Source organism: Gemmatimonadetes bacterium SCN 70-22 (genome assembly GCA_001724275.1).
In the GTDB taxonomy this organism is placed as follows: domain Bacteria; phylum Gemmatimonadota; class Gemmatimonadetes; order Gemmatimonadales; family Gemmatimonadaceae; genus SCN-70-22.
In genome coordinates, this window is record MEDZ01000002.1 from 1 (window position 1) to 230,686 (window position 230,686).

Here is a 230,686-nt window from a genome sequence, read left to right on the forward strand (position 1 = left end):
GGGCGCGTGGTCTGCACGCGCCGGGGGGTATGGGCTGCGTTCGCCCAGTCGCGAAGGGGGCCGCCAGAGGCGGGCCCGTCAATGGCAGGTGCGGGAATTTGCCTGTTCAGGCCTGCGGGAATGTGGGTGTACGTCTACACGCATCGTTGCTGGTGTGCGGCATACGCCTGGCTCACCGCGCGGAACCCCGCCACCCCCATGGGTTTCCCTGTCAGCCCCGACCTCTATCTTCATGACAACGCCCGAGCCCCTCGGACAGGGCCAACGGCGGCACGGGGGTCATACCGCGCATTCCGACGCAGGAGACCAAGAGCAGATGGCACGTGTGACAGCGACCAAACCGAAGAAACAGGCTGCGGTCCCCGCGGCCGACAACGACAAGGCAGCGCCTGCCCCGCTCCGGGTCTCCCGCATAGTCAGCCCGAACGGGCGCGGCGCGGCACGCGACAAGATCACCCTCGCCCAGCTCGAAGGCTTCCTCTTCAAGGCCGCCGACATCCTGCGCGGCAAGATGGACGCGTCGGAATTCAAAGAATTCATCTTCGGCCTCCTGTTCCTCAAGCGCCTCTCGGATGAATTCGACCGCAAGCGCGAAACGCTGCGCCGGACGGACTTCGCCCATATCAAGGACCCCGACCTTCTGAACGAACTCCTGGAGGACAAGACCTCCTACGGAGAGACCTTCTTCACTCCCGTCAGGGCGCGCTGGCACGAGCCTTGGGTCGATGCCGATGGCGAGCTCGTTCCTGCCCTGAAGGACCTGAAGCAAGACATCGGCAACATGCTCAACAAGGCGCTCGCCGCCGTCGAGGATGAAAACGACGCCCTCACGGGCGTCCTGAAGAACAACATCGATTTCAACGCCGTTAAGGGCAAAACCAAGATTCCCGACCAGAAGTGGAAGGACCTGCTCGACCACTTCAACCAGCCGCAATTCGTGCTGGTCAACGACAACTTCGAATTCCCCGACCTGCTCGGCGCCGCCTACGAGTATCTGATCAAGTACTTCGCGGATAGCGCCGGGAAGAAGGGCGGGGAATTCTACACACCCGCCGAGGTCGTGCGGCTTCTCGTGCAGCTCGTCAAGCCCCGCGCCGGGCAGGAGATCTACGACCCCACCGTCGGCTCCGGCGGCTTCCTGATCCAGAGCCACCAGTATGTCGAGGAACAGGGAGACAACGCAAACGACCTCGCGCTCTACGGCCAGGACTCGAACGGCACCGTCTGGTCGATCTGCATCATGAACATGATCCTCCACAACATCACGCGCTTCACTATCGAGAACGCCGACACGCTGGAGGACCCGCAGATTCTGGACAAAGGCGCGATACGCAAGTTCGACCGCGTCCTTGCGAATCCGCCTTTCTCGCAGAACTACAGCCGGGCGACGCTGAAATTCCCCTCGCGCTTCCGCGAATGGTGCCCGGAGACGGGCAAGAAGGCTGATCTGATGTTCGTCCAACATATGCTGGCCAGCCTCAAGCCCGACGGCCACATGGCCACGATCATGCCGCACGGCGTCCTGTTCCGCGGCGGCAAGGAAAAGCTCATCCGCGAAATCTTCATCCAGGACGACGTGATCGAGGCGATCATCAGCCTTCCCCAGGGTCTTTTCTACAACACCGGGATTCCTGCCTGCGTCCTCGTGATGAACAAGAACAAGCCCGACTCGCTGCGCGGGAAGATCCTGTTCATCAACGCCGACCGCGAATACGCCGAAGGCAAGAAGCAGAAGAAACTACGCCCCGAGGATATCGAGAAAATCGACTTCGTGTTCACGCACAAGCGCGAGATTCCGAAGTACAGCCGTCTCGTCGACGTGAAGGAAATCATCGGCGAGCACGACTACAACCTCAACATCCGCCGCTACGTCGACAACACGCCGGACCCAGAGCCGGAGGACGTGCAGGCGCACCTCATCGGCGGCGTGCCGGAGGTGGAGGTGAAGGCGCACGAACCAGACTTCGCACGGTTCGGCACTTCATCAACAACCCTCTTCGAGCCCGAACGTCCGGGCTATCTTCGCTTTCGCCCGCTGGTCGCGGCGAAAGCCGACATCCGCCGCCTCCTCGAATCCGATACGGGCGTCAGGGAAACAGTCGCACGTCACCACACGGCGCTCGAAGAATGGTGGGCGGTCGCGCGCGACGATTTCGCCAGGCTCTCCGATGGCCGGAAACTGCCCGACGTCCGTCAGGAACTCCTCACCGGGCTTAAAGCGAAGCTCGTCCCGCTTCAGGTTCTCGACGAATTCAAGAGCGCGGGCGTGTTCGTGAACTGGTGGCAGCAGATCCGCTACGACCTCAAGACCATCGTCTCCACAGGCTGGCACCACGCGCTGATCCCGGACAGCTACCTCATCGCGGCCTTCTTCCGGGCCGAGGCCGACGCGATCGCTGAGACGGAAGCGCGCATCGCCGATGCCCAGAGCGGACTGGACGAAGCCGTTGAAGCGGCGCAGGAAGTCGCCGCTTACGAGCCCGCAGAGGATGAGACGGTCACCGCTGCCGTGATCAAGAAGGCGCTCAAGGAGTTGATCGACGACTTCAAAGGCACCGCGGGCGCATCCGCGGCCAGGGAAAGAAAGGCGCTCCAGGACCAGCAGGACGCCATCACCGCCATCGAGACGCGCATCAGGGAGGCGAAGGCGAAACTAAAGGACCTGGTCGCCGAACTGGAACTCAAGCTAGAGCTCAAGCGCCACGGCGCCGATGACGTCATCGGCGAAACGCACGTACTGATCGAGCAGGCAGAGAAGCAGCTCGCCACACTCGATCCGGCCCGCAAGGGCGAGAACCGCAAGGTCACGGCACTGAAGAAGGACATTAAATCGCTGCGCATGCGTCTGACAGATGCTGACGCCTCCCTTGCTGCCATCGGCGGCAGGCTGACGGAGCCTGAGGCGAAAACGCTCATCCTCAGGAAGCTGTACGACATTGCGCATTCGCAATTGGGCCGCTACGTCGCCGCGGAGAAGCGCGTCGTTATCGCGGCGGTCGACCGCCTGCGAGACAAGTACGCGGTGTCAAGTCGCGCACTGGAGCATGCTCGCGACGAGACGTTGAAGACGCTTGACGGATTCGTGAGCGGATTGGGGTACTGCTGATGAATTCCGCTCGTCGATCCGAGACCCTTGCCACATTCGTAAGGTTGGATAAGGGCAAGCCCCCGCTGATACAGCCATACGATGGCCCAGACGCCGAATTGTATCTCACTCCAGAGTATCTTCGCGGACGATCGTCGGCTGAGTTTGTCAAGCCATCGCCAAACGCCGTCCATGTTATGGATGGCGAAACGATCGTCCTTTGGGACGGATCAAACGCGGGTGAGATCTTCAAGGCAAAGCACGGAATTCTCGCATCAACAATGACGCGCGTCCGACCTGGCACTGATTACGACGCAGAATACTTCTATTACGCGCTGAAGGGGTGGGAAGAATATCTCAAGGGACAAACCTCTGGGTCTGGTATTCCGCACGTTGATAAGGAAGTGCTGGAAAAGCTCACCATACTTGCCTGTGACAAGCGCGAGCAATCTAGCATCGCTGCAATCCTCTCGACGATTGACTCGGCGATCGAGCGGACAGAGGCGCTTATCGCCAAGCAACAGCGCATCAAAGCGGGCTTGGCGGGTGACCTCCTAACCCATGGCGTCGATGAGCAAGGACGGGTGCGCTCCAGGACGACGCAAGAGTTTCGGCAGTCGCCGATGGGCATGATTCCGGTTAGTTGGCGCTGCGAACCGCTGGCCGTATTCGTCCCGTCGGCGGAGTATGGGATTTCCTCGTCGCTTGGCGACAGCGGTCAGCCCGTACTGCGCATGAATAACCTGTCGAATGGGGAGGCCGATTTGACTGATCTCAAGTTCACGGCCGCGCCCGTGCCCGATCGCCTGTGGCTTCGGGCAGGTGATGTCTTGTTCAATCGCACGAATAGCTGGGAACACGTCGGACGGACAGGAATCTGGCGTGGCCAGCATGAGCGGACAACGTTTGCATCGTATCTCGTCCGACTCAATCCCGATAGAAGTATCCTGTCACCCGAACTGCTCAACATCTGGCTGAATTGGCCACGAACGCAAATCGCCATGCGGCGGTTCGCTACTCCTGGCGTTCAGCAGGTGAACATCAACCCTACAAATCTGAGAGCGCTTTCGGCCGCATTCCCAAACAGCCTTGAAGAGCAGGAAGTCATCGTGGAGCGCGTTCGCGCCCTTGATCATGTAAGCGCTACAAACCGAGATACCTTAGCAAAGCTTCGGGCTCTAAAGCGCGGGCTCCAACAAGATCTCCTCACCGGCCGCAGACGCGTCACGCCGCTGCTTGAAGCAGACAGAGCCCAAGAGCAGGTGGCCTGATGGCGGTAAGCGCACAAACCGCCAGGGAGATCAAGCTCGACGAACGCAACCACGTCGAGATACCGTTCCTCGAGCAGCTCCGCGCATTGGGCTGGACCGTCATCGACTGCGACAGCAAGCAGCAGCCCTCCGACACGTTCCGCGAGAGCTTCACGGAGGTCGTGATGCTCCCGGTCTTGCGGGAGCAGATCAAGGTCATCAACCCGTGGATCGAGGACGACCAGGTCGAGGAGGTGATCAAGCATCTCACGGCCAACTTCCCGGGCACCGGCCTGATCCAGAACAACCGGCATGTCCTCCAGCTCCTTCTGGAGAATAGCAGCGTCGCCGAGAACCGCAGGAGCGGCGAGAAGAGCCCCACCGTCCGCTTCATCGACTTCAAGAACCGCGACAACAACCGCTTCATCGCTGTATGCCAGTTCAAGGTGCGCATCCGCGGCACCGAGCATCACATCTATCCGGACATCGTCCTCTTCGTAAACGGCCTGCCGGTCGTGGTCGTCGAGTGCAAATCGCCCAAGGTCAAGGAGCCGATTCCCGAGGCGATCGACCAGCTCCTGCGCTATAGCGAGCAGCGCGGCGACAAGGGCGAAGGCAGCCCGGAGCTGTTCTACTACAACCAGTTCGTCGTAACAACGTGCCGGCAGGAAGCGAAGTTCGGCACGATCACGACCCATAACGAGAAGCACCTCTTCCGCTGGGCTGATCCCTACCCGCGCACGCTCAACGAGCTCGAACACGGCGCCAGCAGCCCGAACGACCAGCAGCGCCTTGTCGCCGGCATGCTCGACCGGGACAACCTGCTCGACATCATCCGCACCTTCACGCTCTTCTCGACCGACGATAAGGGCCAGCTCATCAAGATCGTCGGCCGCTACCAGCAGTTCCGCGCGGTGAAGATCGCCGTCAAGCGCCTTCAGGAGGGTAAGACGCCGCGCGATCGCAGCGGCATCGTCTGGCACACCCAGGGGTCGGGGAAGTCTCTCACGATGATGTTCATGGTCCGGGAGATGTACCGCCACCCGACGCTGGCGAGCTGGAAGGTCGTCTTCGTCACGGACCGTACGCAGCTCGAAGAGCAGCTCACCGAGACGAGCCAGAGCATCGGCTTCACGGTCAAGCTCGCGGACAGCATCAAGCGGCTAAAGGAGCTTCTCGCAACCGACTCGTCCGATCTCGTGATGGCGATGATCCACAAGTTCCGGGATGAGGAGCTTCGCGAGATTTTCCCGGAGTTGAACAGAAGCCCGAACATCCTCGTCATGACGGATGAGGCGCACCGCTCGCAATACTCCGTTCTCGGCGCAAATCTCGACAAGGCGATTCCGAACGCCTCACGGATCGGCTACACCGGCACGCCGATCGACAAGACCGAAAAGGTCTTCGGCGACTACATCGACAAGTACACGATGCGCCAGTCTATCGAGGATGGCGTGACGCGGGAGATCGTGTACGAAGGGCGGACCCACAACGCCGAAGTGCCGGACCGGGCCGGCATGGACACGGCCTTCGCGGACGTGTTCAGCGACTACAACATCCAGGAGCGACTCGAGATCCTGGGCTACGGTTCGAAGAACGCCTACCTCGAAGCCCAAGCCACGATCGACGCCAAAGCCCGGGATATGGTGGCGCATTACGTCGCCCATGTGTTCCCGAACGGGTTCAAGGCGCAGATCGTGGCGACATCGCGTGAAGCCGCCGCCAGCTACAAGGGCGCCGTCGACCGCGCGCTGACCGATGCGATCGCCGAGCTCGAAGGGGCCAACCCGCAGCGGATCGACCTCGATCGGCTGCGCAGGCTCAGGACCGACGTCGTGATCTCGGGCGGGCATAACGACCCGCTGCACCTCAAGGCCTTCACCGACTCCGGCAAGCACAAGACCACGATCAAGAGCTTCAAGCTCCCCTTCGGCGGCAAGGACGAGGGCGTCACCGGCGACATCGGCATCGTCATCGTCAACAACATGCTTCTGACCGGGTTCGACGCCCCCGTCGAACAGGTCATGTATCTGGACAAGGTCATCACTGACCACGGCCTTCTCCAGGCCATCGCGCGCGTCAACCGCGTCGCGGGCAGCGCCAAGGAGAAGGGCTACGTCGTCGACTATGTAGGCGTCGGCCATCATCTGAAGAAGGCGCTCGATAACTACGACGAGCGCGAGCAGGCGGAAATCCTCGGCAGCCTGAGCTTCCCGGAGGATGAGCTGCGCGCCCTGCGCGCGGCCGAGGCCGCGCTGATGGAATTCCTGAAAGCGCGTGGCCTGACCGATCTCACCGACCACGATGCGTTTTTCGACCTCTTCTACGACGAGGACCTGCGCTTTGAGTTCATGAAGCTGTTCAGGGAATTCACCAAAGCGCTCGATGTCGTCTTCCCGGCCAAGGAAGCGCTCGCCTTCATGGGCAGCTTTCAGGCGCTTGCCGAGGTCAACGCGCTGGCCGCGAAGCATCTGCGCGACGAGCGCCTGAGCATGAACGGAATCCCGCCCAAGCTGCGCGCGATCACGGACGCCTTTCTCGTCTCGCGCGGTGTGGACGTCAAGGTCCCGCCGATCTCAATCCTCGACGAAAGCTTTCAGGAAGAAGTGCACGAGCGCGGCCGCCCCAAGACGAAGGCCGCCGAAATCGAGCATGCTGTTCGGCACCACATCGACATCGAGCTGGATGACGACCCACACCTTCAAGCCTCGTTCGCCGAGGAGCTCAACTTCATTCTTCAAGAGTTTAGAGACAACTGGGACCGAATTCTCCAGGAACTTGAGCGGCTTCGCCGGGAGATCGTTGCGGCCAGTCGAGAGCCTACATACGGTCTCCACCGTAAGAAGCAGATGCCGATATTCCGTGTTCTTCGCTCCGAAACGTTTGGGGACGATGAGCTCAGCGACGACGCGATTTCGACTCTTGTCAACCTCACTCAGCAAATCTTCGGCGACATAGAGCGTGAGCTCCGGCTCATCGGCTTTTGGGAAAGCGCGCCGGCCCGACAGAAGCTCAAGGCGGATCTACAACGGATTCTGCTTCAGTCGGAGTTCTCGACCGTACCTGATCTTGTGGCCAACCGCACCAGGATCATCAGCCGACTTATGGAGATCGGCGAGAGGAACCATGATACGATACTGTACGCACCGTGACGGAAGTTGATTACACTGTCACGCGCTCAGCGAGGCGCCGGACGTTGACCATAACGGTCGAGCGCGACCGGACGGTCGTCGTGCGCGCGCCGGAGGGGATGGCCGATGAGGAGGTCCGGCGCCACGTCGACGAAAGACGACAGTGGATTCTGGAGAAGCTGCGCGATCCGCAGAAATACGTCGACCGCCGCCATCCGCCTGGGAAGGAGGTCGTCAACGGCGAATCCGCCCTGTACATGGGGCGCGATTACCAGATCGAGCTGACCGAAACCGGCTCCGGGAAGGTCGAATTCGACGAGCGCTTTCTTGTCCCCCGGGCGCACCAGCGCAGACGGCGGGAGGTCCTGCGGGAATGGTACAAGGAGGAAGCGCGCCAGCGGATCATACCCAGGGTCGAACAGCATGCCCGCGAGCTGGGCGTGACGTTCAGCAGCGCGCGCATCGTCGACAACCGGTACCGCTGGGGCTCCTGCACCGTCGGCGACAGCGTCACCTTCAACTGGCGGCTCATCAAGGCCCCGATGTTCGTGATCGATTACGTCATCATTCACGAACTCGCCCACCTGATCGAAGCCAATCACGCGCCGGCCTTCTGGAACATCGTCCGCGCACGCACGCCAACGATGGATAAGGCAAGAGCCTGGCTCAAGGAACACGGGCAGGTATTGGAAGAGGAGATCTAGGTGCGCCCGATCTCCTGGCTTCATATCTCCGACATCCACATGCGCCCGCGCGATGCCTGGCCGCAGCACGTCGTGACGACGGCCATGTACGAGGATATCCGCGCCAAACGCCCGGAGCGCCCCGCAGATTTCGCTCTCGTCACGGGAGACCTCGCGTTTGGTGGCAAGGCCGAGGAGTATGAGCTTGTCAGAGGCTTTCTCGACGAGCTGTCCGCAGCATCGGGCGTCCCGGCCGACCGGATCTTCTGCATACCGGGGAATCACGACATCGACCGGGACCGTCAGAGGTTCTGCTTTCAGGGCGCCCGTGCCGCTCTTCAGGACTCGGCCAGCACCGATGCCTTTCTGGGCTCTCCCGATGCCGATGATTTCCGAACGCTGATGGCGCGTCAGGAACATTATCGAAGTTTTCAGAAGTCCTACTTTGCCAACCAGGAGAGAATCCCCACGCCCGACGGCCTTGGATACGTCGCGCGCTTGATTGTCGATGGCGTTCGCATCGCCATCGTCGGACTTGACACCGCATGGCTCGCTAACGGCGGCATCGATGATCACATGAAGTTGCTGCTTGGAGAGCGCCAGCTCCTGAACGCGCTCTCCCTGGCGGTCGAGAGCGCTGATCCGCCCCACATCGTGGTGGCCATGGGCCATCACCCTCTTCATCTGCTACAGGACTTCGACCGCCGCGCCGCCCTGAGGCGCATTGAAGGCAAGTGCCATTTCTACCACTGCGGCCACCTTCATGAACCGGAGGAACGCGCTGGCGGGCAGACTCCGGGCGGCTGCGTGACCGTCGCCACTGGCGCATCGTTTGAGACGCGGCAGTCGCACAATACCTATTCATTTGTGCGCCTCGATCTTCGTCAAGCCGAGCGCACGATTGCGACGCATCGCTATAGTCCGGGCGACGGGGCGTTCAATTCAGTTGCCACCCAGCGATACCGGATCGAAGTCCAGCCAATCGCGCAGTGCGACCTCCGCGAGCTGGCGGAGGCGCTCGCCGCTTATGGCATCTCATCGCACCTGTACTACCTCGCAGCTCTCCTGCTCGACATGAAAGCCGAAGTCCCGGTGCCAACCGGGGCGAGCTATACGATGGCATCGCTTGCGGCCATGGAGGGAATCGGTGACACGGCCCTGAAGTCAGAAACGCTGGGTTTTCTGGCGTTTCGCAACGTGCTGCGCGTGCTGTATGGCCGTGAGGACCTCGCCGCCATTCTCGCGGCCCACGGCGACGCGGTAAGTACCTATGCCGCAAGACTGTCGAATCTCTGCGCAACCGACGCGAGCTTGCAGGCGCGGCTCGGCGGGCAGGAGGCAGACGCCCGGTCACTCGCCGCCGTCGGGCCGGCCGAACCGTTCTCCCACACCAAAGACCTCTGGCAGGACCTCTGCGACTCCCATGACTGGGAGATGCTGCGGGGACAGGTCGAACCGTACATAGCATCCGATGACGAGTCGCTCGCGCTCTGCGCCACGCGCATGCTCGCACTTGCGCTTGCGAACTCCGATGAAAGAGCCGACAAGGAACGCGCCATCATGCTCTACCGCTCGCTGATCGAGAGCGGGTCGCCGGAGCCGTCCGACGCGCTCAACCTCACCGAGCTTCTTATGGACATCGGCCAGCCGGACGAGGCCAAGGTCGTTGTTCTTGGCGCGATTCATCGGTGTCCGGTAAGCGCCGCTGACCGTCTGAACAGCGCGGGTCAGCTCATCGTAGCGGCGACCGGCGACAAGGAGTTTCGCAACCAACTGAGCGCAGCAATAGCGGAGAGAGGTTCACGGTGAGTGAAGAGCGCAAGACCTTTGTGCCGGGGATAGATTTTCCGAGCATCCTCACGCTGCTCTCAAAGCAGATCTATGAGACGCCTCTCGCCTTCATCCGCGAGAATGTCCAAAACGCCGTGGACGCCGTGCGCATTCAGGCGTTCCGCGAAGGCGTAGATCCCGCCGACGCGCGATACAGAATCGATATCACGGTCGAAGGCGATACAATCAAGGTGCGCGACAACGGCACCGGCATGTCCGCCGAAGACCTGAAACGGTTCTTCTGGAGCATGGGTGCCAGCGGAAAGCGCACGGCGGAAGCAATCGCAGCAGGTTGCGTCGGCATGTTCGGCATCGGCGGCTTTGCGAATTTCGGAGTATGCCACACGCTGGAAGTGATTTCACAGATCGAAGGCTCGTCCGAAGGGACGCTGACGCGGCTATCACAGGCGGATATCGAAGCATCTCAAGGTCGAATCCCCCCTGTTACCCTCGAAACATCCGATCTCGCAGGGCCGCGCGGGACGCTTGTCGTCGGGCATCTTCGAAGCGCGCCGAATCTCGACGACCTGCGGCGCTACCTCCGCGATTTCGTCAAATTCGTTCCATCCGCGGTGTTCTTCGGCACGGAGAAGCTCTCTCAGAACTCCTTCTCCGACATCGAGGACCGCAGCAACCTTACGCAGATCGGCGGACCCGAGGCCCAGGACTGGCAGGGCAAGAATCTCGTCGTTACAGGACGCCTGTATGAGGACCGTGGACATACCCTCGTCGCGGCGATTGATGGACTCACGGTCTCGGGCGAGGCTATCAACATGACCGGCCACATCCGCTTCGAGAATGGCGCGTTTGATGTTTTCAAGCGCGGTTTCAAGCTCTGTGCGACCACAATAGCTACCAACATCGGCGTGTCGGGGCGTCTGGATTGCGACAAGTTCATCCCCACGGCCGGCCGGGATTCCCTGGACGCCGAGACGACAAGCCTCCTGAACCGCATTACCCAGACGCTTGAGGCGGTTGCCGTTGACGAGATCCTGAGCGACCCGGAGCGGATCGGCCAGTACACCAGACTCTTCCGCTACATCAACCAGCACGGCCTTGTGAGCAAGCTCGGGAACGTCAAGGTCCGCCTTGCCGATGGCGCCGAGAGTACCCTTGGCGCCATCCGGCGCCGTGCGGAACAAGGGGGCGTAAGCGTGTTCTTCGGCGTCGCGCAGAAGCAGGCTCTCAACCAGATCATGCAGGCGAGAGGGCATCTTGTGGTCCTGCTCTCAGCCGATCGCCATCGTCAGCAGGCCGAACGCCAGTACCTTGAGCAATTCTGCCGCGCCAAGCCGTTCGACGGCATGATCGACTGCCGGGAGACTTACACGGACCTGACCCGCTTCGAGAAGGTTTTCTTGAGCGAACTCGAACTCAGCATCTCGAAGGCCTACGAGGTGAAGAACTTCCGGCTCGTACCAGGAAAGCTCACCGAGGACATCCCGGTCTTCGTCAAGGAGTACAGCGGCAACCAGTCCCCCGACATTTTCGTTGACGTGCGGCATGATGAAATCGCCAAGCTGGAAGCTTTGGGATACACGCAAGTTCTCTACTCCCTGATTGCCACCTTCTGCCGCGAATATCTCGGACCATCGCTCAAGAAATGGAGCCCGCGTTTCTTTGGTGACGGCGCGCTCAATCTTGAACTTCTCGCGAAGCGGCGCTCAGAGCTGTGGGTGCTGCTGAAGGACGATATCGGTATCGTGCGCAAGCCGGTCCAGCGCCAGGTCGTCAGGCGCTCGGATGTACAGGTCGTCAATGTTGGAGGCGGCCAGGCGCAAGCCGAACCACCGGCTGGCAAACCGATGCCACGACTCCTGCGCATCGTCGATGACGAATCGACAACGAACCTTGCGGGCTTCTACATCAGATTGCCTGACAGCGCCTTTCATGCCTACGGTGATCTGCTCCCGGAGTGCGAGAGCCGCGGCGTGGTCTGGGCTGGCAACAAGATCCTCTACGTCGCCTCGGACACGGTGAGCGCTGCGTTTCAGTACGAGATCCGGCTTGACGAAGTGGTTGCCACCGATGTCAACGGCGTTACTCGCGGCGAAGGCGCAGAAGCCCTGGATCGGCCGCTACAGCAGATGTATAACGGCCTGTACTTCCCGATTCCGGCCACGCTCGAACGCTTCCTCGTTCCGCGCGGGGACGAAGAAATACGGCTGGAGTTGCATTGCGACTGGATTGACATGCGAACCGCGAAGCACTGGCAGCCCAGGGACTCGGCAGCGTAGCAGGCTGACGGCAGGTCAAGAACCATCACGCTCCCAGACCAGCCGGCTGATCGCCTTGAACTTGGTCACGCTGAGCGCGCCGCGTTCGTTGCGAGCTTTCGACCCGCGCGCGGAAAGTGCCGCGAGCACGGCCTCGCGGTCCGCTTCGTAGATCGCAAACGCGTCGAACTCCTCATTGAGCAACACCATCAGCACGGCGTCGAATTCCTTCGCCGTATCGATCCGGCCCAGGCGCTGGCCCGGCTTGCAGCCCGGCAGCATGCAGCGGCCCTTGATCTGAAAACGCCTGCCGCCCTTGCCGACGCCATCGTAACCCGCGTGACGCGCGGGTGTGAGCGCAACACCCAGCAGCCGCGCCGCCTCATTCCTCGCTGCGGCGAGTGGGGCACAGACACAGCCTGCCCCTTCGCAGGGCCGCGCGACGGCGCCCAAACCGCATGTCGAGTTCGAGGTCGCCCTGCCGTCCACGCGCGTCGCCGACTCTCCGGCAACTCCGCGCCCCTCCAACCAGTTCGCGGTCCCCTTCGCTGATCAGTACACGGCCACGCGCCTCCGACCTGTGCGCAAGCGCAGAGTCCCGCGGCGGCTACCCCGCCCGGCCCCCGGCCGATCACAGTCGCTGGCACCGAAGGCTCCGGGCACCGTGAACCCTGAGGCTAGCTGCCCGCCGCACCACCCTGCATTGTTTCCCAACCCACGCCCCCATCCTCGCCGCCGCAAGCGCCCACCACGTCAACGCCCCCCATGAACCCCAAGGCCGCCCTCATTGCCGCCCTCATCGCCGTCGGCATCTGGTTCCTCGCCGCCGCCTGGCGCGCGATGACCCGGCATCGCCAGGCCGGTGGCGCGGTCGCTCCCACGGTTCCCCTGCTGGCCGTGGGCTTCGGCACCAACTTCTTCGACACGCTAGGCATTGGATCGTTTGCCACCACCACCGCGGCCGTGCGGCATTGGCGATTGATGGCGGACGAACTGCTCCCCGGCACGCTGAACCTCGGGCACACGATCCCGGTCATCCTGCAGGCCATCATCTACACGCGCATCGTCCCGGTCGATCCGGTCACCCTCGTCCTCATGATCGCCTCGGCGGTGGTCGGGTCGTATCTCGGGGCCGGAGTGGTCTCCGGGTGGTCGCGGCGCGGCGTCCAGCTCGGGATGGGCGGCGCGCTCGTTGCCGCTGCGCTGCTCATGCTCCTCTCGCAGCTGAACCGGCTCCCCGGTGGCGGCGAGCTGCTCCGCGTCGAAGGAACGCATCTAGGCGTCGCCATGGCAGCCCTCTACATGCTCGGCGCCATGCGCTTCGCTCGCGCCGACTAGTTGGACTGCCGCGGCGCGATTGCCGAACGCGGCGTGGTCGAGAGGGCGCCGTTTCACCAGCACGTCGATGGAGTCGATCCGCGCCCGACCGTTCATCCTCCCGCAACGCCGACCACGCTGACGTTCCGCACCAGGAGGTCGGCATCGCTGGCGACCCTCGCTGCCGATTTCAGCGGGAGCTGACGTTACTCCGCTACCTTCCGCGGCCGTAGCTTTGGGTATGCCCATCCCTCTCCCTGGCGCCGTCGCCGGCGCCCCGCGCACCTGGCTCCGGCTCGAGGGCCTGGCCGTCCTCGCCCTCGCGGTCCTCCTCTACCACCTCGGGGGGCACTCGTGGCTCCTCTTCGCGGCACTGTTCTTCGCGCCGGACCTGAGCTTCGCCTTCTACCTCGCGGGGCCCCGCATCGGCGCCGTCGCCTACAACCTCGCCCACAGCTACGTCGGTCCGGTGGCGGCCGCCGCGTTGGCCATCCTCACCGGGCGCCCGCCGGTGGTGGCGCTGCTGTGGGCGGCGCACATCGGCTTCGACCGCGCGCTCGGCTACGGGCTCAAGTACCCGAGCGGCTTCGCCGATACGCACCTCGACCGGATCGGGCGCCGGGGGGAGGCGGGCGCACCGGCGAATTAGTGTGGCGCCGCCGCTGGAGAGTGGGCTAGCGTATGACTCGGACTCGACTCGGCCTTCGCCGTGTGATCAGTGCCCGGGTCGATAGTCACACTGGGCGCCGACGGCAGCGCCGAGCGCGCCGATGCTGAGTGTGTGAAGGGCGGCAGCAAGATCTGGCGTTGGGCCATCATCCTCACCCTCCATCTCCACTCATGCCGCTACTCGCCTGGCTCCTCTCCGCCGCCCTGTGCACTCCACCTCTCTCGGCGCTACCCTGCACCTGCGTGCCGGCCACGCCGCCGAGCAGTCGCGCCGCCGCCCTGGAGCTCGCCGCCAGCTTTGACGCCGTGTTCGAGGGACGCGTCCTCAGCGTGACGACGGTGCCCGACTCGCAGGCCATGAGCGACGGTCAGGCGTTCCACCGCTGGTCCGAGGACCGCGCGCTCATCGCGGTGACGCGACGCTGGAAAGGGGCGCCCACTGATACCGTGCGTGTGCACTCGGCGGCCCAGACCACGATGTGTGGGTTCGGCTTCGAGGCCGGTGCCCGGGTGTTGATGTTCGCCACCTTGGACTCTCTCCACACCTTGACCACGTCGAAGTGCACGCCCTCCATCGTGTGGGGTGCGGAGGCGGAGCGTCTCGCACGCCTCCTGGGACGCCCTCAGTCGCGCCGCTGAGGTCCGAGAGCGGCGGTACTAGCCCGCCCGAATGGGACAGTGCGCTGCCGATCGCCCCTTGTCGCCTCGGCTGTCGGTCAACCTTGACGCAGGGCGAGCCGGCGTGGGTTGCAGGGACGGCACTCGTTGGTTCGCCTTGGGTATCACGTGCATCACTTCAGGGAGGACAGGATGCGGACGTGGCTGGCTGAGATGCGGAGTGGAGTGGTAGCAGGCCTGACGGCTGCTGTCGTTTTGGCCACGGGGACGACGTTGAGCGAGCGGCTCACGCACGATGGAGCTGCGCCCAGCACACCAGTGGCATCCGTCGGCTGGCGTCCGCCGGCTCTGGTGGATCCGGTCGCGGCGGCCCAGGGCGCCGCACGCCGCGGTGACCGGATGCTGCTCGCGGTGAAGGTCGGTGATTCGCTCAGCGTCCCCGGAGTGTCGTCCGAGGAGCAGCGGCGCGCAGCGAGCGATCCGGTCCGTGCCCTCACGCCACGATCGGTGGGGCTGTTCGGTGACGACTGGATGGCGTTCGTGCAAGACGCCATTCCCTACGCCGCCGCCTACAATGCCGTGCTCCTCGTGACCCCATCGACCAGCTCCCCGGCGTCGTAGCGGTCGGCGGCGTGACTCATTCCCGACCTCGTATGCCGCCCCACATCGGTTGCAGCAGACGGGCACGTTCGACGGGACGGCTCGCCCTTGCCCTGGTACCGTGGCTCTGCGCAGCGTGCGCGCGCGCACCATCGGCTGCGGCACGAGTGAATCCCGCCTGCGCGGACCCGCACGATCCGCCCGGTACCGTTTCCATCGACTCTGCGACGGCGGGACCCGGCGCTCTGGTGCTGCACTTCTACCGCACTGCCACGGGCGCCCCACTCGGTCACGTCACGTTCGGCTCACGCGACGACGCACTCGGCGGTACCGCTGACTCGCTTGGATACCTCCGCATCACGGTACCACGCGCGGGGCGCCTCCCGCTCCGCTCGATGCGGCTCGGCTACCGTCCGCGCGTGGACTCGATCGCCGTCGCAGCAGACTCGGTGCTATGGCTTCGCATCGGCATGGCCCGCAGCTTCGTCGACGCCCGGCGCTGCCTGGGCGACTTCACCGTAAGCTCCCTACCGACGCACTCCTGGTGATGCGCACGCCCGCCCTCTCCCTCGCGGCCGCTCGCACCACCCAGCGCCAACCCAGACTGAACCGTCCCTGGATTGCCCGGCGCCCCGTGTCCTGAGTCGCAATCGCCCCCCCGGTGCGTCCCGCCGGCCCTCCCGGCGGGACGCCCGGCCACGTCACTTCACCTGCCCGCGGATCTCGCCCGGCGGATACTGGACCGTGTGCACGTTCGCGTACGCGTTGCCCGCCTCTATGGCCGCGATCAGCCCGGCGACGCCCTGGCCTGCCAGCGGGCCGACGACGCCGGCGTCGGTGAGCACCCCCTCGGCCAGCACCCCGTTGAACCGGCCGGGAATGAGCTGGGCGGGCGGTGCAGCGGGGTACAGCCAGGCGACGACGGGGCCAGGGACTCCCGGAGGCGCGAGGTGAATATGCGCCTGCGTGATGTCCACGGCGCCGGCGACGAGCAGCCGATAGTGGAGACTGCCGTCGTTGTCCCGCCGCAGCACGAGCTGCCCCTGGGCGAGTGAGGGGCGAGGCGGCGTCTCGTTCTCGCCCTTCATGTGGGTGCCGAAATTGCCGCCGGCATGGTCCGCTCCGTAACTGAAGACGGGGACCGACAGGGCGGTCGGCGGGCTGGCCTTCTCCGCGCAGGCCGCCAGGGCGGCGAGGGCTGCCAGGGTGACCATGGCGCCGGGAAGGCGCCGGGGGCGTGAAACGCGCATGGGATCTCCTCGTCCTTGCCGGGGCGAGGCGGCGCCCTCGTTCGAGTGGAGCGCCTCGCCCACGTGTCCATCGCGGCCGACAGCCAGCCTACCGGCCACCGGGGCTGGTGCTTGCTGCGGCCGTGCGTGGCATGTAGGGTGCAACGGTGGCATCGCGCCCCTCTCGCGGAAGTCTCGCAGATCTCTCGAACCGGTCCGTGCTGACGCTCAGCCTTCTGGGAACTGCGTCGATCCGCGATGCCGACGGCGGCGGGGTGGCCGGTCGCGCGGCCCAGGGCCCGCGCCTGGCGCTGCTGGCGTACCTCGCGATGGCCCGGGACCGCCCTGTCTCGCGCGACAAGCTCATCGCGCTGCTCTGGCCGGATGCCCGCCCCGAGCGCGCTCGCCCGCAGCTCTCGGACACGCTCTACATCATCAGGACCGGGTTGGGCGAGGGGACGGTCCGGTCCCTGGACGACTCCCTGACGCTGGGCCAAGGGGTGTCGTGCGACGTGACGGAGTTCGAGGCGCTGCTCGACGCGGGCGCCCTCGAGCGCGCGGTGGAGACGTACGCAGGTCCGCTGCTGGACGGGTTCCACCTGGCGGATGCGCCGGCCTTCGAGGATTGGATGGCGGCCGAGCGACATCGGCTGGCGCGCCGCTACGCGGCGGCGCTCGAAGCGCTGGCCAGACGATGCGAGGAAGGCGGGGAGCTGGCCCCCGCCGCCGCGTGGTGGCGCCGCCTCGCCGCCCACGATCCCTTCAACGGCCACGTCGCATTGCGGCTGATGCAGGCGCTGGACGCCGCCGGCGATCGGGCGGGGGCGTTGCAGCATGCGCGCATCCATGCGACGCTGCTCCGTGAGGAGTTCGACGCCGAGCCGGATGCGGACGTGCTGGCGCTTGCGGAGCGGCTGCGGCTCGGGCCCCAGGTCCGAGTGGCGACGGAACCTCGGGCCCGCCCGGCGCCCGAACCGCGGGAGGGCGTCGCTCAGGCGCCAGCCGAGACGCCGACCGGCTCGCTCCCCGAGGCGGCGGCCACGCCGCCGAGTGAGCGGCGCGCCCGCGGAAGGTGGGGCGCTGCCGCCGCGATGCTCATCGTGCTGGCGGGAGCCGTCGCCTACGGGACTCGCCCGCCGCCCCGCCAAGCCGCAGCGGCACCCGCCCGCTCCGCCCGGTCGATCGGCGTCCTGCCGTTCGTCAACATGAGCGCGGATTCGGCCGACCGGTACTTCAGCGACGGCCTGACCGAGCAGATCATCACGGCGCTGAGCGGCGTCGCCGAGTTGCGCGTGGCGGCGCGCACCTCGTCCTTCGCCCTCCGCAATCGCGGGATGGACGCGCGCGCGATCGGCCACGCGCTCGGCGTCGAGTCGGTGCTGGAAGGGAGCGTGCGAAAGGCCGGCGATCGGGTGCGGGTGACGGCGCAGCTGATCGACGCCAGCACGGGCTACCACATCTGGTCGGAGCAGTTCGACGAAGCGGTGGCGGACGTGTTCACCGTGCAGGACGGCATCGCGCAGGCGATCGCCAGATCATTCCAACTGGGGTTCTCGCCGCGGGAGCGCCCGACCCCGAGCATCGAGGCGTACGACCTCTATCTCCGCGGACTGTACCTGCGCAACACGCTGTCCGGCGAGGGGCTACGCACCGCGCTGGAGCTGTTCGATCGGGCGAGCACGGTGGAACCGTCCTTCGCGCTGGCGTGGGCGGGAAAGGCCAGCGCGATCGGCCCGCTCCTCTACTTCCGGCACATGCCGGCCGAGACGGGGGTCCCGGCGCTGCGCCGCGCGACCACGCGCGCGCTGGAGCTCGATCCTCGCCTGGGCGAGGCGCACGCGTCCCTGGGCATGCTCCGGCTCTTCTTCGAATGGGACTGGAAGGGCGCGGAGCGCTCGCTCCGCCGCGCCGTCCAGCTCAATCCGAACGATCCGCACGCCTGGCACCATCTCGCGAACTACCATCGGGTGATGGGGGAGGTGGCCGAAGCCATCGCCGCACGCCGGCGATCGTTGCAGCTGGACCCGTTGAACCCGCGCACGCACATCACGCTCGGGAAGGACTACTCGGTGGCCGGGAACGACTCCGCCGCGCTGTGGCATTTCCGGCGCGCGAGCCAGCTCGACCCGCTCAATCCGCTGGGCCTGGGACTCGGCCCCTCGCTGCCGATGGGTCCGGCAGAGCTCCTCCTGCGGCGCGGTCACGAGGGCGAAGGCGTCACGGAGTACCTCAGGATCGCCGCGCTCCGCGGCGCCACGACGGCCGAGCTGGAATCCCTCCGCTCCGGGCACTCGTCGGCCGGCATGCCCGGCTTCTGGCGGGCATGGCTGGCGATGGACCTGCGCCAGTCGGGGGCGTCGCCGGACCCGCTGCGCATCGCGTCCACCTGGGCGATGATCGGCGACACGGCGAGGACGTTCGAGTGGCTCGACAAGGCCTATGCCGAGCGCAACCCGGGACTCATCTACCTCGCGTCCGACCCGTCGTTCCGGAGTGTCCGCACGCACCCGCGCTTCCGGCGCATCCTGCGGGAGATGGGGCTGGAGCGCTGAGGCGGAGATCAGTTCGCCGCTCCCGCCAACGCCCCACCCTTCCCCCACGTATCCCGAGCGCCCCCCCGCGCTCCACACCCCCGTCACACGCCTTATCCCGATGTCCCGCCGCCGCTTCGCCCTCGCCGCCGCCCTTGCCGTCGGCACCTCCCTGGCCGCCTCGCCCGCCGCTGCCCGTGCCCAGCACCACGGCGGCCACGGCGCGCAAATCACCGTCCCCGCCGGCGCCAACTACACGGTGGCCGACGTGGAGTTCATGCAGGGGATGATCGCCCACCACGCGCAGGCCATCCACATGTCGCGCATGGCGGAGTCGCACGACGCCAATCCGCGGGTCCTGCGACTCGCCAACAAGATCGACCAATCGCAGGTGGCCGAGATCCGCATCATGCAGGAGTGGCTCCGCGCCAACGGCCAGATGGCGCCTGACACGTCATCGTGGCGCACCATGACCATGGCCGGGATGCTCACGACGGCGCAGCTGGCGGAGCTCGACGCGGCCCGCGGCGTGGAGTTCGACCGCCTCTTCCTCTCCTACATGATCATGCACCACGAGGGAGCGCTGCAGATGGTCAAGGACCTCTTCGCCGCGCCGCGCGCGGGCCAGGAAGTGGACGTGAACGTCTTCGCCAACGACGTGGTCACGGTGCAGACCGCCGAGATCGGCGCCATGCGCCAGCTCCTGTCACAGCTTCCCGCACAGTAAGCTCCACCGCACTTCCCCTCATCATTAGGAGTCCCCCTCGATGTCCAACGCACGACGGGCGCTCGCGCTGGCCGCGACGCTCCTCCTCCCGTCGCTCGTCCCCTCCCTCGCCACCGCGCAGACCTACCCCAGCAAGACGGACCCGCGCAACAACCTCAAGCCGGGCAAGACCGACGCGGGGGTCGCGGCGAAGAACATGCGCCTGGTCTCCAACACGCCGAAGGCGCCGGGGCTGGACTCCACGCGCGGCCTCACCTTCGCCAACTCGGACCTGGCATTCGGCGACAAGTACGTGTACCAGGGGAACTTTGCCGGCTTCACCATCTGGGACGTGAGCAACCCCGCCACCCCCAAGGTGGTCTCGACGGTCCAGTGCATCACCTCGCAGGGCGACCCGTCCATCTACGGCTCGCTCCTCTTCATTTCCGCCGAGGGCGCGGGGAACCGCAACGACTGCGGCAAGGGAGGCGTCACCGACCCCAAGGATCACATGGCGGGGGTCCGCATCTACGACGTCGCCAACCCGGCGGCGCCGCGCCTGGTGAAGAACGTGCAGACGTGCAAGGGATCGCACACGCACACCATCATCCCGCACCCCAAGGACAAGAACGTCATCTACATCTACGTCTCCGGGAGCCAGGGGGCGCGCCCGGCAACGGAGATCCCCGGGTGCAAGGAAGGCACGGACCCGGCCGACGAGACCAACTCGCTCTTCCGACTGGACGTCATCAAGGTGGACCTCCGTCACCCCGAGAAGGCCGAGGTGGTGACCGGGGCGCGCATCTTCACGGGGCTCGACGCGGCGCCGCGCGCCACGGGGCGCCCCGAGCGTGGCCGCCCCGCGCCGGCCGGCGCGCCGATGCCCACCGGGCCGCGCAACTGCCACGACGTCACGGCCTATCCGGCGGCCAAGCTCCTGGCCGGGGCCTGCGGGAGCTACGGGCTCCTGGTCGACATCTCCAACCCGGAAAGGCCGGTGCGCGTGGACGCCAAGGCCGACACGAACTTCTCGCTCTGGCACACCGCGGTCTTCAGCAACGACGGCAAGAAGGTGGTCTTCACCGACGAGTGGGGGGGCGGCACGTCGCCGATGTGCCAGGCCAACTCGATGATGGAGATGGGGGGGAACACGATCCTCAGCATCGACGGCAAGAAGAAGTACACGCAGCACGCCTACTACAAGATCCCCACCGCGCAGACGGCCGAGGAGAACTGCGTCTCGCACAATGGCGGGCTGATCCCCGTCCCCGGGCGTGACATCATGGTGCAGGGGTGGTACCAGGGCGGGGTGAGCGTGATGGACTTCACGGACTCCAACAACCCGAAGGAGCTGGCCTACTTCGACCGCGGCCCCATCGACAACCCGCCGGGGGTCGACGTCCCGGTCACGCAGCCACCACCGGGGCAGCGCGGATTCCGCAGCACGATCGGCGGTTCGTGGGGCGCCTACTACTGGAACGGGCTGATCTACTCGTCGGAGATGGACCGCGGCTTCGACATTCTCGAGTTGGAGCCGAGCGACCAGCTGTCGAAGAACGAGATCGAGGCGGCCAAGCTGGTGCGCTTCACCCAGTACAACCCGCAGAGCCAGCCGCGCATCGAGTGGCCGGCGGCCTTCCCGGTGGTGCGGTCGTACCTGGACCAGCTGGTGCGCGGCAACGGGCTGGCCGCGGAGCGCACCTCAGCGATTGCGACGGCGCTCGACGCGGCCGAGGCGCAGCAGGGGAAGGGGCGGCGCGATGCGCTGAATGCCCTGGCCAAGCAGGTGGACAAGGACGTGGCCGGGGCGAAGGATGCCGAGCGGGTGAAGGCGATGTCGGCGGCGATCAAGGCGCTGGCGAAGGCGACCAACTAGTCGCGCATCGTACCAAGGCGAGCGCGCCGGGCTGCGAGAGGGCAGCCCGGCGCCCCTCACGCGGCGCGCCACGCCGCGGCGCCCTGCCCTGCCTAACGCACCAGCACCCGACCGCGCAGCACCACGGCGCGGATGCGCGTCGTGTTCCGGATGTCGCCGAGCGGGTTGGCGTCGAGGAGGACGATATCGGCCACGCGTCCCGGGGCCACCGCGCCGTGCGTGTGCTCGCGCCGCATCTCGCGCGCGGGGTTGGTGGTGGCGGCCGCGAGCGCCGCGGCCGGGGTGAGTCCGGCCTCCACCAGGCGTTGCAGCTCGCGGTGGATGACCGGGAGCGCGGTGGTGTCGCGCTCCACGAAGCCGTCGGTCCCGGCCAGGATCGGAACCCCCATGGCCTGCGCCCGCACGGTGAGCTGCGCCCCCCACTTGGCCACGACCGGGGGGACATCCGGGCGCGAGAAGACCCAGAGGGTGGGCTCGAGGTACGTCCCGTGCGCCTTCATCGCCGCCAGGACGGCGGTGAGCTCGGGGCCGTCGGCGCGGACCGTGGCGTAGGGGCCGTCGCGCCGCTTCCACGAGTCCTCGGGGCGCACCTCGGCGGCGCCCTGCCAGGAGAGGTAGGGGGCGTGGGTGAGGACGTCGACCCCGGCCGCCGCCAGTTGCAACGGCCGCGCGGGGAAGACCGTCCCGTGCGCCACCACCCGCATTCCCTGGCGATGCGCCTCGGCCGTCAGGCGCGCCGCGAGGGCGCTGTCGATCATCGCGTACAGCTTCAGCACCTCGGCGCCGGAGCCGCGCGCCGCCGCCACGGCGGTCGGGATGTCGCTCTCCGCGGTCACCGCCTGCGCCCACGGCGCCTTGCCGACCGGGAAGCCGTCGCTGGCCCCGATGAAGCGCGGATCGACGAAGAAGTCGGGGCCGGCCATCACCGAGGCATAGGCGATCTCGGGGGCGACGATCTCCCTGGCGCGCGAGGCGCGCGCGTACTCGCCGGCGACGCGGTTGTCTCCCGCCATGGCTTGCACCATCGTGACGCCGCCGCGGGCCCCGCGCTCGAGCGCCGCCGTCATCCCCTGCACGAGGTGCACGTGATGGTCCACGAGCCCCGGGATGGCGAAGGCCCCGCGCGCGTTCACGTACTCGTCGACCGAATCCGGAGGCATCGCGCTCACCGACTCCACGGCCACGATGCTGTCGCCACGAATGACGATCCGCCGCATCGCGGTCACGCGCTTGGCGTCGATGTCGATGACGCTGACGGAGTCGAGGACGACGACGCGCGGGCGCGGCGCGGCGCGCCCCGCATCCTGCGCGAGCGCAGTGGCGGTCGGGCACCACAGCGCCATCGTCATCAGGAGTGCGGGAAGGGTGCAGCGCGACGGCGCGCGGTGGGGCGGCGGGAGGGTCGACATCGGGTGCCGGACAGGCGTGGGGTGGGGACTGGTGGAATTGGCGAGGGGGCGGGACCGGGCGCAAGGCGGGGGCCGGGCGTATGCACTCCGCCTCGTGAAGGAGTATCGTACGGCATCGAGCATGTGTGCGACGGCGCCTCCGCGCGCTCCCCCCCCTCCCGCCGCTGACATGTCACCCCTTCGCAAGATCCTCCTGACGGCGCTCACCATGGCGGCATTCGCGGGGAACTCCCTGCTGTGCCGCGCGGCGCTGAAGGGGACGGCAATCGATGCGTCGACCTTCACCACGGTCCGCCTGGTCTCAGGCGCCGTCTCACTCTGGGTGCTGGTCCGGATGACGCGCGGGGGGCGTTCCGGCGCCGGCAATTGGCGATCGGCGATGGCCCTTTTCGCCTACGCGATCGCCTTCTCGCTCGCCTATGTGCACCTCACGACGGCAACGGGGGCGCTGCTGCTCTTCGCGGCGGTGCAGGCGACGATGATCAGCTATGGCCTGTGGAGCGGTGAGCGCATGTGGTGGCTGCAGGTCGTTGGACTCGCCCTGGCCTTCGGGGGGCTGGTGGGATTGCTCCTGCCGGGGCTCTCCGCCCCGCCGCTCCTCGATGCCCTCCTCATGCTGGGGGCGGGAGTGGCGTGGGGCGTCTACTCGCTGCGCGGGCGCGGGGCGGGCGATCCGGCCAGGGTGACGGCGGGGAACTTCGTCCGCGCGGCGCTCGCCGCCGCGGCCATGAGCGCCGTGCTGCTGGCGCAGGAGCGCGCCTCCGTGGATGCGGCCGGGCTGGCGTACGCCATCGTGTCCGGGGCGCTCGCGTCGGCGATGGGATACATCATCTGGTACAGCGTCCTCCCGCACCTGCGGGCCACGACGGCCGCCACCGTGCAGCTCAGCGTCCCCGTCATCGCGGCGATGGGGGGCGTCGTCCTGCTCGGCGAGTCCATCACCCTGCGCCTGATGGTGGCCTCGGTCGCCATCCTTGGCGGGATCGCGCTGGTGGTGCTGGAGAAGCGCGCGACGCCGCCGGAGCGCATCGCGGCGGCGTCCGCAAGCGATTCCTGATGCAGCCGCAAGCACACAGGCTCCTTGGCCACCTCATGGGGATCGACCTGCCCCTCGTCGCGAAGTCGCGCGCCGGCATCGCGCTCGTCATCGTCCTCGCCGGATGCGCCTCGGGCGGAGGTCGGCCGGCGAGCTGGCCCAGCCGGGAGAAGTGGGGCCACGCCGTAGTGGGAGCGGTGCAATCGCCGGGGACCTGGGCGCCAGCGCTGGGCGCGGCGCTGGCCGTGCCGTGGGACCGCCGGATCTCCCGCTGGGCGGCGCGGGAGACGCCGGTCTTCGGCTCGCGCCCGCGCGCGCTCGATGCCAGCGACCACCTGCGCACGGCGAGCCACATCGGGATGGCCGCCACGGCGCTCCTGCTGCCGCGGAAGGACGAGCGATGGGGCGACCGGCTGCAACGGCTGTTATGGGAAGAGGGCGGGGCGATTGCCGCGACCGGCGTCACCAGCGGACTCAAACGACTGGCGCGCCGCGAGCGCCCGGATGCATCGGACGACTTGAGCTTCCCCTCGGGACACGCGACGCGGGCCTTCGCCTACCAGGCCATGTCGCTGGACAACCTCCGCTCGTCGGCCCTTCGCGCGCCGGCGCGCCCGGCATCGGCGATCGCCCTGGGGGCGCTGGCCGCCGGGACGGCGTGGGCGCGCGTGGAAGGGGGCGTGCACTACCCTTCGGACGTGCTGGCGGGTGCCGCCATCGGCAACTTCGTCGCGAGCGTGATCTACGACGCGTTTCGCGGCGCCGAATCGTCCCCTCCGGTGAGGTTCGAGTCTCCCCGCGGCATGCGCGGGGTCACCTTCACGATTCGCTTTTGACGCACCGCGTGCCCGGGGCCAACTTCCGCGCCACTGCCGCCCGGCCATCGCATCCCACCCTTCACACGCGCCTGCAGATGCAACGAATCGTCCCCTTCCCCGCCGCTGGCCTCGCCTCGGCGCTCGCCCTCGCCGCGGCGCTCGCGGCAGCCTCGCCGCTCGCCGCCCAACCCGCACCCCACAAGCGCATCCAGGCGGTGATGAACCGTCCGGAGTTCGCGCACGCGCACTGGGGGATGGAGTTCTACGACATCGCCAGCGGCAAGGTCCTCATGTCGCACAACGGCGATCGCCTCTTCGTCCCCGGCTCCACCACCAAGGTGGTGACGATGGCGACGGCGCTGCAGGCGCTCGGCCCCGACCACCGCTTCCGCACCCGCGTCTATCGCACGGGGCCCATCCGCGATGGCGTGGTGCAGGGCGACATCGTCCTGGTGGCCAGCGGCGACCCGAACATCTCCGGGCGCGTGCGCGACGGGGCCTACGCCTTCATCGACCAGGACCACTCGTACGGCGGGCAGCCGCTGCCGAGCGACCCGCTCACGACGCTGCGCGAGATGGCGCAGCAGGTGGCGGCCAAGGGGATCAAGGGGCTCACGGGGCAGGTCATCGTCGACGCCTCGCTCTACCGCGAAGGGGCGCGCGAGCTGGGGACGCGCATCGTCCTCTCGCCGATGATCGTCAACGACAACGTCATCGACATCGTCGTCACCCCTGGGCGGCGCGCGGGCGAACCGGCGTCGGTGACGGTGTCGCCCAAGACGTCGCTCCTCACGGTGCAGGCGTCGATCACCACCGCCGACTCAGGCGCCACGGCACAGCTCCGCACGGTGGAGGACAGCACCAGCAAGGACCGCCGCTTCCTGGTGCTCACCGGGAGCGTCCCGGTGGGCGCGCCGAGCAACCGGCGGTGGGCGGTCCCGCAGCCGTCGCGTTTCGGCGAGATCACCTTTGCCGAAGTGCTGACCGATGCGGGGGTCGCGGCCATCCCCCGCCTCGCCTCGCGCGTGGTCGACCCGGCGGCGCTCGCCGCTCGTTATGCAGACTCGCTGTTGGTGGCCGAGCATGTGTCGCTCGACCTCACGAAGGAGGCGGTCGTCCTGCTCAAGACGTCGCAGAACCTGCACGCCAGCAACTTCCCGCTCCTGCTGGGGGCGTTGAAGGGGGGGAACGGACGCACCGGCTTCGACATCGCGCGCGACTGGCTCACGCAGGAAGGGCTCGACCTCGACGGCGCGGTGCAGGGAGACGGCGCCGGGGGCGACGCCTACTTCGCCCCACGCTTCATGACGCGGCTCCTGGCCAGGATCTGGGCGAAGCCGTGGGCCCGGGAGTTCAAGGCGGCGCTCCCCACCCTGGGGAAGGACGGGACGCTCGCCGAGATCCAGGTCGGCGCGCCGGCCGCCGGCAAGGTCTTCGCCAAGACGGGGACGTACGGCTCCTACGACCCGCTCAACCGCCGGCAGCTGATCCACGGCAAGGGGCTGGCCGGCTTCTTCACGTCGAAGAGCGGACGCGAGGTCGCCTTCGCCATCTACGTCAACAACGTCGCGGTCGCGTCGGGCGACCCGGCCCAGGTGGCGGGACAGGCGCTGGGCGAGGTCGCGGCGATCGCGTGGGAGACGGTGAAGTAGTCGGTGCGGCGCGGGTGGGGGCGCGTCAGTCCTGCAGCGCCCACGCCCTCGCCTCCAGCTCCGCGAGCTGCAACTGCACGCGATTCAACATCGCCTTCATGATCGCGAACTGCTCGCGGTGGGTCCTGGTCGGCGGGTGCAGCGACCCCTGCAGCGCCCCCTGCCCGTTGAACTCGCCGGCCAGCCCATAGACGCGGCCGCGCAGCGCCCCGGGCCCCGCGCGCACGGTGCGCTCGAGCGCGCCCAGTCGGGCCAGCGCGCTGTCGGCGGCGAGTCGGGCCTCGCTCCCGTCGGCAGCGGCGCCGCGGCGCTCGGCGAGCTGCTTGCGCAGCGCCGTCATCCGCTCGCCCACCTCGGCGACCCCCTTCTGCGCGGCTCCCACCTCGAGGAGGAACTGTTCGCGCACGCGCTGCTGCGCCACGCTCACCGGGAGGAGCGGATCGGGGCGCACGACCACGCGCTGCGACATGCGCTCGCCGTCGGCGTCGATGGTGACGACGTACGTCCCGGGCGAGACGAATGCCCCGCGGTCGCCGATGTCGCGCGGCGGGCGCGGGAGCGCGGTGTCGCTCCCCCCCTCCTCGTCCCCCCGCTGGCCGGACGGCGGCGGCGGGGCGTGCCGCAGGTCCCAGTTGATGCGATGGATTGCGCCTGACGACGTCGGCCCCGCGAGCGTCCGCACCAGGCGCCCCCCCGTCGTCGTGATGGTGACCTTGACCGTGCTGGCCGGCCGGGAGAGATGGTACGAGATCAGCGCCCCGTCCTTGGGATTCTCGCCGGCAAACGCTCCCTGCGCCCGGTACGAGAAATCCTCCCAGTACTGGAACAGCGTCGCCGCGCGCACCGGGAAGAGGTGCACGCGCCTGGCGGCCACCGCCGGCGACCAGTCGGCGATGGGCGTCGCGTCGTCGAGGATCCAGATCGAGCGCCCGTGCGTCGCGACGATGATGTCCTTCGTCTTGGGGTGCACGAGGATGTCGTCGTAGCGCGTGGTGGGGAGCGAGGCGACGCGCGTCCAGGTGCGGGCGGTGTCGACGGAGAGGTAGAGGCCGAACTCCATCCCGGCGAAGACGACCCCCGGCTTGCCGTCGTACTCGTGCACGGTGCGCACCGGCATGTCGCCGGGGAGGTTGTTCGCCACGCGCGTCCAGGTGGCGCCGAAGTCGCGCGTGCGGAAGAGGTACGGGGCGTAGTCGCCGTTGCGGTGCCCGTCGAACGAGACGTAGGCGGCACCGCGCCCCGACGACGAGGCGTGCACGCGGCTCACGAACGTCCCCGCGGGGACGCCGGAAATCCGCGCCGTCACGTCGGTCCAGGTGAGGCCACCGTCGCGCGTCACCTGCACCACCCCATCGTCGGTCCCGATCCAGAGCACCTTGCCGTCGAGCGGCGACTCCGAGATGGTCGACAGCTCCGAAAAGGAGCTCTCACCGTCGTACCGCGAGAGGGTGATGTTGCGTCCCGGCACCCCCATGATGGAAAGCGTGTCCCGGTTCACCTGGCGGGTGAGGTCCTTGGTGCGCGTCCACGAGTTGCCGTAGTCGCGCGTGATGAAGAGGCGGTTGCCGCCCACGTAGACCGTCCCCGGGGTGTGCCGCGAGACGATGATCGGGGCAGTCCAGTCGAAGCGGTAGGCGCTGTCGCCCTCGGTGGGAGGGAAGGGCTTGAGGCCGAGCCGGTCGCCGGTCTCGATGTCGAATCGCTGGATGCCGAGGTTCTGGGAGGCGGTGTAGACCCACCGCTCGTTGAACGGGTCGGGGCGCTGGTACATCCCGTCGCCGAAGCCGATCTGCCGCCAGTCCTCGTTGACGATGCCTAACCAGTGACGCGTCGCACTGGGCCCCATCCACGAGTGGTTGTCCTGCATCCCGCCGTAGATCCAGTACGGGTCGCGGTCGTCGGCGGCCACCGAGTAGAACTGCCCGATGGGGAGGTTGTTGAGGCGCACCCACGTCTCCCCCAGGTCCCAGGTCTCGTGCAGCCCGCCGTCGCCGCCGAGGAAGGCGTGACGCGAGTCCTTCGGGTTGATCCAGAACGAGTGGTGGTCCCCCTTCAACCCGACGTCGTACGTGGGGCCGGTGGGGAGGGTGCGGAAGGTGCGCCCGCCGTCCTCGCTGCGGTACACCGTGACCCCGGGAATCCAGACGCGATCGGCGTTGGTGGGGTCGATGACCGGCTTGGAGTAGTACATGGGGCGCGGGTTGAGCGCATTCACCTTGACCCACGTGTCGCCGCCATCCTCGGATCGGTAGGTCCCCCCCTCGGTGCGGTGCTCGATGGTGGCGATGAGGATGCGCGGGTTGCTGCGCGCGATGGCGAGACCGATGCGCCCCTTGTCGCCCGCCGGGATCCCGGCGGCGATCGCCTGCCACGTCACGCCGCCATCGACCGACTTCCAGATCCCGCTCCCCGCGCCGCCGCCGTTGAACCCCCAGGGGGTGCGCAGGCGCTGGTAGGTCGCCGCGACCACGACGTCGGGGTTGGTGGGATCGACGACGATGTCGGTCGCCCCGGTGAGCGAGTCGACGAACAGCGTCCGGCTCCACGTGCGCCCGCCATCGGTGGTGCGGTACACGCCGCGGTCGGCGTTAGGCGCCCACAGGTCACCGGCCGCCGCCACCCAGACGATGTCGGGATTGGTGGGGTGGATCGCGACCCGCGCGATGTGGCGCGTGGCGGCGAGGCCGAGGTGCGTCCAGGTGGCCCCCGCGTCCGTCGACTTGTAGACGCCGTTCCCCCACGAGCTGCTCTGCCGGTTGTTCTGCTCCCCCGTCCCCACGTAGAGGATGCGCGCGTCGCCCTCGAAGATGGCGACGTCACCGAAGGTCGCGACCTTCTGGTTCTCGAAGATCGGGGTCCACGTGGTCCCCTTGTTGGTCGTCTTCCAGAGCCCCCCCGAGGCGGTGGCCACGTAGAGCGTGAACGGGTCGTTCGCGACCCCCTCGACGTCGTGGATGCGCCCGCCCAGCGCGGCGGGGCCGATGGACCGGAAACGCAGCGAGTCGAAGGGCGATTGCGCGCCGAGGAGCGCGGGAAGCGCCAGGGCGAGCGCCCCGAGGACGGCACGAGGGCGGGCGGCGAACGACGAGTGCGGCATGGCAACGCGGGTGAAGGGGGCGCGCGAATCTACCGTTCGCGCGCGATGCGATCCAGGAACGCCGCCCGCTCGGCGGCCGGCATGCCGTAGGTGTGCTCGGCCGCGGGATAGTGGCCGGCGCGGACCTCGGCGGCGAAGCGGGCGATGCCGGCGGCCGCGTCGTCGAGGAGCGATGCATAGCGCCTAACGAAGCGCGCCGGCCGGCCATCGCCGAAGCCCAGCAGGTCGTGCCAGACGAGCACCTGCCCGTCGCACGCGGCGCCGGCGCCGATGCCGATGACGGGGACCGCCACCCGCGCCGTGACCGCGGCCGCCACCTCGCTCGGCACCGCCTCGAGGACGAGCAGGGAGATCCCCGCCTGTACCAGCGCGCGCGCATCGGCCACCAGCGCCAGCGCCTCGTCGGCGTTCCGCGCCCGCGCCACGTATCCGCCGGTCGCCGACGCCGACTGCGGGAGGAGCCCCAGGTGGCCGACGACCGGGATGCCATCGGCGACGATCGCCCGCACGCGGTCGCACATCGCCCCTCCCCCTTCCAGCTTCACCGCGTCCGCCCCAGCTGCAACGAGGCGCCGGGCGGCCGAGACGGCGTCGGCGTCGGCCGCCTCGTAGCTCCCGGCCGTGAGGTCCGACACGATGGCGGTCGTCGGCGCACCACGCGCCACCGCCGCGGTGAACAGCTCGGCCGCCTCGAGCGGATAGTGCGTCGTCTCGGCCAGGCCGAGGACGACCATCGCCGCGGAGTCGCCGACGAGGATCACGTCCGCTCCCCCGCTTTCGGCGGCGCGCGCGGTGGGATAGTCGTAGGCCGTCACCATCACTATCGGCGGCCTCCCCGTGCGCCTCGTGAGGTCGGCGTAGGCGTCGCGGCTCACGGGACGAGGAGCCGGTTGTCGATGAGCCGCGTGCTCCCCACGTACGCCGCCACGAAGGCGCGCGTCCCCTGCTCCATTCGCTGTGCCGCCTCCAGCGTGGCCGAGTCGCGGAGCTCGCCGTATTGCACCCGCAGCCCCGGCTCCGCGCCGAGGGCGGCGTGCAGCGTTTCGTGCACCGCCTCCACCGTGCCCCCGGCACGCGCCAGGGCGGCGGCACGTTCCAGGGCGCGCGGGATCGCCAGCGCCACCTCGCGCTCGGCGGGCGACAGGTAGCGGTTGCGGCTCGACAGCGCCAGCCCGTCGGGGTCGCGCACCGTGGGGACGACCACCAGCCGCGTGGCCAGGAGGAAGTCGGCGATCATCCGGCCGACCACCACCGTCTGCTGGAAGTCCTTCTCGCCCAGGTACAGCGTGTCCGCCCCGGTGGCGACCAGGAGCTTGGCCACCACGGTCGCCACGCCGTCGAAGTGCCCCGGGCGATACACGCCGCACAGCACCCCGCCGATGGCGCCGGTGCGCACCCGCGTGGATTCGCCGGCGGGGTACAGCTCGTCGTCGCGCGCGAACCAGGCCAGGTCGGCGCCGGCCGCCTCGGCGACGGCGAGGTCGCCCTCGGGAGTGCGCGGGTAGCGGGCAAAGTCCTCGTTAGGCCCGAACTGCGTGGGGTTCACGTAGACGCTCACGACCACCACCCCGCCGTCCGCGCGTGCCCGGCGGACCAGCGTGGCATGCCCATCGTGGAGCGCCCCCATCGTGGGGACGAAGCGCACCGGCGCCCCGCCGGCGCGCGCCGCCGCCAGCGCCGCGCGCAGGTCGGCAAGGGACTCGATGCGCTTCATGGAGTCGGCGGTTCGGCCAGGGACCGGTCCACCGCACGCGCGAGCGTGTCGTCGAGCCCGCGCCGGCGGGCGATGGCCAGCGCGGCGCGCGCGGTGGCGTCGTAGACCGGAAGCCGCACCGGGAGGTGCGAGGCCAGCGCCGCGCGATGGGCGCGGACCGTCCCGGCATCGCCGCGCGCGACGGGGCCGGTGAGGGCATCGGTTGCCCCGAGCGCTTGCACCTGGCCGACGGCGGTCGACGCGAGCTCCGTGAGCGCCGCGCGCGCTTCGGGCTCGCGCATCCCCGCCGCCGTGGCGCAGGCGATGGCGGCGTCGAGCACGGCCACGGCACCGTTGGCGGCCAGCGTTGCAGCCGCGTGATACAGCGGCTTTACCGCCTCATCCAGCGCGAACGGGTGCCCCCCGAGTGCACGTGCCAGCGCGAAGGCGAGCGCGCGCGCACGCTCGTCACGCGCCGTCACCGCCAGCGGCACTCCCGCCAGCGCATGGCCGCGATCCGCCAGGGTGAACGAGTGGAGCGGATGTACGCTCGCGAGCGCGGCGTCGCGGTGCATATCGAGGAGGTCGAGGCCCGCGCACCCGCTCGTGTGCACCACGAAGCGCACGGAGGATGGCAGCGACGAGGCCGCCTGGGCGATGGCGTCGTCGGGAACGCACAGGACCGCGGTCGCGGCGCCGCGGGCATCGTCGAGTGCCGGTATCCCCCGCTCTACGCAACGCGACCGCCCCGCCTCGCTGCGCGTGACGACGCCGACGAGATCGAGTCCGGCGTCGCGTATGGCCTCGGCCATCACGAGCCCGAGCCTTCCGGCGCCGACCACGACCAGGGGGAGGGGAAGACCGACGGTCATGGCCGCAAGATACATCCATGCCGTCGGCGGGCGTACGCAGCGAGGACCGCGGCGGACGAGTGCGCGACCCGCCGTCTGCCCTATTCGCCCCGAATCGCGAGCACCGGGTTGATGCGTGTCACGCGCCGGGCCGGGAGCCACGCCGCCAGCAGGGCGACGAGCAGCAGGATCACGGGCGCCACCATGAAGGCCACCGGATCCGCCGCGTCGACGCCATAGAGGACGCCGCTCAACACCTTGGCGGCGCCGGCGGCCAGCACGAGCCCGATGACGCCACCCAGCATCACGAGGCGCATCCCGCCCCCCATCATCAGGCGCACGACCTGCGTTGCGTCGGCCCCCATCGCCATGCGAATCCCCACTTCACGCGACCGCGTGGAGACGGCGTAGCTCACCACGCCGAAGAGCCCGATGGAAGCGAGGAGGAGGGCGACGACGCCGAACGCGGAGATGACCCACGCGCCGAGCCGGTGTGGGAGGAGGGAGACGGCGAGGTGGCGCTCCATGGTCTTGGCGTCGATGACGACGACGTCGGGGTCGTGTCGCCGCGCAGCCTCGAGCATCTGCGGGATGAGCGCCTCGGCGCTCCCTTTCGTGCGCACAACGAGGGTCATCCCCGACGACGGCATCTGGGCGAAGGGGCGATACAGGTACGGGAGCGGCTCCTCGCCCAGGACCTTGATCTTGGCGTCGGCGGCGACGCCGACGATCGTCACCTCCTGTCCGCGCACGCGGATGGTGTTGCCGACGGCCCCCTGCCCCGGCCAGAACCGGCGCGCGAAGGCCGCGCTGACGATGGCGACGGGTTGGCCGTCGGGGGTGTCCTGGGAGGTGAACGGGCGGCCGTCCACGAGCTGCAACGCCGCGGCGTCGAAGTATCCGTCGGACGCGCGCGCCCAGTCGATGGAGTGCGCGTCGCGCTCGGGGGGCGGGGCGACGCCCGGCACCACGACGTCGATGGTCTGGTTGTCGAGGGCGTTGAGCGGGATGTCGTCGATGAGCCCGACCGACTCGACCCCCGGGAGCGCCTCCACGTCGGCGCGCAGCTGCGTGTAGAAGTTCCTGGCCTGTTCCGGGGTGCGGGAGGTGGTGGATTCTTGCAGCTGCAGGAGCGCGGCCGGCGCGGAACCGAAGCCGGGGTCGATGTCCAGGCGCGCGCGGAAACTGCGCAGGAAGAGCGCGGAACCGACCAGGAGGACGAGCGAGACCGCGACCTGCACGACCACGAGCCCGCTGCGAAGTGACACGTTCCCGCTCCGCCGAGCGCCGACGCTCTCGTCCTTGATGGTCCCGGCAATGTCCGGCCTCGTGGCCTGGAGCGCGGGAGCCAGGCCGAAGGCCAGGCCGGCGACAGCGGTGACGACGACGGTGAACGCCAGGACCGCCGGATCGAGGGAGAGGTCGAGGGAGATGGGGACGGGGAGCGGGAGGTCGGCGCGGACGAGGGCGCGCAGCAATACGACACCGAGTGCGAGCCCGGCACCGCCGCCCAGCACCGCCAGCACGATCGACTCGGTCAGGAACTGTCGCATCAACCGGCCACGCCCGGCGCCGATCGCCATCCGCACCGCGACCTCGCGCCGGCGGTCGGCCGCCTGCGCCAGGAGGAACGACGCCAGGTTCGCGCAGGCGATGACGAGCACCAGCGCGACGACGACCATCAGGAGGGCGGCGGCCGAGACGATGACGCGATCGAAAGTCGGGTTCACGATCACCTTCGAGGAGGCGACCATGGGGAAGGTGTTGTCGCTCTTCCACTGTTTCGGGTGCCGCGCCCGCAGTGTCGCCGCCAGCCGCTCGAGGACGGCCGCGGCTTGCGGCATCGCCACCCCGGGCCCGAGGCGGGCGATGGCGAAGACGCTCTCGTTGCCGCGCGCCTCGAGCTCGTCGGTGTTCGACGGCTGCAACTGCGCCACCATCATGCGCGAGGCGTAGAACGCCGGCGCGATGACCCGCAGCCCTCCCCGGTACGATGGCGGGGCGATCCCCACGATGGTGTACGGCTGGGCGTTGAGGCGAATCGTCCGTCCCACGGCCGCGGGATCGCCTGCATAACGACGTTGCCAGTACTCGTGCGACAGCATCACCACCGGATGGGCCCCCGGCGCCACGTCGTCCGACGGGAGGAGCGTGCGCCCGTGGGCGGCGCGAATGCCGAGGAGGGAGAAGTAGTTCCCCGTCACCAGCTCGCCCGGGACCGACTCGAAGCGCCCGTCGAGGTCGACCTGCGCCAGCGTGAGGCGGAACCCCGCCACCCCGGCAAAGGCGTCCCCCGTCTCGCGCTCCAGGTCGCGCAGGTCGGGAAACGACATCGTCCCGTAGCCGAAATCGCCTCCGGACTTGTAGAGGTCCACCAGCTCGCCGGGGCGCTCGAGTGGCGCCTGGCGCAGGGCGATGGCGTTGACCAGCGAGAAGATGGCGGTGTTGGCGCCGATCCCGATGCCGATCGACAGGACGGCGACGAGGGTGAAGCCGGGGCGCTTGAGGAGGCGCCGGAAGGCGAGTCGAAGGTCCTGGGCGACCTCGTGCATGGCGGCGGCGGGTGAGGGGGCCAGCGCGCGGGAGCGACGTGGCCTGAACGCCGCTCCGCCGAATGCGAGATCGTACGCGACGAACCGGGACGAGGTTTCGGCGCGCCGGCCGAGGCGCCCGGACCACGTCGCGTGGCCCAGCGGGCTATCGCATCATCCGGTCAAAGCTCGGCAGCGCACCATGCCGTCAGTCACGCTCCCCGGGCGTCGCGGCGGTGTCGGACCGCACCGTGATCGAGATGATCCGGCTCAGCTCCGGATACTCCTTGTCGAGGAAGCGGTTCGACTCGCCATGGAAGCGGCGCGGATTTCCCAGCGGGGCCGGAGACGCGGGGAGCTCGCCGTATCCCGTGTACAGCCGGTCGGCCACGTCCATCCCCTCGATCACGCGCCCCACCGGGGCGAAGCCTAACGAGTCGAGGGAGCCGTTGTCGTTGAGGTTGATGAAGAGGGTGGTGGTGCGATCGCGGGGGGTGAACTGCGCATAGGTCACCGTCCCGCGCACGTTGCTGCCGCGCACCGAATCGGGCGGAAGCTTCCGGTTCCGCCACACGCTCCCCACCGCCGGGCTGGCCGGATGGCCGAACTGCGCGATGTAGAACATGATGACGCGGTAGAAACGCGAGTCGTCGAAGAACCCCGCGCGCGCCAGGTTGTAGAAGCGGTCGACCCCGTGCGGTGCCCACTCGCGAATCAGCTCGATGGCGATGGCCCCCTCGGAGGTCTTCATGTCGAGCACCACGGTGTCCGGTGCCCTGGTGCGCCAGAAGGGGCGCGTGGGGTCCATGAGGAGCGCACGCCGCTGGGCGGGCGTCAGCGACGCGGCGCGATCGGCCTGCGCGGCCGCGGTCACGACCGGAAGGGAGAGCGCGGCGCACACCGCCAGCGCATACACGATCCTGAAAGACGACATGCCCCGATCTAGCGCGTGCGCATGATGCGCCGCAAGGTTATGGCGCGCATGACCCTAGACTGGCTCCACGTCATCGCCCTCCTCGGCGCGATTCAGGGCGTCTTCCTGGCGGGCGTCCTCACCTTGAGGCGGCGCAACCGCACCGCCAATCGCATCCTGGCCGCGCTCGTCCTCGCCTTCTCGCTTCACCTGGCGTCGGCGGTGTACCATGGCGCCGGATTCGTCGAGGCCCTGCCGCACTTCTTCGGCGTAGGGTACCCGATGCCGTTCCTCTACGGACCGCTCGTCTACCTGTACGCCCTGACGGTCGCCGACAGGTCCCGCCGCTTCACCGTGCGCGACGCGCTCCACCTGCTCCCCTTCCTGGCCGTCGTCGTCGCCGGGCTCCCCATCTATATGATGAGCGGGGCGGAGAAGGTCGCGTTCTTCCAGCAGCTCCAGAGCGGGGATCGCCCGCTGCTCGTCACGGTGTCGGACCCGCTGAAGCTGGTCTCCGGCGTCACCTACGCGGCGCTCACCATCCACTTTCTCGCGCGCCACCGCGAGCAGGTGAAGGAGAGCTACTCGTCCACGGAGCGGGTCGACCTGCACTGGCTCCTGTGGCTGGGTGCCGCAGCCGCAACCATCTGGCTGCTGGCCGTGGTGTTGGAGGTGCTGGGGTTGGCCGGGGGACACCGCCTGGCCAGGAGCGACGACGTCGTCTCGCTGGCGATCGCCGTGCTCGTGTACGCCATCGGCTACATGGGACTCAGGCAGCCGGAGATCTTCCGGTACCAGACGGCGGAGTTCCCGATCGCGCGGCCGGGACAAATCGCCGCTCCGGACATCGATGTCGCGCATCTCCCCGAACGGGAGAGCCATCCCCAGGCCGAGCCGCGAGACGCCTCTGCCACGGCGCCCCTCGAATCGGAACCCGAGCCCGAAGCGACGGCGCCTCGCTACGAGCGTTCCGGCCTGTCGGATCGCGAGGCCAGTCGCCTCAGCGAGGCGTTGACCCTGGTGATGGAACGCGACAGCCCGTGGCAGGACAGCGAGCTCACCCTCGCCGACCTCGCCGACCGCCTTTCCACCACCCCGCACAAGCTCTCGGAGGTCCTCAACGCCCAGCTCGGCCAGTCCTTCTACGACTTCGTGAACGGGTATCGGGTACGCGAGGTCCAGCGCCGCATTGCGGCCGGCGAGGCGCAGCGGCTCAAGATGCTGGCGCTTGCCCTGGACGCCGGGTTCGCCTCCAAGTCGACCTTCAACCAGGTCTTCAAGAAGCACACGAACCAGACCCCGTCGGAGTATCGACAGGCCGTCGGCATGTAGCACGCCGGGGCAGATTCTCCTCCTTCGTCCAGGCGCTTCACCCCCGTTCAGGTCCGATCATACCGGACTGGGCGTCCGATCCGACCGGCTCGGTCGAGAAGGCCCGGCGCGCTCCCCATCCTCTCCGCACGAGCACGGCCGAAGTCCCGGCCGTGAGTGCCAATACAGGACACGGGAGCGAACGATGAAGAACCTACGCTGGCTGCCCCTCACCCTGGCGGGGTTGGGCCTGGCAGCATGTGACGTCATGGAGCCGAGGGAGCCGGGTAACCTGGTGCCGCGGACGGTGGCCGAGGATGCCACACTCCCCGCCATCGACATGAACGGGTCGCGTTTCCACCTGCAGACCTTCGGCGACCCGACGAAGCCGGTCATCGTGTTCCTGCACGGGGGGCCAGGGAGCGACTACCGGGGGATGCTCAGGCTGGCCGAGCGGCGTGATGGCTACAGCCTGGCCGACGAGTACTTCCTCGTCTTCTGGGACCAGCGGGGGGCCGGACTCTCCAAGCGGCACGCCAAGGAGCTCCTGACGCTGGACGTCTACCTGGACGACCTCGACGCGCTGGTGAACCGCTTCTCCCCGGGACGACCGGTCTACCTGGTCGGCGCCTCGTGGGGGGGGATGTACGCCACCCAGTACATCAATTCGTACCCAGCCCGGGTGAAGGGGGCGGTCCTGATCGAGCCGGGCCCGCTCGACGGCGTCACCATGGAGCGCCTCGAGGACGAGGTGGTCGAGTTCTCGCTCGGTGCCGAGTGGCTCAACGACATGGTGTGGAGCAGCCAGTTCATCTCCCCCGACGGACACGCGCGCATGGACTTCGAGATGACACTCGGCGCCAAGCAGTCGCAGCCGCGCTTCCACTTGAGCACCGTGGACCCCGAGCCCGTCTGGCGATTGGGCGCCGCGGCCAACCGCTACGTCAGGGAAGACGGGCAGGACGCCAGCGGCCGGTTCACCTACGACTTCACGACCCACCTGGCGTCGTTCGCCACGCCGGTGCTGTTCATCGCCGGATCGCTGAGCGAGGTCCTCGGCGAGTCGTTGCAGCGGGAGCAGGTGCACCACTTCCCGTCGGCCACGTTGAAGGTCGTGGCGGGGGCCGGGCACGACGTCCAGTGGGTCAGGAGCGCAGAGGTCGTGCGCCTCATCAGGACATATCTCGACAGCCGCAAGTGAGGAACGCCATGCGATACATGACGAGCATCATCGTGGGCGCCGCGCTGTCGGCGCTCGTTGCAGCCGAGGCGGCGGCGCAGTGGAACGTCGCCCGGTTCGAGGGGAACCGGAACCGCCTCTACACCACGTTCGGGATGGACCCGGCGATGATCACGGCGGTGGGATACGGGCGCGTCGTCGCGATCGGCGGCCACCGCGTCCAGCTGGGAGGTGACGCCGGCGTGGGGGCGGCGCACATGGATGCGCACGACTTTCGCGCGCGGCTGGGGGCCCAGGCCTCGTTGCTGCACTGGCGGTCGGCGCACCTCACCGGGAGCATGACGTTCATCGCACGCGGGACGGAGAACGCGATCTACCGCGGCTTCAACTGGGGGGCCGACGTCACCGGCACGTTAGGCGTGTATCGCCCCCGGTGGTTCGCCGCCGCCGAGGCGGGGCTGGACAAGGCGGTCATCACGCATGTGTCGCACACCCGGTGGTACAGGGACAACTTCTATCCCGACGCCAGGGACGGTTGGTACCTGGATGCGGGGGGAACCTTCCGGAACGGCGTGACGGCCGGGGTGGCACTGGGACGGATGGAGCTCGTCGGTCGCTTCGGGTCGCAACGGACCGAGCGGTACGAGCCGCTGCCATCGCCCCTCTACGGCAGCATCGGGGTGGGGCTGAGCTACTGATTGACGGGCGGCGCCACGGCTGGATGTCCGGTCCGCTGGCGGCGCATCCTCCCGGTGGCTACGATGGCCAGTCCATCGAAAGGCTCGGGAGGATGCCTCACCAGGGCAGCGCAGGCGGCGCCGTCACCATCGTCAACGTCGGCTACCGTTCCACCAACTTCTGGGTGGTGAGCGCCGGCCGGTCGCGCATCCTGGTGGACCTGGGGTGGCCCGGGATGGTCGGCGAGCTGCTCCACGCCCTGCAGCGCGCCGACATCCCGCTCGCGGAGATCTGCGCCGGCTTCGCCACGCACTACCACATGGATCACGCGGGTGCGGCGCAGGACCTCAAGGCGCGCGGGATGCCGCTCTGGGTCTTCGAGGAGCAGGTGGCGGCCATCCCGCTGATGCGGCGGCACGTCAAGCCGCGCGATCACTACACGGAGATCGTCGCCGACGGTAACGTCGTGCTCAGCTGCGGCGAGTCGCGGGGGCGCCTCGCCGTGCTCGGAATTTCCGGCCAGGTGGTGCACACGCCCGGGCACTCGGACGACAGCGTCTCCCTCGTGCTCGACTCGGGTGAGTGCTTCACCGGCGACCTGACGCTGGAGGCGATGGTGGGGGACGAAGACCCGGCGGTCGTCGCCGAGAGCTGGGCGCGGTTGCGCGCGCTCGGGGCGACGACGGTGTACCCGGGGCACGGGCGGCGGTACGCGATGGTCCCAGCCGCCGATGACACGAGCCCTCGCCGTACGCGGTGACGCGCTGCAGCCACGCGCACGCCAGCTACACACTGGCGTTCGCGCGCGCTCCCCTGCACTATCGATGGCATGCTGCGTCTCCCGCTCAATCTCTACGCACTCGCCCTTCTCCCGGTCCTCGCGTGGCATCAGGCCACGGCCCAGGATTCCACGTACGTGCGGGGGCGCGCGGTCGGCGACTCCGTGGCCTCGGCCACGTCCCAGGTGGGGTGGTTCGCCCGGGGGCTCGTGGCAGGCACCATCGCCGGACCATTCGGCGGATGGTGGGCCGTCAGCCGCGCAGGACGTCCGGCCTCGCGCGAGGTCCCCCTTCGCACCACAACGACCGAGGGCGACCCGGAGTTCACCCGAGGCTATGCCGACGGTTATCGCAGTGGCGAGCGCTCCAGGCGACGCGAGTACGCCTTCGCCGGGAGCATGGTCGGGACCGCAGCCCTTGCCGTGATCATCGTCCAGGCGACGCATGCGCGCGACAAGGTCGGCGGGAACGGCCCACCGGGCGACGGTGGCCCGAACCTGGTGCGGATCCCGTTGCTGCGCTGGGTCATCCCGTAGGAGCCGTCACAGTCATGCATGCACGCATGCATGCATGGACGCATGCATGGACACCGGCATGCAGCCGCCGGGAGTTTGCGGGATGACGAGGTACGGATGCGAAGCGGGGCCCGGCAATGCCGGGCCCCGTCGCGTATGCGCTGTGCCGATCCCGGCTCAGCACGATCCATTGAGATAGCAGTTCGAGAGCCGCTCCACGTCGGCGATGGGGAGGAGGATGCCCGGGGTACGCACGGCATCCGAGGCGCTCTGCCACTGCGGCGACGCGACGCCGAAGCGGTACATGTCGAGCAGCCTGCGCCCCTGGAGCAGCAGGTTCGCGCGCCGCTCGTGCAGCAGCAGGTCGCGCGGCGTGACGGTCGTGTGCACCGCCGGGTTGTACGCCGGGAGGTTGTCGAGCGCCCGCACCGCATTCATCTCGGACGCGGCGGTCGCCACGTCGCCGCCGGCCAGCGCGGCCTCCGCGATGATCAGGTGCAACTCGCGCGCCGACACGACGGTGAGCGGGCCGTACTGGCGACTGACCTTGAACTCGTTGATGATCCCGCTGATGGCAGGATCCACCTGCCCGGTGATGGGATCGACGAGTCGCACGCTCGCCACCTGCTTGTCCGTGGCATCGGGGATGACGTAGGCATCGCCGATCCGGAACTCACGGCGTTCGTTGACCCATGCGCCGAGGGTGCTGGTGACGGTGGTGGCGGAGAACTTGAAGCGGTACTTGTAGTCGGGCTCGGGGTTCAGGGCGAAGAACTGCCGGGCGTCGGCGACGGCCGCCGCATCGTTCACCAGGCCGTTGGTCGGCGTCTTCCGGGGCGCGAGCAGGGAGCGCACCGCCTTGCCGTGGCGCGCCCTGGCTCGGAGCGCCATGGCGGCCGCCTCGATGGACGTGCTCTTCCTGGCGCGTGCGATCGTGATGGCGTTGTCGAGATACCCGATCGCCGTGTCGTACATCTTCACCATCCCGGCGGAGCCGAGCGCAGGGGCCGCCGTCCGCCGGTCGGAGAGGGTGAAATCTTCCCACATGTCGGCAATCGACGTGTAGGCAATGGCCGCGTAGACGTACGACCGTGCCAGGTCGTCGCGATTGGCCAGCTGCCCCGCCTTGTCGAAGGCCTCCAGGCGCGCGATGGCTTCGTCGGCCATCCACCGTCCCTGCGCCATGGTTGGATAGCCACCCATCATGAACTCGTTGCGCCCGTTGGTCGCCCCGCCGAACATGAGCTCACGTCCCGAGTCGTAGCTCCCGACCCACTTCAGCTCGTCGGAGATCGCCGTCTGCGGGAGCAGCGATGCCGAGAATCCGTTGGCGACGGTGGCGAGGGCGCCGTTGGCGATCGCGGCGGCCGCGCTGGCGTTGGCCAGGTCGGCTTCCTTGAGCTGGTTGGGGTTCTCGACCTCGAACAGGCTGTTACACGCCCCCAGCACCGACGTGAGGGCCAGGAGCAGGGCACCCGAACGGATGGACCGTCCGGCGCATCGCGCCGCAGCGTATGAAGGATTGGTCATTGGGTCGCCTCCGTCAGAAGCCCACGCGGGCGGAGAGGCTGAAGCGTCGCGGCATCGGAAGTCCCCACGCGTTGATTCCTTCCTGGAAGTTGTTCACGAGTTCGCTGCTCGAGGCACCGCGACCGAGCGCGTTCATTTCGGGATCGGCTCCCGGATAGCGCGTCAGGATGCCGAGGTTGCGGCCGGCGAAGGTGATGGCGAGGGTTCGACCACCGATGCTCCGCGCCAGCTGGCGCGGTGCGTCCCAGGTGAGGCTCAGCTCGCGCCACCGGATGAAGTCGGCCTCGTGGATCTCGTTCAATCCGTCGAGCGGGGTGAGTCCCTTCATCTGGGTCGCCCAGACGCGCGCCGCCTCGAGCCGCTGCTCCGCGGAGCTCGACGGGTTGAGGAGCGTCGCCTCGATTTCCGCCGCCTGCAGCGTGTTGCGCCCGATGAGTCCATGGTTGCGGCGGAAGGCTCCCGTCAGGTCATGCACCCAGTAGTTCCCGGTCCGGAACTCCAGCATCGTCTCCACGCGGAAGTCGCGCAGGAAGGTGAAGCGCCCGCCGAACGAGCCGGACCAATCGGGGAATGGCTTGCCGATGTAACTCGTGTTGTCGGCCTGGCCGCACTTGGCTACCAGGACGTTGATCGCATCGGGGCTGCGCGGCTGCGAGAAGTAGGTGAGCAGCGCATCGCGCGAGGAAGGCGTGCAGCCGGCGCCCACGCTGATCGGGTATTCCACCGGCATGCTGGTGGGGGCGAAGAACGCGCCCGGCGCGTATCCCTCGCGAATCCAGTTCACGTAGCGCGCGTACGACCCGCTGATCTTGATGGCCGGCGCCCCGCCCAGGTCGGTGACCTCCTGATGCAGGTAGGCGGCATTGGCGAACAGGTCGAGCGACATGCGGCTCCGCTTCATGACGTCGGCCTTGATGCCGAGCTCGAGGCCGTGCGCCTTCATCTGGCCGATGTTGTCGAGCTGCGGGTTGCTGAAGCCCCCCGACGGCGGGAACTGGCGCGCGACCAGCGCATCCTTGACCGTGCGATTCCAGTACGTCACCTCGAGGGCGAGGCGATCGCGCAGCGTCCCCACCTCGAATCCGCCTTCCCACTCGGTCGAGGCCTCGGGCTTCAGGTTCGGGTTGCCGAGGTTGCCCGGGCGGAGTCCGGCACCGGCCTCGGAGGCCTGCGGGACGAAGGTCGTGTACTTGTCGAAGGCGCCCGGCTGCAACCCCGACTTTCCGATCGCCGCGCGCAGTCGCAGGGTGGAGATGCCCGGCATCGACCACCCGGCAATGTCCGTCGGCACCACCGAGAGGCTGACCTTGGGATAGAACGCCCCGCCCGCGCTCTCGCCGAAGGCGCTGTGCTTGTCGTAGCGCGCCCCCACGGTGAGGAAGGCGAAGTCCTTCCACCCGAACTGTTCCTGCGCGAAGACGCCGGCGCTGACCTGCTGGAGGAACTGCTCCCACGTGGTCTGGATGGCACCGGCACCGGTGACCTCGATCCCGGGGCCGGGGAACTCGTTCCCCGTGCCATAGCTGGAATTGAGTTGCGAGGAGAAGAGCTGCGCCCCCACGACCATCGCCGAGGTGAGGTTCGAGGAGAGCTTGGTGTCCCAGGTCCCCTTCCCCTCGAAGCTCAAGTCGCGGTTGTGGCGGTTGCTCGCGGTGCGTAGCCCCTTCACGTCGGCGTTGGCATAGCCATCGACGTTCCAGCCGAAGGGGAGCATGCGCGTCCCCATCTGGTCGACGATGTCGATCCCGACGGTGGCATCGAGCGCGATGGAGGCAAGCGGCCGGTAGTTCGCGTTGAACGAGCCGCCGAAGCGCCTCACGTCACCGTAGTTGCGGCGCTGCATCGCCTCGCGCACGGTGGTGAAGGCACCGGCCCCGGTCGGATTCTTGGCGTTGGCGAGCTCCGGCTTGCTGAGGAGGAGCATCGCGAGCGTCCCGTAGATGTTGTTGTTGTTGTCGGGCGTCTCGGTGTGCGACTCGACGTAGCTCGAGTTGAGCCGCATGAGCACCTTCTCGGCCGGGAACATCGTCAGCGATGCGTTGGCCTGCTTGCGCTGCGCCATGTCCGACGCGGGACCCCACTGGCGGCCGCCGAAGGGCCCGTTCTCCGTCTCGTATCGTCCCCCCACGAAGTAGTTCACCTGCTGCGCGCCGCCGGCCACGGAGGCCGAGTACGTCTGGAAGTTCCCCGTCTCGTACATCATCGACTCGAGGTCGACGGAGAACGGCTTGAACGGGGAGATCGGCTGCTTCCAGTAGGCGGAGAGGGCGTCGGCCTGCGCCTGGGTGCGGGCGAAGCCCGCGTGCGACTCGTACACATGCGGGTAGCTCGTGGCGCCCCCCTCGATGTGCAGGTCGTACCGCGGCGCCCCCACGCTCCCCCGCTTGGTGAAGATCTGGATGACGCCGCTCGACGCCTCGGTGCCATAGAGCGTCGCGGCGGCGGCCCCCTTCAGCACCTCGATGCGCTCGATCGACTCCGGGTTGATGTCGTCGAGGCGCGACGGGCTTCCGCCGTTCTGCCCGACCCCCGGGCCCATTCCGCCCGAGTTGTCCATCCGCACGCCGTCGACGTAGATGATCGGTTCGTTGGACTGCGAGAGGCTGGCGCCGCCGCGAATGCGGATCTTGGCCCCTTCCCCCACCAGTCCGCCCCCCGGCATCGCCATCACGCCGGGCTCGCGTCCCTGCAGCACCTCGGACACCGTCTTCACCGGCGCCGATTCGAGCTGGTTGGCCCCGATGGTGGCCACCGTGTTGCCGAGCTTGCGCTTCTCGGTCTGCGCGCCGGCGCCGCTGACCACCACCACATCCAGCTGCAAGGCGGTGGCCTCGAGCGCGACGTCGACGCGGGCCGTGTCGCCCGCCTGTACGGCGACCTGCCGCGTCACCGAGCGATAGCCCAGCCCCCGCACCTGCACCGAGGCGGGGCCCGCCGGCACGCCGAGCAGGCGAAACTGCCCCATCTCGTTCGTCTGCGTGCCGCGCCCCGTCCCCACGAGGATGATGGAGATGGCATTGAGCGGGCGCTTGGTGTTCGCCTCGGTGATCGTGCCGACCACCGTGCCCGTGGCCTGGGCCAGTGCGCCGGACGCCGTCAGCGTCAGGCACGCGGTCCCGCCGACGGCGCGGAGCAAGTTGGACAACCATCGCGTCATTACGGAGTACTCCTCTCGACAAGAACGGTCACACATGCGGCTAACGAGGGTTCGCATCGCCACCTTGCGAATGGAACACACGGTTGTCAAGTCATTTGTATTCGCTAACGCATACATAAGGAGATCGCACGCATCGCACGCATCGCACGCATCGCGGACGGCATCGCGGACGGCATCGCGGACGGCGTCGCGGACGGCGTCGCGGACGCCGATGGTCCCCGCGCGTCGTGCGCATGCGTCGTGATGGGAGGCGGCACGACGGCGATTGGACGTTCCCAATCTCGACGAACATCACCTCGCCCGGCGCGCACCCTGGATGAGCGGTCCGACCGGTACGCCTGTCGCGCCAGGCACGCCAGGCACGCGACCGATGCTAGCCGCGAACGGGGAGGTCGATGCACCGCACGGCGTGCCCCGTCAGCCGCAGGAACGCCTCGACCGCGCTGCGCGACAGCTCCAGCGTCGCCGTGTTCACCAACGGGTGACAACGCCACGCCCCGGCCTCCCACACCTCCCGGTCCACCACGAGCGCCACGTCGTGCGCCGGATCGTTCACGAGGGCAAGGAGCGTCACGGATCCCGGCGTGACGCCGAGGAAGCGTTGCAGCCGCTCCGCCGAGCCCAGGCTGAGGTGGTCGGCGCCGATGAGCGGAGCCAACGCCTTGAGGTCCACCGCCTTCGCGCAGCTCGTGACCAGGAGCCAGTGCCGCCGCCCCTTGCCGTCACGCAGGAAGAGGTTCTTGGTCTGCACCCCGCCCACCGTGCGCGGGACCAGGCGATCGGTCTCCTCGCACGTGTGAACCGCCGGGTGGTCGGCGCGCACGAAGGCGATGCCGCGCCCCTCGAGGAGCCGGCAGAGGGATGCGTCGGTGTGGGGGGTGTCCGTCGGCATCCCGCAAGCTATGGCGGCGACGGCGCCCGGCGGGAGGATCGCGTCGATCGACCGCGATGGTGGAATCGCCGCACCGGTGGCACGCAGGGATCGGGGCGCCTATCATCACCGCATGCGCTCCTCCCGCCTCCGCGACGCCGTGACGGCGCGGCCGTAACCATGCATCGGCGCCCCGCATGTCCACCCACGTCGTCCTCGTCCACCCCGAGATCCACTGGAACACGGGCAACGCCGGCCGCACCTGTCTCGCGGCCGGCGCCACGTTGCACCTGATAGCGCCGCTCGGCTTCTCGCTCGACGAGCGCGAGGTCAGGCGCGCAGGGCTCGACTATTGGGAGCACGTCGACCTGCGCGTGTGGCCCGGCTGGGAAGCCTTCGAGCGCGAGCTCCCGCGCCTCGGCGAGCCCTGGTTCTTCTCCACCAGGGCGACGCGCCTGTTCTGGGACGCCCCCATGGGCGAGGCGCGAGACGTCGTCCTGGTCTTCGGCCGCGAGACGGGCGGGCTCCCCGACGCGCTGCACCAACGCTATCGCGACCGGTTCGTCACCATGCCGATCGCCTCGCCGCGTGTCCGCTCGCTCAACCTGTCGACCAGCGTCGCCGTGGCGCTGTACGAGGTGATGCGGCAGCGGCGCGACGCGACGGCGTCCGCGCAAGCGACCCGGAGCGCCGGTCCATCGTGAGCGCGGGCCCCGAGGGCGGCGATCGCGCTACTCCGCCTTCTGCCTGATCTCCCGCACCCCGAGGCGGAGCTGTCGCCGCAAGAGCGCGCGCAGCGTGGCACCATCGGCATAGCCCACCCGGGCGGCCACCTCGTCCACGCTCGCGTCGCCGGTCCGCAGCAGGTGCACCGCGCGCTCCACGCGGAGCGCCTGGAAGTAGGCGAGCGGGGTCTTGCCCAGCACGCGCTGCATGTGGCGCGCGAGCGTGCGCTTGCTCGCGCCCACCGCCCGCGCCGCGTCGTCGAGCGAGAACCCCTTCGCCAGCCGCGAGCGCCCCCACGCCTCGAAGCGTTGCACGACCGGGTCGTCGTGCGCCAGGTGATCGGCGAGGGCATAGGCCGTTTGCGACGCCCTCGTGTCGATGATGAGGTACCGCGCGGTGAGCGCCGCCAGCTGCGGGCTCGCGCCGCGCACCAGGGCGAGCGCGAGGTCCACGTGACTCAGCGCGGCGCCGGCGGTCACGAATCGCCCAGACGTCACGAGCATCCGCGACTCATCGAGGAGGACGTCCGGATAGCGCCGGCGGAAGAGCGGCGCCAGCCACCACGTCGTCGTCGCCCGCTCCCCATCCAGCAACCCCGACTCGGCCATGACAAACGTCCCGATGCAGGCGGCCGTCATCCGGCTCCCGCGGCGCGCCCACTGGCGCAGCGCCCCCGCCGCATCCGCGATGTCGCCGCGCCCCAGCGCCACCTCCAGCGGCTCGGGCATCTTGTAGCCGATGGCCGGGACCACCACGCAGTCCGGCCGCCGCCGGCCGATCGCCTCCACGGGGACACGCAGCCCGTGCGACGTCCGCACCGACCGGCGCACGCCGACCGTGGTGACCTCGAACGGTGCGACCGACAGCCCCGCGAGCTGGATGAGCTCGTTCGCGGTCTGGAAGACGTCGAGCACCCCGGACAACCCGAGGTCGAACACGTCATCGAGGGCGAGGACGCTCACGCGCATGGCACCAAGCTGGCGCGCGCCGGGGCCCGCGTCCATGCCCGGCCGGGCATCGCCCAGGATCGCCGTGGCAAGAATGCACCGAACATTGGCGTTCTTGCCCGTGGCACACCTCGGCATCCCTCCGTAAGCTGGCCCCCAGTCCACGCCATCCCCACCGGAGACGACGTCATGCCCGCCCCCACCCGCTCCCCCCGGTCCGACATCCTGCAGTGCATCGGGAACACCTCCCTCGTCGCCCTGCGCCACATCGTCCCGGCCAGTGGCGCGCGCATCCTCCTCAAGCTGGAGAGCGAGAATCCGACCGGGAGCATGAAGGACCGCATGGCGCTCGCCATGGTCGAGGCGGCCGAGCGGGATGGACGGCTCGCCAGGGACGGCTTCGTGGTCGAGTACACGGGAGGGAGCACGGGAGTGTCGCTCTCGCTCGTCTGCGCCGCCAAGGGATACCCGCTCCACATCGTCTCGTCCGATGCCTTCGCACAGGAGAAGCTCGATTACATGCGGATCCTCGGCGCCACGCTGCACGTCGTTCCCAGCGACAGCGGACGGATGACCGAGAAGCTCACCCGGGACATGATCGAGGGCGCGCGGGTCATCGCCGAGCGGCCGGGGAGCTTCTGGACCGACCAGCTCAACAACGCCGACCAGCTGGCGGCCTACCACAGGATGGCCGACGAGTTCTGGAACCAGACGGACGGGAAGGTCGATGCCTTCGTGCAGAGCGTCGGGACGGCGGCATCGCTCCGCGGCACGGCGGAGGGGCTGCGCCACCACGATCCCCGGATCCGCATCGTCGCCGTCGAGCCGGCGGAATCCCCGGTCCTCTCCGGAGGGAAGACCGGCGCCCACAAGATCGACGGCGTCGGCGCTGGCTTCGTCGTGCCGCTGTGGCGGCGCGAGATCGTCGACCAGATCGAGCTCGTCTCCACCGAGGAGGCCGTCACGATGGCGATGCGCCTGGCGAGGGAGGAGGGGCTCTTCGCCGGGACCTCGACCGGTGCCAACGTGATTGCCGCCCTGCGCGTCGCCGAGCAGCTCGGGGCGGGGGCGACGGTGGTGTCGGTCATGTGCGACACCGGGATGAAGTACCTGAAGGGGTACGGGGCGCGACTGGGGAACTCCTAGCGCTCCTCTCGCGGGGAGGCGCTCCTCACGCGCGGCGCCGTCAGCGCCCTGACGATGGCGAGGGACGGTTTCCCCGATGGCCGGCGCTCGCGAGGGATGGCTACCTTTTCGCCGGACCCCAGTCGGAGGACGACATGCGGAGAGATCGCCCGGCGGAGGAACGGGAAGCGCGCGCGCTCGTGGAGGCATACATCAGCGGCAGCGGATCGTTGGAGGCCGCGGTCGCCGCCGTCCAGGCGCTGGAGCTGGAGCGGCGCGACGAGTCCACCGAGGAGGATGCGGAGGAGGCGGAGCCGATCCTCGGCATCGACCTCTCCGTGCTCACCCCCCAGCAGCGAGCGCGCTTCAGCGAGCTGATGGAGGCGCTGGACGCGTCGCCGTAGGGCGAGGGCGCGTCGGCGTGCGACGCGCCCTCGCTACCACGCCTGCCCCAGCAGCACGACCATCCGCCACTGGGCGCCGGCTTCCAGTGCCCGGGCCATCGCCACCGTCACCGCCCCGCCGAAGACACGCACCCCCGCTTCCACGGAGCTCCGCACGCCGTCGGTCGCGCGGGCCAGCGGGAGTCGTCGCCCCGGCGGGGCGGGGATCGCGCCGACCACGTCGCCCTTGGACCCCAGGCGCGCGACCGACGCCTGCGTGGCGGCGCCGCTGGCCGACACGGTGGCGCCGTGCAGCGTGAGCGCGAGCTCCGGGGCGGGTGATGGGAAGCAGGTGCAACCGAGCATCCGCAGCGGCGCGCGCAGGACGGGGAGGCGATAGAGCGCGCGCGCATGCGCCGCCAGGGCGCGGTCACCCGCGAACTCCTTGTACTCGTACCCGGGGAAGGCCGGCCCGCCACCCAGCTCGAACAGCTGTTGGGGGGGTGCGTTGCGGCTGGCGAGAATCCCGCCGTCGAGGCGGAGCGCGTAGGCCATGCTTCCGCGGTCGGCGCGAGCGTTCACCCGCACGGTGGTGCGCTGCCAGTCGAGACGGCCCGCCGCGACCTCGCTCCGCAGGATGGCCCCCACGCCGGTGGCCAGCCCCCCGGCGTTGACCATGGGATTCCACTCCGCCTGCACCGCCGACCGGACATAGGCGCCCTGGTCCACTCCCCGATTCGGACGGAATGGCTCCGCGCTGCCGAGGGGGCCGCCCACCATGCGGGCCACGGTCTTCCGGTCGTCCCCCGCGCCCAACTCCACGCGCATGGTGGCGCGTCGCGGGAGGAGGGTGACATCTACCAGGAATGTCGCCGACCGGCGGTCGACATAGTCGTAGTCGTCGATGCCGGCCAGCGCCGCGACCAGCGCGCCGCCGCTGTCGCTGGGGGCAGTGAAGTCGTTGGTGATGTCGAGGGTGCGCGCGAGTCGTACCCCGGCGCGCCAGCGCCCATCGTCGAAGCGGCGGTCGGCTTCCAGTCGCCCTCGCACGGCCCGTTCCTCCCAGGCCCACATCGCGTTGGCGCGAAGCGTGACACCGGGGGCGGCGGCACCGGGCGTGTACTCGGCCGTGACGCCGGTGCTCCACCCCTCGATGCGATTGAACCGCATCACATCGGCCAGGCGCTGTGCGCGCCAGCTGAAACGCGCAGCGCCGGCCGAATCCACCCCCGCGGCGCCGGCGTCGGAGAAGTCGCTCCCGCGCAGCGACGCCGTCGCCTCGCCGATCGGGCGCCACCAGTCGGCGGGACGCTCGAGCGTATCGCCGGCCGCCATCGTCAGCCGGTGCAGCGATGGCACCGTCGTCGCGGCCTCGCTCGGGGCGACGGCGGTCGCTGCGCCGTCGTTGGCGGCGCCCGCGACCACCCCCGAGGGGTCGTTCCACTTCACCGCATGCCCCCGGAAGCGGGAGACGATGCGAAAGACCGACTTCCCCTCGGCGAGCGCCGGGACGTCCACGTGCATCTCGATCCGCTGGTAGCTCGGGAGCCAGTAGCGTCCGTCGATCTCGACCGACTCGAGGTCGACGAACGCCATCACGCGCACCGGGAGGATGAGGAGGCGCTTCTGCTGCGGGCCGCCACGTTCGAGGGTCACGAACTGGCCGCGCATCCGCACGATCTCGCCGCGCTCGGCGTCGAGGTTGATCTCGCCGCGGAAGACCACCACCGGCCATGTCGCCTGTGCGCGTCGCGGTTCGACCATCACGCGCACGACGTGGATCGTCCGGCGTTCGCTGCCGATGACCGCGACGGTGTCGCCGCCGGAGAACTCGTAGACGCGCTCGCCCTCGGGGCCGAATGGGTGAATGGCGGCGCCGTCGTCATCGGGGCGCGATTTCGCGTCGTCGGGCGATCCGCTCGCCGGTCCGCCCCCCTTTCCGAAGAAGCCTTCGAAGGCATTGCCGTACAGCATCGGGATCGCCCACGACTTGCGCAGGACCGCCAGCGCCGAGAGCGATGGACCGGCCTGGCGCGCGCGATAGGCGGTGAGGTGCTGGCTGAAGGCTCCACCGCGTCGCCAGCGGACCTCGTTCTGCGACTGCTCGAGGGAGAGCGCCCCTTCTTCCCCATCCGCTCGTCCCTTGAGGACGGCGATCTCACTCTCCATTCGGGCGCGATACTCGAGCAGCGATGCCGGGACGGCGCGATTGCGCTCGACGGCGCGGGCCACGAGGGCGTGGAGGGCGCCGGGCGCCGGCGCTCCCGCGGTGACAGCGAGCGTGGCGGAGGCGAGCGGTGCGGCGGCGAGTTGGGCGACGACGAGGAATGGGAGCATCGGTTGGTAGACGAGCGATTCGCGTGAGGGTCGCACAATTCCGCGTGCCGGCATCAAATGCGCAGTGCGCTACGCCCCCCTGGTAGTGGTGCTCGCCATCGCATCGTGTCTCGCATCACGGCGACGCACGCGCCCCCGCGCCGGCGTCCGGGCGAGTGGGCGTTCGCGCGGGGCTGACGAGTGCCGACCGGCGCCGACAGGTGCTAGCATTCGAGCACGAGTGGCTCGCGTCGTCCGGCGGGGAAACACTCGTGGGAGGCGCCCCGGCGTGGGACATGCTTCCCCCGGCACGTCGGCCACGAGGACGGAGGCGGCGGCGAACATGGGTGAGCTGAGCGGTCTCACGTCGAACGAAGCGGCGGCGCGGCGTGAGCGCTACGGTCCCAACGCCCTCCCCGCGCCGCGCCACCGACTGCTGCGCCTCGTCTGGCGCCAGTTCCAGGGGATCTTCAACCTCCTGCTCCTCGCCGCCGCGGCCGTGACCTTCGCCCTGGGCGAGCCGGTCGACGCGGCGTTCATCCTCCTGTTCGTCCTGCTTGGCACGTCGCTCAACGTCTTCCAGGACTACAAGGCGAATGCAGCGGCGGACGCGCTCAAGTCGTACCTGGTGCGCACCACCACCGTCGTGCGCGACGGGCGGGAGCACGAGATCGCGACGGGCGACGTCGTCCCCGGCGACCTCCTCAAGCTCGAGACGGGCGACATCGTCCCGGCCGATGCCGTGCTGCGGCAGGCGAGCCAGCTGCTCGTCGACGAGACGACCTTCACGGGCGAGAGCCTCGCGGTGCCCAAGGCGGTGCTCGTGGGCCCGGCGGCCGACGCCGGCGACGAGCACCGCCTGCTGCAAGGCGTCGTCATCGGCCGAGGCAACGCCCTGGCGGAAGTGGTCGCCATCGGGACGGCGACGCGCCTCGCGGCGCTGGCGTCGACCGCCACCGGAGTGCAGGCCCGGAGCGAACTGACGCTGGGGCTGGAGCGCATCAGCGGCTTCATCCTGCGGACGACGCTCCTGACGCTGCTGTTCGTGGTCCTGGCCAACGTCCTGATCGAGGGGGAGGGGGCCGACGTCCCGGGGCTCCTCGTCTTCGCGATCGCGCTCGCCGTCTCGGTGATCCCGGAGGCGCTGCCGCTGGTCCTGACCTTCTCCCTCTCGCGCGGGGCGCTCACCTTCGCGCGGCGACAGGTGATCGTGAAGCGCCTCTCCTCGGTGCACGACCTGGGGTCGGTGACGCTGATCTGCACCGACAAGACCGGGACCATCACGGAGAATCGCCTCGTATACGTGGACGACTACCGGGTGGACGGGGCGCCGTTGCACCCGCTGGTCCTCGCGCGCCTCGCGGCACACCACCTGGACCAGCGCTCCCCCGAGCCCTTCGACCGCGCGACCGACGAGGCGCTTTCGCCGGCGCAGCGGGACGAGGTCGCGGGTTTCACCGTGGTCGAGGAAGAGGCGTTCGATCCCGCGCTGCGCAGCAATGGGGTCGTCGTCCGCCGGCGCGATGGCCGCCAGCTGCACATCCGCCGCGGGAGCCCGGAGTACTTCTTCTCGCACGGCTGGGCCGATCGCGGGGCGGTACAGGGGTGGCTCGCCGGCCAGGAGCGCCAGGGGAGGCGCGTCCTCGGGGTGAGTCACGACGATGGGAGCGGGATGCGCTTCGGCGGCTTCGTGTCGTTCGTCGACCGGCTCAAGTCCACGACCATCGAGACCGTGGCGGATGCGAAGCGCCTCAACGTCGCGATCACGATCATCACCGGGGATTCCGCGGTGGTGGCGGAGGCCGTGGGGCGCGAGGCCGGACTGGTCGCCGCCGCCGACGAGGTGGTGGAGGCCGCGGCGTTCCTGGCGCTCCCCGCGCCGGCCTTGCAGGAGCGCATCGGCAAGGTGCGCGTCTTCGCGCGCACCACGCCCGAGCAGAAGCTGGCGCTCATCCAGCTGCTCAGGCAGCAGTACACCGTCGGGTACCTGGGCGAGGGGATCAACGATGCGCCGGCGCTGAAGGCGGCGCACGTGTCCATGGTCGTGCAGTCCGCCGCCGACGTGGCGCGCGAGACCGCCGACATCGTCCTCCTGCAGAGTGACCTGCGCGTCATCGTCGACGGCATCCGCCTGGGGCGCGAGACCTTCGCCAACACCCTCAAGTACATCCGCGCGACGCTCGTCTCGAACTTCGGGAACTTCTACGCGGTGGCGATCGGCTCGCTGTTCATCAGCTTCCTCCCGATGCTCCCCAAGCAGCTCCTGTTGCTGAACCTCTTCTCCGACTTCCCGATGATGGCGATCGCCTTCGACCGCGTCTCGTCGCGGGAGGTCGCGAGCCCCCAGCGCTACGACTTCCGCTCGTTGTACGTCACCTTCATCACGCTGGGGCTCGTCAGCACCGCCTTCGATTTCATCTACTTCGCCCTCTTCTATCGCGTCTCGCCACAGGCGCTGCAGACGAACTGGTTCATCGGGAGCGTGCTGACCGAGCTGCTGCTGGTCTTCTCCATTCGCTCCTTCCTGCCGATCACCAGGGCGGGGTGGCCGGCGCCGATCCTCCTCTTCCTCTCGGGTGTGGCGTTCGTGCTCACGCTGGCCCTCCCGTTGATCCCCTGGAGCGCGGCCTTCTTCGAGTTCCAGCGCCCCGCCACGGGGGACCTCGCGATCGTCATCGGGCTCGCGCTGGCGTACCTGGGCGTCACGGAACTCGTCAAGCGTCCGCTGGCCCGCTACCTCGGGACGGCCTGGCCCGTCGTGGATGCGCCTGACGAATGACTCAGGGCCCCATCGCCTTGTATCGCCGCGCCAGCAGTCCCGTGGCCGCCGAGCGATCGATGTCGGCGACGAGGAGTCCTTCCTCGCCGTACGGCTGGAACGCCTGCACCGTCCCGTCCGGGCGGATGACGGCCGACGTCGTGGGCGCCCCGTCGCTCGCGTAGTTCACCGCCGCGACGTAAATGGTGTTTTCCGCCGCACGGCACTGGAGCGCCTTCTCGTGAAACGAGTTGGCGGGGTCGCAGAACGTCGTGGGGCGGAAGCTGTCGCCCTCCGCCATGCTGAAGTGCGGGATGAAGACCAGCTGCGCCCCGCGCCGGGCTGCCCAGCGCACCGTCTCGGGGTAGCGCCACCCCTCGTGGCAGATGGAGAGGCCGAAGGTCAACGCACCGGCCTGGAAGGTGTTGCGCCCGGTCCCGGGAACATACGTCCCCTCTTCGGTCGGATCGAGTTGCACCTTGTCCTGCCACCCCGCGGTGGAGCCATCGCGGTTGATGACCAGGGTGGTGATCGCGAGACCATCCGCGACGAACCGCTCCGTCCCGAGGACCACCGCCACGTTGGCGGCGCGCGCAGCCGCCGCGATGGTCCCCCACGCCCGTTCGAGCATCACGCGGTCAGGGGGAGGGGGGAGCTTGCCCATGCCGCGATAGCCAGGGACGAAGCACTCGGGAAAGCAGACGACGTCGGCTGCGGCATTTCCTGCCGCCTCGACGGCGCTCGTTGCAAGCGACACCGCCTGCCCCGGGGTGCGTGGGAAGCGGAGGTTGGCGAGGGCGACGCGCGAGGTGGTCATGAAGCCCCGAAATTGGTTGACGCGCTCTCATTCGGGGGATAAGTATGGGCGCGACTCGGGGCAGAGGGGAATCCAGCTCGCCTCCGAGGCGGACGAGGGCAGGGGCGCGTGCCGTGCACCTGACCACGCCATGGGCCCCTTCAGGAGGCGCTGCGGCGTTGCATCGCAGTCCAGGAGTTCACGCACACGACGTCCGGGCAATCCACTCCGGCGCTGGCCCTCCAGCGCGCGGGTCGACGCCCGATGTCGCACGCCCACCAGACCGACATGGTCCGCGTGACTCCGTTCACCAGAACCTGGTACCACTCCCTATGAGAAATCGAATAGTCATGGTGTTGACGGGCGCGTTGCTGCTCGCCGCTGGCACGGCGGCACCGGCGACGGCCCAAGGAACGCCACAACAGAAGTCCGTCACCGGCCGGGTGACGAGCGAGCAGGGCGAGCCCCTGGGCGGGGTCTCGGTGGTCGTCAAGGGGACGACCACCGGGACGATGACCCGGGTTGACGGGACGTACTCGCTTCGCGCCGCCGTCGGCCAGGTACTCCAGTTCCGGTTCATCGGGACGGCCCCCGAGGAACGGACGGTGGGGGCCGCTGACGTCATCAACGTGTCGCTGCGCCGCGTGGCGACGCAGCTCGACGCCATGGTGGTGACGGCGCTGGGCCAGCTGGCGCAGGTCCGCACCCTGGGGACCGCGCAGCAATCGGTGGACGGCGGCGCCATCGCCGAGACGCAGCGCCAGAACTTCGTGAACGCGCTGCAGGGGCGCATCGCCGGGGTCGAGGTCACCTCGTCGTCCGGCGTGCCGGGCGCGTCGTCATCGATCACCATTCGCGGCGTCTCGTCGATCTCGTCGAGCAACCAGCCGCTGATGATCGTGGACGGGCTCCCGCTCGACAACAAGACGCTGAACACCAGCGTGTTCGCCGCCGACGCGCCGGGATCACTGACGGCGTTCAACAACCGCGGGGTGGACTTCACCAACCGCGCGGCCGACATCAACCCGGACGACATCGAGTCGATCACGGTGCTCAAGGGGCCCGAAGCCTCGGCGCTCTACGGCATCGACGCCGCCAACGGCGCCATCGTCATCACGACCAAGCGCGGTCGCGCGGGGACGGGCGGGTTCGAGTACAGCTCCAGCTTCAAGTTCGAGAACACGCGCGAGGCGCCGGAGGTGCAGCACACCTACGGCCCCACGGTGGAGGGGGGCGACTTCTACTACTTCGGCGCCCCGTACGCCCAGGGGACGAAGTTCTACGACAACGTCGACGGCTTCTTCCGCAACGCCATCACCCAGCGCCACAACCTCGCGTTCTCGGGCGCGTCGCAGGACAGTCGCATCAACTATCGCGTTGCGCTGTCGGGCGACAAGCAGGAAGGGGTGATTCCCAACTCCGACTACTCCCGCATCAACCTCACGGGGGCGTCAGCGTCGCAGATCAACTCGTGGCTCCGCGCCGACTTGTCGATGCAGTACGCCATGGCCAACAACAACCAGACCTTCAAGGGGACCAACGGCCCGCTCCTCGGCCTCCTGGTGTGGCCCGGGACCGACAACGCGAAGGACTGGCTGACCCCCGCCGGGAACCGCCGCCGCATCACGAGCCTCTCCGCGGGGTCCGAGGTCGACAACCCGTACTTCAACGTCGAGAAGAACCAGATCAACGCGAAGAACTCGCGCCTGGTCACCAACCTCGGCCTCATCCTCACCCCGTTCTCCTGGGTGAACGTGAAGTCGAACTTCGGGATGGACGGCTACACCAACGAGAACCTGATCCTGCGCCACCCCGAGAGCGCCTACGGCATCAACAACAACGGCATCCTCGACCAGGCCAACGACGTCGTGCGCAACCTCACGGCGCAGACGCTGGTGAACTTCGAGCCGCACACCATTGGCAAGGGCTTCTCGATCAACGGGTTGGTCGGGAACCAGGTGTCCGACTTCAAGTCCACCGCGGCCTCGCTGCAGGGGATGGACTTCCTCGACCCGAACTTCGTCTCGGTCAACAACACCAGCTCGCGCACCAACCGCACCACGATCACGCAGCGGCGGCTGGTGTCGCTGTTCGGGAGCGCGACGCTCAACTACAACGACTACCTGTACCTGACGGGGACGCTGCGCAACGACTGGACGTCGACCATCCCGGTGGAGCGCAACTCCTTCATGTATCCGTCGGTCAACACGTCGTTCGTCTTCTCCGACGCCTTCCCCTCGCTCAAGCGGTTCATGACCGGGCGCCTGCGCGCCGGCTACGCCGAGGTCGGCAAGGATGCGCGCCCGTACGCCTTCCGGCCGTCGCTGGAGTACAAGGCCTCGTCGTTCGGCGGGTATGGCTATGGTTTCTGGGGGCCCAACCTCAAGCTCAAGCCGGAGTTCGCACGCTCGTACGAGTTCGGGACGGAGCTCGGCTTCCTGGATGACCGCCTCGGGCTCGACGTCACCTGGTACCGCAAGCAGACCAAGGACCAGATCGTCAACGACATCCGCGGTTCGTACGCCACCGGCTTCATCCTCTTCAACCTGAACGGGGCCGTCACGCGCAACGAGGGGTGGGAGGTGACGCTGCGCGGGACGCCGATCGAGAACCGTCTCATCGCGTGGGACGTGCAGGCCAACTTCGACCGGTCGCGCGGCAAGGTGCTCGAGCTCCCCAATGCGCTGCCGGAGTCGTACGTCTCCGACACCTGGCTGTACGGCAACGTGCGCAACGGCACCAAGCCCGGCCTGTCGACGCGGTCCCTCACCGGGCTCTTCTACCAGCGAAACAACAAGGGCGAGCTCCTCATCGACCCGACCTCGGGGCTTCCCATCCGCGCAACGACCTTCATCGACGCCGGGTACGACCGGCAGCCCGACTTCACGATCGGCCTCACCAACACGTTCCGCCACCAGCGCTGGTCGCTGAACTTCCTGCTGGACATCCGGAAGGGGGGCGACGTCCTCAACGGGACGCAGCACTACCTCACCGTCCGCGGGCTCAGCACCAAGACGCTCGACCGCGAGGAGCCGCGGGTCATCAAGGGCGTGCTGCGCGACGGGAAGGAGAACAGCGACAGCCCGACGAAGAACAACATCGTCGTGATCCCCGCGGTGCAGCCCGCCTACTACACGCTGATGAGCGAGGAGCTGTTCATCGAGAAGGACATCAACTGGCTGCGCCTGCGCGACGTGACGCTCCGCTACCAGCTCCCGCGCGGCTTCCTCAATTCGCGCGATGCGAGCGTCTTCGTCACCGGCACGGACCTCTTCCTCATCACCAACTACTCGGGGCTCGACCCAATCGTGAACGGGAACACCGCCGCGGTCGGCGGCTCGGGGGCGGCCGGGATCGACTTCGGCAACTTCCCCATGCCGCGCGGCTTCACCTTCGGCCTCAAGGTGGCGTTCTAATGATGAAAAACATTCGCAGGGGCGCGTGTGCCGCCCTGCTGGCGCTGTCCGCGCTCTCCGCGGGCTGCAAGGACTTCCTGGACGTCAACGAGAACCCCAACGCCCCGCAGACCGTCTCGGCCAACCTGTACCTCTCGCCGATGCTGTACTGGATGGCGACGTCGCCGTTGTGGGACGGCCGCTTCGTGGGGCGCTACACGCAGCAGTGGATGCTCCCGGGAAGCGTCCTCTCCACGTGGGACCGCATGGGGTACGACCCGGCTTCCGACAACGGCGCCCAGCAGTGGCGCGACGTCTACTGGTCGCTGGGACAGAACCTGGTCGACATGATCACCAAGGCCGAGGCCGAGCAGCGCTGGGACCTGGCCGGGGTGGGGTACATGCTCAAGGCGTGGGGGTGGCAGGTGACCACCGACCTCCATGGCGAGATCATCGTCAAGGAGGCGATCGACCAGTCCAAGTTCTCGTTCAACTACGACACGCAGGAGTACGCCTACACCGAGATCCTGCGCCTGCTGGACAAGGCGATCGAGTACCTGCAGAAGACCGACGGCGCCGTGGACCAGGTGTACCTGGCCCGCACGGACAAGGTCTACAACGGCGACCGGACCAAGTGGCTGAAGCTGGCCTATGGGATGAAGGCGCTGGCGCTCAATCACTACTCCAACAAGGCGAGCTACAAGCCGGCGGAAGTGATCGCCAACGTCGACAAGTCGCTCTCGAGCAACGCGGACGAGCCGTTGATGAGCTATCCCGCCACCGTGAACGACGACCGCAATTTCTACGGGCGGACGCGCAACAACATCACCAGCTACCGGCAGACGCAATTTGTCGTGAACCTGATGAACGGGACGTACACCGGTGGCGTGGTGGATCCTCGCATGTCGCGCATGCTGGCCCCGTCGCCCGACGGGCAGTACCGCGGGCTCGACATCAACGTCGCCGGCACGACGCCGCTCCCCGCGGCGCAGATGCCCAACAACTTCTTCGGCTATCCCACCAGCGGCGGGCTGCAGCAGCCCTCGCGCTACATCTTCTCCGACAAGTCGAAGATCCCGGTGATGACGTACGCGCAGCTGCAGTTCATCAAGGCCGAGGCGGCATACCGGATGGGCGACAAGGCCACGGCGCTCATCGCGTATCGCAACGGCGTCGCGGCGCACATCGACTGGGTCAACGCGCGCAACAGCGACGACGGCCAGGCGGCCACCCAGATCTCCGCGGCGGAGAAGAACGCCTTCCTCGCCGCGCCGCAGGTCGTCCCGGCCTCACCGGCCGGGCTGACGCTGACGCACATCATGACCCAGAAGTACATCGCGCAGTGGGCGTGGGGGCACAACGAGATCTGGATGGACATGCGCCGCTTCCACTACACGGACATCGACCCGGCCACCGGGGCCCAGGTCTATCCGGGCTTCACCCCCCCGACCAACCTCTACCCGGACAATGGCGGCAAGGTCGTGCAACGCATCCGTCCGCGGTACAACTCGGAGTACGTGTGGAACCGGGCCGGCCTGGACGTCATCGGCGGACTCGCCCTGGATTACCACACGAAGCCGATGTGGATCATCGAACCGTAACCCGACATGACCATACATCGAACCCTCGCGGTGCTGCTCTGTGCGGCGCTCCTGACGGGCTGTGACGAAACGGCGGTCCAGGACATCTCGGGCCCGCTCCCCACGGCTCGCGTCAAGTTCTTCAATTTCGGGGTGAACGCCCCCGGCGTGAACTTCTACGCCAACGACACCAAGATGACGGCGATCAGCTCGGCCACCGGCAGCGAATCCACGCTCGGCGTCAACTATGGCAGCGTGGGGGCGGGTGGCTACTACTCGGCCATCAATGCCGGGCAGTACACACTGGCCGGCAAGATCGCCGCCACGACCGACAAGGACCTCGCGATCGGGAGCGTCGCTGCGCCGCTCGCGAGCGGGAAGAGCTACTCGTTCTACCTGAGCGGCTTCTACGACGCCGGCAGCAAGTCGGTGGATGCGTTCATCGTGGAGGATGCCTTTCCCGCCGAGTTCGATTTCTCAGTCGCCTACGTGCGCTTCGTGAATGCCATCGCGAACGCCACTCCGATGACGTTGTACGCCACGAACACCGTCACCGCGACCGAGGTCGCGCTAGGCGCGGCGGTGGCCTACAAGGGCGCGGGGGCATTCACCTCGCTCCCCGCCGGGACGTACAACCTGGCGACGCGCTACGCGGGCTCGTCGACGAACGCCATCGCCCGGACGAACGTGACGTTCGCGGCTGGGCGTGTCTATACCATCGGCGCGCGTGGCGACATCACCGTCACCTCCAGCACGGCCACCAACCGGCCGTTCCTCGACAACACCGCCAACCGGTAACACATCGCCGGCGTTCTTCTCCGCGGCCCCCTCGCGCCATCGTGCGCGGGGGGGCCGTGGTGCATTTCGCACCCGCGAGCAGTCCGTGGGTGGCGCCACTGCCGAGGGGGCGTAGCTTGTCGGCCGCGGTGGTGCAACATGCGGGCGTCCCGTCCGTAGGAAGGCACGGACGACACCAACCCCCTTCGCAACGGGAGACAGGATGGAGGAACGCTCGAGCTCCACTCACCAGTTCGGCGGCGCCCCCCACGCGCGGCGCCGCCGGCACCTATTCGTCGGGCTCTTCACGGGCGGGCTCGCATTGCTCCCTCCGTCCCCGGCCCACGGACAGGTAATGGTCGTGGGCACAGCGCACCTGAGCCGCCTGAACCCCACCCCCAGCGTGGCGCAGCGACTCGCGGTGGTCGATCGCCTGACCGCTTTCGAGCCGACGCTGGTGTGCGTGGAGGCGATCCCGGGCGAGCGTGTGCAGCAGTTCGCGGGGAACCCGCAGCAGTACGGCGAGCTGCTGGCAACCTTCGCACGCGACGCCGTGCGCCTGGCGCCGGAGCAGCAGCTGCGCCTGTCGGTCGACGGGAAGGCCGCGCGCGCGGAGGCGCGAACCCTGGAGCAGCGCCCCGGGACCCTGGACGCGCCAACGCGCCTGCGACTCATCGCGCTGCAACTGGCGGGATACGAACCCTGGTCGGCGCTCCTCAACTGGACGGCGCTCACCAATGCCGAGCGCGACGCGGCGCAGGAGCGCCTGGGGCGCGACGCGACCGAGCGGCTCCGCACCCTGTCCGACTCGCCCAACGAGATTGCCTCGATCGCCATCCCGCTGGCCCGCCGGATGGGGCATCGGCGCCTGTGTGCCGCGGACATATTCGCCGACGAACTCGGGGTGCAGTCCCTCGAGCAGGAACTCCTCCCGCTGCTGCAGGATTCGACGATCGCACGCGCCCTGGAGTCATTGAACGCGCGACAGGCGGCGCACTGGCACGCCGAGCGCCCCGACGGGCTGGTGACCCTGTATTCCTGGATGAACTCGGACGAATACGCGACGATGGACCGCAGCGCGGAATGGGAGCCATTCGCGCGAGGCGCGGCGCTTCACGATGCCGGGAAGCGCCGCCTGGCGCTGTGGCACGCGCGCAATTCCGACATCGCGGCGCATGTCCTTCGCGCCATGGCCAGCGCCGAGGGGAAACGCACGCTGCTCGTCATCGGCGCGTCACATCGCCCCTTCATCGAGCAGGCGCTACGGGCGCAACCATGGGTCGACGTCGTCCCGGCGGCCGCTCGCCTGGTGCCGTGAGGCCGCACAGGCAGTGCCGCGCACGTGCCCATCGCCACGCCGCTCGCGGCGCCTGAGGGGGGCGGGAGCGCGCATCATCCGTCGCAGAGGACCTTCGCATGGACTTCGACCTGAAGAGCGGGATCGCCATCCTCGAACGCACCCCCCGCACGCTGCACGCGATGCTCGGGGGATTGCCGTCGGCATGGACCGACGCGACCGAGGGCCCCGAGACGTGGAGCCCGTACGTCATCGTGGGACACCTCATCCACGGCGAGCGGGAGGACTGGATTCCGCGCGCACGGATCATCCTGGCCCAGGGCACGCGCCGCCGGTTCGAGCCGTACGACCGCTTCGCCCAGTTCCGCGAGAGCCGGGGCAAGTCGCTGGCGCAGCTGCTGGACGAGTTCACGAGCCTTCGCGCCGCGAACCTCGAGACGCTGGCCTCGTGGCAGCTGACGGATGCCCGGCTGGCGCTGGAAGGAGAGCACCCCGAGTTCGGGGCGGTCTCACTACGGCAACTCCTGGCCACCTGGGTTGCGCACGACCTGGGGCACGTCGCCCAGGCCGCCCGGGTGATGGCAAAGCAGTACCGGGCGGCGGTCGGGCCCTGGCGCGCCTACCTCCCGATCATGGATCGTTAGGCGAGGACCACGGCATGCCTCGCTCCCGGCGACATGGCCCCCCACCGACGGCGCTGCGATGAACGAGCGCCTCCTCCCCTGGATCCCGGCGCTGCTGGTGGTCGCCGTGGCGCTCCACGCCATCTGGCGCTATCGAACGGCGCGCCGCATCGCCGAGGAATGGCTCCTCACCCACCACTACCGCCCGCGCGCGATGCGCCTGGGATGGTTCGGTTTCATGCGTTTCGCCCCGAAGCTGCTACGCGACGAGGGGCGCGCCTTCCAGTTCCGCGCCGAGGTTGACGACATGCGCCTCGGGGGAACCGGAGTGGTGTGGCTCCGCGTCTGGACCGACTGGCTCGGGCTAGCGGGGCTCGCGAGCCGCGAGCCCGACATCCGGTGGGAGCGCATGCCGACGGCCGTGGACGACGACTCCCGGGCCCTGGATCATCGGCTCGCCGAGTCGCAGCTCGAGCTCCTGCGTCGCGTGGCCGACGGCGAGACGACGTTCCGCTCGCGCGCGCACGAGATCCGCGAGGGCGCCGACTTCGACGAGATCGTCGAGCACGTGATGGCCATGGTGCGCCGTGGTCTCGTCACCTGTGACGCCCCCCTGCTCGACATCCGGGGCGACTCGCAGTACGCTGCCGTGACCAACGTCGCCCTGACCGACCTCGGGCGTCGCCTGCTGGCCGAGCACCCGCTGAGGCGCGACTGACGGACGTTGGCGTCCGCGTGGAGGAGACGCGGACGGCGTTCCCGGCCCTCATGACACCAAGGCCGGCGACACCGGAGCCGGTCCGCGGGCGCACGATCGGCGGCGCGCATCCCGGCGTCTCGATCGCCGTGAACACCCTCGACAACGTCGAGACCGTCTTCAGGACGCTCCCCCCACGTACTGGTGCCCATGCGTCACGGCCGGGACGCCGAGCGCGCGGGCGGCGTGACGAATGAACTCGGGGCAGAAGTAGTACTGTCGCTGCGCCAGCACGCCGTCCGCGTCCACGTCGAGCGTCGTGACCCAACCCAGGGCTCGCGGCGCATCGGCGGTGCGATAGAAGACGAAGATCGCTGCACGCCCCTCGAGGTAACCGGGCTCCACCCACTGCTCGCGCGGGTCCGACGCCCACTCGGCGAGCGACGACGCGCGCACGGTGCTGCGCCCGAGCTCCTCGGCGCAGCCGACGATAGAAACCGTCACCTCCTCGTGGAGGAGCGCGGCGATCGCATCGGCGTCGCGTGCGTCGAAGGCGGCCAGGTAACGCTCGACCACGGGGTGCTGCGCTGCGGTTCTATCGATGGCGGTGCGTAGGGGTTCGCTCCCGGGAGCGCTCGCCCGTGCGAGCGTCGTGCGAGCCCGCTGCAGCGCCGACTTCACCGCCCCATCGGTCGCTCCCAGCATGGCCGCCACCTCTCCCGCCCGGAAGTCGAGCAGGTCGCAGAGAAGGAGCACGACGCGCTGGCGCGGCGGGAGGAGCGTCACGAGCCGCTCCATCGCCTCGCGCACCTCGACGCGTCGCTCGGAGATCGAGTCGGCTTCGAGCTCCGGATGCGCCTCCAACTCCTCCATGGGGGCACGCCGGGCACGACGCACCTGGTCGATCCATGCATTCGACGCAATGCGGAACAGGTATGCGCGCGCATCCACCGGCTGCCAGAGTTTCGCGAGCGAGGCGAAGGCCTTCAGCATCGTCTCCTGCACGAGGTCTTCGGCATCCCACGCCGATCCCGTGAGGCGGCGGCAGTAGTCCCAGAGTGCCTCCCGGTGAGGGGCCAGGACAGCCTCGAAACGGAGGCGCATCTCGCGCAGCGGCTCGGCGAGGGAGTCGAGGGAGGCGGTGCTGTGGCGATCGGATTCCATGAAGCAGGCGTGAAGGGCGATGGCGTTATGGTCGCTAAGGGCGCGCATCCTACCTCGCTCAACGCTCGGGGAGGGTGAAAGGATGCGGTCGGCGGCGGGGCGCGACCCGCGAAGGGCATCTCCACGCCCCGTCCCACCCGCGGCCTTGTATCATCGGCGGTCAGGGTGTACATGCTCTCGGCATGCACTCCCCATCGCTTCCCGACGGTCTGCCCGACATGTCCGGGGCCGAGACACACGACCGCCGCCAGTACGACTACATCGTCATCGGCTCCGGCTTTGGTGGGAGCGTGTCGGCCATGCGGCTGGCCGAGAAGGGATATCGCGTCCTGGTGCTGGAAAAGGGGAAGCGCTGGCGCTCGCGCGACTTCCCCACCAGCAACTGGCACGTGAAGAAGTTTCTCTGGGCTCCGCTCCTCCGCTGCTTCGGGCCGCAGCGCATCGATTTCCTGGGACGACTGATGGTCCTTGGCGGCGTCGGCGTGGGCGGCGGGAGCCTGGTCTACGCCAACACGCACATGCAACCGCCGCGTGACTTCTTCACGCACCCGGCGTGGAGCCGGTTCGGCGACTGGGAGGCACGGCTCGATCCCTTCTACGCCCTCGCGCGCACCATGCTCGGCAGCACGCGCTACCTCGCGGAAGGGCCGGAAGACCGCGCCCTTGCAGCGGTGGCGCGTGACATGGGGCGGGGCGACACGTACGCCCCGGTCGATCACATCGGCGTCTATCTCGGTCCCACCGATCGAGCGGTCGATCCCTACTTCAAGGGGCTCGGACCCGAGCGCCGCGGGTGCATCGAGTGCGCGGGGTGCATGGTCGGGTGCCGCCACGACGCCAAGAACACGCTCGACCGCAACTACCTCTGGTTCGCCGAGCGCTATGGCGCCACGATCGTCCCCGAATCGGAGGCCGAGGCAATCGAGTACGCCGACGGCGAATACCGGGTCCGGGTGCGACGGTCGACCTCGTTAGGCGGTGGCCGCCGACGCTCGTATCGCGCGCACGGGCTCGTGGTGAGCGCCGGCGTCATCGGGACGCTCAGGCTCCTCCTGCGGCAGAAGCACGCGCTGGGCACGCTGCCGGCGCTGTCCGGCACGCTGGGGCAGGCGGTGCGCACCAACAGCGAGTCCCTGTGCGGCATCTCGGGGATCCCCGCGAAGATGAACCACGGCGTAGCCATCAGTCGCGTCTTCACCCCGGACGACCACACCCACATCGAGCTGTGCAAGTACCCCGACGGCTCCGGGGCGATGGGACTTCTCTCTGTGCTGGCGGCGCCGGCGGGAGCGCCGCTCGTCCGCACGGCGCGGATGCTGTGGAACACGCTCACCAGCCCCCGCAAGCTGTGGCGCGTCCTGACCCGCGACTTCGGGCGCCACTCGGTCATCCTGCTCGTGATGCAGACGCTGGACAACGCGGTCGCCGTGCGCTGGGCGAGGGGACCCTTCGGCGGCCGCCTGCGAGTGATGCGCGACGGCGCCGTCCCGCGCACGCCCGCCTACATCGGCATCGGGCAGGAGGCCATGCACCGCTACGCCGACAAGGTCGGGGGCGTGGCCATGAACTCGGCCGCCGAGGTGATGTTCGACATGAGCAGCACCGCGCACATCCTGGGGGGGTGCCCCATGGGGAGCGATGCGGCCAGCGGGGTCGTGAACGAACGCTTCGAGGTCTTCGGCTATCCGAACATGCGCATCCTGGACGGCTCCATCGTCCCGGCAAACCTCGGGGTGAACCCGAGCCTCACCATCACCGCGCTCAGCGAGTACGCAATGAGCTTCGTCCCGCGCAAGCCGGGGCATCTGGCCCCCACGCTCGCCGAGGAGCTGGCGGGCAGGCGCTAGCGACAGGCAGCGGCTGTCTCATCCTGCACTGGAGCGCTTGATGTGGGCGGTGACGGCCGCGCCATCGCTGAAGACCCGTCGCACGTCGTCACCCACGCGCATCACCCGCCCCGTGTCACGATTGATCGGGCACCAGAGCGTGCGAGCCTGCGCCAACACCTTGCGATCGCTGGCACGCAGGATCTCGACGAAGCGCTCGAATCGCACGGGATCCGCGCTCCCGACCCACGTCGAGGCGACGATGGCGTCGCCCGGCATCGCCGGGTGCCGGTAGTCGATCTCGTGCCGCAGCGCGACCCAGGCGATCGTCTCCAGCTGGACCCCGGTAGCGGCGGCACGCCAGTGCGCGGTCGCCGCATCCTGCACCCAGCGCAGGTACACCACGTTGTTGACGTGTCCGAGCTCGTCGATGTCGGCGGGGACGACCTCGACCGGAACCTCGAATCGGCCAGCCGCAGCGGCAGGGAAATCATGGGCCATGAGAGGCATGATACCGCCCCCCGAACCCCGGGCGCGAGGGCGAGGCGGCTTCCGCGCCCTGTAGTCAAAGGCCGGATACGATGTCAGCATTCCGGTGGCGGCGAAGCATGGCACGGCCGATGCACCGTTCAAGTGAGGGCGTCGGTGCGAGGCCATTCCACCCCACCGCCTCCACCGACGGCATTCTGGACGCGCGGGCCCCCCGCGCGCGGTCTCGCGACGAGGCACTACGGCATGAGCGGTGCGACGACGCACTCGGCCGATCCCACCAACGGACGGGTTGCCGACATGCTCGAGGAAACGGCGTCGCTCCTCGAGCTGCAGCGGGCGAACCCCTTCCGGGTGCAGGCCTACCGGAACGCAGCGACGACCATCCGCGAATCGCCGCGCAGCGTATCGGAGATCCTGCGCGAAGAAGGGATCGAAGGGCTCGATCGACTCCCCGCGATCGGCCCCGCCCTGGCGCGGGCCATCACCCTGATGGTCGATACGGGGCGCTTCCCCATGCTCGACCGCCTGCGCGGCGAGCATGACCCGCTCGACGTCCTCACCTCGGTCCCCGGTATCGGGCCAAGGCTGGCGCAACGCCTGCACGACGAATTGGGCATCTCCACCCTCGAGGAGCTGGAGACAGCGGCGCACGATGGCCGCCTCGCCCGCGCCGGAGGGTTCGGCGAGAAGCGCGTGGCCGGCATTCGCGATGCGCTCGCCACCAGGCTTCGCCAGCGCATCGCTCCGGCGCGCGCTACGCCACGTGGCGAGGGCGGCGAAGTCGTGGCCGAGCCCCCGGTCGCCGAACTCCTCGATGTCGACCGCGAGTACCGCGAGCAGGCCGAGGCGGGGACACTCCACCTCATCGCCCCGCGGCGATTCAACCCGAAGCGCCGGGCCTGGCTCCCCGTCCTCCACACGCAGCGCGGCGAACGTCACTACACGGCCCTCTTCTCCAACACCGCCCGCGCGCACCAGCAGGGGCGGACCCACGACTGGGTCGTCCTGTACTTCGACGGCGGCGGCGGCGAGCGCCAGCACACCGTCGTCACGCAGCTCTCGGGGGCGCTGGGGGGACGGCGCGTGGTACGCGGGCGAGAGCAGGAGTGCGCCGCGTACTACCACGCGCGCGAAATCCCCGGTAACAGCTAGAAGTGCGATGACGGATGCGACGGCGCGCAGCGCTCGCATCGGCATCGCGGGTGACGTGATGCTGGGGCGCCTGGTGAACGAGCGCATGAAGCGCGAAGGGTGGAGCTACCCCTGGGGCGACATGCGCACCGTGCTCGCCAAGCTGGACGCCTTCCTGGTCAACCTCGAGTGCGCCGTGCCGACCTGGCGCTTCGCATCGCTGCCGGCTCGCTGCCGGCGCGCTGCCGGATCGCCGCGACTACGCCAGCGCCCGAAGCGACTCGCCGGCCTCGATGCGCCGGATGACCGTCGCCAGGAGGGGAGCCACGCTCACCACGTGGAGGGTCGAGCCCCCCGGCCACTCCCCCTCCGATGGGGTCACGGTGTCCGAGATGACGACGTGCCGCACCTCGGCAGCTGCAAGCCGTTCGGCGGCACCGGGGGCGAAGACCGCGTGCGTGGCCACGACGGCGCGCACCTCGCTTGCCCCGGCGGCACGCAGCGCGCGCGCGCTTTCGGCCACCGTCCCCCCCGTGGAGATCATGTCGTCGACGATGATGCACGACCGCCCCGACACATCGCCCACCACCCCCGTCACCTCCACCTCGGTTCCGGTGCGTCGCTGCTTGAGACAGAGCGCCCTCTCGCGCCCCAGGCGACGGCTCAGGTCGCGCGCCCGGCGGACGGCACCGAGGTCGGGGGCGACGATCATCGAGCGATCGTCGAGCAGCGGCACGAACGCCGGCTCCAGCGCGGCCATCGCCGCCACGTCGTCCGTGGGGATGCTGAAGAAGCCCTCCACCTGCGGCGTGTGGATGTCGACTGTCACCACGTGATCGATCCCGGACGCCTCCAGCACCGTCGCCGCCGCGCGCCCGCTGACGGGGGCGCGCCTCCCCTGCCGGCGATCGGACCGCGCATAGCCGAAGTACGGGACGATGGCGATGATGTGCGACGCCGCCGCGCGCCGGCAGGCATCCGCCAGCAGCAAGAGCTCGACGAGGTGATCGTTGACCGGCGGCGCCGTCGCCTGGATCAGGACCACTTCGCGCCGGCGCACGCTCTCGCCGATCTCCACCGACACCTCGCCGTCGGGGAAGCGCTCGACGCGGCACGGCGAGAGCGCGAGACCCAGCTCGCGCGCCACGGACGAGGCCAGCGGCACACTCGCCGAGCCGGCTACCAGCAGGTACGAAGGTGATGACATGTGCGCTCCCGCGCGTGGGTCAGTTGGACTGCATCGCCTGTGCCGCACGCGCCAAGCGATCGGCCTCGAGCATGACATCGCGCCGCTCGTCCATCCGCATCAAGTGCCGTTCCCGGCTCCACGGGCCTCGTTGGGCATCACAGCGGGAGCGAGTCGCCAATCCCAAGGCGGTCTGCTGGGGAGCCTACCCACAGGCAGCATGCGGCGTCGCGCGAGGCGCGACAGTCGGCAAACGCCCTGAGCTCCGTGCGGATTCCCGGTAACGCCGCTCCCCGCGGGCGATCAGGACGCTGCCGGACACCACGCTCCGTCCGTCCCGACAGACGACAGCTGGGAAATCGCCGAGCGTTGGCGTGACACCGGCGAGGCAGGGCGACATGAGCGACGGACCGTTCTTCCCCGAGGCAGGGCTCCCGAGGCTGTTCGCGAACCGGGGCGAGGCCGGGGCACGGCTGGCCCGCGCGCTCCTCGAATACCGCGGAGCGCGTCCGCTGGTGCTCGGCATCCCGCGCGGCGGCGTGCCGGTCGCCGCCGAAGTCGCCAGGGCGCTCGACGGCGACCTGGACGTCATCGTGGCCAGGAAACTGGGCTCGCCGGTGTCGCCCGAGCTCGCCGTCGGCGCCGTCACCTCCGATGGCGCCCGCTACCTCAACCAGGAAGCGATCGACATGCTCGAGGTGTCGCCAGAGTATCTCGAATCCGTCACCAGGGAGCAGGTGGCCGAGGCACAGGCACGCGAGCAGCGGTTCCGCGCGGGAAGGCCGCCGCTCGCCGTGGAAGGGCGCGTCGTCATCGTGGTCGATGACGGCCTGGCGACGGGGTCGACGATGATCGCCGCGGTACGCTCGGTGCGAGCGCGCAAGCCAGCCAAGCTCGTCATCGCCGTCCCCGTGGCACCGCGCGAGACGGTGGCCGCCATGCGCGCCGAGTCGGACGACGTCGTCTGCCCCGAGACGCCAGAGCCGTTCATCGCCGTCGGCATCCACTACCAGGACTTCTCGCAGACCGAGGACGAAGAGGTGCAGCGGATCATGGGCGAGTGGCACGCCCCAGCGGCGGCGCCGGCGAAGTGAACGGCGACGGGCGCCCTCAGGGGCGCCCCTGTCGGACGCCGTGCACCCTGGCGATGTTTGCGGGACCCACCCGCCACACGCCAGACTCGCGTCCATGACTCACGACCGTCGCTCCTTTCTCAAGCTCTCGGCCGCCGCAGGCGGCGCGCTCGTCCTCAATGGCGCCGTGGCGCGCGATGGAGGCGCCCAGCCCGCGCAGGTTGGCGAACCGCGCGAACCGCACGTGCCGCGCGCGTCCGCATCGCTCAACATCCTCATCCTGGGCGGCACCGGCTTCACCGGCCCGGAGCAGGTGGAGTACGCGCTGGCGCGCGGGCACAAGGTCACGCTCTTCAACCGCAACCGCACCCGCCCCGACTTCTTCAAGGGGAAGGTCGACCAGCTCATCGGCGACCTGGCGGGCGACGCGAGCGCACTGGCGGGGAAGAAGTTCGACGTGGTCCTCGACAACCCCACGACCTTTCCCTTCTGGGTGCGCAACGCCGCGCAATACCTCAAGGGGAACGTGGGGCACTACATCTTCATCTCCACGATCTCCGTCTACCCGGACAACAGCGTCCCCGATGCCAACGAGGACGCGCCCACGACGCCGATGCCGGCGGGCGTCGACCCGTACACCACCGTGCGCGAGCACGCGGGGCAGTACTACGGCGCGCTCAAGACCTTCGCCGAGCAGGAAGTCGCGCGCCACTACGGGACAGCGCACACGATCGTGCGTCCGGGGCTGATCGTCGGGCCGCTGGACCGCTCCGACCGCTTCACCTACTGGCCGGCGCGCATCGATCGCGGGGGTGAAGTGCTCGCTCCTGGAACTCCCGACGACCCCGCGCAATACATCGACTCGCGCGACCTGGCCGAGTTCATGATCCGGCTGGCGGAGAACAAGGTGTTCGGCACCTTCAACGCCACCGGGCCCGCGAAGCCGACGACGATGGCCGAGACGCTCTACGGCATCAAGGCGGTGACGACGGCGGGGGCGAGCTTCACCTGGGTCCCGGCCGACTTCCTTGCCAGCCACGAGGTGCGCGGCTGGCGCCACATGCCCATCTGGCTCCCCCCGCAGGGGGCGACGGCGGGTTTCCTGCGCCGCAACATCTCGCGCGCGCTCGCGCAGGGGCTCACCTTCCGCCCGCTGGCGGTGACGGCGAAGGACACGCTCGACTGGCACAAGACCAGGAGCGAGGCGGAGCTGAAGGCGATGGCCGAAGGCGCGGTGGCGGGGATCTCGGCGCAGAAGGAGGGCGAAGTCCTGGCGGCCTGGAAGGCCCGGCGAACGGAGTAGCGAGCTGCAATGCGGACGTTCACGTTGTCGCCCATCGGCCAGGTGCACAGCCCGTTCACCGGGCCGCACCAGGTCCCCAAGGGCCCGGGGGCAAAGCACGACGCGGAAGGCGTCCTCGAAATCTCCCCGGAGTACGAGGAGGGGCTGGCGGACATCGAGGGGTTCTCGCACCTGTTCGTCCTCTGGGTCTTCGACCAGATCGATGACTTCCACCTCACCTCGACTCCGCCGACGGACGATCGTCCTCACGGCGTCTTTGCCACCCGCTCCCCACGTCGCCCCAATCACATCGGGCTCACCGTGGTGGAGCTGCTGGGGCGCGACGGCCGTCGGCTGCGCGTGCGGGGCGTCGACATGCTCGACGGCACGCCGATCGTCGACATCAAGCCGTACCTCAGCAGCGTACCGGCAGAGCGCATCCGGCGCGGGTGGCTGGCGGACGCAGAGCGACGGCAGGCGGCGCAGGGCGGGCCCTTGCCAGCGGGGGGGAGCGACACGCCCTGACGCCATGGTCGTCGCCCCTCCTCGCGAGAGACAGGCTTGCACGCGTATGGTGCGGAGTTTTCCGGGACCTGCCGGCTGGTGCTCGGCGGTTACGGCAGCGCTGCGATCGGCGCCCGGGCCTACAAGTCCGTTGCGGGCGGCACCCGGAAGTCACATGGTGACCGATAGGGGTGGCATGCCCGCGGTTCATTGCGAGGTCCCCGCGGTCGCGGTGCGGCGCCCCTCCTGCCCCCTGGGCTGATCATGGGCGAGGCCCCGTGCTCGGAGCTCGAGATCCGGCGCGCCCAGGTCGCCGACGTCGCGCGCGGCATCCTGGAGCAGCGCATCCGGCTCGATGAGGGGGCCAGGGCGCTGGCCGCGTTGCAGCCGGATGTGGACCCGGGAGAGGAAGACCCGGAGCTGCGGTTCTTCCGCGAGATCGCCCGGCACCTCGGCGACGAACGGCCGCCCCGCGAGCTGGTGGCCCGGGCATGCCACGCCCTCGTGGTGCGCTACGGCGCGCCGTCCTGACGGCCGGCGCCGAACCAGGCAATAATTGCCGGGTCGACCGGCATCTCGGGCGTGACCGCCGACGCCGCTGCGGCGGCGCAACAATCTTGAATGCTGCGAGATTGTTCGGTATTTCTGAAGTCCTCCCGATGTTCGGGGATCCACCTTCAGGTGGCCGGCATCGCCGGCCCGGAGGCACCACGTCAATGCGCGCCCATGCCAAGCACACCGCAACGCTGACCCTTGTCCTCGCCGCGCTGGTCTCCGCCAGCTGCAGCGACCTCCCGAGCGCGGCGGGCACGCACGCCACGCTCCACGCGAACGCGGCCGCGGTGCCCGCGAGCGCCGCGGTCGCCTCGCCCGGCCTCCTGAAGGAGGTGCACGCCGCCACCGCGCGCTTCCACTCGACCACGCAGGCCACCAAGGGCGGTTACGTCCTCTCGTCGCCCTGCATCGCGCATCCGACCCTCGGCGGGATGGGCTTCCACTGGGTGGACAACAACAAGGTCGATCCGGTGTTCGATCCGCTCGAGCCTGAGGCGCTCGTGTACGCTCCGGACGCGAGCGGCGCACCCAAGCTCGCCGCGGTGGAGTACATCGTGATCAACGTGGGGCAGCCGGCACCGACCTTCGACGGCCAGCCGTTCGACGTCGGCGGTACCCCGGTCCCGGTGCCGCACTGGAGCCTGCACGTCTGGGTGCACCGCGACAATCCCGCCGGCACCTTCACCCCCTTCAATCCGGACGTCTCGTGCCAGTGAACGTCCCGGAGCGGTGACACGTCGTGACGGGGGCGCGCGAGCGCTCCCGTTTTCTTTCCCGGATCGCGCCGCCCGCGTACTCTCCCCCACCCACTGGCGCGAGGCCAGATTGTCCATCGTCCCACTGGCGTGGCACGATGGGCGTGCCCGCGCGGGGGGCGCAGGGAGATTCCAGTGAAGCAGGTTCCGCAGATCACCGCTGCCCAGGCCGCGCGTCTCGTGAAGGACGGCGACACCCTCATGGCCGGCGGCTTCGGGATGACGGGGAACCCCGTGCACCTCCTGCACGCCTTGGCCGAAACGACGGTCCGCGGGTTGACCTACATCGGGAACAACGTCGGCGAGAAGGGGCTCGGGGGTGGGCGCCTCCTGCGCAATGGGCAGATCGCGAAGGCGATCGGGTCGTACTTCACGAGCAACCCCGAGGCGGTCGCCGCGGCCCAGGCGGGGACCATCGAGGTGCAACTCCTCCCCCAAGGGTCACTGGCCGAGGCGATTCGCGCCGGCGGCGCCGGGGTCGGCGGCTTCTTCACGCCGACCTCATACGGGACGGTGGTCGCCGAGGGGAGCGACGTGCGCGACTTCGACGGGACGCCACAGGTCTTCGTGCGCGCACTGCGCGCCGACGTCGCCTTCATCCGCGCCTGGCGCGCCGACACCGCGGGCAACCTGGTCTATCGCCTCACCGAGCAGAACTTCAACAAGGCGATGGCCACGGCGGCCGATATCGTCGTCGCCGAAGTGGAGGAGATCGTCCCCGTCGGGGCGCTGCATCCGAACGAGATCCAGACTCCTGGCGCGTACGTCGACTACCTCGTGCAGGCGCACGTGACGCTCGACGACCTGGGGTCCTCGGCATCGATGGAGTCGAGCGGGCGCAAGGCCGACGATGTGCGCCTGCACATGGCGCGCCGTGCGCTCGCCGAGCTCCGGGCGGGAGACGTGGTCAACCTCGGCGTCGGGATCCCCACGCTCGTCGCCGACCTGGTGGGGCCCGACGACGGGATCATGCTGCAGACCGAGAACGGGATGCTCGGCGTGGGGCCGTCGCCGGCCGACGGCGGTGCGCTCGACTATCCTGTCAACGCCGGCAAGGTTCCGGTCACCGCGCTCCCCGGCAGCAGCTACTTCGACAGCGCCGACTCCTTCGCGATGATTCGCGGCGGGCACGTGGACGTCGCGATCATGGGCGGGCTGCAGGTGGACGAGGAGGCAAGCCTCGCCAACTGGGCCGTTCCCGGGAAGCCGCTCCTCGGCGTGGGCGGGGCCATGGACCTGGCGTCGGGAGCGCGAAAGCTGATCGTCATGATGACCCACGTTGCGCCCGACGGATCGCCGAAGGTCGTCCCCGCCTGCACGCTCCCGCTCACCGCGCGGGGGGTGGTCGACGTGGTCATCACCGACCTCGCCGTCTTCATGTATCCCGAGGGGCGCCTGACCCTGGTCGAGCTGATGCCCGGGGCGACGCTCGAGGCGGTGCGCGCGAGGACGTCGGCCGCCTTCGTGGAAGCGCTGCGCTGACGGGAGGAAGGATGGTGCCGCCACCGATGCGCCTGCGCGCCTTGCTGCTGACGATCGCCCTCGTCGCCGCCCCCCTCACCCCCGCGCATTTGCGCGCCCAGGCGTGCCCGGCGGGGAAGGTGGCCCTCGTCCTTCCCGGCGGCGGGGTGCTGGGCATCGCCCACGTGGGGGTCATGCAGGTGATGGACTCGCTGGGCATCGTCCCCGACCTCATCGTGGGGACGAGCATGGGGGCCATCACCGGCGCCCTCTATGCCAGCGGCTACACCGGGCGACAGATCGATTCCCTGGCCCGCGACTACAACTTCGGCCCGCTCATCGGGAAGTACGCCCCCCGCGCGCCGCGATCGCTCGGCGCCAACCCGCCCCTCATCATCTGGGAGCAGGGGGATTCGTCGAGCCTCGCGCTGCAGACGAGCGCGGTGCGCGAAGGCGAGGTGAACACCCTAATGGCAGCGATGCTGCTGCGAGGCAACCTGCTGGCGCGCGGCGACTTCGACTCGCTCCCGATTCCCTTCCGCGCCGTGGCCGCCGAGCTGCAGACCGGGAAGCGCGTGACCCTGTCGAAGGGTGACCTCGCGCAGGCGGTGCGCGCGTCGTTCGCGATCCCGCTCGTCTTCAAGCCGGTGACGATCGATGGCCTCGCCCTGGTCGACGGGGGGCTGGCCGAGAATGCCCCCGTGCGCGTCGCCCGCGAGCTGGGAGCAACGCGCGTCATCCTGTCGCGGCTCGAGCCCAGGCTCCCTCCCGCCGATCCCTCGTCGTACGCGTCGGTCGCCCTCAAGCTGGTCGACTACCTGTTCCAGGCCAACCCGCCGGTGCTGGAGCCGGGCGACGTGGACGTCCGGACCGACGTGTCGGGCTACGGCAACCTCGACTTCTCCGATGTGGCCATGACGGAGCTGGTGGCCCGCGGGCGCAAAGCGGCGTTGCAACTGGCGGATGACCCGTGCCTCCCCCGGCGCCCGCGCCGGCAGGTCGCGCTCCTTCCGTTGGCCAGCTCCGTGGTGGTCGACCGGTCGAGCGCCACGAGCCGCCGCGTCATCGTGCAATCGCTCAGTCCGGTGCCGGGGGCGATCCCTGACGTCCCGGCGCTCCAGCAGCGGATGCGCGACTTCGGCGAATCGGAGTTCTTCCGCGGGATCTGGCTCAACCCGCGGGTTCGCGACGACTCCATTGTCTTCGCGCCGCTCGTCGAGCGCGCGCCTCACCGCGCGCTGGCGGCGGGGCTGGTGTACGACCAGGACCTGGGCGGGAGCGTCTGGGTGGGAGGGGTGGAGCGCGGCTTCGCCAGCCGCAACCTCGAAGCCTCCGTCCGCACGCGCTTCGGCGTCTACCGGCAGGAGGCGACGGCCGGACTCCGTCCGTCGTTCCAGCTGGGACGGACGATCCTGCGCCCGTTCGGATCGCTGGCCGTCTCCATCGAGGACATCCGCCTGTTCGACTCCAGCGGGGTCGCGACGCCCCTCGAGCGCGCCCCCGAGGTGCGCGAGCGGATGGTGCAAGGGGGAGCCGAACAGCTCCTCGGGAGGGACTGGATGCTGCGCCTGGCCGCCATCTACCGCGGGTGGAGCACGCGGCGCGGCGATTCCCTCGCCGCCGGCGACCGCGACGCCTTCGGCGCCGTGGCGCGCATCGAGCACACGCCCGACCGTCACGCCTATGGCGGCGCCGTCGAGCTGGACTGGACCAACCGCTACCGCCGCGTCGCCGTCACTGTGTCGCGTCCGCACGCCTGGGGAGGCGTGCGCGCGGTCACGAGGTTGCACCTGGGGTGGTCCAGCCGTGAGGCGCCGCTCACCGCGCGGTTCACGTTAGGCGACAAGGACGGCTTCGCCGGTTTCCACATCGGCGAGAAGCTGGCCAACACCGAGACCGTGCTGCAGACCGACCTGGGGCTCCCCCTCCGCGGCCCGCTGCAGGCGATCGCCACCGTCATGGGAGGACAGGTGTCGAGCGATCCCGCGCGCCCGCTCTCGGGGAGCTGGTACACGGGGGCACGCCTCGGACTCGGCGCCGACTCGCCCCTCGGCCCCCTGCGCCTCCAGTATGGCGTGAACAACGAGGGGCGGACCGCCTGGTACTTCCGCATCGGCCGCTGGTTCTGACGCCGGGTCAGGTTCCGGCGGGGCAGGTTCCGGCGGGACCACGGACGATCCTCGCCCGGCCCATGTCGGCGAAGAGGCGCACGTCAGTCGTCGCGCGGCCAGGACCACCGGCGAGGAGCGGTGTCCGCGGCGGCGTGCCGTCTCCGCAACACTCCAGTGAGGACCCACAACCCGACTGGAGAAGTCCGATGAGCCGCTGGACTCCTGACCCCACCTTCTACCCGTCCCCTGCCCTGGCGATGGAAGCGCCCGCCGAGCAGCTGGCGTACGTCGCCCTCCTCGCCCCGGGCGGCAACGGGAAGCGCGACGCCATCGGCGTCGTCGACACCAACCCTGCCTCGCCCACCTACGGCCGCCTGGTGGGCCGCGTGGATTTCCCCCACGGGGGGAACGAGCTGCACCACTTCGGCTGGAATGCGTGCAGCTCCCACCTCTGCCCCTACGCCCCGAACGCGCACGTGGAGCGTCGCTACCTGGTCGTCCCCGGGACGCACTCGTCGCGGATCCACATCGTCGACACCCGGCCCGACCCGCGCAATCCGAAGCTCGTGAAGGTGATCGAGGGGCGCGAGGTGATGCAGAAGACCGGGTACGCCGCCCCGCACACCGTGCACTGCGGCCCCGACGGTATCTACCTGAACGCGTTAGGCGCCCCCGGCGGCGATGGCCCGGGTGGGATCTTCACCCTCGACCACGAGACGTTCGAGGTGCAGGGGAAGTGGGAGCGGGCCCGCGGCCCGCAGTACCTGGCCTACGACTTCCTCTGGCACCTCGGCCACGACACCATGATCACCAGCGAGTGGGGGACGCCGAACATGGTGAAGGAGGGCGTGAACCCGGAGTTGCTGCTGGCGGGGAAGTACGGGCACGCGCTGCACGTCTGGAACCTGCGCACGCGCCGCCACGAGCAGGCCATCGACCTCGGGGCCGAGCAGCAGATGGTCCTCGAGCTGCGCCCCGCGCACAACCCCAAGCGCGCCTACGGCTTCGTCGGCGTCGTCCTGTCGCTCACCGACCTCTCGTCGTCGATCTTCCTCTGGTACCTCGACGGCGAGGCCAACGGCGGCAAGGGCGAGTGGAAGGCGAGGAAGGTCATCACCATCCCCGCGCAGCCGGCCGCCCCCGACCAGCTCCCCCCGCTCCTCAAGGGCTTCAGCGCCGTGCCGCCGCTGGTCACCGACATCAACCTCTCGGTGGACGATCGCTGGCTGTACGTCTCGTGCTGGGGAACGGGCGAGCTGCGCCGCTACGATGTCAGCGACCCGTTCAACCCGGTCTTCACCGGCTCGGTCCAGATCGGCGGGATCGTGGCCCGCTCGCCGCACCCCAGCGCCCCCGAGCGCGCGCTCAATGGCGCGCCGCAGATGGTCGAGGTGAGCCGCGACGGCAAGCGCGTCTACATCACCAACTCGCTGTACTCGCCGTGGGATGCGCAGTTCTACCCCGACGGGATCAACGGCTGGATGGCGAAGATCGACACGCGCTCCGACGGAACGATGGCGCTCGACAAGGACTTCCTGGTCGAGTTCGACGAGGGGATCCGTCCGCACCAGGTGCGGCTCGAGGGAGGGGACGCGTCCTCGGACTCGTTCTGCTTCTCGTGATGCACGCGGCCTGGCCGTGGCTCGCCCTCCTGCTGCTGGGGGCGCTCCACGGCCTCAATCCCGGGATGGGGTGGCTCTTCGCCGTCGCGCTCGGGTTGCAGCAGGAGGAGCGGCGCGCCGTCTGGCGCGCCCTCCTCCCGCTCACCGCGGGGCACGCCCTGGCCATCATCGTGGCGGTCGCGCTCGCGATGGCGGCCGGCCGGGTCATGCCGCCGGACGTGCTGCGCTGGGTGGTGATCGGCGCGCTCGCGCTCCTGGGTTTCCGCCAGCTGCAGCGGCATCGGCACCCGCGGCTTGGCGGGATGCGCGTGGGGGCGCGTGATCTCGTGGCGTGGTCGTTCCTGGTGGCCACGGCGCACGGCGCCGGCCTGATGGCGGTACCGTTCGCCGCCGAAGCCGGTGCCCTGGGCGCACCTCCCGCCGCCCATGCGGCGCAGGGAGGTGCCCCAGTGCTCGCTCCGCCCGCACGGGGCGCTGCGCGGCACGACGCGCACGCGGCGCACCGACTCGCGGGCGTTCGGGCAATGACGCCGCAGGGCCGGCCCGCCAGCACCTCGCCCTCCTTGGGCGCCATCATGGCGACCCTCGTGCACACCCTCGGCTACATTCTGGTCACCGCTCTCCTCGCCATCGTGGTATACGAACGCGCGGGACTCCGTGTGCTGCGGCGAGCCTGGGTGAACCTGGACCTCATCTGGGCGGCCTCGCTCCTCCTGACCGCGGGAGCATTGGCCGTCTGGTGATTCGCCGAGGAGGGTGGCGTAAATTCCCGCCATGCAGCACGCCGACCTCCCCGGAATCCTCGCGTTTCTCCGCGCCGCCGAGGCGCTCAAGACCGCCACGCGCAGCGGTTGGACCACCGCCGGACAACCGGAGAGCGTCGCCGAGCACACCTGGCGGCTCTGCCTGATGGCGCTGGTGCTGCATCACGGCTTCCCCGAGGTCGACTTCGCGCGCCTGATCAGGATCTGCATCGTGCACGACCTCGGCGAGGCGATCGGCGGCGACGTCCCGGCCCCCGAGCAGGCGCTCCGCCCCGAGGGAAAGGCGGCCGACGAACGGCGCGACTTGTTGCGGCTGCTGGCCCCCCTCCCCCCGGCACAGCGCGACGAGATCACCGCGCTCTGGGACGAGTACGAAGCGGCGTCGACCCCCGAGGCACGGCTGGCCAAGGGGCTCGACAAGCTCGAGACGATCCTGCAGCACACCCAGGGCGCCAACCCGCCGGACTTCGATTACCGCTTCAACCTGGGGTACGGACGGCGCTACACCGAGGGGCACCCGATGCTGGAGGCGCTCAGGGCGCTCCTCGACCAGGAGACGGAGCGCCGCGCGCGCGAGAGGGACGACGCGCGAGAGTGACGACGCGCGCGAGCGAGACGACGTGCACGAACGAGACGACGTGCGCGACGAAGCCCCCTCGCCCTGAGGCGGCTACGGCCCATCGCCGACTGCCTGGCTCTCCTCAGGCACCCTGGCCACCGGCTGTCGCGGGCGCGCCCCGCCGCCCCTGGCGCCACTCGTGCGGCGTCTCTCCCGTCCACCGCCGAAATGCCCGGATGAACGTCGCCGGCTCGGCGAAGCCCAGCAGGAAGGCGACCTCCGAGCTGCTCAGCCGCCTGTCCTCCAGCAGGAGCATCGCCCGCTCGCGGCGTGCCTCGTCGACGATCGCGGCGAACGACGTCCCCTCCCCCGCCAGCCGTCGGTGGAGGGTGCGCTCCGACATCGCCAGCCGGCGCGCGATCGCCGCCAGTCGCGGCTCCCCGCTCGCCAGAGACGCTCCGACTTCCCGGCGCACGCGCCCGGTCGCGCTCTCGACCTCGGGGAGCCGCGCCAGCAACTCGTCGGCGCGGCGCGCCAGGTATGAGAACAGGTGCGGATCCGAGCGCGGGAGCGGCAGCGTCAGCTCCGTCGCATCGAAGGCGATCTCGAACTCCGCCGCTCCCCAGGCCACGGGACAGGCGAAGTACCGCTCGTGACGCCCGGGATCGTCGGGACGGGGGAGCGGGTAGCGGACGTGGCGCGCCTTGATGTTGCTGCGTCCCGTTAGCGTCCGCATCGTCGACACCATCGCCGAGGCCAGCGTGTAGACCGGCTCGCGCAGCCGCGCGAAGGGAGGAGGGATGACCTTGGCGAAGACGATGCGATCGCCCTCGGGGCCGCTCCGCCGCTCCATGCGCGGCACCAGGTCGGGGTGCAACACGGCGCGATAGCGTTCCAGCCACTCGAGCGCCTCGAGCGCAGTGGCGCCGTGCCGCATGGCATATCCCACCACCCCCATCGACGCGAGGCCAAGCCGCTCCCCCAGCTCCAGCCCCACCGGCTCTCGCGAGAGCACCTCCCAGACGCGGATCTCGTGGACGAGGGGGACACGCGCATCGGGGTCTGCCAGCAGCGCGCCATCGAGCCCCGCCTCGGCAATCAGGGCATCCCGATTCCAGCCGAGGGCGACGGCACCCTCCACCACGCCCGCCGTCACCGCCGCCAGGAGGGAATGATCCGACATGCGGGGAACATGCCGCCGTGGCGGCGACGGTCACAAGGATGGCGGCAGGCGACAACGCTCGTCGCCACGCCCCCCCGTACTCTCCCTGCGAACCCACGGAGAGTCTCATGAACGTTAAAGAACTGGATGTCATCGTCGTCGGCGGCGGCATGGGAGGGTGTGCCGCGGCACTGCTGCTCGCCCGCGCGGGCGCCCGAGTCACGATCGTCGAACGAGTGGCCCGCCCGGAGGGCGTCGGCGCCGGGATCGCGCTGGCTGCCAACGGTCTCGCGGTCCTCGAATCGCTCGGCCTCACCCCCGCCCTCGCCTCGGCGCGGCCGGCCCTGGCCCCGCGCATCACCGACGCGCGCGAGCGCACCCTGCTCACGCCTCCAGACACGACGCCGCGCATCGCCCTGCTCCGTCGGGCGACGCTCCTGGGAGTCCTCCTCGATGCCCTCGCCGCCGAGGGGAGGATCACGCGGCGATTCGGCACCACGCTCGTGCGCGTCACTCCTGACGGCGACGTGATCGTGCGCGATGCAGACGGCGACCACGCGATGCACGCCGACCTCGTGATCGGCGCCGACGGCGTTCACTCGCGCGTGCGGGAATGCGGAGCCTTCGGGGCGAAGGTACACGGCACCGGCATTCGCTACCTGCGGGCGCTGGTCGCTGAAGGCTTCGCGACCGGGGTCGAGGCGTGGACCTCGGTCGGCCTGTTCGGCGCATTCGCCGTTGACGGCGGGACGTACGTGTACGCCAGCTGCTGCTCGCGCCCCTGCCGCGACGCGCTCCAGCGCCGGGACCTCGAGGCGCTGCGCGCGGCGTGGGGGAAGGCCTATCCGCCAGCGGCACGGGTGCTGGGTGCCGTCGATCGATTCAGCGACCTGATCGTGAATGAAGTGCAGCGCGTGGAGTGCCAGCGCTGGTCCGACGGGGCGCTGGTCCTGCTGGGTGACGCGGCGCACGCCATGGCGCCCAACCTCGGCCAGGGAGCCAACAGCGCCTTCGTCGACGCCGCGGTACTCCTCGACGAGCTCCGCCGTGCCCCCGCGCTCGGCCAGGCGCTCGCCGCCTACGAACGACGTCGGCGTCCTGCCGTCACGCGCGTCGCCACCGCCGCGGGGCGGCTCGGGCGACTTGCCGATGCGACGCACCCCGTGGTGCGCGCCATCCGCCCGCAAGTGTTGCGCCTGGCGGGAAGGTTCGACGGGGCGCGGTCGGCCGCCATGGTCCTCCAGGAAGCGCCGGCCACGCTCGTCGCCATCGGTCGGGCGTGAAGGCCCTCGTCCCGCCGTGAGCCTTCAGGGTGCGGTGAGCATCCACCATAATGGCCGAGTCCGCCTGACGAGTGAAATCGCCCCCATGGTGATTTAGGCGACAGCGGAAAGTCGCCTCCGGGAGCATTCGTCAGGGACCCCAACAGGAGTCTGTCCCGTGGCACTCTGGAAGGAGACCTCCTCCCCCCGCAAGGAGGGGGCTGGCGTGGCGACCGATGTCGTCGCCCCGAGCGATGCGCCGGCCGAGCTGGCGTACAGCCGCGAAGCGCGGCGCCCACTGCCACGCGACGCCACCGAGTCCATCCTCGGCGCCGACCTCACGATCCAGGGAAAGGTCGAGGGGTCGGGTCACCTGCGCATCGCCGGGCGATTCACCGGCGACGTGACCATCGACGGCAACCTCACCATCGACGCCGGGGCCAGGCTGGCCGGCGGGGTGCGCGCCCACGCCGTCGTCATCGCCGGTGAATTGGAGGGAAATGTGCTGGACGCGGAGCGCGTCGAACTGCAATCATCAGGGGTGCTGCTCGGTGACCTCAAGGCGGGGTCGCTGACAGTCGCCGCAGGCTCACGCATGCGCGGGCACGTGGAATTCGGGTGGGGCGAGCGAGGTGCCCCTGGCGCGGGATCGGCCAAGGGGTAGGGTGCCACCTCCCGAGGCACGCGCAGCGGCTGGCGCCTGACGAGTGGTGGACGGTGCGCGACACGAGGCGAGTGCAATGAAGAAGAAGAATCGCATCCCCGATTTCTCCCCCAAACGCCCGGGCGGCGCACAGCACGTTGCCGGGCCGGCCAAGGGACACCCCCCTGCCCCGCCCAAGTCGGGCGGGGTGAAGCCGCAGGCGACTTCGGCCAAGTCGGGGCGGCGCGGACAGTAGCGCGACAGGAAGACGCTCCCTCCCGTTGCGCTGCCGGGGCGCCCCGCCCAGTCTTCGGCGTTCAACGCCCTCGACAACGCGATGTCCCTACCTGCACGTAACGCCGTCACCGCACGCTTCGCCGTTTCGCGCTCGGAGCCGAAGCATCGCGCACCCTGGCGCCGCTTCCTCGCGCTCGCCGCCGCGCTCTCGAGCGTCGCCTGCGACAACAACGCCCCACCAAGGGCCGGCGCGCAGGAGACGCACGCCGCCGACGCGTCGAGCGAGCGTGCCACCGGACGGGCGCGCGCGCGTACGCCCGAGGAGCGCGCCGCCGACAGCCTGGCCGCGTGGCGCGCACGCTTCGGCAACCGCGTCCCGCGTCCCGATTCGGTGCGCGCCCTCTACGTGAACGCCTGGGCCGCCGGCTCCCGGAGCCGCATGGCCGAGCTCATCGCCATCGCCGACTCGACGGAGATCAACGCCTTCGTCATCGACGTGAAGGAGTCGGACACCTACCTGGCGTACGACAGCACGGCCATCCCGCTGGCCAGGGAGATCGGCGCCGACCAGCGCCCGGCCACGAAGTGGCTCCCGGCGCTGATCGACACGCTGCAGGCGCACGGCATCTACTCCATCGCCCGCATCGTCGTCTTCAAGGACCGGCAACTCGCCGAGCGGAAGCCCGAGCTGGCCATTCGCCACGTGAATGGCAGCGTCTGGCGCGACAACAAGGGCGGGGCGTGGGTGAATCCCTACGACAAGCGCGTGTGGGACTACAACATCGCCATCGCCCGCGAGGCGCTCGACATGGGCTTCTCCGAGCTGCAGTGGGATTACGTACGCTTCCCCGACGTCACGTCGCGCATGCGCGAGGTGATGACGTATCCCGGGAGCAACGACGTTTCCCGAGCCGACAACATCCGCAACTTCCTGCGCTACTCCCGGCAGCAGTTGCAGGACTACCAGGTTCCCGTCACCGCCGACGTCTTCGGCCTGGTGACGCACCTCGAGGGCGACGTCGAGATCGGGCAGCATTGGGAGACCGTCATCTCGAACGCCGACGTCGTCCTCCCGATGGTGTATCCATCGCACTACTCGGCGGGGCTCTACGGCTTCAAGCGCCCGCATGCCAACCCGTACGAGGTCGTGCGCCTGGCGACGACCGATGCCATGGAGCGCACGCGATTCGTGCGCGACTCGGCCAGGGTGCGGGTGGGCGAGGTGATGCCCTGGCTGGAGGCGATGAGCATCCGCGGGCTCACCTACGGCGCCGCCGAGTTGCGGGCGCAGATTCAGGGGGCGTACGACGCCGGGGCGAAGAGCTGGGCGTTGTGGAATCCCGGATCGCGGTACCGCGAGTTCCTCGGCGCGTTGCGGCCGGCGGGTGGCGGGCTGTCGCCCGTCGAGCGGGGCGGGTGGAAGGCACCCGAGTGGACGCTGCCGCGGGAGCGGTTGAGCAAGGTTATCGCGGCGCGCGAGCGCCGGGCCGCGGCCGACTCGATTGCCACGGGCGACTCGATCGCCGCCGCCGGGCGCGCCGCGGGGCGCGCCCCGGGAAACCCAGTAGCACCGGCAGCACCGAAGCCCCGCAGCACTCCCTGACCGGGCACAACCCATAGACGCACGCACCCCGGCGCGAAGCCCTCGCGCCGCCCTTCCTCACTGTACCGGAGAGTTCCTGATGCCACGCAAGCACGTCGAGAGTGCCCGCGGACCGGCGGCCATCGGCCCGTACTCCCACGCCGTCTGGGCGGGAGAGCTTTTGTACCTGTCGGGGCAGACGCCGATCGACCCCTCGACGGGGAAGCTGGTCGAGGGCGACGTCGAGGCGCAGACGCACCGCGCCTTCGACAACCTCCAGGCGGTGCTGGAAGATTCCGGGATGTCGATGGACGACGTGATCAAGTGCAACGTCTACCTCACCGACATGGCGAACTTCCCGCAGATGAACAAGGCGTACGGCGCGCGCTTCACGAAGCCGTATCCGGCGCGCACGACGGTGGCGGTGGCTGGGCTGCCGTTGGGTGCGTCGGTCGAGATCGAGTTGGTGGCGCGGCGTAGTTGAGCCTCGGATGACGCCCTGAACGAACGGCCCGGCGCAGGTTGCCGGGCCGTTCGTCATCGCGGATGGCGAGGCGCGTGCTCGCGTGACAGTCCAGAGGGCGGATTCACCCATGGGACGAGGCGGCCGCCTCTCCATCGCCAAGACCCGCCATGCCGTCACCGCGTGCCAGCAGTTCCTCGAAAGTGAACCCCCGCTCCCGCAACGTCCTGAGCGACAACGCCTGGTACCGCTTCGCCAGCCGCCGCCCCTGCGCGTCGCGCACCAGCGGCTCGTGGCGCCACGCGGGCGGCGTGGCGCCGAGTGCGCGATAGACCAGCAGCTGCCGCGCCGTCGACTTGAGGAGGTCCTCGCCCCGCACCACCTCGGTGATCCCCATCGCGACGTCGTCGGCCACGACGGCCAGCTCGTAGGCGGGGACCCCGTCCTTGCGCCAGATCACGAAATCACCGAAGTCGACCCCGGCCGTGTACGCCTGCATTCCACGCTTGGCGTCGTCGAAACGGATCGTCTCGCCATCGGGAACGCGAAAGCGCCACGCCACGCCCCACGGCGCCTCGTACTCGCGTTCGGCGCCGATGCGCGCTCGCCACTTCACCGGGAAGATCGGCTCCGCCCCCTCCTCGTCCTCGTGCGGCGCATGCGCCGCATCGCGCAGCTCCTTGCGGGAAACGTGGCTCGGGTAGATCACCCCCGCGTCACGCAGGCGGCGCCAGGCGTCCACGTACACCTCGGTGCGCTGCGACTGGAAGTACGGCCCCTCGGTGCAGTGCACCCCCATCCAGCGCAGGTCGTCGATGGCCTGCTGCGTATACTCGGGGCGGCAGCGCAGCGGGTCGAGGTCCTCGATGCGGAGGACCAGCGCGCCGTGTGCAACCATGGCGCGCTCGAATGCGGCGTGGAAGGTACGCGCGTGTCCCAGGTGGAGCTCCCCGGTCGGCGTCGGGGCAATACGGCCGCGATAAATCACGATGACGCGCTTCCAGCAGGGGGCGCCTCGGTGCCGTGCGGCGCGAACGCGGTCGACATGGACGGGAAGGTAGCGGCGATCCTCCGCGGTTGGAGGGGGACGCAGCAACGCCCCCTATCCGGCGCGCGCCGCGGCGCGCATCCTGTCACAGGATCGTCGACCGTCCACCCCCGCGCACCGTCCGCTCCCCCGCACCGCCGCATACGCACGCCATGCGCATCCGACCCGCCACTCGCGACGACATCCCGCTCCTCAACGCCCTCATCACCCGCTCGGCGCGAGAGTTGAGCCGCGGCTTCTACACCGAGGCAGAGACAGAAGCGGCGATACGCTTCGTCTTCGGCGTCGACACGTCGCTGGTGGATGACGGGACGTACTTCGTGGTGGAGGATGGCGCGACACTCCTCGGATGCGGCGGATGGAGCCGGCGGCGCACGCTGTATGGCGGCGACCAGCGCCCCATGGGCGAGGTGGCCGAGTTGCTCGACCCGGCGCGCGACGCCGCGCGCATCCGCGCCTTCTTCGTCGCCCCCGAAGCGGCGCGCCGCGGGGTGGGGCGCGCCCTCCTTGCGGCCTGTGCCGCGGCCGCACACGACGCCGGATTTCGCTCACTGGAGCTGATGGCCACGCTCCCTGGTGTCCCGTTCTACGCGGCCAGCGGCTTCGTCGAACGGGAGCGGGTCGTCGATGCCCTCCCCGACGGAACTCCGTTGCGCTTCGTGCGCATGACGCGCGGCGTCGCCGTCACCTGACTCGTCAGGTGCAACATGGGCCCGGCGCGACGCGCCCGGACCTCACGGCGACGCGCTCACGCGCTCATGCCTGCTCGATCCCCGGGCGGCCGTGCTCGACCCGCCAGCTCGTCGCCGTCTCGATGGGCGCCCCCGGGCGCGAGATGTACGGGACGATGCGATAGTCGGCGCGCCATTCGTCGCGCGTCACCCGGCAGCGCACGTAGCCGCGCCGGGCGTTGTGCCACTTGATGTGCGGGTTGTCGGCGCGTGCGGCATCCCACCCCTGGTACGCCCGATAGCCATCGCCGCCCGATGAAATGCTCGTCCCCACGAACTCCGCGGCCACCACCGGACGACCGGGACGGTCGAAGCCCGCGTGCAGCTCGTTCACGAAGTTGGCGTGGATGTCCCCCGTCAGCACCACGGTGCGCCCCCTGGCACGCTCGGCGATGGCCCCCAGCAACCGCTCGCGCGCGGCTGGGTAACCGGACCACTGGTCCATCGACACCTGCGCCTCCGCTCCCGGCCTGCTGTCGAAGGGGGCCATCATCACCTGCTGGGCCAGCACCTGCCAGGTCGCCCGCGACGTCCCGAGGCCGCTGGTCACCCACCGTTCCTGCGCGGCGCCGAGGAGGGTGCGAGACGGGTCGCTCCAGTTTCCGCACGGGACCACACGGCTGCCGTCGCCGCACGCCTGGTCGCTGCGGTATTGTCGCGAGTCCAGCACCCAGAAGCGCGCCAGCGCCCCCCAGTTGGCCGTGCGCGTGATGTTGAGGTCGGCCCACGACGTGGCCCGCGGGACGCGCACCGGCTGGTGCTCCCACCACGCCTGGTACGCCGCCGCGCGCCGCGCGCGCATCTGCTCGTCCGATTCGTACAGGTTCTCGCCCACCGTCCCCGCGTAGTTGTTGTCCACCTCGTGGTCGTCCCACGTCACGATCCACGGACACGTCAGGTGCGCGGCCTGCAGCGCGGGGTCCAGCTTGTACTGTGCGTAGCGATTGCGATAGTCGTCGAGCGAGATCGGCTCGTAGCCATGGTGCCTGCGCACCTGGGCCCCCGTCCCCAACGATTCGTAGATGTAGTCGCCCAGGTGCGCCACCAGGTCGAGTCGCTCCGCCGCCATGTGCTCGTACGCCGTGAACAGCCCCTGCTCGTAGTGCTGGCACGACGCGAAGGCGAGGTCGAGCGGCGTGGTCGCGCCCTCCGGTGGCGTCGTCCGCAGGCGCCCGACCGGGCTCGTCCCCTCGGCCAAGGTGAAGCGGTAGTAGTACCAGCGATCGGGAGCGAGCCCCTGCACGTCCACGTGCACCGAATAGCCCAGCTCGGGCGCCGCCGTATGGCGCCCACGCTGCACGACCCTGCCGAAACTCTCGTCCTCCGCCACTTCCCACGCCACTGCCGCCTTGCTCCCGTCCATTCCGCCCAGCGGGGCAAAGGGATCCGGCGCCAGGCGAGTCCAGATTACGCACGCGTCAGGCGTGGGATCGCCGCTGGCCACGCCCAAGGTGAAGGGGTAGCCCGTCAGGAAGGGGCGGCTGGTCACGCGCCAAAGGGTCGGCGTGCCGGCACAGAGGGCGGCGTAGCGCGCGAGGTCGGAGAGAAAGAGGCGGCGGTGCACGGAGCTGAGACGGGAGGCGGGAGTTGGGAGACGGGAGCTCGGCTTCCGAGACGCTGACTCCTGCTCGCTCGCGTGGCAAGAGTACTCGGGCGCAACTGGGTACTGGCCGCGTCACGAAGTCACAAAGAGATTGTCGGGGAATCCACCCCGACTCATGGTGCCCACCTACTTCTCCTCCCCCGGCGAATGGCGCGCGTGGCTGGCGCGGCATCACGCATCGGCCACGGAGATCTGGGTCGGTTTCCACAAGGTGGGGACCGGGAGGCCGTCGCTCACCTGGCCGCAGTCGGTGGACGAGGCGCTTTGCTACGGGTGGATCGACGGCATAAGGAAGCGGGTCGACGACGAGCGGTACGTCATCCGCTTCACGCCCCGGAAGCCAACCAGCACCTGGAGCGCGGTGAACATCAGGCGTGTCGCCGAACTCGAGGCGCTGGGGCACATGCGCGAACCCGGCCGCAAGGCGTTCGCCGCGCGCCGGGAGGAGCGATCCGCGACCTACTCCTACGAGCGGCGCCCCACCGCGTTCGGCGAACCGTATGCGAAGGCGTTCCAGAAACACCGGGCTGCGTGGACGTTCTTCGAAGCCCAGCCGGCCGGCTACCGCGGGACGGCGATCGCGTGGGTCATGAGCGCCAAGCAGGAGGCGACGCGGGAGCGGCGACTCGCGCAACTCATCCAGGACTCGGCGCAGAAGAAGCGACTGTCGCTCCTGGCGCGGACGAATGGCTCGTCCGCGTAGCGCGCGGTGGTTTCGGAACGCTCACGGCACCTGAAACGGCGTCATCGGCGCGAGGTACCAATCCGCCGCCGAGTCACGCGTGCGCTGCAGGATGGCCCGCCCGCTTCGTAGCGTGCGAGCCACACGACGATGCAACGAATACGGTCCCGCCCCCGGAAGCAGCCGAGCCGTCTCGGCATCGAGCGACGGTAGCAGCGTTGGCGGGCACGCAGGATACAGCGAGGGCTGTGTGCGATCCGCCGAGAGGACGTCCAGCACTGCCGTCTTCGGAATCCGAACGAAGTCGGAGCCACCCGACCAGATGGCGTTGAACTGCCTGGGGAGCGTATCGAGCGCCAGCGGTGCCGCCAGACCGTAGATCGGGCTGGTTTCGTACGCTATCCAGCCGTGCCCGTCCACGTCGAGCGTGTATGGGCCGACGCTGATGACATTCGGTACAGCGGGATTGTCAACGTCGGAGCGACCGATGAACTCGAAGTTTGCCATGAAGTCTGCCATGGAGAAATCGTGGAAACCCGGCTGATCCGGAGCGACGCGGCGGTGATCGATCGCATCCGTGACCGCCAATGCAGACTCTCCAGGCTGGAGGGAACGAGCGTCAGGCGGGAAGCGATAGATCCGCTGTGCCCAGATCCCGCCGGGGTCTCGCATCAGAGGAGCGAAGGTGGAGCAGCTGTTCACCGGATTGGCGGACGAGTAGTCCCGCCAGTTGGGCAAGGCCGAGACGAAGAGGACGTTCGCGAGCGATATCGTACTGTCAGCGTTGTTGTGTATGCGCAAGTAGTTGGCGAATCGGTAGGCTACTCCTCTGACATCCTCGAGCACGAGCGGCGCGAGTTCGCTCACGAGCAGTGACCCGCGCTCCGGCCGGACGAGCCGAAGGCTCTCCCTTGCGTCTTCCTCGACGTCAAGCGTCACCGTGACTCGCGCGGTGAACATCGTTTCATCGCCAAGTGCATCTCCAGCAAGGGAGATCTCACGCTCCGTCAGTGTCCGAATCGCGGTGATGGCATAGTCACCGGCCGCCCGGTTGCGGAATAGCGCCACGCCCATCGTGTCCGCATATAGGGAGTCTGGCGCAGCGTCCGGCGGCGTCAGCCGCTGTACTACCACCAACGCCCCGGGGACGCTCTCACCGGGCCATCCGAGCCTTGCCGCGGCAGTCGCGAGTTCCGGCGGCGATACGACGCGGACCGTGAGCGCCAACGTTGCCGGATCACTGCCGACGACGCGTCGTGGATCACACGCGATGGCCAGGGGCGCCACGACAGCCAAGAGCGCGGAGCGCCACCGCACCGGTCGCCTTGGTGAGACCACCGTGGTGCGCGAGCACCTGTTCTGTAGCGCATCCTGCATTACCACTCGCCAAGATGACTTCACTCGAGAGGAGCGCAACTCACGCGTGCTTGACACCGCATGCCTCGCCGTCCCTTCGCAAGATGTCAGTAGTAGCAGTTGCAGCACCTCGACAGCGGCCGTAAGCCCACCCTCCTATGCGAAGCTGACCCGGGGTGGCGCGCGGCGGTCTCGAAGTGCTTACGGAACTCGCAACGGCGTCATCGGCGCGAGGTACCAATCCGCCGCCGAGTTGCGCGACCTCTGTAAGATGACTCTACCGCTTGGGAGTGTTCGGGCCACGCGACGGTGTACCGACATCGCACCCCCTCCTTCCGGGAGGATCCGCGCCTCTTCCGCGTCGAGCGACGGGAGAATTGCCGGACGACACTCTGGATAGGGTGACGACCGCTCAAACGCGGTGGAGAGAACATCCAGTATCGCGGCCGTCGGAATGCGTACAAACGGGGCCCCGTCCGCGTAAGGTGTGCTTTGCCTTGGAAGTGTATCGAGGCGGAGGGGAGATGCGAGGAGGTAGATCGCGCGCAGATCATACGCCATCCACCCGTGCCCGAGCGCCACGTCGCCACTTCGTGGACCAACGCTGTGCATGTTCGGCACTGACGGATTGTCGACATCTGCAGTACCGATGAACTCGAAGTCCGCCCCGGTGAAGTCATGAAAGCCGGGAGAACCACCTCCGATCGGGCGATGGTCCACGGCGTCCGTTACCACGAGTGCGGCCTGCCCCGGCAGAAGGACCCGTGCGCCCGGCGGGAACTGATATATCCGCTGCGCCCACACGCCGAGCGGATCTCGCTCGAGGCGCTCTCGGATGTCACAGTTGTTGTCGGGATTGGCGGACGAATAGTCACGCCAGCTGGGAAAGGCGGGAATGAACAGCTTGTCTGCGAGTGCGATGACGGTGTCGGTGTTGTTATAGATCCGGAAGTAATTGCTGTAGTAGTAGTACACTCCCTTCGCCGGATCCTCCTGTGCAAGTGGTGAGAACTCACTGAACAGCAGAGACCCCTGCTCCAGCGGGGCAAGTCGGACCTCGGCAAATTGATCGTCCACCTCACCCAGCTCCGCAGTAGCGGTGCTGGTGAACACGGTGTGGTCCCCGACGGCCGAGCCGGCGGCGGCAATCTCGGCGTCCGACAGCGATCGAGACGCCGTGATGTTGTAGGCGCCGCTCACGAGGCTTCGAAACCGCACTTCCCCTCGTTCGTCGGTCTGTGCCGTGTCCGACGGTGTAGGCGGCGAAGTGAGGCGGGTGAGAACGACCACCGCAGTGGGCACAGCATTCGACGTCCACCCCAAGCGCGCCGCCGCCAGTGCAAGTGACGGCGGCGCGGTGACACGGACAGTCAGAGTCAGCTGTGCTGCGTCGCCAGAGACGGTGCGTCGGCCCTCGCAGCTTGAGGCAAGACACGCCGCCATCACCAGCGATGTCATCCGCCAGGCAATGGCGTGCCTGAAGCCATTGGTTGGTCGCACCTCGGCGTGAGCGCGGCTCTGACTGCCATGTGTCGACAGGGCGCTCCAACTCGGCGTGTGCACCGGTAAGATCCCCGCCGCGTCGCCGACGGTGCCTACCCCTACGATGCCCAGCATCAAGTGCTCAGTAGTAGCAATTGCAGCACTCGCCTCCTGGACCCTGACAGAACCCTGTCGACAGCGGAAAGCCCACGTCGCAAAGCGCCTGGCACGCTTCGGTCGTGCAACCAGGAAAGTAGTAGTGACACAACAGCTCTTGAGGTTGCGCCTTGAGTGGTACAAGAGCCGCACTGAGTCCGATGCCCGCCATCACAGCTGCGAGTATGAAGCTGGCCTTCGCGGGAGAATACTTCGCACGCATGTCTCGCCTCCGATGAATGAGGTATCACGGAATGAGCCGCGGGTCAGTCCGACACGCCGAAGCGTCCGCTGACCGCTGCTGACGGCCGTCCCAGCACTGCCGTCAGCACAGAATCGACACTCGCGCGCGTCACGAGCGCCCCAGCGCGCGTGAACACCGCACGACCCGATGAGTCGATCACCATCAACTGCGGTACCGCGCGCACACGATACAGCAAAGCGAGTCGAAGGCTCGGCATGGTGAGCACCGGCACGTCGAGCGAGAGGCTGTCGGCGTATCGTCGAACGAGTTCCGCCGAATCGAGGCCAATGAGAAGCAGGGCCCCTGAACGACCGGTCGCGCTCGTGAGCTCGGCATCGAGACGTCGAAGCTGCTCGAGCGAAGCGCCGCAGTAACCGCACGTCGTGGTGAAAAAGAAGACGACTTGCCGCAGGTCGCCAGCCGGCGTTCCGACGAGAATGGAATCGCCGCTCACGCTCGTTGTCGTGAAGGCGGGGACCAACATTCCAGGATGCGGTTCCGTGAATCGTCGCATCAGTCCGCGATTGCGCGCCTCGAGCGTGCGAATCCGCAGGCCCAGCGCCATCACCGTCGCCGCCAGCGCGATCACGAATACGGCGACTGGCAGTGAACGACGTTGTACGTTCATGCCCGACCCTCCCAATGTCCGCCACTCGCACCGACACCCACACGCCGCCTCATACTCCATCGTAACTGCGCACGTGACAATGCGCACTGACCGTACGGGCCAACCGACCTCTACAAGCCCCCAACAGATGCGTTGCGTTCGAGCCTCAGCGTCACGCCCGCATCCTGTGACTCACGCCCAGGCGCGTCACCGCACGACCTCGTCCGCGTCCGAATCTGCGTGCGCAAGATCTCGACAGCGGCCGGAGTTCCGCCTTGCAGGCGCAGCTGACCCGGGGTAGTGCCCGCGTAACTCCTGAAAAGATGGACGATCGCCGCGGATCCATCGCGCCGTGTTCGCACGGCCACTTGCTCCAGAGTCAGCCCAGCTTCATGGTATCGACACGCCACCAGAAGCTTAGCCCAGGCAAGCACGTACCTGGGCGAGCAAAGTCCAGCCCTGTCGAGCCGGCGGTGCAGCGTGCGGCGTGAAACACCAACGGCACGGGAAAGCCCCTCTCGGTCACGACACCAAGCTGATTCACGAATGGCAACTGTCAACACCCGCAGCGCGTGATGTGACAGCTCGCCGGTGAGCGCATGCTCGACCATCCGCGCAACGACTTCTCTATCGTTTCGCGCACCGCTTTGCGACTCGTCATGTGAAGACGGCTCACGGCGCGCCATGCGGCCGCACACTCAACGAAATCGTCCATGCGCCTCGACTCCCCCGAGGGAGATAGTACGCATCCATCGCACGCTGCGTCGCCGCGGTGCTCGACCATGCGGCCCGAAGCACCACCATGCGGTTCTCTCCATCGCGCCGAATCGTGATCGCGCTCCCGATGGTGCGCGCCGGTGCCGCCGCGACCTCGAAGGCGGGAGCCAGCAGCGCCAGGTATGACGCGCTGCGCGCGGTCAACGACGGTATGATCGCAATCGGCGTGTAGTGCCCCATGGCCACGCCGGCACCGGCGGTCCACCCGCGGCGCCAACGCCGACTCACCTCGAGGCTTCCTGCGGGGCTCCACGCCGTGATGTCCGTGGCGCTCCGAGCGCCCCGATCCGTGGCCCGCTGCCACTGTCGTACCGCGTCCACCGTTATCGCCCCCCCCCACGCGGAGCCGGTCGGCGACCACCGTGCATCGCCGTGAAGGGCCGCGCGACTCGCGTCGGATTCGAACTCCCGTGTCGTGGCCGGGGTCCGCACGCTGGCCCCGCGCTGCACCACGGCCGTGGCAACCGTCGAAAGCATCACGGCGCCAAACCGTCCCTGCGACGCGATGCCGAGGTCGTAGCCCGTGGTATTCCATCGCTGCACGGGCGTGTTGGCCGCCACGGCGCTCACTTGTCGTTCCCCTGTGCGCAGGCGCTGTACCCACGTGCTCCATTCGATGGCACGCCATCGCCCGGCCGCATCGACGCCGATACCCTCACCCCATCGGTCGGCGCGTCGCAGGAATGGAGTGCTCGCCGGCGAGTAGTCCTGGGGATTCACATTCAGGAATCCGTCGAGCAGATACAGTCGGGCGGTAGCGGGATTCGCGAACACGTTCGCGGTCTCGTTGCGCGAGATGCGGCGCGCACTCACCCCCACGCGACCGTGCTCCCCAAGTGTTCGCGCCAGCCCCAAGCTGGCGCCGCCCACGGCGGCACGCCGGATGACAGCGATCGTGGATCCCCGCGCGTTGTCGGAGGTCCCGCTATAGCCGAGCGAAATGCCCATCCGCCAGCGCCCGAGCGCGACGCCCTGCGCACCTTCGAACGTCACCCGCGTTCGGGCCGTCGCCGGCGCGTTGGTGTCAGTGGGGACGAAGGGACTCGACGGGTCTGGTAGCACGAACACGGCGCCGTTCCCTTCGCCCTGCTCACCTCGCTCGACCGCCGCTCGCCCAATCACGGCGCTTCGGTTGCCGAGACGTCGCCACCCGCCATACTCTGCCAGGAGCCCCGACATACGGCGGGGAGTCAACGGAGCGCGGTAGGTACCCTGGATACCGCTATTGACCAGCGAGAGCTGCGCATAGGTCTCACGCACATCATCGCTCATTCCCGCAGGATTGCGCGCGCTCCACGCAAGGCCAACGACTGGCGCCGGGAGATCGAGGAGGTGCGGGGTCCGAAGCGGGCCAGGCGCCGGAAGTCCGACCTCACCAACGGTGCGCAGCGGCGTCCACGCCCAGCGCCACGGAGAGTCGCCCAACACGCCGGTATCCTGCGCCGCGGCAGCACGGCATAGCGCGCCCGCAGGAATCGCGAACGCCACGACAGCCAGCGCGCTCCTCAAGACGCGCACACTCATCTTGCGAGGGCTCGCGGCATCAGCGGGAGCGTGATTTCGAGGCCGAATCGACTGCGAGGAAAGAGGCGCCCCAGGCGCCCACTCCGTGAGGGTTCACCCAGTCGATCGAGCGCATTGAATGCATAGAACGAGAGCCGGCCGCTCCCGAGAACTGTCTTGGTGAGTTGTACGCTGAGCAGCCAATCGGGTGGCGGCGACGCCGGGATGGTGACCAGCCCCTGCCTCGGCCGTCGCAGATCGGCGTACTGCGCCTCCACTCGCGCGCTCGCCGGCACCGCGACCAACTCTCCTGTACGGGTCACATACCCGCGCCACGCCAGCGTATCGGATGCCCCCTCCTGCACGTTGCGCTCGTGCAGGAAGTACTGCAGCGTCCCCGTGATGACGAGTCCGAGCGCAGGCTGATGGTGCACGACACGCGCAGTAGCCAGCGATCGTTCGCCACGCTGCCGATCGCCCCGCCAGTACGCCGTTCGTGACTGGCGTGGATCGAGCTGGAACTGCGCAAGTCGCGAGAACGGGCCGAAGTCGAGCGCGTCGTTCACGAGTCGCGTCACGGCCCACGCTCCTGTGATCTCGGCACGCAGATGCAGAGCAGGAATCTCGGGCAGCGAGAACGTCCATTCGACTCCGGTATTGGTTATTGCATTGAGGTTCGCCGGTACATCCACAAATACCGGTACGGTGTCAGCCGACGTCGGCGTGGCGGAGTACGTGGGTGGACGTCCACTTCCGATCGTGGTATCGGAGAGCGTGAATCGGCCACGCATCAGGTGCGATGGTCGAGCCTCGAACCCCACGCCGCCGCGCGTTTCATCGCGAAAGCCCACCACGCTCACAGCGGCGCCGCTGTGCCCGAGATCGATCTCGATCCCGACCTCGTGCTTGCGTGCGATCGCCAGTCCCAGTCGTGCATTCGTCGGGTCGACGATCGACGTCGTGAGCACCGCCAATCGCTCGGCGGGGTTCGGCGGGAACCAGTTCACGTTCACGACGTCGAAGTACTGCGGGGCGGGGTAGAGATCGCCCGTCGTCGGCTGCTTCGCGGTGATTCCCAGTCCCCCACGCAGGCGGAGCCAGGGACGGGGGGCAACCTCGACGCTGATGCGGGGCTGGACTGCCGCATCCCGCGCGCTGGAGCTCCACCATCCTCCCGAATGCAGCGCGTCCACCCTGACACCCGCCTGGACGTCGAACGCGCCTCGCGTCCAGAGCGAGCGGGTCAGCCGCGCGTCCAGATATACCGCGCTCGACGCAACCGGTGGCACGGCGTCGAAGCGCCGAGGACGGTCGTAGCCGTTGATACCATTGAAGGCGACCTGCGGTGGCGACGCAATGTCGAATTGGTATCCGGCGCCGCCCGTCCAGTCTCGCCGTAACTCCACACCCGCCCGGAGTGTGCGCACACCGCCCCACGCGTCTCCCGGAAGTACTCCCTCGGCGCGCGTGTACAGGTGCCACGGAAGCCCTTGCAGCTGCAAGGCCGCAAGGTACGTCCCCTGAACGAACCGCCCCACGCTCGTTCCGGGCGTCAGGCGATCGGTGAACGGCTCGGCGCCGCGTATCACGTACTGCTGCGCGCGGCTCAACTGCCATTCATGCTCCAGCGAGGCGGTGACCTCGATGTGACGCCGTGCGGCCATCCCGAACCGCGCTCGCTCCGCCAGTCGCACGCCCCCGCTTCGATCTTCACTCGACAGCCCGGGGCGCACGTCGCGTTGTTCCGGTTCACTCCGATAGACCTGAAACGCGCTCAGGCGGGTGTCCAGAACGACCGGACCCTCATCGACCCTGGTTCCGAGAGGATCGTCTTGCGCACGCGAGCCCTTCACGAGTCGGTGCGCGACATTCAGCGCCCCACGCCATACCGAGGCATCGCGTACTCCCGGTGCCACCTGGGTGCGCGTGAGGTCGGAGGTGATCGATACGTCCTGTCGTGCCGACTGCGCGCGACCGCTCGCCAACGCGCCCCCCGTGGTGCTCGGATCGAAGCGACCCACGACGTCGGTCGGGAGGGCGCCCGCCCGGGTTTCGATCACGATCGCGCCAGCGGTAAGGTCACCATAGCGCGCTGATGGTACGCCGCGGATTACCTCCACGCGCTCGAGCATCGTGGCCGGGATTCGTCGAAGATCGATGCTCCCTCCCGCTGCCGTGCCAAGCACGAATTCGCCGCGCGGCCCGGTGGACTGGAGGTTCGCATTGTTCGACATCGGAACGCCGTTCATCACGATGAGCGTGCCAAACGCGGACGTGCGCTCGGCAATCCCGCTCGGAGTGGGCACCGCGCGAAGCGCCACCTGCTGTGTGCCCTCGAGGCCCGGAGTCTGCAGCGGAATGCCGGGGAGCAGTTCGAGCAGGCCTGCGAGGCTCACGGCATTCTGGACCTGGATGGCATCGCGATTGATCACGGTCGCAGTGCCGAGTTCGCCACGAGCTCGCCCAATGCCCTCGGCGGTAACCCGGACCTGGGGCATCTGCAGGGCAGTCCGCGCCAGCTCCACGTCGCGCACGATGCGGCCGATCGCGGGGACGGTGACGGGAACGCGCGCGAGCGAATAGCCGAGCGCCCGCACGACGAGCACCTGCGGCCCCGGAGGCACGGCGGACAGCCGATACACACCGGCGCTATCGGTGCGCGCGCTCCGAGCTAGTCCATCAATCGAAACGGTCGCTTGGCCGATGCCGCGACCCGTCGCCGCCTCGACGACTCGACCGGTGATGAAGGCGCCTGCCTGGGCCTCGGCCCGGAGTGCGCCGAAAGCGAGGACACTCGCCCCCAAAAGACCACAACAGCCTCGTCGCGCCAGCCACCGCCGCAGGGATAGCATGAGTCCCTCCAATGCCTAGCAGCGCATTGCCGCCTCCTCCACATCACGCACCGCGCCGGATTGCAGTCGTTCGGCGCGGTCCCTCTCTCGCCTCATACCGATCGCCGGCGCATTGACCAGCCACGGCGGACTCGACTCGCGAGAGTATCGACGCGCCTGAACTCCGTGTCAAGCACCGGGGGTCGATGTTCACTCGCAGCGGGCGTATCGGGCCCTGCCTGCCTTCTCCCGTCGGTTCACAGTGGGGTGCACTCTGCTGGCGCACGCCGTCTAGCCGCACACTGCATCAGGTTGGCCCCCGGCAATCACTGCTTGGCCGGCACCGCCTCCATCAGCAGCCGCAACGCCGCATCCAGCGCCCGGTCGCCAGCACGCGAACCCGCGTACTTCCCGATGCGCACCACCACCATGTCGCGATCGGGGATGATGATCGTGCTCTGCCCCCCGGCACCCCGGAACGAGAAGGCATCCTTCGGGATGGGATCGGCGCCGTCGCCATTCACCCACATGAAGCCGCCGCCGTACACCGGGCGACCGTCGGCCGCCCACGCCGGCGCCACCGTCTTCACGTGGTCGACGTATCCCTCGGGGAGGAGGCGCTCGCCGTTCCACACGCCGTCCTGCACGTAGAGGTTGCCCAGGCGTGCCCAGTCGCGCGCGGAGAGATATTCGGCCCCCTGCGTGAGGTTGTTCCCGTAGGGATCGGTCATGAGCGTCGCGTCGCGAATCCCGATCTTGTCGAAGAGGTTGCGCTGCGGCCAGCTGCGGTAGTCCTCGCCGCGCTTCTCCACCGCCAGGCGGATGAGGTAGTTGGCGAGGACCGGGTCGGTGTTGCGGTAGCGGCCGACGGTGTTCGGCTTCCACTGCTGCGGGCGCGTCACCGCCCACTGGAAGGAATTCCCCGCTCCCGTGTAGTACCAGAGGTGGTCCGGATAGCCTAACGACTTGTCGTAGTCGGGGTCCTGCGGGGCACGGATGCGCAGTCCACTCGACATCCGCATGATGTCCATGATGCGGATCTCCTGGCGCGGGTCGCCGGGCTGCTGCCACTCGGGAATGGGCGCCGGCTGGTCGAGCGTGTATGCGCCCATCTGGATGAGGCGCGCCAGTAACGTCCCGGTGAGGCTCTTCCCCATCGACCAGCTCTCGAGCGGCGTGTGGATCCCGATCCCCACGCCATAGCGCTCGCCAAGGATGCGCCCCTTGTAGGTGACGAGGAACGCCTCGGTCATGGCCGAGTCGGGGCCGAAGCCTGTTTCGACGGCCTGCGCGACCTTGGCCGAATCGACGCCAGCAGGCCACGCGGCCGGGGTGATGACGTCGCCCATCGGCCACGGCGTGGTAGCTGCTTCCGGGAGTTGGGGCTTCACTACGACCGGCGTGAAGTGCACCGAGTCCTGTCCCTTCGGGAGCGGGATGCACCCCTGGCTCCCGTAGCGACGCGCTGCGACCCACACCCCGGACGGGAGCTTGAGGCGCACGGTCTGCGTGGCGCGGTCGATGACGGTGTCGGTGACCACCTTCCGCTCATCGGGCGGACTGGTGAACCAGCCCACGTTCGCCGCGGCGTCGGCGGGGTCGAGCCCGGTGATGAAGACCGCGGCGCAGAGCGTCGTGGCGAAACCCGCGGTCGAGTGTTCGAGCGCATCGCCCGGCGGCGGTGTCCACTCGCCCGGGAGCGCAAGCGAGTCGCCGCGCGCGATCAGGGCCGCGCGCCGAGTCGCGGCGTCGCCCCGCGGCTCGGTCCGTCGTTCACGCGAGCAGCCGACGGCGGCAAGGGCCGCCAGCAACACGAGCCCGCGGTGGGAGTTGCGCCAGGTGGAAGAGGACACGCCGAGGGGGGAGTTGGAAGTGGTCGAATGGCCTGACGGTCGGCACAAGACGATGTACGCCGGACAAGGCGGCGGCAACCCGGTGCGCGGCCGCGTGCCGCGCGATCACCCCGCGGCGCCCTGGGCGTCGCCCTCGGCGTGGCGAGCATCTTCCTCCCCGCGGGCCACGATCACCGCCGCCGCCACGTCGCCCGTGACGTTCACCACGGTGGCGCACATGTCGGGGATCAGGTCCACGGCGATGAGGACGCCGATCCCCTCGGCGGGGAGCCCGATCGCCGAGAAGAGCGGCGTGAGGAGGAGGAAGGCACCCCGCGGCACGCCGGGGGCGGCGAACGACAGGAAGACCGCCGCCGCCGCCACGATCCCCAACTCGCGCGCCCCGATGTCGAGGCCGTAGACGCGGGCCACGAAGAGCGCCCCGGCGATCCACGCCACCCCGGCGGCCGGCTTGAAGACCGAGACCGCGAGCGGGAGGACGAAGCCGCTCACCCGTGCCGGGACCCCGAGGGCATCGGCGCTCGCCACCATCGCGGGGAGCGAGGCGATCGAGGAGCTGCAGCTGATGCCGATGAGCTGCGTGGGGAGCACCGCCCGCGCGAAGCGCCTCGGTCCGACCCCCGCGAGCAGCGCGACGATCGGGTAGCAGGCGGCGGTGACGATCGCGCAGCCGATGGCGAAGGCGGCGACGTAGAACCCGACCGCGCCCACCAGCAGCGCCCCGCTCTGCGCCGCCAGCGGCAAGACGAGGGCGAACACGGCCACCGGGGCGAGGGCGATGATCCAGCGGACCAGGAGGAGCATCACCTCGCCTAACGACTTGAAGAAGCGCACCAGCGGCTCGCGCACGGCGCCGTCGCTGCGGGCGGCGGCCAGCGCCACGAGAAAGGTGAACACGATCAGCGACACCATGTTGCCGCTGGCGGCCGCCTCCACCGGGTTGGGCGGGACGAGCGACGTGAACCAATCCACGATGCCGGCCTGCGCGTCGCCGGTGCGCAATGCTCGCGCCGCCTCGGCCGCCCCCGGCGGGAGCGGCACGCCGCCCGACGGCCACGGAAACAGGGCGAAGACGGGGGGAAGGACGAGCGCGGGGATCACCGCGCACACCAGCAGCAGCCCGCCGAAGGTGAGGAGGGTGCGCCCGCCCAGCCGCCCCATCCTCCCCAGGTCGGCCACCGACGCCACCCCGGTGATGAGGAGCGAGACGACGAGCGGTATCACCGTCATCCGGATCGCGTTGACCCAGAGCGTCCCGATCGGCTGGATGGCGGTGGCCCAGGCCAGGAGGCGCGGGCTGCCGGAGGCGGCCACGGCGGTGCCTAACGCGAGGCCGGCCACGAGGGCCGCGAGGACCGCGGTCCCTTCGGCACCGCGGCGTGCGAAAGTGGTGGGGTGTGTCGGCAACGCAGGGAGGGTGCGGGTGGACGGCCGGCCGGAATGTGATGGCCGGGAATCACCGGGGCCAGCCACCGGAATCACCCTTGTCCCGCACGGCCCTCCCGGCGCGGGCTCCCGCCCCCCATGTTCCACGCATCCTCGTGCCTGCGACCCTCTCGCGACACCACTCATGACCTTTGCTGCGATCACCGGGTGGGGAAAGTGCATGCCCCCCGCCATCCTCACCAACGACGACCTCTCCACCTTCCTCGACACCTCGGACGAGTGGATCACCTCGCGCACGGGGATGAAGGAGCGGCGCGTCTCGCACGTGAGCGCGATCGAGATGTCCACCATCGCGGCGTCGCGCGCCCTCGCCTGCGCCGGGCTCGCCGCCGACGACGTGGACCTGATCATCTATGGCGGGGTGAGCAACGACGAACTCTGTCCCAATAGCGCCTCGGGGGTCCAGGTGGCCCTCGGCGCCACGCGCGCCGCCTCGGTCGACCTCAACACGGCCTGCACCTCCTTCTGCTACGGACTGGCCACGGCGACCGCGATGATCCGCACCGGGATGGTGCGCAACGTCGTCGTGATCGGCGTCGAGCTCATCTCGCGCTACATGGACTGGAGCAACCGCAACGTCGCCGTCCTGTTCGGCGACGGCGCGGCGGCGGTCGTCTTGCAGCCGGCGGTCGAGGAGGTCGGGCTCCTCGGCAGCGTCCTGGGGTGCGACGCCGAGGCGCGCGGGAGCCTGCGCGTGCGCGGCTTCGGCTGCACCTACGCGGGGCTCGGCATCAACTACGGCGACACGCTGTGGGACTTCGACGGCCAGGTGATCTTCAAGCGCGCCGTCGGCGCCATGGCCGAGGCGTCGGTCCGCGTCCTCAAGGAGTGCGGGATGACCGCCGAGCAGGTGGATCTCGTCGTCCCGCACCAGGCCAACCTGCGCATCATCGAATCGGTGGCCAAGTACGCCGGCGTCCCGATGGAGAAGGTGATGCTCACCGTGCAGAAGTACGGCAACATGAGCGCCGCCACCGTCCCCGTGGCGCTGGTCGAGGCGCTGGAGGAGGGGCGCGTGAGGCCCGGGAGCAACATCCTCATCCCCGCCTTCGGCGGCGGCCTCACCTACTGCGCCCTCCTCGTGCGGTGGGGAGGGCGCATCACCCCGTTAGGCACCTCCGACCGCGAGCTTCCGCCCTGCGACCGCACGGCGCTCGAGATGGTGAACGCGGTGCGCGCCCACCAGGACCCGAACGGACGCTCGCGCGCCGGGCTCATGGCACCGGTCTTCGCCGAGGCGGGTCAGCGATAGAGGAGGTACTTCTCGCGCAGCGCGCCGAAGGCCGCCACTTCGCCCTGCCACGACGCGAAGATCTCGGCCGGCGATGCGCCGCCCTCGAGCATCGCCTTGAGCCGCGGGGTCGCCACCAGGCGGTCGAGCGTCGCCTCGTTCCACACGAGGCGGTCGCGATGCAGCGCGTGCACGGCCCATAACAGCGCCACCCCCACCCTGTATGGCTCGTAGGCATCGCGATCGGTGATCCGTACGCGGATGCCGCGCAGCGCCTGTCCGGCCAGCTCGGGCGGGCGCCCGTGATACGGCTTCTGCTCCGGCGTGAACGTCACCGCATCGAAGGCGACGCCACGCAGCGGCACGTCGCGCAGGAGCGCGATCGCGCGTTCATGGTCGAGCCATGGCGCGCCGAGCAGCTGGAAGGGGTAGTCGGTCCCCCGCCCTTCGCTCACGTTGACCGCCTCGAACAGGCACGTCCCCACATAGGCCAGGAGCGACTCCAGCGTGAGGAGGTTGGGCGACGGCTTGCGCCACTCCAGCCCCGTCTGGTCGTACCACATGCCGCGCGTCCATCCGCGCATCGGGACGACGTCGAGCTTGACCGTACGCGCGCCGCGCAGCATGCGCTCGCCGTTGTAGAGGCGCGCGAGCTCACCCATCGTCATGCCATGCACGACGGGGACGCGGGCGTACGACCCGAAGCGAAAGCGCGCCGCGCTGTCCGTCACGAAGCCGTCCATCGCGCGCCCGGTGATCGGATTGGGACGATCGAGGACGACGACGGCGATCCCCTGTTCCGCCGCCGCCTCCATTACGAAGCCCAGGATGTTGATGTGCTCGTAGAAGCGGGCGCCCACCTCCTGGATGTCGAAGACGATCACGTCCACGCCCGCCAGCGACTCGGCGCTCGGCTTGTGGTGCTCCCCATAGAGGTTGTACTTGGGAAGCCCGGTCCCGCGATCGGTGGCCACCTCGCCGTCACGGGTCGCCGAGTAGTCGTTGGACCTGATGTCGTACTCCATCCCGAACAGGACCTTGAGCCTGGCCTCGGGATGGCGATAGAGCGCATCCGCCAGGTGTGTCCCGTCGGCCAGGCGTGCGCTGTGGTTCGCCACGAGCGCCAGCGCCTTGCCGCGGATCAGGTGCGCGTACTCGCCGAGCAGGCGATCGGCCCCCACGATCACCGGGGCCGTGGCAGCGGAGACCGTCGGGGCGGGAGCCGTCACCGCCATGGGCGCAGCCGAATCGTGCGCGGGGGGCGGGTGCGCCGTGGCCGACGTGGCGAGCGTCGCGATCAGGACAGGGAGCATGGGGAAAGGAAGGGACATCAATTGCCTCTGGAATGTCGTGGGCCGCTGGGCCGCCGCTTGAACTCTGAGGGAGAGCGGTGCTCGAACGCGGAGAGGGGCCTCCGCTTGAGCGCGGCGATGGCGCTGGCGACGTTTGAGGAGCCTCGCGCTCCCGACAACGATTCCATGACGATACGCCTTGCCTCACTTCGGTGCTGGCGCGCCCTTGCGCTGCTCGCGGCCCTCCACGCAGTCGCCGGCTGCGCCGCCGTGCACCGCCCGCCGGCGACCGCCGCCTCGCTCGAGCGCGACGCGGTCGCCGCTCGTGACGTCGAACAGGCGACCACCGATACCATCGTGAGCCGCCTCGCCCGCCGGGCGCTGGCCCGCGGGGACCGTACGGTCGACATCCTGCTGCTCTCCGGCGGCGGGCAAGGAGGCGCATACGGCGCCGGCTTCCTGCGTGGGTGGAAGGCGCGCACCGACGCCCCCATGCCCACCTTCGACCTCGTCTCCGGCATCTCCACGGGGGCGCTGCAGGCGCCGTTCGCCCTCCTGGGGACGGATGCGGCCCTCGATACCGTCGCCGCCTTGTACCGCCGCGCCGCCGAGAGCATCGCCCCGACCATCGACTGGCTCTTCTGGCTGCGCAGGACCGGGGGGCTCGTGAAGACGAAGCGCCTGGAACGCACCATCGCCTCCGCCATCGACACCGCGATGCAGGGGGCGCTGCAACGAGCATTTGGAGAGGGGCGCCAGCTGGTGATCGGGACGACGGACTTCGACCTCGGGATCGGGCGCACGTGGGACATGTCGGGGGAGCTCGCCGGCGGTGCCGCCGCCCTTCGCCGCGCGCACACGCTCTTCCTTGCCGCGTCAGCGATTCCCGGGATCTTCCCGCCCAAGGTGATCGACGGGCGCGTGCATGCCGATGGCGGGGTTGTCTCCAACGTGCATCCGGTGCTCGCCCTGTCGCACTACGAGCGTCTGGCGCAGCAGGTCCGCGCGCTTGGCTTCAAGGAGCCGGTGACCGTGCGGCTGTGGGTGGTCATGAACCTGTGGACGCAGCTCGAGACCAAGGTCGTCGACCCGGCCAGTCGCGGCGGGATGCACGATCGCGCGTTCCTCCTCCTCTTCTGGACCCAGCAGCCGCAATTCCTGCAGCGGCTCACCGAGCTGGCGCGGGCCGTGAACAGCGACGTGGACGGGCTGCGCATGGAGCTGCGCTTCACGACCATGCCCGCCGCGTTGGCCAGTGATCCCGCGGCGAAGAAGCTCTTCGACCGCGACTTCATGTTGCGCCTCGAGCGGCTCGGCTACGAGCGGGCGCAGGGTCCCTCGCCGTGGGACGCGGCGCCGCCCACGCCTTACCAGCGGTCGCAGTAGCGCGTACGGCGCCATCGTCAGGCGCGAACGAAACCGCCCCGCGCCTCCACGTGGAGAGGCGCGGGGCGGCGTGACGGCGCGAGCTTACTTCAGCTTCGCCGCCTTCACCTCTTCGATCGTCCACGGACCGGTGCGCGACGACGTCGCCGCGCGCACGGTTGCAACTTCCTCGGCCGTCACGGCCGGGGCGCTGTTCCCCCACGACGAGCGCTCGTAGGTCAGGATCGCCGCGATCTGCGCGTCAGACAGCGACGCCCAGGGCGCCATCACGTTGTTGAACTTCTGCCCCTTGACGGTGACCTCGCCCTGCAGACCGTGGAGCACGATCGCGATCGGGATCGAGGGATCACCCGTGAGGATCTCCGACCCGGCCAGCGGCGGATACAGGTTCGGCAGCCCCTCGCCGTTCTCCTGGTGGCAGGTCTGGCAGACGAGGTACTCCGCCTTACCGTCGAGGCCGGCGGTGGCCGCAGGGGCCGCCCCGGCGGCCGGCGCCGCAGCCGTCGTGTCAGGAGTGGCCTGCTTCTCGCCGCCGCCGCACGCGGCCAGCGCGAACAGGAGGGCTGGGGTCATCAGAACGAAGCGTCGCATGTAACTGTCGTCCTCTTGGGGTTACGTGGTGGGAGCGCAAAAGATAAGGCACCTTCCCGCGGGAAGGCACTAGCCGAGATGCAGCATCTGCGCAAAAAAGCGGGAAATCGCGCGCAACTATGGCACCACCCGAAACGCGCGCCGCACGTACTCCATCGTCACCGTACGCTTGTCGAACTCGACGGAATCCGCGCTCCCCGGCGCGAAAGGGTTGGACTGCGGGAAGCCGGCCACATAGGCCACCCCGGCGCCACGCGTCACGAGCTCGCCCTGTGGCGGCCCCTCCTCCGCCTCGAGCCTCGCCCAGGCCGTGGAGTCGTAGACGTAGATCCCGAGCAGCGCCTGCGGCGCGATAGTGGTGTCGTGCGGGAGGTACTCGAAGAGGCGCGCGGCGCGGATCCCCTGCTCCGCCAGCCGCTTCTCCCCCTCGGGATCGTCGACCAAACGAACGCGATCGTCCCACGATTGAGGCGCTTCAAAGCGCCATGACAGCGCCTGTTGTGCGCCACCGCCCGTGCCGATCGACACGCTGACCGCCGAATCCGCGTCGCCACGCGCAACACCGCCCCCGCATGCCGCCACGCCCACACCCACCGTCAGGATCCACACGCCAGCCATCAACCACTTCCTGCCCATCGCATCGCTCCCAAGTCCAAGGGTGTCCACGCCAGCACTTCGGCGCTACGTCCGGGGGCGCCCCCCGGTCAGCTCCTTCACGAGCCGGTACCAGAACTCACGCACCTCGTTGAAGTGGCGGATGCTCATCCGCTCGTCCTGGCCATGTGCACGATCGTCGGCCGCGTCGTAGATCGGCCCCGCGAGCCCATACACCGGAACGCCGAGGTTGCGGAGGTACAGGCCATCGGTCGCCCCGTTCTCCATGATCGGAATGACGAGCGCGCGCGGCCACACCTCGCTGGCGAGCGCCTCCACCACCCGCATCATGTCGGGACGAAGCGGAGACGCCTCACTCGGCGTCGCCTGCGCCACGGGGGTGACGTGGATCGAGCTGTCGGCCAGGACACGCACCAGCGTGTCCTGCACCGACTGCGACGACACCCCGGGGAAGATGCGGCAGTTGACGGTCGCCGTGACCCGCTGGGGGAGGGCGTTCTCGGCGTGGCCGCCGGAGAGCATCGTCGCCACACACGTCGTGCGCAGGTTGCCGTTGACCTGGGGATCGCGCGACAGCCGCTCGATCGCCGCCCCCGTGGTGGCGCCTCGCGACGCCGCGCGGAAGTCCGCGCCGCGCTGGCCGCTTTCCAACGTGGCCATGCGGCCAAAGGACTCGCGCGTCACTTCGTTGTACATCACCGGAAAGCGGTACTGCGCCAGGCGCGCGAGGGCGCGGGCCAGCGAGTAGATCGCGTTGTCGCTCCGGGGGACCGAGGAGTGTCCCCCTCGATTGGTCACCTCGAGCGTGAAGCTCTGGTACATCTTCTCCGACGACTGGGCGAAGAAGAGCGGACGACGCCCCGCTTCTTCCAGCAGCCCCCCCGCATCCGTGTTCAAGGCGTACTCCGCATTCCGCAGCGCGGGGACGTTGTCGAGCAGCCAACGGATCCCCTGCTCGCCCGACGTCTCCTCATCGGTGGTCAGGACGGCGATGACGTCGCGCGAGGGGATGAATCCCTCGCGCTTCCAGCGGACCATGTTGGCGACGATGACGGCGGCGCCCCCCTTGTTGTCCGTCACTCCGCGCCCGTAGAGGTAGCCCTCCTTCTCGTGGAGGATGTACGGGTCCATCGTCCAGTCGCGCGCCAGCGCCTCGACCACGTCGACGTGGGCCATGAGGACGATGGGCTTGGCCCGTGCATCGCGCCCCCGCAGCGTCGCGACGAGGTTGCGGTGGAGCGTGCCGGGACCCGCCAGCTGCACGTCGGCGGCGGGATAGCCGGCCGCGAGGAGGCGGTTCGCCATGGCCTGGTTCGCCCGGCTCATCTCCCGCCCGCTCGGCGCGGTGTTGATGTCGACCAGCTCCTTCAGGATCGCGCGACCCAGCGTGTCGCGCGCGCCGGCGGGGCGCTGGGCCGCTCCGCGCGCAGGAACCGCCACCAGGGCGAACCCCAGCACGACGGTGGCGACGCAGGCGCGTGCGCCCCGCGGAACGACCTGCTGGACGAGTGCAGGGGCAACGCCCTGGAGGGGTGACATGGTGGAAGGGGCGATATGGAGCCTGCGCGGTTCGGCCGGAGAGAAGTCTCTAACGTACCTCGGCGATGCCCGGACGGCACGGGGCGGCCGGGGCGCATCGCGGGAGCGGGGCTGCTAGCTTTCACCCGCTTCGCCCTTTCGACACCCCTCGCCTTTCCGTCAGGAGATCCCTCCGTGTCCGCACCGGCCGACGCCGCTTCGCCGACGCTCGACGCGCTCTGTGTCAATACAGTCCGCACCCTGTCCATCGATGCCGTCCAGAAGGCCGACAGCGGCCATCCGGGGGCGCCGATGGGGCTGGCCCCGCTGGCCTATGCCCTCTTCACGAAGCACATGCGGCACAACCCCGCCGACCCGGCGTGGCCCAACCGCGACCGCTTCGTCCTGTCCAACGGGCATGCCTCCATGCTCCTGTACTCCGCCTTGCACCTGTCGGGGTACGACCTCTCGCTGGACGACATCAGGAACTTCCGCCAGTGGGGGAGCAAGACCCCCGGGCACCCCGAGCATGGCCACACCCCGGGCGTCGAGACCACGACGGGCCCGCTGGGACAGGGGTTGGCGAATGCGGTCGGGATGGCGGTCGCCGAGGCGCACCTCGCGGCCACCTTCAACCGTGCAGGGCACTCCATCGTCGACCACTACACCTACTTCATCGCCGGCGACGGCTGCCTGATGGAGGGGATCTCGCACGAGGCCGCCTCGTTCGCCGGGCACTTCGGGCTCGGCAAGCTGATCGGGTTCTACGACGACAACGGCATCTCGATCGACGGCGAGACGAGCCTCACCTACAGCGACGACGTCGCCAAGCGCTTCGCGGCCTACGGCTGGCAGGTGCTTCGCATCGACGACGTCAACGACCTGGCGGCGATCGACGCCGCCGTGGCTGAAGCCAAGACCGACACGACCCGCCCGACGCTGGTGATCACGAAGACCCACATCGGCTACGGCTCGCCCAACCGGCAGGATTCGCACAACGCCCACGGCGCCCCGTTAGGCGTGGCAGAGGTGGCCCTCACCAAGCAGGCGCTGGGCTGGGCGTGGACCGAGCCGTTCACCATCCCCGCCGAGGTGCTCGCCCACTGGCGCGGCGCCACCGCGCGCGGCGCGGTGGAGAACGATGCGTGGCGCAAGTCGCTCATCGCCTACGCCAAGGCGCACCCCGAGCTGGCCAAGGAGTTCGGGCGCCGGATGCAGGGCGACCTCCCCGCCGGGTGGCAGCAGGCGCTCCCCGTCTTCAACAGCAAGAACGGCAACGTCGCCACCCGCAGCGCCTCCGAGGTGGTCCTCAATGCCCTGGCGGCCAGGATCCCCGAGCTCGTCGGCGGATCGGCCGACCTCAGCTGGTCGAACCTGACGGTCATCAAGGACGACCCGATGTTCGCCGCCGGGAACCTCGGCGGGCGCAATTTCCACTTCGGGGTGCGCGAGCACGCCATGGGGGCGATGATGAACGGGATGGCGCTGCACGGCGGCGTGATCCCGTACGGCGGGACCTTCCTCGTCTTCGCCGACTACATGCGCCCGGCCATCCGCCTCGCGGCGCTGATGGGGCAGCGGGTCATTTACGTCCTCACGCACGACTCCATCGGGCTGGGAGAGGACGGCCCCACGCACCAGCCGGTCGAGCACCTGGCATCGCTTCGGTGCATCCCCAACCTCACCGTCATTCGCCCTGCCGACGCGGCGGAAACGGCCGAGGCCTGGCGCTCGGCGCTGCTGCACAAGGGCGGGCCGGTGGCGCTCGTCCTCACGCGGCAGAAGCTCCCCCTCATCGACCGAGAGAAGTACGCCGCCGTCAACGGCGCCGCACGCGGGGGGTACATCCTCGCCGATGCGCCTAACGGTGCCCCCGCGGTCATCCTCATCGCCAGCGGCTCGGAGGTGGCGCTGGCCCTCGACGCGCAGGCGGCGCTGGCGGGCGAAGGGATCGCGGCGCGGGTGGTGAGCATGCCCAGCCAGGAGCTCTTCCTCAAGCAGCCGGCTGACTACCAGGCGTCGGTGCTGCCGTCAGGCACAAAGCGGGTGGCCGTCGAGGCGGCGCACCCCATGTCGTGGTATCGCTTCACCGGGATGGACGGCGCCGTGGTCGGGATCGAGACCTTCGGGGCGAGCGCGCCGTACCAGCGGCTGTTCAAGGAATACGGGATGACCGCGGAGGCAGTGGTCGCGGCGGCGAAGCGCGTGCTGTAGGAGAAGACGAGAAGACGAGAAGACGAGGGGCGGGCGCCTGGGCGGGCGGCCGCCCCTCGTGCGTCGGCGCACCCCGCGAATCGGGACGCCACCCGATCATCGCGCGATCAGTCCCAGGACGGCGCGTCGGGGAGCGCGACGAGCGGCTTCCGGCCGGTGATGGCGCCGTCCAGGTGCAACAACGCGAGCCCCACCCCGGCAGCGCCTTGCATCAGCCCGGTCTGCGCCACGAGCAGGTCGGGGCGCACGCGGTGCTCGGCCTGCACCCACTTGAGTCCGTCGCCATCGGCGGTCGCCCGCGAGAGCGCATCGTCCATCACGCGCCGGGCGAACTCCAGGTGGCGCGCCTCGCCCGACATGGCGTGGAGCGCGAGGAAGAACTCGGCGACCCCGCAGTTGCCGCAGCACTGGGAGATGTTGTTCCAGTAGCCCGAGCGGTCGGGGTGCCGCTCGGGAACGCCGCTGTCGATCGTGGCCCGCTCGAGCCGGGGGAGCATGGCGCGCCACGTCGCGTCTCCCGTCACCTCGGCCAGCCGATGGTACAACCGTGCGGTCCCCGCCGGGCCGTGGCACCAGCTCAGGTAGTACAACTCCTCGCCCCCCGGCTCGGAGTGGAAGACCTTCACCCCGCCATTGGGCATGCGGGTGGCAATGGACTGCAGGTAGCGCTCGCCGGCCAGGGCCGCGTCGAGGAAGCGCGACTCGCCGCACTCCTTCGAGAGCGTCGCGAGCGTGTAGGAGACGCCCGCCGTCCCGTGGGAGAAGTTCGGGTAGCGCCGAGGGACGGCGTCGGAGATGGCCCACTTGAGGCCGCCGTGCTCCGGCACCGCCACCTCGACGAGTCGTTCGCCCACGCGCCTGGCATCGCGGCGCCAATTGCTCCACGCCCCGCCGTTGCGGTCGAGCCACGCAAGGGTGAGGACGATCCCCGCGCTCCCCGAGATGATATCGGTGGAGGGGTTCCACGCCGCCCCCTTCCCCGCCGGGGCGAGCGAATCGCGCAGCAGTGCCACCGCGCGCGCACGCCCCTCCGCCAGGCGAGTGTCGCCGGTAGCCTGCCGGACCATCTCCAGGACGTATGCAGTCCCGGCAACCCCGGTGTAGAGTCCCGCCCCGCCCTCATCGAGGCTCGACGCCCGTGCCGGCAGCGTCGCCATGAGGTAGGCGCCCCCGTCGCGCGCCAGGTCGAGCCAACGGCGATCTCCCGTCGCATGCGCCAGCTCCAGGTAGAGGAGGACGACGCCGGGGCTCCCGCTGTACAGGTTCTCCTGGATGCTCTTCGCGTCCGCCGGGTCGGCCGGCCACGTTACCCCCCGTCCGTCACGCACCGCCGCGCGTGCGATCCACCGTTCGGCTGCCAGCGCGCCGTCGAGGTACGGGCGCGCCGCGCGCTGCCGGCCGAACAGGACGCCCCCGTCGCCCCACTGCGCCGGCACGATCGCCAGCGCGGCCGCGGCCAGTCCGCGTTCGAGCGCGTCGCGGCGGGTGATCGACCGGCTATCGAGGGGGAGGCGGGGCTCGCACATCGTGTCTCCTGCTGTAGGGCGTCCGCGTTCACCGCCCAACCTACCCCGGCGGACGCACTGGCGTCCAGCAATTCCCCCCTCCCCCGCTGGCTTTCCCCCACGCCGCAACACATAGTCCATCAGCGCACTCGTCTTCTCGTCTTCTCGTCTTCTCCTGATTCATGTCCCGCATCCTCGACTCCGCCCGATCCGCCTTCGCCTCCCAGGGTGACGCCATCACCCTGGGCGCCGTCGTCCACGAGGGGACCTGCTACAACGAGCCCATCGTGCGCATCCCGCTGGCGATGATGAATCGCCACGGCCTGATCGCCGGGGCGACGGGGACGGGGAAGACGAAGTCGTTGCAGCTGATCGCCGAGCAGCTGTCGAACGCGGGGGTCCCGGTCTTCATGGCCGACATCAAGGGCGACCTCTCGGGGATCGGCGTCCCGGGCGAGGCGAACGACAAGATCGCCCAGCGCGCCACCGACACCGGCTACGCCTGGACCCCGGCGGGCTTTCCCGTCGAATTCCTGAGCCTCACGGGCGAGAAGGGGGCGCAGCTGCGCGCCACCGTCTCCTCGTTCGGCCCGCAACTCCTGGCCAAGGTCCTCGACCTCAACGAGACGCAGACGTCCGTCCTCGCCCTCGTCTTCAAGTACTGCGACGACAAGGGGCTCCTCCTCCTCGACCTCGCCGACCTCCGCAGCGTGCTGCAGCACCTCACCGAGGATGGCGCGGACGAGCTGCGTGACTACGGCGGGATGTCGAAGGCGACGGTCGGGGTCCTCCTGCGCGAGATGGTCGAGCTGGAGCAGCAGGGGGCCGGGAGGTTCTTCGGCGAGCCGATGTTCGACCTCGACGACCTGTTGCAGGTGGAGCGTGACGGGCGCGGCCTGGTGAGCATCCTCGAGCTCAGCGACGTGCAGCAGAAGCCGGCGCTCTTCTCGACCTTCATGCTCTGGATGCTGGCCACGCTGTACAACGAGCTCCCCGAGGTGGGCGATCTCGACCGTCCCAAGCTCGCCTTCTTCTTCGACGAGGCGCACCTCCTCTTCGACAACGCCAGCAAGGCGCTGCTGGCGCAGATCGAGCAGGTGGTCCGGCTGATCCGCTCCAAGGGGGTCGGCGTCTACTTCATCACCCAGAGCCCCAAGGACATCCCCGAGAGCGTCCTGGCGCAGCTGGGGAACCGCGTCCAGCACGCCCTGCGCGCCTTCACCCCCGACGACGAGAAGGCGTTGCGCGCCGCGGCGCGCACCTTCCCGAAGACCGAGTTCTACGACGTGCAGCAGACGCTGACGTCGCTGGGCATCGGCGAGGCGCTCGTCGTCACGCTCACCCCCAAGGGGACGCCGACACCGCCCTTCGCCACGCGCATGATCCCCCCGCAGGGGCGGATGTCGCCGATGAGCGACTCCGAGTTCGCCCGCCGGCTGCAAACCCCGCAGGTCAAGAAGTACGCCACCCCGGTCGATCGCGAGAGCGCGTACGAGATCCTCAAGGCCCGCTACGAGCAGAAGGCCGCCGAGGAGGCCAGCGCGGCGGCCGAGGCGCCACCCGCGCGACGGGGACGCACCGCCGCCGCCCCCGCCCCTGGCGACGCGGGGGTGCTGGGGCAAGTGCTCAACTCGTCGGTGGGGAAGAGCGTGATCCGCACCGCCGCCGTCGCGGTGACGGGCACCCTGGTGCGCGGCATCCTCGGGGCGCTGGTCGGGGGATCGCGGACCACGCGACGGCGGTAGCCGCGCGCCACCATCCGGACCCGCTTCGCCCTCGGCCGGCAAGGAGTACCCATGCGTTGGCGACCGCACGCGCTCGCATTGCTCCTGGCGGCCCTGGCGCCGCGATTCGCCGTGGCGCAGGTGGTGCGCGGGACGGTGCGCGAGGCGGGGAGCGGCGTCCCGCTGGCGGGGGTCGTGGTCTCCATCTACCGCTCCCCGCCCGGAACCGCCTCCCCTCCCCTGGCCGCGACGCTCACCGACGCCGAGGGGCACTACGCCCTCTCGGCCGGCGTGGCCGGACCGTTCGTTGCGACGGCGAAGCGCATCGGGGTCCGGCAGTTCGAGTCGGCAACCTTCGGCCTGGCGCTGGGTGAGACGCGGCAGCTGGACGTCACCCTCGATGCCGTCCGCTACGACTACACGCTCCCGGCGGTGACGGTGTCGGACGCCACCCCGTGCCGCGCCCGCCCCGAGGATCGCACGCGCATCGCATCCCTGTGGGAGGAGGCGCGTGCGGCGATCACCGCCAGCGAGCTCTCCCTCCGCGACCGCCTCTTTCGCGCGACCATCACCCGCTACCAGCGCGAGCTCGAGCCGCGACGACTCGTCACCCGCTCCGAGACGCGGAACACCCGGAGCGGGGTGACCGAGCACGCCTTCGTCAGCGTCGCCGCCGAGTCGCTCGCCGTCCACGGCTATGCGCGAATGCTCCCCGGCGACGTCCTGGAGTACTTCGCCCCCGACGAGCGCGTCCTCCTGTCGGAGGCCTTCGTGCGCGATCACTGCTTCGGGCTTGCACGTGACGGACGGGCGAGCGAGGTGGGGATCACCTTCGAGCCGGTGCGCCAGCGGCGCGCGAGCGACATCGAGGGGACGATCTGGCTCGATGCCCGCACGTACGAGCTGCGGCGCGTGGCCTTCGCGTACACCAACTTCCCCGCACCCGTGCGCGACCCGCGCATCGGCGGCGAGGTCCACTTCGCGCGGCTCGCCAGCGGGGCATGGCACGTCTCGCGCTGGTTCATGCGCATCCCGCGCATCGAGGTGCAGCGCGAGACCAGCGGGACGCCGCGCACGGGGCGCGTCGTCGTCGATCGCCCGGTCATCGTGGCGTTCGTCGAGGATGGCGGGACGGCGGTCTCGGACGACGCCCGCGACGCCGTGCACATGGCGTCGCTGAGCGGGCGCGTGGTGGACAGCGCCGCCTCCCCCCTGCGCGACGCACGCGTCTCGCTCTCGGGGCTTGCGCTCGCCACCGTGAGCCGCGGCGACGGCTCCTTCCGGCTCGATCGCATCCCGGCCGGGAACTACACGCTCCAGGTCGAACACCCGGACTACGCGCGCCTCGGCCTCGTGGCGGCCGAACAGGTCCTCACCATCGAGGAGGGGAAGGCATCGCTGACGCTGGTCCAGGCGCTGCGGACGTCGCAGATCCTCCGGCAGCTCTGCGGGTATGATCAGGTTCCCGACTCCCTCGCCAGCCTGCGCCTGCTCGTCTCGCCGATGCCCGATGCCCCACCCCGCCGGGTGCTCCACCTCTCCTGGCCCTCCCGGACCGTGCTGGTGGGCGACGTCGTCCGGACGCGCACGCTCGGCGTGGACCTCCCGGTCGATGCCGCCGGCGGCGTGACGATGTGCGACCTTCCGCGCCATGTGCGACTGCACGTGGAAGAGCGCGACGCGGCGGGCACCCTCCTGCGGCAGTGGGACGTCACGCCGCCCGCGGTGGGCTTCGCCGTCATCGAGCTGCGGGAACGATAGGCGATGCCTCCCCCGGGTCGCGCGTTGCTGCTGGCGGCGCTCGTCGCGGCCGCGGCGACCGCCTCCCCGTCCCCGCTTGCCGCCCAGCTGGTGCGCGGAACCGTGACGCAGGCAGCGTCGGGAGCACCGATAGCCGGCGTGCTCGTCGAGCTCCTGGCGGCCGACAGCGCCGGACCGCGGGTGGCGTCGGCCCTTACCGACGTCGCTGGCGCCTTCGCCCTCCGCGCCCCTGCACCGGGGCGCTATGTGCTGGCGGCGAAGCGCATCGGCGTGCGCAGGGTCACGTCGCCCCCCTTCCTGCTCGCGGCTGGGGAGACCCGTACCATCCCCGTCGTCCTCGAGGCAGTGGAGTACCGCCTCCCCGAGGTCGTCGTCACCGCGAACCGCGCCTGCGCCGCGACGCCGGGTGACAGCGCCCGCGTGATCGCGCTCTGGGACGAGGCGCGCACGGCCCTCGACGCCGCCGAGATCTCGCTGCGCGACAGGCTCTTCACCGCCCAGGTATCGCGATACGTGCGCGAGCTCGAGCCGGGGACGCTGCGCGTGTTGCGCGAGACCACGAGCGACGTGCGCGGCGCGGTCGCCTCGCCGTTCGGGTCACCGCCCCCGGAATCGCTCGCCACGGCGGGGTATTGGCGCGTGGGCGGGGACGGGCGGACGACGTACCATGGCCCCGATGCGCGGACGATCCTGAGCGACGAGTTCCTCGGGGACCACTGCTTCCATCCGGTGACGGGGCAAGGCGCGCGGCGGGGGCTGGTGGGGCTGGCCTTCGCGCCACGGTCCGACCGGGGCGTCCCCGAGGTACGCGGGACGCTCTGGCTCGACGGGCGTTCCCTCGAATTGCAGCTGGTGGAGTTCACCTACGACCGCCTCGCCACCGGGACGGATACCGTCGGGGTCGGGGGCGAGTTGCACTTCGCGCGACTCCCGGGCGGGGCGTGGATCGTGCGCCGCTGGTACCTCCGCGTCCCGGCCAACGCCCTCTCCACGCAGCCGCTCTCGACCGAGGGAAGCGCCCCATGGGTCCTCGTCCGCCCCACGACGGCGCGACTGCGGGAGGAGGGAGGCGTGGTCACGCCCGACGAGCTGCGCCCGGCATTGCGGCTGGCGGCAATCGAGGGGACGGTTCGCGACAGCACGAGGAAGCGCCCGCTGCGAGGGGCCGTCGTGGCCCTGGGCGGGTCGTCACGGAGTGCCACCGCCGACTCCTCCGGCCGCTTCCGCCTCGACGACGTGACGCCCGGCGCCTACCAGCTCCTCGTGCGCGCTTCCGGCTACGACACGCTCGGCGTCGCCGCCGTCGAGCGATCGGTCGGACCCGGCGACGGCGAGCAGCTGCGTCTCACGCTCGACGCCCTCGATACGAGGGCGCTCACGACGCGGCTGTGCGGCGGACGCGCCGCGGCGTGGGGACGCGGGACCCTGCACGTGACCGTGCGGGATTCGGCATCGGGGGCCACGCGCCCCGGGGTGCAGGGGACGCTCCGGTGGATGAGCACCACCGGGCGCGAAACCGGGGACTCGGTCGCGGTCACCGTGCAGGCGACGAGCGATGCCAATGGCCACCTGACCTTCTGCGACGTGGCTTCGGGCCGCGCGCTGACCCTGCAGTTGCGCGACGGAGCCGCGGGGACGGGCGCGCGGTTGCGTACCATGATCCCGGCGCGCGCGGTGCGGCACTTCGACGTCTCCCTGGCGCCCGCGCCGGGCTAGCGGATCGTACTCCCGGCCACGAAGTCGAAGAGGGTGACCCGCCGCAGTCGATAGTACGCCAGCCAGAAGCCGCGCAGCGACTGCACGTACTGCTGGAGCGCCTGGTCCTTCTCGTTCTGTGCCAGGTACAGGTTGTCCATGCCGATGCGTCCGATGACGTAGCGGTTGTACGCCACCTCGAAGCGCTTGGCGGCCACGGTGTCGGCCTTGGCCGCCAGCGCGAGCTGCCGGCGCGACTGCGACAGCTGCAAGGCCGCAAAATGGGCGTCCTGCGCCACCTGCTCGCGCGCGAGCCGGCCGTTGGCTTCGACGCGGTCCTGGTCCGCGCGCGCCGCCTGCACGTCGTTGCTCCGTGCCCCCCACTGGATCAGCGGCATCTGCACGGCCAGCGAGAAGCGCTGCTGGTTGAGGAGGTCGCGATAGGCGGCGTTGACGTCGGCCGCCGTCTGGTTGAGCCCGACCGAAGCCTGCAGCGTCGCCCCGACCCCGTTCAGCAGCCGGGCCTCGCTGATGCGCCGCCGGGCCTGCACGCCTTGCAGCTGAAGGTCGAGGACCTGCGCCCGGTTCCGCAGCGCCTGCTCCACGGCGACGACGGTGTCGGCCACCACGTCGGGGACCGTGGTGGGGACGTCGATGTCGAGCGGGACCTCGGGCGCGACGTTGAGCGCCAGCCGCAACGCGGCGAGTGCCCGGTCGTGGTTCAGGCGCGCCTCGTCGGCGGAGTTGCGGGCCCGCAGCAGCGCCAGCTCGCTCTGCAGGAGGTCGTTCTCGCCGATCTTCCCGACCTCGAAGCGCCCCTTGTTCAGCGTGTACAGCGTGTCGTTCACCGCCGCGTTCGTCGTGGCGTTGGCCAGCGCCATGCGCGCCGAGTAGAGGTCGAAGAAGGCGGTGGTGATGCCGATCGCCACCTCCTCGCGCGCCTCCACGTACTGGCGCTCGGCGACCTCGGCCCGCAGGTCCTGCTCGCGCCCGTCCCACTTGAAGGTGTTGGGGCGGAGGATGTCCTGGCGGATCCCGAACGACAGCGGGGTCGACGACCAGTTGCGGAGGTCACGCTGCCCGCTCACCTCGAGGCGCGACAGTTCCGACGACATGAACAGGCTCCCCCCGGTGAGCGGGATGCGCTGCGACATCGTCAGGGCGAGTGACGCGTCGGTCTGCTGCTGCGCCTTGAACTCGGTGCTCCCATCCGGCTGGAGGACGGGGATGATGGACCGGTTGTAGATGGGGAGGTTGCCGCCTAACGCCAACTGCGGCAGGCGGCGGGCGGTGAAGGCGCGGTCGCGGCTTCGCGCCGCCTCCCGCGCGCTCGAGGCGGCGCGCGCCTGCAGCCCCTGCCGCTGCGCGAGCTCGATGGCCTGGTCGAGCGTCAGCGCACGCTGCGCCAGCACGGCCCCGGGCATGAACAGCGCGACGCCCAGCACGCACGCCAGCGCCCCCCACCACGCCGGACGCCCCGCCGCGCGTCGGCCGGTGCACCCACACGCGCTCATGCACGTCCCCGCCTCCCGGTGCTCCATCATTCGTACCTCAGGCAGACGACGGGATCCTGTTGGGCGGCACGGTGCGCGGGGACGATCCCGAAGATGATCCCCACCGTGAACGAGACGCCGAAGGCGACGATGACCGAGAGCGGCGAGACGATCGTCCGGATCCCCGCCAGCTGCTCGATGCCGAACGAGAGCCCCCCGCCCACCAGGATCCCCGCCACGCCGCCCGCCACGCTGATCAGGACGGCCTCGCTCAGGAACTGGGCCAGGATGTCCTTCTGCGTCGCCCCCATGGCGCGGCGCACCCCGATCTCGCGAATGCGCTCCAGCACCGACGCCAGCATGATGTTCATGATCCCGATCCCGCCGACGACGAGCGAGATCGAGGCGATGGCGCCAAGCACGACGTTGAAGATGGTCTTCGTCCGTTGCTCCTGCTTGAGCAGGAGCTCGGGGACGGTGATCTCGAAGTCGACGACGCTGTTGTGCCGCCGCGTGAGCATGCGCCGCACCACGTCGGCCACCGGCGGCACCATCGACGCCTCGTGCACGCGGACGACGATGCGATCCAGCTGGTGGTAGTTGGCCCGCTCGGCGCGCGTCTCCGGATCCTCGTTGGCCTGTTCGCCCGGCGGCTGGTCGGCGAACGGGCTCGCCACCCGCTCCATCTCCGCCTGCGTGAGCTGCGCGCGGTCGCGGTAGCGCAGCAGCATCGTGTTGAGCGGGACGTACACGTCCATGCTGGCATCGCGAATGCCGAGGCGCTGCGAGGTCGTCTCGCTCACCTTGCGGTCCGCCAGGACGCCGACGACCGTGAGCCAGTTGTCTCCCACCTTGATCGGCTTTCCCAGCGGGTCCTCGGTGGTGAAGAAGCGCGTGCGGACCCCGCTGCCGATGATCGCGACCGGTCGCCCTCGTTGGACCTGCGCCGGGGAGAACCACGCCCCCGCCGCGAGCGCGAGGTTGGTCAGGCGGAAGTAGGTCGTGTCGACTCCCACCACCTTGCCCGAGCGGCGTCGCCCCTCGCGCGTGATGAGCGTGTTGAGGACCACCTCGGCGCTCGCCGTCTCCACGTCGGGGACCACCCGGGCGATGGCGCGGGCGTCGTGCACGGTCAGCCCCGGCGTGTACTTCCGGGGCTCCTTCTTCCCCTCGTCCTTCGCCGCCTCTTCCTTCTGCTGGATGATGGGGGTGATGACGATGTTGTTGGACCCGAGCAGGCGCATCTGCTCGAGGATCTCCTGCTCGGCCCCCTTGCCGATGGCCAGCATGGCGATGACCGAGGCCACGCCGAACAGGATGCCGAGCGAGGTGAGGCCGGCACGCAGCTTGTTGTGCCCCACCGCCTCGAGGGCGGTGCGCATGCTGAACGCCACGTGCGCGCCGACCTGCGCGCGCGCCTCGCGCCAGGTAGGGTAGCCGAGGGGCACGGCGCCTATCCCTTGCGGGGAGCGGCGGATTGCGGCTGACGGGACGGGCCGTCGGGCGCGGGTGCCGGCGACGAACCCGGAGGACGCACCGGGATGGGGCGCGCGGGGAGCGCCGAGTCGCCCGGCTTCGCGTCGCGCACGTCCGCCGAGCCCGGAAGGCGCTCGAGCGCCAGCTCCGCCGCGCGCGGCGGCGGCGACAGCAGCACGCGGTCACCCTCGGACAGCCCGCGCTTGATGATGATCTCGTCGTCGTTCATCGCCCCCACCTCCACCTCCTGCCGCCGCACGGCACTGCCACTGCGCTTGAAGACGTAGGCCACGCCCCCCTCGTTCATCAATGCCTCGAGGGGGATGAAGAGGGCGTCGTCGACCACCAGCGTCTCCACGGCATTGCTCGTCGTCATGCCGGGACGCAGCGTGGTGTCGGCCTGCTCCACCAGGACCTTGACCTCGAAGACCTTGGCGTCGGAGTTGGGACGCTGCTCGCCGACGTTGGCCACGGCCGTGACCTTCCCCGGGAGGCGCTTGCTGGGGTCGGAGTCGAGCGAGACGTCGACCGGTTGCCCCACGCCGATCTTCCGTACGTCGATCTCGTTGACGTAGGTGATGGATTCCATCTGCGACAGGTCCGGGAGCGTCGCCACGGTGGGCTCCCACGGGTTCACCTGGGAGCCGGCCACCTTCTTCTTCCCGTTCCACTCCTTCACGTAGATGACCATTCCCTGCGCCGGGGCACGGATGCTGAAGCCCTGCATCACGTCCTGCATCAGCTTGAGGCGATTGCGCTGGCGCTCGAGATCCGCCCCCACCTCACGCATCTTCGCCTGTGCCTGCTCGGTCTTGGTCTTGTAGTCCACCTTGGCCTGGGCGAGGGCGCGCGTGGCCTTCTCGTGGTCGATCTCGGCCTGCCGCTTGACCGTCGGCGCCTCGTAGACGGCCTGCTCCTTGGCCAGCTTCTTCTCCTCCAGCGCCAGATCCATGGAGCGCATGTCTTCGCGCGCCTTGGACAGGTTGAGCGTCGAGTCGAGCATCGCCTGCTCGTATTGCGCCTGCGCCTTCTGCAGCGCGAGGTTCACCTCCGACATCTTCGCCGCGATCCCCGACCGATCCAGCTCCGCGACGATGTCCCCCTCCTTGACGACCGTCCCTTCCGGGACGATGGAGGCGATCTTCGTCTGGTAGGTTTCCGCCTGCTGCATGTTGGGCGGCCCCTGGATCTGCACGAACTTGCGGGCCCGCAGCTCACCAGCGGTGGTGACCACCGCCTTGAAGGTTCCGCGCTTGACCGTCGCCACCACGGCCGGGTCGTCGGTGCCGGTGTCGCGCGCCAGGAGCCAGGCACCAGGAATGCCAAGGGCAACCGCAACGACGATCACGAGGGAAGTGCGACGTGAGGGGAAGCGCATGTCCCGGCACTCGGCGTGTTGGGGTACGGCACGATGCGGCACTCGGGCGGCATTGGCCAGAGTCCCTACATTACTTCTGGATTACGTTCGATGTTCCGTCCCCCAGCCGCACCGGGGCCGAACGTTGGACACGCGCCCGGGGCGGATGGTTGGGCGCCGGCGCGGCTCAGGGCACGCGGATCTCCAGCGTGCGCCCGCGCCACCGCGCGGCGGTCACGTTCCGCACGCGCTTCCGCGCCCCGCCGCCAGCGGCCGGGGCCACGACGTCGATATCGACCGGCTCGGCTGAGGCAAGGCCGATGTGGAGTGCCATGTCGTTCTGGGCGTCGTACCCCGATCCGCCGTCCACGAGGTACGCGCCAAGCACCTGGCCGCGACGCGAGACACGCACCACGGCGCCCGCGCGTGTGGCGTGCCCGTTCGCATCGACGACGCGCACCCGCAGCGAACGCCCGGCGTCGGCCACCGTGAGGTCGTTGCGCAGCAGGAGGTGCATCCCCGTCGGCTGCACCCCGGTGAGGGCCAGGTCGGCGTCACCGTCGGCATCGTAGTCGTGCCATTGCGCGCCATGGTCGCCTTCGAGCGCCCGCACGTTGGCCGGAGTGACGTCCTCGAAGCGCGCCCCGGTGTTGCGGTACAGGAAGTCGGGATAGCTCTTCCCGCCGGTGACGGTCCCGTTCACGTACAGGTCCACGCGGCCGTCGTTGTCGAAGTCATCGAGTGCGCAGGTGTCGAAGCGCGCGTCCACGTCCACCCCCCACGCCGCGCTCGCATCATCGAAGCGACCGTCGCCCCGGTTCAGGAAGAGCCCGTTCCGCCCGTAGTTGGCCGTGACCAGGTCGAGGCGACCGTCGCCGTTCACGTCGGCCACGCACGTGCGCACCGTCCCGTTGGACTTGTCGTGCGGCGTACGCCCGCCCCACGCCACCCCGGCCTCGGCGGCAACGTCCGTGAACCGCCCGCCGTCGTTGCGCCAGAGGGCGTTGGCATCCCCGTCCATGTTCCCCTGATACAAGTCGAGGTCGCCGTCATCGTCGAGGTCGAACCAGCTACCCCCAACGCTCTTGCGGCTGTCGGCGAGCCCTGCCTCCGGCGCCACGTCGGCAAAGCGCATGGCTTCATTGCGGAACAGGACGTTGGCCCGGTCGCGGTACGCCACGTACAGATCGAGGTCGCCGTCCCCATCGAAGTCGATGAAGGCGGGCTGTCGCACGGCCCCCGAATCCATGGCCACCCCCGCGGCGCGCGTGACGTCGGTGAATCGCCCGCCATCGTTCCGGTAGAGGCGCAGCACCCCGCCGGCGCCGGGGGTAAAGCCCACCAACAGGTCCGGGTCGCCGTCGGCGTCGTAGTCTCCCCACGCCGCCGCGCGCGTCGGGCGCGCATCGGCAACCCCGGCCATCACCGCGACGTCGATGAAGACCCCCTTGTCGTTCCGGTAGAGGCGATTGGGGGCGCCATTGAAGCCCACGAAGAGGTCGGCGTCGCCATCGCCATCGAAATCGCCCCACGCATTGGTGAAGCTACCGCCCGTGCCGAACAGCTCCGGCTGCACCGGGGTGAAGCGCACGGCCGGCACCAACGGCGCGATGAGCGCGGCGCCGCCGAGAGCCATGAGGTGCAATGACCGGAGCTTCATCGGGCCTCTGGATAGGCGTTCACTTGAACAGCTTGTCGTACGTCGCCTCGTCGAACCCCACGATCAGCGTGCGCCCCTTGCGCAACGCGGGGGCGCGCAGCGTCCCGTACGGGCCGAGGATGGCGGCGTGCACCTCCTCCTGCGACGGCTTGTCCTTCGCCAGGCGCAGGTGGATGAACTTCTTTCCCTTCATCGAGTAGATCTCGTCCACTCCCTTCAGCACCTCGCGCACCGCCTCGGCGTCGTAGCGCTTCTTCCTGGCGTCTTCCACCTGGCCGAGCGCGACGTGCTTCCGTCCCAGGAACTCCTGGGTCTTGGCGCAGGTGTTTCAACCGGGGCGCAGGTAGCTCCAGTCCAGCTTCGGCATGTCGTCCTCGTGGTTCGGGTGGTGTCGGGGGTGCCCTCGATGCCGGGCGTCAGCGCGAGGGCTGTCGTGGGAAACGGATGGTCGGCGCCGCCCAGGTGACGGTGTCGCCGGCCATCCCCTCGCCGGGGCTGACGACCTCCGCACGCTCGGGGATCACCTCGTACAACGTCGCATCGCGCTCGCGTCCTGGGTAGAAGGGGGTCCACTCGGCATGCCACAGGCGCCGCTTGGCCGCCCCGTCGCGTACCTCGCGGGCACGGCCGTATAGCGTCACGTAGCGCAGCCCCTTGGCGTCGAAGTAGTGGAGCGCCACGCGCGAGTCGCGTCCGATCTGGCGCACCTTGCGCGAGCGCGGATTCGTCACGAACCGCACCACCATCCCGGAATCCGGCGGCGCCGGGTCGATCGTACGGGCGGCGGCCCCGGCCCCGACGTCCTGGGTGATGAGCGCGGCATATCGGGCGGCGCGCATGATGTCGCGCGCGACGCGAAGCACGGCGGCATTCGCCTCCGCGGCCTGCGCCGGCGAGGCGTTCGCCCGAGCGGCGTTCCCCGCCGTCCCATTCCCGCCTCGCGTGCCGAGCCGTGGCGCGATTCCCTGTGCCGTCGCCTCGCCAAACGCCAGCAGCATCAGGGCGATCAGCGCCGTCCGCGCCCGCCGGAGCGTTCGGGAACCGTGCATCATGCGCGATGCGCCGATAGCGACGCCCCCTGGGTGGGGACCACCGCCTCGGCCTCCATCTCGACCAGGAACTCCTCGCCGACCAGCTCTGCCCGTACGAGGGTGTTGGCGGGGAGGATCCCGCCGAATCGCTCGCCGTGCGCACGCGCAATCGCTTCCCACTGCTCCATGCGCGACACGAAGACACGGGTACGGACCACGTCCTCGAGCCGTGCGCCGAGCGAACGAAGCGCCCCCTCGATCTTGTCGATGACGAAGTGTGCCTGGGCGGCGGGGTCGGTTCCGCCGATGAGCCGGTCGCCGTGCGAGGCGGTCGTCCCCGAGACCACGATGCGGTCACCAAGCCGGACCGCGCGAGAGTACCCGAACTGCGTCTCCCACGAGGTGCCGCTCAGGCAGGTGAGCCGCCCGCCGTCGCCCCGCCGGGTGGCGAAGGGTGCGGGGAATTCCTCGAGGTGGTGGCTCAGGTCGCCCGACGCCGTGAGATACGGCGGCTTCCGGTACTCATCACCGCAGTCGCCGGGAATCGGCGCGAGCGTCGCCGCAGCCGCATCGATCTCCTCCCGATCTTGCCTCGAGAGCGCGAAGGAGAAGAGTCGCGCATTGTCCTCGATGTGCGCGCTGGCCCCGATCCGGGCACCGATGATCACGCCCCCCACCGCCGGCTGCTCGAGGATGTAGCGGCTGGCGACGTTCGCGACCGAGACCTCGTGGCGCCGAGCCACGCCGTCGAGCGCCGTCAGCACGCGTTGCAGCCCCTCCCACCCTCCAGCCGCGCGGATGAAGCGCCCGTACTTCATCTGCGACCATGTGTCGAGATGCTCCCAGTCGGGCTCCGCCTTGCCTAACCAGCGTGTGCTGAGGAATCCCCCCTGCACCGTGCCGTAGGCCAGGAGCTTCACGCCGTGCGCCAGGCAGAGCGCCGTCATCGGCCCCGCCGCCCGGCGGTCGATGAGCGAGTAGCTCACCTGATTGCTGACGATCGGGATGCCGCTGGCGAGGGCGATGCGCAGGTGCGCGGCATCGAAGTTCGTGAGTCCCAGGTGGTGAATGACCCCCTCGCGCCGCAGCTCATCCAGGTAGAAGAGCGCGTCGAGCCATCGCGGGTCGGCGAAGGTCCACGCGTGGAACTGCATGAGGTCGATGGACCGCCCTCGCAGTCGCGCGAGGGCGCGGTCCACGGCGGCGCGCACGTCGTCCCGCGAGACGGGGCCCGGTTTGGGGACCCACTTGGTGAGGAGCTGCACCGCGGTGCCGGGGGCCATCTCCGCACGAAAGATCCCCGCGACGACTTCGGCCGACCCGTAGTGATCGGCCATGTCGAAGGTGGTGAATCCGGCGGCGGCATACGGCGCCATCGCCTGGGCGGTGGCCCGGAGGTCCATGGTGCGCCCGTCGCGCTCCAGGTCGGCGACCTGCCAGAGCCCGGTGAGGACCCTGGAGATCTCCAGCCCTGGGGCGAGGGTGCAGCGTTCGACGACGAAAGGCGTCATGGCATCACGCGGTGTGAAGCGACTCGAAGCGCGGGACGATCGCCTCGGCGCCGACGGCGTCAAACGCCCGTCCGGCGGCTCCCCCCATTCCGCACCCACGGCGTCGACGTGCGGGAGCGCCGCGCCTCACGTCGCCCCTCCCTCCCCCATGCGCGCGCGCCAGCGCACCGCCCCGTGCGCCACGACGGCGACCGCCACCGAGGCGACCACCCCGGCCAGTGCCGGGGTCACCCCTTGCACCCCGCCTGCCCCCGCCGTCAGCTGCAGTGCGAGCATCACGGCCATCCCGGCCACGATGGCCGCCATCGCCTCCAGCGCACGAAAGCGGCGCATGAAGAGCCCTCCCAGCACGGGGACGAAGAGCGTGACGCCGAGGACGCTGTAGAAGAAGGAGAGCGTCCCGATGATCGTCTGCGCAACGAGCGCCAGAGCCACGCCGAGCGTCCCGCCGAGAATGGCGGCGCCACGCGCGACGCGCAGCACCTGCCCGTCGCTCGCCCCGGGAGCGAGGAAGCGCCGATAGAGGTCCTGCGACAGCGAGGTGGAGAGCATGAAGAGGATGGCGTCGGCGGTGCTCACCTCCGCCGAGAAGAGTGCCGCCAGCCCGAGCGCACCGACGGCCGCAGGGACGTCGTACATCAGGAGCGTCGGAAGGGCGAGTTGCTCGCTCTCGAGTCCGGGGTGCGTCGCCCGCGTGATGATGCCCATCACCGGGGGGACGAAGGCGAAGGCGAGGAGGGCCAGCGCATTGGCGCCGGTGCCCAGGCGCACCGCGCGGTCGTCACGCGCGGCGAAGATCTTCTGCAGCAGCCCGGGGGAGATGATGAAGGCCGGCCCCAGCAAGGCGAGGTATCGCCATCCCGAGCCCCCGTTGTTCCACGCGCTCCAGAAACCCTCGCCCGGCGCCGGCACGGTCGACGTCCCGGCGTCGACCGCCGCCACCACGGCATCCCAACCGCCGGCATTCGCCAGCGCGACCGGGAGCGCCACCGCGAATCCCGCCAGGAGCACCACCAGCTGCATCAGGTTCACCCAGGCGCTGGACAGGAGGCCGCCAGCAGCAAAGTACGCCGTCATCACCAGTCCCCCCAGGACGCACCCGACCCACTTGGGGAGCCCGGCCACCACGGTGAGCAACGTCGACATCGCGATCAGCTGCCCAGCCAGGATCGCCAGCGTCCCCACCCAGATGAGCGCCGCGACCACCACCCGCACGGTCGCCGAGTATCGCAGCTCCAGGTAGTCGCCCACCGTCCTGAGCCCGCGCGCCTCGGCCTCGCGTCGCATCAGGGGCCCGACCCAGAACGCCTGCACCATCGACCCGATCGCCGCCGCGCCGACCCACCACCACGCGGCGACCCCGTCGCGATACCCGAGTCCGGCCGCCCCCACGGTGGAGCCGGCACCGATGTTCGCCGACAGCATCGTGGCGAAGATGAGGAGCGGCCCCAGCCCGCGACCGGCCACGAAGAACCCTTCGCTGCTGCGCACCCGGCGCCCGACGTACACGCCCAGTGCCACCATCAGCAGCGAGTAGCCGAGGAGAAGCGGGAGCTGGTAGCGCACCGGGGCCGTGCCTAACGCCTGCTCCCGATGTCCCTCGCCGCCGGAAAGCCCGGCACCCCCCGCGAAGCGCGTACCGCCCGCACGATCGCCTCGGCCATCACGTCGGCGGCCAGGGCGCCGATCGTCGTCACGTCGCCGCCCCGGGCCAGCGTCCCCGTGGCCAGCGAGAAGATCGCGTCGCCGTCGTTCATCGTGTGCACGGGGGAAATGGCGCGCGCGTACCCATCGTGCGCCATCTGCGCGACCTTGGTCGCCTGCGCCTTGGTGAGCCGCGCGTTGGTGGCCACCACGCCGATGGTCGTGTTCTCGCCCGGACGACCATCCGTGCGCAGCGTCCCGCTGCGCAGCAATGTCCTGGCGTCGGCCAGCCCCCGCCCGTCCGCCGTGCGGACGCCGGCGACCACCGCCCCGGTAGCCGGGTCGATCACGTCACCGACCGCATTCACCGCCACCAGCGCCGACACCACCAGGCCGTCGGGAAGCGTCACCGAGGCCGTCCCGACCCCTCCCTTCATGGCCCGCCCTGCTCCCAGCAGTTTGCCGATGGTTGCCCCGGCCCCGGCCCCCACGTCTCCCTCGGCGACCGGGCCAGTCGTGGCAGCTGCCGCCGCCCGATAGCCGCAATCGGCCGTCGGGCGGATCTTCGCATCGCCCACGCCAAGGTCGAACAGGATGGCCGCCGGGACGATCGGGACCTTGGCCACCCGCACGTCGAACCCGATGTCGTGCTCCTCGAGCCAGCGCATCACCCCGCTCGCGGCGTCCAGCCCGAAGGCGCTCCCCCCGGCGAGCACGATCGCATGGACCATCGGAACCAGGTTCACCGGGTCGAGCAGGTCGGTCTCGCGTGTCCCGGGCGCCGCCCCCCGCACGTCCACCCCCGCCACCGCCCCGTGCTCGGCGATGATCACGGTGCACCCCGTCGGCCGCTCGGCCAGGGTGAAGTGCCCCACCTTGAGTCCGCCGACGGCGGTGAGACCGCGCACGCTCGCGCCGGACTCGCTCCCCGTCGCCGCCCGCGCCGCGCTCGCCCCCCCCGACGACTGCGCCGTACCGTCGCAGGCCGCGATGAGCCACGCGGCGCACACGATCGCCGCCCGCCGCCCGCACCCGTGCCACCGGCCCGGGATCGCGTGCCTGGGCGGCCTGCCCTCGCCCCTCGGGCGCTGGCGCGTCGAACGCGACATCTGTCTCCTCAACTTCTCGATGGAGCCTGTCGAAGCGAATGGCCAAACCTAGCGCCGGGGGTCCCCCTCGCGCAGGGCCCGCGCCAGCGATCGCGCCAGGTTCCCTCTCGCTCCCACCCGCACGACATCCAGCGAGAGCCACTCCGCCAGGAGCCGCAGCTCGGCCGCCAGCGCCGGACTCACCACCTCGGCGTCGGCGTGCCCTTCCACGTGCGCGGCCAGGACCCGCAGCACGCGCTTCGCGCGATCGGCCTTGAGGTCCACGCGCGCCACGATGCGCTCGCCCAGGAGGAATGGGAGGACGTAGTATCCCCACCGCCGCCGGGGCGCCGGCGTGTAGATCTCGAGGCGATGCTCGAAGTCGAAGAGCCGCTCGGCGCGCGGGCGGAACCAGACGAGCGGATCGAAGGGAGAGAGAAGCGCGGCACCCTGGACCCGCCTGGGAATCGGAGTCTCGAGACGCAGCCAGGCCGGGGCGCGCCACCCCTCGACCGCGACGCGTTGCAGCTCACCGTCGCCCTCCAGTTCCGCGATGCGCGCCGCCGATTCCTTGACGGGGAGGCGATAGTAGTCCGCGATGTCGCGAAGCGTCCCCACGCCGAGGGCCTTCACCGAGAGACGGATGAGTTCACGTTGCGCCTCGGTGCGCGACGGCGCGCGCGTGCGGTGTGGCGCGGGGATCACGCGCTCGGCGAGGTCGTACGCGCGCGCGAAGCCCGACGAGCGACGTCCGGCCACGGCCAGCGTCCCCTGGGCGAAGAGCGCTTCCAGGACGCACTTCGCCATCGTCCACCCCCACCACCCCTCGGATCGACCGAAGGTGCCGTCCGGCTCGGGGATCTCGCCGGCCGCCATGGCCCCGCTCGACCGCACCAGTCCCAACACCGCCGCGGCGTAGGCCGGGTGTGCGGCCAGGAACGCGCCGAGCGTTCGCGTCCTGCGCTCATTGGACTCCATGCGGTGGCGCAGGAGCGCCCAGTGCGCGACCGGCAGGATCGACGCCTCGTGCGCCCAGCGCTCGCAGAACTCGCGGCGGCGGTATACCAGCTCGTCCAGGAGCGAGCGGTCGTACGGGCCAAGGCGAGAGAAGAGCACCTGGTAGTGCGCCGGCGCGATGATGCTGACCGAGTCGATCTGCAGCACCCCGAGTCGGTGGATGGTACGGCGCACGTCGCGCATGGTCACCGCGCGCGCAGGGCGCGCACGATCCAGCCCTTGCGCGCGGATCGCGAGGCGGCGGGCCTCGCCAATGGTCAGCTGCCGCACGGCTCGCTCGTGGCAGGGAGGGGCGGGCGCTCCGGACGTCGTGCAGGCCGCTGGTCGGCGTCGCCCCTCGGCCGATCCTAGCGCGCCTTCCCGCCGAACCGTGCCGCCGCCGAGACGAATTCGCGGAAGACGTGCCGGGTATGCGGGTCGGTGAGCTCGAAGACCTCCGGGTGCCACTGCACGCCCACGCAGAACGCCGCACCCGGCACCTCGGCGGCCTCGATGAGCCCGTCAGGCGCAACCGCGGTGGCCGTGAGGGTGGGGGCCAGCGCCTTGATCCCCTGGTGATGCATCGAGTTCACGCGAATCCGGTCCAGCTCCAGCGCGTGGCGCAGGCGGCTCCCCTGGGCCAGCGTGACCTCGTGCGCCAGGTGGTCGCGCTCGAAGCCGTAGGTGGGGAAGTAGTCGTGCTTGATGGCCTCGGGATACTGATCCTCGAGGTCCTGGTAGAGTGTCCCGCCGAGCGCGACGTTCATCACCTGCAGTCCCCGGCAGAGGCCGAGGAGGGGCTTCCCGTCGTCGACCGCCCAGCGCGTCAGCTCCATCTCGGTGCGGTCACGCGCCGGATCGGTGCGCCCCAGCTTGGGATGCGGCTCCTCGCCGAACTGGTTCGGGTCGACGTCCACCCCGCCGGGAATGAGGATCCCATCGCAGGCGTCGTAGGCAGCGCGCAGCGCCTCCGGCTCGTCGTCGAGGAGCGGGATGAGGATCGGCGCTCCCCCCGCGAACGCGACCGACATGTAATAGCGCTGGTTCATCACCACCGACTGCGGTAGCCCTTCCGGGATTCCGTCGATGGAGTGAAGGGTCTGGGTGGTGACGCCGATGATCGGGCGTTGCGCCATGCGTAGCTCCTGCCGTGCGGACTGGCCATGCCCGGCGACCGCGAGACTCGCCGGAGGTGAAGCGCCCAAGCTAGTACCCCCGTCCCCCCTCGTCACCCGCCCGTGCGAGCGACGTGAACGAGATCTCTCTAATGATTCACTTGCTCGCCCTCTCGTCCTCTCGTCCGTTCGTCTTCTCCAAAGGTTGGACCCCTTCCTCGGTCTCCCGGATCAGCTGATCCACCACCGCCTTCAGGTCGCCCCCCGTGCGTTCGTACGTGCTGACCTGGCGGTCGGCGCTGGAGCCGCCCGCGAGGATGGTGAAGGCGTACTCGACCTCCTTGCGGCTCCCCAGCTCGTCGAGGACGTCGTCGAGGAACCATGCAATCAGCTCCCGGATCAGCTCGGGGGCCGGGAGCTCGACGTTCTTCCCGAAGTCGATGAGCTTCCCTTCCAGCCCGTAGCGCACGGCACGCCACTTGTTCTCGTCGATCAGTTCCGACGAGTAGATGCGCCAGGTGATGTTGTCGCGCCGCATCTTCCACAGCTTGAAGACGAGCGCCTGCAGGATCGCCGCCACGCAGACGGCCTCATCGACGCGCGTGCAGACGTCGCAGATGCGGAACTCGAGGGTCGGGAACGTGTGGTGCGGGCGTACGTCCCACCAGATCTTCGAGCCATTGGGGATGCAGCTGGTCGCGACGAGCGTGTTGAGGTAGTTGTCGTAGTCGGCCCACGAGGGGATGAAGCGCGGGATTCCGGTGCGCGGGAAGGCGCGGAAGACGGCGCTGCGGTACGACTTGAGCCCCGTCTTGCGCCCGATCCAGAACGGCGAGCTGGTGGAGAGGCAGAGGAGGTGGGGGAGGAAGTACCGCGACACGTTGCAGGCATCGATCAGGAACTCGCGGTCCTCGATCCCGATGTGCACGTGCGTCCCGAAGATGAGCAGCTGCTGCGCCAGCTGCTGCATCGCCTCCTTGGTCCCGATGTAGCGGTCCAGCTGCGTGATCTCCTGCTCGGCCCAGTGCGAGAAGGGGTGTGTCCCCGCCGCCGCGATCTTGAGCCCGCGCCGCGCCGCCAGTTCCATCACCCCGCGGCGAAGCTGGACCAGCTGGGCGTGCACCTCCTGCGGCGTCCGGCAGATCCTCGTCCCCACCTCGACGATCGACTGGTGGAGCTCCGGCCTCACCTGCTCGAGCACCATGTGATCGGACTCCAGGATCTGCGTGATGTAGGATTGCAGCTCACGCGTCCGGGGATCGATGATCTGGTACTCTTCCTCGACGCCGATCGTTAGGCTCGGTGGCTTCATGGAATGGGGGAAGACGAAAGGACGGGGGCGCGGGAGGCCCGGTGGGAATGTACGGGTCCCCGCCGGAGGGAGACAGCCTACCGCGGCTGCACCACCAGGGTCGGCACCGTGCTCCCGCCGCCGGCCGTCACGTTGAGCAGGGCCGCCGTCGAGAGTCGCGTCAGCATCCCTTCCATGTAGTCGCCGTGCGAGATGAACGGGGCCGTGTCGAGCATGCGATCGACCACGTGCACCCGCCCGTCGCTCCAGCTCGCGTACGGCTCGCTGGGAATCGCCACCTTCTCCTGCACGATGAACGGTTGCGCCAGCGCCTCCCCGATCGCCCCCTCCCACTCGGTCGCGTTCACCGTCCAGCCCAGCGTGATCCCCTTCCCGCCGTACTCGTCGTTGGGCTTCAGGACGAGCCGGTCCTTGTGCTCCTGCATCCATGGCACGAGGTCGATCGCCTCGCCGCCGTGCGTGGTCCGGCGCTCGCGCACCACCCGCGTCCACGGGATGCAGTCGTGGATCGCCTCGACTTCATCGGGGGTGAAGAACCCGGCGTTTGCCTCGTCCGACAGGACCGCCAGCGACGCCTTCTTGTGGAGGATCTTGCAGCGAAAGCCGTCCACGAGGCAGACCGCGCGCTCACGCACCGCGCGCACCACGTCGTGCTCGATCCCGCAGGTCTCGATCAACTCGCTGATCAGGACGCGCTTGTAGATCAGCTCCGCCGGCTTTCCGGCCACCCACAGCGTGCCGTCACGATACTCGCACCGGCGCGGGTCGTCGATCACCGCCTCGATACCCAGCGTCGCGAAGTGCTGGCGATAGAGCTCGAACTCGGTGCGCGTCGGCACGTCGTCCCAATCGAGGATGGCGACGCGCGGGCGCCGGCGGGTCCCGGCGAACTCGTACCAGGCGTCGAGGATCGCCCCGACGACTCCCGGCACCGCCGGCATCGTCATGATGTCGTAATGCCGCGCGAACTCCCGCACGGCCGGGGCGTCCACGAAGACCTCGGCCAGCGCGTCGCCGTACGCCGCCCCTGCCGGCGTCTCGGCGTTGTACTCGGTCAGGCCCAACTGTCCGGTGCCAGCGACATGGAAGAAGTCGAGGCGAGAGGTCGGCGACGGCCAGTCGTACCCCGGCGGGTCGGCGAGCAACGTCTCCTCCCAATCGAGGAGCCCGAACTGGTCGCGAAAGGCGCGGTCGGCCATCGCGCGCCCGTAGGCGCGCCGGAACGCGCGCATCAGCGGCCGTATGCGCGACTGCAGCGTCGCCACCTCCCGCGGTGTCGTGAGCCGCGGACGCAGCACCGTGCACAAGGCCCGCCCCCCGAACACCAGCCCGCGCCGCGTGAGCGCCGACTCGACGTGCGCGTGCGTCTCCTCGGCGATCTCGGGGGTGAGGAGGTCGTGGTAGCGGTGAATCAGGTCAGCGAGAATGATCGTCCTCCCGTCGGGTCGTCGTCAGCGCGCCGCCGTGAACAACGCGCTCCACTTCGCCTCCACGGCCGTGCGCCGCGGGTGCAGCGCCAGCCTGATCGCCAGGTCCGCCATCCCCTTCACCACCCAGTCGAAATAGGTGGGGGTGAGCGAGTAGAGGTCCATGTCGGGCGCGCAGTTCATGAAGTCGATGGCGTACGGCACGCCGTCCTTCACGGCGAACTCCAGCGAGTTCATGTCGTAGCCCAGCGCCGAGCACAGCGTGCGACAGTCCGTGATGATGCGCGCCCGCATCGCCGGGGTGAGGTAGTCGTCATCGACGATGTACTTCCGCCCCTTGGGGTCGTAGTGCATCGGGAGGACCTCCTCCTGCCCCAGGCACAGGCAGCGGACGAACTGGTCCCACTCGATGAACTCCTGCACGATCATCGTGAGGAGCCCGGAATGGTTGTAGTTGTCGACCAGCTCCTGCACGCTGTGGCAGACGTAGACCTCCTTCCAGCCGCCACCGTGCGCGTCCTTGAGGATGCACGGCATCCCGACGTATCGGGCCAGCTCGTCCCAGTCGAGCGGGAACTTCAGGTTGCGCAGCGACTCGGTGGGGACGATCCCGGGGACGTAGTCCTTGTTGGGAAGGAGGACGGTCTTCGGCGATGCCACGCCGAGCTTCGCCGCCAGCGCGGCGCCGAAGAACTTGTCGTCGGCCGACCACATGAACGGGTTGTTGATGACCGTCTTCCCCTCGAGCACCGCCTTCTTGAGGTACGAGCGGTACATCGGCACCTCGTGCGAGATCCGGTCGATCAGGACGTCCCACGGCACCGGCCCGTCGTGGTGATCGCCCCCCAGCCTGGCATACTCGGCGATCACCCCCTGGTCCCGCTGGTTGACCTCCTCGATGAAGGCCGGGGGCCAGGACCACTCGCGACCCACGACCAGCCCGACACGCTTGCTCATCCCGGTATCCTGCCCTTTGACGTTTAGTCGTGCCCCGCGACGTACCGCACGATCATCTTCTCCCAGAAGGGCCAGTCGTGCGCCCACCCTTCCCACTCGCGCAAGGCGTTGCCGATCCCCTTGCGCCAGAGGATGCCCGAGAAGTCGACGTTCTGCTGGTGGTGCGGGTCGCCCGTGCCGATGGCGATGATGATGTCCTGCCGGCGCATCGCGTCCAGGCGCCACTGCTCCCACTCGTTGGGAATGAACTCGAACGGGTTGCAGGCGTAGACGTTCCCGTCCGAGTAGTCCTGCGTCATCCCGCGGATGTCGTAGGTCCCGCTCATCCCGATGATGCGGTGGACCCGCGTCGGGTGACGCAGCCCGAACGACATCGCGTGGAACGCCCCGAACGATGCCCCGGTCGCGATCACGAAGGGGTTCCCGTTCACGTGATGCGTGAAGGGGAGGAGCTCGTCGGTGAGGTAGCGGTCGAACTGGAGATGCCGCCAGGCCCGCTCCCCCGGGTGCACCGACTTGTCGTACCAGCTGTCGTCGTGGTTGGTGTCGAGGCACCACAGCTGCAACCACCCCTGCTGGATGTGCTCGTGCAGCACGTCCGGCATGTAGCGGTTGGGCCACTCGTTGTGGTCCCCCATCGTCGTGGGGAAGGCCAGGAGGCGGGCGCCGCCATGCCCGAACCAGCGCACGTGCATGTGCCGCTTGACCAGCGGGGAGTACCACACGTGATGGTGACCGCGGACGCGCGTGCTCACTCGGTCGCCTCCGCGTCGCGCTCGCCGATGGCGTCGTCGACCCAGTGGTCGTCCTCGGCCAGCTCGTCGTCGTGCTCGTGATGACCGGCCGCGGAATGCGCATCGCGCAGGAGGAAGGGGAGCGCGTGGCGCATGCGGCGCCCCCACGCCTCCTCGTTATGCACCCCGCCCTCGTCCTCCACCCACGACAGTGTCTCTCCCATCACGTATCCCTTCTCCAGCAGGAGGTCGCGCATGGCGCGCGCGTTGGCCAGCGTCCCCGTCCCCTCGCGGGTGCCCACGTCGAGGTACAGGCGCCCCGGAGTGTACGGGGCGGAGCGCACGTACGGGAAGATCGCCCCCTCCGCGAACCAGAGCGCGGGAGACAGCACCCCCGCGAAACCGAAGGCGTGCGGGGCCCGGAAGAAGGCATACAGCGAGATCAGCCCCCCCATCGACGAGCCCACGATCCCCGTCCCCACTCGGTCGCGCAGCGTGCGGTACTGGGCGTCGACCAGCGGCTTCACGGTGCGCAGGACGAAGTCGACGTAGGCGTCACCCGCTCCGCCCCCGGCCTGGGCATCCACGAACGGCGAGTATTCCCGCAGGCGGTCGACCCCCATGTTGGGAATGGCGACCACGATCGCTCGTCGGCCCTGCCGGTGCGCCCGCGCCATCGCGAGGTCGACCCCCCACTCCCCGGCGAACGACGTCGTCGGGTCGAAGAGGTTCTGCCCGTCGTGCATGTAGATGACCGGGTAAGGGTCGTGCGACCGGTGGTAGTGTGCCGGGAGGTACACGGAGATGTCGCGCCGGTTGCCGAGCTCCGGCGACTCGACATCGGGAATGACCTCCAGCGTCCCGGGAGGGGGGCGGCGCCGGGCGGCCCATTTGCGAAGGTATTGGGTGCTGACGTACATGCGTCGGGTTCGGGGCACCCAGTCGGCGGGCCGGCTCGAGGCCACGGCCGTTGGGCCGCGGTCACGCGGGTGCCGCAAGGTGGTGACGAGGTGGGGGAGGGGGAAGGTCGTCCCCCACCACTTCGGGCCTACTCCGCACGCACCACCACGCCCTCGAGCCCTCCGACCCGAAGCCGCAGCGCCATCGCCCCACTCCCCACGCGCCCTACCACCTCTCCCCTCCCCTCCACGCCGTACCGCACCAGTCGCGCCCCCAGGCGCATCCCGTAACGGCGCGGATCGAAGCGCACCTCCACCTCGCGCGCGTCGTCGGCGATGCTGGCCAGCGCCAACGCCGCACGGCCGTCCCGCGCCTTCCACGCTCCCGCCAGCACCAGCGGCGCGCGGACCCTCGCCTCCGTCGCCCCGCCCAGCCGCGCCGCATAGATCGACACGCGCGACATCAGCACGTCGGCGCTGTCGACGACCACCTCGGGGGCGCGCAGCATCGTCCCCTCCTGGAACCAATGACGGAAGCCGTAGCGGAGCTTCGCCAGTCGCTCCAGGTAGTCGATCTCCCGGCGACGCTTCGTCAGCTGCTCGGGAAGGAAGTTGGCGATCGTCGGCTGCATCCCCCATACGAACATGCGTGCCTGCTCCAGCAGGTACTGCTGCCGGTACTTGAGGTCGAGCAGTGTCATCGCGTTGGCCGGGCGCGTCTTCTCCGGCCACAGATCGTCGTAGGGCGGCCAGGTCAGCGAGCCGTACGTCCCGTAGGTGACCGCGTACGGATGGTACGCCGCCTGGAAGATCGGGAGCACCTCCCACCCGCTCGCCGGGTCGACGTAGCGCTCCTGGCTCACCTGAAGCGTCAGGAAGGCGTCGAGGTCGGGGAGCCAGCTCTCGCCACCCCCCTCGCCCGCGAAGCCTAACGGGAGGGTGCCGCCGCGCTGGCGCAGGTCCCGGGCCAGCGCACGGAAGCCGTCCATCCAGTAGTGCCCGCCCCCCACCGGATGGCCGTGATCGGGGCTCCAGCACGCCAGGCTCAGCACCGCCTGGTCCATGTAGATCCCGTCCAGCTTGTACTGGTGGATCACCGTGTCGGCGATCCCCGCGTACTTGTCGCGCCAGAACTGCGTCGAGACGTCCATCGGCGCGCACGGCGAGGGGGCGAACACCATGTACGTCTCCTTGCGCACCGTCCCGTCACGCTCGCGCACGGCCCAGCGCTCGGCGTTCTCCCGCGTCCAGCTCGGCGTCTCGGTACACCAGAGCCGCTGGTTCATGTAGACGATGGCGTGCAGCCCGGCCTCGTGCGCCCGCGCCACCGCCTGCGTGAACGCCTCGGCGCCCTCGCGCGGGGGGAGGTAGTCGGGGAACGACGTGTCGTACGGCCCATGGTGCCACCAGTGCCAGAAGACGCTCACCCGGAGCCCGGCGTCGCGTTGCAGCTCGGCGGCCGGTTCGAGGACCACGTTCGAGCGCCCGCGGTTCCAGACCCAGATCCCGGTGTCCCGGATCCACTGGGGCGACTTGCCGGTGGCGAAGCGGCTCTCGCGCGCCCAGTACTGCCGCGTCCCCCACGCCCGGTAGCGCTCGATGGCCGAGAACCAGTCGCCGCGCACGATCCCGACCAGGACGGCGTAGGCGGGAGAATAGCGCGCGTTCTTCCCGGGGTCGGAGAGGGCGTGCACCACGTCGTACCCGGCCTTGCCGTCCGCATCGCCCCACAGGGCGAACTGCTTGCGATAGGCGAGGGTATCGTCGGACGCGAAGTAGAGCCCCCCGCGCGCAGGGGCCGTGAACGAGATGGCCTGCAGCGAGAGCTGCCCGGGGTACGTCCATTCCAGCCGCCGCCCCGTCCCGTCGGGGCCGGCCAGGAGGCGGCGCGGCTCGCGGGTGCGCTCCCCCATCCACTGCGGGACGGCCAGCTCCTCGCGCGTCCCCAGCGGGCCGATTCCGGTCACCCGCGGAAAGTGCAGCTGCTCCACCGCCAGGCCGCCGATGCCGGCCAGCGCGATGTGCCAGGCCGTGGTCGTGTCGCGTCGCGCCGTGACCGTGGCCGTCACCTGCAACGACTCGTGCCCCGGGAAGTCGCGCCACGAGAGCTCGAGCCCCCCTCCGCCAAGCCGGCGCCAGCTGAAGCGCCGAGCCTGGGCGGCGTGGATGCGGGACGGGGTCGTCCCCGGCGAGAGCACGATGCTCCACACCCCGATCGAGTCCGACGCCGCCCCCGCGAGTTGCCACCCATCGGCGTCACGCAACGACTCGATGTGGCCGTCGACGGGGGAGAGCCGCAGGCGAAGTCCGGGGGATTGGATTTCGGGGAGAGCGGGGCGTGCCGCACCGGGTCCCTGAGCCGGGAGCGGCGTCGAGGCCAGGAGGAGGGCCAGGGCGAGGGAGCCTTTCGGCGAAGTCATCCGTTTCACGGCGTGTCGACCTCGAGCGTGCGGAGCCGGCGATGCTGCGGTCTGGTCGTGTACGCGCATCGTGGCCCGTTCGTGGTTGTCGAGCCAGCAATGGAGCAGTTTCTAAACAGTATAGCGTCGTTGATTCCTCCACGCCCCCCATTTGCGCCACCGGGCCCCCTCGTGGATGTCGTCCGCCGCACCTCCCTCCAAACGTCGGCGCCCACCGCCGCGTATCATAGGATTGGTACCCGACCCGCGTTCGCCGGCTGCGTCCCGGCGAGCTGCTCGCTCTTCTCCCGCCCTCAGCACGTGATTCGTGATTCCATCGCTGCCGCGCTGGCGGCGGTTTTCGTCTTGGCGGCTCCCCCGGCGCCCGCGCAGGAAGTGGCGCCCGACGCCGTGTCCAACGGCGAGCGGAGCGCCTTCGTCCGCCGCACGCTGCGGGCCGCCCCGCGCGTCGGGGAGATCCAGCTCGACGGTCGGCTGGACGACGCCGCGTGGCAAGGGGCGAGCGTTGCCTCCGGCTTCGTCCAGCGCCTCCCGGTGGAGGGAGCACCCGCCAAGGAACAGACCGAGGTCCGCGTCCTGATCGACGGGTCGGCGGTTTGGGTCGGGGCGCGCATGTACGACCGCGAGCCGCACACCATCGCGCGACAGGTGGTGCGCCGCGACCAGGACGCGCAGGCCGACTACATCGAGGTCGCCTTCGACTCCAACCTCGACCGACGCACCGGCTTCCTCTTCCGCGTGAGCGCGGCCAACGTGCAGCGCGACGAATACATCTTCGACGACAACGAGCGCGATCGGGCGTGGGACGCCGTGTGGAGCTCGGCGGTCGCCTTCGACTCGCTGGGATGGACGGCCGAGCTTCGGATCCCGCTCTCGCAGCTTCGCTTCCGCGACTCGGACGAGGCGCAGGAGTGGGGGGTCAACTTCGCCCGCCGCCGCGTGCGCACCAACGAGGAAACGCATTTCGCCCTCGTCTCCCGGCTGCAACGCGGGCTCGTCTCGCAGTTCGGGCAGCTGCAAGGCGTGACCGTCCGTGGCGCGCGGCGCCTCGAGCTTCGCCCCTACGTGCTGGGCTCGCTCTTTCGGGGGACCGGCGAACCCGGCAACCCCTTCCGCACGGGGCGCGACCACGGGTCGCGCCTCGGCGCCGACGTGCGCATCGGCCTCGGCGGGCAGTTCACCCTCGACGCCACCGTCAACCCCGATTTCGGCCAGGTAGAGGCGGACCCGGCGGTGATCAACCTCTCCGCCTTTGAGCAGTTCTTCGAGGAGCGCCGCCCCTTCTTCGTGGAGGACGCGCGCATCTTCGACTTCTCGCTCTCCGGCGGGCGCAATCGCCTCTACTACTCGCGCCGGATGGGGCGCGCCCCCCGCGGCTCCGCCCCCGAGGGAGCACTCTTCGCCGACATCCCCACATCGACTGACATCCTCGGCGCCGCCAAGCTCACCGGACGCACCACGCGCGGCCTCTCACTGGGGCTGCTGGCCGCCGTCACCCAGCAGGCCGACGGACAGACCTACCTCTCCGAGGCGCAGCCGACCCGCGCGTTCCTCGTCGAGCCGCGCGCCGAATCGGGGGTGTTGCGCGCGCGGCAGGACTTCAACGGTGGCGCCTCGACCATCGGCCTCATCGGCACGGCGCTGCGTCGCGACCTCCCGAGCGATGGTTCGTTCGACTTCCTCCCCGCTTCGGCCTTCAACGGCGGGATCGACTGGGAGCACCAGTGGCGCGACCGCACGTGGGCCTTCTTCGGCTACGTGGCCGGGAGCCACGTGCGCGGCGACTCCATCGCCATGCTCCGCATCCAGACCGCCAGCAACCACTTCTTCCAGCGCCCCGATTCCCGGACTCTCGGCGTCGACTCGAGCGCCCGCGCGATGTCGGGAGTCGATTGGCGCATGACGCTCGAGAAGCGGCGCGGCGCGCACTGGACCGGCTCCGTGTGGGCAGCCGAGGTGACCCCGGGATTCGAGGTGAACGACGCCGGCTTCAGCACGCGACAGGAGGTGCTGGACGGAGGCGCCCGGGTGCAGTACCGCGAGATCACCCCGGGACAGCTCCTGCGCTCGTACACCGTGTCGGCCTCCACCTTCCACAACTGGAGCCACGACGCGGTGGCCGGGGGCGCCAGCGCCGCCGCGTGGGGACGCGCGCACGTCGGCGGCGCGGTGCAACTGAACGCGAACCTCGAGTTCAACAACTTCTGGCGCCTCGAGGCCAATGCACAGGCACATCCGGAGATGGTCGACCGCGTCGGGACGCGGGGCGGGCCGTTGATGCTGCAGCCGCGCTCGTTCGACATGCGACTCTCCCTCCGGACCGACTCGCGCGCGCGCCTCGCGTTGGAGCCGAGCGTCTTCGCGCGCCGCAACGCGCTCGGCGGCGGCGACGAGTTCCAGGGTGCGCTCGAGATCACCCTACGTCCGTCGGCACGCCTCGCGATCGAGGTGGAACCGCGATTCACCCGCGCCAGCATCGGGGCGCAGTACGTCGCCACGGCCGACGGGACCGACTTCGCCCCCACCTACGGCTCGCGGTACCTGTTCGGCGAAGTGGCGCGCCGCGAGCTGGCACTCCCCACGCGCATCAACGCCGCCTTCTCGCCGACGCTGAGCTTCCAGCTGTTCGCGCAGCCGCTCCTCTCGTCGGGCGACTACGCCAACTACAAGCAGCTTGCCGCCGCGTCGAGCTTCCGCTTCACGCGCTTCGGCGAGGGGAGGGCCCAGGAGAACGGGGGGGCCGTGCGCTGCCAGGGAGGGGGGACGTGCGTCGATGCCGACCTGGTGCGCCACTTCGACCTGGACGGCGACGGCCGCTCCGACTTCACCGTGGACGAGCAGGACTTCAACGTGCGCTCGCTGATCGGCAACGCGGTCGTCCGCTGGGAATATCGCCCCGGGTCGACGATCTTCCTGGTCTGGCAGCGCCGGCAGCGCAGCGACATCGTGCGTGGCGACTTCGTGATGCGCCGCGACTGGGCAGCGATGATGCGGGCGCCGACCGACAACACCTTCCTCGTCAAGGTGAGCTACTGGTTACCGCTGTGATGCATCGCTCCCGCGACTCCGCGCCCCCCACTCCACCCAGTTCCCCGTTCCGCTCATGAGTGCACCGCGTGCGGCCCGCGTCGGCCTGGCGATCGGCGCCGTGATGGCGGCCCTTGGCGCCTTCCTCGCGCTCCGGCTCCTGGCCTTCGGCGCCGCGCCCGTCACCGGCCAGTCATGGCTGGACATCGCGTTCGCGTTCTTCTTCGTGGCGCGCGGTGCCCTGCAGTTCCGCCGCTGGCGACAGGCAACGGAGCGCTAGCCGCCGCGCCCCTCACTCCGCGACGTAGCGCCATGGCGCGCGCACGTCGTCGCGCCGCCAGATGGTGAAGAACGGGATGTGCAGGTCCTGGATGCCTGCCCCGCCGGCACTCGGCCGGCGAATCGTGATGAACCCGATGGAGACACCGAGGTCGCCGCTCGGGGCGACGCGCACCTCATCCGGTCCCCAGGTGATGGACGTCCCTGGGGCGATCCCCGCCTGTACGCTCGCGCCGATGGCCGCGGGACCAACGATGAACTCGGCGCCGTTCCCGACGTTGGCGGCGTTGGGGTCGCCGTAGTCGGTGAATGCCTTGCCGATGGCGGGCCCGCCGCGCGCGTCGCGCGAGAACGCACGTTCGGTCTCCGCGAGCTCCTCGAGGTGGCGCCGATGGGCGGCCGAGTCGGAGGCCGCAGCAACGAGGCGCGGGGGGAGGACGGGGGGAAGCTCCGACCGCGAGACCAGCCCCGGCGCCCGCCCGACGCGCCGGTAGACGCGGACGCGCCACGCCCCGTCCTCGCGCTCCCAGTACGCCACGTACTTTCCCGGTACGGTCGTCCCATCCCGGCGCGTCAGCGTCGTGTAGCCGTAGGTGAAGCCGTGCGTCCCGTCACCCGAGACGCCGGCGCGGATGGGAGTCCACGCCAGCCGGGCACCCGCGTTGCTGCTGTCGGCGCGCAGCGCGGCGAGCGCGGCATCGCGTCCCCGCGCGAACGACGCACTGCCGCGAACCGGGACCACGACGTCGCGCGCGAACATGCGCCCCAGGGCCGCGACCACGTCGTCCTGCGCCGACGCGGCCGCGAAGGCCCGGTCGGCCGAGAGCAGCTCCCGCGCGACGTCGGCCGGCGATCGCTGGGACATCGGGTTGTAGCTGGCGGCACACAGCGCCGCGACGTACGTGAGGGAACGCAGCACGGAATGACCTGTCGGTTCGGTCGAGGTGAAAGAGCGTGTCGTAGCGGCCGGTGGCGACGATTCCGCAAGAGACGACGAGCGCCTGGAGGAAGGAAGGTGCGGCCTCCGCCATGATCCGCGCCGGCCAGCCCCGACGCCAGCGATACGCGGTGGACGGCGGACCGGTTTCGTTCCGCGTCCCGGGCGGCGCCCGCTCCCGCGACCTTCGCTCCCGGCGCGATCCGGTGGCCGCGGCCGGTGCGCCCCTGACGCGCGGCGGCCCGGGAGGTAGACTCGGGGGGCGTGCCGGCACCCCGGGCACGCCCCCTTTCCGCCCGTTCCGCCGCATGCGCACACGCCCATTCACCCCGCGGCATGTCGCCGCCGCGCCGCCCGCCGCGCCGGTGGCCGTGTTGGCGGCCGTGTTGGCGGCCGTCTCGACAGCGGTACTGGCCACGCCGTTGCAGCTGGCAGCAGCACCGGCCGACAGCAGCACCGTCTTCGTCCGCGTCAACCAGCTCGGCTACGCTCCCGACGCGCCCAAGGTCGCCGTGGCCTGCGCCCTCGGGCACCAGTCGCTGGCGACGTTCGAGCTGCGAGACGCAGGCGATGCCGTGATCCTGCGCGGCAAGGCGCGCGCCGCGCCCACCTTCGCCTCGTGCGCGCGCACGTGGCGGCTCGACTTCTCCGCGGTGCGGGTGCCCGGGACCTACCGCCTCGTGGCGGAGTCGTTGCCTCCGGTCGTGGTGCACGTCACGCGCGACCGCTACCGCCACGCCGCCGACTCGCTCCTCGCGTACATGCGGCAGCAGCGCTCCGGCTACAACCCCCTCTTCCACGCCAACGTCCACCAGCACGACGGGATCGTCGTGGGAGAGTCGCCGCGAGCGGGGACGTTCATCCCGGTCAGCGGGGGGTGGGCCGACGCCTCGGACTACCTGCAGTACGTCACCACGTCGGCCAATGCGACGTTCGTGATGCTGATGGCGTTTCGCGACCATCCGCGGGCCTTCGGTGACGCCTTCTCCGGGCGCGGCGACCCCGGCGCGAATGGCGTCGCCGACATCCTCGACGAGGCGCGCCACGGGCTGGCGTGGCTCCTCAGGATGTTCCCGGCGGACACCGAGATGTACAACCAGCTGGGCGACGATCGCGACCACGTCTACAGCGATCTCCCGACCACCGACAGCTCGGACTACGGGTGGGGAAAGGGACGGGAACGCCCCGTCTACCCCTGCACCGGCCGGCCGCAGGGGCTCCTCCGGTACCAGAACCGCTCCACCGGCTACGCGTCGACCGCCGGCAAGTACGCCGCCGCGTTCGCGTTAGGCGCCCAGCTCCTGCGCGCGTCCGACCCGGCGCTCGCCGACACGCTCGCGCGCAAGGCGCGCGCGGCCTACGCCCTGGGAGTGAAGTACCCGGGCACGTGCCAGACCGCCCCGGGAAGCGCCCCCTATTTCTACGAAGAGGACAATTGGGTCGACGACATGGAGCTCGGCGCCGCCCAGCTGCATGCGCTCACCCGCGACCCGCGCTACCTGCGCGACGCCCTCGCCTACGCCAGGGAGGAACCGGTCACGCCGTGGATGGGCGCCGACACCGCGCGCCACTACCAGTGGTACCCGTGGCACAACAACGCGCACCACGAGGTGTGGCGCCTCGGGTCGCGGCGCGACCGACGGCTGATGGCCGCCTACTACCGCCGCGGCCTCGAGGGCGTGGCACGGCGCGCCCGCGCGAACGGCTTCCGCGTCGGCGTCCCGTTCATCTGGTGCTCCAACAACCTCATGGCCTCCTTCGCCACGCAAGCCTACCTGTATCGGCAGATGACGGGCGACACCCGCTATCGCGAGTTCGAGCAGGCGGCCATCGACTGGCTCTTCGGAACCAACCCATGGGGGACGTCGATGGTGGTCGGCGTTCCGGGCGACGGGCGCTTCGCGCGCGACCCGCACTCCGACGTGGCACGCCAGCTCGGCGTACGACTCACGGGCGGCCTCCTCGACGGACCGGTATATCGCTCCATCTACCAGAACCTGATCGGCATACGGCTGCTCGAGGCGGACGAATACGCCCCGTTCAATACGGGATTCATCGTCTACCACGACGACTACGGGGATTACTCCACCAATGAACCGATCATGGATGGGACGGCGAACCTGACGTACCTGCTGGGGGCGATCGCGACGGGGAACGGCCGATGAGCGGATGAGGTGGCAGCGATGCTGGTGAGCGGCGCGTTCGCCGTGCAGGGGACGAGATGGCTAACTTCTCTCCCTCCCTTCGCGCCAATTCCACCATGCGTCCCTGCCTCACGCTCCGCCACATCGTCCGCGTCTCCCTCATCGTCGCCGTTTTCGGCGCCCCGCTCGCCGCGAGCGGACAGGGGAGCGATTCCCTCCTCCGGCGTGAGGTGCGCATCCCGATGCGCGACGGTGTCTCCCTCCATGCGGTGATCGTCACGCCCGCCGCCCGCGCCGAGCCGCTCCCCATCATGCTCGTCCGCACGCCGTACGGCGTGAGCCAGAACATGCGCCCCGGCCCGATCCCGGTGCAGTACGCGGAGCTGGCGAAGGATGGGTACCTCTTCGTCTTCCAGGATGTGCGGGGGACGGGGAAGAGCGAGGGGAAGTTCATCATGAACGGGGCGCTGCACGACGAGAAGCGTGACCCGAACGGCGTCGACGAGGCGACGGATTCGTACGATACCATCGACTGGCTGGTGAAGAACCTCCCCGACAATAACGGCCGCGTCGGGGCCATGGGGGTCTCCTATCCGGGATGGCTGGCCGGGATCGCCGCGCGGAGCGGCCATCCCGCGCTGAAGGCGGTGTCGCCACAGGCACCGATGACCGACACCTGGATGGGCGACGACTTCTTCCACCAGGGGGCGTTCCGGCAGTCGTTCGGCGTGGAGTATGCCACCGCGATGGAGTGGTCGCGCAGCGTGCCGAGCCCGTTGCGGATCACGCGCTATGACCGCTACGACTGGTACCTCCAGTTCCCGACGCTCAAGGAGCTCGGCGAGAAGAACGGCATCGACACCCTGCCGTCGTGGCGCGGCTTCAAGGCGCACCCGGCCTGGGATGGCTACTGGCAGGCCAAGGCGATGCAGAAGGTGTGGACCGTGCCTAACGTGGCGGTGCTCAACGTCGGGGGCTACTGGGACCAGGAGGACGTCCTGGGGCCGCAGGAGGCGTATCGCACGCTGGAGCGGCAGGATGCGCGTCACTGGAACCACATCGTTCTCGGTCCCTGGTTCCACGGCGGATGGGCCGGCCGCATGACGGACAGCTTCGGCCCCATGCAGCTCGGCTCCGACGTGGGGCTGTACTATCGCGCCAACATCGAGCGCCCCTGGTTCTTCAACTGGCTGCACGGGGACGGGAGCGCGACGTTCGCCGAAGCGTACGTGTACGAGGTGGGGAGCAATCGCTGGCGCACCTTCGACGCCTGGCCGCCGCGCGAGGCCAGGCCGGCCCGCCTGTACCTGCATGACGACGGCAAGCTCTCGTTCGAGCCGCCGAAGACGTCCGGGCGCACGTCGTACACCAGCGACCCGAAGCGCCCCATCCCCTACATCGCGCGCCCGGTGGACGGGACGCGCTGGCGCCAGTGGCTCGTGGAGGACCAGCGTTTCGTGCACAATCGTCCCGACGTCGTGAGCTGGGAGAGCGAGCCGCTCGATGCCGACGTGACGATTGCCGGCGACGTCACGGCCAGGCTCTTCGCCAGCACCACCGGGACCGACGCCGATTGGGTCGTGAAGCTCATCGACGTCTACCCGGACTCGGTGGCCCGTGACCCCAGGCTGGGGGGCTACCAGCTCATGGTCGCGGCCGACATCATGCGCGGCCGCTACCACAAGGGATTCAGCACCGCCACCCCCATCACGGCGAACGTCGTCACCCCGTTCACCATCGACCTGCACCAGCAGGCGTACCGGTTCCTCAAGGGGCACCGGATCATGGTGCAGGTGCAAAGCACCTGGTTCCCGCTGTACGACCGGAACCCCCAGACCTTCGTCCCGAACATCTTCGAGGCGAGCGCGCGCGACTTCCGCCCCCGGGTCCATACCATCCACCATGGTCCCCGCACGCCCAGCCACATCGCCGTCGGCGTGCTCCCCTCATGAGCCCGCCGACCATGACGTCCGCAACGCCGCACGCCCCGCGCAAGCCGGAGCGCACCTTCAGCTACGCCATGCGCCTCCTCGGCCGCGCGGTGCGCCTGCGCTGTCCCAACTGCGGCCAGTCGCCCGTCCTCGCCTCGTGGGGGAAGGTGAACACCCGGTGCGCCACCTGTCACTTCCGCTTCGAGCGGAGCAGGGACAGCTACTTCACGGGGGCGATGTTCTTCAACCTCATCACCGCCGAGTTCCTGTTCGCGGTGGGCTTCGCGTCGGCGATCATCCTCAGCTGGCCCAGCATCGACTGGGACGTGATCACCTACGGCGCCGTCATCGGGATGGCACTGACGCCGATCGTCCTCTACCCCTTCTCGAAGGTCCTGTACCTCACCGTCGACGTCTTCATGCGGCCGATACGCCCCGAGGAGTGCGACCCCGCCAACACCAACTGGACCTGGCTCGGCGTCTAGCCTTCGTCGCGCCGCCCGTCACCCATCCCACAACGAGCGGAAGACGCGCATCGCGTTGCCGCCCAGGATGGCGGTGACCTGCGCATCGGTGTAGCCGCGGCGGATCAGCCCCTCCACCAGGTCGAAGGTACGCCTCGGGTGGTCGAGCCCCTTCACCGTCAGGAGCAACTCCCCGCTGGCGTCTCGGTGCAGGCGGTAGCGCTCGAAGTTGGGGGTCGCCGGGTTCCCGGCCCCGGGGCCATTCACCGGGTTCGGGTTTCCCACCACGTCCATGTCGCTGCCGACCGCCAGGTGCTCGATGCCCACCAGCTTCCGGACGTGGTCGAAGTGGTCGAGCGCGTGCTCCACGGACACCGGCTCGGTGGGGGAGACCATCATCCGCAGGAAGGGGATCCCCATCACCCCGCCCGTCCTCGCCATCCGGGAGATCATCTCGTCGGTCTTGCAGCGCGGGTGGTCGGGCATCAGCACGCGGGCACTGGCGTGCGAGAAGACGACGGGGCGCCTGGCCATGTCGAGCGTGTCGAGCGTGGTCCGGTCGGCGCAATGCGAGACGTCGACCGCCATCCCCACCTTCTCCATGCGCTCGACGATCGACTTCCCGAACACCGTGAGCCCGCCGTCGCGCTCCTCCAGGAAGCCGCTCCCGATGCGGTTCTGGTAGTTGTACGTGAGCTGGGACAGCCGCTGCCCTAACGAGAAGAACTGGTCGACGTCATCGGGCGACCGGAAGTGGTCGGAGTTCTGGAAGGTGATCATGATCCCCACCTTCCCCGCCCTCTTCACCGCCTCGAAATCGCGCGCGTCATCCACCCGCGCGAACCACTCCGGATACTCGGCGATGAACCCGTTCCACTCGGCGAAGAAGCGGATTCCGTCGGCGTAGTCGCGCGGCGAGTGGCCCAGGCACAGCACCGTGTACCCCGACGTGCGATACACCTCCCAGTCGGCCGGCGTCATGCTGCGCGGCTTGCTCAGCCACAGCTGGGACCTGGGCGGCTTCTCGGCGAAGTCCGCGAAACGGAACTGGTTGAGGAGGTCGATGACGACCGATTCCTGCACCAGGCGGATGGCGCGCGCCGAATACGGCTGCGGCGAATCGGGGAAGATGGCGTAGCGCCCGCGCAGGACGGCCGGGGCAAGCGCGACGGAGGCCGCCAGTCGCTGAATGGCCTGGCGGCGGGACAACGCATCGGGCGTCGGGGGCATGCGGCGGCTCGGGACGATGGACGGGCGAATATGGTGCCGCGCACGCCCCGACGTCAGGCGGTTCCGAGGATCGCCTCCGCCTGGCGGTGCCCCTGCCACGTCACCGCTTGTTCATCGTCGTGATCAGGATCGCCCCCGCCTCGTGCCCCGGGCCGAGGAGCTGTACCGCCCGGTTCTGGTCCAGGTACTTCATCTCCACGACCCGCGACAGCTGCACGGTGCGCAATTGCTCCAGGTTGGGCTGCCGCACTTCGTCGATGTAGAGGATCGCCTCCCTTGCCGTCGCCTCCCGATCACCGAGACCGTCGAGCATGCCCGCAGTGGCGTTGCGTCCCATGGGCGGACGGAGCCAGTTGGGGCGCAGGCGTTGGATCGCTTCCTGCGCGGTGGTGAGCCCGCTCCCGCCCTCGTCGAGATCGGTCCGGGTGATGAGGGAACGGTCCCCCCGCTTCTGGGCAAGGGCGGCACCGCTGGTCAGGACGAGCAGGAGGAGCGTGCGAAGGAAGAGCCGGCGCATCGATCGCCTCGACGGAGCAGGAGGGAAACAACATTCCGGCGGCTCGGCATGACTGTCAATGACGTGGAGCGCACGGCGACGCGCGCCCCGAGGTGGCCGCTCCCGCCTGCATTCGTGCGTTGCGCGCGCACCGGACGGAATGCAATCGGGGGAGCCGTTCGGCTCCCCCTTGCATGCATCCTGGCGACCTGATCGCTAGAAGTCGCAGTGCCCTGGGCCGATCAGGCCTTCATTGTAGTCGCCCAGCCGCTCCGCGAGCAGGTTCCAGGCCGCACTCTTGATGAAGTACGAGCCCGCGGGTTGTCCTGCGAAGAGCGCTTCTGCCTGTGCGATGTACGCGTTGACCGCGGGATCGCCGAGGACGTTGACGTTCAGCTTGGCGGCGATGTACTGGTGCGCCAGCTTCAGGTAGCTGTTCCCCCCTGCGGGCGGCATGTCGAAGATCTCGGCATACGTCACCCCCGAGTTGAAGAACAGCTGCCCCGTCCACACGACCATCTCGCCATTCGTGTCCCAGAGCTCCTGGTGATTCTTCCAGAATCCCTGCGTATACGTGCAGGCGGGAGTCTCTGGCGGCGTGTACGTGTTGAAGTAGGTGATCTGCACGCCGAAATCGTTGCTCGCGTGCACACCGGTGATCGTCCGCGCCGTCAGGTTGACGACCGGGATGTCCACCGTCCCCGGGAATCCGGTCCCGTAGTCGATGTTGATGCCGGTCAGCGCCCAGTCGGGCGGCAACGCATGCTCGGTGACATCGATATGCACGCGCACCGAGCTCACCGTATCGAGGTGAACGGCCATCACGCACCCGCCGGCCGGGACGGTCACCGTCCCGTTCACGAGCGGCGCGCCGAGGTAGGTCGAGACCGACCAGTCGAGGTCGAACGACGTCCCCGTGGTGTTGGCGTCCTTGCAGATCCACACTTCGCCCTGGAACGACCGCCAGTCACCGAGATCCGGGCCGCCGGTCACCGCGAGCGCTGGCACACTGGTGCCCACTCGCGCTGCCAATGGCGCGGTGGGATCGTCCACGCAGGCGCCCACGATGGTGGCAAACGCCACCGCGCCCGCGATTCGGAAGAGTCGATTGGTAGACATATGACGTCTCCTTCCAAGTGCTGCTGTTCAGGCCGCCCTCGAGGAGGGGCGGTTTCGTGGAGAGACGTTGGGACATTCTCGTGGAGTCCGGTATCCGGGCAGGTCCGATTCGTCGTGCTGCGAATGCCACTGGCGCGAACGGGGCGGATCACAGGTCGGGACCGGCAGGCGCTTTCCTCTGGCGCATGGCGGGCGGCGACGGTACGATCGATGTACCCCCTAGCGGAGGACAACGCGATGGCGACGGTTCAGGACCTGCTCGACCGGAAGGGGACCGACGTGCATGCGATCGGTCCCGATGCCTCGGTCATCGACGCCGCGCAACTCATGAACCAGCACGGTGTGGGGGGGCTCCTGGTGCTGGGCGGGGAGGGGGAGATCCTCGGCATCTTCACGGAGCGCGACATCCTGCGCCGGGTGGTGGCGGCCGGGCTCGATGCGACGCGGATCAAGGTGGGCGACGTGGCCACACCGGAGGTGATCACCTGCCTGCCGGCGACGTCGCTCGACGAATGCGCGGCCATCATGTCGTCGCGGCGGGTCCGCCACCTCCCGGTGGTCAGCGCCGCGGGCCTTCACGGCCTGGTGACGAGTGGCGACGTGCTCGCGCACCGGGTCGCGGAGTCGGAGGCGACCATCGAGTACATGAACAGCTACATGTTCGACATTCGTTAGGCGCCCGGTGCCGGTCGGGCGCGCGGCCCGCGCGCAGTCCGTGCGTCGCCCGCGCGTCGCCCGCGCGTCGCCCGCGCGCGGCCGGGGGATGCCTAACGCCGGCCGCCCGTCGCGCGCCGCAGGCTCGCGACGAGGGCGTCGGGATCCGGAACGCTCAGCAGCACGCTGTAGCCCCGGGTAGTGGGGACGTAGGCGACCCGCGTCAGGTCGGTGACGTACAGCAGCGCCTTCTCGCCGTTGCGCAGGCGGAACCACCCGGACCGGTACCCGGGCACCGCGGTCCCGAGCGTCCGCCACTTCGGCGCGAGCGCCGTGTCGACCCGGAGGTTCACCGCGCGCGCCTCGTCGACGCGCAGGGCGGACGCGGGGACCAGGCGCCCGTACAGGTCGCCACGGAGCCGCAACCCCTCGCTCGAGACCTCGAAGCGTGAGGCGCGTGCGCCATGAGCCGACGCGCCAAGGAGCGCGAACACCCCCACCAGGATGAGCAGGAGCGGGAGCCCCACGCCCAGCAGGCGGAGTTGTGCGGGGATGATGGGAAAGGTCTCGGTCATGGACGCGCCCTGTTCGCGGTGCCGCAAGATGCCATGCGCACCTGGCCCTCGCCACGGGAGCGCCGGCACGCGGGCCGCGCTCACTCCTCCAGCCGCATCGACAACCCGAAGATCGGGAAGAGCGTCTGCGTGTCGAGGAAGTAGTTCATGTGCCCGATGCGGTCGCCGTCCAGCTCGAGGACGATGAGCGACCACGGCTCCTTTCCGCCTTGCCGGTACTGGGCGAACGCCGGCGCGCCATTGGCCGCCGTGGCGACCAGGCGCGACCCGCGACAGCCGCACCCTCGCCCCGCCAGCCAGTTCGCGACCGACTCGCGTCCTTGCAGCCAGAGCGCGAACGGCGGCATGCACATCGTCCCGTCCTCGCGCAGCAGCTGCACCAGCGCCTGCACGTCGTAGCGCTCGAACGCCTCGACGTATCGAGCCACCAGCGCCCGCTGCTCCTCGGTGAGGCGGCCCGGGACCGGTGCCACGTTGCGCCCGGCGAGCGTCGCCCGCGCGCGCTGCAGGGCGCTGTTCACTGCTGGAGGCGTCGTGTCGAGCGCCTCCGCCACTTCGGCCGCCGACCACCCCAGCACCTGCGTGAGGAGGAGGACCGCGCGCTGCTTCGGCGGCAGGTGCTGCAGCGCCGCGACGAAGGCCAGGCGGATGCTCTCGCGCAGTACGGCCTCCTCCGCAGGGTCGCTATCGGCGGGGATCGCCCTGGCGTCGGGGATCGGCTCGAGCCAGTGCGTGCGCGGGCGGTCGACGAGCTCGTCGTCGACCGTGCCCACGCCCTGCTCGTCCATGGGACGCATGCGTCGCGGGCGATCGGCCAGCGCGTCGAGGCACACGTTGGTCGCGATGCGATACAGCCAGGTGCGCAGCGACGACCGCCCGTCGAAGCGCCCGAGTCCCTTCCACGCCCGAAACATCGTCTCCTGCACCGCATCGTCGGCATCGACCACCGAACCGAGCATGCGGTAGCAGTGCCCCGTGATGGCGGTGCGATGCGCCTCGAGGGCGTCGGCGGTGAAGGGGGAGGCGGTGGACGTCATGCGCTCCGTCCGGGGAATGAGGGTCGCCTGGGCGTGCCTAACGCTGTGGTGGCGTGCGCCGCGCCGTGGGGCAGCGTGGCCACGGCACGTCGGTCCCGTCTGGCGCCTTCATGACGCGCTTGTCGCGCGCCACCCGCCCCGGGTCCTCCGACGCCTGGTACGCCAGCATCGCCGCCAGCGTCGCATTGTTCCTGAGGTCGTCCAGGATCAGCTTGTCGTACGTGTCGCGATTGGTGTGCCACGTGTACTGCCGGTAGTCAGGATAGTTCGACTGCAGGCGGAACGACGGTGCCCCCGCGCACAGGAACGACATGTGGTCGCTCCCCCCGGTCTCGGGGACGCCGGGGATGTCGAGGTCGACGAGCGACTCGATCTCGGCCGGGATGGCGCTGAACCAGCGTCCGAAGTGCTGCGCCGCCCCGGTGAGCCCCATCATGCGGATGTACTCCACGCGCCACGTCCCGTTGTCCTGGTTGAAGGCGGCCTGCAGCCCGTTCACCACTTCGGGATGGTCCTCGGCGAAGGCGCGCGAGCCGATGAGTCCCTGCTCCTCCGCCCCCCAGTGCCCCACCAGGATGGTGCGCTTGGGATTCGGATAGGCGGCCTTGAGCAGGCGCATCGCCTCCATCATCATCACCGTGCCGGTGCCGTTGTCCGTCGCCCCAGACGCTCCGTCCCACGAGTCGAGGTGCGCGCCAAGGAGCACATATTCGTCGGGCTTCTCCGTTCCCTTGAGCTCGGCGACGACGTTGAACATCGGCGCATCGGGAAGTGCCTCGGAGCGGGCATCGAGCCGCAGGCGGGGCCCCTGATTGCGACTGGCGAGACGATGCACCAGCCCGTAGTCCTCGCAGCTCAGGTCGAGCACGGGCGTGGTGCGCGTCGTGGCGCTGAAGACCTTGTTCACCCCCCAGCCGGCCGACCAGAGCGACGTGAGGATCCCCGCGGCGCCGGCGCCTTCGAGCAGTGCGTGGGGGGTCCGGCCAAGGCGCTGGGTCCGCTGGTTCCAGTAACGCTTGGACGAGTCGCGCGCCGCCTTCATCGCCTCCACCGACGCCGGTCGCGCCAGGCGCTCCCAGTTCTCGTCGGGGCGGCACGTCGGTTCCGGCGCCGAGACCAGGACGAACTTCCCCTTCACGCTCGGGAGCCAGCGACTCACCGCCGCGCTATCGGCGAGCTCGGGGATGACGATGACGTCGCCCTCGACCGGCCTGGTCGTCCCGGGGCTCCAGGCGAGCATCGTCCCCTCGAGCGTGCGCTCGCGCGGGGCGATGAGGTCGACGTGGGTGTAGCGACGTCGCCACCCGCGCCACGTGCCGTACTGCTCCTTGCGGGCCGGGACTCCCCATCCCGCATAGCGAGCCATGACCCAGTCCGTCGCCCCCAGGAATGCCGGTGACCCCGAGAGGCGCGGCCCGATGGAATCCATCAGCGCCTGCGCCAGGTCGGCCACACGGGACTTCGACGTCATCCCCTCATCCCAGATGCGGCGGATGACAGGGTCGTCGGTCGGGAAGGACTGCGCGCTGGCACTGGCGGCAACGACGACCAGCGCCAGCGAGGCCAGGCGAATCGGAAGTCGGTTCACGGCGGGCTCCGGGATGGCGATCGGGGATTGGAGAAGGACAATGCTATAGCGTGCGCGCCGTTCTGGTCAGGTGATGCGACCGAGGGCATCGCCGCCCCCTCCCGGGTGCGGTCGCGGGCCTACCGCACGCTTCCGCGCTCCAGCAGCGCCAGCATCTCCTCATCGGACGGGGGATGGAGGACGTGGCGGTCGGCGAAGTCGCCGGCCCGCGGGTAGGCGCTCGCGCGGATGCGGGCTGCCGCAGCGTCGAGGTCGAAGGGCGTGTGGCGAAATTCCACCGTCTCGTCCAGCAGGAGCCACCACGCCCCGGGTGCCCCGAACGGCATCCCGACGCTCCCCGCGTTGACGACACGCGTGGCGCCGAGGGTGCGGTCGAATTGCATGTGCGTGTGGCCGCAGACGACGAGCGACGCCGCCGCGGCGTCGAAGATGGGGAGGAGCGACCGGTCGGGGGTGAGGCGGGTGAAGATCTCGGTATCGCTGCGCGGAGTGGCGTGACAGAACAGGACGTCCCCGAGCAGCGGCAGCGCGAGGCGGAGCGTTGGGGGCCAGGAAGCAATGAGCTCCCGGTCGGTAGGGCGCAGCTGCGCGGCGGTCCAGGCAATGCTGTCACGAACGTTGGGCGGCAGGTGTGGCAGTGCCTCGCCGGCGAGGTGCGCGAGCACGGCGCTCTCGCCGTTGCCGCGAATGCAGCGGACGGGGAGGTCGAGCGATGCGATGAGGTCGAGTGATTCGCGCGGGAGGGGACCGGGGACCACGTCGCCGCCGATCACGACGAGCTCCGCCCTCGACGCGCGGGCGACGCTCAGGGCCGCCTCGAGGGCGCTGGCATTGGCGTGGATGTCGTAGAGGGCGGCGATGCGCATGGCGAGTCACCGGGCGGCCTCGTCTTTCGAGCCCTGCCGGTATGGCGTAGAATCGTCTCCATGACCCCGCCAGCTTGCACCCCGAAGCCACGGCGCGCAATGCGCCGGCGGCTCGCCGCCATCGCCCCCCTCCTGCTGCTGGCCGGTGCGAGCGCCGCCCAGGCGCCTAACGACCGCCCCATCCGCGGCTTCTCGGCGGCGGGGGCGGCGCGGCAGCTTGCCCTCGAGGCGCGCCTCGCGTCGCTGCTCAGCCGCGACTCCACGGGGCGTGCCTTCCGCGAGTTCACCGCTGTCCCGCACCCCGCCGGGACCATCGCCAACCGCAAGGTGGCTGAGGCCATCGCCGAGCGGATGCGCCGCTATGGATGGGAGGTGCGCATCCGCTCGTACGACGTCCTCCTCCCGTTCCCCGAGAGCATTTCGGTGTCGATGGAGCAGCCGGTCCGCTACACGGCGACGCTCCGGGAAGACGTCGTACCCGTCGATCCCGACACGCGCGCGGACCCCGGCACGACGTACCTGGGGATGTCGGCGTCGGGTGACGTGAGCGGCGAGTTGATCTACGCCAACAGCGGGAATCCCGCCGACTACGACTGGCTGGAGTCGCACGGCATCAGCGTGAAGGGGAAGATCGCACTCGTGCGCTACTCCAATCCGTACAGCTACCGCGGCTTCAAGGCGCTCACCGCCGAGCAGCGGGGGGTGAAGGCGATGCTGATCTACTCGGACCCGCAGGAGGACGGGTACCGTCGCGGCCTGACCTTTCCCGATGGACCGTGGGGACCCGAGAGTCACCTCCAGCGCGGCTCCATCACGTACGACTTCATGGCCTCTGGCGACCCGCTCACGCCGGGGTGGGCCTCGCTCCCCGGGGCACGGCGCCTCCGCGAATCGGAGTCGCCGTCGGTGCCGCACATCATCGCCGTCCCGCTTTCGGCGCGCGATGCGACGCCGTTGTTGCGCAACCTCTCGGGTCCCGTCGCGCCGGCCGGCTGGCAGGGGGCGCTCCCCTTCACCTATCGCGTCGGCGCCGGGCCGGCCGTGGTGCGTGTGCACGTGAAGATGGATGGGAAGCAGCGCACCATCTACAACGTCGAGGCGCGCATCCGCGGAAGCGACGAGCCCGACAAGCTCGTCATCCTCGGCAACCATCACGATGCCTGGGTCTACGGGGCGGTCGATCCCAGCAGCGGGACGGCGACGCAGATGGAGCTGGCGCGCGTGATCGGCCAACTGGTCAGGGAAGGGCATCGCCCGCGCCGCACGCTGGTGATCGCCAGCTGGGATGCGGAGGAATGGCACCTGACGGGGTCGACGGAGTGGGGCGAGGAGCTGGCCGACGAGCTGCGGCGCGGCGCCATCGCCTACCTCAACGTGGACGGCTCCACCAGCGGCGCACGCTTCGAGGCATCGGCGGTGGCCAGCCTCAACCCGCTGGTCGTGGAGACGGCGCGCGACGTCACCGACCCCGTTGCGGGCACGTCGCTGCTCGAGGCGTGGAGCCGGGGGGCCAGGGAATCGGGGGCGCCGGTGCCGGCGGATTCGCTCCCCACCAACACGCTCGGGTCGGGCTCGGACTATACCGTCTTCCTCAACTTCCTCGGCATCCCGATCGTCGACATGACGTTCAGCGGGCCGTATGGCGTCTACCACTCCATCTACGACAACCACTACTGGATGGCGCACTTCGGCGACCCGGGGTTCCGGTACATGACGACGATGGCCGAGGTGTGGGGGCGCATGGCATTGCGCCTGGCGAACGCCGACGTCTTGCCGCTCGACTTCCGCTCGTACGCCACGCGTGTGCGCGGCTTCGTCGGCGGGCTCGCCGCCCTCCCCGGGGTCGCCGACAGCCTCGACCTCTCGGCGCTCCGCGCGGCGGCCGACGACTGGGCCGGCGCGGCGGCGGCGCTCGAGCCCCTGCAAGGGGAGGCGGCGGCGCGCGGAATGCCTAACGCCGCTCTGAACGAGTCGCTGCGCGTGGTCGAGCAGGCGCTCCTTCTCGACGGCGGGATCCCGGGACGCCCCTGGTTCCGGCACGCCCTGTACGCGCCGAAGTACACGTACGCCGCGCTCGAGCTCCCCGGCGTGCGTGAGGCGGTGGACCGGCAGGACTGGATCGTCGCGCGGCGCGAGGCGGCCCGGCTGGCGGAACGGCTGCGCGGCGCCGCCGACGTGGTGCGAAAGGCGGCGCAGGCGGCGCAGGCGGCGCACTGACGTGGGGCGCGGCCGGCGTTCGTGGCCGGCGATGCGCCGAATCGGGGACGGAGGCCGTGCGCCCGTCCCCGCCTCCCCCTGCCCCCTGCCCCCACCCGTCCCCTCCGGTTCGCTCCTAGCCGCCCACCGGGCGCGCCGCTATCGTGGCCGGGGCGCCGTTGCGCCCGACCGTCTCCCCTGCCACGCCGGCCATGAAGTACGCCATCCGGTTCCGCGCCGCCCTCGCGCTCGTCGCCCTCGCGAGCGTCACGCCCATCCACTCCGGCGCCGCCCAGCAACGCGCGCGCGCGAACGCGCAGCCGCGAGCCAATGCCCCCGAGCGGGCCGCGGCCGACTTCTCCGTCGTCGAGGCGAGCATCGCCGACCTCCGGCGCGCGCTCGAGGAGCGGCGCATCACCTCGCGGCAGCTGGTCACCGCGTACCTCACGCGGATCGCGCTCTACGAGGACCGGCTCAACGCGATCATCACGGTCAATCCCAACGCGCTGGCCGAGGCCGACGCGCGCGACCGTGAGCGCGCGCAGGGGAAGGTGCGCGGGCCGCTGCACGGGATCCCGGTCGCCCTGAAGGACAACATCCACACGACCGACATGCCGACGACCGGCGGCGCCCTCGCCTTCGCCGATCTCGTCCCCCCCTACGAGGCGACGCTCACCCGGAACCTCCGCGAGGCCGGCGTCATCATACTCGCCAAGACGCAGCTGACGGAGCTCGCCAACTGGATCGCCAGCGGGATGCCCGCCAACTACAACGGGCTCACCGGCTATGGCTTCAACCCCTGGGACCCGCGCCGCGACCCGCGCGAGGCCTTCTTCGACGGGCGCCCCGTCCTGATGACCGGCGGCTCGAGCTCGGGCGCGGGGACCAACGTCAGCTTCTGGGCGGCGAACGTCGGGACGGAGACGTCGGGATCGATCCTCTCCCCGTCGCACCAGAACATGCTGGTGGGGATCAAGCCCACCGTCGGGCGCATCAGCCGCCACGGCGTCATCCCCATCACCGCCGACCAGGATACCCCCGGCCCCATGGCCCGCACGGTGGCCGACGCGGCCGTCATGCTGGGCGCCATGGAGGGAGCACGGCCCGATCCCGACGACCCGGCGACGAAGGCCTGTCCCCCGCCGGCCGGGCGCGACTACACGCAGTTCCTGAACCCGCGCGGGCTGGCAGGCGCGCGCATCGGAATTCCACGCGCCTTCTTCTACGACCGCATCACCCTCCCCGGCAGCAGCAACGCGCGCGGCGGCCTCACCGACGCCCAGCGCGCGGTGATGGAGGAAGTCATCGCCGTCCTCGCGCGGCAGGGTGCCACCATCGTCGACCCGGCCGACATCCCGAGCGTCGTCGACACGGTCGCCAGCAACAACTTCCTGAACTGGAACGTCTGCGGCGGGCTCGAGGCCGCCAAGGGACGCGATGCCGACTGCTCCATCGCCTTCAAGTACGGGATGAAGCGCGACTTCAACGCCTGGCTCGCATCGCTCGGCGACAGGGCCCCGGTCCCGTCGCTCACCGCGCTCCGCCAATGGAACATCGCGCACCAGCGTGCCGGGGCCATCAAGTACGGCCAGGCCAACCTCGACGTCTCGGACGAGATGGAGCTGCAGGGCGACCGGGCGCGATACGAGGCCGATCGTCGCAAGGACATCCTCCTCTCGGCGACCAATGGGATCGACGCCGTCCTGAAGGCACACCGCCTCGACGCCCTCCTCTTTCCCGGGGTCAGCAGCGCGGGGATCGCGGCGCGCCCCGGGTATCCGTCGATCACCGTCCCCTACGCCCTCCTCCCCGTCCCGCCGGGAACCGGGAACCAGGCATTCCCCGCGGGCTTCGAACCCAGGCCCGCGCCCTTTGGCGTGACCTTCACGGCGTCGGCCTGCGCCGAACCGAAGCTGGTGGCGCTGGCCTATGCCTTCGAGCAGGCGACGAGGAAGCGGAAGGCGCCCCCGCTCTTTCCCTGACGCGGCGGCGAGGAGCGGGAGGGCGCAGGCCTGGGCCCCGCCCTTCGATGGCGCATTCCCGGACGGCTGGAGTAGGGTGTCGCCAATCGATGCCCCCTCGTCGTACGCCGGAACGAGGATCGTGAACGGCGCTGTCGGCGGGATCGCCGCGAGCGCGCGGCGCCTAGCGCGGTGCGTCCGCCCTTGCTTGCCGGGAGCGCCCTTTCGCCACCATGATTCCCGCGCGCGAGGCGGTGCGGGCCACACCCCGTGGCCGGTCGCCCCCCGCTCCGTGCACCATGGTCGCCATGCCCGCCTCGAACCGTCCCGCCGTCCGCCCGGCCGACCCGCGCTTCTCGTCCGGCCCCACCAAGAAGCGCCCCGGTTGGACGCTGCAGGCCCTCGACGGCGCGCTCCTCGGGCGTTCCCACCGCTCCAGATCCGGGAAGGCCAAGCTCAAGGAGGCGATCGATCGGACGCGAGCCATCCTCGAAGTCCCGGCCGGTCATCGCATCGCCATCGTCCCGGCCAGCGATACCGGCGCCGTCGAGATGGCGTTGTGGTCGATGCTGGGTCAGCGCCCCGTCGACATCTTCGCCTGGGAATCCTTCGGCGAGGAATGGATCACCGACGCCACCGAGCAGCTCAAGCTCGCCGACTGCCGCATCCATCTCGCACGTCCCTACGGCGCGCTCCCCGACTTCTCGCGGGCTCGGCGCGCAGCAGACGTCATCTTCACGCAGAACGGGACGACGGCCGGGGTGCGAATCCCGGGATTCGACTGGATCGCCGACGACCGCGAGGGGCTGACCATCAACGACGCCACGAGCGCCGCCTTCGCCCAGCGCATCGACTGGGAGAAATGCGACGTGGTGACCTTCTCCTGGCAGAAGGTGCTGGGCGGTGAGGGGGCGCACGGGATGCTCGTCCTTTCCCCGCGCGCTGCGGCGCGGCTGACCACGTACACCCCCGATCGTCCGCTGCCGAAGATCTTCCGGATGGTGAAGAAGGGAAGGCTCGACGAGGAGCTCTTCGAGGGGTCGACGATCAACACGCCGTCGCTCCTGGCCACCGAGGATTACCTCGACGCGCTGCGGTGGGCCGAGGCCATCGGCGGCCTCCCCGCGCTCCTCGCGCGCGCCGACGCCAACGCGCAGGTGCTGGCGGACTGGGTCGCCCGCACCCCCTGGGCCGACTTCCTCGCCGAGGATCCCGCCGCCAGGAGCAACACGAGTGTCTGCCTCAAGGTCACCGATCCGCGGGTGACGACCCTTGCCCCCGCCGCGCAGGCGGACTTCGCCAGGTCGCTCTCCTCGCTCCTGGAGCAGGAGGCGGTGGCGCTCGATGCCGCCTCATATCGCTCGGCGCCTCCGGGGCTTCGCATCTGGTGTGGCGCCACTATCGAGCGCCACGACGTCGAGGCGCTGGTGCCATGGCTCGACTGGGCATTCGAGCAGTCCATCGCCAGGCTGCGGTAGCACCCGCGATGTAGGTCCTGGCTGGCAGCGCCCGGAAGGTCAACGACGCTCCCCCCCCGCGCCCATCGCCCCATGCCGGGGCAAGGAAGTGGCCGTCGCATGCCGAAAGTACTGATTGCCGACGAACTCAGTCCCGCCGCGGTCGAGATCTTCGCACGTCGTGGCATCGAAGCCGACGTCAAGGTCGACCTCTCGAGGGAACAGTTGCTGCGGGTCATCGGCATGTACGAGGGGCTGGCCGTGCGCTCCGCCACCAAGGCCGATCGCGAGGTGATCGCCGCCGCATCGCGGCTGCGTGTCATCGGGCGCGCCGGGATCGGCGTCGACAACATCGACATCCCCGCCGCCACCGCGCGCGGGATCGTGGTGATGAACACCCCGTTCGGCAACAGCATCACCACGGCCGAGCACGCGATCGCCCTCCTCTTCGCCGTCGCGCGCCAGCTCGGCGAGGCGAACGCTTCCACCCAGGCGGGGAAGTGGGAGAAGGAGCGCTTCATGGGGGTCGAGCTCCACGGCAAGACGCTCGGTGTGATCGGGTGCGGCAACATCGGCGCCCTCGTCGCCGAGCGCGCGCTGGGACTCAAGATGAAGGTCATCGCCTTCGACCCCTTCCTCTCGCCCGAGCGCGCGCTGGCGCTCGGCGTGGAGAAGGCCGAGCTGGACGAGCTGCTGTCGCGCGCCGACGCCATCACGCTGCACACGCCGCTCACCGACCTGACGCGCAACATCATCTCCGCCGATGCGCTCGCGCGGACCAGGCGCGGGGTGATCATCATCAATGCGGCACGGGGCGGTTTGGTCGACGAGGGCGCGCTGCGCGCGGCGCTCGACAGCGGCCACGTGGCGGGGGCCGGCTTCGACGTCTTCACCAGGGAACCGGCGCGGGAGAACGTCCTGTTCGGGGCGCGCAACTTCATCGCCACCCCGCACCTCGGCGCCAGTACCATCGAGGCCCAGGAGAAGGTCGCGTTGCAGGTGGCGGCGCAGATGAGCGACTACCTCCTTGCCGGGGCGGTGACCAACGCCCTCAACATGCCCTCCATCAGCGCCGAGGAGGCGCCGCGCCTCACCCCCTTCGTCTCGCTCGCCGAGCGGCTGGGGCTCTTCGCGGGGCAGCTCGCCAGCGCCGACCTGGAGGGCATCGAGGTGGCGTTCGAGGGCGAGGTCGCCCGCCTCAATACGCGCCCGCTCACCGCCGCCGCCCTCGCGGGGATCATCCGCCCCCTCCTTCCCGACGTGAACATCGTCTCGGCCCCCGCCGTCCTGAAGGAGAAGGGGACCCCGCTCACCGAGTCCCGCCACGACGTCGTCTCGGCGTACGGCTCCCTCATTCGCATCGGGGTCCGGTCCGGCGGGGAGTGGCACCGGGTGGCGGGGACCGTCCAGGGAGGGGCGCCGCGCATCGTCGAGGTGAAGGGGATGGCGCTCGAGGGCGCCTTCCTCCCCGTCATGCTGTACGTGAACAACTCCGACTCACCGGGGTTCATCGGGGCGCTGGGGACGATCCTGGGCCAGGCGCGGATCAACATCGCGACCTTCCACCTCGGGCGGCTGGGGCCGGGCGAGGACGCCGTGGCGATCGTGGGGGTGGACCAGGTCGTCCCCGAGGACGTGCAGGAGCAGCTGCGCCGCCTCCCGCAGGTCCGTGTGGTGCGGGTGCTGCGTTTCTGAGTTGGCGGGATCTTCGCGCGAAACTCGGCTCCCCATCCCCTCCGTACGGGGTACCTTCTATCGTTCACGGGTACCGTGAGCGGGCCCGGCGACGCCGGCGCCCGCGGGAGAACGACTGGAATGATGCCGATGCACCTGCGTTCGATCTGTCTGGTGGGCGCGGTCGCCGTGACCGCCGCGTGCAGCCGTTCCGCGCGCACCGCCGAGACCTATCCCCACCAGATGGGTGATGCGGCCGCGGCGGCGCGCGCGCGCGCCGACAGCACCCGCCGTCCGTACACCGAGGCCGACATCCACTTCATGACGGGGATGATCGGGCACCACGCCCAGGCGATCGTGATGGCGCGCTGGGCGGAGAGTCACGGCGCCAGCGCCTCGGTGCGCACCCTCGCCGGGCGGATCATCAACGCCCAGCAGGACGAGATCACCATCATGCAGCACTGGCTGCGCGACCGGAACCTCCCGGTCCCCGAGGCGAAGCCCATGCCCATGAAGATGAAGATGGGCGGGATGGAGCATGAGATGCTGATGCCCGGGATGCTCAGCGACGAGCAGATGCGGGAGCTCGACGCGGCGCGCGGCGCCGCGTTCGACCAGCTGTTCCTGGCGTACATGATCCAGCACCACAAGGGGGCGATCACGATGGTCGACGAGCTGTTCGCCAAGGATGGCGCCGGCCAGGACGAGACTGTCTTCAAGTTCGCCTCCGACGTGAGCGTCGACCAGACGACCGAGATCGCGCGCATGGAGCGGATGCTCTTCATGCTCAAGATCGAGAGCCCGGCGCCGACGCCGCGATAGCCGTCCCACGGCACGCGATGCGCGTGCTGGCCGTAGCACCTCCGCAGTCACCTGTCACACTTCGCTCCCTACGAGGAACAGGACCATGGCATTTCCGCTGCAGGCCCACCGGCCGTCACGCCGGTCGGCTCCCTCGCTCACATCATCCCTGGCCTTCGCCATCGGCGCGTTGTCGCTGGCGGCGTGCACGCGCTCGGCGGTGGTCGTGCCCGCGCCCTCCCCGACGCCCGATCCACGCGTCGGCCTGCGCGCGGGACTCACGGACGCCGGCGAGGCGGTGTCGAACCTTCGCGTCCTCTCCAGGACGTCACCGTCCAAGGACTTCGCCGGGAAGACCAATTCCGACCTGGCCTTCACGGGGAAGTACGCCATCCAGGGGAACTACAACGGCTGGCAGGTCTGGGACATCTCGAACCCGACCAAGCCCACGCTGGTGCGCGGCTTCGTGTGCCCCGCGTCGCAGAGCGACGTCTCGGTCTACAAGAACCTTCTCTTCGTCTCCGGCGAGGGGATGGAAGGGCGACTCGACTGCGGCACGCAGGGGGTGCACGAGGCGGTGAGCAAGGACCGCCTGCGCGGCATCCGCATCTTCGACATCACCGACATCGCCAACCCGAAGAACGTCGCCAACGTGCAGACGTGCCGCGGGTCGCACACGCACACGGTGCTCGAGGACCCGAAGGACAAGGAGAACGTCTACATCTATGTGTCCGGATCCGCCCCGGTGCGTTCGGGTGAGGAGCTTCCCGGGTGCGTGCGTGAGGCGCCGGACAAGAACCCCAACTCGGCGCTCTTCCGCATCGAGGTGATCAAGGTCCCGCTCGCGCATCCCGAGCAGGCGGCCATCGTCTCCAGCCCGCGCATCTTCGAGGACCTCACCGCCCCCAAGGGGCACGGCGCGGCGCCCGAGGACAAGAAGGCCATCGAGGAGGCCCGCGCCAAGGGGGCGTTCATCGCCGACGTGGGAGGGGAGTCGTTCGTCCTTCCGCCCAACTTCACGCGCCCGATGCTCGACTCGATCGTGAAGTCGCGCGGCGGGGCCGGCGCCCCGACGGCGGCCGACAGCACCGCGCTGCGCAACGCGCTGCCGGCGGTGATTGCCCGCATGATGGGGGGCGGGAGCGCCGCCCCCGGGCGTCCGCGTCCCGGCCCGACGCAGTGCCATGACATCACGGTGTATCCCGCCGTTGGGCTGGCCGGTGGCGCCTGCGAGGGATACGGCCTCCTGCTCGACATTCGCGACCCGGTGAACCCGAAGCGCATTGCGGCGGCCGCCGACTCCAACTTCGCGTACTGGCACTCGGCGACGTTCAACAACGACGGGACGAAGGTCCTCTTCTCCGACGAATGGGGGGGCGGCGGCGCTCCCAAGTGCCGCGCGTCGGACCCGAAGGAGTGGGGAGCCGACGCCATCTTCACCCTGAACAACGGGAAGATGGAGTTCAAGAGCTACTACAAGCTCCCGGCGGCCCAGACGGCGCAGGAGAACTGCGTCGCGCATAACGGGTCGCTCATCCCCATCCCGGGGCGCGACGTGATGGTGCAGGCGTGGTACCAGGGCGGGATCTCCGTCTTCGACTGGACCGATCCGTCGAACCCGCACGAGATCGCCTTCTACGACCGCGGCCCGGTGGATTCGCTGCGGATGCAGATGGGCGGCTCGTGGTCCGTGTACTGGTACAACGGCCACATCGTGAGCTCCGAGATCGCGCGCGGGCTCGACATCGTGGAGCTCACGCCGAGCCAGTACCTCACGCAGAACGAGATCGACGCGGCCAAGACCGTGCACCTGGACTACCTGAACGCGCAGGGGCAGCCGAAGCTGGTGTGGCCTCCCAGCTTCGCGCTGGCGCGCGCCTACGTGGACCAGCTGGAGCGCAACAAGTGCCTGTCGGCGTCGCGGATCGGTGAGGTGCGCGCGGCGCTGTCGCAGGCGGAGAAGGCGAGCGGTTCGGCGCGTCAGGGGACGCTCACCTCGCTGTCGACGCAGCTGGCCGGCGAGGCCGCCGGGTCGTGCGACGCCGGCCGCATGCGCAAGCTGTCGGACGCCATCAAGGATCTCTCGGTCACGAGCTGATCGCCGTCAGGCGCCCGGATGACACGAAGGCCCGCGCGGGATGCTGCGCGGGCCTTCTTGCATCTGGCGATCGTCGCCGCGTGCGACTACGCGGCGCCGGCGATCATCGTGGCGTGGCCACGCGCTGCGGCGTGGCGCGGACCGCCGCCTGCAACTCGTTGCCGAGTGCGCCGAAGACGTTGGAGCCCCAGCACCAGGAGGTGTTGGACGTATCGATGCCGCAGCTGTGGCGGAGGCCGGCGCTGATGGAGCGGAACTGCTGGGCACCCGACACCTGCGTAGGCGAGGTGACGATCCCGCTCGTCGTGCCGTTCCCCACCTGCCCCCAGCTGGCCGAGCCCCAGCAGTACGCCTGGCCCCCCTGGACGATGGCGCAGGTGTGGTTGGCGCCGGCGCTCACCTGCACGACGTTGGAGATGCCGGGGACGAGGAGGGGCGTGTTCGACACGACGTTCGGCGTCGTGGAGGTGCCGAGCTGCAAGCTGTCGTTTGCCCCCCAGCAGTACAGGTCTCCCCCCGTGGCGATGCCACAGGTGTGGCGGCCGCCGGCGGAGATCTCGGTGAAGGTCGCGCCGCCCGCCACGCTCTGCGGCGTGTCGGCGATGGGAGCGACGGCGCCATTGCCGAGCTGGCCAGAGGAGTTCTCACCCCAGCAGTACGCGCTGCCGCTCGTGGAGACGCCGCAGGTGTGCGACTCCCCCGCGCTCAGGCGCGACCACTTGAACGTCTCGAACCCAACGGCCAGCGGGATCGGGGTGGTGCTGTTGATGCGGCGGGCATCGCCGAGCTGGCCGCTCGCATCGGCACCCCAACAGTAGGCGGTGTCGGTGGTGGAGATGGCGCAGGCGTGGGCGCCGCCGACGGTGACCGACTTGAAGCGGACGCTGTTGACGGTGGCGCGGACGACGAAATCGCTCACCGGCGTCCCTCGTTTCCCGTCGCCGAGCTGGCCGAGGTCAGGCTCTCCCCAGCAATAGACGTACGAATCGCTTCCGATCCCGCACGCCGACGTCCCACCTACGCTCACGGAGGCGAAGGTCACGGCGGGAGCGAAGCGACGGGGGCTGATCGAGCACGCAGTGTCGACTGGTGCAATCGTCCCGTGGCAGAGCGAATCGGCCTGCACTCCGAGTCGCTGGCGCTCACCCATCCCCCAGCAATACCCCCGCCCCAGGTTCGCCACCCCGCACGAGAAGTCGGTGCCCACATCGAGCGACATGATCGCCCTCGGCAGCACCTGGATGCTCGTGCTCCCGGAGACGAAGCCCGACGTCGCCGTCACCTGCGCCGTCCCGGCCCCGACCAGGAGGACGCGCCCGGTGGAATCCACCGTCGCGACCGCGAGGTTCGACGACTGCCAGGTGAAGCGGCGCCCTCCCATCGACTGATCGTTCTGTCCGGTCGCCTTAGCCGTCAGCTGCACGGTGTCGGAGACGAGCGCCTGCGCCACCGGCGACGTCACCGCCACCGACTTCACCAGCGTCCTGACCTGCACCGCCGCGTTCCCGGACACCCCGCCCCCGGTGGCGGTGATGGTCGCCGTCCCGAGCGCGACGGCACGAACCACCCCTGCGCCGTCGACAGTCGCGATCGCCGGCGCCGACGACCGCCATGTGATGGTGGTCCCGGTCACGACGACCCCGTCACGGTCCCGCGCCACGGCGCGCAGGCGCACCGTGTCGCCCACCACGATGGGATCATCGACGAAGATCGATGCGGTAGCGGGAGTGACCGAGATGCTCTGGGTTCGCTGGGCGACCACGATGGTCGCCTTGACCTGCTGCTTCCCGGCAAGATCTGCCGAGATGGTCGCATTCCCATGCCCGCGGGCACTCACCAGCCCATTCGCATCGACCGTGGCGACGGCGGCGTCCGAGGTCGTCCAGCTCACGGCGACCCCGGTCACCGCGCCGCCGGTGGCCGCCGAGCGGACGCGCGCCAGGAGGCGGACCGTGTCGCCCGGAGCCGTCGTGTCGGCCGCGAAGATGGTGTCGAGACGGGGCGACACCGTGAGCGACAGGCCGACCGTCGAAGGCCCGGACAGGACGGTGTCGTCGTCACACCCAACCAGGATCACCGCCGCCCCCAACGCCAGAACCACCCACGGACTCCTCATCGTGCCCCCTCCTGAGCCGTTAGCATCGATAGCCTGCCCACCCCCGGAAACCGTCGCAAGCCCCGGGCCAAGGAACGGCTCCCCCCGGTTCACCAGGGCAAGTCGGCGGTCGGACCGTCGAGGCCAGCGCGGCGAGCCCCCCGACTCACCGCCGCTCTATCCCCGCTCTATCCCCGCCCTACCCCCTGATCCTGGGGGGACGGTGGTACCCGGCCGGCTCGTACGGGGCGAGCTTCTCCATCCAGAGCGCCTCCAGGGCCTTCAGGTCCTCCGTGGGGTCGTACGCCGGCGCGTCGGCGGGGGGGGTGAGGGTGTCAACCACCTCGAACGTGAAGCATTCCTGCCCCATCGTGTTCCACTCCTCCTGCAGCACGCGGTTGGAGTGACCCTTCAGCCTGAGCTGCGCCTGGTTCCGGTTGATCAGCGAGGAGATGTCGCGTCCGGCGAAGACGAACGCCTTGCCGTTGCGTGCATTGCGCAGGACGGCGACGCCCATGGTGCGCGGCGTCTCCTTGTACTGGCGGATCGCGGCCTTCCTGTCGATCGACATGGGGGAGCACGGTGAGGGAATCGGCGCGCCGCAGTTGTGGCCACCGCCACGCGATGCGAGCATTCGAGGATAACGCCGCCACGCCCTCCTTCCTACTGCGCATGTCGCACTACCCCGTCGTCGCCCCCGACCTCCCGACCCCAGTCGGCCCCTACTCCCCGGGGATGGGGTTCGAGCGCCTCATCTTCGTGTCGGGGCAGGGGGCCGTCGACCCCGCCACCGGCCAGCTGGCCGGCCCGGATGCCGCAGCCCAAACGGAACAGTGCCTCCGGAACCTGCGGGCGATCCTTCGTGCCGCCGGCTCGGACCTCCAGTACGTGCTGCGCTGCGGCGTCTTCCTGGTCGACATGGGCGAGTTCAGGGAGATGAACGCCGTCTACGAACGGGCGTTCGGCGGCCACCGCCCGGCCCGCACGACCGTCCAGGTCTCGGCCCTCCCGCGCGAGGGGCTGCGCGTCGAAATCGACTGCGTGGCGTACCGGCCCTGATCCTCGCCCCTTCGAGCCCGTGCACACCACGCTGAACCACTGGTCCGCGATCCTCGCCGATACCTGGCAGGTCGATGCCACCCTCGCGTCGCTCGCTGGCGAGTACGACCTCAACCTGCGCGCCACCACGCGAGACGGGCGCCGGTACGTCCTCAAGGTCATGCGCCCGGGATGCGATGCGCCCTTCGTCGACCTCCTCACGCAGGCGCACGCCCACATCGCCTCGCGCGACCCCGGCGTCCCCATCCCCGCACTCGTCCCCACGCGTGACGGGGCGCCGTACTGCCAGCGCCCCGATGCCAACGGGGAGGCGCGCTACCTGTGGCTCCTCTCGTCGCTCGACGGCGTCGAGTACCGGCGGGCACGCCCCCACTCCCTCGCCCTCGCCAGCGAGCTGGGCACCCACGTCGCACGCCTCGACCGCGCCCTCGCCGACTTCACCCACCCGGCCATGGCGCGCGACTTCAAGTGGGACCTTCGGCGCGGCGACTGGATCGCCGGCCACCTGCACGAGATCCCCGATCCCGGACGGCGCGCCATCGTCGACGGCATCCTCGCTCGTTATGCGGCGCTCAAGCCCGCGCTCCTCGCCGAGCCGGCCGCGGCGATTCACAACGACATCAACGACTGCAACATCCTTGTAGGGCGCTCGGCCGCGGGGACGCTCGCCGTGACCGGGATCATCGACTTCGGCGACCTGACCCTCGCTCCCGCAGTCGCCGAGCTCGCGATCACCGGGGCGTACCTCGTCCTCGACCATCCACACCCCGAACGGGCGCTCGCCGCCTTCGTCGCCGCCTATCACGGCATCACCCCGCTGTCCGGCGCCCAGCTCGACCTGGTCTGGCCGCTCCTCCTGATGCGCCTGGCGGTGAGCGTGACCAACTCGGCGCGCATGGCGCGCGAGCGCCCCGGCGACCCGTACGCGGTGATCTCCGAGGCCGCGGCATGGCGATTCCTCGAGCGATCACGGGGCATCGCCGAGGCACAGGTGAGTGCCCGGCTGCGCGCGGCATGCGCCCTCCCGGCCACGGACTCGGCCGGGCGCGTCATCGCGTGGCTCGACAGCGAGCGGGGGCGATTCGCCCCGGTGATGGGACGCGACCTGTCGGAGCTCGCGGCCGGCTCGCTGGCCATCACGTCGTCGCTGGCCCCGCGCGACCCGCTGGCGATGACGGACGAGGAGGCCCGTACGTTGGGCGCGGCGGCCGGCGTGGGCGCCGCGTGGGTCGGGAGCTACGCCGAGCCGCGCGCCGTCTACACCGCCCCCGCCTTCAGAAAGGGGGCGCTCGCCGTCTCCGACCGCCGTTCGGTCCACATCGCGGTCGATGTCTTCCTCCCGGCGGGGACTCCCGTGCACGCCCCCTGCGATGGTGTGGTGGATGTCGTCGAGTTCCGCGAGGCAGCGCTCGACTACGGGGGGATGGTCGTCCTGCGGCACCAGACGCCGGCCGGCGACGCGTTCTGGACGCTGTACGGCCATTTGTCGCGTGCCACGGTGCAGGCGCTCAGGGTGGGGCAGCGCGTGACGCGGGGGGAGCAGCTTGGCGCCCTCGGGTCGCCGGAGGAGAATGGCGGGTGGGATCCGCACCTGCACCTGCAGCTGGCGGTGCTCACCGACGGCATGGCGGGAGACTGGCCCGGGGTCGCCGACCCCGACGACCTCGCGATGTGGCGCGCCATCTGCCCCAACCCCGCCGCCCTGCTCAACCTCCCCGACGCGAGGGTCGAGTACCGCCCCATCGACGTGGCGACGCTCCTCGCCGGCCGCGGTGCGCACTTTGCCTCCAACCTCAGGCTGAGCTACCGCGACCCCTGCCTCTTCGTGCGCGGGTGGAAGCACTACCTGTTCGACCAGTGGGGACGGACGTACCTCGACGCCTACAACAACGTGCCGCACGTGGGACACGCCCACCCGCGACTGCGCGCCGTGGCATCCGACCAGCTGGCGCGGCTGAACACGAACACGCGCTACCTCCACCCGCTGCAGGTCGCCTTCGCCGAGGCGCTCCTGGCCAAGGCGCCGCCGCACCTCACGCACGTCTTCCTCGTGAACTCGGGGAGCGAGGCGAACGAGCTCGCGTTGCGGCTGGCGAGGGCGCGCACCGGGGGACGGGACATGGTCACCCCCGACCACGGGTACCACGGGAACACCACCGGCGCCTACGACCTCTCCGCCTACAAGTTCAACAAGCCGGGCGGCGGCGGCCGTCCCGACTGGGTGCAGCTGGTCCCGCTCCCCGACGCCTATCGCGGCCCGCACCGCGGCGCCGACGCCGGGGCGGCGTACGCGGCGTACGTGGATGAGGCCATCGCGCGCATCCCGGCGCGGGGAGGAGGCGCACGGCTCGCCGGCTTCATCGCCGAGACCTTCCCGAGCGTCGGCGGACAGGTCCTCCCACCGCCCGGCTACCTGTCGGGGGTGTATGCCCGCATTCGTGCGGCCGGCGGCGTCTGCATCGCCGACGAGGTCCAGACCGGGCTCGGACGCCTCGGCGAGTACTACTGGGCCTTCACCCAGCAGGAGGTCCTCCCCGACATCGTCGTCCTGGGGAAGCCGCTGGGCAACGGGCATCCGTTGGGCGCCGTCCTCACCACATCCGAGATCGCTCGCGCATTCGACAACGGCATCGAGTTCTTCTCGACCTTCGGCGGGAGCACCCTCTCGTGCCGCATCGGGACCGAGGTCCTGCGCATCGTCGACGACGAAGGGCTGCAGGACAATGCCCGCGCGGTCGGCGGCCACCTGCTGGCCGGATTGCGCGACCTGCAATCCCGCCAGGCGCTCATCGGCGATGTGCGCGGCCTCGGACTCTTCGTCGGGGTGGACCTGGTGGCCGACCGCAGCTCGCGCGCGCCCGCCACGGACGCGGCCCGCTACGTGGTCAACCGGCTGCGCGAGGAGCGGATCCTCGTCGGGACCGAGGGGCCCGCCGACAACGTGCTGAAGATCCGCCCGCCGTTGACGGTCGGGCGCGACGACGTGGAGTGGCTGCTGGAACGGCTGGAGGAGATTCTCGGGGAGTGGGGGACGGCATAGCCCGCGCGCCCGTCCCGGGCGGGTCCGCTGTGGCCCGCCCGTCGCCTCGGGGCGTGCGCCCGGCACCCTGCGCCGGCTGTCCGGACGTGTCCGGGCGTGTTACCAGCTCTGTGCCGCGCGCAGCGACGGATTCGCCCGGACGAGGTAGATCCCCATCACGATCGCGGCGCCGATCCCCGCCGCCCACACCGCAGCCGCCGAGAGAATCTGCCCCAGCGGGATCGCGAAGACCTGCGCCGCGCCGATCATGTGCACGGCGACGAACATCCAGAAGAAGAGCGCCAGGTACCACAGCTGCTCTCCCTTGTTTGCCAGCGACACGAGCGCGGCTCCGATGATCCCGAAGCCGAGGAACGTGACCAGGTGGAGCCCGTTGAAGGCGAAGACGTACGGCGCCGAGACGGTGACCGCCGCCGGGTCGGTCGCGCCGTAGAAGAGCGTGGCGCCCAGCACCGCCGCCGTCTGGAACGGCGACCGCCCCCCGGCCACGTTCGCGATGGCGAAGACGACCGCGACGACCGCGTAGCCGAGCAATCCGGCGACCACCCCCTGCCGCAGGACCCTGAGTGACGACTCCTTCATGAGAACCTCCGGTGGGCACCTCACGAGGATTTCGCCGCATCTCCGCATCCGGTATCCGACAGCACCCCCCTTGGTGTAGGGGAACCCGGCCATCCGGGCGATTACGCCTGGTCGCCGGGCGTGGTCAGGCGTGCGCGGCCCAGATGGTCTCGCCCTTGGCGTGCGGCACGCAGGGATCGAAGCGCCCTGGCGTCTCCACGTAGCGCAGCGCCTTGGTCATCCCCACCGCCGACGTGAAGTAGCCGAGCAGCGCCAGCTCCTTCACCATCCGGAAATAGTGGTTGGGCTCGTCCTTCTTCTTCGCGGCGTGGTAGTCGATCGCCTCCTTGTCGATCGCCGTCAGGAGGGCGGTCCGCTGCTCCGGCGTCGCCTGCATGAACGGGATGCCGTGGGCCTTTCGACTCGCCTCGTTCAGCGACACGAGCCCGGCGCGGAAGATCTCCTGGTCCTTCGGCTCGTAGCAGTCCTGGACCATCACGGCCATGAAGACGCCGCAACGGGCGGCCTTCGCCCCCGGCGTCGACGTCTCGGGAAGGATCGTCTCGGCGATCTCGTCGAGGTAGGCCACCTCCTCGGCGGTGAACATCGTCTGCCGCGGCTCGGGCGTGGCGCCGATCACCGTCGCCGAGTCGACGCCGGCGCCTCGCTCCCGGGCGCACGCCGCCATCAGCGCCGATCCGCCGATGAAGGCGGCCCCCCCCAGCAACGCGCTCACGCGGCGAATGGCCTCGCGGCGGTCTATCAGCGACTGCGGTTCCAGCTCGTCAGGCATGGCCGGTGTCCTGTGGATGTCCCGTGGAGAACGTGTGGCGACGGTGCCGCGTCCTAGAGGCTGCGCTTCTTGAGTGACTCGACCGCGAAGTCGGCGGCGCGGGCCGTGAGCGCCATGTAGGTGAGCGACGGGTTCTGGCACCCGGACGACGCCATGCAGCTCCCGTCGGTGACGAAGACGTTGGGCGCGTCCCACACCTGGTTCCACTTGTTGAGGACCGAGTTCTTCGGACTGGTCCCCATGCGCGCCGTCCCCATCTCGTGGATCCCCATCCCCGGCCAGTAGCCGTTGTCGTACGGCTTCACGTCCTTCACGCCCGCCGCCTCGAGCATCTCCGCCATGTCGGCGGTCATGTCCTTGCGCATCTGCTCCTCGTTCCCGCCGATCGCGCAGTCGATCTTGAGCACCGGCAAGCCCCACTTGTCCTGCCTGGCGTGGTCGAGCGACACCCGGTTCGAGCGGTCGGGGAGCATCTCGCCGAACGCGGTCGCGCCGATCGTCCATCCGCCGGGTTGCGCCATGAGGTCCTTGAACGCCCCCCCGACCCCGAGCTCGGCGACCGCACGCCCCCACCCCTCACGACTGGCGCTCCCCTGGTAGCCGAAGCCGCGCAGGTACGGGCGCTTGTCGCGGCCGATGTTGCGAAAGCGCGGAATGTAGAAGCCCGTCGGGCGCCGACCGTAGTAGTACTTGTCGTCCAGCCCCTCCAGCCTCCCGGAGGCCCCGAGGCGGAAGTGGTGATCCATCAGGTTGCGCCCTAACTCTCCAGAGCTGCTCCCCAGGCCGCCGGGCCACACGTCGGTCGCCGAGCGCAGGAGGAGCCACGTGGAGTTGAGCGTGGAGGCGCAGAGGAAGACGACCTTCGACTCGAAGTCGGTGACCTGGTTCGAGATCGCATCGAGGACGCGCACTCCCGTGGCACGCCGGGCATCCTTGTCGTAGATCACCTCGGTCACGATCGACCAGGGCTTGAGCGTCAGCCGACCGGTGGCCATCGCCGCGGGGAGCGTGGACGACTGGGTGCTGAAGTAGCCGCCGTACGGGCACCCCAGCCAGCAGGCGTTGCGGTACTGGCACGGGTTGCGCCCCGGGAGCGGCTGCGTGAGGTTCGCCACCCGCCCCGGGATGAGGCGACGCGCGCCATCGAACGCCTTGAGAAGCCTGCCGGCCACCAGCTCCTCGCCGCAGTTGAGCGGCATGGGGGGCTGGAACGCCCCGTCGGGAAGCTGCGGCAGCCCCTCCAGCGAACCGGAGATCCCGGCGAACTTCTCGACCTTGTCGTACCAGGGGGCAAGCTCCGCATAACGAACGGGCCAGTCGGTCCCGATCCCCTCCCTGGCGTTGGCCTCCAGGTCCATCTCGCTCAGGCGATAGCTCTGCCGCCCCCACATGAGCGAGCGCCCGCCGACCTGGTAGCCGCGATACCAGTCGAAGCGCCGGACCTCGGTGTACGGTGACTCCTCCTCGTCGACCCAGAAGTCGAGGTTCGTCTCGTTGAGGGGGTAGTCGCGCTTGAGGACGGGGTAGTGCTCGACCATCGCCTGCGTGCGGCGTCCGCGATGCGGATACTCCCAGGGCCCCTTGCGGGCGTTCACGTAGTCCTTGATGTGCTCCACGTTCCGTCCACGCTCGAGCAGGAGCACGCGCAACCCCTTCTCGGTCAGCTCCTTCGCGGCCCATCCGCCGGAAATGCCCGACCCGACGACGATCGCATCGAACTGCGTCTCTTGCACCATGCCCTCCTCGTCTTCTCGTCTTCTCGTCTTCTCGTGCTCAGCTCGCAAAGAGCCGAAGGTCCGTCCCGACGGCGTCCGAAATCTCCATGCACGCCTGGAGGTCGGGGTGCCGGACGACGACATAGCCGTCGGACACCAGCGTCAGCACCCAGTTGCGCCGCTCCGTTCCCACGGGGAGGAGGTCGATGTGCACGATGTGCTCGCCGTAGCGCTCGAGGAGGTGCTGGAGTCCCTCGACCCGCGTGATGCGCCCCTGCCCCTGGGCGCGCTTGAAGATGTTGCAGGCGTTGTACTTGCGCACCGTGGACTGGGAGAACGTCCCCTTCAGCTCGGCCTCGGCGTACCCCATGAACAGGTCGATGTCGCCCACGAAGTTCATGAGGTCGACCGTGTGGGCGCCGGGGGGGCGGGCCGCGATCTCCCCGAAGACCGCCTCGCCCTTCGACGTCCAGAAGTACTCCATGTGCGTGAAGCCCGTCTGGAACCCCATCGCCTGCAGCACCGCCCTGCCTAACGCGATTCCCCCGGCCACGGGCGCCGGCGTCAGGTCGCGCAGCGCCAGCGTCTGCGGCGAGATCCACTCGTGCGAGCGCGCGATGAGCGGATTGGGGCGGTAATAGCACACGTTCTCGTACTGCACCTCACCGTCGATGCAGATGGTGTCGTACGTGTACTCGTCGCCCTCGATGAACTCCTCGACGTTCACCTCGTCGTATCCCTTCACCTTCGCCAACTCGGCCTCGAGCTCGGCCATCGATCCCGCGCGAAACGTGTCCATCGATCCCGCGCCGGCAATCGGCTTCACGATCACCGGGAAGCCGATCGCGGCCGCGGCCTCCTTCACCTGGGCCATGCTGGTGGCCGCGGCATGACGCGCTGTCCGGATCCCGGCGCGCGTGATGACCTGCTTCATGAGATCCTTGTTGCGGAAGGTCGTCGCTTGCTCGACCCCCTGCCCCGGGGCGCCCAGCGCCTGGCGCAGCTTCGCCGCCAGCACCACCCCGGGCTCCCACATGCAGACGACGCGGTCGATCGTCGCACGCCCGACCGACTGCACCACCTGCCGCACCACGGCATCCTCGTCGGTGAAGTCGGCGACCTGCAGGTAGCCGGCGAGGTGCTCACGCGTGAGTGACGGGAGGTCCTGGTGGGCCACGTCGCTCAACCCGTAGACCTTGGCACCGTGCACCGCGAGCGCGCGGCAGAAGTACGGCATCTCGCCGGGATATCCCGGGGCCAGCATGATGACATTCATTGACTAGGAGAAGACGAGAAGACGAGAGGACGAGAAGACGAGATGGACACGGGGCGTCAGGCGACTTCGACGCGGATCGTGCTGACCAGCTTCAGGACAGCCCGCTCGACGGTGGCGGTGTCGGGGTGCCTGACGATGACCCAACCGTCGCCCTCGTAGCTGGTCGAGGGCGTGGCGCCGATGACGGGGGTCTTCGCGGCGACGATGAGCGAGCCCAGTTCGCGGTTCACCTCGTCGACGCCGTGAACCGCCACGATCCGCCCCTCTCCCTGACCGCGAAGGAAGGCGGCACCCGCGGCGTACTTCCGCGCCGGCGGCTCGAACTCGCCGAAGATCATGACCCTGGCCCAGGCCTGCACGGTGTCGAAGTCGTGGGCATACGACATGAGCTGCGTGATCTGCGCACCCGGGGGGCGCGCCGCGACCTCGCTGATCGCGATGCTGCCGTCGCTGCGGCGGAACCACTCCAGGTGCGTGATCCCCGTGCGCATCCCCAACACCGTGAGGGCGCGCCGCGCCGCCGAGCGGATGTCGTCGTACTGCGCATCGTCGACCTCGCGCGGCAACACGAGCGACCACTGGATCCATGGGTTCTGCAGGACGGTGAGCGGCGTGGGATAGTAGCGCGTGAGCGAGTGCCACACGTGGCGGCCGTCCACCGAGATGGTCTCGAACGAATGCTCCTCGCCCTGGACGAACTCCTCGAGGAGCACCGGCTGCTCGAGCGTCGGGGGCGTGGCCCGCAACGCCGAGACGAGCGCCGGCATGTCATCGACACGAAAGGTCGAGAGCGCCCCCGCGCCGGCAGGCGGCTTCACCACGACGGGGAAGCCGCTTGCCTCGGCGAAGGCGATCGCGTCGTCCATCGACCCTGCAAGGCGGTGGCGCGCGCACGGAAGCCCTGCGCCGCGCAGGAGGGTCTTCATGCGCGCCTTGTCGCGGAAATTGTTGGCGGCCTCCACGCTCATCCCCTCGATGCCCAGCCGCTGCCGCGCCCCGGCCAGCGGGACCTGCAGCTGCTCGTAGGCGCCGAACAGGCGGTGGATGGGGCCGAACATCCGCGACAGCCCCTCCGCCGCCCACGTGAGCTGCGTGACGTCCAGGACGTTCTCCACCCTCCAGTGCGCCACGCGCCCCTGCAGGTGCAGCAGGCGCTCCGCCCCGTCGTGCGTGATGACCGCCAGGTGCACATCGGGGAGCCCCGCCGCCGCCTCCACCATGCGGAAGGCATTCTCGCTCAGGATGGGGGCGACGAAGATGACGAAGGGCATCGCACGACAGGACGGGAGGGCGGGAAGACGAGTGACGCACTCGCCCCCGGCTTTCCCGTACAAGGTGACGTCGAGGCCGGGAGTCGGCTAGGTTCGGGACCCGGGCGATCTCCGCGTGGGGCGCCGTGGGCCCGCGATGGACCGGCGCCGGCGGGCCTCAGATCTGGAAAATGTCGTTGGCCGCCGCGTTCGACTGCGTGTTCATCGGCTGGTGCACCACCACCGATCCGGCAGCGACCGAGCGCGTGAGCCAGACGTTCCCCCCGATCACGCTCCCGGCGCCGATCACGGTGCGCCCGCCGAGTACCGTGGCATTGGCGTACAGGATCACGTCGTCGCCGATGGTGGGGTGGCGCTTGGCGCTGGCCAGCCCCTTCTCCACCGACAGGGCGCCTAACGTCACCCCCTGGTAGATCCGCACCCGCACGCCGACGGTCGCCGTCTCGCCGATCACGATACCGGTCCCGTGATCGATGGCGAAGGGGACGCCGATGGTCGCCCCGGGGTGGATGTCGATCCCGGTGCGCATGTGCGCGTGCTCGGTGATGAGCCGCGGCAGGAGCGGGATGCCCAGGGACCGGATCCGGTTGGCCAGGCGGTAGCAGGCGACGGCATGGAAGCCGGGATACGCGAGGATCACCTCCTCCACCGACGTCGCCGCCGGGTCGGAGGCGACGAGGAAGTGCGCGTCGGCCAGGAGCGCCTCACGCAGCGCGGGGAGCGAGTCCATGAACGCGCGCCCCGCCGTCGCCCCGTCGGCGTCGATGGACACCTCGACGGTGTGCGTGATCCCGGGCCCGGCCTGGTGCGCGAGGAAGTCGGCAAACAGCGCCGGTGCCTCCTCGGCGATCAACGCCAGCTCGCGGTCCAGCGCCGCGCGCGCGCCGTCGAGGCGAGGGGCGAAGTGCGGGAAGAGGAAGGCGAGGATCCCGTCGGCGAACGAGCCGGCGCGCGCGTTGGCCCGCGGCGGGAGGTTGTACGATGCGCGCTCCCGGCAGAGCTCGTCGAGCCAGGTTGCCATGGTGCCGCTGGCCAGCGGGTCGTTGGGGGGCATGGGGACTCCATCCGTCTGGAAGCCTGTGGTCGAGCGGGTGATGCCTGATGAATACCGCCGGCCGCGCGGAAGGTCCGCGCGGCCATTCGTCAGCCGACGGATGGCTCGAAGCCCAGCCGGTCCCTGAATGGGGCGAGCGCCTCGCGCCGTGCCGCAGTCGCCTCCTGCCAGATCGTCCAGAAGACCGTCTGCACGTCGAAGGGGATGTTGGTCTCCAACTGTTCGAACAGGTCGAAGAGCGCGTCGGCCACGTCGAGCGCCTCGGGGGAGTGATCCCCCGACAGCTGGGCGACGGCGCGCAGGAGGGCGACGACGATCACCCCGCGCAGCGACTCCTCGCCCGAGGCGAGTCGCTCCATCTCGTCGGGCGTCAGGCAGCGTGGAAGGAGCTGCCGCCGCAGCTGGTGGCGAATGGCGCGGCGCGGGCGCTCGGGGAAGTCGGCCAGCGGGATGCGCCAGATGCGCGCATCCTCGTCTTCCATGTCGGTCACGTCGCAGGTGATCTCGCTCGCACGGCGGTCGACCACGGCCACGCGGAAGCGGCGCGCCCTCCCCGTATCTCGCGAGGTCACGGTGACGCGGTCGCCGGTGATCTCGGCGAAGACGGCGTTGGCCGACAGGTGCCCATCGGGTTCGACGCCGAGGGCCACGAGGGCGGCGGCGGCCGCGGCCGTGCGGGCCGCGGCGTCGGGGCCGCTCGTCAGGCGCTGGTAGACGTCCTCCCCCGTCCCCGTGGCCGGATCGTTGCTCTTCGCCAGCCGCAACGTCGCGCGCAGCTTCGCCTCGAGGCGGGGCGCCTCGCCGCTCAGGGCGATGGCGCGGGCGGCGTAGCGCAATACCTGCTGCGGCTCGAGTCCGCCGATGTCGTCGAAGAACCAGGCGCAGGAGGTGAACATGCGGAGCGCGTCCCGCTCCATCTCCAGCAACTCGGCGGCGCGGTGCTGGTCGCCGTGCGAGGCATCCGCCAGCCGCAACGCGGTGAAGGCGTGGCGCGCATCGGCATCGCGGCTCACCGCCTCGCCATAGGCGTCGCGCACCGCCCACACGTCGCCCCACAGCGGGGCCCCGTCACGCACAAAGATGGCGTGCAGCTCCGCCGAGAGGGCATTCAGCCCGTCGCGCAGCGGGGTGCGCCACGCCTGGCTGGGGTAGCGCACCCCGTCCAGCCGGCAACCGCAATCCGAGCGCCACCGCTCCACACCGTGGGCGCAGCTCCACGTCGTGGGGGCGACCAGTGCCACGTCGTGCGTCGCGGGATGCCGGGCGAGGAACGAGGCGAAGTTCTCCACCCGCACCCCTTCGTGCGCCAGGAGCTCCACGACGCGGGCCAGCGCCATCTCGGCGAACTTGTGGTGATGTCCGTACGTCTCGCCATCGGTCGCCATCGCGACCAGGTGAGGCGTCTCGTCGCCAGGCGCGCGCCGTGCCCCGAACGGAGGGTCGTCGGGCAACGCCGCGTCGGGCGCGACCGCGAGGATCTCTCGTGCCCAGTGGGTCGCATCGCCCACCAGGCCGCCGAAGGCGATCCCGTGCGACAGGTCGCCGTGGTACGTGCAGAGGGCGATCGTCCGTCCGTTCGCCGTGGTGTAGCGCCCCGGCAGGCCGTTGGGCGGGCGCTGCGTCACCTGGTACGGGGCGACAATGGTGAAGCGGATCCCTTCCTGCGCCAGGACGTCCAGCGTCTCGTCGTCGACCGCGGTCTCGGGAAGCCAGAACCCCTCCGGGTCGCGCCCGAACCGCCGTCGGAAGTCGGTGATCCCCCACCGTACCTCGGTCACCTTGTCGCGGCGCGAGGCGAGCGGAAGGATGACGTGATGGTAGGGATGGGCCAGGGCGTTGCCGTGCCCCCCTAAGCGCCGACAGCTTTCCCGATCGGCGGCGAGGATGGCGCGATACGTCGTCGGGGAGGCCTGTTCGAGCCACGTGAACAGCGTTGGCCCCACGTTGAACGACAGCCGCTCGAGCGTGTTGACGATCCGCGCGATCCGCCCCTGCCCCCCCGCGACGCGCGCCGCGACCACCGCGCGGTAGCACTCGCGCTCGATGCGGTCGTTCCAGTCATGGTACGGGGCCGCCGACGCCTCGGCCTCGATCTCGTCGAAGAACGGGTGCTCGCGCGGCGGCTGGTAGAAGTGGCCGTGGATGACGACGGAGCGCATGGCCTGGCCTCACCCGATGGTGGCGTACGCGTGGTCGCGGCGTGCTGGCACCAGCGCGGCCGCGATGGCCGGGACGATGCCGGGGAAGACGGCATCCCGCAGGTGCAACGCGCGGGCCAGCGCACGCCCGACCCGCGCCTCGCTCCCGCCGAGGACGCGGCGCAGGGCGCCCAGCAGCTCGCGCGTCTCCCCCGCGTGCGTGTGCACGCGCCGCGTGGCGTAGTCGGCCACCTCGCCGGTGGAAACGATGAAGGGCCAGTCGCTCGACTGCAGCAGGAGAAGCGAGCGCGCCGCCTGGGCGAGGAGCTCGTGGGTCCCGTCGCGCTCGAGTGCCGTGGGCGCGAGGGCCCAGAACTCCTCTTCCAGTTCCCAGATCAGGGGCCAGATCCACTGCACCCGGTCGTTGAGCCACATCTCCAGGTCGCCGTTGCGCCCCCAGCTCCCGCGCGCCAGTCGCGTCGCGGCAGGGGCGCCATGACGATCCAGGTGCGCCGACGCCGTCGCGGCGCGCACCCCCGGATGGTGCGGCAGCTCCGCGTACAGGTCACCGAGGAAGTCAGGGCCCTCGAACCACCAGTGGCCGAAGAGTTCGGTGTCGAACGGGGCGGCAATCACCCGATCGCCGACGCCGCACCCGTCCGCGATCGCCGCGAGCGTCGCGGCGAAGTCACGCGCGTGCGCGCGCGCCGTCAGTCGTGCCGCCACGGGGTCGTAGGGCGCCTTGTCTCCCAGTCCTGACGCGCGCGACGTCACCCCCCACAATCGGAGCCCTCCGGGCCAGCGGAGCTTGTGGAACTCCAGGTAGGCGCCGTCGCCGGGGTATCCGTGGCCGCGGCTCCAGACGGCGAGCGTGGCGCGCGGGTCCCGCACCAGGGCGGCGACGTCGACGGGGGCGCCGGCTCCCGTCACCCGGTACGCCCGGTGCGGTGACTGTCGCCCGGCCGCGTCGGGCGCGGCGGGATCCGGGAGGTGGGCCGATTCGCCGGCGAACAGTTCGCCGTAGATGCCCAGCGGCGCCCCGGCGTTCGCCATGTGCGCGTCGACGAAGAAGTAGCGGTAGCCCGCCTCGGCCAGGTGCTCCTCGATCCCGCGGCGCACCCCGGCGTTCGGGGCACCCGGGAGCGGTGACCACATCCCTCGCGGGCGGTAGGCGCACTCGGGGAGCCAGCACCCGGCGGGGTCGCTCCCGAAGAGCCGCCGGTGCTCGCCGCGCCCCACCAACAGCTGCAACCGGATCGACTCGTCGCGGGCGAGGAGCGGAAGGATGGCGTGCGTCGCCGCCGACGAGGTGAGCTCGAGGCGCCCCGCCCCCTGGAGCCGCCGGAACTCGCCGATGAGGTCGCCCCCGAGCTCGTCACGAAGGGTGCGCAGTTGCCCGAGCCGCCGCTCCCAGAACGCGACCAGCGGGAGCAAGGGCGCCTCGGGTGTCCCGGCCATCGCCGACGCGGTCTCGGCGCAGGCCGCGAGGCGCTGGGCGATGTAGCGATCGAGTTCGGCCGCGAAGGCGGGATGCGCCAGCTGGTTGGCGAGGACCGGGGTGACCCCGAGGGTGACCGGGGCCTGGACGTCGCCACGCTCGAGCTGCCGGAGCTTTCCCGCCAGCGGGAGGTACGCCCCCAGCGCCGCCTCGCACAGCCAGTCGCTCCCGTGGGGCCAGCGTCCGTGGTTGAGCACGTACGGGAGGTGCGAGTGCAGCATCAGGACGAAGTCCACCGGGCGGGAGGACAACGCCTAACGTCTCCAGCGCGGCGAGGCGATGGCGCGCCGGTACAGTTCGCGATACCTCGCCTCCGACTTCTCCCAGCCGAAGTCCCGCCCCATCGCCTCCTTCATCATCGCCGTCCAGACGTGCGGGTGCAGGTAGTGGTCGATGGCCCGGGCGCAGGCGGCGATGAAGTCGGCCTGGGTGTAGTCGTCGAAGAGGAAGCCGGTGACGTTGTCTTCGATGGTGTCGGCGAGCCCCCCCACCTTGCGCGCCACCGGCAGCGTCCCGTAGCGCTGGGCGCGCATCTGCGTGAGCCCGCACGGCTCGTACTGCGACGGCATCACGATCATGTCGGCGCCGGCCAGGAGGCGGTGTTCCTGCTCCACCGTGAAGTCGGTCTGGACCCCGATGCGCCCGGGGACCAGCGCCCCCAGCTCCTCCAGGATGTCGACGTAGCGCCGTTCCCCCTGCCCCAGGAAGATGAACTGGGCGTCGAGCGAGAGGAACCGCGGGCTGCCGAGGATCAGGTCGAGCCCCTTCTGCGCCACCATGCGCGCGCTCATCCCGATGACCGGCGTCGTGGGGCGCTCCGGAAGACCAAAGATGCGCTGCAGCGCCGCCTTGTTCTGCTTCTTGGGCGAGAGGCGGCCACGCGTGTAGGTGTGGGCGATGAGCGGGTCGGTCGCCGGGTTCCAGTCGACGGTGTCGATCCCGTTGAGGATCCCGACGAACCGGTCCCGCATGGCGACGAAGTGCTCGTGCAGCCCGAAGCCGCCCTTCGCGGTCCGGAGCTCGTGCGCATGGGTGGGGCTCACGGTCGTCGCCATGTCGGCGCAGGCGAGCCCCCCCTTGAGCATGTTCATGCGCCCGTACCACTCGAACATGTCGATGTTGTAGAACTCCCACGGGAGCCCCGCGTCGGCCATGGACTGCGGCGGGAAGTGCCCCTGGTAGCCGGCGTTGTGCACCGTGATCACCGACCAGGTGTTGCGGAAGAACTCGCTCCCCACGTCATACGCCCGGAGGTAGGCCGGGGCCAGCGCCGTGTGCCAGTCGTGGCAGTGCATCATCACCGGCGCCCGGGCGATCATGGGGAGGGCGTTGAGCGAAGCGAGGGCAAAGTGCGCCCACCGCCGGTCGTTGTCGCCGTAATCGCCGCGGGCATCGCCGTAGATCCCCTCGCGCCCGAAGTAGTAGTCGTTGGCCAGGAAGTACACGCGGGGAATCCCGTGGCCGGCGCGCTCCCGCACCCCTTTCGACTCGAACAGCTGCGCCGACTCGGCGCGCGGCCCCACCTGCACCGTGTACGGTGCGCTGGCCGGGACCAGGTCACCCACCACCTCGCGCACCTGCCGGTAGAGCGGCATGATGATCGCGACCTCGAGCCCCGCCCGCACCTGCGCCTTGGCGAGGTTGGCGACCGCTTCGCCCAGCCCTCCTGTGCGGGCAAATGGCGCGAGCTCGGCCACCACGTGCACGATGGTGACCGCCTCTCCGCCAGCCGCAACCAGCGGATACGCGCGCGCCGGCGCGGGGCGCTTCGCCGAACGCTTCGGCGTGCCACCGCCCGCGTCGTCCCCCGGCGTCCGCGGACGCCGTTTCGCCGCCGCGGGCGCCCCCTGCTCCGCACTTCGCTTGCGCGCTGCCATCCCCTACCTCATCCGATCGGTGGATCGTCGCCCTGCACCTCCCCGTGCATCGCGGGGGCGTAATACGCGTTGGCGTAGTTCTGGACCATGCGTCGCGACGTGAACCGCTGCCCGGCCACCCGGATCGCGTGCTTCATCTTCTGGATCCACCCGTGCGGCAGCCCGCGCTCGTCCCGCTCGTAGTACAGCGGCACCACCTGCTCCTCCAGGAGCGAGTAGAATCGCTCGGCATCCCACTCGTCAGGCGTGGCCCGCGACGACGCCGGCGGAATGGCCCAGCCGTTCAGTCCATCGTACCCCTCGTGCCACCACCCGTCGAGGGTCGACAGCTGCGGCACGCCATTCAGCGCCGCCTTCATCCCGCTCGTTCCGCTGGCCTCCATCGGCACGCGCGGGAGGTTCAGCCAGACATCGACCCCCTGCACGAGGCGATGCGCGAGGTGCAGGTCGTAGTCCTCGATGAACGCCACCCGCCCTTCGAGCTGCGGGTCGCGGGTGAAGCCGTACACGGTGCGCAGGACCTCCTTGCCCGGCGTGTCGGCCGGGTGCGCCTTGCCGGCGAAGATGAGCTGCACCGCGCGCGTGTTGTCCACGAGGAGCGCGCGCAACCGCTCGACGTTCGAGAAGACGAGGTCGGCCCGCTTGTACGTCGCAAAGCGGCGGGCGAAACCGATCGTCAGCGCGTTCGGATTGAGCAGCGTCCCCGCCCCGACCACGTGCGTGGCCTCCTTCCAGTGCCGCGCCCACCGCCTCCGCGCCTGCTCGCGCACGAAGTTCAGGAGCTCGGTCTTGAGCGCGAGGTGCGTCGACCAGAGGCGATGGTCGTCCAGCTCCAGCACCTCTTCCCACATCGCCGGATCCTCGACGCGACTCCCCCACTGGTGGCCGAAGTGATGGTCGAAGAGCTCCATCATCTCCTTCGACATCCACGTGGCCTTGTGCACGCCGTTCGTCACGTGGCCGATCGGCACCCGACCCACGTCGCGATCGGGCCACAGCGGCGCCCAGATCTGGCGCGAGACCTCGCCATGCCGCCGGGCCACCCCGTTCACGTATCTCGACAGGCGCAACGCACAGACGGTCATGTGGAAGCGCCCGTGCTCCTCCGTGGGGTGCTGCCCGATCCCGAGGAACTGCTCGCGCGAGATCTGCATCTCGTCCCACATCGCCCCAGCGCACTGCTCCACCTGGTCGAAGGAGAAGGTGTCGTGGCCGGCCGGCACGGGGGTGTGCGTGGTGAAGATGCTCGAGGCGCGCACCTGCGCGACCGCCTCCTCGTACGAGTGCCCCGCGACGACCAGCTCCCGCAGCCGCTCGACGTGCATGAAGGCGGCATGCCCCTCGTTGGCGTGCCAGGCCGCGGGCGAGTATCCGAGGGCGCGCAGCACGCGCACCCCGCCCACGCCAAGGATCCACTCCTGCCGGAGCCGCACGTCGGGTCCTCCGGTGTACAGCCTTGAGGTCAGCTCACGATCGGCAGGATCGTTCTGCTCGAGATCCGAATCGAGGAGGATGACCGGGACGCGCCCGACGTTCATCCGCCACGCGGCAAGGTGGATGTCGCGACCAAAGGTCGGCAGCGCAGCCAGCCACGGATCCCTGCCCGGCAGCGCCACCCGCTCGAGCGGCGTGTTGACCACGTCGAAGCGCTCTTCCGAATCCTCCTGCCAGCCGTCCAGGCGGAGCTTCTGGTCGAAGTACCCGTTCTTGTAGTACAGTCCCACGCCGATGAGCGGGACCCCCAGGTCGGACGACGACTTGCAGTGGTCGCCGGCCAGCACGCCGAGCCCTCCCGAATAGATCGGGACGGAGTTGTGGAGCCCGAACTCCGCGCAGAAATACGCGATCGTCTTGCCGCGCTGCGACTGGTGGTGGGTGCTGAACCAGGTGTCGTCGAACGACTGGTCACGCCGGAAGTCCTGCATGACCCGGTCGTACAGGTCCAGGAACTGCGGCTCGCGCGCAAGCTTGCTCAAGCGAGCCGGCTCGACGCGCCGAAGGACGGCGATGGGATTGTGCCGCGTGAGGTGCCAGAGCGGTTCGTCGATCATCGAGAACAGCTGCCGGGCGGCACGGCTCCAGCTCCACGACAGGTTCGTGGCAACGGCCCCGAGCCCTTCGATCCGCTCGGGGAGGTACGGGATCTTGTCGCGATCAACAGACATGGCTGGCAACATAGCGAGGCCCGGCAGCGAGCCGAAACCGCTCCGCTGGTCACGCCACGCGCCGGCGCAGGTACCCCATCTGGTCGGCCGCGAGCGGTGCGCGACGGGCGGCAACCATGAGCTGCCGCTCAGGCCTCGGCTCCCAGGTGCACTCGCCGCTCTACCTCCGCGAACCTGTCGCGCGCCACAGGGTCGCTCCCCAGCAGCGACACGACGATCCCCACCGCGAACGAGAGCGGGATGGTGATCAACGCCGGGTTCTTGAGGGGGAACAGCGCGCTTTCCGCCTCGAGGATGTCGACCTGGACGGTGGGCGACAGGTAGATGAGGAGAAGGGTCGAGATCGTCCCGACCAGCATGCTCGTCACGACGCCACGCGTGGTGCACCCGCGCCAGAAGATGGAGAGGAGGAGCGCCGGGAAGTTGGCGCTGGCAGCGATGGCGAAGGCCAGCGAGACCATGAAGGCGACGTTCTGCCCCTTGAAGGTGATCCCGAGGAAGACGGCGATGATCCCGAGGGCAACGGTCGCGATGCGGGCCACCCGGAGCTGCTCGATGGGGGTCGCCTCGCCCTTTCGGGCGACGCTCACCCAGAGGTCGTGCGAGAGCGCCGCCGCCCCCGACAGGGTGAGGCCGGCGACCACGGCGAGGATGGTGGCAAAGGCCACGGCGGCGATGAAGCCGAGGAAGGGCGTCCCCCCCAACGTCTCGGCCAACAGCGGAGCCGCCATGTTCCCCCCCTTGTCCACCGCCAGGATCGTCTCGGGGGTGACGAGGACCATCGCACCGAAGCCGAGGATGAAGGTCATGAGGTAGAAGAAGCCGATGAGCCCCGTGGCGTAGAAGACCGACTTCCGTGCGGCCTGGGCATCGGGCACGGTGTAGAACCGCATGAGGATGTGGGGAAGCCCGGCCGTCCCGAACATCAGCGCCATTCCGAGTGAAACGGCATCCCAGGGGTTGGAAACGAGCCTTCCTGGCGCCAGTACCGCGTCACCATAGCGTGATGCCGCCGCACTGAAGAGGGAAAGCGGGCTGAAGTTGAACTCGGCCAACACCATAAATGCGAGGATGGTCGCCCCCCCCAGCAGGAGGACCGCCTTCACGATCTGCACCCACGTGGTCGCGATCATCCCGCCGAACAGGACGTAGGCGATCATCGCGGCTCCCACCACCACGATGGCCGTCTCGTAGCTGAGGCCGAACATCAGCTTGATCAGCCCGCCGGCGCCGACCATCTGGGCGATCAGGTAGAAGATCACCGTCGCCAGCGTCCCGAGCGCGGCGGCGATACGGACGGGCGTCTGGCGCAGCCGCGCGGCGACGACGTCGGCGAAGGTGTATTTCCCGAGGTTCCGCAGCGGCTCGGCGATGAGGAAGAGGACCACGGGCCAGCCGACCAGCCATCCGGTCGAGTAGATCAGCCCATCGAATCCGGTGGTCGACACCAGCCCCGCGATCCCCAGGAACGAGGCCGCGGACATGTAATCGCCCGCGAGGGCGAAGCCGTTCTGCCCCGCCGAGATGACGCGCCCCGCCGCGTAGAAATCCTCGGTGGTGCGGGTACGCCTGGCCGCCCAGTAGGTGATGCCGAGGGTGAGCGCGATGAAGACGAAGAAGAAGGCCATCGCGACGGAGTTGGGCTCGCCGATGGCCGTGGCGTGCGCCGCCGAGTCGGCAGGCGCAACCCCCGCCCGCAGCAGCGCATGGAGGGCAATGCTCATCGGCTGATCTCCGAGAGCTCGCGATCGTAGTGCGTATTGGCCCAGCGCACGTACACCCAGGTGAGGAGCCAGCTCACGACGATCACCAGCGCGCCGAGGAGGATCCCCAGGCTCAGCCCCGGCGCGACCAGCGTTCCCATCAGCGCCTTGTCGAAGGCGATGAGGAGGATGAAGCCGAAATAGAGGACGATCATCGCCACGGTGAGCGAGATCGCGAAGCGGGTGCGCCGGGCCGCGAGGGCGCGGAGGCGGGCATCACTCATGAGAAGTCGAGAAGACGAGAGGACGAGAAGACGAGAAGACGAGAAGACGAGAAGACGAGACGGGCGGGGCCAACGTGGGGGCAGGGGGCGAGAGGGGCAAGGTGGCGAGGGGGGGAGGTGGCGAGGGGCAGGGGTGTCGCGATGCGCGCCACTCCCCCCTCGTCATCCGCGCCCCCGCCCTGCATGTTATCCGCCGCCTTCAGGAGGCTCCGTTTACCCCGTGTGGATCATCAGATGAGCGGATCGGCGCTGGCGCCGGTGCAGGCGACGTTTCGGGCAGTGGCGGAGACGGTCGTGCCCGAGATGGCGTCGCTGACACCGGACGCGTGGCGGGAAGTCGAAGCGGTGGTCGAAGCGGCGCTGGCCTCGCGCCCCGAGGCGATGCGCCGCCAGCTGGTGGCGTTCCTCCGGATCATCGAGCTTCTCCCGCTCCTCAGGCGCTTCCGCCGGTTCTCGCACCTGACCCCGCAGCAGCGCACCGCCGTCCTCCACGGGCTCGAGTCGTCGCGCCACCTCCTGGTCCGACGCGGATTCTGGGGGGTGCGGACCCTGGTCTTCATGGGGTACTACACGCGCGAAGACGTGCAGGGGGCGCTGGGCTATCGCGCGCACGCCGACGGATGGAGCGCGCGGCGCACGACCGGAGAGATGCGGGCCGTCGCAACCGAGCCATTCGACGAGGAGTCGCGTGACCCCTGACCGCCGCCTCACAGCATTGGCAAGTCGACGGTCGGAATTCGCCCGGGGGACGACGTGCTGACCCGTGAATACGACATCGTCGTCATCGGCTCGGGGGCGGGAGGCGGGACGGTCGCGCAGGAGCTCGCCCCGATGGTCGCGCAGGGGGTGCGCATCCTGGTGCTCGAGCAGGGGCCGCGCCTGGGCGATCACGAGTTCACCGGGCGGGAGATCGACATGTCCGGGGCGCTGTACGAGGATGGGGGCGGCTTCCTCACGGCCGACGGGACGATGACGCTCGCCTTCGGGCGCGCCTACGGGGGGTCGACGGTGGTGTACACGGGGACCACGCTGATCGCGCCCGACCGTGTCATCCGCGAGTGGTGCGTCCCCGGGCTCGAGCACGCCGACATCGAGCGGCGTTCGCAGAAGTTCATGGCCCAGAACGACGTCCACTACCTCCCACGCGTCCTCCTCAACGACAACAACAGGCTCTTCGTGACGGGGTGCACGCGCGTGGGGGCCAAGGCGGAGCAGTTCCCGCTCAACCTCCGGGGGTGCAAGGGGTCGTCGCTCTGCAACCTGGGGTGCCCCAACGCGGCCAAGATGGGGACGCACCGCGTCCAGCTGCCTAACGCCGAGCGACAGGGGGTGGAGGTGGTGACGCGCGCGCAGGCGCTGCGGCTCGAGGAAGGGGGCGTGGTGGTCCGCGTGCACCCCGTTGCCCCTGGCGAAAAGGGCGCCCCGTCGGAGTGGGCGCCGGGCGACTATCGCATCTCCGCCCGGACGATCGTCTCCTGCGGGGGGAGCATCGGGAGCAGCGCGCTCCTCCTCCGCTCCGAGGCCACGAAGCACCTCCCGCGCCTCGGCGAGCGCTTCACCTGCCACCCCGCGCACATCCTGGTGGCCGAGCACGAGCGCGCCATCACCAACGACGTCGGGCACCCCAAGAGCTACTACCTGGACCGTGCCGAGCACGAAGGATACGTGCTCGAGACGTGCATGTACTTCCCCTTCATCACCGCCAAGAACCTCACCGGCTTCGGCGCCGACCACAGCACGTTGATGCGCGCCTTTCCGCGCCTGCAGATGATCCTCGTCCTGGCGTGCGACAAGGCGGTCGCGGGGAACCGGATCACCGTCGACGCGGCGGGAAAGGCGGTCGTGCACTACACCTTCACCCCCGCCGTCATTCGATCGCTGGTGTCGGCGACGAGGATGAGCGCGCGCATCTTCTTCGCGGCTGGGGCCCGCCGGGTGCACGCCCCGTCGGCCGATCCGCCGCTCATCGAGCGCGAGAACGCGTACAAGCTCGCCGACCTCATCACCGAGGAGCACTTCCTCCCAGGGCGCATCTCGATCTCGGCGGCCCACCTCATGGGTGGGTGCGCCATGGGACCCGAGGGGAGCGGCGTCACCGACTCACGTGGCCGCGTCTACGGCGTGCCGTGGCTCCGCGTCGCCGACAGCTCGCTCTTCCCCGACTCGGTCGAGATCAACCCGTACCAGACGGTGATGGCCCTCGCCGACCGCGTCGCCGAGGGGATCCGGCAGGACTGGACGCGGTAGCGCCCGCCCCACGCCGGTCCGCCGCGGGCGCCGCGGGCGCCGCGGGCGCCGCGGGCGCCGCGGGCGCCGATCAGTGGTGCGAGCCGCCGCGCGCCAGCTGCAAGTGGTGCACCGTGTGATGCTCGCCCAGCGTCATGATCCCGATGAAGCCGAGCCCGCGCAACTCGGCGACGCGCGCGGGATCGCGCGTGGTGACGGTCCATCGCATCCCGCCGGGGATCGTGTCGGCCACACCCGCCAGCCCCTCCGCCGCGAGCATGGGGGCATGGGCCGTGATCATCCGGCGGATGGCGTCGCGCGCGCGCCCCGTCCCGGTCACGTCCACGCGCACCCCACCGGCGACGTTGGTCGCACTCACCGTCGAACGGAGCGTGACCTCGTTCATGTCGAGGAGGTGCTGCCGCAACGCCTCGAGGTTCACCGTGGACCAGTCGGTCGCGGGGTCGGCACGCAGGATCCTCACGACCTCGGCGATGGCGCCGAAGGCGTCCTGTCCCGGGAGCGTCGCCGCACGCAGCCCCTGCGTCGAGTCACCGGCACCTGGCCTGGCCGCATGGGCGGCATGGTCGGCGTGCTGCGCGCGAAGCGGCAGGACGAGGAGCGCGAGGGCGGCCGCGCCTGCGATCAGCTGGAAGCGGAGTGAACGTGACATGAGGGAGATCGACAGAGGGAGTGCCACAGAGGGAGTGCCACAGAGGGAGCTGCCGCGCGTGTCGCGGTCGCTGCACGATGTTTGTCACATCACGGGTGCGCACGGTGCACCGGCGCGCCGTAGTCGCCCGAGGCGATGACCTCGAGGGCATGCACTGGCCCGAGGTACGCGTAGGTCCACGCCTCGCACCGGTCGCCAGAGGCGAGCGCGGCGGTCACCTTGCGGCGCCGGAACCCTCCGCCTTCATAGTCGTCGAGCGAATGCAGGATGGCGTCGGCGCGCCCGGCCGGGAGCTCGTACAGCTCGCCATGGACCGCCCCCTCTCCCGCGAGTACGAGCCCGGGATACCAGGCCACCGCGTACAGCGTCCCCGCCACGGTGGCGCCGCCAACAAAGGCGGCATCGACGAGCAGCGGGTGCGCGACCTGCTCGGCGTTGCGCCGAAGCGAGCCGTAGACGAAGAGCCGAACCGCCGACATGACCTTCTCCCATTCCTGCGGTAATACGGCAAGTTCTCCCGGCACCGGCGCCCGCGCCAGCTGGCGTCTGTTACCGTCTGCTGGCACCTGCGGCACCTGCTGGCACCTGCTGACCGACGCGCATCGCCGCCGTCGCCCCGCGCTCGTCCCGGGATCGCGCGCCTACGGCTTGCACCCCTCCGTGCGCCTCGTGTCGGCGATCGAGACGATCTTCCACGCGCCGTCGTCGCCGCGCACCAGGAGGAAGTGGTCGATGCCGCAGTGCGAGAACTTGTCGCCCACATACAGGGCGTAGTCCACCCACACCGACGCCAGCGGACCGTCGATCTCGATCTTCGGGTTCCAGATCCGCTCGTCCAGCGGCGCCGGTCGCGGCGTCCCGATCGCCTTCACGAACCCGTCGATCGCCGGGTCGACCCGCAGGCGCAACTTCCCGTCCGGCCCGTTGGCCGCGGTCATCATGCGGGTCTGCGGATGGAAGACGCTGCGGACCACGGCCGAGTCGCCGGCCCGCATCCCGTCGAAGAGGCGTTGCACCACCGCCATGACGTCGGACGAGGCATTGGACGCCTGCGCGCGGGCCGACGCAGGTGCAAGAAGCGCGGCGGCGAGCAGGAAGGGAGGGACGAATCGGCGCATGCGGGGCGGCATTCGGCGTTAGGCGTGAGGGTAAGCGCGGGCGCCGCGGCGCGCGGCGGGACGTCAACGGCCGGGAGGTCAGCGCCCGGCGAGTGAATGATGCCGCCGTACGGGGATGCCGCGCGAGGGCGCGGCGGACGAAACGCGCCCCCGCGGTGACCAGCCCGCTACGCGCGGCGTTGGTACGTCCCCATGAGTTCGGCGCCGGCGAGGACGTGCCCCTCCATCGCCGCCAGGAGCCGCGCCTTGGTCGGCTCGGCGAGCTTCCCGATCACGGTGTCGAGCGCGTAGAGCTTGTGGAAGTAGCGGTGACGCCCGATGGGCGGGCAGGGGCCGCCGTATCCCTTGCGGTGCGAATCGTTCACGCCGACGTGCGTCCCCTTCGGGAGCCCGGCGTCGCTCACCCCCTCGGGGAGTGCGGTGGCATCGGGCGGGATGTCCCATAGCACCCAGTGCACCCAGGTTCGCTTGGGAGCCGCGGGATCGGGGGCATCGGGATCGTCGACGATCAGCGCGAGGCTCCGCGTCCCGTCGGGGATTCCGCTCCACGCGAGCGGAGGAGAGCGGTCGTCGCCGTCGCAGGTGTGGCGGGGCGGGATGGCGCCGCCGTTGGCGAAGGACGGCGAGGTGAGGATGAGCGTCATCGGTCGGTGCTCAGGAACTCGTGGACGCTGGCCGCGAGCCGCTCGATGGGGACGCGCTCGAACGGGTGCGGCGTCCGCGGGAGCACCTCGAGCTCGGCGTCCGCGAGCCAGCCACGCGCGCGCACGCACTCCTCCACCGACACCGTGGCATCGCGGTCCCCGACGATGAGCCGCACGGGATGACGTATGGCGCGCAGCGTCTCCTCGGTCAACGGGGCATTCTCCCCCATCCATGTCATCATCTCCGCCGTGGCTCCGAGCAGCTCCTCCCACCCGATGGCGACGTGCGTCGCGGCCAGTCGTTCGGCGAAGGCGGGGACCTTGGCACGGATGGTGGCGGGGTCGAGCATCTCGACCTCGCGCGACGCCCCTCCAACCGTCCAGTGCAGCTTGGTCGCCAGCGTCACGATCCGCCGCACGCGCTCCGGATGGTGCCGGGCAAGCCAGAGGGCGACGTAACCGCCCAGGCTGTAACCGAAGAAGTCCGCCGTCGAGATCCCGGCACCATCCATCTGGACCAGGATCGCTTCTGCCAGCCGGTCCACGCGGAGGACGCCTTCCGACGGGAGCGCCGTGGCGCCATGCCCTGCGAGCTCCAGCGGGTGCGCGTCCCGGTCAGGTGCAAGCCTGGCGGCCAGCGGCGCGAGCTGCGCGCGCGAGCCGAGCGCGCCGTGCAGGAGGATGGTGGGCAGCATCCGGTGCCCGGTCGATCGTGTCAGCGCCTGCCGACCGGAGCGAGCGCCTCGGGAACAGGGGAACGCTCGTCGCGCACCTCGTCACCCACGCTGGGGCGCAGCTGTGCAGACGGGGTCACGGCCATGATCCCGAGCCGCGTGACCGTGGTGACGAGGGGAATGCCGAGCCCGGTCCCGGCGAGGACGAGGTTGCCGGCGAGGATGCGCCCGGTCCACCTGTTCACCAGGCTCCGGTCTCGTGTGACCACCACCGCGACGACCGCCGCCCCATTGAGCAGGACGAAGGCGCCGAGCGAGAGGGTGAAGGCACCCGAGCCGATTCGCGCGAGCCATTCGAGGAGCGCGGTTTCCATGCGACATCTCCCACTGCGGGGGACGGCTGGTCCATGCTGGGGTTTGGGGGCAAGGCCAGCCATCCGTCGAAGGGATGCGCTACGCTACCACTTACCAGCCGAGTCCGCGAGAGGGACGCCCCGACGCGGCGCGGATGCGTTTCCTGGCCTCGCGTGCACTCTCGCCGGCGAGGCGAGAGGCCCCTTCCACGGAGCCCAGCGTCACCGTCCCGACCACCCGGATGACGGGCGCCCACGGATCGGGGACGACGGAGGCGTCCGGCGTGAACTCGACCGACGAGGCAAAGCCGTCGACCTCCATCTCCACGCGAACGCCCGGCGGGAAGAGCAGCTCGACCGATCCCAGGATCACGCGCAGGTCGATCTCCGATCGCCCTTCGGGAATCCGGGCCTCCCGCAAGTCGACGATCGCGCTCCCCATGATGCAGGCGATGCGCAGGTGGCGCGGCATCTCCCAGTCGCCCTTGCGCTCGTGGGAGCTCAGGAACGAGGCCAACCCCCCGCGCTCACGCGCCTGCGGCGATGGGACGACACGATGTCGGTCCAGGGGAGGGGGCGGGGGCGAGGTCATGATTCGCGGGGTGTTTCGGCGACGGAGGGCGTACCCGTCGCCTCGGGGAGAAAGCCAAGGGCGGCGATGACGCGCTCGAGCGCCGTCGCATCGGGAACGGTCCCTTGCGCCAGGCGCGCGCTCCCGCCTCCTCGCCCGCCGACGGCAGCGAGGGCCGCCTTGAGCGCCTGTCCCGCGTCGACGCCGCTGTCGTCGGAGGCCGCCACCAGGATCGCCGGTGGCGTCGTGACCGCCGCGGCGACGACCGCCCTGGGGAGTGCGGCGAAGGCGAGGGCGAACGCGCGCGACGCATCGACCTTCCCCTGCGCCTGGCGTTGCAGGTGGCGGCGATTGCCATCGGCGCCGGGGGCGGCGGCGGCATGACGGTCACGCGCGCGCCACGCGCCCAGCTCGTCGTCCAGGCGCTTGCGCTCGTTCTGCAGCAGCCGCAACTGCTCGCCCTGCGCCGTCACGATCGTCGCCAGTTCGTCGATGCTGCACGACAGCCCACTGGCCATGCGCGCCAGGGCGTCGTGATCCGCGCGCGCCCGGGCGATGGCGCGCGTCCCGCACAGGAACTCGATGCGCGTCGCCTGCCGCACCCGTTCCACGCGCCGGAGGAGGATCGGCCCGATCTCCCCGGTGGCGCGCACATGCGTCCCGCCGCAGGCGCTCCGGTCCATTCCCTCGATCGTGACGACGCGGAGCGTGCCGGCGCGATCCGACGCCTTGCGCAGCCCCGTCGCCGCCGCCGCGTCCTCGAAGCCGATGGTGACCGGGCGGTTCCCCGTGACGGCGGCGTTGGCGAGCCGCTCGAGCTCGGCCAGCGCGGCCGGGGCGACCGCCTCCGTCGCCACGTCCAGCGTCGACGCCTCGGCGCCGAAATGGACGCTCAGCGTCTCCCAGCCGAAGTGGTCGGCACAAACTGCCGACAGCAGGTGCTGCCCGGTGTGCTGCTGCATGTGGTCCCAGCGGCGCGCCCAGTCCACCACGCCCTCGATCACGCCCTCGATCACGCCCTCGATCACGCCCTCGATCACGCCCTCGATCACGCCCTCGTCGACGTCGCCCGCGACCGGCGCCGCCATCACGTGCGCGACGCGCTCCCCCTCGTCGACGACGTCGGTGACCGCCACCCCCGCCAGCGTTCCCAGGTCGTGGGGCTGTCCGCCGGAGGTGGGGTAGAATGCCGACTGGTCGAGATAGAGGCGGCGCCCGCCGTCTTCCCGCGCGACGACCCGGGCCTCGAAGCGCGTGCGATAGGCATCGTCGTAGTACAGCCGGACGGTCATGGGGCGCCTAGCGAGTGGCGGGAGGGACGGGCGATTCCCCCGCCCGGCAGCGCACGCAGGTCATCGGCGCCCCGAAGGCGATGAGGAGCTTGCGCACGACGGAGCCATGGAGGTGCTTGGCGCAGAGGATGCGACGGCACTGCACGCAGACCCCGCCGGTGTTCACGGCGAAGGGGAGCTTGCACTCGTCGCACTCGGTCCTGAAGATCGACTTCTGGAAGATCGGCACGGGATCGCTCGCTGGCGTTCGTCGACTCCCGGAATCTATGGGGAGCGGAACACGAAGTAGACGGCGCCGAGGATGCAGAGTGACGCCCAGAGGTAGTCCAGCTTGAGCGGCTGCCTCATGTAGAGGAGCGCGAACGGGACGAAGACCGTGAGGGTGATCGCCTCCTGCAGGATCTTGAGCTGCGGGAGGGAGAGCACGGTGTAGCCGATGCGGTTGGCCGGCACCTGCAACAGGTACTCGAAGAGGGCGATCCCCCAGCTGGCGAGCGCCGCCACGTACCAGGCACGGGACCCGAGGTTCCGGAGGTGGGCGTACCAGGCGAACGTCATGAAGACGTTGGAGCAGGCCAGGAGGGCGACGGTGCGGACGATCGGCGTCATGGGCGGGGCGAAGTCGAGGGCGGGATCGGCGCCCCGAAGGCGCCAGCGCCCCTGGGGCGGAAGGGCGCCGGCGGGGGCATGACGCGGGCGCGGGCGCGGGGCGCGACCGGGAGGCGCCTGGGCCAACGACGCCACCGGCGCGCCCCGCGTGGGGCGCGCCGGTGCTGGCGCTGCTGGTCGTTCCGCAGGGGAGGGAGCTACCGGAAGGCGGGGGTCCGCATGACGCGGCATCCCTCGAACCGCGAGGAGCCGGAGGGAGCGCCGATGCACGGGGCGTCGACAGACGCCCGGCGCCGGGGCCGCCGGAGCATCACTTCTTCTGCGCCTCCTTGAGCCACTTCACCGCCGCCTTGAACGCCTTTTCCTTGCCGCCGTGGCCGGCGTCGCCGAAGAAGGCGCGGTGCTTGGGACGCCAGGCCCCTTCCTTGGTGCGGTGGTAGCCGACGCGGACGAAGTAACCATGCGTGCGAGTCGACTCCTGGTCGATGCGGCTGATCCCCGGCACCGAGGTGACGGCGCTCTTCCGCTTCGCGGCCGGCTTCTTGGCGGCCCTGGCGGGCGCCTTCTTCGCCGCCGCCTTCTTGGTTGCCTTCTTCGCTGCCATGTGAACCTGGGGCTGGGTGGCCGGTGCCTGACGAGCGCCGGTCAACGTCGTGGGAAGTGCGGGCGCCGGAGGTACCGCTGGGGGGTCCGGCGACAAGCGCGCCTAGTATACCACTCTCCGGTCGAATTCGCGCCCCCCCACTGCCTGACGCGCCGCGTAAGGCAGGACTGCCGTTAGGCCCCGCCGGTCACAAACTCGCGGTTTCCGGAGTGCCTGACGACGCCCGCTTGCCTGACGACGCCTCCGTCCCGCTGCCTGACGCGGGTGCCTGACGCACGTGCCTGCCGCGGGTGCCTGACGCGGGTGCCTGACGACGCGGCCGACCCTCCCGCGGCCGCGGCCTGACGATTCCCCGCCCGTGCGCCGCCCCGGCGCCCGCGGCAGCCCAGCTCCGCCTCCCCGTTCCTCCCCCTCCCCCCTCGGCGATTCCCTGACAGGGGCGCCCCGGGGGGAGGGAGGCGAGGCGACGCCCGCGCCGCGTGCCGGGCGGCCCCCGCCGCCACGCTCAGCTGCGCTCGCGGAACCGGCGGAAGCCTTCCTGCAACTCTCCCGCGAGCTTGCGCGCCGCATCGCCCAGGTCGTCCACGACGCTCCCGTCCCCATCCTTGTCGTAACTGGCCACCTTCGCCTTGAGCTCGGCCATCTTCGCGTCCAGCTGCGCCTCGAGCTTCCCCAGCTCGTCCCTCGCCTCGGCCTTCGCCAGGTGCGCCTGCACCCGGAGCTCGTCGCGCTCCCGCTCCAGGTCGGCCATCATCCGCTGCACCTTCTCGCGCCATTCGCTCATCGTCCCCTCCGGTGAAAGCAGGTCAGGTTGCCTAACGCGCCCCGCCGGGGCCGGCCGGCGCGACACGCACCGCGGTCCCGTAGCACAACACCTCGGTCACGCCCGTCATGATCTCGGTGCCATCGTAACGCACGCAGATCACCGCGTTGGCGCCCAGCTCCTCGGCGTGGGCGATCATCTGCGCGAAGGCGTCGGCGCGCGTGCGCTCGCACAGCTCGGTCATCAGCGTGATGTTCCCGCCGACCAGCGTCTGCAGCGATGCCCCGATCGTCCCGAACAGGGAGCGCGACCGCACCACGATCCCCCGCACCACGCCCAGCGTTTCATCGATGCGGTAGCCATCGAGCTCCATCGCCATCGTCACCATCGAGGCCTTCATCGTTCCTCACCCGTCTGTAGTGATGTGTGCCGTGTCCGGCCGCGCCGCGGTTGGGGCGCCTCGGGGCCAGGGTGGAACATGGGCCGCCGCCTGTCCCCCGGCAACGCGGTCCGAGCCACGCGCCTGCGGCAATGCGCTGCTGGACTCCGCCCGCGGCCAGCGGGGAGCGCGGCGCCGGCGCCGGCCGGCGCTCCAGCCGGCGCTCCGGGCGGCGTCAGGCGTGCAAGGTCGCCCGGGGCGGCGTCAGGCGTACAGGTCGCCCGGGTCGGCGGCGGCGAGCTCCACGAAGTAACCGGCGAGCTGCTCGGCGGCGTCGCGCACGAAGCGCTCCCCCTGCGCCGCCGAGGCCCCGGCCGGGTCGCCGACCCCCGTGTCGGCCGTGACGCTCGGCCAGTCACGCTGCGCCCACGCCCACCCCTCGCGCAGCGCCCTGATGCGAAAGCGCCGCTCCTCGCCCCGTCCCGCCTCGTCCAGCGGCCGCACCTGGGCGGGCGCGAGGTGCAGCATGACGCTCGTCTCCAGCGCCCCCGCGTGATCGCCCGGCTCGCCGAAGTATCGCCGGGCGTCGAGGATGGTCCACCAGTTCACGAACGAGAGGAAGAGCCGCGTCTGGGGTTGCAGCTCGCGGAGGAGCGGCTTGAAGTCGTTCCCGCCGTGCCCATTCACCACCACCAGCTTGCGTGCCCCGTGCGGCTCGATGGCACGCACCAGGTCGCGCAGCACCGCCAGCTGCGTGGTCGGGTTGAGGTTGAGGCAGTAGGGCACCGCCAGCTGCCCCGTGTTGACGCCGAACGCGACCGGTGGGAGGACGACGACACGTGCCCCGCGCGTCCAGGCAATGCCGGCCGCCGCGATCGCGACCTCGCTCGCCTCGACCACGTCGGTGGCGTACGGCAGGTGCGTGTTGTGCGCCTCGGTGGCCCCCCACGGGAGGACCACCACCTCGTAGCCCGCATCACGCACGGCGGGCCATGTCGACTCGGCGAGAACCCAGGGTCTCGTTTCCATGGCCGAAGTGTCGCCCGTGTCGTCGGAAGCCACGACGCCCGCCACCGCCAGCGGCCGGGCGTCGCGATCGATCAGTGGCTGGCGAAGACCCGCGTCGCGCCGCCCTTGGAGAACGCGACCACGTCGTACTTGTCCTTGCGCCCGCCGGGGACCTCCATCCCGGGGCTCCCCACCGGCATTCCCGGGGCCGCGATCCCGATGATGGGGGGCTTCTCCTTCAGCATGCGCTGGATGTCGGCGGCGGGGACGTGCCCTTCCACCACGTAGCCGTTCACGATGGCGGTGTGGCACGAGGCCAGCCTCGGCCCCACCCCGAGCTTCGCCTTCCGGGCCTGCAGCTCCTCTTCGGACACGTCGAAGACCTCGGCCTGGAATCCATTCGCCCGCACGTGGTCCACCCAGTTCTTGCAGCACCCGCACGTGGGCGACTTGTAGACCTGGATGACGGTCTTGGCGGCGGCCGGCACCGGCGCGGCGTGCGCCATCCCGCCCTCGCTCCGCGTCGCCGAGGCGCCGGCAACGGTGAAGGCGAGGGCGAACGCCGCGAGGAGGATCGTCGAGGATCGCGTCATGGGTGCGCAGGAGGACGGGGAACGGGGCACGCCAACCGGGCGGATGGCGCAGGCTGAGTGGACCCTAGCCCGGCGTGGGAGCGGGCGCAACCCGTCAGCGCCGGGACCGGTCGTAGGCGATGGTGGCGCCGACGCTGGGGAGGGCGACGACGGCGGCACCCAGCGTCCAGCAGAGGACCCCGCAGGCCCGGCGATCGGCGTCGTAGCGCCAGTTCCCGATCGCGACGAGGCCCTTGGCGGCCAGCATGCCTAACGCCGACCCGCCAAGGGCCGACGGGAAGCGCCCGTCACCGCCGATGGCGGCCGGCACCGCGGCGGCGGCGAGCCACGTGGCGCCGTAGGCCGCGACGTACGCGGCACGCCCGGCGCCCTCGTCGCTCGCTCCCATGGCGATGGCGAGTCGCTTGGTCGCGATCCCCGCCCCGAAGAACGCCACCGGGGAGGCCAGCGCCCCCACCCCCACCTGGGCGGCCACGCGCGCACTGGAGAGCGACGGGACCTCCTGCTGCGCGGTGCCTCGTCGGGGGATGAGGAGCGCGAGCGGGACCAGCACGAGTGCGACCAGCGGGGTCGCCGCGCCGCGCCACGCACCGCGACGGAGGCCACCAGAAGGCAGGACGAGCGGGTTGGCCATCGAGACTCGAGTGAAATGGCAGTCGACCCCGGCTCCGGAGCGGCCTCGATACGGCACGAGGGGCGCGTGGGGACGGCGTGGGAGCAGCGGCGGGGTCCGTCTCCCGAGCTCCCCTTCCCCCCGCAACATATCTCCCGGCGCTGGCGGCGGTAAACGCCGTCGGCGGCGCCTGGCCGAGCCGCATCGCCGAGCCGCATCGCCGATGCCGTGTCACCCCCCCGGGCCACGGCAGTGGAACCGGGCGTGGCGCCGCGACGTAGGGGAAGGAGGCGCGCAAGGATGCGCCAACATGCGTCGCCGCGGCGCGGCTCGGGCGACGGTGTCACGCCAGATGGAGCGAGAGGACACATGGAAGAGATCAAGGTGGCCGGCAGCAACCTCAAGGCCAAGCTCAAGGAGATCCTGCGCGAGGGGAACATCCGGCGCATCGTCATCCGGAACCCGCAGGGGCGCACCCTGATGGATCTCCCCCTCACTGCTGGCGTGGCGGGGGCGGCGCTCCTCCCATTCTGGGCCGCCATCGGGACCATCGCCGCCCTCGCCTCCGACTACACCATCGGCGTGGAGCGCGACCCCGGAACGTCGGTCCAGAAGCCGCAGTAGGCCCGGCACGAGGACGCCCCGGTGGGCGACCGGTGAGCTCCTGCCAGCGGCCGGTGGACTCGCGTGGCGCCTACGACCGGTCGGCGCCCTTGTCCCGCAGGGTGTGGAGCCGCTCCTCGACGAGGGCCACCAGCTGGCGCATCCCCCCCTCGTCGAAGACGAGGCGGGCCCCGGCGGCCGCGTAGATGTCCGGGAGCCCGCGCGTCCCGCCGAGGGCGAGGGCGCGCTTGTAGCGCTGCATCGTCCCCGCCGGGTCGCGCCGCGCGTCGCGCCACAGCTGCAACGCGCCGAGCTGCGCGATGCCGTACTCGATGTAGTAGAACGGAAGCTCGAAGATATGCAGCTGGCGGTACCAGCGCGCCACCCGCTCTGCCTCCAGCCCCGACCAGTCCACCCCGCGCTCGAATCGCGCCCGCAGCTGCAACCATGCCGCATCGCGCGCGGTGGCATCGTCGCCCCGGCCGCTGGTGTAGATCCACCGCTGGAAGGCGTCGACGCTGGCAATGTGCGCCAGGCTGTTGAGCACGTCCTCCAGCTGCTCGATCTCCACGGCCCGCGCCTCGTCCGGCGTGTAGTAGCCCGTCGGCCGGGCCAGGTGCGGCATGGCCAGGAGCTCCATGCTCATCGACGCCAGCTCGGCCGCCTCGTGCCCCGTCCCGCGCTGCCAGATCAGGGGCTGCCGATGGGCGGCGAAGTCGTGGAAGGAGTGCCCGGCCTCGTGGACGAGCGTGTTCACGTCGTCGGGGACCCCGACCGCGTTCATGAAGATGAACGGCTTTCCCCGCCAGGGGAGCTTGGTGCAGTACCCGCCGGGCGCCTTCCCCGGGCGGCTCTCGAGGTCGAGCAACCCCTCCTGCGCCATCGTCCGGAACTGTCCGCCCAACTCGGGGTCGAGGGCGTCGAAGATACGCTGGGCCGGCGTCACGAATCCGGCGACGTCGGTGAACGGACGCACCGGGCGCTCGCTCTCCAGCTGCACCTGCGTGTCCCACGGGCGCAGGGTGTCGACGCCGAGCGCGTGCCGCCGGTGGGCCATCATCCGTTCCACCGCCGGCGCCACGGTCGCCTCGACGGCGTCGTGGAAGCGCGCGCAATCGTCGGGGGTGTAGTCGAAGCGATGCTTGGCCCGGAAGGCGTAGTCCATGTAGCTGGCGAACCCCGCGTTGGCCGCGATGCGCTGCCGCAGCGCGAACATCGTGTCGAAGAGCGCGGCCAGCGCGTCGCGCCTGGCCATGTACGCCTCGGCGCCCAGCCTGAAGGCGCGCTCGCGCACCGCCCGGTCGCGCTCCTTCAGGTGGGGTTGCAGCTGCGGGATCGTCACCCGCTTCCCCTCCCACTCGGCGCCCAGCCCCCCCGTGATCTTCTGGTAGGCGGCGGTGTGCTCCTCGAGCTCGGCGAAGAGCGGCACGTTCTCCTCGCGGAAGATCTCGATGTCGGTGCGGAACTCGCGCAGCACCACCGCCATGTCGTCGCGCGTCCAAGCGAGCGCCACCAGCCGCTCCGCCAGCCGCACGTTCTGCTCCCCCACCTTGGGAAAGATCTCCGACGACCAGCGCAGGTTCGCCGATTCCTTGGCCGGGTCGGCGGTGTCGCACGTGTAGGCGATCATGGCCAGCGTCCCCGCCTCATCGACCACCGCGCTGAGCCGGGACCACTTCTCGAGCCAGGGCTCCACCGACGCGACCGAGAGCGGCGCGCGGACCAGTTGCTCGTAGTAGGGCGCGAGGTCGTCCCAGGTGGCGTCGGCGATGGCCTGTGGCGAGGGGGGGAGTTCGGGAAGCAAGGGGCGTTCTCCGGGCATGGTCGGGGCGCCGTACCGCCGGCAGGTCACGGGACGGCGCCCTCAACCTAATGCGTCAGCGATGCGCCGGCGTCCGCCCGCCCCCGGGGGTCAGTCGCTCCCCGCCGGCTCCGCCAGGCGCTGCACCTGCGCACGCAGGCGCGCCAGCGTCGCCGGCAATTCCCGCAGCAGGCGGGGGACGTCGGCCGATGCGATCACCTCGCTCGTCTCCGCCGCCAGCCCCGCGATCGCCTCCGCCAGCGGATCCTCGGCACGTACCGCGGGGAGGAGCAGCTCGTACTGCCGCACCACGCGATCGAGGTCGGCGATCGCCAACGTCAGGAGACGCAGCTCGCGCTCGGCGCGCTCCCCCGCCGTCCCCGCGGCATCGCCCCCTTCTCCCAGGTCGAGGGCGCGGAGGTACTGGTCCGGCGCCAGCTCCGGCTCGCTGGGGAGTTCGCGGTAGACCTCCACCATCGCCGTCAGTTCACCGGAGAGGGCAAAGACGGGAACGAGGCGGACGGGAGAGGCCCGGCGGCTCCCGTCGGCGAGCCGCACGTGCGCATCGCCAGACCAGGGGGCACGCAAGGCGATCACCTCCTTCCAGTCCTGCAGCTGCGCTCGCGGCGTCACGAGGGCTCGCAGCGTCGTGGCCTCGACGTCGATCACGGCGGGGCGATTCCGGTCCAGGAGGACGAGCGCGGCGGCATTGCAGTCCTTGACCCGTCCATCGACCCCGATGACGAGGACCGGCTCCGCCACCGCCTCGAGGGCCTGGGAACGAAGGGACTCGCTGTCCCCCTGTCGACGCGGAGTCGGGGCGCTCTCATCGGGCGATGGCGCCGTGGGCTCCCGTCCCCGGCGACGCCCGACGAGCACACCGATCCCCACCCCAGCCGCAAGCGCCGGAAGGACCACCGGGAGGAGGAAGGATGCCTGGAGCATTCGCGAGTGAAGATCGCCTGAGGGACGTGGCAGCGCCGGCGTCTCCTCGAGAGACGATCCACCCGGCGGGAGGGTGCGGCTGGATGTCCGGACCACGTTCACCCGCTGCCCGCTGCGCCCTCTCGCATACCGTACTTCCGTGACCGGCATCCCGGTAGCCCACGCCCTCATCTCCGCGCGCCCCGTGCCGTCGCCCCGTGCCGTCGCCCCGTGCCGTCGCCTCGTACCCCGGCATGGCCTGCGCACCCCCCATACGCTCCAGCGTGCCGGGCAAGACGAGAGGGGCGAGCCTCCATCAGCCCACCCCTCTCGTCTTCTCGTCTTCTCGTCTTCTCGTCCGCTCCCTACTCGTACCGCAGCGCCTCGATGGGATCCAGCCGCGCCGCGCGCGATGCCGGGAAGAGCCCGAACAGGATGCCGGTCAGCGAGCTGGCCATGAAGGCCGCGGCGATGGCCATCGGCTGCACGGTGGCCTGCAGCGGCGTCGCGTTGCGGATGAGCGCCGCCACCATCCAGCCGAACACCAGGCCGACGATCGCCCCGATCGCCGTGAGGGTGGCCGCCTCGATGAGGAACTGCCACAGGATCACCCCCCGCGTGGCGCCTAACGCCTTGCGGACCCCGATCTCGCGCGTGCGCTCGGTGACCGAGATCATCATGATCGCGACCACCCCCACGCCGCCGACCATCAGTCCGATCCCCGACAGGGCGATCATCACGAGGAAGAAGATCCCCGTCAGCTTCCCCCACGTCTCGAACAGCTTGTCCTGCGTGATGACGGCGAAGTTCTCGGGGGTGCCCGGGCGCAGCCCGCGCATCCCGCGAATGGTGGCCACCACGTCGTCGATCGCCTCGTCGCGCGTGGCGGTGGGGACCGGCTTCACGGTGAAGTCGATCCAGTCGATCCACAGGTTCAGGTAGCGCCGTCCGGCGGTGAACGGGACGTAGGCGCGCGGGCTCGGCTCGCTCATGAACTCGCCCGCGCTCTTGTACACGCCGATCACCATGAAGGGCGACTTGTTGAGGAGGAGCACCTTCCCGATCGGGTCCACGCCGCTGAACAGCCGCTCGGCCGCCTTCTCGTTGATCACCACGACGCGGGCCCCGTTCGTCTCCTCGCCCTGCGTGAAGTTCCGCCCCTGCACCACGTCGCCGCCGTCCACCTCGATCCAGTTGGCGGTGAAGGCCACCACCCGCATCGACGACAGCAGCCGGTCGCCATACTTGGCTGCCGCCGAGGCGCCGGTGCTGATGGTGATGTCCTGGATGGTGGGGAGGCGCCGGATGGCGGCCGCTTCCGTCAGGCGCAACGGGGGGTTGCTGCGCCACTTGCAGCTCTCGTCATCGGCGTCGCTGCACCCCTCGAGCGTCACCGGGAAGCGGTTCACGAAGAACGTCGTCGGCCCGGCCTTCTCGAACTCGCGGGCCACGCTGTTGTTGATGCCCTGGATGGCCGCCGACATCACCACCACCACGAAGACGCCGATGGCGATCCCGAGGATGGTGAGGGCGGCACGCACGCGGTTGGCCCGCAGCGCGTCCACCGCGATCAGGATCCCCTCCACCAGCGAGGTCACGCGGTCACGCAGTCCCATCCCGCTACTCCTGCCGCAGTGCGGCCACCGGGTCCAGGCGCGAGGCGCGGCTCGCCGGATACACCCCCGACACGATCCCCACGCCCGCCCCCACCGTCACCCCGACGACCACCGACCAGGGGGCCACGCTCGCCGGGAGCGGCGAGATCGCGGCGATGAGCTTGGCCAGCCCGAACCCCGCCCCGATCCCGAACGCCGCCCCGATCATCGCCAGCGTCGTCGACTCGGCCAGGAATTGCGACAGGATGTCGCGCCGCTTGGCCCCCAGCGCCTTGCGCACGCCGATCTCCCGCGTCCGCTCGGCCACGGCGACCAGCATGATGTTCATGATCACGATCGATCCCACGACGAGCCCGATGGCGGGGAGCGCGATCCCGGCGAGGACCAGGAAGCCCTGGATCTTCTTCCAGAACGCGAGCGCCGCATCGGCCGTCTGCATCGAGAAGTCGTCCGGCTGTCCCGGGCGCAGCTTGTGCCGCGTGCGCATCACCTGGCGCACGATCTCCATCGTCGACACCAGCTGCTGCTCCGACGCCGCCTGGACGGTGATGCCGTCGATCACCTTGTAGCGATTCACCAGGCGATGCGCCGGCGCCTTGTAGGGGACGACGACGAACTTGTCCATCGAGATCCCGAAGGCGCTCCCCTGCTTCTCGGCGACGCCGATCACCGTGTACGGGAGGTTGCCGATGCGGATCTCGCGCCCGACCGGCGACACGCCGGGGAAGAAGTGCTTGCGCGCCTCCTCGCCGATGACCGCCACCGGGGTGCCTAACGCATATTCCTGCGGCGACGGAAGGCGCCCTTCCTGCAGCCCCATGTTCTGGATGGCGAACCAGTCGCCGTCCACGCAGCGCACGAAGACCTTGCGCGGGTTGGCGTAGCGCGACTCCACCGTGAGCGCATCTTCCCCCTCGTACGACCAGCGGACACTCGGCGGGAGCGCCGAGGTGACCGGCTCGACATCGTCCTCGGTGATGCGCGGACGGGTGCGCCAGGCGCGCCACTCCGATTCGTCCACGTCGCCCATGTTGATGTTGGGCTGGCGGCGCAGCTCGAACGAGTTCTTCGTGATGAGCTTCCCGACCAGGTCATCTTCCATGTACCGCCCCATCCCATCGATGATGGAGACGACGGCGATCAGGAACATGACGCCGATGGCCACTCCCAGGAGGGTGAAGAAGCTCTTGAGCTTCTGCGCGCGGATCTGGGCCAGGGCCAGGCGGATGGCTTCGACGACGGACATGGCGGGTCGTACGGCCCCATCCGCTTCCGGGTTTCGCGCTCCGGCATCGCCGCCCGAGGAAACCGTCCCCCAGCTCCGCAGGTCCAACCCTCCTGGGGGCCGCATCCCCCAGTTGTTCCCTTCACCCGCACCGGGAGCCCCGATGGCAACGACAGGCGGGCGACACGTCGCTCGAAAGTCCGCACGCGAATGGCTGGCCGACCTTCGCCACGACGCGCGATACGCACTCCGGCAGCTCTGGCACGCCCCGGGCTTCAGTATCGTGGCCATCCTCACCCTGGCGCTCGGCATCGGGGCCAATACGGCGCTCTTCAGTGTCGTCGACGCCGTCCTCCTCCGCCCCGTCCCGTTCCGCGACGCCGACCGGCTGGTGGTGGTATGGGAGACCGATCGCACCAGCGGGACCACGCGCGAGCCGGGTTCGTGGCCCGACTACCAGGACTTCGCCTCCCAGGCGCGCACACTGAACGGGATGGCGGCGCTGGTCGGTCTCGAGACGAGCCACACGCCGGAGCGCGACACCCCCGAGCGCCTCTCCACGGTGGCGGTGACCCATACCTACTTTCCGCTCGTGGGGATCGCCCCCCTGCACGGGCGCACCTTCACGGCCGAGGAGGACGTGGCGGGCGGCGCGCCAGTCGTGCTGCTGGGTGAGCGCTTCTGGCGTGCCCGCTTCAACGCCGACCCGGCCATCGTGGGGCGCACCATTCGCCTCGACGACACGCCGCGCCAGGTGGTGGGGATCGTCCCGGCGGGAAGCGACTTCGGGGTCGACCAGGTGCACGCGCGGGCCGCCTACCACGCCCCATACTCGGGAGTGGGCGACGTCGCCGCCTGGCTCCCGCTGCAGGCCAGCGAGCGCACCTACCCGCGCGACACCCACCCCTTCTTCATGATCGGGCGGCTGGCGCCCGGCGTCTCGATGGGCGCGGCGCGCGACGAGTTGGGGCGCATCGCCTCGCGACTCGAGCAGGCCTACCGCTCCAACACGGCACGCGGGGTGAACATCGAGCGTCTCGAGGACGTCGTCTTCGCCCCCGTGCACCCCGTCCTCTATCTCCTGTTAGGCGCCGTCGCCCTGGTGCTCCTCGTGGCCTGCGTCAACGTGGCCAACCTCCTGCTGGCGCGCGGCGCCGCGCGCGCACGCGAGGTCGCGGTGCGCACCGCCATCGGCGCGGGATTCGGGCGCCTGTGGCGGCAGTTCATGGTGGAATCGTTGCTCCTGGCGCTCATGGGCGGAGCGGCCGGGGTGGCGCTCGCGTGGGCGGGGCTTCAGCTCCTGCTCGCCCTCGCGCCGACGGACATTCCGCGCGTGGACGAGGTGCAGATCGACGCCACGGTCCTCGCCGTCACCCTCGGGATCTCGATGCTCGTGGGCGTGGCCTTCGGGCTCGTCCCCGCCCTGCAGGCGCGCCGTGTCGACGTCAACGACGCGCTCAAGGGCGAGGGGCGCGGCGCGACCGCCGGCGTGCATGGCCGGCGCCTTCGCGAGGGGCTGGTCGTGACCGAGCTCGCGCTCTCGGTCACGCTGGTCCTGTGCGCCGGGCTCCTCCTGCGGAGCGTGGCGTCGGTGCTGAGCGTCGACCCCGGCTTCAACGCCGACGGCGTCCTCAAGGCCGAGTACACGCTCCCCGAGACGCGCTACCCGCGCGACTATCGACGCTTCCCCGACTGGCCGGCCACACAGCGCTTCAATCGCGAGCTCCTGCAACGCGTGGAGGCGATTCCGGGGGTGCAGTCGGCGGCCATCGCCTCGGCGCACCCGCTCGATGCCGGCTTCACGAACTCGTTCGTCGTGGTGGGGCGCGAAGCGGAGGCGCGCGACTGGCCCGAGATCTCCGTGCGACAGGTGACGCCCGGATACTTCGAGACGATGGGGACCACCTTGCGGCGCGGGCGGGCGCTGGGCGAGGGTGACGATGCCGCGGCGCCGCTGGTGGCGGTGATCAACGAGAGCGCGGCGCGGCGCTACTTCGACGGGCGCGACCCCATCGGGGCGGAGATCCGCTTCTGGGGCGTCTCGCGGCGCATCGTCGGCGTCGTCGCCGACGAGCGCTTCAAGGGGCCCACCGAGCCGGCGCCTCCCGCCCTGTATGCGCCGTTGGCGCAGGCGCCAGCGTCGTCGGGGGCGCTCCTGGTGCGGAGCGACCGGGGCAGCGCCGACCTCGCCGCCGATGTGCGGCGGGCCGTCTGGAGCGTGGACCCGCAGCTGGCGGTGCACGGCGTGGAACCGCTGGGCGAGACGCTCCTTGCCTCGCTCGGAACCCGTCGCTTCACCACGGTGGTGCTCGGCGCCTTCGCCCTGCTCACGCTGGCGCTGGCGCTGGTCGGGATCCACGGCGTGCTGGCCTACGCCACGTCGCAGCGCACGCGCGAGTTCGGGATCCGGCTCGCGTTAGGCGCGACCCCCAGGCAGGTGGCCGGGCGCGTGCTACGGGGCGGCGCCATCCTCGCGGTCATGGGGACCGCCCTCGGGCTGGCGGGGGCGGCGGCCGCGTCGCGCTTCGTGGCCGGGCTCCTCTTCGGCGTCACGCGCGGCGACCCGCTCACGTACGTGGCCGTCGCCGTCCTCGCGATCGCGACGGCGGTGCTGGCCACCGGAGTCCCGGCCTGGCGTGCGGCACGCATCGCCCCTACCGAGGCGCTGAGGCTGGAGTGAGCCGCCCAGGCGCAATGCGCCCCGCCCGCGCACTCGACAAGCGCGCGGGCGGGGCCCCACGGTTCCCAGGCGCCACGGCGCCAGGGTGATTTGCAGCTGACGGCCCTGTGCCGCGTCTCCCGGCTACCGGTACAGCCAGTACGGCTCCGTCTTCCGCTTGAACTCCTCCGATTCGCGCTGCAGGACCGGGATCAGCGCCTCGATCCCGCCGTCGGTCTCCACCGCCTTGCGCAGGCGGTCGGAGCCGAAGAGGCGGTCCACCGACTGCGTGCGCCACTGGAAGTCGCCCGTGTGGCGCTTGTAGATGGCCCGCAGCATGTGCATCCCAACCTCGACCGGCTTCACCAGGTCGCGGTCGCTCACCACCACCACGAGGACCGGCACCGTCTGCCCGCCGTACTTGTAGCCGGCCTCGATGGTCTGGGTCGTGGAATCGAAGACGACCCCCGGGAGCTTGAGGGCGTTGAGCTCGCGGGCGATGGCCCCGGCGTCGGTCAGCCACGGGGCGCCGGCCATCTGGAAGGGCATCTGCATCCCGCGCCCTTCATTGACGTTGGTCCCCTCGAAGAAGACCGTCCCCGTGTACAACACGGCGGCGTCGCCCGAACGGATGTTGGGCGATGGGTTGAGCCACCCCAGCCCCGTCTCGTTCCACCACATGCTGCGGCGGTACCCCTGCATCGGGATCACCGTGAGGTCCGACGTGAGCTGGCCCGTCTTCACCAGGTAGTTGGCGAGTTCACCCACCGTGAGCCCGTAGCGAAGCGCGACCGGATACCACCCCACGAACGAACGGTACTTCGGGTCCAGGACCCCTCCCTCGAACCGGTCGGCACGAATGAGGTTCGGGCGGTCGAGGACGAGGAACTTCTTCCCCTTCGCCGCCTCGGCGGCAAGGGTCATCGTCCATTCGTACGTGTAGACGCGCGCGCCCACGTCCTGGATGTCGAAGACCAGGACGTCCACGTCCTTCAGCATCTCCGGGGTCGGGACGCGCGTGTCGCCGTAGAGCGAGTACACGGGGACGCCCGTCGCCGAATCGACCGACGAGGCGACGTGGTCGCCGGCGCGGGCCACGCCACGGATCCCGTGCTCCGGCCCGTACAGCGCCGTCAGGCGCACCCCCGGAGTGCTGAACAGGATGTCGATCGTCGACTTCCCGGCTGGGCCGACGCCGGTGTGGTTGGTGATCAGCCCGACGCGCTTCCCCTTGATGAGGTGGAGCGAGTCGGTGACGAGCACCTCGATCCCGGTGCGCACGCGCCCCTGGGCAGCGGCGCTGGACAGGGGGAGGGCGGTTGCCGCGAGGGCGATCGCCGGGACGGCCAGGGCCGGGAGAATGCGACGCATCGGACGCAGAGAGTGCATGGGGACACGCAGGTGAGTGGTGGGACACGATGATACCCCGCTGCGTGCAGGGTGTCACGCCGGAAGGATACGCCTTCGGCGGGTCCGGCGCTGCTCCGCGTGATGGCCCGAGGGCCCGACGCAATGGACGACCGGCGCTACAGCATTGGCCGCCACTTGCTGTCGCTCATGCGGGCCCGACATTTCCCGCCCATGGCAACCGGATCCACGCGTAATCGCTGGCAGCGCATCCGCCGGCTCCTGGCGATCGCCGCCCTCGCGGTGATCGTGGGGCCGTTCGTCCTGGTCCTTCCGCTCAACGTCGTGCAGCCGCTCACCACCATGGTGATGCTGCGCCGCACGGTGCAGCGCATCGGCGAGGGGAAGAAGCCCTGGTATCCGCGCCGCGACGTGGTGTCGCGTGGCGAGATCTCCCCGTACCTGCGGCGGGCGGTGCTGGCCTCGGAGGACGACCGCTTCTACCTGCACTCCGGCTTCGACTTCGAGGAGATCGGCAACGCCCTGGAGCGCGCCCGTCGCGGGCGCCGCCTGCGCGGGGCGTCGACCATCACCCAGCAGGTGGCGAAGAACGTCTTCCTGTGGGAGGGGCGGAGCTACGTGCGGAAGGGGCTGGAGGCCTGGTTCACGGTCGTCCTCGAGCTCTGCCTCCCCAAGGAGCGCATCCTCGACCTCTACCTGAACCTGGCCGAGTGGGGCGACGGGGTGTTCGGCGCCGAGATGGCGGCGCGCACGCACTTCAGGAAGTCGGCGAAGAACCTGACGCGTGGCGAGGCCGCACGCCTGGCGGCGATCCTTCCGGCGCCGCGGCGCTGGTCGCCTAACGGGGCCATCGCCATGCGGCGGGCGGCGGGGATCCTGGCGCGCATGCAGTATGCGGCGCCGAGGGAGGAAGCGCCGGAGCCGGTGCCGCGGAGGCGGCGTTAGTCCCCGGCGGCGAGCGTCGGAACCGGGGGCGACGTCGTGAGCGGGGAGGCCGTCGACTCCCCGGGCGACGGCGCCGCGAGCCGCTTGCTCTCGATCGGGATGACGTCCATGGCGCGCGGCGCCGCCAACAACCGCCCCAGGAACTCCCGCCCCGCCTTCACCGCCAGCCCCGCCACGTGCCCTAACGCGGCCCCCACCACGGTCGCCATGTCCACCGGGCTCTTCCCCGCCTGGTCGGAGATCGACGCCATGATCCGCGTGCGCATGCGGACGGCGATGGGGGACGCGAAGCTGATGGCGTTGAAGCGCGGGTCGTAGCGCGTCCCCAGCCCCTCGATCAGCGACGCGGTGCGCGCGAAGTACACCATCTCGCTCGGCAGGCGGATCGGGAAGTCGTAGATGGTCGCCATCACCTGGTCGGCGAGAAGCGCGATGCGCTCCTGCGTCGTCGTCCTCTCGTACGCCAGCGCCATCAGCGTGTCGGCCAGCTCGCGCACCAGCGTCATGTCGGCCCCGGGCTCCACGAACCCCAGCGACTGGAAGCCGGCGATGACCCCGTCCGTGTCTCTCCGGATGGCGGCGAAGACGGTGGTGACCAGGTGCCAGCGCATCTCGCGCGGGACGTCGACCACCATCCCGAAGTCGAGCAGCACCACCTTTCCGTCAGGCGCAAAGAGGAGGTTGCCGGGGTGCGGATCGGCATGGAAGAGCCCGTCGATGAGCATCATCTGCAGGTAGAGCTCCATCACGGTGCTCACCACGCCGCGCGGGTCGTGCGGCGCGTCGCCGGGGCGTGCCTCCACGCGGTCGATGCGGACGCCCTCCATGTACTCGAGCCCCAGCACCCGACGCGAGACGAGCGCATCGATGACACGCGGAACCGCGATCTTCCGGTGCCCGGCGAAGTTCTCGCGGATGCGCCGCGCATACGACGCCTCGAGGACGAAATCCATCTCCTCGCCGATCTTCGAGGCGTATTCCTCGATGACGGTGCGCGCGTTGCGCACGTGCGGGTTGGGGAAGCGCCGCGCCAGCCAGCGCGCCAGGGGGACGGCGACCGCCATGTCCCTGGCGACCAGCGCCTCGACGCCGGGGCGCAGGACCTTCACCGCGATCTCCTCGCCCCGGTAGCGCGCGCGGTGCACCTGCCCTAACGAGGCAGCCGCCAGCGGCTGGTCGTCGAAGTGCTCGAACAGCTCGGCGACCGGCGCCCCGAAGGCGCGCTCGATCTCGTGGCGGATGGCCGGGGTGGGAACGGACTTCACCCGGTCCTGCAGCGCCGAGAGGCGCGAGATGTACGGCTCGGGAATGAGGTCGGCGCGCGCCGCGAAGACCTGCGCCAGCTTCACGAAGGAGGGGCCGAGCGCCGTGACCGTGTCGACGAAGTGGGCGGCCCGGCGCTCGTGGAACTCCGGCGTGCGCGGCGTGGCTCCCCCCCACCAGATCCACCGTCGATGATCGCGAACGATGGAGATGAAGATCGGAAGGAGCCGGCCGACGATGACGAGGGCGCGCATACCGTGAAACTAACGGCGCCCGGTCAGGGAAGTTCCGCCGTTTGAGGGCGAGACGATGCGTTCGCGCGGGGAATGGTGGGCGAGGGACGCATCTTTGACGACTCGACCGGTCGACGCGTGCCTTTACAGGCCGTCTCATGAACGACCGACGGCTCCGGGTGCGCGCAGGGCGCCGGCGCGCCGCGAGAATGCATGCGCGACCTCTAGTCGGCTCGGAGCACCTCGGCGGGATCCACCCGTGTGGCCCGGCGGGCGGGGACCAGCGAGGCCACGACGGCCACGAGCAACAGCACGGCGATCACGGCGAGGTAGATCGCCGGGTCGCGCGGCGAGGTGTCGAAGAGGAGGTCGGCGATGCGCCGGCTCGCGAGCCATGCGATGGCGACCCCGAGCGCGACGCCGGCGAGCGCCTGCCGCACGCCATCGGCGAGCACGAGCCGGGCCACGTCGGCGCGCCGCGCGCCGAGCGCCAGGCGGACCCCGATCTCGCGCGTCCGCTGCGCCACGTCGTGCGCCACGACGCTGTAGAGACCGAGGGCGGCGACCCCGAGGCCCAGGAGTCCGAAGATGGCGAACAGCGTGGCGCCGAGTCGCCAGGGCTGCAGCTGCTCGTCCACGATCGCCGACATCGGGCGGATCGACACGTACGGAAGCGACGGCTCCGCCTGCACGATGGCGCGGCGCACCGCCTCGATGGCGCCGGCGCCGCCGGACGACGTGCGCACCATGAGGCTGCGCATCCGCGGGGACCATTGCCCCAGGGGCTGGAAGAACTGCGGCGGCGGCTCGTCGGCCAGCGCCGTCATGCGCCCGTCGGGGACGACACCGATCACCGTCACGCACCCCGGTGACTCCGCCAGGTGCAAGCACGCCCCCACTACCTCCTTTCCCGGCCAGAGGAGCGCCGCCATGCGCTCGGAGACGATCGTGACCGGGGCGGATCCGGCGCGATCGGCCGCGGTGAAGTCGCGCCCGCGCCGGATCGGGGTCCCCATCGTCCGGAAGTAACCCGCCGAGACGGCGTTGACGTACGGCCCCCCTCCCTTGACCGGTGGCAGGGTATCGCCACCGACGAGGAGCTCCCGGGACCACTGCGACTCGAAGGGGACGGTGACGCTCTGGGCGACCGCGGTCACCCCCGGCACCCCCCGCACCGACTGCTCGATCTCCCGCCAGCGCGCCTCGTGCCCGTCGGCGGTGGTGGTGAGCAGCGACACGTCGAGGTTGACGACCAGGAGGCCGTCAGGCGCAAAGCCGAGTTCGAGCGACGACGCCCGCGTGAAGGAGCGGACGAAGAGCCCGCCCCCGACCAGCAGGATGACGGACAGCGTCCCCTGGACCACGACGAGCGCGCTCCGCAGCCGGCGACGGCGCCCCCCGCCCTCGCGAATGCCCGACTTGAGCGTGTCCATCAGCGGCGTGCGGGCCGCGAGCGCGGCGGGGGCCGCGCCGGCGAGCACGGCGACCGCGACCACGAGGAGGGCGACGAAGGCCGCCGATCGCCCATCGATCGCGGCCCCCTCCCACGCCATCCCATCGAGCAGCGTCGCGCGCAGCAGCCGCTCGCCCCACGACGCCAGCGCGAGGGCCACCGCGCCCGCCAGCGCCCCCACGATCAGCGCCTCCGAGAGGAGGACGCGCGTGATGCGCGCACGCGAGATCCCGAGGGCGAGGTGCACCGCCAGCTCTCGGCGCCGGCGCAGCGTCCGCGCGAGCATGAGGTTCGCGACGTTGGCGCAGGCGACGAGGAGGACGAGCAGCGCGACGCCGCCTAACCAGAGCGTGATCCGCGCCGTCGTGCTCCCGTCGGGGCGTCGCGCCGGGATGATGGAGCCGGCGATCACCGTCGTGAGGGTGTCGTCCTTGGCGGACGCCCGTCCGAACTGGTGCAGCGCGGCCGTCATGGCGGCACCGGCCTGCTCCGCACTGATGCCGGGGGCACGGCGCGCGACCACCTGCAGCCAGCGCATGTTCGTGTTGGTGCGCCAGTTCTCCCCCATCGCCGCACCCACGTCCGACTGCATCGTGACGAAGGCATCGACATGGCGTAGCGTGGCGCCGGTGAAGCCCGGTGGAGTGACGCCGATGACGGTGTACGTGGTGTCACCGATCGGCAGCGTCTTGCCCACCGCCGCCGCGGCCACGCCGAACTCCCGGGTGGCGAAGCCATGGGTCAGGACGACCGACGGTTCACCACCCTCCATCCAGTCGGCGGCGTCGAAGGCTCGCCCCGACCAGGCGCGCACGCCCAGCAGGTTGAACAGGTTCGGCGTCACGTATCCCACGTCGAGCTTGCGCGCCTGCGCTCCACGTCCCGACGAGGCGGACCTCGTCCACCAGGCGGCGAGGTCGCCCATGGGAGTGAAGGCGGCGCGCATCTGCTCGAACGCCGGGTAGCTCTGGCTGGAAAACGTCACGCGCCCGAACTCGGGGGTCTCGCGCTGGAAGTAGAGGAGCGAGAGCGAACCGTCGTCGCGCACGTGCGGTGCCGGCCGCAGGAGGATGCGGTCGATGACGCGGAACATCATCGCATTGGCCCCCATTCCCAGGGCCAGCGTCAGGGCGACGACCGCGACGTACGATGGCTCGCGCAGGAGGGTCCGCGCGCCCCGGGCGAGATCCTCCCACCACCCGCGCCAGAAGACGCTTCGTCGTTCCCGCCGGGTGCCCTCCTTCCCCATCGATCGCAGCGTTCCCCGGACTGCCTCGACGTTTCCGAAGCGTCGCCGCGCCTCGCGGCGCGCGCCTTCCGCCGACATCCCCTGCGCCATCAGCTCCTGCTCGGCGCACTCGAGATGGAAGGCGAGCTCGGCGTCGACGTCGGCGGCGATCGTGCGGTCGCGCGCTGGGAGGCGGATGAGCCGGCGCAGTCGGTCGGGTGACGACATGGGTGCGGCTGGCTCAGGTGGCGCTGAGGACGCGATGCACCGCGGCGGCGTATCGTGTCCAGAGCGTGGTGCGCGCGCGCAACTCGGCGCGACCGGCGGTGGTGAGGGAGTACAGCTTCACCCGCCGGTTGTCCTCGTTCACCCCCCACTCGCCGGCGAGGAGCCCGCGCTGCTGCATGCGGTGGAGGGCGGTGTAGAGCGCCCCGTCCTCGACCTGGAACTCGTCGCTGGTCGTCTGTCGCAGCCACTGGGCAATGGCGTAGCCGTGGCGCGGTCCCCAGGTGAGCGCCTTGAGGATGAGGACGTCGAGCGTGCCTTGCAGGAGTTCGAGCGCCATGGTCGCGAGGCGTGAGGGCGGTCCCGCGCGGCTGAAACCGGCGCGTACCCTGAAATGTTCAGGTCACGGAATACGTACTCCCCTCCGCTCGGTCAAGGGTGGAGATGCGAAAGAGGGCAAGACGACACCCGTCGCCCCGCCCTCTCGTCTTCTCGTCTTCTCGTCTTCTAGAACTGCGGCAACAGTGGCCTGAACCACGGTACGAAGCCCGCCGCGATCGCCAGCGCGAGCCCCATCCAGATGGTCGCCGTCTGGAAGCGCGCCGAGTCGCTGGTCGCCTTGCGGATGCGGGCCGCGCCGATGTGGGCGAAGGCGATCGCCACCAGCATCATCGCCACGTGCTCCACCACGAAGTAGCGCACGCTCGGGTTGCGCATCGCCTCGCCCATGTCGGCCAGCCCGGTGCGCACCAGTGGACTCACGGCGTACAGGATGACGCCGACCACGAACTGCAGCGACATCGCGTTCACGAACAGGCGTACCGCCCCCGCGTCGCTCGCGCCCCACGCCGCGCGCGAGCGCCACCCGCGCCAGGCGCGGATCACGGCCCAGGCTCCGGCGATGAGGACCAGCCACCTAATGATACTGTGCGTTGCAAGGAGGATCGTAGCCATGGGCGAAGAGTCGGGGCGTGGGCGAGATGAATGGCGCGGAGAACGCGGCGCGCGACGACTGTGCAACCTATCGCCCTGCGCGCGCCGCGGGCTAGATTCGCCGCCACACGCCCCCTACCCGGAGGAACCGCTCGCATGTCGTGGCCCCGCTTCACCGTGCTCGCCCTGGCGACCACCCTCGCCCTGCGCCCGCTGGGGGCGCAGCACGCCTTTGCCGATGCCGGCGGGAGCTACGACCCGCAGGTCCCCACCCCGCGCGCCGTCCTGGGCTACGAGCTGGGGGACCGTTTCACTCCCCAGCGCCTCATCAACCGCTACATCGAGCGCATCGCCGCCTCCTCGCGGCGGGTGAAGGTCGACACCGTGGGCCGGACGTTCGAGGGGCGCGAGATGCTCCTCCTCACCGTCACCAGCGAGGCGAACCATGCGCGGCTCGCCGAGCTGCAGCGCGACGCCCAGCGCGTGGCCGACCCGCGCGGCGCCGCCCCCGGCGAGGTGGACGCCGCCGTTAGGCGCCTCCCGGCCATCGTCTGGCTGGCGCACTCGGTGCACGGGGGCGAGGCATCGGGGGTGGAGGCCGGATTGGGGCTCCTCTACCAGCTGGCCGCCGGAACCGACGCCGAGACCCGCCTGGCGCTCGACAGCACCATCGTCCTCATCGACCCCAACCAGAACCCCGACGGGCGCGAGCGGCACACGCACGACGTCGAGCGCACATGGAGCTTCCAGGGAGTCGCCAGCGAACCCGGGGCGATGAACAACGCCGGGTCGTGGCCGGGGCCGCGCACCTCGCACTACTACTTCGACCTCAATCGCGACTGGTTCATCCAGTCGCACCCCGAGTCGCGTGGGCGGGTGCAATCCTTCATGAAGTGGTGGCCCCACGTCGCGGTGGACCTGCACGAGCAGGGGTCGAGCGCGACCTTCTACTTCGCCCCGCCGCGCGAGCCGGACAACAAGAACAATCCGGCGCACCTCCCCAAGTGGTTCGACATCTTCGCCGCCGCCCACGGCGCCGCCTTCGACAACCACGGCTGGTCGTACTTCCGCCGCGAGGGATACGACTCGTTCTATCCCGGTTATGGCGAAGGGTGGCCGATGCTGACGGGGAGCGTGGGGATGCTCTTCGAGTCGGCGTCGTCGTCGGGCGGCGCCATCAGGCGCAACGACGGGATGCTGCGCACGCTGCGCCAGGCGGCGTGGGAGCACTACACTGCGGAGTGGGCGACGGTGCGTACCGCGGCCCGCCGGCGCACGGAACTGGTGGGCGACTACGCCCGCTCGCGCGCCGAGGCGATCGCCAAGCACGCGCGCGGCCCCATGCGCGCCGTCGTCTTCGAGCGTGACGGGCAAGGACGCGCCGACTCGCTCGTCGCCAAGCTTCGCGCCAACGGGATCGACGTGCAGCGCCTGACGAGCGACGCGACGCTGGCCGATGCGACGCCGTTCGGCGCCAGCGCGGTGCAGCCGGCGCGCGTTCGCGCCGGGAGCTACGTGGTGGACTTCGCACAGCCGCAGGGGCACCTGGCCAAGGCGCTCCTCGAGCCCGACGCCGAGCTCGATTCGGCGTTCATTCGCTTCGAGCTGGAGCTGAGGCGTACCGGGCAGCGCAACCGCTTCTACGACATCACCGCCTGGTCGCTCCCGATGGCGTACCGGGTGCAGGCGTGGTGGACGCGGAGTGTCCCGGCCGGTGTGGCGCCAGTGGGTGAGCTCGCGCGAGCGACGAGCGCGGCACCGGCCCGCGCTCGTTATGCATATGCCTTTGCCCCGGGGAGCGAGGCCAGCACGCGCCTGTTGGCCTCGCTGCTGCGCGACTCGGTGCGCGTCTGGCACGCCCCCCGGCCGTTCACCAGCGGCGAGGCGCGTTTCGCGCAGGGCGCGTTCATCGTGCGCGTGGCCGTCAACCGCTCCGACATCCACGAGGTGGTCGCCGCACGCGCCGCCGAAGCGGGGGCGCAGGTTGCCGCTATCGCCTCGGCGGGGGTCGACGAGGGGACCGATCTCGGGAGCAACTCCGTCGTCCCCGTCCTTGCGCCGCGCGTTGCATTGCTGGGCGGCGCTCCGGTGCAGGGGAATGCTTTCGGCTTCGCCTGGTACGCGCTCGACCAGCGCATCGGCTACCCCAGCACGCTCGTCGACGCGAGCTTCGTGGCCGGGAACGGGCTCGAGCGTTTTTCGGTGCTCGTCATCCCGTCGGTGCAGGCGGCGGCGCTCGATCGCGCGTTAGGCGACAACGGGCGGACGCGGCTGGCCGACTGGGTCCGCGGCGGAGGGGTCCTCATCACCCTCGACGGCGCCACCGCGTGGGTGGCGCAGGAGCGCTTGGGGCTCGTGCGCACGCGCATCATGCGCGACTCCGTGCGTGCCGATTCGACTGGCGGTGCTCCGCTCCCGGGCGGTCTTCCGGGGGTCCTGGCGCGGGCCACCTTCGACACCCTCTCCCCCATCATGGCGGGGGTGGCGCCGGGCGAGATCCCCGTCTTCGTGAATTCCGACCGCGTCCTCACCGTCCCCAAGGACCTGCGCGCCGGCGAAGCGGTGATTCGCCTCGCCGCCGAGAACCGGGTGCGGCTCTCGGGGTACTTCTGGCCTGAGATGCCCGCCAAGGTGGCGCTGTCGCCGTATGTGTGGACCGAGCGGGCGGGGCGCGGGCGGGTGATCGCCTTCGCGCACGATCCAGTGTATCGCGACCTGTACCGCGGCATGCTGCCGATCTTTGCCAACGCCGTCCTGCTGGGAGGGAGCTTCTAGATGAAGACGTATCACTCGCTACCGGGGAGCGTGCTCCGTACGCTTGGTACCGCTGGTGCGGGACGCCGCTCGCTGCACGTCGCGGTTGCCGGCGCGGTCGGGCTCGGGATGGCATTGGCGACCGCGGTCGCCGCGCAGGCGCTCCGCCCTCGCGTGAAGTTCCGGGCGTATCCGGTCGAGGTGGCGCTCGACACGCTCGTCTTCGCCCGTGACACGGTGGCCGCGCCCATGGGAGAGACCTTCGCGGCGGTGCGCGCGACGTACGCCGCCCTCAAGCTCCCGCGCGAGTGGGCCGACTCGGCCAACGGTCAGCTGGGGACGCTGCGCGCGCGCATGCCCTACCGGCTGGGCGGCGAGCGGCTCTCCGTGTATTTCAACTGCGGCCAGGGGCTCACCGGCGCGAACGCCGACACCTGGCGCCTCACCATCGCCATGGTCACCTTCTTGCAGCCGGCGAGCGACGGACGGACGCGCGTCGGGACGGGGCTCGTGGCCGAGGCGCAGGACATGAGCGGGACGTCGGTCGAGCCGGCGATGTGCGGGTCGACGGGGTTGCTGGAGGAGCGGATACTGAAGGACGTGCGGGCCAGGTTGGGAAGGGGATAGGTGACGTTTCCCTGCGACGGTCGGGAGGGACGTAAGTGGATGGTGGCTTCGCGTCGCCGGCCCTCCCACCATCTCGGATGGCACGACGATGAAGCGGTCGGAGTTCCCGGCATCCGAGCCTCCTCCTCCTTCAACACCACGACGATCTGCGACTCTGTAACGCGGGACTTCTTCCTCGGTGATGCCTTCCGAAAGGGATCCCGGAAAGTCTACTCCATGTTGTCTACCCGATAGGGGAGCTTACCCTCTTATGAACGCGGAGTCGATGAGGACGCGGGCATCCGGGGCCAGGAACTCAAGCTCGCCTTCACGAATGCGAAGAAAGCCGTGTTCGACGAGGTCGCGTGCCTCCGCACTCTGGAATGATCCGCCGCGTCGCCAGGTGGGTGATTCTACCGCTAACGCTGACGGCGCGCGATCACGACTCCGCTGCGAAGCCGTGTACGAGATCGTTTCCACGGCGAGCGCTTCGTCTGCGTCGCTACGCGACGTCGCGTCGAGCGTCGCACTCACTTGCTCCCAGATCCCGACGAGCGCGCCATTGCCTGCCGACGCGTCGGCGCAGCGATTCCGCTCGGCGACTGTCACGGGAGCGAGCACCACTCGGCGCATGCTCAGGATGAGCCGCAACGTGACGACGTCGTCAGCGCGGGCCGTTGAGAACGAGGTGTCGGTCGGGAGGTAGCCAATACGAAGCGCACGCAGTCGAAACGTGCCGCCGCCGCCGAGCTGCACTGAGAAACGACCTGAGCTGGTCGTCTGCGAACGCGCGATCACGACACCGGCGGAATCGCGCACGACGAGCGAGACGAAGGCGGCCGGTGTCGTCGCGTCTGGCTCGAGAACCTGCCTTCGCACTTCCTGCGATGAGGCTACGGTGGGGACGACGAGTGAAGCGCTGCATACCGACGACACAAGGCCAACGGAAGCGAACCACGTTCGGCGTCGCGATGGGTGAGAACGCCCCCTAGCCGATCGAAGAAGGTCAGCGTAGCAGTGCGTTCTCGTCATGCCGGGACAGACTGAGCTGCGCATCACCGTGCTGCCAAGGCCGCTTTGTCGTGGGCAGCGTGCTCATGATGATTGAGGGGTGGCGCGTGCACGCGTGAAGGTGCCGCTCGGTTTCTGCGTGACAGACCCGCTCAACCAGCACTATCTCCTGTCGCTCCGCGACGCCCGCTTCTACATCGAACGCTGGCGGCGCGCGTGCGCCGACGACCGTCCCCGTGTAGCCTGTGCCTCTCTAACCCCAAGCGAGTTCTCTCGTACCTGCCTCCCTTCACCCTGCGCCTCGACGGTCTGCCTAGCAGCGGGAGGATGACGGGGGGAATCTCAACGACGAGTGCGCTTCACCTGCTCCAGATGAGAATGACCGCACACGCGTCGTCTCCGTACTCGGGAGGCACGCTGCTTATCGATGGATACACTTCAACTAGTTGGACTGCGCTAATGACGACGTCGCGGAGGACTGCGTTTGCGTCTAGCGACAGAGAGCTGCCATAGCGGGTCAGCCGTACACCGTCCAGATAGATCTGAATACGTGCGTCGGACCCAAGCACCGCATGGCTGTCGCAGCGCGCAAACCTTACCGAGCGATCATTGATGTGCACCCCCGGGACGCGCTGCAGCAACGATTTGATGTCCCATGGCTGAAGGCTGTCGATCAGTTCGCGCGTGAAGAACGAACCCCGTCCACGTGCCACTCGGGAGTAGGGCTCACTGAGACGCGCGGGAAACATGACGCGTTGACCTGAAATCGTTACCTCGGCGAGCAGCTGTGCGCCGGTGCGCATGGCCATGAGCATCTCCACGCGAGAGCCAGTAGCTCCGTCGACGGAGACCTCCTGCGTGGTGACCTCGAACCCGACGCGTCGGGCACGGAGTGTATAGTCACCGGGAGAGACGCTCACGAACGAGAACGCCCCCGACGAGTCGCTGCGTGTCGTGCGAAGGCCCGGAAGCAGGGCAAGCTCCACGTCTACGACCGGACGTGTCGTGTCACCTGCAACATGGACTCGACCACTGATACGTCCGGACTGCGCGCAGCCGGGCACGCTACCGACGAGGAGAAGCAGCGCTGCTCCTATCATCGCTCGAGTGAGAAGCGTGGTCATGAACACATCGCTCGGCATGTGTGGCATTCAGGCTGGAGCTTGTGCTATCCTACTGCGAATGTAGCCAGCTTCCTCCAGTAAACGCGCCGGCTTCGATGGGTCTTCTCATCGTCTCCGAATGGAGTATACGAGAATGTCAATCTCATCTGGCCCCTTTCGCGTGGTAGCCCAGATGGTCGAGTCGGTGGCGTCCTGTAGCAGAATCCCAGGCGCGAGCTCAAACGCCCCAGTACGTCGCCACCGCTGCCATATCTCCCATGCGCTTCTTCTTGGGTCAGATGTTATGCGCTCGAGCAACAGAGCAGTCCTGGAAGCACGCACCGATCGGCGAATCGCCGGCAGCTGTGAGGGTTGAACGACTGATGCGAGCAGGACTGGAGTTACCAGACTTTCGTGGAGGGTGCTAGAGTCGAGCGCGTCAACGAGAGGAAGCGCCCGTGCCAGCGAAGCCCAAGGGAGATCGCGTTCGACGAAAGTACGAGTTGATCACGGCGCATCGAAAGCAGTTTCCGACCGAAGTCATGTGCCGGGAGCTGGGGGTCGCGCCCAGTGGGTACTACCAGTGGGTGAAGTGCCCGCTGTCAGCGCGGGCGGTGGAAGACGCGCGATTGTTGCGATTGATCCGCGCGTCGTTCACGGCAAGCCAGGGCGTGTACGGGGCGCCTCGGGTGTTCCTCGATCTGCGGGAGGCAGGCGAGACGTGCAGCAAGCATCGTGTCGCCCGCTTGATGCGGGAGAACGGGCTCCGTGCGCTGCATGGCTATCGCACGCGCCGCTGGGAGGTCGGCAAGCCGGCGGTGCTGACGCCGCACGTTCTCCCGCGCCAGTTCTCGCCGACGAAACCCAACGCGGCCTAGTCGACGGACATCACGTACATCCGGACATGGCAGGGGTGGCTCTATCTCGCGGTCGTCATCGATCTGTTCTCCCGCAAGGTCGTCGGGTGGGCCGCGGGCTCGACGATCCACGGCGAGCTGGTCTTGGACGCGCTAGCATCGGCTGTAAAGCAGCGGCGGCCGCGCGGCACCAGCATTCACTCCGACCAAGGTGTGCAATTCGGCAGCTATGCCTGGCGGCGCTTCTGCCGCTCCCATCAGCATGAACCGAGCATGAGCCGGAAAGGCAACTGCTGGGACAATGCCGTGGCGGAGTCCTTCTTCAGCAGCTTGCAGACAGATTGCATGGCGAAGCAGTCAGAGCGTATTGCGGGCAGGCCTCACGGCCGCGACTGCTATCACTGTGCAGATGCCCCGCGCCCTTCCTCGCGGCCATCTGAGAGATTGCGCGAGCTGAACCGCACAAGGCCTTCCGGAGGCTTGATGCTGTGAGCACCTGTGGTGGTTGCAGGCGGGCAAGCGCGTCGACTGGTTGCTGCAAAGGCTGCCTTGTCCTCGCCAGCGCGCTCATGATGTCTAGGAGGTGGCGCATGCATGCAGTGGGTGCGACTGACGTCAGCAGTGACGTCCTCCCGGGAATCGACGGCAGATGGAACAGAGAGTGGCTCCGCGTCCGAGGACCTCCACGAACCCCAAGAGGCACGACCTTGAAGCGGTCGACGTTCTCGGAGGAGCAGATCGCCTACGCCCCGAGGCGGGCGGAGCGCGGGAACCCGGTGTGCGCTGTCCGCTGGCAGATCGAGGTCAGCGCGGGGGCATTCTACGTCTGGAAGCAGTGCCATGCCCACCTCAGCGTGCGCGAGCCCCGACGCCTGCGCCAACACGAGGAGGACGCGCACGCTGGGTGCTCGAAGCGTTCGATGTCTCGCGGGCGCGCGCCTGTCGCCCGGTCGGCTTCTCCCGGGTGGCGCGGTATCGGCCGAGTCGAGCCAAGGACCCGTGCGTGCTCCGGCGGAGCGCGTATAGCGACGACCCTCCCCATTGAGCCTGTGTCCGTGTCAGCCCCAGCGAGTCCGCGCGTACCCTCTTCCCTTCACGCCAGGCGCCGACTGCCCGTATGCGACTGGAGAAGCGATGGGGAGCGCTCAGGGCGAGATGTGCCGGCCACGGGCCGGCTGCACAGGAACATCTGAACGTGCTCGCTCAGCGACGAACTCCGGGAGGCAGCGCGAAAGCGACGATCCAGTCGCCAGGCGCACCGATCCCGCTCCTGCCTCCTGCGGCGATGACGACGTACTGCCGCCCGTCGAGCACATACGTCATCGGTGACGCTTGTCCTCCGGCAGGCAACTGCTGCTCCCACAACTGCGCACCATCGTCCACGTCGAAGGCGCGTAGCTTCCCGTCCTGTGAGGCCGCAACGAAGACTACGCCGCCTGCGGTCACGAGCGGTCCGCCGAAGGTGAGCGAACCCCACGCGCGATGTTGCCGGTGATCTCTGAGCCACGGCACCGTGCCAATCGGGCGTTGCCACGCGATCCGTGCGTCCGTCGAGCCGAGGTCGACTGCCACGAGGGCACCCCACGGCGGCGGAGAGCAGGGTGTTCCCGATGGGGCAATCAACGGGGCGCGAGTGGCAACGTACGGCGTACCAGGCTGCAGCATCACCTCTCCACTGCCGTGTAGCGCAAGGCGCTCCGTGATCGCATCCCGCGGATGCAGTCGCACCACCATGGCCACTCGCTTCAGCGTGGTGATGAGGCGTTGGCGCACGGGATCCCACGCCATGCCGTCCCAGTTGATGCCGCCCCAGAAGCCAGGCCACTGTAGCGTGCCCTTCAACGACGGCGGCGTGAAGATCCCGTCGTTGCGCAGCGACTCGGCCGCCGCCCTGCAGAATGCGCGTTCCTCATTCGTGACGCCGAACATCGAGTCGGGCGAGAGGCCAGTCCCGAGGAGCGGCGGAGGGCTCGTGGAGAACGGCTGCGTTGGCCAAGCGGTCTCCTCCTCTACGTCGCTGGAAGGTACCGTTCGCTCCTCGACCGGGATCACGGGCTCACCAGTCTCGCGATGCAGCACGAAGATCATGCCGCTCTTGGTGCCGACGATCACGACGGGTATCCGTCCGGCACTCCGCACGAGTTCAGCGAGGATGGGGTGCGCGGCGACATCGTAGTCCCACAGGTCGTGATGCACCACTTGAAAGCTCCACGCCACCCGTCCCGTGCGGGCTTGAAGCGCGACCACCGAGTTTGCGTAGTCATTGCGGCCCGCGCGATTCCCACCGAAGAAATCGGGCGCGGCGCTCGCCGTGGGAACAAAGACGAGATCCCGCACCGGGTCGACAGTGATCAGGGACCACGCGTTACCGCCGGTGGTGGTCCTCGCCTCCATTGCGCGCCAGTGACGCCATGCAGCATCGGAAGGCTCGCGTGGAATGGGGTCAAATGCCCATCGAATCACGCCCGAACGAGCATCAAACGCGCGCACAACGCCGGAGGCCGTACCGGCACCGACGGTCTCGCGTATGGCAGAGCCGACGATGACGAGATCGTGCAGAATGGCGGGAGGGGACGTGACGGCGAGGTTCGACGTGGCGGCGTCCGAACCGGCAAGGCCAGCGCCTCGCGTGAGATCGACCTCACCGTCGCGCCCGAAGCCTGCGCAGCGTTGTCCATTCACGCCGTCGAGCGCGATGAGCCGAGCATCCAGCGTCGCCACGAACACGCGTGTCGCACACGCCGATGACTTCTGGGCGAGTGTATCCACCCAAACGGCGATGCCCCGAGACACGAACCCTTCGGGATTGCTCGCGGTGCGGGAGATGCCCGGATCGAAGGTCCAGCGGATCGCGCCATCGGTGGGATCCAGCGCGAGCACGCGGCCGAACGGCGTCGACACGTAGAGCGTGCGGCGTCGCATCACCGCCGTAGTCTCGAAGCGATAGGGTGACGCGGCCCGCGATGCCGCCTGTGAGGGGTCGCGTGCCAGCGAAGGCTCATGGCCCGCATCGCGAGGCCAGTCACCGGTGCGTTGGACCCACGCTTGGCGAAGTCGATGCACGTTACGTCGCGAGATGGTGCGCGCGCCGGAGAATCGCGTGCCTGTGATCGAGCCAGCCGGCGTATCCCACTCGAGGTCGGGTAACGCCGATGGTGGCGTCCGGTCGGCGTTGCAGCGCACGAGAACAGTCCACGTGAGAATGAGTGACAGCAGGCGCATCCGTCGTGACCGCGCAAGAGCTCGGTGCGGCATGTATGTGACCTCTTGCGTGCATCCGTTCCGACATGCAGTCTCGAAGTCGCCTGCAATCGGTGCCGCGAGCGTGAGTTCGCGCGCGGACGTGACGCGCTTCATGGGATGCGGGAGCTTCGGGAGGAGGGGATGGGCGGAAGGACAACGCTACACGTCGTAGGGCTGCTCGACACTGACGTCCAACGATCGACCGTCATCCGTGCGCTCGCGCAGCTGGAGGGCGGTATGGTTCTCAACGACGTCGTCGATTTCCTACAGTCCGTCAGGCGAGATGCGCCAGATGCGGTGGCGATCGGCGTTCTGGGTCCTCGGGGCGGCACCAACGCCCCCTTGGTGGGACGGTTGCAGCGAGATCATCCGAGCGTCGGGATTGTCGTCGTCTGTGACACGACCTCGACCGCTGTGCAGCAGCTGTTGCACCTGGCGCGTGCCGGTGCCGACGAGGTGATGCTGATCTCGACGGCATCGCCCGCCGAACTGGCAGCGGTCGTGGAGCGGGCTTGCGCGAGACGCCGGGAGGGGTCCGTCTGGCATCGCATCGCGCCCGCCGTCCCCGCAGAGTGTCACGACATCTTCGAGTTCTGCTTCACGAGTTCGCTCCGGCGACGAAGCGTGGGATCGCTGGCTCAACATCTCGGCATCGACAGGTCCACCATCGCGTCGCGACTCAGGCGGGCCGGACTGCCGCCTGCACATGCCATCTTGTCTTGGTCGCGGTTGATTGCAGTGACGGGACTGATGGAGTCGTCGCGCATGTCGATAGAGCAGGCGGCGCTTCGGGCGGGATTCGAGTCAGCGACGGGGTTGCGGGCGTTTACGCGGCGCTTGCTGGGTGCTGCGCCGCGCGCGGTTGCGGCGCGCGGTAGGAGTCACGTCGAACAGTTGTTCTTCGCGTTGATCGATGGGCGTGACGTGCACGAACGAATCGAGTCCTCAGCGCCGCTGGCCAGTCGGGCGTCTCGGCGAAACCAGCAGTTCCGATGAAATACCGACTGCAATGCACGGCACCGGAGGCAGTGCGACGCGCCTCAATTGCCGTGCGCGTGTTCGACTGCAGTAAGGCGCCATCTACGCCTCACCATCCGCGCTCAGAGCCTCGTGCTTCAAGCATGCGCCTAGCCAGGTCGTTCTTTACCGCCTTCGTTCTGTACAGGTCGCGCGCTATCGCACGGCCCTCGGCCCCTCTGTCATCGGCCAGTATCTCGACCGCCGTTGCCGCGACGATGCTCGACAACAAGGCCTGCTGGCGGAGGTATCCCAAGAGCGCCGAGGAACGGTCGAGGTTGCTGAGTCGCTTCAGTGCTCCTGCACGTGCATCCACGTACGAGGACGACTCAGCGATTCGCCGAAGCCGCTTCGCAGCGCCCGAATACGGAGTGCCACGAACGTCTCCCGGCAAGCCGGACTCGCCCAGTCCAGCGAGATGCAGGAACCCGATGGCGACCGATCTCGCGCGGGTATTAGCCACATCGTCGACTGACGGCTCGATTGCGATCGCAGTAAGTGTGTCTGCGATTTCATCCATCAACGCGCGACTCTCTGGTTTGCGCGCCTGCGTGAGAATCGGAAGTGCTCGGCCATCGTTGCCATCGGTGCGAATGGAACGAGCAATGCGGGAAGCGAGCGATACCGCCTGCGCGGGCGGGCTCGCAGTGGTTTGTGCACTTGCTTCTATCGGCAGCCACAGCAAGAACAAGCAGAGCCGAAAGATTGTCGGCGGCATGAGCATCTCAGCACCACTGATAGTAGGACTGCGCCCAACCAGAACCAGTAATCCACCAGCCCGAGAAGTTGGTGTACGGTCCTGTGTTCTGCGCAGCGTCAATGATCCCGCGGACGCGGAGGTGTGCAAAGTCGTACTCCTCCTTTGCCGCGGTCACAAGCGCTGTCGATGTCGAGCGCGCGAGCGGTTCCCACAAGGCGTAGACGTCATTATTGACGTACTTCGCAGCACCAACACCAGCCGTCATATGGCGCGCTTCATGGCTCCAGATGCACGACACCAGGTTGTTGAAGGGAACGATGTTGCCAGTGCAAACCGCATTCGCCTGGTACACACTCGCCGAACCATACACGGAGGCCGCCGCGCATGCCGACACAAGCGTTGCCGGAGCGAAGGCCAAGGTGTACGCCGGCCCGTTGGTGCGGTATCGCGGCGAGATTTGCGTCCTCAGGTCCATGTAGGCCGACATCTCATTGACATAGTAGAGACCTGCATTGGGGCCGGTGCTGCCGACTTGCGCAACGGAGAGTCCATTGCTGGAGCTTAGCTCGGCCACCCTCGGGATGAAGAATTGCGCGGCGTCGGAGCTCGACGTGCAGAGCTTGCTCGCCGTCAACCCGTCCCAGTTCTCCTGAATGCAGACGTCGATGTCACCTGGCTGTCCCGTCGAGCCGCCCACCACTGACGCCCAACTCACTGCGCGCCTGGGAACGCTGACGCCATAGCTCAGCGTCTGCTGCTGGCCATTGCCATCCGTGTAGGTCACCGTTGCCGTGCCGCTGGCCACCATCGACCCAGACCACGACAGAGTCGAGCTTGGTCCGGCGATCACAACGCCCGCAGCCGTCTCGAAACTCCACGACGGGTTGCCCGTCGGTGGGATCCCTGCGGCAGTACAGGTCGCGGTGCCGAGAAATGCCGAGGGTTGAGTGCACGACATTGACGGGGGAGACGGTGTCCCGGTGCCGAGAGGCTCGTCCCACCCCCACTTCAACCGTCCCTCCTCGGGGCCCGTCGGATTTCCTGCATCATGGCACCCGCTCACTGCAAGCAGTACCCCGCATACCCCCCACAGATTCCAGTGGCGCATCTGCCGTCCTCGTCGAGCGCGTTGGGAATGCAGTACCACGAGTGGCCGGGCGATGCGCGATGGGCAGACGTCATCGTCGTCCCGGGTACGATACGATGCACGAAAGTGGGTGCGAGAGCGGCGAGCGCCAGTTCGGAATGTGGTGGGAGCGTCTGGTTTTGTGGCGATCGACTTCGGACAGGCTGACGTCCTCCTGGACAGTCTCGCCCGTGCCGTCCCCCCGATGGGAGATCTTACCGACCGGTGATGCACATCACCGACCCTCCCCCAACCGCCTCATATCCCCCACCAGCGCCTCCACGCCTAACGACTCCCCCAGGAAGTCCCGCAGCACCTCCCGCGTCGGCCGCGACAGCCCGAAGCGATACAGCCGATTCGACAGCCAATCGTACATCTTCTTGTCCGGGCGCCAGAATGGCCCGCGCTGCTCGCGCACGCGCGCACGCAACTGGGCGGTGATCATCGCCCCCAGGGCATAGTTCATCATATACCCCGGGCTGTCGACCAGCTGCCCGCGCATCGCCCACCACCCCCACTCGGGGTGCGGCACGATGTGGAGATACTCGCTGGTGATCGCCGCCCACTCGGCGTTGGGGTCGCGCGAGGGGTCGGCGTGGACGCGCAACTCGAGCAGCGCCCACGCCACGTCGAGGGCGATGGACGCGTACTTCCCGCGCAGCGACGCCGCCACCGGAGCGCTGCCCCCCAGGTAGCGCTGCTGCCACTCCGGTTCGAACGCCTCCATTTCTAGCAGGTCGGCCAGCGCCTCGGTGAACGGGTCGCTGTCGGGCCAGTCGGCGAAGGCCGGGCGCGTCGCCACCGCGCTCACGTGAATGGCGTGCCCGGTCTCGTGCAGCAGCTCCACCAGGTTGTCGAAGCCCCCCACGCGATACGTCGCGAAGACCCACGCCTCGCGCTCTCCGTATTTGCCGCGGCGCAGCCGCGCCGGCTTGCCGAACTGGGTGAAGGCGACGGGCGTCTTCCCCTCGCGCGGATCGAGGTCGAAGTGGATGCCAAGCGTCTCCGGATCGGCCCCCTGGTCGCGATAGAAACGGTCGTTCACCTCGCGTAGCGCGGCGCGGTTGATGCGCGGCGACAGGGTGCGGCTGGCGGCGCCGTTGTCGTAGTACCAATCCCACGGTTCCACGCGCGCAGGCGGCGTGTGGTCGCGCCACGCCTCCAGGATGCGCACCAGCATCGGCTCCACCTGCGCCGGGTCGATCCTCAACGAGCGGGCGGCCGCGGCGATCGGCGACCCCTCGCGCCGCCAGCGCTCGGCGCTCAGCGCCAGCATCGTCCGGTATGGCGACGCCGGCGAGCCGTCGCCGGTGACCGACCGCCACAGCGGCTGCAATGACAGGAACAGCGCGCGCCGCTGCTCCGCCGACGGCTCCGTCCCCAGCCGCCCCAGCACGGTCAATCGATCGCTGGTGTCGGTCGGAGTCACGACCCGCCTCGCCTCGGCGCCGTAACACGCATAGATGCGCGCCGACAGCCGCTGGAGGGCGCTGTCGCCGGTGGCCAGCGCCGACGGGGAGTACTGGCACGACTCGGCCACCGGCTCCGACGATGGCGACCGCTCCTCCTCGACCCAGGCGGACTCGTCCAGCAGCCGTCGCATCGTGCGCACCGCATGCCCGTCCTCGCCCCCCAGGCGCGCGGTGTCGAGCCCCTCCAGCCCCTCGGCCACCCGCTCGCGCAGCGCCCGGTGGGCGCGCCGCATGTCGGCCAGCGACACTCCGCGCAGGTTGCCGGCAACCCCCCGGGCGTCGGTGACGTAAATCTGGAAGTAGAGCTCGCGCGTGTCGGCAAACTGGTTCTCGAGCCGTCCCAGCTGCTCGCTCGCCGTCCCGCCGAGTGGGGGAACCGGCGACTGGATGCAGCCGCCCACCGTCACGATGACGACGAGTGCGGCGAACGCCCGACGCGCCCGGCTTCTGTTCGGGCTAATTTGGCGATACTCCCTTTGTCCACAGGTTGCGTTCATGCCCACGTATCGCGCTCCAGTCGATGACCTGCGGTTCATCCTGACCGAACTCCACGACGTCACGCCGCTCCTGGCGTACAAGGAATACGCCGACGTCACCCCGGACCTGATGATGTCGGTCGTGGAAGAGGCGGGGAAGTTCTGCGAGAACGTTTTGGCGCCGATCAACGCGTCGGGCGACGCGGAGGGATGCACCTGGGACAACGGCGCGGTCCGCACGCCCCAGGGGTTCAAGGAAGCCTACCGTCAGTACGCCGAGGGTGGGTGGATCGGGCTGGCCGCCAGTCCCGAACACGGTGGGCAGGGGCTCCCCCTGACGCTCCGCTTCGTGATCGACGAGATGGTGGTCGGCTCGAACCTCTCCTTCGGGATGTACCCCGGGCTGACGCAGGGGGCGTACGAGGCCATCGAGGCCCACGGGAGCGAGGAGCAGAAGGCGCTCTACCTCCCGCGCCTCACCAGCGGCGATTGGGCCGGGACGATGTGCCTCACCGAGGCGCACGCGGGGACCGACCTCGGGATCATCACCACCAAGGCGGTGCAGCTGGATGACGGCACCTACCGCGTGACCGGGCAGAAGATCTTCATCTCGGCCGGCGAACACGACCTCACCGAGAACATCGTGCACCTGGTGCTGGCCAAGCTCCCCGGGGC

General features: G+C 69.6%; 182 protein-coding genes (1 of these 182 cut by a window edge). 80 read left to right on the plus strand and 102 right to left on the minus strand.

Annotated elements, in window-relative coordinates; translation table 11 throughout:
* Window positions 1–412 precede the first annotated feature (412 nt).
* The 5 genes from ABS52_00135 (at window position 413) to ABS52_00155 (ending at window position 12,216) form a co-directional block, all read left to right on the plus strand.
* Window positions 413–3,106, plus strand: a complete 2,694-nt coding sequence (locus tag ABS52_00135) for a type I restriction-modification system subunit M (GenBank protein ODT05389.1) — start codon at window positions 413–415, stop codon at window positions 3,104–3,106.
* Window positions 3,107–4,355: 1,249 nt separating this feature from the next.
* Window positions 4,356–7,487, plus strand: a complete 3,132-nt coding sequence (locus ABS52_00140; protein ODT05156.1) for a restriction endonuclease subunit R — start codon at window positions 4,356–4,358, stop codon at window positions 7,485–7,487.
* Window positions 7,484–8,170, plus strand: coding sequence for a zinc metalloprotease (locus tag ABS52_00145; GenBank protein ID ODT05157.1), 687 nt, complete (start codon window positions 7,484–7,486; stop codon window positions 8,168–8,170). The genes ABS52_00140 and ABS52_00145 overlap by 4 nt, the downstream gene beginning before the upstream one ends.
* On the plus strand, window positions 8,171–9,958 hold the full coding sequence (locus tag ABS52_00150; GenBank protein ID ODT05158.1) for a hypothetical protein: 1,788 nt from the start codon (window positions 8,171–8,173) through the stop codon (window positions 9,956–9,958). It abuts the gene before it with no gap.
* On the plus strand, window positions 9,955–12,216 hold the full coding sequence (locus ABS52_00155; GenBank protein ODT05159.1) for a hypothetical protein: 2,262 nt from the start codon (window positions 9,955–9,957) through the stop codon (window positions 12,214–12,216). Before ABS52_00150 ends, ABS52_00155 begins: the two co-directional genes overlap by 4 nt.
* A gap of 15 nt (window positions 12,217–12,231) precedes the next feature.
* Here ABS52_00155 and ABS52_00160 read toward each other — a convergent pair whose 3' ends face one another.
* Window positions 12,232–12,477 (minus strand): hypothetical protein, encoded by a 246-nt coding sequence (locus ABS52_00160; GenBank protein ID ODT05160.1) that lies wholly within the window; start codon window positions 12,475–12,477, stop codon window positions 12,232–12,234.
* A 483-nt stretch (window positions 12,478–12,960) separates the two neighbouring features.
* Between ABS52_00160 and ABS52_00165 the strand changes: the two genes are divergently transcribed.
* The 6 genes from ABS52_00165 to ABS52_00190 all read left to right on the plus strand — a co-directional run bounded on the left by ABS52_00165 (window position 12,961) and on the right by ABS52_00190 (window position 15,947).
* Window positions 12,961–13,533 carry a hypothetical protein gene (locus ABS52_00165; protein ODT05161.1) on the plus strand — a complete coding sequence of 191 codons (573 nt, stop codon included), beginning with the start codon at window positions 12,961–12,963 and terminating at the stop codon, window positions 13,531–13,533.
* Window positions 13,534–13,716: a hypothetical protein gene (locus ABS52_00170; GenBank protein ID ODT05162.1), complete on the plus strand. Its 183-nt coding sequence runs from the start codon at window positions 13,534–13,536 to the stop codon at window positions 13,714–13,716. It begins immediately after the preceding gene.
* Window positions 13,717–13,753: 37 nt separating this feature from the next.
* Window positions 13,754–14,161 carry a hypothetical protein gene (locus ABS52_00175; protein ID ODT05163.1) on the plus strand — a complete coding sequence of 136 codons (408 nt, stop codon included), beginning with the start codon at window positions 13,754–13,756 and terminating at the stop codon, window positions 14,159–14,161.
* A 191-nt stretch (window positions 14,162–14,352) separates the two neighbouring features.
* Window positions 14,353–14,820 (plus strand): hypothetical protein, encoded by a 468-nt coding sequence (locus tag ABS52_00180; protein ODT05164.1) that lies wholly within the window; start codon window positions 14,353–14,355, stop codon window positions 14,818–14,820.
* Window positions 14,821–15,198: 378 nt separating this feature from the next.
* Entirely contained in the window at window positions 15,199–15,420 is a 222-nt protein-coding gene (locus ABS52_00185) for a hypothetical protein (GenBank protein ODT05165.1), read from the plus strand.
* Window positions 15,421–15,647: 227 nt separating this feature from the next.
* A complete protein-coding gene (locus ABS52_00190; GenBank protein ID ODT05166.1) occupies window positions 15,648–15,947 on the plus strand; it encodes a hypothetical protein in 300 nt (99 codons plus the stop codon).
* A 153-nt stretch (window positions 15,948–16,100) separates the two neighbouring features.
* Here ABS52_00190 and ABS52_00195 read toward each other — a convergent pair whose 3' ends face one another.
* Entirely contained in the window at window positions 16,101–16,487 is a 387-nt protein-coding gene (locus ABS52_00195; GenBank protein ID ODT05390.1) for a hypothetical protein, read from the minus strand.
* 359 nt (window positions 16,488–16,846) lie between these two features.
* Between ABS52_00195 and ABS52_00200 the strand changes: the two genes are divergently transcribed.
* The 3 genes from ABS52_00200 to ABS52_00210 all read left to right on the plus strand — a co-directional run bounded on the left by ABS52_00200 (window position 16,847) and on the right by ABS52_00210 (window position 21,741).
* Window positions 16,847–19,180: a hypothetical protein gene (locus ABS52_00200; protein ODT05167.1), complete on the plus strand. Its 2,334-nt coding sequence runs from the start codon at window positions 16,847–16,849 to the stop codon at window positions 19,178–19,180.
* Window positions 19,181–19,280: 100 nt separating this feature from the next.
* Window positions 19,281–19,886, plus strand: a complete 606-nt coding sequence (locus ABS52_00205) for a hypothetical protein (GenBank protein ID ODT05168.1) — start codon at window positions 19,281–19,283, stop codon at window positions 19,884–19,886.
* Window positions 19,887–19,926: 40 nt separating this feature from the next.
* Entirely contained in the window at window positions 19,927–21,741 is a 1,815-nt protein-coding gene (locus tag ABS52_00210) for a hypothetical protein (GenBank protein ODT05169.1), read from the plus strand.
* 92 nt (window positions 21,742–21,833) lie between these two features.
* On the opposite strand, the gene ABS52_00215 is transcribed toward ABS52_00210, so the two are convergent.
* Window positions 21,834–23,150, minus strand: a complete 1,317-nt coding sequence (locus ABS52_00215) for a hypothetical protein (GenBank protein ID ODT05170.1) — start codon at window positions 23,148–23,150, stop codon at window positions 21,834–21,836.
* A 169-nt stretch (window positions 23,151–23,319) separates the two neighbouring features.
* Here ABS52_00215 and ABS52_00220 point away from each other — a divergent pair, with 169 nt between their 5' ends.
* Genes ABS52_00220 through ABS52_00230 form a run of 3 tightly spaced genes read left to right on the plus strand, consistent with a single transcriptional unit; the run spans window position 23,320 to window position 26,656 of the window.
* On the plus strand, window positions 23,320–24,207 hold the full coding sequence (locus ABS52_00220) for a hypothetical protein (GenBank protein ID ODT05171.1): 888 nt from the start codon (window positions 23,320–23,322) through the stop codon (window positions 24,205–24,207).
* Window positions 24,207–25,022, plus strand: a complete 816-nt coding sequence (locus tag ABS52_00225; GenBank protein ODT05172.1) for a hypothetical protein — start codon at window positions 24,207–24,209, stop codon at window positions 25,020–25,022. The genes ABS52_00220 and ABS52_00225 overlap by 1 nt, the downstream gene beginning before the upstream one ends.
* A gap of 8 nt (window positions 25,023–25,030) precedes the next feature.
* Window positions 25,031–26,656, plus strand: a complete 1,626-nt coding sequence (locus ABS52_00230) for a D-alanyl-D-alanine carboxypeptidase/D-alanyl-D-alanine-endopeptidase (protein ODT05173.1) — start codon at window positions 25,031–25,033, stop codon at window positions 26,654–26,656.
* A gap of 25 nt (window positions 26,657–26,681) precedes the next feature.
* Here the strand turns inward: ABS52_00230 and ABS52_00235 are convergent, their stop codons facing one another.
* From ABS52_00235 to ABS52_00260, 6 genes are all read right to left on the minus strand, one after another.
* Window positions 26,682–29,753, minus strand: coding sequence for a hypothetical protein (locus tag ABS52_00235; GenBank protein ID ODT05174.1), 3,072 nt, complete (start codon window positions 29,751–29,753; stop codon window positions 26,682–26,684).
* Between the two features lie 29 nt (window positions 29,754–29,782).
* A complete protein-coding gene (locus ABS52_00240; protein ID ODT05175.1) occupies window positions 29,783–30,628 on the minus strand; it encodes a 3-methyl-2-oxobutanoate hydroxymethyltransferase in 846 nt (281 codons plus the stop codon).
* A complete protein-coding gene (locus ABS52_00245; protein ODT05176.1) occupies window positions 30,625–31,467 on the minus strand; it encodes a pantoate--beta-alanine ligase in 843 nt (280 codons plus the stop codon). The genes ABS52_00240 and ABS52_00245 overlap by 4 nt, the downstream gene beginning before the upstream one ends.
* Window positions 31,464–32,333 carry a hypothetical protein gene (locus tag ABS52_00250; protein ID ODT05177.1) on the minus strand — a complete coding sequence of 290 codons (870 nt, stop codon included), beginning with the start codon at window positions 32,331–32,333 and terminating at the stop codon, window positions 31,464–31,466. Before ABS52_00250 ends, ABS52_00245 begins: the two co-directional genes overlap by 4 nt.
* A gap of 65 nt (window positions 32,334–32,398) precedes the next feature.
* Window positions 32,399–34,849: a hypothetical protein gene (locus tag ABS52_00255; GenBank protein ID ODT05178.1), complete on the minus strand. Its 2,451-nt coding sequence runs from the start codon at window positions 34,847–34,849 to the stop codon at window positions 32,399–32,401.
* A 187-nt stretch (window positions 34,850–35,036) separates the two neighbouring features.
* The gene (locus ABS52_00260; GenBank protein ODT05391.1) at window positions 35,037–35,636 is read right to left on the minus strand and encodes a hypothetical protein; all 600 of its coding nucleotides are present in this window, start codon (window positions 35,634–35,636) and stop codon (window positions 35,037–35,039) included.
* A gap of 147 nt (window positions 35,637–35,783) precedes the next feature.
* Here ABS52_00260 and ABS52_00265 point away from each other — a divergent pair, with 147 nt between their 5' ends.
* The 5 genes from ABS52_00265 (at window position 35,784) to ABS52_00285 (ending at window position 40,225) form a co-directional block, all read left to right on the plus strand.
* Complete coding sequence (locus ABS52_00265) at window positions 35,784–37,073, plus strand: hypothetical protein (GenBank protein ID ODT05179.1); 1,290 nt, start codon at window positions 35,784–35,786, stop codon at window positions 37,071–37,073.
* A gap of 274 nt (window positions 37,074–37,347) precedes the next feature.
* On the plus strand, window positions 37,348–38,253 hold the full coding sequence (locus ABS52_00270; GenBank protein ODT05180.1) for a hypothetical protein: 906 nt from the start codon (window positions 37,348–37,350) through the stop codon (window positions 38,251–38,253).
* Between the two features lie 8 nt (window positions 38,254–38,261).
* Entirely contained in the window at window positions 38,262–38,930 is a 669-nt protein-coding gene (locus tag ABS52_00275; protein ID ODT05181.1) for a hypothetical protein, read from the plus strand.
* 92 nt (window positions 38,931–39,022) lie between these two features.
* Window positions 39,023–39,670 carry a hypothetical protein gene (locus ABS52_00280; protein ODT05182.1) on the plus strand — a complete coding sequence of 216 codons (648 nt, stop codon included), beginning with the start codon at window positions 39,023–39,025 and terminating at the stop codon, window positions 39,668–39,670.
* 69 nt (window positions 39,671–39,739) lie between these two features.
* Window positions 39,740–40,225 carry a hypothetical protein gene (locus ABS52_00285; protein ID ODT05183.1) on the plus strand — a complete coding sequence of 162 codons (486 nt, stop codon included), beginning with the start codon at window positions 39,740–39,742 and terminating at the stop codon, window positions 40,223–40,225.
* A gap of 156 nt (window positions 40,226–40,381) precedes the next feature.
* Here ABS52_00285 and ABS52_00290 read toward each other — a convergent pair whose 3' ends face one another.
* From ABS52_00290 to ABS52_00300, 3 genes are all read right to left on the minus strand, one after another.
* Window positions 40,382–41,734 (minus strand): hypothetical protein, encoded by a 1,353-nt coding sequence (locus ABS52_00290; protein ODT05184.1) that lies wholly within the window; start codon window positions 41,732–41,734, stop codon window positions 40,382–40,384.
* Between the two features lie 13 nt (window positions 41,735–41,747).
* Window positions 41,748–44,891 (minus strand): hypothetical protein, encoded by a 3,144-nt coding sequence (locus ABS52_00295; protein ODT05185.1) that lies wholly within the window; start codon window positions 44,889–44,891, stop codon window positions 41,748–41,750.
* Window positions 44,892–45,264: 373 nt separating this feature from the next.
* Complete coding sequence (locus ABS52_00300; GenBank protein ODT05186.1) at window positions 45,265–45,783, minus strand: hypothetical protein; 519 nt, start codon at window positions 45,781–45,783, stop codon at window positions 45,265–45,267.
* Between the two features lie 176 nt (window positions 45,784–45,959).
* On the opposite strand from ABS52_00300, the gene ABS52_00305 reads away from it, so the two are divergent.
* Window positions 45,960–46,466, plus strand: a complete 507-nt coding sequence (locus ABS52_00305; GenBank protein ODT05187.1) for a hypothetical protein — start codon at window positions 45,960–45,962, stop codon at window positions 46,464–46,466.
* Window positions 46,467–46,493: 27 nt separating this feature from the next.
* Here ABS52_00305 and ABS52_00310 read toward each other — a convergent pair whose 3' ends face one another.
* On the minus strand, window positions 46,494–47,456 hold the full coding sequence (locus tag ABS52_00310) for an AraC family transcriptional regulator (protein ID ODT05392.1): 963 nt from the start codon (window positions 47,454–47,456) through the stop codon (window positions 46,494–46,496).
* A gap of 168 nt (window positions 47,457–47,624) precedes the next feature.
* On the opposite strand from ABS52_00310, the gene ABS52_00315 reads away from it, so the two are divergent.
* Window positions 47,625–48,581, plus strand: coding sequence for a cysteine synthase (locus ABS52_00315; protein ODT05188.1), 957 nt, complete (start codon window positions 47,625–47,627; stop codon window positions 48,579–48,581).
* Window positions 48,582–48,715: 134 nt separating this feature from the next.
* A complete protein-coding gene (locus ABS52_00320; GenBank protein ID ODT05189.1) occupies window positions 48,716–48,964 on the plus strand; it encodes a hypothetical protein in 249 nt (82 codons plus the stop codon).
* Window positions 48,965–48,997: 33 nt separating this feature from the next.
* Here the strand turns inward: ABS52_00320 and ABS52_00325 are convergent, their stop codons facing one another.
* Entirely contained in the window at window positions 48,998–51,280 is a 2,283-nt protein-coding gene (locus ABS52_00325; GenBank protein ID ODT05190.1) for a hypothetical protein, read from the minus strand.
* 322 nt (window positions 51,281–51,602) lie between these two features.
* Here ABS52_00325 and ABS52_00330 point away from each other — a divergent pair, with 322 nt between their 5' ends.
* Window positions 51,603–54,038 carry a cation-transporting ATPase gene (locus ABS52_00330; protein ID ODT05393.1) on the plus strand — a complete coding sequence of 812 codons (2,436 nt, stop codon included), beginning with the start codon at window positions 51,603–51,605 and terminating at the stop codon, window positions 54,036–54,038.
* Window position 54,039: 1 nt separating this feature from the next.
* Here the strand turns inward: ABS52_00330 and ABS52_00335 are convergent, their stop codons facing one another.
* Window positions 54,040–54,834 (minus strand): nitrilase, encoded by a 795-nt coding sequence (locus ABS52_00335; protein ID ODT05191.1) that lies wholly within the window; start codon window positions 54,832–54,834, stop codon window positions 54,040–54,042.
* Between the two features lie 311 nt (window positions 54,835–55,145).
* Between ABS52_00335 and ABS52_00340 the strand changes: the two genes are divergently transcribed.
* From ABS52_00340 to ABS52_00365, 6 genes are all read left to right on the plus strand, one after another.
* The gene (locus ABS52_00340) at window positions 55,146–58,229 is read left to right on the plus strand and encodes a hypothetical protein (GenBank protein ID ODT05192.1); all 3,084 of its coding nucleotides are present in this window, start codon (window positions 55,146–55,148) and stop codon (window positions 58,227–58,229) included.
* Between the two features lie 2 nt (window positions 58,230–58,231).
* Window positions 58,232–59,809 (plus strand): hypothetical protein, encoded by a 1,578-nt coding sequence (locus ABS52_00345; protein ODT05394.1) that lies wholly within the window; start codon window positions 58,232–58,234, stop codon window positions 59,807–59,809.
* A gap of 6 nt (window positions 59,810–59,815) precedes the next feature.
* Window positions 59,816–60,586 (plus strand): hypothetical protein, encoded by a 771-nt coding sequence (locus ABS52_00350; protein ODT05193.1) that lies wholly within the window; start codon window positions 59,816–59,818, stop codon window positions 60,584–60,586.
* Between the two features lie 334 nt (window positions 60,587–60,920).
* A complete protein-coding gene (locus tag ABS52_00355; GenBank protein ID ODT05194.1) occupies window positions 60,921–61,883 on the plus strand; it encodes a hypothetical protein in 963 nt (320 codons plus the stop codon).
* Window positions 61,884–61,981: 98 nt separating this feature from the next.
* On the plus strand, window positions 61,982–62,506 hold the full coding sequence (locus tag ABS52_00360; protein ODT05195.1) for a hypothetical protein: 525 nt from the start codon (window positions 61,982–61,984) through the stop codon (window positions 62,504–62,506).
* 58 nt (window positions 62,507–62,564) lie between these two features.
* Window positions 62,565–63,203, plus strand: a complete 639-nt coding sequence (locus ABS52_00365) for a hypothetical protein (GenBank protein ODT05196.1) — start codon at window positions 62,565–62,567, stop codon at window positions 63,201–63,203.
* A 159-nt stretch (window positions 63,204–63,362) separates the two neighbouring features.
* Here the strand turns inward: ABS52_00365 and ABS52_00370 are convergent, their stop codons facing one another.
* Complete coding sequence (locus ABS52_00370; protein ODT05197.1) at window positions 63,363–64,346, minus strand: hypothetical protein; 984 nt, start codon at window positions 64,344–64,346, stop codon at window positions 63,363–63,365.
* A gap of 218 nt (window positions 64,347–64,564) precedes the next feature.
* On the opposite strand from ABS52_00370, the gene ABS52_00375 reads away from it, so the two are divergent.
* Complete coding sequence (locus tag ABS52_00375; GenBank protein ID ODT05198.1) at window positions 64,565–66,193, plus strand: hypothetical protein; 1,629 nt, start codon at window positions 64,565–64,567, stop codon at window positions 66,191–66,193.
* A gap of 18 nt (window positions 66,194–66,211) precedes the next feature.
* Here ABS52_00375 and ABS52_00380 read toward each other — a convergent pair whose 3' ends face one another.
* Window positions 66,212–66,673 (minus strand): thioesterase, encoded by a 462-nt coding sequence (locus ABS52_00380; protein ODT05199.1) that lies wholly within the window; start codon window positions 66,671–66,673, stop codon window positions 66,212–66,214.
* Window positions 66,674–66,907: 234 nt separating this feature from the next.
* Here ABS52_00380 and ABS52_00385 point away from each other — a divergent pair, with 234 nt between their 5' ends.
* The gene (locus ABS52_00385) at window positions 66,908–67,816 is read left to right on the plus strand and encodes a hypothetical protein (GenBank protein ODT05200.1); all 909 of its coding nucleotides are present in this window, start codon (window positions 66,908–66,910) and stop codon (window positions 67,814–67,816) included.
* Between the two features lie 238 nt (window positions 67,817–68,054).
* Here the strand turns inward: ABS52_00385 and ABS52_00390 are convergent, their stop codons facing one another.
* A complete protein-coding gene (locus ABS52_00390) occupies window positions 68,055–69,002 on the minus strand; it encodes a hypothetical protein (protein ID ODT05201.1) in 948 nt (315 codons plus the stop codon).
* 377 nt (window positions 69,003–69,379) lie between these two features.
* Between ABS52_00390 and ABS52_00395 the strand changes: the two genes are divergently transcribed.
* The 10 genes from ABS52_00395 (at window position 69,380) to ABS52_00440 (ending at window position 79,706) form a co-directional block, all read left to right on the plus strand.
* Window positions 69,380–70,075, plus strand: coding sequence for a hypothetical protein (locus ABS52_00395; GenBank protein ODT05395.1), 696 nt, complete (start codon window positions 69,380–69,382; stop codon window positions 70,073–70,075).
* A gap of 94 nt (window positions 70,076–70,169) precedes the next feature.
* Complete coding sequence (locus ABS52_00400) at window positions 70,170–71,357, plus strand: hypothetical protein (GenBank protein ID ODT05202.1); 1,188 nt, start codon at window positions 70,170–70,172, stop codon at window positions 71,355–71,357.
* Window positions 71,358–71,366: 9 nt separating this feature from the next.
* Complete coding sequence (locus tag ABS52_00405; protein ID ODT05203.1) at window positions 71,367–71,861, plus strand: tRNA (N6-threonylcarbamoyladenosine(37)-N6)-methyltransferase TrmO; 495 nt, start codon at window positions 71,367–71,369, stop codon at window positions 71,859–71,861.
* A gap of 243 nt (window positions 71,862–72,104) precedes the next feature.
* Window positions 72,105–72,371 (plus strand): hypothetical protein, encoded by a 267-nt coding sequence (locus ABS52_00410; protein ODT05204.1) that lies wholly within the window; start codon window positions 72,105–72,107, stop codon window positions 72,369–72,371.
* A 311-nt stretch (window positions 72,372–72,682) separates the two neighbouring features.
* The gene (locus tag ABS52_00415; protein ODT05396.1) at window positions 72,683–73,111 is read left to right on the plus strand and encodes a hypothetical protein; all 429 of its coding nucleotides are present in this window, start codon (window positions 72,683–72,685) and stop codon (window positions 73,109–73,111) included.
* A 240-nt stretch (window positions 73,112–73,351) separates the two neighbouring features.
* Window positions 73,352–74,632: a hypothetical protein gene (locus ABS52_00420; protein ID ODT05397.1), complete on the plus strand. Its 1,281-nt coding sequence runs from the start codon at window positions 73,352–73,354 to the stop codon at window positions 74,630–74,632.
* An 11-nt stretch (window positions 74,633–74,643) separates the two neighbouring features.
* Complete coding sequence (locus ABS52_00425) at window positions 74,644–76,740, plus strand: hypothetical protein (protein ID ODT05205.1); 2,097 nt, start codon at window positions 74,644–74,646, stop codon at window positions 76,738–76,740.
* Between the two features lie 188 nt (window positions 76,741–76,928).
* Complete coding sequence (locus tag ABS52_00430; protein ID ODT05206.1) at window positions 76,929–78,344, plus strand: selenium-binding protein; 1,416 nt, start codon at window positions 76,929–76,931, stop codon at window positions 78,342–78,344.
* Window positions 78,344–79,087 carry a hypothetical protein gene (locus ABS52_00435; GenBank protein ODT05207.1) on the plus strand — a complete coding sequence of 248 codons (744 nt, stop codon included), beginning with the start codon at window positions 78,344–78,346 and terminating at the stop codon, window positions 79,085–79,087. The genes ABS52_00430 and ABS52_00435 overlap by 1 nt, the downstream gene beginning before the upstream one ends.
* A 31-nt stretch (window positions 79,088–79,118) precedes the next feature.
* Complete coding sequence (locus tag ABS52_00440; GenBank protein ODT05208.1) at window positions 79,119–79,706, plus strand: phosphohydrolase; 588 nt, start codon at window positions 79,119–79,121, stop codon at window positions 79,704–79,706.
* 103 nt (window positions 79,707–79,809) lie between these two features.
* On the opposite strand, the gene ABS52_00445 is transcribed toward ABS52_00440, so the two are convergent.
* A complete protein-coding gene (locus tag ABS52_00445) occupies window positions 79,810–80,850 on the minus strand; it encodes a hypothetical protein (GenBank protein ID ODT05209.1) in 1,041 nt (346 codons plus the stop codon).
* 149 nt (window positions 80,851–80,999) lie between these two features.
* On the opposite strand from ABS52_00445, the gene ABS52_00450 reads away from it, so the two are divergent.
* The 4 genes from ABS52_00450 to ABS52_00465 all read left to right on the plus strand — a co-directional run bounded on the left by ABS52_00450 (window position 81,000) and on the right by ABS52_00465 (window position 85,037).
* Entirely contained in the window at window positions 81,000–82,112 is a 1,113-nt protein-coding gene (locus tag ABS52_00450) for a hypothetical protein (GenBank protein ODT05210.1), read from the plus strand.
* Between the two features lie 157 nt (window positions 82,113–82,269).
* Window positions 82,270–82,755, plus strand: coding sequence for a hypothetical protein (locus ABS52_00455; protein ODT05211.1), 486 nt, complete (start codon window positions 82,270–82,272; stop codon window positions 82,753–82,755).
* Between the two features lie 316 nt (window positions 82,756–83,071).
* Window positions 83,072–84,574, plus strand: coding sequence for a hypothetical protein (locus ABS52_00460; GenBank protein ID ODT05212.1), 1,503 nt, complete (start codon window positions 83,072–83,074; stop codon window positions 84,572–84,574).
* Between the two features lie 79 nt (window positions 84,575–84,653).
* Entirely contained in the window at window positions 84,654–85,037 is a 384-nt protein-coding gene (locus ABS52_00465) for a reactive intermediate/imine deaminase (GenBank protein ODT05213.1), read from the plus strand.
* A gap of 103 nt (window positions 85,038–85,140) precedes the next feature.
* Here the strand turns inward: ABS52_00465 and ABS52_00470 are convergent, their stop codons facing one another.
* Window positions 85,141–86,004 carry a tRNA glutamyl-Q synthetase gene (locus ABS52_00470; GenBank protein ODT05214.1) on the minus strand — a complete coding sequence of 288 codons (864 nt, stop codon included), beginning with the start codon at window positions 86,002–86,004 and terminating at the stop codon, window positions 85,141–85,143.
* 212 nt (window positions 86,005–86,216) lie between these two features.
* Here ABS52_00470 and ABS52_00475 point away from each other — a divergent pair, with 212 nt between their 5' ends.
* Entirely contained in the window at window positions 86,217–86,756 is a 540-nt protein-coding gene (locus ABS52_00475) for a GNAT family N-acetyltransferase (GenBank protein ODT05215.1), read from the plus strand.
* 64 nt (window positions 86,757–86,820) lie between these two features.
* On the opposite strand, the gene ABS52_00480 is transcribed toward ABS52_00475, so the two are convergent.
* Entirely contained in the window at window positions 86,821–88,359 is a 1,539-nt protein-coding gene (locus tag ABS52_00480) for a hypothetical protein (GenBank protein ODT05216.1), read from the minus strand.
* Between the two features lie 154 nt (window positions 88,360–88,513).
* Here ABS52_00480 and ABS52_00485 point away from each other — a divergent pair, with 154 nt between their 5' ends.
* Complete coding sequence (locus ABS52_00485) at window positions 88,514–89,101, plus strand: bacteriocin-protection protein (protein ODT05217.1); 588 nt, start codon at window positions 88,514–88,516, stop codon at window positions 89,099–89,101.
* Window positions 89,102–89,122: 21 nt separating this feature from the next.
* Here the strand turns inward: ABS52_00485 and ABS52_00490 are convergent, their stop codons facing one another.
* From ABS52_00490 to ABS52_00520, 7 genes are all read right to left on the minus strand, one after another.
* Window positions 89,123–90,154 carry a hypothetical protein gene (locus ABS52_00490; protein ID ODT05218.1) on the minus strand — a complete coding sequence of 344 codons (1,032 nt, stop codon included), beginning with the start codon at window positions 90,152–90,154 and terminating at the stop codon, window positions 89,123–89,125.
* Window positions 90,155–90,637: 483 nt separating this feature from the next.
* A complete protein-coding gene (locus tag ABS52_00495; GenBank protein ODT05219.1) occupies window positions 90,638–91,636 on the minus strand; it encodes a hypothetical protein in 999 nt (332 codons plus the stop codon).
* Between the two features lie 704 nt (window positions 91,637–92,340).
* Window positions 92,341–92,907, minus strand: coding sequence for a hypothetical protein (locus ABS52_00500; protein ODT05220.1), 567 nt, complete (start codon window positions 92,905–92,907; stop codon window positions 92,341–92,343).
* Window positions 92,908–93,597: 690 nt separating this feature from the next.
* Window positions 93,598–94,881, minus strand: a complete 1,284-nt coding sequence (locus ABS52_00505; protein ODT05221.1) for a hypothetical protein — start codon at window positions 94,879–94,881, stop codon at window positions 93,598–93,600.
* A 341-nt stretch (window positions 94,882–95,222) separates the two neighbouring features.
* Window positions 95,223–97,811 carry a hypothetical protein gene (locus ABS52_00510; protein ODT05222.1) on the minus strand — a complete coding sequence of 863 codons (2,589 nt, stop codon included), beginning with the start codon at window positions 97,809–97,811 and terminating at the stop codon, window positions 95,223–95,225.
* A 551-nt stretch (window positions 97,812–98,362) separates the two neighbouring features.
* Window positions 98,363–99,847: a serine hydrolase gene (locus ABS52_00515; GenBank protein ID ODT05398.1), complete on the minus strand. Its 1,485-nt coding sequence runs from the start codon at window positions 99,845–99,847 to the stop codon at window positions 98,363–98,365.
* Window positions 99,848–99,994: 147 nt separating this feature from the next.
* Window positions 99,995–101,296, minus strand: a complete 1,302-nt coding sequence (locus ABS52_00520; protein ODT05223.1) for a hypothetical protein — start codon at window positions 101,294–101,296, stop codon at window positions 99,995–99,997.
* Between the two features lie 163 nt (window positions 101,297–101,459).
* Between ABS52_00520 and ABS52_00525 the strand changes: the two genes are divergently transcribed.
* On the plus strand, window positions 101,460–102,587 hold the full coding sequence (locus ABS52_00525; GenBank protein ID ODT05224.1) for a 3-oxoacyl-ACP synthase: 1,128 nt from the start codon (window positions 101,460–101,462) through the stop codon (window positions 102,585–102,587).
* Here ABS52_00525 and ABS52_00530 read toward each other — a convergent pair.
* Window positions 102,578–103,879, minus strand: coding sequence for a hypothetical protein (locus ABS52_00530; protein ODT05225.1), 1,302 nt, complete (start codon window positions 103,877–103,879; stop codon window positions 102,578–102,580). The genes ABS52_00525 and ABS52_00530 overlap by 10 nt on opposite strands.
* A gap of 117 nt (window positions 103,880–103,996) precedes the next feature.
* Between ABS52_00530 and ABS52_00535 the strand changes: the two genes are divergently transcribed.
* Window positions 103,997–105,244: a hypothetical protein gene (locus tag ABS52_00535; GenBank protein ID ODT05226.1), complete on the plus strand. Its 1,248-nt coding sequence runs from the start codon at window positions 103,997–103,999 to the stop codon at window positions 105,242–105,244.
* An 84-nt stretch (window positions 105,245–105,328) separates the two neighbouring features.
* Here the strand turns inward: ABS52_00535 and ABS52_00540 are convergent, their stop codons facing one another.
* From ABS52_00540 to ABS52_00550, 3 genes are all read right to left on the minus strand, one after another.
* Complete coding sequence (locus tag ABS52_00540) at window positions 105,329–105,817, minus strand: hypothetical protein (GenBank protein ID ODT05227.1); 489 nt, start codon at window positions 105,815–105,817, stop codon at window positions 105,329–105,331.
* A 135-nt stretch (window positions 105,818–105,952) separates the two neighbouring features.
* Window positions 105,953–106,279, minus strand: a complete 327-nt coding sequence (locus tag ABS52_00545) for a hypothetical protein (protein ID ODT05228.1) — start codon at window positions 106,277–106,279, stop codon at window positions 105,953–105,955.
* Between the two features lie 237 nt (window positions 106,280–106,516).
* Complete coding sequence (locus ABS52_00550) at window positions 106,517–107,908, minus strand: hypothetical protein (protein ODT05399.1); 1,392 nt, start codon at window positions 107,906–107,908, stop codon at window positions 106,517–106,519.
* A gap of 255 nt (window positions 107,909–108,163) precedes the next feature.
* Here ABS52_00550 and ABS52_00555 point away from each other — a divergent pair, with 255 nt between their 5' ends.
* On the plus strand, window positions 108,164–110,182 hold the full coding sequence (locus tag ABS52_00555; protein ODT05229.1) for a transketolase: 2,019 nt from the start codon (window positions 108,164–108,166) through the stop codon (window positions 110,180–110,182).
* 107 nt (window positions 110,183–110,289) lie between these two features.
* On the opposite strand, the gene ABS52_00560 is transcribed toward ABS52_00555, so the two are convergent.
* Window positions 110,290–111,708: a hypothetical protein gene (locus ABS52_00560; protein ID ODT05230.1), complete on the minus strand. Its 1,419-nt coding sequence runs from the start codon at window positions 111,706–111,708 to the stop codon at window positions 110,290–110,292.
* Between the two features lie 161 nt (window positions 111,709–111,869).
* Here ABS52_00560 and ABS52_00565 point away from each other — a divergent pair, with 161 nt between their 5' ends.
* Genes ABS52_00565 through ABS52_00575 form a run of 3 tightly spaced genes read left to right on the plus strand, consistent with a single transcriptional unit; the run spans window position 111,870 to window position 116,888 of the window.
* Complete coding sequence (locus tag ABS52_00565) at window positions 111,870–113,432, plus strand: ATPase (protein ID ODT05231.1); 1,563 nt, start codon at window positions 111,870–111,872, stop codon at window positions 113,430–113,432.
* 51 nt (window positions 113,433–113,483) lie between these two features.
* Window positions 113,484–115,172: a hypothetical protein gene (locus tag ABS52_00570; protein ODT05232.1), complete on the plus strand. Its 1,689-nt coding sequence runs from the start codon at window positions 113,484–113,486 to the stop codon at window positions 115,170–115,172.
* Between the two features lie 3 nt (window positions 115,173–115,175).
* A complete protein-coding gene (locus tag ABS52_00575) occupies window positions 115,176–116,888 on the plus strand; it encodes a hypothetical protein (protein ODT05233.1) in 1,713 nt (570 codons plus the stop codon).
* Here ABS52_00575 and ABS52_00580 read toward each other — a convergent pair.
* The 17 genes from ABS52_00580 to ABS52_00660 all read right to left on the minus strand — a co-directional run bounded on the left by ABS52_00580 (window position 116,885) and on the right by ABS52_00660 (window position 137,831).
* A complete protein-coding gene (locus tag ABS52_00580) occupies window positions 116,885–118,408 on the minus strand; it encodes a hypothetical protein (GenBank protein ODT05234.1) in 1,524 nt (507 codons plus the stop codon). The genes ABS52_00575 and ABS52_00580 overlap by 4 nt on opposite strands.
* Window positions 118,408–119,742, minus strand: coding sequence for a hypothetical protein (locus tag ABS52_00585; GenBank protein ID ODT05400.1), 1,335 nt, complete (start codon window positions 119,740–119,742; stop codon window positions 118,408–118,410). Before ABS52_00585 ends, ABS52_00580 begins: the two co-directional genes overlap by 1 nt.
* Window positions 119,743–119,813: 71 nt before the next feature.
* Window positions 119,814–121,214, minus strand: coding sequence for a hypothetical protein (locus tag ABS52_00590; GenBank protein ODT05235.1), 1,401 nt, complete (start codon window positions 121,212–121,214; stop codon window positions 119,814–119,816).
* A gap of 166 nt (window positions 121,215–121,380) precedes the next feature.
* Window positions 121,381–122,853 carry a hypothetical protein gene (locus ABS52_00595; GenBank protein ID ODT05236.1) on the minus strand — a complete coding sequence of 491 codons (1,473 nt, stop codon included), beginning with the start codon at window positions 122,851–122,853 and terminating at the stop codon, window positions 121,381–121,383.
* Between the two features lie 19 nt (window positions 122,854–122,872).
* Window positions 122,873–123,124, minus strand: coding sequence for a hypothetical protein (locus ABS52_00600; GenBank protein ID ODT05237.1), 252 nt, complete (start codon window positions 123,122–123,124; stop codon window positions 122,873–122,875).
* 145 nt (window positions 123,125–123,269) lie between these two features.
* The gene (locus tag ABS52_00605; GenBank protein ODT05238.1) at window positions 123,270–123,905 is read right to left on the minus strand and encodes a hypothetical protein; all 636 of its coding nucleotides are present in this window, start codon (window positions 123,903–123,905) and stop codon (window positions 123,270–123,272) included.
* On the minus strand, window positions 123,902–125,395 hold the full coding sequence (locus ABS52_00610) for an aldo/keto reductase (protein ID ODT05239.1): 1,494 nt from the start codon (window positions 125,393–125,395) through the stop codon (window positions 123,902–123,904). Before ABS52_00610 ends, ABS52_00605 begins: the two co-directional genes overlap by 4 nt.
* 126 nt (window positions 125,396–125,521) lie before the next feature.
* A complete protein-coding gene (locus ABS52_00615; protein ID ODT05401.1) occupies window positions 125,522–126,919 on the minus strand; it encodes a hypothetical protein in 1,398 nt (465 codons plus the stop codon).
* A 53-nt stretch (window positions 126,920–126,972) separates the two neighbouring features.
* A complete protein-coding gene (locus ABS52_00620; protein ID ODT05402.1) occupies window positions 126,973–128,031 on the minus strand; it encodes a peptidase S58 in 1,059 nt (352 codons plus the stop codon).
* Between the two features lie 165 nt (window positions 128,032–128,196).
* Complete coding sequence (locus tag ABS52_00625; GenBank protein ID ODT05240.1) at window positions 128,197–129,414, minus strand: hypothetical protein; 1,218 nt, start codon at window positions 129,412–129,414, stop codon at window positions 128,197–128,199.
* Window positions 129,415–129,491: 77 nt separating this feature from the next.
* Window positions 129,492–130,259: a hypothetical protein gene (locus ABS52_00630; GenBank protein ID ODT05241.1), complete on the minus strand. Its 768-nt coding sequence runs from the start codon at window positions 130,257–130,259 to the stop codon at window positions 129,492–129,494.
* 136 nt (window positions 130,260–130,395) lie between these two features.
* Window positions 130,396–131,550 carry a carboxylate-amine ligase gene (locus tag ABS52_00635; protein ID ODT05242.1) on the minus strand — a complete coding sequence of 385 codons (1,155 nt, stop codon included), beginning with the start codon at window positions 131,548–131,550 and terminating at the stop codon, window positions 130,396–130,398.
* Between the two features lie 77 nt (window positions 131,551–131,627).
* Entirely contained in the window at window positions 131,628–132,980 is a 1,353-nt protein-coding gene (locus tag ABS52_00640; protein ID ODT05243.1) for a hypothetical protein, read from the minus strand.
* A 21-nt stretch (window positions 132,981–133,001) separates the two neighbouring features.
* On the minus strand, window positions 133,002–133,934 hold the full coding sequence (locus tag ABS52_00645; protein ID ODT05244.1) for a glutathione synthase: 933 nt from the start codon (window positions 133,932–133,934) through the stop codon (window positions 133,002–133,004).
* Window positions 133,935–133,957: 23 nt separating this feature from the next.
* On the minus strand, window positions 133,958–134,629 hold the full coding sequence (locus ABS52_00650; GenBank protein ODT05403.1) for a hypothetical protein: 672 nt from the start codon (window positions 134,627–134,629) through the stop codon (window positions 133,958–133,960).
* Window positions 134,630–134,685: 56 nt separating this feature from the next.
* Window positions 134,686–135,606 carry a hypothetical protein gene (locus ABS52_00655; protein ID ODT05245.1) on the minus strand — a complete coding sequence of 307 codons (921 nt, stop codon included), beginning with the start codon at window positions 135,604–135,606 and terminating at the stop codon, window positions 134,686–134,688.
* A 110-nt stretch (window positions 135,607–135,716) separates the two neighbouring features.
* Complete coding sequence (locus ABS52_00660; protein ODT05246.1) at window positions 135,717–137,831, minus strand: hypothetical protein; 2,115 nt, start codon at window positions 137,829–137,831, stop codon at window positions 135,717–135,719.
* Between the two features lie 531 nt (window positions 137,832–138,362).
* On the opposite strand from ABS52_00660, the gene ABS52_00665 reads away from it, so the two are divergent.
* Together ABS52_00665 and ABS52_00670 are read left to right on the plus strand one after the other, a co-directional pair.
* Entirely contained in the window at window positions 138,363–141,035 is a 2,673-nt protein-coding gene (locus tag ABS52_00665; GenBank protein ODT05247.1) for a hypothetical protein, read from the plus strand.
* 55 nt (window positions 141,036–141,090) lie between these two features.
* Window positions 141,091–141,294: a hypothetical protein gene (locus tag ABS52_00670; protein ODT05248.1), complete on the plus strand. Its 204-nt coding sequence runs from the start codon at window positions 141,091–141,093 to the stop codon at window positions 141,292–141,294.
* A 12-nt stretch (window positions 141,295–141,306) separates the two neighbouring features.
* Here the strand turns inward: ABS52_00670 and ABS52_00675 are convergent, their stop codons facing one another.
* The gene (locus ABS52_00675; protein ODT05249.1) at window positions 141,307–142,212 is read right to left on the minus strand and encodes a hypothetical protein; all 906 of its coding nucleotides are present in this window, start codon (window positions 142,210–142,212) and stop codon (window positions 141,307–141,309) included.
* Between the two features lie 440 nt (window positions 142,213–142,652).
* Between ABS52_00675 and ABS52_00680 the strand changes: the two genes are divergently transcribed.
* From ABS52_00680 to ABS52_00690, 3 genes are all read left to right on the plus strand, one after another.
* Window positions 142,653–144,395 carry a hypothetical protein gene (locus ABS52_00680; GenBank protein ID ODT05404.1) on the plus strand — a complete coding sequence of 581 codons (1,743 nt, stop codon included), beginning with the start codon at window positions 142,653–142,655 and terminating at the stop codon, window positions 144,393–144,395.
* A gap of 95 nt (window positions 144,396–144,490) precedes the next feature.
* Window positions 144,491–146,326, plus strand: a complete 1,836-nt coding sequence (locus ABS52_00685; GenBank protein ODT05250.1) for a hypothetical protein — start codon at window positions 144,491–144,493, stop codon at window positions 146,324–146,326.
* The gene (locus tag ABS52_00690; protein ID ODT05251.1) at window positions 146,323–146,790 is read left to right on the plus strand and encodes a hypothetical protein; all 468 of its coding nucleotides are present in this window, start codon (window positions 146,323–146,325) and stop codon (window positions 146,788–146,790) included. Before ABS52_00685 ends, ABS52_00690 begins: the two co-directional genes overlap by 4 nt.
* Before the next feature lie 18 nt (window positions 146,791–146,808).
* On the opposite strand, the gene ABS52_00695 is transcribed toward ABS52_00690, so the two are convergent.
* From ABS52_00695 to ABS52_00705, 3 genes are all read right to left on the minus strand, one after another.
* Window positions 146,809–147,978, minus strand: coding sequence for a hypothetical protein (locus ABS52_00695; protein ID ODT05405.1), 1,170 nt, complete (start codon window positions 147,976–147,978; stop codon window positions 146,809–146,811).
* Window positions 147,979–148,099: 121 nt separating this feature from the next.
* Complete coding sequence (locus ABS52_00700) at window positions 148,100–148,516, minus strand: hypothetical protein (GenBank protein ODT05252.1); 417 nt, start codon at window positions 148,514–148,516, stop codon at window positions 148,100–148,102.
* 195 nt (window positions 148,517–148,711) lie between these two features.
* Window positions 148,712–149,614: a hypothetical protein gene (locus tag ABS52_00705; GenBank protein ID ODT05253.1), complete on the minus strand. Its 903-nt coding sequence runs from the start codon at window positions 149,612–149,614 to the stop codon at window positions 148,712–148,714.
* Window positions 149,615–149,851: 237 nt separating this feature from the next.
* Here ABS52_00705 and ABS52_00710 point away from each other — a divergent pair, with 237 nt between their 5' ends.
* On the plus strand, window positions 149,852–150,289 hold the full coding sequence (locus ABS52_00710; protein ID ODT05406.1) for a hypothetical protein: 438 nt from the start codon (window positions 149,852–149,854) through the stop codon (window positions 150,287–150,289).
* A gap of 92 nt (window positions 150,290–150,381) precedes the next feature.
* Here ABS52_00710 and ABS52_00715 read toward each other — a convergent pair whose 3' ends face one another.
* From ABS52_00715 to ABS52_00730, 4 genes are all read right to left on the minus strand, one after another.
* A complete protein-coding gene (locus ABS52_00715) occupies window positions 150,382–150,843 on the minus strand; it encodes a hypothetical protein (protein ID ODT05407.1) in 462 nt (153 codons plus the stop codon).
* A gap of 80 nt (window positions 150,844–150,923) precedes the next feature.
* Window positions 150,924–151,880 (minus strand): RNA polymerase subunit sigma-70, encoded by a 957-nt coding sequence (locus ABS52_00720; protein ID ODT05254.1) that lies wholly within the window; start codon window positions 151,878–151,880, stop codon window positions 150,924–150,926.
* Between the two features lie 37 nt (window positions 151,881–151,917).
* The gene (locus ABS52_00725) at window positions 151,918–153,468 is read right to left on the minus strand and encodes a peptidase M28 (GenBank protein ID ODT05255.1); all 1,551 of its coding nucleotides are present in this window, start codon (window positions 153,466–153,468) and stop codon (window positions 151,918–151,920) included.
* Between the two features lie 119 nt (window positions 153,469–153,587).
* On the minus strand, window positions 153,588–154,334 hold the full coding sequence (locus ABS52_00730; protein ID ODT05256.1) for a hypothetical protein: 747 nt from the start codon (window positions 154,332–154,334) through the stop codon (window positions 153,588–153,590).
* Window positions 154,335–154,433: 99 nt separating this feature from the next.
* Between ABS52_00730 and ABS52_00735 the strand changes: the two genes are divergently transcribed.
* From ABS52_00735 to ABS52_00760, 6 genes are all read left to right on the plus strand, one after another.
* Window positions 154,434–156,551 (plus strand): hypothetical protein, encoded by a 2,118-nt coding sequence (locus tag ABS52_00735; protein ID ODT05257.1) that lies wholly within the window; start codon window positions 154,434–154,436, stop codon window positions 156,549–156,551.
* A 356-nt stretch (window positions 156,552–156,907) separates the two neighbouring features.
* Complete coding sequence (locus ABS52_00740; GenBank protein ID ODT05408.1) at window positions 156,908–158,512, plus strand: hypothetical protein; 1,605 nt, start codon at window positions 156,908–156,910, stop codon at window positions 158,510–158,512.
* A gap of 287 nt (window positions 158,513–158,799) precedes the next feature.
* Complete coding sequence (locus ABS52_00745; protein ODT05409.1) at window positions 158,800–159,969, plus strand: phosphoserine aminotransferase; 1,170 nt, start codon at window positions 158,800–158,802, stop codon at window positions 159,967–159,969.
* A gap of 99 nt (window positions 159,970–160,068) precedes the next feature.
* A complete protein-coding gene (locus ABS52_00750) occupies window positions 160,069–161,643 on the plus strand; it encodes a phosphoglycerate dehydrogenase (protein ODT05258.1) in 1,575 nt (524 codons plus the stop codon).
* Window positions 161,644–161,763: 120 nt separating this feature from the next.
* Window positions 161,764–162,444 carry a hypothetical protein gene (locus ABS52_00755; protein ODT05259.1) on the plus strand — a complete coding sequence of 227 codons (681 nt, stop codon included), beginning with the start codon at window positions 161,764–161,766 and terminating at the stop codon, window positions 162,442–162,444.
* Between the two features lie 85 nt (window positions 162,445–162,529).
* Entirely contained in the window at window positions 162,530–164,521 is a 1,992-nt protein-coding gene (locus ABS52_00760; protein ODT05260.1) for a hypothetical protein, read from the plus strand.
* A 103-nt stretch (window positions 164,522–164,624) separates the two neighbouring features.
* Here the strand turns inward: ABS52_00760 and ABS52_00765 are convergent, their stop codons facing one another.
* Both ABS52_00765 and ABS52_00770 read right to left on the minus strand, forming a co-directional pair.
* Window positions 164,625–166,637: a hypothetical protein gene (locus ABS52_00765; protein ODT05261.1), complete on the minus strand. Its 2,013-nt coding sequence runs from the start codon at window positions 166,635–166,637 to the stop codon at window positions 164,625–164,627.
* Between the two features lie 178 nt (window positions 166,638–166,815).
* Window positions 166,816–167,181, minus strand: a complete 366-nt coding sequence (locus tag ABS52_00770; GenBank protein ODT05410.1) for a hypothetical protein — start codon at window positions 167,179–167,181, stop codon at window positions 166,816–166,818.
* A gap of 107 nt (window positions 167,182–167,288) precedes the next feature.
* On the opposite strand from ABS52_00770, the gene ABS52_00775 reads away from it, so the two are divergent.
* Both ABS52_00775 and ABS52_00780 read left to right on the plus strand, forming a co-directional pair.
* Entirely contained in the window at window positions 167,289–167,675 is a 387-nt protein-coding gene (locus ABS52_00775; GenBank protein ODT05262.1) for a reactive intermediate/imine deaminase, read from the plus strand.
* A gap of 31 nt (window positions 167,676–167,706) precedes the next feature.
* On the plus strand, window positions 167,707–170,715 hold the full coding sequence (locus tag ABS52_00780; protein ODT05411.1) for a peptidase M23: 3,009 nt from the start codon (window positions 167,707–167,709) through the stop codon (window positions 170,713–170,715).
* Window positions 170,716–170,814: 99 nt separating this feature from the next.
* On the opposite strand, the gene ABS52_00785 is transcribed toward ABS52_00780, so the two are convergent.
* The 12 genes from ABS52_00785 to ABS52_00840 form a co-directional block, all read right to left on the minus strand.
* A complete protein-coding gene (locus ABS52_00785; GenBank protein ODT05263.1) occupies window positions 170,815–171,297 on the minus strand; it encodes a hypothetical protein in 483 nt (160 codons plus the stop codon).
* 124 nt (window positions 171,298–171,421) lie between these two features.
* Window positions 171,422–172,039 (minus strand): twin-arginine translocation pathway signal protein, encoded by a 618-nt coding sequence (locus ABS52_00790; protein ID ODT05412.1) that lies wholly within the window; start codon window positions 172,037–172,039, stop codon window positions 171,422–171,424.
* An 83-nt stretch (window positions 172,040–172,122) separates the two neighbouring features.
* Window positions 172,123–173,805, minus strand: coding sequence for a GMC family oxidoreductase (locus ABS52_00795; GenBank protein ID ODT05264.1), 1,683 nt, complete (start codon window positions 173,803–173,805; stop codon window positions 172,123–172,125).
* A gap of 37 nt (window positions 173,806–173,842) precedes the next feature.
* On the minus strand, window positions 173,843–175,060 hold the full coding sequence (locus ABS52_00800) for a hypothetical protein (GenBank protein ID ODT05265.1): 1,218 nt from the start codon (window positions 175,058–175,060) through the stop codon (window positions 173,843–173,845).
* Window positions 175,061–175,116: 56 nt separating this feature from the next.
* Window positions 175,117–176,331, minus strand: a complete 1,215-nt coding sequence (locus ABS52_00805) for a hypothetical protein (GenBank protein ID ODT05266.1) — start codon at window positions 176,329–176,331, stop codon at window positions 175,117–175,119.
* A gap of 157 nt (window positions 176,332–176,488) precedes the next feature.
* Complete coding sequence (locus ABS52_00810; GenBank protein ODT05267.1) at window positions 176,489–177,385, minus strand: hypothetical protein; 897 nt, start codon at window positions 177,383–177,385, stop codon at window positions 176,489–176,491.
* An 89-nt stretch (window positions 177,386–177,474) separates the two neighbouring features.
* Window positions 177,475–179,544, minus strand: a complete 2,070-nt coding sequence (locus ABS52_00815) for a hypothetical protein (GenBank protein ODT05268.1) — start codon at window positions 179,542–179,544, stop codon at window positions 177,475–177,477.
* A gap of 9 nt (window positions 179,545–179,553) precedes the next feature.
* Complete coding sequence (locus ABS52_00820) at window positions 179,554–181,257, minus strand: hypothetical protein (GenBank protein ODT05269.1); 1,704 nt, start codon at window positions 181,255–181,257, stop codon at window positions 179,554–179,556.
* Window positions 181,258–181,275: 18 nt separating this feature from the next.
* Window positions 181,276–182,898: a hypothetical protein gene (locus ABS52_00825; protein ID ODT05270.1), complete on the minus strand. Its 1,623-nt coding sequence runs from the start codon at window positions 182,896–182,898 to the stop codon at window positions 181,276–181,278.
* 8 nt (window positions 182,899–182,906) lie between these two features.
* A complete protein-coding gene (locus tag ABS52_00830) occupies window positions 182,907–185,063 on the minus strand; it encodes a hypothetical protein (GenBank protein ODT05271.1) in 2,157 nt (718 codons plus the stop codon).
* 128 nt (window positions 185,064–185,191) lie between these two features.
* Window positions 185,192–186,691 (minus strand): cation acetate symporter, encoded by a 1,500-nt coding sequence (locus ABS52_00835; protein ODT05413.1) that lies wholly within the window; start codon window positions 186,689–186,691, stop codon window positions 185,192–185,194.
* A 92-nt stretch (window positions 186,692–186,783) separates the two neighbouring features.
* A complete protein-coding gene (locus ABS52_00840; GenBank protein ODT05272.1) occupies window positions 186,784–187,050 on the minus strand; it encodes a hypothetical protein in 267 nt (88 codons plus the stop codon).
* A gap of 234 nt (window positions 187,051–187,284) precedes the next feature.
* Here ABS52_00840 and ABS52_00845 point away from each other — a divergent pair, with 234 nt between their 5' ends.
* Both ABS52_00845 and ABS52_00850 read left to right on the plus strand, forming a co-directional pair.
* Window positions 187,285–187,749 carry a hypothetical protein gene (locus ABS52_00845; GenBank protein ODT05273.1) on the plus strand — a complete coding sequence of 155 codons (465 nt, stop codon included), beginning with the start codon at window positions 187,285–187,287 and terminating at the stop codon, window positions 187,747–187,749.
* Between the two features lie 54 nt (window positions 187,750–187,803).
* A complete protein-coding gene (locus ABS52_00850; protein ID ODT05274.1) occupies window positions 187,804–189,297 on the plus strand; it encodes a hypothetical protein in 1,494 nt (497 codons plus the stop codon).
* Between the two features lie 70 nt (window positions 189,298–189,367).
* Here the strand turns inward: ABS52_00850 and ABS52_00855 are convergent, their stop codons facing one another.
* The 16 genes from ABS52_00855 to ABS52_00930 form a co-directional block, all read right to left on the minus strand.
* A complete protein-coding gene (locus ABS52_00855) occupies window positions 189,368–189,754 on the minus strand; it encodes a hypothetical protein (protein ODT05414.1) in 387 nt (128 codons plus the stop codon).
* Between the two features lie 284 nt (window positions 189,755–190,038).
* The gene (locus ABS52_00860) at window positions 190,039–190,428 is read right to left on the minus strand and encodes a hypothetical protein (GenBank protein ODT05275.1); all 390 of its coding nucleotides are present in this window, start codon (window positions 190,426–190,428) and stop codon (window positions 190,039–190,041) included.
* Between the two features lie 162 nt (window positions 190,429–190,590).
* Window positions 190,591–191,067, minus strand: coding sequence for a hypothetical protein (locus ABS52_00865; GenBank protein ID ODT05276.1), 477 nt, complete (start codon window positions 191,065–191,067; stop codon window positions 190,591–190,593).
* 167 nt (window positions 191,068–191,234) lie between these two features.
* Window positions 191,235–191,711 carry a phosphatidylethanolamine-binding protein gene (locus ABS52_00870; GenBank protein ID ODT05277.1) on the minus strand — a complete coding sequence of 159 codons (477 nt, stop codon included), beginning with the start codon at window positions 191,709–191,711 and terminating at the stop codon, window positions 191,235–191,237.
* Window positions 191,708–192,406, minus strand: a complete 699-nt coding sequence (locus tag ABS52_00875; GenBank protein ODT05278.1) for a hypothetical protein — start codon at window positions 192,404–192,406, stop codon at window positions 191,708–191,710. Before ABS52_00875 ends, ABS52_00870 begins: the two co-directional genes overlap by 4 nt.
* Window positions 192,407–192,426: 20 nt before the next feature.
* A complete protein-coding gene (locus tag ABS52_00880; GenBank protein ODT05279.1) occupies window positions 192,427–192,759 on the minus strand; it encodes a hypothetical protein in 333 nt (110 codons plus the stop codon).
* Between the two features lie 91 nt (window positions 192,760–192,850).
* On the minus strand, window positions 192,851–193,255 hold the full coding sequence (locus tag ABS52_00885) for a hypothetical protein (protein ID ODT05280.1): 405 nt from the start codon (window positions 193,253–193,255) through the stop codon (window positions 192,851–192,853).
* Between the two features lie 71 nt (window positions 193,256–193,326).
* A complete protein-coding gene (locus ABS52_00890; GenBank protein ID ODT05281.1) occupies window positions 193,327–194,601 on the minus strand; it encodes a hypothetical protein in 1,275 nt (424 codons plus the stop codon).
* A gap of 7 nt (window positions 194,602–194,608) precedes the next feature.
* Entirely contained in the window at window positions 194,609–194,830 is a 222-nt protein-coding gene (locus ABS52_00895; GenBank protein ODT05282.1) for a hypothetical protein, read from the minus strand.
* 35 nt (window positions 194,831–194,865) lie between these two features.
* The gene (locus tag ABS52_00900; GenBank protein ODT05283.1) at window positions 194,866–195,210 is read right to left on the minus strand and encodes a hypothetical protein; all 345 of its coding nucleotides are present in this window, start codon (window positions 195,208–195,210) and stop codon (window positions 194,866–194,868) included.
* A 310-nt stretch (window positions 195,211–195,520) separates the two neighbouring features.
* Window positions 195,521–195,715, minus strand: a complete 195-nt coding sequence (locus ABS52_00905; GenBank protein ID ODT05284.1) for a hypothetical protein — start codon at window positions 195,713–195,715, stop codon at window positions 195,521–195,523.
* A 604-nt stretch (window positions 195,716–196,319) separates the two neighbouring features.
* A complete protein-coding gene (locus ABS52_00910; protein ODT05285.1) occupies window positions 196,320–196,598 on the minus strand; it encodes a hypothetical protein in 279 nt (92 codons plus the stop codon).
* A gap of 31 nt (window positions 196,599–196,629) precedes the next feature.
* Window positions 196,630–196,977, minus strand: a complete 348-nt coding sequence (locus ABS52_00915; GenBank protein ODT05286.1) for a hypothetical protein — start codon at window positions 196,975–196,977, stop codon at window positions 196,630–196,632.
* Between the two features lie 243 nt (window positions 196,978–197,220).
* Entirely contained in the window at window positions 197,221–197,985 is a 765-nt protein-coding gene (locus ABS52_00920; protein ODT05415.1) for an amidase, read from the minus strand.
* A 71-nt stretch (window positions 197,986–198,056) separates the two neighbouring features.
* Window positions 198,057–198,557, minus strand: a complete 501-nt coding sequence (locus tag ABS52_00925; protein ID ODT05287.1) for a hypothetical protein — start codon at window positions 198,555–198,557, stop codon at window positions 198,057–198,059.
* A gap of 94 nt (window positions 198,558–198,651) precedes the next feature.
* Entirely contained in the window at window positions 198,652–199,191 is a 540-nt protein-coding gene (locus ABS52_00930; protein ID ODT05288.1) for a hypothetical protein, read from the minus strand.
* A 348-nt stretch (window positions 199,192–199,539) separates the two neighbouring features.
* On the opposite strand from ABS52_00930, the gene ABS52_00935 reads away from it, so the two are divergent.
* On the plus strand, window positions 199,540–199,794 hold the full coding sequence (locus tag ABS52_00935) for a hypothetical protein (GenBank protein ID ODT05289.1): 255 nt from the start codon (window positions 199,540–199,542) through the stop codon (window positions 199,792–199,794).
* A 70-nt stretch (window positions 199,795–199,864) separates the two neighbouring features.
* On the opposite strand, the gene ABS52_00940 is transcribed toward ABS52_00935, so the two are convergent.
* The 4 genes from ABS52_00940 to ABS52_00955 form a co-directional block, all read right to left on the minus strand.
* Window positions 199,865–201,595, minus strand: coding sequence for a hypothetical protein (locus ABS52_00940; protein ODT05290.1), 1,731 nt, complete (start codon window positions 201,593–201,595; stop codon window positions 199,865–199,867).
* A 90-nt stretch (window positions 201,596–201,685) separates the two neighbouring features.
* The gene (locus ABS52_00945) at window positions 201,686–202,519 is read right to left on the minus strand and encodes a hypothetical protein (GenBank protein ID ODT05291.1); all 834 of its coding nucleotides are present in this window, start codon (window positions 202,517–202,519) and stop codon (window positions 201,686–201,688) included.
* 344 nt (window positions 202,520–202,863) lie between these two features.
* Entirely contained in the window at window positions 202,864–204,114 is a 1,251-nt protein-coding gene (locus ABS52_00950) for a hypothetical protein (GenBank protein ODT05292.1), read from the minus strand.
* A 4-nt stretch (window positions 204,115–204,118) separates the two neighbouring features.
* Complete coding sequence (locus ABS52_00955; protein ODT05293.1) at window positions 204,119–205,360, minus strand: hypothetical protein; 1,242 nt, start codon at window positions 205,358–205,360, stop codon at window positions 204,119–204,121.
* Window positions 205,361–205,553: 193 nt separating this feature from the next.
* On the opposite strand from ABS52_00955, the gene ABS52_00960 reads away from it, so the two are divergent.
* Window positions 205,554–208,019, plus strand: coding sequence for a hypothetical protein (locus tag ABS52_00960; protein ODT05416.1), 2,466 nt, complete (start codon window positions 205,554–205,556; stop codon window positions 208,017–208,019).
* Window positions 208,020–208,142: 123 nt separating this feature from the next.
* Here the strand turns inward: ABS52_00960 and ABS52_00965 are convergent, their stop codons facing one another.
* Window positions 208,143–209,369, minus strand: a complete 1,227-nt coding sequence (locus ABS52_00965) for a hypothetical protein (protein ODT05294.1) — start codon at window positions 209,367–209,369, stop codon at window positions 208,143–208,145.
* Window positions 209,370–209,579: 210 nt separating this feature from the next.
* Here ABS52_00965 and ABS52_00970 point away from each other — a divergent pair, with 210 nt between their 5' ends.
* Window positions 209,580–210,311: a monofunctional biosynthetic peptidoglycan transglycosylase gene (locus tag ABS52_00970; protein ODT05295.1), complete on the plus strand. Its 732-nt coding sequence runs from the start codon at window positions 209,580–209,582 to the stop codon at window positions 210,309–210,311.
* Here ABS52_00970 and ABS52_00975 read toward each other — a convergent pair.
* From ABS52_00975 to ABS52_00990, 4 genes are all read right to left on the minus strand, one after another.
* Window positions 210,308–211,828, minus strand: a complete 1,521-nt coding sequence (locus ABS52_00975) for a hypothetical protein (protein ODT05296.1) — start codon at window positions 211,826–211,828, stop codon at window positions 210,308–210,310. The two genes, ABS52_00970 and ABS52_00975, sit on opposite strands and share 4 nt — an antisense overlap.
* A 203-nt stretch (window positions 211,829–212,031) precedes the next feature.
* Window positions 212,032–214,716, minus strand: a complete 2,685-nt coding sequence (locus ABS52_00980; GenBank protein ODT05297.1) for a hypothetical protein — start codon at window positions 214,714–214,716, stop codon at window positions 212,032–212,034.
* A gap of 13 nt (window positions 214,717–214,729) precedes the next feature.
* On the minus strand, window positions 214,730–215,053 hold the full coding sequence (locus tag ABS52_00985) for a PadR family transcriptional regulator (protein ID ODT05298.1): 324 nt from the start codon (window positions 215,051–215,053) through the stop codon (window positions 214,730–214,732).
* A gap of 167 nt (window positions 215,054–215,220) precedes the next feature.
* Entirely contained in the window at window positions 215,221–215,667 is a 447-nt protein-coding gene (locus ABS52_00990) for a hypothetical protein (GenBank protein ID ODT05299.1), read from the minus strand.
* A gap of 135 nt (window positions 215,668–215,802) precedes the next feature.
* Between ABS52_00990 and ABS52_00995 the strand changes: the two genes are divergently transcribed.
* Together ABS52_00995 and ABS52_01000 are read left to right on the plus strand one after the other, a co-directional pair.
* Window positions 215,803–218,421, plus strand: a complete 2,619-nt coding sequence (locus tag ABS52_00995) for a hypothetical protein (protein ODT05300.1) — start codon at window positions 215,803–215,805, stop codon at window positions 218,419–218,421.
* The gene (locus ABS52_01000; protein ID ODT05301.1) at window positions 218,422–219,027 is read left to right on the plus strand and encodes a hypothetical protein; all 606 of its coding nucleotides are present in this window, start codon (window positions 218,422–218,424) and stop codon (window positions 219,025–219,027) included.
* 240 nt (window positions 219,028–219,267) lie between these two features.
* On the opposite strand, the gene ABS52_01005 is transcribed toward ABS52_01000, so the two are convergent.
* Both ABS52_01005 and ABS52_01010 read right to left on the minus strand, forming a co-directional pair.
* Window positions 219,268–219,885 carry a hypothetical protein gene (locus ABS52_01005; GenBank protein ODT05302.1) on the minus strand — a complete coding sequence of 206 codons (618 nt, stop codon included), beginning with the start codon at window positions 219,883–219,885 and terminating at the stop codon, window positions 219,268–219,270.
* A 491-nt stretch (window positions 219,886–220,376) separates the two neighbouring features.
* Window positions 220,377–221,003, minus strand: coding sequence for a hypothetical protein (locus ABS52_01010; protein ID ODT05303.1), 627 nt, complete (start codon window positions 221,001–221,003; stop codon window positions 220,377–220,379).
* Window positions 221,004–221,623: 620 nt separating this feature from the next.
* Here ABS52_01010 and ABS52_01015 point away from each other — a divergent pair.
* Window positions 221,624–221,998, plus strand: a complete 375-nt coding sequence (locus ABS52_01015) for a hypothetical protein (GenBank protein ODT05304.1) — start codon at window positions 221,624–221,626, stop codon at window positions 221,996–221,998.
* A 1,182-nt stretch (window positions 221,999–223,180) separates the two neighbouring features.
* Here ABS52_01015 and ABS52_01020 read toward each other — a convergent pair.
* Window positions 223,181–225,232: a hypothetical protein gene (locus ABS52_01020; GenBank protein ID ODT05417.1), complete on the minus strand. Its 2,052-nt coding sequence runs from the start codon at window positions 225,230–225,232 to the stop codon at window positions 223,181–223,183.
* 105 nt (window positions 225,233–225,337) lie between these two features.
* Here ABS52_01020 and ABS52_01025 point away from each other — a divergent pair, with 105 nt between their 5' ends.
* Window positions 225,338–226,216, plus strand: a complete 879-nt coding sequence (locus tag ABS52_01025) for a hypothetical protein (GenBank protein ID ODT05305.1) — start codon at window positions 225,338–225,340, stop codon at window positions 226,214–226,216.
* Window positions 226,217–226,962: 746 nt separating this feature from the next.
* Here ABS52_01025 and ABS52_01030 read toward each other — a convergent pair.
* Both ABS52_01030 and ABS52_01035 read right to left on the minus strand, forming a co-directional pair.
* Window positions 226,963–227,745 carry a hypothetical protein gene (locus ABS52_01030; GenBank protein ID ODT05306.1) on the minus strand — a complete coding sequence of 261 codons (783 nt, stop codon included), beginning with the start codon at window positions 227,743–227,745 and terminating at the stop codon, window positions 226,963–226,965.
* Between the two features lie 553 nt (window positions 227,746–228,298).
* The gene (locus tag ABS52_01035) at window positions 228,299–229,942 is read right to left on the minus strand and encodes a hypothetical protein (protein ID ODT05307.1); all 1,644 of its coding nucleotides are present in this window, start codon (window positions 229,940–229,942) and stop codon (window positions 228,299–228,301) included.
* Between the two features lie 88 nt (window positions 229,943–230,030).
* On the opposite strand from ABS52_01035, the gene ABS52_01040 reads away from it, so the two are divergent.
* On the plus strand, window positions 230,031–230,686 hold the 5' end (the start) of the coding sequence (locus ABS52_01040; protein ODT05308.1) for an acyl-CoA dehydrogenase. The gene runs 1,138 nt beyond the window's last position; the window shows 656 of its 1,794 coding nt (coding positions 1–656); its start codon is at window positions 230,031–230,033; the stop codon falls past the right edge of the window.

Excerpts from the sequence above, each read along its gene's own strand:
- ABS52_00140 (ODT05156.1), top strand. The coding sequence starts at position 4,356 with ATGGCGGTAAGCGCACAAACCGCCAGGGAGATCAAGCTCGACGAACGC.
- ABS52_00160 (ODT05160.1), bottom strand. The coding sequence starts at position 12,477 with ATGCTGCCGGGCTGCAAGCCGGGCCAGCGCCTGGGCCGGATCGATACG.
- ABS52_00165 (ODT05161.1), top strand. The coding sequence starts at position 12,961 with ATGAACCCCAAGGCCGCCCTCATTGCCGCCCTCATCGCCGTCGGCATC.
- ABS52_00175 (ODT05163.1), top strand. The coding sequence starts at position 13,754 with ATGCCCATCCCTCTCCCTGGCGCCGTCGCCGGCGCCCCGCGCACCTGG.
- ABS52_00180 (ODT05164.1), top strand. The coding sequence starts at position 14,353 with ATGCCGCTACTCGCCTGGCTCCTCTCCGCCGCCCTGTGCACTCCACCT.
- ABS52_00185 (ODT05165.1), top strand. The coding sequence starts at position 15,199 with ATGCTGCTCGCGGTGAAGGTCGGTGATTCGCTCAGCGTCCCCGGAGTG.
- ABS52_00195 (ODT05390.1), bottom strand. The coding sequence starts at position 16,487 with ATGAAGGGCGAGAACGAGACGCCGCCTCGCCCCTCACTCGCCCAGGGG.
- ABS52_00205 (ODT05168.1), top strand. The coding sequence starts at position 19,281 with ATGTCCCGCCGCCGCTTCGCCCTCGCCGCCGCCCTTGCCGTCGGCACC.
- ABS52_00210 (ODT05169.1), top strand. The coding sequence starts at position 19,927 with ATGTCCAACGCACGACGGGCGCTCGCGCTGGCCGCGACGCTCCTCCTC.
- ABS52_00215 (ODT05170.1), bottom strand. The coding sequence starts at position 23,150 with ATGTCGACCCTCCCGCCGCCCCACCGCGCGCCGTCGCGCTGCACCCTT.
- ABS52_00220 (ODT05171.1), top strand. The coding sequence starts at position 23,320 with ATGTCACCCCTTCGCAAGATCCTCCTGACGGCGCTCACCATGGCGGCA.
- ABS52_00225 (ODT05172.1), top strand. The coding sequence starts at position 24,207 with ATGCAGCCGCAAGCACACAGGCTCCTTGGCCACCTCATGGGGATCGAC.
- ABS52_00235 (ODT05174.1), bottom strand. The coding sequence starts at position 29,753 with ATGCCGCACTCGTCGTTCGCCGCCCGCCCTCGTGCCGTCCTCGGGGCG.
- ABS52_00245 (ODT05176.1), bottom strand. The coding sequence starts at position 31,467 with ATGAAGCGCATCGAGTCCCTTGCCGACCTGCGCGCGGCGCTGGCGGCG.
- ABS52_00250 (ODT05177.1), bottom strand. The coding sequence starts at position 32,333 with ATGTATCTTGCGGCCATGACCGTCGGTCTTCCCCTCCCCCTGGTCGTG.
- ABS52_00255 (ODT05178.1), bottom strand. The coding sequence starts at position 34,849 with ATGCACGAGGTCGCCCAGGACCTTCGACTCGCCTTCCGGCGCCTCCTC.
- ABS52_00260 (ODT05391.1), bottom strand. The coding sequence starts at position 35,636 with ATGGACCCCACGCGCCCCTTCTGGCGCACCAGGGCACCGGACACCGTG.
- ABS52_00265 (ODT05179.1), top strand. The coding sequence starts at position 35,784 with ATGATGCGCCGCAAGGTTATGGCGCGCATGACCCTAGACTGGCTCCAC.
- ABS52_00275 (ODT05181.1), top strand. The coding sequence starts at position 38,262 with ATGCGATACATGACGAGCATCATCGTGGGCGCCGCGCTGTCGGCGCTC.
- ABS52_00280 (ODT05182.1), top strand. The coding sequence starts at position 39,023 with ATGCCTCACCAGGGCAGCGCAGGCGGCGCCGTCACCATCGTCAACGTC.
- ABS52_00285 (ODT05183.1), top strand. The coding sequence starts at position 39,740 with ATGCTGCGTCTCCCGCTCAATCTCTACGCACTCGCCCTTCTCCCGGTC.
- ABS52_00290 (ODT05184.1), bottom strand. The coding sequence starts at position 41,734 with ATGACCAATCCTTCATACGCTGCGGCGCGATGCGCCGGACGGTCCATC.
- ABS52_00295 (ODT05185.1), bottom strand. The coding sequence starts at position 44,891 with ATGACGCGATGGTTGTCCAACTTGCTCCGCGCCGTCGGCGGGACCGCG.
- ABS52_00300 (ODT05186.1), bottom strand. The coding sequence starts at position 45,783 with ATGCCGACGGACACCCCCCACACCGACGCATCCCTCTGCCGGCTCCTC.
- ABS52_00305 (ODT05187.1), top strand. The coding sequence starts at position 45,960 with ATGTCCACCCACGTCGTCCTCGTCCACCCCGAGATCCACTGGAACACG.
- ABS52_00310 (ODT05392.1), bottom strand. The coding sequence starts at position 47,456 with ATGCGCGTGAGCGTCCTCGCCCTCGATGACGTGTTCGACCTCGGGTTG.
- ABS52_00315 (ODT05188.1), top strand. The coding sequence starts at position 47,625 with ATGCCCGCCCCCACCCGCTCCCCCCGGTCCGACATCCTGCAGTGCATC.
- ABS52_00320 (ODT05189.1), top strand. The coding sequence starts at position 48,716 with ATGCGGAGAGATCGCCCGGCGGAGGAACGGGAAGCGCGCGCGCTCGTG.
- ABS52_00325 (ODT05190.1), bottom strand. The coding sequence starts at position 51,280 with ATGCTCCCATTCCTCGTCGTCGCCCAACTCGCCGCCGCACCGCTCGCC.
- ABS52_00330 (ODT05393.1), top strand. The coding sequence starts at position 51,603 with ATGGGTGAGCTGAGCGGTCTCACGTCGAACGAAGCGGCGGCGCGGCGT.
- ABS52_00335 (ODT05191.1), bottom strand. The coding sequence starts at position 54,834 with ATGACCACCTCGCGCGTCGCCCTCGCCAACCTCCGCTTCCCACGCACC.
- ABS52_00340 (ODT05192.1), top strand. The coding sequence starts at position 55,146 with ATGAGAAATCGAATAGTCATGGTGTTGACGGGCGCGTTGCTGCTCGCC.
- ABS52_00345 (ODT05394.1), top strand. The coding sequence starts at position 58,232 with ATGAAAAACATTCGCAGGGGCGCGTGTGCCGCCCTGCTGGCGCTGTCC.
- ABS52_00350 (ODT05193.1), top strand. The coding sequence starts at position 59,816 with ATGACCATACATCGAACCCTCGCGGTGCTGCTCTGTGCGGCGCTCCTG.
- ABS52_00355 (ODT05194.1), top strand. The coding sequence starts at position 60,921 with ATGGTCGTGGGCACAGCGCACCTGAGCCGCCTGAACCCCACCCCCAGC.
- ABS52_00360 (ODT05195.1), top strand. The coding sequence starts at position 61,982 with ATGGACTTCGACCTGAAGAGCGGGATCGCCATCCTCGAACGCACCCCC.
- ABS52_00365 (ODT05196.1), top strand. The coding sequence starts at position 62,565 with ATGAACGAGCGCCTCCTCCCCTGGATCCCGGCGCTGCTGGTGGTCGCC.
- ABS52_00370 (ODT05197.1), bottom strand. The coding sequence starts at position 64,346 with ATGGAATCCGATCGCCACAGCACCGCCTCCCTCGACTCCCTCGCCGAG.
- ABS52_00375 (ODT05198.1), top strand. The coding sequence starts at position 64,565 with ATGTCCGGGGCCGAGACACACGACCGCCGCCAGTACGACTACATCGTC.
- ABS52_00380 (ODT05199.1), bottom strand. The coding sequence starts at position 66,673 with ATGGCCCATGATTTCCCTGCCGCTGCGGCTGGCCGATTCGAGGTTCCG.
- ABS52_00385 (ODT05200.1), top strand. The coding sequence starts at position 66,908 with ATGAGCGGTGCGACGACGCACTCGGCCGATCCCACCAACGGACGGGTT.
- ABS52_00390 (ODT05201.1), bottom strand. The coding sequence starts at position 69,002 with ATGTCATCACCTTCGTACCTGCTGGTAGCCGGCTCGGCGAGTGTGCCG.
- ABS52_00395 (ODT05395.1), top strand. The coding sequence starts at position 69,380 with ATGAGCGACGGACCGTTCTTCCCCGAGGCAGGGCTCCCGAGGCTGTTC.
- ABS52_00400 (ODT05202.1), top strand. The coding sequence starts at position 70,170 with ATGACTCACGACCGTCGCTCCTTTCTCAAGCTCTCGGCCGCCGCAGGC.
- ABS52_00405 (ODT05203.1), top strand. The coding sequence starts at position 71,367 with ATGCGGACGTTCACGTTGTCGCCCATCGGCCAGGTGCACAGCCCGTTC.
- ABS52_00410 (ODT05204.1), top strand. The coding sequence starts at position 72,105 with ATGGGCGAGGCCCCGTGCTCGGAGCTCGAGATCCGGCGCGCCCAGGTC.
- ABS52_00420 (ODT05397.1), top strand. The coding sequence starts at position 73,352 with ATGGCCGGCGGCTTCGGGATGACGGGGAACCCCGTGCACCTCCTGCAC.
- ABS52_00425 (ODT05205.1), top strand. The coding sequence starts at position 74,644 with ATGGTGCCGCCACCGATGCGCCTGCGCGCCTTGCTGCTGACGATCGCC.
- ABS52_00430 (ODT05206.1), top strand. The coding sequence starts at position 76,929 with ATGAGCCGCTGGACTCCTGACCCCACCTTCTACCCGTCCCCTGCCCTG.
- ABS52_00435 (ODT05207.1), top strand. The coding sequence starts at position 78,344 with ATGCACGCGGCCTGGCCGTGGCTCGCCCTCCTGCTGCTGGGGGCGCTC.
- ABS52_00440 (ODT05208.1), top strand. The coding sequence starts at position 79,119 with ATGCAGCACGCCGACCTCCCCGGAATCCTCGCGTTTCTCCGCGCCGCC.
- ABS52_00445 (ODT05209.1), bottom strand. The coding sequence starts at position 80,850 with ATGTCGGATCATTCCCTCCTGGCGGCGGTGACGGCGGGCGTGGTGGAG.
- ABS52_00450 (ODT05210.1), top strand. The coding sequence starts at position 81,000 with ATGGGAGGGTGTGCCGCGGCACTGCTGCTCGCCCGCGCGGGCGCCCGA.
- ABS52_00460 (ODT05212.1), top strand. The coding sequence starts at position 83,072 with ATGTCCCTACCTGCACGTAACGCCGTCACCGCACGCTTCGCCGTTTCG.
- ABS52_00465 (ODT05213.1), top strand. The coding sequence starts at position 84,654 with ATGCCACGCAAGCACGTCGAGAGTGCCCGCGGACCGGCGGCCATCGGC.
- ABS52_00475 (ODT05215.1), top strand. The coding sequence starts at position 86,217 with ATGCGCATCCGACCCGCCACTCGCGACGACATCCCGCTCCTCAACGCC.
- ABS52_00485 (ODT05217.1), top strand. The coding sequence starts at position 88,514 with ATGGTGCCCACCTACTTCTCCTCCCCCGGCGAATGGCGCGCGTGGCTG.
- ABS52_00490 (ODT05218.1), bottom strand. The coding sequence starts at position 90,154 with ATGGGCGTGGCGCTATTCCGCAACCGGGCGGCCGGTGACTATGCCATC.
- ABS52_00505 (ODT05221.1), bottom strand. The coding sequence starts at position 94,881 with ATGTCGGGGCTCCTGGCAGAGTATGGCGGGTGGCGACGTCTCGGCAAC.
- ABS52_00525 (ODT05224.1), top strand. The coding sequence starts at position 101,460 with ATGACCTTTGCTGCGATCACCGGGTGGGGAAAGTGCATGCCCCCCGCC.
- ABS52_00530 (ODT05225.1), bottom strand. The coding sequence starts at position 103,879 with ATGCTCCCTGTCCTGATCGCGACGCTCGCCACGTCGGCCACGGCGCAC.
- ABS52_00535 (ODT05226.1), top strand. The coding sequence starts at position 103,997 with ATGGCGCTGGCGACGTTTGAGGAGCCTCGCGCTCCCGACAACGATTCC.
- ABS52_00540 (ODT05227.1), bottom strand. The coding sequence starts at position 105,817 with ATGACCCCAGCCCTCCTGTTCGCGCTGGCCGCGTGCGGCGGCGGCGAG.
- ABS52_00560 (ODT05230.1), bottom strand. The coding sequence starts at position 111,708 with ATGTGCGAGCCCCGCCTCCCCCTCGATAGCCGGTCGATCACCCGCCGC.
- ABS52_00565 (ODT05231.1), top strand. The coding sequence starts at position 111,870 with ATGTCCCGCATCCTCGACTCCGCCCGATCCGCCTTCGCCTCCCAGGGT.
- ABS52_00570 (ODT05232.1), top strand. The coding sequence starts at position 113,484 with ATGCGTTGGCGACCGCACGCGCTCGCATTGCTCCTGGCGGCCCTGGCG.
- ABS52_00575 (ODT05233.1), top strand. The coding sequence starts at position 115,176 with ATGCCTCCCCCGGGTCGCGCGTTGCTGCTGGCGGCGCTCGTCGCGGCC.
- ABS52_00580 (ODT05234.1), bottom strand. The coding sequence starts at position 118,408 with ATGGAGCACCGGGAGGCGGGGACGTGCATGAGCGCGTGTGGGTGCACC.
- ABS52_00585 (ODT05400.1), bottom strand. The coding sequence starts at position 119,742 with ATGCGCACCGCCCTCGAGGCGGTGGGGCACAACAAGCTGCGTGCCGGC.
- ABS52_00590 (ODT05235.1), bottom strand. The coding sequence starts at position 121,214 with ATGCGCTTCCCCTCACGTCGCACTTCCCTCGTGATCGTCGTTGCGGTT.
- ABS52_00595 (ODT05236.1), bottom strand. The coding sequence starts at position 122,853 with ATGAAGCTCCGGTCATTGCACCTCATGGCTCTCGGCGGCGCCGCGCTC.
- ABS52_00605 (ODT05238.1), bottom strand. The coding sequence starts at position 123,905 with ATGATGCACGGTTCCCGAACGCTCCGGCGGGCGCGGACGGCGCTGATC.
- ABS52_00610 (ODT05239.1), bottom strand. The coding sequence starts at position 125,395 with ATGACGCCTTTCGTCGTCGAACGCTGCACCCTCGCCCCAGGGCTGGAG.
- ABS52_00615 (ODT05401.1), bottom strand. The coding sequence starts at position 126,919 with ATGGTGGCACTGGGCGTGTACGTCGGGCGCCGGGTGCGCAGCAGCGAA.
- ABS52_00630 (ODT05241.1), bottom strand. The coding sequence starts at position 130,259 with ATGGCGCAACGCCCGATCATCGGCGTCACCACCCAGACCCTTCACTCC.
- ABS52_00635 (ODT05242.1), bottom strand. The coding sequence starts at position 131,550 with ATGAAGCCACCGAGCCTAACGATCGGCGTCGAGGAAGAGTACCAGATC.
- ABS52_00645 (ODT05244.1), bottom strand. The coding sequence starts at position 133,934 with ATGAGCAAGCGTGTCGGGCTGGTCGTGGGTCGCGAGTGGTCCTGGCCC.
- ABS52_00650 (ODT05403.1), bottom strand. The coding sequence starts at position 134,629 with ATGCACGTGCGCTGGTTCGGGCATGGCGGCGCCCGCCTCCTGGCCTTC.
- ABS52_00670 (ODT05248.1), top strand. The coding sequence starts at position 141,091 with ATGAGTGCACCGCGTGCGGCCCGCGTCGGCCTGGCGATCGGCGCCGTG.
- ABS52_00685 (ODT05250.1), top strand. The coding sequence starts at position 144,491 with ATGCGTCCCTGCCTCACGCTCCGCCACATCGTCCGCGTCTCCCTCATC.
- ABS52_00690 (ODT05251.1), top strand. The coding sequence starts at position 146,323 with ATGAGCCCGCCGACCATGACGTCCGCAACGCCGCACGCCCCGCGCAAG.
- ABS52_00700 (ODT05252.1), bottom strand. The coding sequence starts at position 148,516 with ATGCGCCGGCTCTTCCTTCGCACGCTCCTCCTGCTCGTCCTGACCAGC.
- ABS52_00705 (ODT05253.1), bottom strand. The coding sequence starts at position 149,614 with ATGTCTACCAATCGACTCTTCCGAATCGCGGGCGCGGTGGCGTTTGCC.
- ABS52_00710 (ODT05406.1), top strand. The coding sequence starts at position 149,852 with ATGGCGACGGTTCAGGACCTGCTCGACCGGAAGGGGACCGACGTGCAT.
- ABS52_00715 (ODT05407.1), bottom strand. The coding sequence starts at position 150,843 with ATGACCGAGACCTTTCCCATCATCCCCGCACAACTCCGCCTGCTGGGC.
- ABS52_00720 (ODT05254.1), bottom strand. The coding sequence starts at position 151,880 with ATGACGTCCACCGCCTCCCCCTTCACCGCCGACGCCCTCGAGGCGCAT.
- ABS52_00730 (ODT05256.1), bottom strand. The coding sequence starts at position 154,334 with ATGCGCATCGCCGCCCTCTACGACATCCACGCCAATGCCAGCGCCCTC.
- ABS52_00735 (ODT05257.1), top strand. The coding sequence starts at position 154,434 with ATGCGCCGGCGGCTCGCCGCCATCGCCCCCCTCCTGCTGCTGGCCGGT.
- ABS52_00745 (ODT05409.1), top strand. The coding sequence starts at position 158,800 with ATGCCCGCCTCGAACCGTCCCGCCGTCCGCCCGGCCGACCCGCGCTTC.
- ABS52_00750 (ODT05258.1), top strand. The coding sequence starts at position 160,069 with ATGCCGAAAGTACTGATTGCCGACGAACTCAGTCCCGCCGCGGTCGAG.
- ABS52_00755 (ODT05259.1), top strand. The coding sequence starts at position 161,764 with ATGATGCCGATGCACCTGCGTTCGATCTGTCTGGTGGGCGCGGTCGCC.
- ABS52_00760 (ODT05260.1), top strand. The coding sequence starts at position 162,530 with ATGGCATTTCCGCTGCAGGCCCACCGGCCGTCACGCCGGTCGGCTCCC.
- ABS52_00765 (ODT05261.1), bottom strand. The coding sequence starts at position 166,637 with ATGAGGAGTCCGTGGGTGGTTCTGGCGTTGGGGGCGGCGGTGATCCTG.
- ABS52_00775 (ODT05262.1), top strand. The coding sequence starts at position 167,289 with ATGTCGCACTACCCCGTCGTCGCCCCCGACCTCCCGACCCCAGTCGGC.
- ABS52_00785 (ODT05263.1), bottom strand. The coding sequence starts at position 171,297 with ATGAAGGAGTCGTCACTCAGGGTCCTGCGGCAGGGGGTGGTCGCCGGA.
- ABS52_00795 (ODT05264.1), bottom strand. The coding sequence starts at position 173,805 with ATGGTGCAAGAGACGCAGTTCGATGCGATCGTCGTCGGGTCGGGCATT.
- ABS52_00800 (ODT05265.1), bottom strand. The coding sequence starts at position 175,060 with ATGAATGTCATCATGCTGGCCCCGGGATATCCCGGCGAGATGCCGTAC.
- ABS52_00805 (ODT05266.1), bottom strand. The coding sequence starts at position 176,331 with ATGCCCTTCGTCATCTTCGTCGCCCCCATCCTGAGCGAGAATGCCTTC.
- ABS52_00810 (ODT05267.1), bottom strand. The coding sequence starts at position 177,385 with ATGCCCCCCAACGACCCGCTGGCCAGCGGCACCATGGCAACCTGGCTC.
- ABS52_00815 (ODT05268.1), bottom strand. The coding sequence starts at position 179,544 with ATGCGCTCCGTCGTCATCCACGGCCACTTCTACCAGCCGCCGCGCGAG.
- ABS52_00825 (ODT05270.1), bottom strand. The coding sequence starts at position 182,898 with ATGGCAGCGCGCAAGCGAAGTGCGGAGCAGGGGGCGCCCGCGGCGGCG.
- ABS52_00830 (ODT05271.1), bottom strand. The coding sequence starts at position 185,063 with ATGTCTGTTGATCGCGACAAGATCCCGTACCTCCCCGAGCGGATCGAA.
- ABS52_00835 (ODT05413.1), bottom strand. The coding sequence starts at position 186,691 with ATGGCCTTCTTCTTCGTCTTCATCGCGCTCACCCTCGGCATCACCTAC.
- ABS52_00840 (ODT05272.1), bottom strand. The coding sequence starts at position 187,050 with ATGAGTGATGCCCGCCTCCGCGCCCTCGCGGCCCGGCGCACCCGCTTC.
- ABS52_00845 (ODT05273.1), top strand. The coding sequence starts at position 187,285 with ATGAGCGGATCGGCGCTGGCGCCGGTGCAGGCGACGTTTCGGGCAGTG.
- ABS52_00860 (ODT05275.1), bottom strand. The coding sequence starts at position 190,428 with ATGTCGGCGGTTCGGCTCTTCGTCTACGGCTCGCTTCGGCGCAACGCC.
- ABS52_00865 (ODT05276.1), bottom strand. The coding sequence starts at position 191,067 with ATGCGCCGATTCGTCCCTCCCTTCCTGCTCGCCGCCGCGCTTCTTGCA.
- ABS52_00870 (ODT05277.1), bottom strand. The coding sequence starts at position 191,711 with ATGACGCTCATCCTCACCTCGCCGTCCTTCGCCAACGGCGGCGCCATC.
- ABS52_00875 (ODT05278.1), bottom strand. The coding sequence starts at position 192,406 with ATGCTGCCCACCATCCTCCTGCACGGCGCGCTCGGCTCGCGCGCGCAG.
- ABS52_00880 (ODT05279.1), bottom strand. The coding sequence starts at position 192,759 with ATGGAAACCGCGCTCCTCGAATGGCTCGCGCGAATCGGCTCGGGTGCC.
- ABS52_00890 (ODT05281.1), bottom strand. The coding sequence starts at position 194,601 with ATGACCGTCCGGCTGTACTACGACGATGCCTATCGCACGCGCTTCGAG.
- ABS52_00900 (ODT05283.1), bottom strand. The coding sequence starts at position 195,210 with ATGACGCCGATCGTCCGCACCGTCGCCCTCCTGGCCTGCTCCAACGTC.
- ABS52_00910 (ODT05285.1), bottom strand. The coding sequence starts at position 196,598 with ATGAGCGAATGGCGCGAGAAGGTGCAGCGGATGATGGCCGACCTGGAG.
- ABS52_00915 (ODT05286.1), bottom strand. The coding sequence starts at position 196,977 with ATGAAGGCCTCGATGGTGACGATGGCGATGGAGCTCGATGGCTACCGC.
- ABS52_00920 (ODT05415.1), bottom strand. The coding sequence starts at position 197,985 with ATGGAAACGAGACCCTGGGTTCTCGCCGAGTCGACATGGCCCGCCGTG.
- ABS52_00925 (ODT05287.1), bottom strand. The coding sequence starts at position 198,557 with ATGACGCGATCCTCGACGATCCTCCTCGCGGCGTTCGCCCTCGCCTTC.
- ABS52_00930 (ODT05288.1), bottom strand. The coding sequence starts at position 199,191 with ATGGCCAACCCGCTCGTCCTGCCTTCTGGTGGCCTCCGTCGCGGTGCG.
- ABS52_00935 (ODT05289.1), top strand. The coding sequence starts at position 199,540 with ATGGAAGAGATCAAGGTGGCCGGCAGCAACCTCAAGGCCAAGCTCAAG.
- ABS52_00940 (ODT05290.1), bottom strand. The coding sequence starts at position 201,595 with ATGCCCGGAGAACGCCCCTTGCTTCCCGAACTCCCCCCCTCGCCACAG.
- ABS52_00945 (ODT05291.1), bottom strand. The coding sequence starts at position 202,519 with ATGCTCCAGGCATCCTTCCTCCTCCCGGTGGTCCTTCCGGCGCTTGCG.
- ABS52_00950 (ODT05292.1), bottom strand. The coding sequence starts at position 204,114 with ATGGGACTGCGTGACCGCGTGACCTCGCTGGTGGAGGGGATCCTGATC.
- ABS52_00955 (ODT05293.1), bottom strand. The coding sequence starts at position 205,360 with ATGTCCGTCGTCGAAGCCATCCGCCTGGCCCTGGCCCAGATCCGCGCG.
- ABS52_00965 (ODT05294.1), bottom strand. The coding sequence starts at position 209,369 with ATGCGTCGCATTCTCCCGGCCCTGGCCGTCCCGGCGATCGCCCTCGCG.
- ABS52_00970 (ODT05295.1), top strand. The coding sequence starts at position 209,580 with ATGGCAACCGGATCCACGCGTAATCGCTGGCAGCGCATCCGCCGGCTC.
- ABS52_00975 (ODT05296.1), bottom strand. The coding sequence starts at position 211,828 with ATGCGCGCCCTCGTCATCGTCGGCCGGCTCCTTCCGATCTTCATCTCC.
- ABS52_00980 (ODT05297.1), bottom strand. The coding sequence starts at position 214,716 with ATGTCGTCACCCGACCGACTGCGCCGGCTCATCCGCCTCCCAGCGCGC.
- ABS52_00985 (ODT05298.1), bottom strand. The coding sequence starts at position 215,053 with ATGGCGCTCGAACTCCTGCAAGGCACGCTCGACGTCCTCATCCTCAAG.
- ABS52_00990 (ODT05299.1), bottom strand. The coding sequence starts at position 215,667 with ATGGCTACGATCCTCCTTGCAACGCACAGTATCATTAGGTGGCTGGTC.
- ABS52_00995 (ODT05300.1), top strand. The coding sequence starts at position 215,803 with ATGTCGTGGCCCCGCTTCACCGTGCTCGCCCTGGCGACCACCCTCGCC.
- ABS52_01000 (ODT05301.1), top strand. The coding sequence starts at position 218,422 with ATGAAGACGTATCACTCGCTACCGGGGAGCGTGCTCCGTACGCTTGGT.
- ABS52_01020 (ODT05417.1), bottom strand. The coding sequence starts at position 225,232 with ATGCCGCACCGAGCTCTTGCGCGGTCACGACGGATGCGCCTGCTGTCA.
- ABS52_01025 (ODT05305.1), top strand. The coding sequence starts at position 225,338 with ATGCGGGAGCTTCGGGAGGAGGGGATGGGCGGAAGGACAACGCTACAC.
- ABS52_01030 (ODT05306.1), bottom strand. The coding sequence starts at position 227,745 with ATGGTGGCCAGCGGCACGGCAACGGTGACCTACACGGATGGCAATGGC.